Origin of the sequence: Methanothermobacter sp. KEPCO-1, from assembly GCF_008033705.1 — an archaeon.
Lineage (GTDB): Archaea > Methanobacteriota > Methanobacteria > Methanobacteriales > Methanothermobacteraceae > Methanothermobacter > Methanothermobacter marburgensis.
In genome coordinates this window covers 542,501-773,186 of record NZ_CP042937.1, presented here as the reverse complement: position 1 = coordinate 773,186, position 230,686 = coordinate 542,501, and the positions used below count along the sequence as shown (strand labels likewise).

General features: G+C 48.9%; 230 protein-coding genes, 5 tRNA genes, 1 pseudogene and 1 CRISPR repeat array (2 of these 237 cut by a window edge). Of the genes and pseudogenes, 126 read left to right on the top strand and 110 right to left on the bottom strand.

Annotated elements, in window-relative coordinates; genetic code table 11:
- The 3 genes in view from leuS to FVF72_RS04065 are tightly spaced (each overlapping or abutting the next) and all read right to left on the bottom strand, a layout consistent with a single transcriptional unit that may run on beyond the window.
- On the bottom strand, positions 1-1,903 hold the 5' portion of the coding sequence (gene leuS, locus FVF72_RS04075; protein ID WP_147671271.1) for a leucine--tRNA ligase. 947 nt of this gene lie to the left of the window's left edge; the window shows 1,903 of its 2,850 coding nt (coding positions 1-1,903); it begins with the start codon at positions 1,901-1,903; its stop codon lies beyond the left edge, outside the window.
- A complete protein-coding gene (gene cutA, locus FVF72_RS04070; RefSeq protein ID WP_147671270.1) occupies positions 1,884-2,201 on the bottom strand; it encodes a divalent-cation tolerance protein CutA in 318 nt (105 codons plus the stop codon). The genes leuS and cutA overlap by 20 nt, the downstream gene beginning before the upstream one ends.
- On the bottom strand, positions 2,201-2,986 hold the full coding sequence (locus FVF72_RS04065) for an NAD+ synthase (RefSeq protein WP_147671269.1): 786 nt from the start codon (positions 2,984-2,986) through the stop codon (positions 2,201-2,203). The genes cutA and FVF72_RS04065 overlap by 1 nt, the downstream gene beginning before the upstream one ends.
- 129 nt (positions 2,987-3,115) lie before the next feature.
- Between FVF72_RS04065 and FVF72_RS04060 the strand changes: the two genes are divergently transcribed.
- Both FVF72_RS04060 and FVF72_RS04055 read left to right on the top strand, forming a co-directional pair.
- On the top strand, positions 3,116-4,090 hold the full coding sequence (locus tag FVF72_RS04060) for a TRC40/GET3/ArsA family transport-energizing ATPase (protein WP_147671992.1): 975 nt from the start codon (positions 3,116-3,118) through the stop codon (positions 4,088-4,090).
- 258 nt (positions 4,091-4,348) lie between these two features.
- The gene (locus FVF72_RS04055; RefSeq protein ID WP_147671268.1) at positions 4,349-5,374 is read left to right on the top strand and encodes a H(2)-dependent methylenetetrahydromethanopterin dehydrogenase-related protein; all 1,026 of its coding nucleotides are present in this window, start codon (positions 4,349-4,351) and stop codon (positions 5,372-5,374) included.
- A gap of 123 nt (positions 5,375-5,497) precedes the next feature.
- On the opposite strand, the gene FVF72_RS04050 is transcribed toward FVF72_RS04055, so the two are convergent.
- Entirely contained in the window at positions 5,498-9,613 is a 4,116-nt protein-coding gene (locus FVF72_RS04050) for an SBBP repeat-containing protein (RefSeq protein WP_147671991.1), read from the bottom strand.
- A 531-nt stretch (positions 9,614-10,144) separates the two neighbouring features.
- Positions 10,145-10,768, bottom strand: a complete 624-nt coding sequence (locus FVF72_RS04045; protein WP_147671267.1) for a cobalt-precorrin-7 (C(5))-methyltransferase — start codon at positions 10,766-10,768, stop codon at positions 10,145-10,147.
- Between the two features lie 92 nt (positions 10,769-10,860).
- On the opposite strand from FVF72_RS04045, the gene FVF72_RS04040 reads away from it, so the two are divergent.
- From FVF72_RS04040 to FVF72_RS04025, 4 genes are all read left to right on the top strand, one after another.
- A complete protein-coding gene (locus FVF72_RS04040; RefSeq protein WP_147671266.1) occupies positions 10,861-12,051 on the top strand; it encodes a redox-regulated ATPase YchF in 1,191 nt (396 codons plus the stop codon).
- A gap of 139 nt (positions 12,052-12,190) precedes the next feature.
- Positions 12,191-14,926 (top strand): cation-transporting P-type ATPase, encoded by a 2,736-nt coding sequence (locus FVF72_RS04035; protein ID WP_255503799.1) that lies wholly within the window; start codon positions 12,191-12,193, stop codon positions 14,924-14,926.
- Positions 14,927-15,044: 118 nt separating this feature from the next.
- Positions 15,045-15,320 (top strand): hypothetical protein, encoded by a 276-nt coding sequence (locus tag FVF72_RS04030; RefSeq protein ID WP_147671265.1) that lies wholly within the window; start codon positions 15,045-15,047, stop codon positions 15,318-15,320.
- A gap of 16 nt (positions 15,321-15,336) precedes the next feature.
- Positions 15,337-16,347, top strand: coding sequence for a TrkA family potassium uptake protein (locus FVF72_RS04025; protein WP_147671264.1), 1,011 nt, complete (start codon positions 15,337-15,339; stop codon positions 16,345-16,347).
- Between the two features lie 8 nt (positions 16,348-16,355).
- Here the strand turns inward: FVF72_RS04025 and sfsA are convergent, their stop codons facing one another.
- Positions 16,356-17,054: a DNA/RNA nuclease SfsA gene (sfsA, locus tag FVF72_RS04020; RefSeq protein WP_013294943.1), complete on the bottom strand. Its 699-nt coding sequence runs from the start codon at positions 17,052-17,054 to the stop codon at positions 16,356-16,358.
- 192 nt (positions 17,055-17,246) lie between these two features.
- Here sfsA and cfbD point away from each other — a divergent pair, with 192 nt between their 5' ends.
- The 9 genes from cfbD to FVF72_RS03975 all read left to right on the top strand — a co-directional run bounded on the left by cfbD (position 17,247) and on the right by FVF72_RS03975 (position 25,047).
- Positions 17,247-18,326 (top strand): Ni-sirohydrochlorin a,c-diamide reductive cyclase catalytic subunit, encoded by a 1,080-nt coding sequence (cfbD, locus tag FVF72_RS04015; RefSeq protein ID WP_013294944.1) that lies wholly within the window; start codon positions 17,247-17,249, stop codon positions 18,324-18,326.
- Entirely contained in the window at positions 18,327-19,331 is a 1,005-nt protein-coding gene (locus FVF72_RS04010) for a sugar phosphate nucleotidyltransferase (protein ID WP_013294945.1), read from the top strand.
- A 4-nt stretch (positions 19,332-19,335) separates the two neighbouring features.
- The gene (gene hisH / locus FVF72_RS04005; protein WP_013294946.1) at positions 19,336-19,932 is read left to right on the top strand and encodes an imidazole glycerol phosphate synthase subunit HisH; all 597 of its coding nucleotides are present in this window, start codon (positions 19,336-19,338) and stop codon (positions 19,930-19,932) included.
- Positions 19,933-19,938: 6 nt separating this feature from the next.
- A complete protein-coding gene (locus tag FVF72_RS04000; protein WP_013294947.1) occupies positions 19,939-21,294 on the top strand; it encodes an AIR synthase-related protein in 1,356 nt (451 codons plus the stop codon).
- 11 nt (positions 21,295-21,305) lie between these two features.
- Positions 21,306-21,683: a hypothetical protein gene (locus FVF72_RS03995; protein WP_013294948.1), complete on the top strand. Its 378-nt coding sequence runs from the start codon at positions 21,306-21,308 to the stop codon at positions 21,681-21,683.
- A gap of 58 nt (positions 21,684-21,741) precedes the next feature.
- Positions 21,742-21,813 (top strand) — tRNA-Arg (locus FVF72_RS03990).
- A 168-nt stretch (positions 21,814-21,981) separates the two neighbouring features.
- Entirely contained in the window at positions 21,982-23,331 is a 1,350-nt protein-coding gene (gene ftsA, locus FVF72_RS03985; protein WP_048901157.1) for a coenzyme F390 synthetase, read from the top strand.
- Between the two features lie 44 nt (positions 23,332-23,375).
- Positions 23,376-24,623, top strand: coding sequence for a tRNA pseudouridine(13) synthase TruD (gene truD / locus FVF72_RS03980; protein WP_013294950.1), 1,248 nt, complete (start codon positions 23,376-23,378; stop codon positions 24,621-24,623).
- 19 nt (positions 24,624-24,642) lie between these two features.
- On the top strand, positions 24,643-25,047 hold the full coding sequence (locus FVF72_RS03975) for a DUF126 domain-containing protein (RefSeq protein ID WP_048901252.1): 405 nt from the start codon (positions 24,643-24,645) through the stop codon (positions 25,045-25,047).
- Between the two features lie 23 nt (positions 25,048-25,070).
- On the opposite strand, the gene FVF72_RS03970 is transcribed toward FVF72_RS03975, so the two are convergent.
- Together FVF72_RS03970 and FVF72_RS09305 are read right to left on the bottom strand one after the other, a co-directional pair.
- Positions 25,071-25,421, bottom strand: a complete 351-nt coding sequence (locus FVF72_RS03970; RefSeq protein WP_013294952.1) for a DUF5518 domain-containing protein — start codon at positions 25,419-25,421, stop codon at positions 25,071-25,073.
- Between the two features lie 233 nt (positions 25,422-25,654).
- A pseudogene (locus tag FVF72_RS09305) lies at positions 25,655-25,837 on the bottom strand (class III signal peptide-containing protein); the annotation flags it as partial.
- 85 nt (positions 25,838-25,922) lie between these two features.
- Between FVF72_RS09305 and FVF72_RS03960 the strand changes: the two are divergent.
- Both FVF72_RS03960 and FVF72_RS03955 read left to right on the top strand, forming a co-directional pair.
- On the top strand, positions 25,923-27,131 hold the full coding sequence (locus FVF72_RS03960) for an amidohydrolase family protein (protein WP_147671263.1): 1,209 nt from the start codon (positions 25,923-25,925) through the stop codon (positions 27,129-27,131).
- 27 nt (positions 27,132-27,158) lie between these two features.
- Complete coding sequence (locus tag FVF72_RS03955; RefSeq protein WP_147671262.1) at positions 27,159-29,522, top strand: heavy metal translocating P-type ATPase; 2,364 nt, start codon at positions 27,159-27,161, stop codon at positions 29,520-29,522.
- A 6-nt stretch (positions 29,523-29,528) separates the two neighbouring features.
- On the opposite strand, the gene polC is transcribed toward FVF72_RS03955, so the two are convergent.
- Positions 29,529-32,807, bottom strand: coding sequence for a DNA polymerase II large subunit (gene polC, locus FVF72_RS03950; protein WP_013294957.1), 3,279 nt, complete (start codon positions 32,805-32,807; stop codon positions 29,529-29,531).
- A 124-nt stretch (positions 32,808-32,931) separates the two neighbouring features.
- Between polC and FVF72_RS03945 the strand changes: the two genes are divergently transcribed.
- The 5 genes from FVF72_RS03945 to FVF72_RS03925 all read left to right on the top strand — a co-directional run bounded on the left by FVF72_RS03945 (position 32,932) and on the right by FVF72_RS03925 (position 39,270).
- The gene (locus tag FVF72_RS03945; RefSeq protein ID WP_013294958.1) at positions 32,932-33,090 is read left to right on the top strand and encodes a preprotein translocase subunit Sec61beta; all 159 of its coding nucleotides are present in this window, start codon (positions 32,932-32,934) and stop codon (positions 33,088-33,090) included.
- Positions 33,091-33,101: 11 nt separating this feature from the next.
- Positions 33,102-34,451: an adenylosuccinate lyase gene (gene purB / locus FVF72_RS03940; RefSeq protein WP_013294959.1), complete on the top strand. Its 1,350-nt coding sequence runs from the start codon at positions 33,102-33,104 to the stop codon at positions 34,449-34,451.
- A gap of 103 nt (positions 34,452-34,554) precedes the next feature.
- Positions 34,555-35,457: a hypothetical protein gene (locus tag FVF72_RS03935; RefSeq protein ID WP_013294960.1), complete on the top strand. Its 903-nt coding sequence runs from the start codon at positions 34,555-34,557 to the stop codon at positions 35,455-35,457.
- Positions 35,458-35,659: 202 nt separating this feature from the next.
- Positions 35,660-37,975, top strand: coding sequence for an anaerobic ribonucleoside-triphosphate reductase (gene nrdD / locus FVF72_RS03930; protein WP_013294961.1), 2,316 nt, complete (start codon positions 35,660-35,662; stop codon positions 37,973-37,975).
- A 268-nt stretch (positions 37,976-38,243) separates the two neighbouring features.
- Positions 38,244-39,270, top strand: a protein-coding gene (locus tag FVF72_RS03925; RefSeq protein WP_147671261.1) for an IS630 family transposase whose coding sequence is annotated in 2 segments (ribosomal slippage) — positions 38,244-38,714 and positions 38,716-39,270 — 1,026 coding nt in all. Because the reading frame shifts where the segments join, the coding sequence is not laid out codon by codon here.
- Between the two features lie 53 nt (positions 39,271-39,323).
- Here FVF72_RS03925 and FVF72_RS03920 read toward each other — a convergent pair.
- From FVF72_RS03920 to FVF72_RS03895, 6 genes are all read right to left on the bottom strand, one after another.
- Positions 39,324-40,427, bottom strand: a complete 1,104-nt coding sequence (locus FVF72_RS03920) for a hypothetical protein (RefSeq protein WP_147671260.1) — start codon at positions 40,425-40,427, stop codon at positions 39,324-39,326.
- Between the two features lie 4 nt (positions 40,428-40,431).
- Complete coding sequence (locus tag FVF72_RS03915; RefSeq protein ID WP_013294965.1) at positions 40,432-40,941, bottom strand: UGSC family (seleno)protein; 510 nt, start codon at positions 40,939-40,941, stop codon at positions 40,432-40,434.
- A gap of 15 nt (positions 40,942-40,956) precedes the next feature.
- Entirely contained in the window at positions 40,957-42,531 is a 1,575-nt protein-coding gene (gene lysS, locus FVF72_RS03910; protein ID WP_013294966.1) for a lysine--tRNA ligase, read from the bottom strand.
- A gap of 95 nt (positions 42,532-42,626) precedes the next feature.
- Positions 42,627-43,928 (bottom strand): phosphomethylpyrimidine synthase, encoded by a 1,302-nt coding sequence (thiC, locus tag FVF72_RS03905; RefSeq protein ID WP_013294967.1) that lies wholly within the window; start codon positions 43,926-43,928, stop codon positions 42,627-42,629.
- 222 nt (positions 43,929-44,150) lie between these two features.
- A complete protein-coding gene (locus FVF72_RS03900; protein ID WP_147671259.1) occupies positions 44,151-45,080 on the bottom strand; it encodes a carbohydrate kinase family protein in 930 nt (309 codons plus the stop codon).
- A 71-nt stretch (positions 45,081-45,151) separates the two neighbouring features.
- Positions 45,152-46,006 carry a LysR family transcriptional regulator gene (locus FVF72_RS03895; protein WP_147671258.1) on the bottom strand — a complete coding sequence of 285 codons (855 nt, stop codon included), beginning with the start codon at positions 46,004-46,006 and terminating at the stop codon, positions 45,152-45,154.
- A gap of 128 nt (positions 46,007-46,134) precedes the next feature.
- Here FVF72_RS03895 and hxlB point away from each other — a divergent pair, with 128 nt between their 5' ends.
- Positions 46,135-46,719: a 6-phospho-3-hexuloisomerase gene (gene hxlB, locus FVF72_RS03890; protein ID WP_013294970.1), complete on the top strand. Its 585-nt coding sequence runs from the start codon at positions 46,135-46,137 to the stop codon at positions 46,717-46,719.
- Between the two features lie 48 nt (positions 46,720-46,767).
- Here the strand turns inward: hxlB and fdhD are convergent, their stop codons facing one another.
- Positions 46,768-47,520 (bottom strand): formate dehydrogenase accessory sulfurtransferase FdhD, encoded by a 753-nt coding sequence (fdhD, locus tag FVF72_RS03885; RefSeq protein WP_013294971.1) that lies wholly within the window; start codon positions 47,518-47,520, stop codon positions 46,768-46,770.
- Between the two features lie 130 nt (positions 47,521-47,650).
- On the opposite strand from fdhD, the gene nuoE reads away from it, so the two are divergent.
- Positions 47,651-48,100 (top strand): NADH-quinone oxidoreductase subunit NuoE, encoded by a 450-nt coding sequence (gene nuoE, locus FVF72_RS03880; RefSeq protein WP_147671257.1) that lies wholly within the window; start codon positions 47,651-47,653, stop codon positions 48,098-48,100.
- Between the two features lie 10 nt (positions 48,101-48,110).
- The gene (locus FVF72_RS03875; protein WP_013294973.1) at positions 48,111-49,973 is read left to right on the top strand and encodes an NADH-quinone oxidoreductase subunit NuoF; all 1,863 of its coding nucleotides are present in this window, start codon (positions 48,111-48,113) and stop codon (positions 49,971-49,973) included.
- On the opposite strand, the gene moaA is transcribed toward FVF72_RS03875, so the two are convergent.
- On the bottom strand, positions 49,964-50,881 hold the full coding sequence (gene moaA / locus FVF72_RS03870; protein WP_147671256.1) for a GTP 3',8-cyclase MoaA: 918 nt from the start codon (positions 50,879-50,881) through the stop codon (positions 49,964-49,966). The genes FVF72_RS03875 and moaA overlap by 10 nt on opposite strands.
- A 14-nt stretch (positions 50,882-50,895) precedes the next feature.
- A complete protein-coding gene (gene mobB / locus FVF72_RS03865; protein WP_147671255.1) occupies positions 50,896-51,579 on the bottom strand; it encodes a molybdopterin-guanine dinucleotide biosynthesis protein B in 684 nt (227 codons plus the stop codon).
- 72 nt (positions 51,580-51,651) lie between these two features.
- On the opposite strand from mobB, the gene fdhF reads away from it, so the two are divergent.
- The 17 genes from fdhF to FVF72_RS03780 all read left to right on the top strand — a co-directional run bounded on the left by fdhF (position 51,652) and on the right by FVF72_RS03780 (position 70,094).
- Positions 51,652-54,315 (top strand): formate dehydrogenase subunit alpha, encoded by a 2,664-nt coding sequence (gene fdhF, locus FVF72_RS03860; protein WP_147671254.1) that lies wholly within the window; start codon positions 51,652-51,654, stop codon positions 54,313-54,315.
- A 164-nt stretch (positions 54,316-54,479) separates the two neighbouring features.
- On the top strand, positions 54,480-54,956 hold the full coding sequence (locus tag FVF72_RS03855; RefSeq protein ID WP_147671253.1) for a helix-turn-helix transcriptional regulator: 477 nt from the start codon (positions 54,480-54,482) through the stop codon (positions 54,954-54,956).
- On the top strand, positions 54,934-55,983 hold the full coding sequence (gene fwdF, locus FVF72_RS03850; RefSeq protein ID WP_013294978.1) for a tungsten-dependent formylmethanofuran dehydrogenase subunit FwdF: 1,050 nt from the start codon (positions 54,934-54,936) through the stop codon (positions 55,981-55,983). Before FVF72_RS03855 ends, fwdF begins: the two co-directional genes overlap by 23 nt.
- A gap of 14 nt (positions 55,984-55,997) precedes the next feature.
- Positions 55,998-56,246, top strand: a complete 249-nt coding sequence (locus tag FVF72_RS03845; RefSeq protein ID WP_010877164.1) for a 4Fe-4S binding protein — start codon at positions 55,998-56,000, stop codon at positions 56,244-56,246.
- Positions 56,243-56,635, top strand: coding sequence for a tungsten-dependent formylmethanofuran dehydrogenase subunit FwdD (gene fwdD, locus FVF72_RS03840; protein WP_013294979.1), 393 nt, complete (start codon positions 56,243-56,245; stop codon positions 56,633-56,635). The genes FVF72_RS03845 and fwdD overlap by 4 nt, the downstream gene beginning before the upstream one ends.
- Before the next feature lie 22 nt (positions 56,636-56,657).
- Positions 56,658-58,367, top strand: a complete 1,710-nt coding sequence (gene fwdA, locus FVF72_RS03835; protein ID WP_013294980.1) for a tungsten-dependent formylmethanofuran dehydrogenase subunit FwdA — start codon at positions 56,658-56,660, stop codon at positions 58,365-58,367.
- Positions 58,364-59,176 (top strand): tungsten-dependent formylmethanofuran dehydrogenase subunit FwdC, encoded by an 813-nt coding sequence (gene fwdC, locus FVF72_RS03830; protein ID WP_013294981.1) that lies wholly within the window; start codon positions 58,364-58,366, stop codon positions 59,174-59,176. The genes fwdA and fwdC overlap by 4 nt, the downstream gene beginning before the upstream one ends.
- 12 nt (positions 59,177-59,188) lie before the next feature.
- The gene (locus FVF72_RS03825) at positions 59,189-60,490 is read left to right on the top strand and encodes a formylmethanofuran dehydrogenase subunit B (RefSeq protein ID WP_255503812.1); all 1,302 of its coding nucleotides are present in this window, start codon (positions 59,189-59,191) and stop codon (positions 60,488-60,490) included.
- Positions 60,491-60,732: 242 nt separating this feature from the next.
- Positions 60,733-61,560: a nitrogenase iron protein gene (nifH, locus tag FVF72_RS03820; RefSeq protein ID WP_013294983.1), complete on the top strand. Its 828-nt coding sequence runs from the start codon at positions 60,733-60,735 to the stop codon at positions 61,558-61,560.
- A gap of 9 nt (positions 61,561-61,569) precedes the next feature.
- Positions 61,570-61,887, top strand: coding sequence for a P-II family nitrogen regulator (locus FVF72_RS03815; protein ID WP_147671252.1), 318 nt, complete (start codon positions 61,570-61,572; stop codon positions 61,885-61,887).
- Between the two features lie 8 nt (positions 61,888-61,895).
- Positions 61,896-62,261 carry a P-II family nitrogen regulator gene (locus FVF72_RS03810; RefSeq protein ID WP_147671251.1) on the top strand — a complete coding sequence of 122 codons (366 nt, stop codon included), beginning with the start codon at positions 61,896-61,898 and terminating at the stop codon, positions 62,259-62,261.
- 63 nt (positions 62,262-62,324) lie between these two features.
- Complete coding sequence (locus FVF72_RS03805) at positions 62,325-63,737, top strand: nitrogenase subunit alpha (protein WP_013294986.1); 1,413 nt, start codon at positions 62,325-62,327, stop codon at positions 63,735-63,737.
- Complete coding sequence (locus FVF72_RS03800; RefSeq protein WP_147671250.1) at positions 63,737-65,116, top strand: nitrogenase component 1; 1,380 nt, start codon at positions 63,737-63,739, stop codon at positions 65,114-65,116. The genes FVF72_RS03805 and FVF72_RS03800 overlap by 1 nt, the downstream gene beginning before the upstream one ends.
- Positions 65,085-66,527, top strand: a complete 1,443-nt coding sequence (gene nifE / locus FVF72_RS03795) for a nitrogenase iron-molybdenum cofactor biosynthesis protein NifE (protein ID WP_147671249.1) — start codon at positions 65,085-65,087, stop codon at positions 66,525-66,527. The genes FVF72_RS03800 and nifE overlap by 32 nt, the downstream gene beginning before the upstream one ends.
- Positions 66,517-67,857 (top strand): nitrogenase component 1, encoded by a 1,341-nt coding sequence (locus FVF72_RS03790; RefSeq protein WP_013294989.1) that lies wholly within the window; start codon positions 66,517-66,519, stop codon positions 67,855-67,857. The genes nifE and FVF72_RS03790 overlap by 11 nt, the downstream gene beginning before the upstream one ends.
- Positions 67,832-68,167: a NifB/NifX family molybdenum-iron cluster-binding protein gene (locus FVF72_RS03785; protein WP_048901158.1), complete on the top strand. Its 336-nt coding sequence runs from the start codon at positions 67,832-67,834 to the stop codon at positions 68,165-68,167. Before FVF72_RS03790 ends, FVF72_RS03785 begins: the two co-directional genes overlap by 26 nt.
- Before the next feature lie 10 nt (positions 68,168-68,177).
- Positions 68,178-70,094 carry a molybdopterin-dependent oxidoreductase gene (locus tag FVF72_RS03780; protein WP_147671248.1) on the top strand — a complete coding sequence of 639 codons (1,917 nt, stop codon included), beginning with the start codon at positions 68,178-68,180 and terminating at the stop codon, positions 70,092-70,094.
- A 160-nt stretch (positions 70,095-70,254) separates the two neighbouring features.
- On the opposite strand, the gene FVF72_RS03775 is transcribed toward FVF72_RS03780, so the two are convergent.
- From FVF72_RS03775 to FVF72_RS03755, 5 genes are all read right to left on the bottom strand, one after another.
- Positions 70,255-70,539 carry a DUF2097 domain-containing protein gene (locus FVF72_RS03775; RefSeq protein ID WP_238523376.1) on the bottom strand — a complete coding sequence of 95 codons (285 nt, stop codon included), beginning with the start codon at positions 70,537-70,539 and terminating at the stop codon, positions 70,255-70,257.
- 101 nt (positions 70,540-70,640) lie between these two features.
- Positions 70,641-72,323 (bottom strand): DUF128 domain-containing protein, encoded by a 1,683-nt coding sequence (locus FVF72_RS03770; protein WP_013294993.1) that lies wholly within the window; start codon positions 72,321-72,323, stop codon positions 70,641-70,643.
- Between the two features lie 62 nt (positions 72,324-72,385).
- Entirely contained in the window at positions 72,386-73,714 is a 1,329-nt protein-coding gene (glnA, locus tag FVF72_RS03765) for a type I glutamate--ammonia ligase (protein WP_013294994.1), read from the bottom strand.
- A 78-nt stretch (positions 73,715-73,792) separates the two neighbouring features.
- Positions 73,793-74,545, bottom strand: coding sequence for a HesA/MoeB/ThiF family protein (locus FVF72_RS03760; RefSeq protein ID WP_013294995.1), 753 nt, complete (start codon positions 74,543-74,545; stop codon positions 73,793-73,795).
- Positions 74,546-74,829: 284 nt separating this feature from the next.
- Positions 74,830-74,938: transfer RNA gene (locus FVF72_RS03755), tRNA-Met, on the bottom strand.
- 139 nt (positions 74,939-75,077) lie between these two features.
- On the opposite strand from FVF72_RS03755, the gene FVF72_RS03750 reads away from it, so the two are divergent.
- Both FVF72_RS03750 and FVF72_RS03745 read left to right on the top strand, forming a co-directional pair.
- On the top strand, positions 75,078-76,076 hold the full coding sequence (locus FVF72_RS03750) for a hypothetical protein (protein ID WP_013294996.1): 999 nt from the start codon (positions 75,078-75,080) through the stop codon (positions 76,074-76,076).
- Between the two features lie 10 nt (positions 76,077-76,086).
- Positions 76,087-76,914, top strand: a complete 828-nt coding sequence (locus tag FVF72_RS03745) for a methanogenesis marker 8 protein (protein ID WP_013294997.1) — start codon at positions 76,087-76,089, stop codon at positions 76,912-76,914.
- A gap of 2 nt (positions 76,915-76,916) precedes the next feature.
- Here the strand turns inward: FVF72_RS03745 and FVF72_RS03740 are convergent, their stop codons facing one another.
- A complete protein-coding gene (locus tag FVF72_RS03740; RefSeq protein ID WP_048901256.1) occupies positions 76,917-77,294 on the bottom strand; it encodes a CBS domain-containing protein in 378 nt (125 codons plus the stop codon).
- A gap of 46 nt (positions 77,295-77,340) precedes the next feature.
- Between FVF72_RS03740 and thiC (FVF72_RS03735) the strand changes: the two genes are divergently transcribed.
- The 6 genes from thiC (FVF72_RS03735) to FVF72_RS03710 all read left to right on the top strand — a co-directional run bounded on the left by thiC (FVF72_RS03735) (position 77,341) and on the right by FVF72_RS03710 (position 82,371).
- Positions 77,341-78,612 carry a phosphomethylpyrimidine synthase gene (gene thiC, locus FVF72_RS03735; RefSeq protein ID WP_013294999.1) on the top strand — a complete coding sequence of 424 codons (1,272 nt, stop codon included), beginning with the start codon at positions 77,341-77,343 and terminating at the stop codon, positions 78,610-78,612.
- A gap of 139 nt (positions 78,613-78,751) precedes the next feature.
- On the top strand, positions 78,752-79,030 hold the full coding sequence (locus FVF72_RS03730) for a glutaredoxin family protein (protein WP_013295000.1): 279 nt from the start codon (positions 78,752-78,754) through the stop codon (positions 79,028-79,030).
- Positions 79,031-79,039: 9 nt separating this feature from the next.
- Positions 79,040-79,492: a ferredoxin-thioredoxin reductase catalytic domain-containing protein gene (locus FVF72_RS03725; protein ID WP_013295001.1), complete on the top strand. Its 453-nt coding sequence runs from the start codon at positions 79,040-79,042 to the stop codon at positions 79,490-79,492.
- A 19-nt stretch (positions 79,493-79,511) separates the two neighbouring features.
- The gene (locus tag FVF72_RS03720; RefSeq protein WP_147671247.1) at positions 79,512-80,264 is read left to right on the top strand and encodes a winged helix-turn-helix domain-containing protein; all 753 of its coding nucleotides are present in this window, start codon (positions 79,512-79,514) and stop codon (positions 80,262-80,264) included.
- Position 80,265: 1 nt separating this feature from the next.
- Positions 80,266-81,921, top strand: a complete 1,656-nt coding sequence (locus FVF72_RS03715; protein WP_147671987.1) for an ATP-dependent DNA ligase — start codon at positions 80,266-80,268, stop codon at positions 81,919-81,921.
- A gap of 48 nt (positions 81,922-81,969) precedes the next feature.
- Positions 81,970-82,371, top strand: coding sequence for an exodeoxyribonuclease VII large subunit (locus FVF72_RS03710; RefSeq protein WP_255503796.1), 402 nt, complete (start codon positions 81,970-81,972; stop codon positions 82,369-82,371).
- Position 82,372: 1 nt separating this feature from the next.
- Here the strand turns inward: FVF72_RS03710 and FVF72_RS03705 are convergent, their stop codons facing one another.
- Both FVF72_RS03705 and FVF72_RS09395 read right to left on the bottom strand, forming a co-directional pair.
- Complete coding sequence (locus FVF72_RS03705; RefSeq protein WP_147671246.1) at positions 82,373-82,891, bottom strand: carbonic anhydrase; 519 nt, start codon at positions 82,889-82,891, stop codon at positions 82,373-82,375.
- A gap of 11 nt (positions 82,892-82,902) precedes the next feature.
- On the bottom strand, positions 82,903-83,037 hold the full coding sequence (locus FVF72_RS09395; RefSeq protein ID WP_255503832.1) for a hypothetical protein: 135 nt from the start codon (positions 83,035-83,037) through the stop codon (positions 82,903-82,905).
- Between the two features lie 202 nt (positions 83,038-83,239).
- Between FVF72_RS09395 and FVF72_RS03700 the strand changes: the two genes are divergently transcribed.
- Both FVF72_RS03700 and glmM (FVF72_RS03695) read left to right on the top strand, forming a co-directional pair.
- Positions 83,240-84,343, top strand: a complete 1,104-nt coding sequence (locus FVF72_RS03700; RefSeq protein ID WP_370511838.1) for a hypothetical protein — start codon at positions 83,240-83,242, stop codon at positions 84,341-84,343.
- Positions 84,344-84,414: 71 nt separating this feature from the next.
- The gene (gene glmM, locus FVF72_RS03695; RefSeq protein ID WP_147671245.1) at positions 84,415-85,788 is read left to right on the top strand and encodes a phosphoglucosamine mutase; all 1,374 of its coding nucleotides are present in this window, start codon (positions 84,415-84,417) and stop codon (positions 85,786-85,788) included.
- Here glmM (FVF72_RS03695) and FVF72_RS03690 read toward each other — a convergent pair.
- The 14 genes from FVF72_RS03690 to FVF72_RS03625 all read right to left on the bottom strand — a co-directional run bounded on the left by FVF72_RS03690 (position 85,785) and on the right by FVF72_RS03625 (position 98,257).
- On the bottom strand, positions 85,785-86,918 hold the full coding sequence (locus FVF72_RS03690) for a tetratricopeptide repeat protein (protein ID WP_147671244.1): 1,134 nt from the start codon (positions 86,916-86,918) through the stop codon (positions 85,785-85,787). The two genes, glmM (FVF72_RS03695) and FVF72_RS03690, sit on opposite strands and share 4 nt — an antisense overlap.
- Before the next feature lie 17 nt (positions 86,919-86,935).
- Positions 86,936-87,631 carry an anaerobic ribonucleoside-triphosphate reductase activating protein gene (locus tag FVF72_RS03685; RefSeq protein WP_147671243.1) on the bottom strand — a complete coding sequence of 232 codons (696 nt, stop codon included), beginning with the start codon at positions 87,629-87,631 and terminating at the stop codon, positions 86,936-86,938.
- 5 nt (positions 87,632-87,636) lie between these two features.
- The gene (gene hisC, locus FVF72_RS03680) at positions 87,637-88,737 is read right to left on the bottom strand and encodes a histidinol-phosphate transaminase (protein ID WP_147671242.1); all 1,101 of its coding nucleotides are present in this window, start codon (positions 88,735-88,737) and stop codon (positions 87,637-87,639) included.
- 48 nt (positions 88,738-88,785) lie between these two features.
- Positions 88,786-89,250 (bottom strand): gamma carbonic anhydrase family protein, encoded by a 465-nt coding sequence (locus FVF72_RS03675; protein ID WP_147671241.1) that lies wholly within the window; start codon positions 89,248-89,250, stop codon positions 88,786-88,788.
- Positions 89,251-89,263: 13 nt separating this feature from the next.
- Positions 89,264-90,529 (bottom strand): bifunctional sugar-1-phosphate nucleotidylyltransferase/acetyltransferase, encoded by a 1,266-nt coding sequence (glmU, locus tag FVF72_RS03670; RefSeq protein ID WP_147671240.1) that lies wholly within the window; start codon positions 90,527-90,529, stop codon positions 89,264-89,266.
- A 4-nt stretch (positions 90,530-90,533) separates the two neighbouring features.
- The gene (gene glmM, locus FVF72_RS03665; RefSeq protein ID WP_147671239.1) at positions 90,534-91,877 is read right to left on the bottom strand and encodes a phosphoglucosamine mutase; all 1,344 of its coding nucleotides are present in this window, start codon (positions 91,875-91,877) and stop codon (positions 90,534-90,536) included.
- Between the two features lies 1 nt (position 91,878).
- Positions 91,879-93,108, bottom strand: coding sequence for a 2,3-bisphosphoglycerate-independent phosphoglycerate mutase (locus FVF72_RS03660; protein ID WP_147671238.1), 1,230 nt, complete (start codon positions 93,106-93,108; stop codon positions 91,879-91,881).
- Positions 93,109-93,139: 31 nt separating this feature from the next.
- Positions 93,140-93,823: a TIGR00297 family protein gene (locus FVF72_RS03655; protein ID WP_013295015.1), complete on the bottom strand. Its 684-nt coding sequence runs from the start codon at positions 93,821-93,823 to the stop codon at positions 93,140-93,142.
- Positions 93,824-93,842: 19 nt separating this feature from the next.
- On the bottom strand, positions 93,843-94,430 hold the full coding sequence (locus FVF72_RS03650) for a 30S ribosomal protein S3ae (protein ID WP_013295016.1): 588 nt from the start codon (positions 94,428-94,430) through the stop codon (positions 93,843-93,845).
- 229 nt (positions 94,431-94,659) lie between these two features.
- Entirely contained in the window at positions 94,660-94,989 is a 330-nt protein-coding gene (locus FVF72_RS03645) for a NifB/NifX family molybdenum-iron cluster-binding protein (RefSeq protein WP_147671237.1), read from the bottom strand.
- A gap of 1 nt (position 94,990) precedes the next feature.
- On the bottom strand, positions 94,991-95,551 hold the full coding sequence (locus tag FVF72_RS03640) for a flavodoxin family protein (protein WP_147671984.1): 561 nt from the start codon (positions 95,549-95,551) through the stop codon (positions 94,991-94,993).
- An 8-nt stretch (positions 95,552-95,559) separates the two neighbouring features.
- Positions 95,560-96,345 (bottom strand): S-methyl-5'-thioadenosine phosphorylase, encoded by a 786-nt coding sequence (gene mtnP / locus FVF72_RS03635; RefSeq protein WP_147671236.1) that lies wholly within the window; start codon positions 96,343-96,345, stop codon positions 95,560-95,562.
- A gap of 15 nt (positions 96,346-96,360) precedes the next feature.
- Positions 96,361-97,809: an RtcB family protein gene (locus FVF72_RS03630; protein ID WP_147671235.1), complete on the bottom strand. Its 1,449-nt coding sequence runs from the start codon at positions 97,807-97,809 to the stop codon at positions 96,361-96,363.
- Between the two features lie 25 nt (positions 97,810-97,834).
- Entirely contained in the window at positions 97,835-98,257 is a 423-nt protein-coding gene (locus FVF72_RS03625) for an archease (RefSeq protein ID WP_147671983.1), read from the bottom strand.
- A 118-nt stretch (positions 98,258-98,375) separates the two neighbouring features.
- On the opposite strand from FVF72_RS03625, the gene FVF72_RS09255 reads away from it, so the two are divergent.
- The gene (locus FVF72_RS09255; protein WP_160323173.1) at positions 98,376-98,546 is read left to right on the top strand and encodes a hypothetical protein; all 171 of its coding nucleotides are present in this window, start codon (positions 98,376-98,378) and stop codon (positions 98,544-98,546) included.
- Here the strand turns inward: FVF72_RS09255 and FVF72_RS03620 are convergent, their stop codons facing one another.
- Together FVF72_RS03620 and FVF72_RS03615 are read right to left on the bottom strand one after the other, a co-directional pair.
- A complete protein-coding gene (locus tag FVF72_RS03620; protein ID WP_147671234.1) occupies positions 98,547-99,671 on the bottom strand; it encodes an ORC1-type DNA replication protein in 1,125 nt (374 codons plus the stop codon).
- 332 nt (positions 99,672-100,003) lie between these two features.
- Complete coding sequence (locus FVF72_RS03615) at positions 100,004-100,702, bottom strand: 6-hydroxymethylpterin diphosphokinase MptE-like protein (protein WP_013295024.1); 699 nt, start codon at positions 100,700-100,702, stop codon at positions 100,004-100,006.
- Between the two features lie 203 nt (positions 100,703-100,905).
- Between FVF72_RS03615 and FVF72_RS03610 the strand changes: the two genes are divergently transcribed.
- Positions 100,906-102,063: an alanine--glyoxylate aminotransferase family protein gene (locus tag FVF72_RS03610; protein WP_013295025.1), complete on the top strand. Its 1,158-nt coding sequence runs from the start codon at positions 100,906-100,908 to the stop codon at positions 102,061-102,063.
- A 56-nt stretch (positions 102,064-102,119) separates the two neighbouring features.
- Here the strand turns inward: FVF72_RS03610 and FVF72_RS03605 are convergent, their stop codons facing one another.
- Positions 102,120-103,694 (bottom strand): thiamine pyrophosphate-binding protein, encoded by a 1,575-nt coding sequence (locus FVF72_RS03605; RefSeq protein WP_013295026.1) that lies wholly within the window; start codon positions 103,692-103,694, stop codon positions 102,120-102,122.
- A gap of 69 nt (positions 103,695-103,763) precedes the next feature.
- Here FVF72_RS03605 and acs point away from each other — a divergent pair, with 69 nt between their 5' ends.
- Positions 103,764-105,725 carry an acetate--CoA ligase gene (acs, locus tag FVF72_RS03600; RefSeq protein WP_147671233.1) on the top strand — a complete coding sequence of 654 codons (1,962 nt, stop codon included), beginning with the start codon at positions 103,764-103,766 and terminating at the stop codon, positions 105,723-105,725.
- A 5-nt stretch (positions 105,726-105,730) separates the two neighbouring features.
- On the opposite strand, the gene FVF72_RS03595 is transcribed toward acs, so the two are convergent.
- Positions 105,731-106,183, bottom strand: coding sequence for a deoxyuridine 5'-triphosphate nucleotidohydrolase (locus FVF72_RS03595; RefSeq protein WP_013295028.1), 453 nt, complete (start codon positions 106,181-106,183; stop codon positions 105,731-105,733).
- A 90-nt stretch (positions 106,184-106,273) separates the two neighbouring features.
- Here FVF72_RS03595 and dmpI point away from each other — a divergent pair, with 90 nt between their 5' ends.
- Positions 106,274-106,459: a 4-oxalocrotonate tautomerase DmpI gene (dmpI, locus tag FVF72_RS03590; RefSeq protein WP_013295029.1), complete on the top strand. Its 186-nt coding sequence runs from the start codon at positions 106,274-106,276 to the stop codon at positions 106,457-106,459.
- Between the two features lie 9 nt (positions 106,460-106,468).
- On the opposite strand, the gene FVF72_RS03585 is transcribed toward dmpI, so the two are convergent.
- From FVF72_RS03585 to FVF72_RS03515, 15 genes are all read right to left on the bottom strand, one after another.
- Positions 106,469-107,446 carry a GAF domain-containing protein gene (locus FVF72_RS03585; RefSeq protein WP_013295030.1) on the bottom strand — a complete coding sequence of 326 codons (978 nt, stop codon included), beginning with the start codon at positions 107,444-107,446 and terminating at the stop codon, positions 106,469-106,471.
- A 111-nt stretch (positions 107,447-107,557) separates the two neighbouring features.
- Positions 107,558-108,637, bottom strand: a complete 1,080-nt coding sequence (gene ftsY / locus FVF72_RS03580; RefSeq protein WP_147671232.1) for a signal recognition particle-docking protein FtsY — start codon at positions 108,635-108,637, stop codon at positions 107,558-107,560.
- Complete coding sequence (pfdA, locus tag FVF72_RS03575; RefSeq protein ID WP_147671231.1) at positions 108,638-109,063, bottom strand: prefoldin subunit alpha; 426 nt, start codon at positions 109,061-109,063, stop codon at positions 108,638-108,640.
- 4 nt (positions 109,064-109,067) lie between these two features.
- The gene (rpl18a, locus tag FVF72_RS03570) at positions 109,068-109,298 is read right to left on the bottom strand and encodes a 50S ribosomal protein L18Ae (RefSeq protein ID WP_013295033.1); all 231 of its coding nucleotides are present in this window, start codon (positions 109,296-109,298) and stop codon (positions 109,068-109,070) included.
- A gap of 3 nt (positions 109,299-109,301) precedes the next feature.
- Entirely contained in the window at positions 109,302-109,970 is a 669-nt protein-coding gene (locus FVF72_RS03565) for a translation initiation factor IF-6 (RefSeq protein ID WP_013295034.1), read from the bottom strand.
- 14 nt (positions 109,971-109,984) lie between these two features.
- Entirely contained in the window at positions 109,985-110,230 is a 246-nt protein-coding gene (locus FVF72_RS03560) for a 50S ribosomal protein L31e (protein ID WP_013295035.1), read from the bottom strand.
- A gap of 13 nt (positions 110,231-110,243) precedes the next feature.
- Positions 110,244-110,399: a 50S ribosomal protein L39e gene (locus tag FVF72_RS03555; protein WP_010877221.1), complete on the bottom strand. Its 156-nt coding sequence runs from the start codon at positions 110,397-110,399 to the stop codon at positions 110,244-110,246.
- Positions 110,400-111,002 carry an asparagine synthase-related protein gene (locus tag FVF72_RS03550; RefSeq protein WP_013295036.1) on the bottom strand — a complete coding sequence of 201 codons (603 nt, stop codon included), beginning with the start codon at positions 111,000-111,002 and terminating at the stop codon, positions 110,400-110,402.
- Positions 110,999-111,334 (bottom strand): DNA-binding protein, encoded by a 336-nt coding sequence (locus FVF72_RS03545; protein ID WP_013295037.1) that lies wholly within the window; start codon positions 111,332-111,334, stop codon positions 110,999-111,001. The genes FVF72_RS03550 and FVF72_RS03545 overlap by 4 nt, the downstream gene beginning before the upstream one ends.
- Before the next feature lie 30 nt (positions 111,335-111,364).
- Positions 111,365-111,799: a 30S ribosomal protein S19e gene (locus tag FVF72_RS03540; RefSeq protein ID WP_013295038.1), complete on the bottom strand. Its 435-nt coding sequence runs from the start codon at positions 111,797-111,799 to the stop codon at positions 111,365-111,367.
- A gap of 10 nt (positions 111,800-111,809) precedes the next feature.
- Positions 111,810-112,043, bottom strand: coding sequence for a YhbY family RNA-binding protein (locus FVF72_RS03535; protein WP_048901160.1), 234 nt, complete (start codon positions 112,041-112,043; stop codon positions 111,810-111,812).
- Positions 111,988-112,407 carry a ribonuclease P protein component 4 gene (gene rnp4, locus FVF72_RS03530; protein WP_013295040.1) on the bottom strand — a complete coding sequence of 140 codons (420 nt, stop codon included), beginning with the start codon at positions 112,405-112,407 and terminating at the stop codon, positions 111,988-111,990. The genes FVF72_RS03535 and rnp4 overlap by 56 nt, the downstream gene beginning before the upstream one ends.
- Positions 112,408-112,529: 122 nt before the next feature.
- Entirely contained in the window at positions 112,530-113,054 is a 525-nt protein-coding gene (locus FVF72_RS03525; protein WP_013295041.1) for an adenylate kinase family protein, read from the bottom strand.
- Positions 113,054-113,830: a sulfide-dependent adenosine diphosphate thiazole synthase gene (locus tag FVF72_RS03520; protein WP_013295042.1), complete on the bottom strand. Its 777-nt coding sequence runs from the start codon at positions 113,828-113,830 to the stop codon at positions 113,054-113,056. The genes FVF72_RS03525 and FVF72_RS03520 overlap by 1 nt, the downstream gene beginning before the upstream one ends.
- A 62-nt stretch (positions 113,831-113,892) precedes the next feature.
- A complete protein-coding gene (locus tag FVF72_RS03515) occupies positions 113,893-114,987 on the bottom strand; it encodes a GTP-binding protein (RefSeq protein ID WP_147671982.1) in 1,095 nt (364 codons plus the stop codon).
- 130 nt (positions 114,988-115,117) lie between these two features.
- On the opposite strand from FVF72_RS03515, the gene FVF72_RS03510 reads away from it, so the two are divergent.
- Positions 115,118-115,495, top strand: coding sequence for a CBS domain-containing protein (locus FVF72_RS03510; RefSeq protein WP_147671230.1), 378 nt, complete (start codon positions 115,118-115,120; stop codon positions 115,493-115,495).
- Between the two features lie 112 nt (positions 115,496-115,607).
- Here the strand turns inward: FVF72_RS03510 and FVF72_RS03505 are convergent, their stop codons facing one another.
- From FVF72_RS03505 to FVF72_RS03490, 5 genes are all read right to left on the bottom strand, one after another.
- Entirely contained in the window at positions 115,608-118,151 is a 2,544-nt protein-coding gene (locus FVF72_RS03505) for a dolichyl-diphosphooligosaccharide--protein glycosyltransferase subunit STT3 (protein ID WP_147671229.1), read from the bottom strand.
- A gap of 132 nt (positions 118,152-118,283) precedes the next feature.
- Entirely contained in the window at positions 118,284-120,419 is a 2,136-nt protein-coding gene (gene topA, locus FVF72_RS03500) for a DNA topoisomerase I (protein WP_147671228.1), read from the bottom strand.
- A 17-nt stretch (positions 120,420-120,436) separates the two neighbouring features.
- Entirely contained in the window at positions 120,437-120,592 is a 156-nt protein-coding gene (locus FVF72_RS09250) for a hypothetical protein (protein WP_171770388.1), read from the bottom strand.
- 10 nt (positions 120,593-120,602) lie between these two features.
- Positions 120,603-122,078: a phosphoserine phosphatase SerB gene (serB, locus tag FVF72_RS03495; RefSeq protein ID WP_147671227.1), complete on the bottom strand. Its 1,476-nt coding sequence runs from the start codon at positions 122,076-122,078 to the stop codon at positions 120,603-120,605.
- An 11-nt stretch (positions 122,079-122,089) separates the two neighbouring features.
- Complete coding sequence (locus FVF72_RS03490) at positions 122,090-122,635, bottom strand: TATA-box-binding protein (RefSeq protein WP_013295048.1); 546 nt, start codon at positions 122,633-122,635, stop codon at positions 122,090-122,092.
- A gap of 257 nt (positions 122,636-122,892) precedes the next feature.
- Between FVF72_RS03490 and FVF72_RS03485 the strand changes: the two genes are divergently transcribed.
- The 6 genes from FVF72_RS03485 (at position 122,893) to fen (ending at position 128,248) form a co-directional block, all read left to right on the top strand.
- Positions 122,893-123,288, top strand: coding sequence for a hypothetical protein (locus tag FVF72_RS03485; protein WP_147671226.1), 396 nt, complete (start codon positions 122,893-122,895; stop codon positions 123,286-123,288).
- A 3-nt stretch (positions 123,289-123,291) separates the two neighbouring features.
- Complete coding sequence (gene cyaB / locus FVF72_RS03480) at positions 123,292-123,825, top strand: class IV adenylate cyclase (protein ID WP_147671225.1); 534 nt, start codon at positions 123,292-123,294, stop codon at positions 123,823-123,825.
- Between the two features lie 286 nt (positions 123,826-124,111).
- Positions 124,112-125,287 (top strand): homocitrate synthase family protein, encoded by a 1,176-nt coding sequence (locus FVF72_RS03475; RefSeq protein WP_147671224.1) that lies wholly within the window; start codon positions 124,112-124,114, stop codon positions 125,285-125,287.
- 64 nt (positions 125,288-125,351) lie between these two features.
- Positions 125,352-126,608, top strand: a complete 1,257-nt coding sequence (gene hacA, locus FVF72_RS03470; protein ID WP_013295052.1) for a homoaconitase large subunit — start codon at positions 125,352-125,354, stop codon at positions 126,606-126,608.
- 100 nt (positions 126,609-126,708) lie between these two features.
- Positions 126,709-127,251 (top strand): chorismate pyruvate-lyase family protein, encoded by a 543-nt coding sequence (locus FVF72_RS03465; protein WP_147671223.1) that lies wholly within the window; start codon positions 126,709-126,711, stop codon positions 127,249-127,251.
- Between the two features lie 10 nt (positions 127,252-127,261).
- Entirely contained in the window at positions 127,262-128,248 is a 987-nt protein-coding gene (gene fen / locus FVF72_RS03460) for a flap endonuclease-1 (RefSeq protein WP_147671222.1), read from the top strand.
- A 66-nt stretch (positions 128,249-128,314) separates the two neighbouring features.
- Here the strand turns inward: fen and FVF72_RS03455 are convergent, their stop codons facing one another.
- From FVF72_RS03455 to FVF72_RS03430, 6 genes are all read right to left on the bottom strand, one after another.
- The gene (locus FVF72_RS03455) at positions 128,315-130,279 is read right to left on the bottom strand and encodes an IGHMBP2 family helicase (protein ID WP_147671221.1); all 1,965 of its coding nucleotides are present in this window, start codon (positions 130,277-130,279) and stop codon (positions 128,315-128,317) included.
- A 74-nt stretch (positions 130,280-130,353) separates the two neighbouring features.
- A complete protein-coding gene (locus FVF72_RS03450; RefSeq protein WP_147671220.1) occupies positions 130,354-130,974 on the bottom strand; it encodes a DUF2119 domain-containing protein in 621 nt (206 codons plus the stop codon).
- Positions 130,975-130,984: 10 nt separating this feature from the next.
- On the bottom strand, positions 130,985-132,238 hold the full coding sequence (gene ahcY / locus FVF72_RS03445) for an adenosylhomocysteinase (RefSeq protein ID WP_147671219.1): 1,254 nt from the start codon (positions 132,236-132,238) through the stop codon (positions 130,985-130,987).
- A 629-nt stretch (positions 132,239-132,867) separates the two neighbouring features.
- A CRISPR array of direct repeats spans positions 132,868-138,443; the repeat unit is 30 nt; unit sequence GTTAAAATCAGACCAAAATGGGATTGAAAT.
- A gap of 292 nt (positions 138,444-138,735) precedes the next feature.
- Positions 138,736-140,925, bottom strand: a complete 2,190-nt coding sequence (locus FVF72_RS03440; RefSeq protein ID WP_013295059.1) for a CDC48 family AAA ATPase — start codon at positions 140,923-140,925, stop codon at positions 138,736-138,738.
- Between the two features lie 267 nt (positions 140,926-141,192).
- The gene (locus FVF72_RS03435) at positions 141,193-142,497 is read right to left on the bottom strand and encodes a prephenate dehydrogenase (protein WP_013295060.1); all 1,305 of its coding nucleotides are present in this window, start codon (positions 142,495-142,497) and stop codon (positions 141,193-141,195) included.
- A gap of 10 nt (positions 142,498-142,507) precedes the next feature.
- A complete protein-coding gene (locus FVF72_RS03430; RefSeq protein WP_013295061.1) occupies positions 142,508-142,858 on the bottom strand; it encodes a hypothetical protein in 351 nt (116 codons plus the stop codon).
- Positions 142,859-142,971: 113 nt separating this feature from the next.
- Between FVF72_RS03430 and FVF72_RS03425 the strand changes: the two genes are divergently transcribed.
- Genes FVF72_RS03425 through FVF72_RS03415 form a run of 3 tightly spaced genes read left to right on the top strand, consistent with a single transcriptional unit; the run spans position 142,972 to position 146,112 of the window.
- Positions 142,972-144,033 (top strand): mRNA surveillance protein pelota, encoded by a 1,062-nt coding sequence (locus FVF72_RS03425; protein ID WP_147671218.1) that lies wholly within the window; start codon positions 142,972-142,974, stop codon positions 144,031-144,033.
- A 12-nt stretch (positions 144,034-144,045) separates the two neighbouring features.
- A complete protein-coding gene (locus FVF72_RS03420) occupies positions 144,046-145,200 on the top strand; it encodes a radical SAM protein (protein ID WP_147671217.1) in 1,155 nt (384 codons plus the stop codon).
- A 57-nt stretch (positions 145,201-145,257) separates the two neighbouring features.
- Positions 145,258-146,112, top strand: a complete 855-nt coding sequence (locus FVF72_RS03415; protein WP_255503792.1) for a hypothetical protein — start codon at positions 145,258-145,260, stop codon at positions 146,110-146,112.
- 5 nt (positions 146,113-146,117) lie between these two features.
- On the opposite strand, the gene FVF72_RS03410 is transcribed toward FVF72_RS03415, so the two are convergent.
- Positions 146,118-147,794 (bottom strand): AarF/ABC1/UbiB kinase family protein, encoded by a 1,677-nt coding sequence (locus tag FVF72_RS03410; RefSeq protein WP_147671980.1) that lies wholly within the window; start codon positions 147,792-147,794, stop codon positions 146,118-146,120.
- A gap of 99 nt (positions 147,795-147,893) precedes the next feature.
- Between FVF72_RS03410 and FVF72_RS03405 the strand changes: the two genes are divergently transcribed.
- The gene (locus FVF72_RS03405; protein WP_147671216.1) at positions 147,894-148,943 is read left to right on the top strand and encodes a glycosyltransferase; all 1,050 of its coding nucleotides are present in this window, start codon (positions 147,894-147,896) and stop codon (positions 148,941-148,943) included.
- A gap of 206 nt (positions 148,944-149,149) precedes the next feature.
- Here the strand turns inward: FVF72_RS03405 and FVF72_RS03400 are convergent, their stop codons facing one another.
- On the bottom strand, positions 149,150-150,433 hold the full coding sequence (locus FVF72_RS03400) for an NAD(P)/FAD-dependent oxidoreductase (RefSeq protein ID WP_147671215.1): 1,284 nt from the start codon (positions 150,431-150,433) through the stop codon (positions 149,150-149,152).
- Positions 150,434-150,559: 126 nt separating this feature from the next.
- Between FVF72_RS03400 and FVF72_RS03395 the strand changes: the two genes are divergently transcribed.
- A complete protein-coding gene (locus FVF72_RS03395) occupies positions 150,560-150,808 on the top strand; it encodes a HypC/HybG/HupF family hydrogenase formation chaperone (RefSeq protein WP_147671214.1) in 249 nt (82 codons plus the stop codon).
- A 67-nt stretch (positions 150,809-150,875) separates the two neighbouring features.
- Here the strand turns inward: FVF72_RS03395 and FVF72_RS03390 are convergent, their stop codons facing one another.
- A complete protein-coding gene (locus FVF72_RS03390) occupies positions 150,876-151,379 on the bottom strand; it encodes an amino acid-binding protein (RefSeq protein ID WP_147671213.1) in 504 nt (167 codons plus the stop codon).
- A 97-nt stretch (positions 151,380-151,476) separates the two neighbouring features.
- Here FVF72_RS03390 and trpE point away from each other — a divergent pair, with 97 nt between their 5' ends.
- The 7 genes from trpE to trpD are packed head-to-tail and all read left to right on the top strand — an operon-like array spanning position 151,477 to position 158,095.
- Positions 151,477-152,880 carry an anthranilate synthase component I gene (gene trpE / locus FVF72_RS03385; RefSeq protein ID WP_147671212.1) on the top strand — a complete coding sequence of 468 codons (1,404 nt, stop codon included), beginning with the start codon at positions 151,477-151,479 and terminating at the stop codon, positions 152,878-152,880.
- A gap of 5 nt (positions 152,881-152,885) precedes the next feature.
- Entirely contained in the window at positions 152,886-153,467 is a 582-nt protein-coding gene (locus FVF72_RS03380) for an aminodeoxychorismate/anthranilate synthase component II (protein WP_147671979.1), read from the top strand.
- A gap of 4 nt (positions 153,468-153,471) precedes the next feature.
- Positions 153,472-154,296 (top strand): indole-3-glycerol-phosphate synthase, encoded by an 825-nt coding sequence (locus tag FVF72_RS03375; protein ID WP_147671211.1) that lies wholly within the window; start codon positions 153,472-153,474, stop codon positions 154,294-154,296.
- A gap of 28 nt (positions 154,297-154,324) precedes the next feature.
- A complete protein-coding gene (locus FVF72_RS03370; protein ID WP_255503790.1) occupies positions 154,325-155,005 on the top strand; it encodes a phosphoribosylanthranilate isomerase in 681 nt (226 codons plus the stop codon).
- Between the two features lie 9 nt (positions 155,006-155,014).
- Positions 155,015-156,193 (top strand): tryptophan synthase subunit beta, encoded by a 1,179-nt coding sequence (gene trpB / locus FVF72_RS03365; protein ID WP_147671209.1) that lies wholly within the window; start codon positions 155,015-155,017, stop codon positions 156,191-156,193.
- A 55-nt stretch (positions 156,194-156,248) separates the two neighbouring features.
- Positions 156,249-157,046: a tryptophan synthase subunit alpha gene (trpA, locus tag FVF72_RS03360; protein ID WP_013295075.1), complete on the top strand. Its 798-nt coding sequence runs from the start codon at positions 156,249-156,251 to the stop codon at positions 157,044-157,046.
- Positions 157,043-158,095, top strand: coding sequence for an anthranilate phosphoribosyltransferase (gene trpD / locus FVF72_RS03355; protein ID WP_013295076.1), 1,053 nt, complete (start codon positions 157,043-157,045; stop codon positions 158,093-158,095). Before trpA ends, trpD begins: the two co-directional genes overlap by 4 nt.
- Before the next feature lie 7 nt (positions 158,096-158,102).
- On the opposite strand, the gene FVF72_RS03350 is transcribed toward trpD, so the two are convergent.
- From FVF72_RS03350 to comA, 12 genes are all read right to left on the bottom strand, one after another.
- Positions 158,103-158,176 (bottom strand) — tRNA-Ile (locus FVF72_RS03350).
- Between the two features lie 93 nt (positions 158,177-158,269).
- A complete protein-coding gene (locus tag FVF72_RS03345; protein ID WP_147671208.1) occupies positions 158,270-158,842 on the bottom strand; it encodes an adenylate kinase in 573 nt (190 codons plus the stop codon).
- A 10-nt stretch (positions 158,843-158,852) separates the two neighbouring features.
- The gene (locus FVF72_RS03340) at positions 158,853-159,146 is read right to left on the bottom strand and encodes a metal-sulfur cluster assembly factor (RefSeq protein ID WP_013295078.1); all 294 of its coding nucleotides are present in this window, start codon (positions 159,144-159,146) and stop codon (positions 158,853-158,855) included.
- Positions 159,147-159,277: 131 nt separating this feature from the next.
- Complete coding sequence (locus FVF72_RS03335; protein WP_147671207.1) at positions 159,278-160,195, bottom strand: DUF5591 domain-containing protein; 918 nt, start codon at positions 160,193-160,195, stop codon at positions 159,278-159,280.
- A gap of 39 nt (positions 160,196-160,234) precedes the next feature.
- Positions 160,235-161,680 (bottom strand): glutamate synthase-related protein, encoded by a 1,446-nt coding sequence (locus tag FVF72_RS03330; RefSeq protein WP_147671206.1) that lies wholly within the window; start codon positions 161,678-161,680, stop codon positions 160,235-160,237.
- A gap of 116 nt (positions 161,681-161,796) precedes the next feature.
- The gene (locus FVF72_RS03325) at positions 161,797-162,282 is read right to left on the bottom strand and encodes a TIGR00295 family protein (protein ID WP_147671205.1); all 486 of its coding nucleotides are present in this window, start codon (positions 162,280-162,282) and stop codon (positions 161,797-161,799) included.
- Positions 162,283-162,314: 32 nt separating this feature from the next.
- Complete coding sequence (gene tfe / locus FVF72_RS03320) at positions 162,315-162,851, bottom strand: transcription factor E (RefSeq protein ID WP_147671204.1); 537 nt, start codon at positions 162,849-162,851, stop codon at positions 162,315-162,317.
- Positions 162,852-162,973: 122 nt separating this feature from the next.
- Positions 162,974-163,816 (bottom strand): coenzyme F420-0:L-glutamate ligase, encoded by an 843-nt coding sequence (locus FVF72_RS03315; protein WP_147671203.1) that lies wholly within the window; start codon positions 163,814-163,816, stop codon positions 162,974-162,976.
- 58 nt (positions 163,817-163,874) lie between these two features.
- Positions 163,875-164,552: a (Fe-S)-binding protein gene (locus FVF72_RS03310; RefSeq protein WP_187239660.1), complete on the bottom strand. Its 678-nt coding sequence runs from the start codon at positions 164,550-164,552 to the stop codon at positions 163,875-163,877.
- Positions 164,553-164,568: 16 nt separating this feature from the next.
- The gene (locus FVF72_RS03305) at positions 164,569-165,270 is read right to left on the bottom strand and encodes a GTP-binding protein (RefSeq protein WP_013295086.1); all 702 of its coding nucleotides are present in this window, start codon (positions 165,268-165,270) and stop codon (positions 164,569-164,571) included.
- 30 nt (positions 165,271-165,300) lie between these two features.
- A complete protein-coding gene (locus FVF72_RS03300) occupies positions 165,301-166,083 on the bottom strand; it encodes an ATP-binding cassette domain-containing protein (protein WP_147671201.1) in 783 nt (260 codons plus the stop codon).
- The gene (comA, locus tag FVF72_RS03295) at positions 166,083-166,859 is read right to left on the bottom strand and encodes a phosphosulfolactate synthase (protein WP_147671200.1); all 777 of its coding nucleotides are present in this window, start codon (positions 166,857-166,859) and stop codon (positions 166,083-166,085) included. The genes FVF72_RS03300 and comA overlap by 1 nt, the downstream gene beginning before the upstream one ends.
- A gap of 181 nt (positions 166,860-167,040) precedes the next feature.
- On the opposite strand from comA, the gene FVF72_RS03290 reads away from it, so the two are divergent.
- From FVF72_RS03290 to fbp, 12 genes are all read left to right on the top strand, one after another.
- Positions 167,041-167,601, top strand: coding sequence for a pyruvate kinase alpha/beta domain-containing protein (locus tag FVF72_RS03290; RefSeq protein WP_147671199.1), 561 nt, complete (start codon positions 167,041-167,043; stop codon positions 167,599-167,601).
- 231 nt (positions 167,602-167,832) lie between these two features.
- Positions 167,833-168,978 (top strand): cell division protein FtsZ, encoded by a 1,146-nt coding sequence (gene ftsZ / locus FVF72_RS03285; protein WP_013295090.1) that lies wholly within the window; start codon positions 167,833-167,835, stop codon positions 168,976-168,978.
- 123 nt (positions 168,979-169,101) lie between these two features.
- A complete protein-coding gene (locus FVF72_RS03280; protein WP_013295091.1) occupies positions 169,102-169,281 on the top strand; it encodes a protein translocase SEC61 complex subunit gamma in 180 nt (59 codons plus the stop codon).
- Between the two features lie 53 nt (positions 169,282-169,334).
- Entirely contained in the window at positions 169,335-169,814 is a 480-nt protein-coding gene (locus FVF72_RS03275) for a transcription elongation factor Spt5 (protein ID WP_013295092.1), read from the top strand.
- The gene (locus tag FVF72_RS03270; RefSeq protein ID WP_013295093.1) at positions 169,814-170,296 is read left to right on the top strand and encodes a 50S ribosomal protein L11; all 483 of its coding nucleotides are present in this window, start codon (positions 169,814-169,816) and stop codon (positions 170,294-170,296) included. The genes FVF72_RS03275 and FVF72_RS03270 overlap by 1 nt, the downstream gene beginning before the upstream one ends.
- A gap of 78 nt (positions 170,297-170,374) precedes the next feature.
- Complete coding sequence (locus FVF72_RS03265) at positions 170,375-171,013, top strand: 50S ribosomal protein L1 (RefSeq protein WP_013295094.1); 639 nt, start codon at positions 170,375-170,377, stop codon at positions 171,011-171,013.
- On the top strand, positions 171,014-172,024 hold the full coding sequence (locus FVF72_RS03260) for a 50S ribosomal protein L10 (RefSeq protein ID WP_013295095.1): 1,011 nt from the start codon (positions 171,014-171,016) through the stop codon (positions 172,022-172,024).
- Between the two features lie 51 nt (positions 172,025-172,075).
- Positions 172,076-172,384: a 50S ribosomal protein P1 gene (rpl12p, locus tag FVF72_RS03255; RefSeq protein ID WP_013295096.1), complete on the top strand. Its 309-nt coding sequence runs from the start codon at positions 172,076-172,078 to the stop codon at positions 172,382-172,384.
- 86 nt (positions 172,385-172,470) lie between these two features.
- Entirely contained in the window at positions 172,471-175,167 is a 2,697-nt protein-coding gene (alaS, locus tag FVF72_RS03250) for an alanine--tRNA ligase (protein ID WP_147671198.1), read from the top strand.
- Positions 175,168-175,215: 48 nt separating this feature from the next.
- A complete protein-coding gene (locus tag FVF72_RS03245; RefSeq protein WP_013295098.1) occupies positions 175,216-176,454 on the top strand; it encodes a methanogenesis marker 16 metalloprotein in 1,239 nt (412 codons plus the stop codon).
- 25 nt (positions 176,455-176,479) lie between these two features.
- Entirely contained in the window at positions 176,480-177,622 is a 1,143-nt protein-coding gene (gene thiI, locus FVF72_RS03240) for a tRNA uracil 4-sulfurtransferase ThiI (RefSeq protein ID WP_013295099.1), read from the top strand.
- A gap of 98 nt (positions 177,623-177,720) precedes the next feature.
- A complete protein-coding gene (gene fbp / locus FVF72_RS03235; protein WP_013295100.1) occupies positions 177,721-178,818 on the top strand; it encodes a fructose-1,6-bisphosphate aldolase/phosphatase in 1,098 nt (365 codons plus the stop codon).
- Positions 178,819-178,909: 91 nt separating this feature from the next.
- On the opposite strand, the gene FVF72_RS03230 is transcribed toward fbp, so the two are convergent.
- The 4 genes from FVF72_RS03230 to pgsA are packed head-to-tail and all read right to left on the bottom strand — an operon-like array spanning position 178,910 to position 181,063.
- The gene (locus tag FVF72_RS03230; RefSeq protein WP_013295101.1) at positions 178,910-179,551 is read right to left on the bottom strand and encodes a DUF434 domain-containing protein; all 642 of its coding nucleotides are present in this window, start codon (positions 179,549-179,551) and stop codon (positions 178,910-178,912) included.
- Complete coding sequence (locus tag FVF72_RS03225) at positions 179,551-180,192, bottom strand: TIGR00153 family protein (RefSeq protein ID WP_238523382.1); 642 nt, start codon at positions 180,190-180,192, stop codon at positions 179,551-179,553. The genes FVF72_RS03230 and FVF72_RS03225 overlap by 1 nt, the downstream gene beginning before the upstream one ends.
- A gap of 22 nt (positions 180,193-180,214) precedes the next feature.
- Positions 180,215-180,448, bottom strand: coding sequence for a DUF357 domain-containing protein (locus FVF72_RS03220; RefSeq protein WP_013295103.1), 234 nt, complete (start codon positions 180,446-180,448; stop codon positions 180,215-180,217).
- A gap of 45 nt (positions 180,449-180,493) precedes the next feature.
- Positions 180,494-181,063 carry an archaetidylinositol phosphate synthase gene (gene pgsA / locus FVF72_RS03215; RefSeq protein WP_147671197.1) on the bottom strand — a complete coding sequence of 190 codons (570 nt, stop codon included), beginning with the start codon at positions 181,061-181,063 and terminating at the stop codon, positions 180,494-180,496.
- A 55-nt stretch (positions 181,064-181,118) separates the two neighbouring features.
- On the opposite strand from pgsA, the gene FVF72_RS03210 reads away from it, so the two are divergent.
- From FVF72_RS03210 to FVF72_RS03200, 3 genes are all read left to right on the top strand, one after another.
- Positions 181,119-181,742: an L-threonylcarbamoyladenylate synthase gene (locus tag FVF72_RS03210; RefSeq protein WP_147671196.1), complete on the top strand. Its 624-nt coding sequence runs from the start codon at positions 181,119-181,121 to the stop codon at positions 181,740-181,742.
- Positions 181,739-182,443 carry a DNA repair and recombination protein RadB gene (radB, locus tag FVF72_RS03205; RefSeq protein ID WP_147671195.1) on the top strand — a complete coding sequence of 235 codons (705 nt, stop codon included), beginning with the start codon at positions 181,739-181,741 and terminating at the stop codon, positions 182,441-182,443. The genes FVF72_RS03210 and radB overlap by 4 nt, the downstream gene beginning before the upstream one ends.
- 264 nt (positions 182,444-182,707) lie before the next feature.
- Entirely contained in the window at positions 182,708-183,865 is a 1,158-nt protein-coding gene (locus tag FVF72_RS03200) for a pyridoxal phosphate-dependent aminotransferase (RefSeq protein WP_147671194.1), read from the top strand.
- Positions 183,866-184,103: 238 nt separating this feature from the next.
- Here the strand turns inward: FVF72_RS03200 and FVF72_RS03195 are convergent, their stop codons facing one another.
- The gene (locus FVF72_RS03195; RefSeq protein ID WP_147671193.1) at positions 184,104-185,879 is read right to left on the bottom strand and encodes a ribosome biogenesis/translation initiation ATPase RLI; all 1,776 of its coding nucleotides are present in this window, start codon (positions 185,877-185,879) and stop codon (positions 184,104-184,106) included.
- A 248-nt stretch (positions 185,880-186,127) separates the two neighbouring features.
- Positions 186,128-186,334 (bottom strand): histone HmtA2, encoded by a 207-nt coding sequence (gene hmtA2 / locus FVF72_RS03190; RefSeq protein WP_013295109.1) that lies wholly within the window; start codon positions 186,332-186,334, stop codon positions 186,128-186,130.
- Between the two features lie 252 nt (positions 186,335-186,586).
- Between hmtA2 and pth2 the strand changes: the two genes are divergently transcribed.
- Genes pth2 through FVF72_RS03165 form a run of 5 tightly spaced genes read left to right on the top strand, consistent with a single transcriptional unit; the run spans position 186,587 to position 189,335 of the window.
- Positions 186,587-186,925: an aminoacyl-tRNA hydrolase gene (gene pth2, locus FVF72_RS03185; protein ID WP_147671192.1), complete on the top strand. Its 339-nt coding sequence runs from the start codon at positions 186,587-186,589 to the stop codon at positions 186,923-186,925.
- Between the two features lie 20 nt (positions 186,926-186,945).
- Complete coding sequence (locus FVF72_RS03180; protein ID WP_147671191.1) at positions 186,946-187,596, top strand: delta 1-pyrroline-5-carboxylate synthetase; 651 nt, start codon at positions 186,946-186,948, stop codon at positions 187,594-187,596.
- Complete coding sequence (locus tag FVF72_RS03175; protein ID WP_013295112.1) at positions 187,597-187,758, top strand: zinc finger domain-containing protein; 162 nt, start codon at positions 187,597-187,599, stop codon at positions 187,756-187,758. It abuts the gene before it with no gap.
- Positions 187,759-187,807: 49 nt separating this feature from the next.
- Positions 187,808-188,077 (top strand): elongation factor 1-beta, encoded by a 270-nt coding sequence (locus FVF72_RS03170; RefSeq protein WP_147671190.1) that lies wholly within the window; start codon positions 187,808-187,810, stop codon positions 188,075-188,077.
- A gap of 22 nt (positions 188,078-188,099) precedes the next feature.
- Positions 188,100-189,335 carry a tripartite tricarboxylate transporter permease gene (locus FVF72_RS03165; RefSeq protein ID WP_187239666.1) on the top strand — a complete coding sequence of 412 codons (1,236 nt, stop codon included), beginning with the start codon at positions 188,100-188,102 and terminating at the stop codon, positions 189,333-189,335.
- Positions 189,336-189,412: 77 nt separating this feature from the next.
- Here the strand turns inward: FVF72_RS03165 and FVF72_RS03160 are convergent, their stop codons facing one another.
- Entirely contained in the window at positions 189,413-190,339 is a 927-nt protein-coding gene (locus FVF72_RS03160) for an RsmD family RNA methyltransferase (RefSeq protein ID WP_255503784.1), read from the bottom strand.
- Positions 190,340-190,380: 41 nt separating this feature from the next.
- Between FVF72_RS03160 and FVF72_RS03155 the strand changes: the two genes are divergently transcribed.
- Positions 190,381-191,952 carry a CpaF family protein gene (locus FVF72_RS03155; RefSeq protein ID WP_147671187.1) on the top strand — a complete coding sequence of 524 codons (1,572 nt, stop codon included), beginning with the start codon at positions 190,381-190,383 and terminating at the stop codon, positions 191,950-191,952.
- The gene (locus FVF72_RS03150; RefSeq protein WP_255503783.1) at positions 191,906-193,042 is read left to right on the top strand and encodes a type II secretion system F family protein; all 1,137 of its coding nucleotides are present in this window, start codon (positions 191,906-191,908) and stop codon (positions 193,040-193,042) included. Before FVF72_RS03155 ends, FVF72_RS03150 begins: the two co-directional genes overlap by 47 nt.
- 90 nt (positions 193,043-193,132) lie before the next feature.
- On the opposite strand, the gene FVF72_RS03145 is transcribed toward FVF72_RS03150, so the two are convergent.
- The 4 genes from FVF72_RS03145 to cbiM are packed head-to-tail and all read right to left on the bottom strand — an operon-like array spanning position 193,133 to position 195,849.
- Complete coding sequence (locus FVF72_RS03145) at positions 193,133-194,068, bottom strand: ATP-binding cassette domain-containing protein (RefSeq protein ID WP_147671186.1); 936 nt, start codon at positions 194,066-194,068, stop codon at positions 193,133-193,135.
- A complete protein-coding gene (cbiQ, locus tag FVF72_RS03140) occupies positions 194,065-194,859 on the bottom strand; it encodes a cobalt ECF transporter T component CbiQ (protein ID WP_147671185.1) in 795 nt (264 codons plus the stop codon). Before cbiQ ends, FVF72_RS03145 begins: the two co-directional genes overlap by 4 nt.
- 31 nt (positions 194,860-194,890) lie before the next feature.
- Positions 194,891-195,202 carry a PDGLE domain-containing protein gene (locus FVF72_RS03135; protein WP_147671184.1) on the bottom strand — a complete coding sequence of 104 codons (312 nt, stop codon included), beginning with the start codon at positions 195,200-195,202 and terminating at the stop codon, positions 194,891-194,893.
- Positions 195,199-195,849 carry a cobalt transporter CbiM gene (cbiM, locus tag FVF72_RS03130; protein WP_147671183.1) on the bottom strand — a complete coding sequence of 217 codons (651 nt, stop codon included), beginning with the start codon at positions 195,847-195,849 and terminating at the stop codon, positions 195,199-195,201. The genes FVF72_RS03135 and cbiM overlap by 4 nt, the downstream gene beginning before the upstream one ends.
- Positions 195,850-196,174: 325 nt before the next feature.
- On the opposite strand from cbiM, the gene cdhA reads away from it, so the two are divergent.
- From cdhA to FVF72_RS03095, 7 genes are read left to right on the top strand one after another with little or no spacing between them, the layout of a single operon-like run.
- Positions 196,175-198,514 carry a CO dehydrogenase/acetyl-CoA synthase complex subunit alpha gene (cdhA, locus tag FVF72_RS03125; RefSeq protein WP_147671182.1) on the top strand — a complete coding sequence of 780 codons (2,340 nt, stop codon included), beginning with the start codon at positions 196,175-196,177 and terminating at the stop codon, positions 198,512-198,514.
- Positions 198,511-199,032 carry a CO dehydrogenase/acetyl-CoA synthase complex subunit epsilon gene (gene cdhB / locus FVF72_RS03120; RefSeq protein WP_147671181.1) on the top strand — a complete coding sequence of 174 codons (522 nt, stop codon included), beginning with the start codon at positions 198,511-198,513 and terminating at the stop codon, positions 199,030-199,032. The genes cdhA and cdhB overlap by 4 nt, the downstream gene beginning before the upstream one ends.
- A gap of 18 nt (positions 199,033-199,050) precedes the next feature.
- Entirely contained in the window at positions 199,051-200,433 is a 1,383-nt protein-coding gene (gene cdhC, locus FVF72_RS03115) for a CO dehydrogenase/CO-methylating acetyl-CoA synthase complex subunit beta (RefSeq protein WP_147671180.1), read from the top strand.
- A 17-nt stretch (positions 200,434-200,450) separates the two neighbouring features.
- A complete protein-coding gene (locus FVF72_RS03110) occupies positions 200,451-201,197 on the top strand; it encodes an AAA family ATPase (protein WP_147671179.1) in 747 nt (248 codons plus the stop codon).
- 10 nt (positions 201,198-201,207) lie between these two features.
- Positions 201,208-202,362, top strand: a complete 1,155-nt coding sequence (cdhD, locus tag FVF72_RS03105; RefSeq protein ID WP_147671178.1) for a CO dehydrogenase/acetyl-CoA synthase subunit delta — start codon at positions 201,208-201,210, stop codon at positions 202,360-202,362.
- Between the two features lie 13 nt (positions 202,363-202,375).
- Positions 202,376-203,752 carry an acetyl-CoA decarbonylase/synthase complex subunit gamma gene (gene acsC, locus FVF72_RS03100; protein WP_147671177.1) on the top strand — a complete coding sequence of 459 codons (1,377 nt, stop codon included), beginning with the start codon at positions 202,376-202,378 and terminating at the stop codon, positions 203,750-203,752.
- An 18-nt stretch (positions 203,753-203,770) separates the two neighbouring features.
- Positions 203,771-204,235, top strand: a complete 465-nt coding sequence (locus tag FVF72_RS03095) for a 4Fe-4S binding protein (protein ID WP_013295128.1) — start codon at positions 203,771-203,773, stop codon at positions 204,233-204,235.
- Here the strand turns inward: FVF72_RS03095 and FVF72_RS03090 are convergent.
- Genes FVF72_RS03090 through FVF72_RS03080 form a run of 3 tightly spaced genes read right to left on the bottom strand, consistent with a single transcriptional unit; the run spans position 204,232 to position 206,901 of the window.
- Entirely contained in the window at positions 204,232-205,596 is a 1,365-nt protein-coding gene (locus tag FVF72_RS03090) for a HEAT repeat domain-containing protein (protein ID WP_147671176.1), read from the bottom strand. The two genes, FVF72_RS03095 and FVF72_RS03090, sit on opposite strands and share 4 nt — an antisense overlap.
- Positions 205,584-206,741, bottom strand: coding sequence for an NAD(P)/FAD-dependent oxidoreductase (locus FVF72_RS03085; protein WP_147671175.1), 1,158 nt, complete (start codon positions 206,739-206,741; stop codon positions 205,584-205,586). The genes FVF72_RS03090 and FVF72_RS03085 overlap by 13 nt, the downstream gene beginning before the upstream one ends.
- Positions 206,731-206,901, bottom strand: coding sequence for a 4Fe-4S binding protein (locus FVF72_RS03080; protein WP_255503782.1), 171 nt, complete (start codon positions 206,899-206,901; stop codon positions 206,731-206,733). The genes FVF72_RS03085 and FVF72_RS03080 overlap by 11 nt, the downstream gene beginning before the upstream one ends.
- Before the next feature lie 105 nt (positions 206,902-207,006).
- Between FVF72_RS03080 and FVF72_RS03075 the strand changes: the two genes are divergently transcribed.
- From FVF72_RS03075 to FVF72_RS03055, 5 genes are all read left to right on the top strand, one after another.
- Positions 207,007-207,089: transfer RNA gene (locus tag FVF72_RS03075), tRNA-Leu, on the top strand.
- A 35-nt stretch (positions 207,090-207,124) separates the two neighbouring features.
- Positions 207,125-207,197 (top strand) — tRNA-Thr (locus tag FVF72_RS03070).
- A gap of 25 nt (positions 207,198-207,222) precedes the next feature.
- Positions 207,223-208,020: a metallophosphoesterase gene (locus FVF72_RS03065; RefSeq protein WP_147671173.1), complete on the top strand. Its 798-nt coding sequence runs from the start codon at positions 207,223-207,225 to the stop codon at positions 208,018-208,020.
- Positions 208,021-208,134: 114 nt separating this feature from the next.
- On the top strand, positions 208,135-208,749 hold the full coding sequence (locus FVF72_RS03060; protein ID WP_255503781.1) for a hypothetical protein: 615 nt from the start codon (positions 208,135-208,137) through the stop codon (positions 208,747-208,749).
- Positions 208,739-209,650, top strand: a complete 912-nt coding sequence (locus FVF72_RS03055) for a phosphate uptake regulator PhoU (protein WP_147671171.1) — start codon at positions 208,739-208,741, stop codon at positions 209,648-209,650. The genes FVF72_RS03060 and FVF72_RS03055 overlap by 11 nt, the downstream gene beginning before the upstream one ends.
- Before the next feature lie 93 nt (positions 209,651-209,743).
- Here FVF72_RS03055 and FVF72_RS03050 read toward each other — a convergent pair whose 3' ends face one another.
- Both FVF72_RS03050 and FVF72_RS03045 read right to left on the bottom strand, forming a co-directional pair.
- Positions 209,744-209,923: a 2TM domain-containing protein gene (locus FVF72_RS03050; protein ID WP_222705859.1), complete on the bottom strand. Its 180-nt coding sequence runs from the start codon at positions 209,921-209,923 to the stop codon at positions 209,744-209,746.
- Positions 209,884-210,762, bottom strand: coding sequence for a citryl-CoA lyase (locus FVF72_RS03045; RefSeq protein ID WP_147671170.1), 879 nt, complete (start codon positions 210,760-210,762; stop codon positions 209,884-209,886). Before FVF72_RS03045 ends, FVF72_RS03050 begins: the two co-directional genes overlap by 40 nt.
- Before the next feature lie 178 nt (positions 210,763-210,940).
- Between FVF72_RS03045 and FVF72_RS03040 the strand changes: the two genes are divergently transcribed.
- The 9 genes from FVF72_RS03040 (at position 210,941) to FVF72_RS03000 (ending at position 217,802) form a co-directional block, all read left to right on the top strand.
- Positions 210,941-211,756, top strand: coding sequence for a phosphate ABC transporter substrate-binding protein (locus tag FVF72_RS03040; RefSeq protein WP_147671169.1), 816 nt, complete (start codon positions 210,941-210,943; stop codon positions 211,754-211,756).
- Positions 211,757-211,849: 93 nt separating this feature from the next.
- Positions 211,850-212,677: a phosphate ABC transporter substrate-binding protein gene (locus FVF72_RS03035; protein WP_013295136.1), complete on the top strand. Its 828-nt coding sequence runs from the start codon at positions 211,850-211,852 to the stop codon at positions 212,675-212,677.
- A gap of 10 nt (positions 212,678-212,687) precedes the next feature.
- Positions 212,688-213,563 (top strand): phosphate ABC transporter permease subunit PstC, encoded by an 876-nt coding sequence (pstC, locus tag FVF72_RS03030; RefSeq protein ID WP_147671168.1) that lies wholly within the window; start codon positions 212,688-212,690, stop codon positions 213,561-213,563.
- 10 nt (positions 213,564-213,573) lie between these two features.
- Positions 213,574-214,425: a phosphate ABC transporter permease PstA gene (gene pstA / locus FVF72_RS03025; protein WP_013295138.1), complete on the top strand. Its 852-nt coding sequence runs from the start codon at positions 213,574-213,576 to the stop codon at positions 214,423-214,425.
- 8 nt (positions 214,426-214,433) lie between these two features.
- Positions 214,434-215,186: a phosphate ABC transporter ATP-binding protein PstB gene (gene pstB, locus FVF72_RS03020; RefSeq protein WP_013295139.1), complete on the top strand. Its 753-nt coding sequence runs from the start codon at positions 214,434-214,436 to the stop codon at positions 215,184-215,186.
- A gap of 21 nt (positions 215,187-215,207) precedes the next feature.
- Positions 215,208-215,855: a phosphate uptake regulator PhoU gene (locus FVF72_RS03015; RefSeq protein ID WP_147671167.1), complete on the top strand. Its 648-nt coding sequence runs from the start codon at positions 215,208-215,210 to the stop codon at positions 215,853-215,855.
- Between the two features lie 13 nt (positions 215,856-215,868).
- Positions 215,869-216,315: a DUF2226 domain-containing protein gene (locus tag FVF72_RS03010; protein ID WP_147671166.1), complete on the top strand. Its 447-nt coding sequence runs from the start codon at positions 215,869-215,871 to the stop codon at positions 216,313-216,315.
- Positions 216,316-216,975, top strand: coding sequence for a phosphate signaling complex protein PhoU (phoU, locus tag FVF72_RS03005; protein ID WP_147671165.1), 660 nt, complete (start codon positions 216,316-216,318; stop codon positions 216,973-216,975). It begins immediately after the preceding gene.
- A 122-nt stretch (positions 216,976-217,097) separates the two neighbouring features.
- Positions 217,098-217,802 carry a 4Fe-4S binding protein gene (locus tag FVF72_RS03000; RefSeq protein ID WP_255503780.1) on the top strand — a complete coding sequence of 235 codons (705 nt, stop codon included), beginning with the start codon at positions 217,098-217,100 and terminating at the stop codon, positions 217,800-217,802.
- On the opposite strand, the gene FVF72_RS02995 is transcribed toward FVF72_RS03000, so the two are convergent.
- Genes FVF72_RS02995 through porC form a run of 7 tightly spaced genes read right to left on the bottom strand, consistent with a single transcriptional unit; the run spans position 217,803 to position 222,427 of the window.
- The gene (locus FVF72_RS02995; protein ID WP_147671163.1) at positions 217,803-218,648 is read right to left on the bottom strand and encodes a fumarate hydratase; all 846 of its coding nucleotides are present in this window, start codon (positions 218,646-218,648) and stop codon (positions 217,803-217,805) included.
- A 24-nt stretch (positions 218,649-218,672) separates the two neighbouring features.
- Entirely contained in the window at positions 218,673-219,104 is a 432-nt protein-coding gene (locus FVF72_RS02990; protein WP_013295144.1) for a 4Fe-4S dicluster domain-containing protein, read from the bottom strand.
- A gap of 10 nt (positions 219,105-219,114) precedes the next feature.
- Entirely contained in the window at positions 219,115-219,603 is a 489-nt protein-coding gene (locus FVF72_RS02985) for a 4Fe-4S dicluster domain-containing protein (protein ID WP_013295145.1), read from the bottom strand.
- A 12-nt stretch (positions 219,604-219,615) separates the two neighbouring features.
- Positions 219,616-220,482: a pyruvate synthase subunit PorB gene (gene porB / locus FVF72_RS02980; protein ID WP_013295146.1), complete on the bottom strand. Its 867-nt coding sequence runs from the start codon at positions 220,480-220,482 to the stop codon at positions 219,616-219,618.
- Entirely contained in the window at positions 220,479-221,630 is a 1,152-nt protein-coding gene (gene porA / locus FVF72_RS02975; protein WP_147671162.1) for a pyruvate synthase subunit PorA, read from the bottom strand. The genes porB and porA overlap by 4 nt, the downstream gene beginning before the upstream one ends.
- Before the next feature lie 12 nt (positions 221,631-221,642).
- Positions 221,643-221,888, bottom strand: a complete 246-nt coding sequence (gene porD, locus FVF72_RS02970; RefSeq protein ID WP_147671161.1) for a pyruvate synthase subunit PorD — start codon at positions 221,886-221,888, stop codon at positions 221,643-221,645.
- A 5-nt stretch (positions 221,889-221,893) separates the two neighbouring features.
- Positions 221,894-222,427 carry a pyruvate synthase subunit PorC gene (gene porC, locus FVF72_RS02965; protein WP_147671160.1) on the bottom strand — a complete coding sequence of 178 codons (534 nt, stop codon included), beginning with the start codon at positions 222,425-222,427 and terminating at the stop codon, positions 221,894-221,896.
- A gap of 86 nt (positions 222,428-222,513) precedes the next feature.
- Between porC and FVF72_RS02960 the strand changes: the two genes are divergently transcribed.
- The 8 genes from FVF72_RS02960 to FVF72_RS02925 all read left to right on the top strand — a co-directional run bounded on the left by FVF72_RS02960 (position 222,514) and on the right by FVF72_RS02925 (position 228,380).
- Positions 222,514-224,100, top strand: a complete 1,587-nt coding sequence (locus FVF72_RS02960; protein ID WP_147671159.1) for a dihydropteroate synthase-like protein — start codon at positions 222,514-222,516, stop codon at positions 224,098-224,100.
- 44 nt (positions 224,101-224,144) lie between these two features.
- Complete coding sequence (locus FVF72_RS02955; RefSeq protein WP_147671158.1) at positions 224,145-225,089, top strand: TIGR00269 family protein; 945 nt, start codon at positions 224,145-224,147, stop codon at positions 225,087-225,089.
- Positions 225,064-225,264: a MoaD/ThiS family protein gene (locus FVF72_RS02950; protein WP_147671157.1), complete on the top strand. Its 201-nt coding sequence runs from the start codon at positions 225,064-225,066 to the stop codon at positions 225,262-225,264. Before FVF72_RS02955 ends, FVF72_RS02950 begins: the two co-directional genes overlap by 26 nt.
- A 12-nt stretch (positions 225,265-225,276) precedes the next feature.
- Positions 225,277-226,134: a DUF89 domain-containing protein gene (locus tag FVF72_RS02945; protein ID WP_147671156.1), complete on the top strand. Its 858-nt coding sequence runs from the start codon at positions 225,277-225,279 to the stop codon at positions 226,132-226,134.
- A gap of 132 nt (positions 226,135-226,266) precedes the next feature.
- Entirely contained in the window at positions 226,267-226,659 is a 393-nt protein-coding gene (locus FVF72_RS02940; protein WP_255503779.1) for a thioredoxin fold domain-containing protein, read from the top strand.
- A 4-nt stretch (positions 226,660-226,663) separates the two neighbouring features.
- Positions 226,664-227,245 (top strand): cytochrome c biogenesis CcdA family protein, encoded by a 582-nt coding sequence (locus FVF72_RS02935; protein WP_147671154.1) that lies wholly within the window; start codon positions 226,664-226,666, stop codon positions 227,243-227,245.
- A 39-nt stretch (positions 227,246-227,284) separates the two neighbouring features.
- Positions 227,285-228,133 (top strand): NAD(P)-dependent oxidoreductase, encoded by an 849-nt coding sequence (locus tag FVF72_RS02930; protein WP_147671153.1) that lies wholly within the window; start codon positions 227,285-227,287, stop codon positions 228,131-228,133.
- A gap of 25 nt (positions 228,134-228,158) precedes the next feature.
- Positions 228,159-228,380 (top strand): hypothetical protein, encoded by a 222-nt coding sequence (locus tag FVF72_RS02925; protein ID WP_147671152.1) that lies wholly within the window; start codon positions 228,159-228,161, stop codon positions 228,378-228,380.
- On the opposite strand, the gene FVF72_RS02920 is transcribed toward FVF72_RS02925, so the two are convergent.
- Both FVF72_RS02920 and FVF72_RS02915 read right to left on the bottom strand, forming a co-directional pair.
- Positions 228,377-229,660: an adenylyltransferase/cytidyltransferase family protein gene (locus tag FVF72_RS02920; RefSeq protein ID WP_147671151.1), complete on the bottom strand. Its 1,284-nt coding sequence runs from the start codon at positions 229,658-229,660 to the stop codon at positions 228,377-228,379. The two genes, FVF72_RS02925 and FVF72_RS02920, sit on opposite strands and share 4 nt — an antisense overlap.
- Before the next feature lie 21 nt (positions 229,661-229,681).
- A protein-coding gene (locus FVF72_RS02915; RefSeq protein ID WP_147671150.1) for an archaeosine biosynthesis radical SAM protein RaSEA crosses the window boundary here: on the bottom strand, positions 229,682-230,686 show its 3' portion. 132 nt of this gene lie beyond the right edge of the window; 1,005 of the gene's 1,137 nt are visible here — the last part of the coding sequence; its start codon lies off the right edge, out of view; its stop codon occupies positions 229,682-229,684.

Here is a 230,686-nt window from a genome sequence, read left to right as displayed (position 1 = left end):
TTGCATCCCGCAGCAGTATCACGTTACCCTTGGATGAGGACATCTTGTTACCCTCAAGGAGGCCCATTCCAAATACAACAACACCACGGGGCCAGCGGGATTCAGGGAATATGGCGGAGTGATGGAATATATGGAATGTGAGGTGGTTGCCTATGAGGTCCTTGGCAGACAGCCTCCAGTCAAGGGGGTACCAGTAGCTGAATTCCTCCCTGAGTTCATCCCCCGCTATGGATTCACCAAGGAAGACACTGTCAAAGAACTCATCATCCAGTTTCTCAGGGTCCATCTCCCTCAGTTTATGGGCGATGGTGTAGTAGGCCATGTAGATGGTTGAATCGGTGAGGGGCTCTATTATCCACCTCTCATCCCAGGGGAGCCTTGTACCGAGACCAATCCTCCTGGAGCATGCCCAGTCATTCAGCCAGTCAATGTAGTACTGGAAGTTGGCCCTCACCTCCTCGGGTATTATCTTCATGCTGGAAAGACACCTGTGGGCCAGTTCCTTCCACTCCTCATCGGAGTACTTCATGAACCACTGGTCCTCCATGAGCCTCACAACGCACCTTCCACCGCAGCGGCATATCACAGGGCGCTCTGCAAACTCGTACATCTCATCGGCCAGGCCCTCAGACTTCAGTTCATCTGCTATGACCTCACGGGCCTCTGAAACCTTCATCCCACCGTAAACAGGGATGTGGCTGCTCATAACACCCTTGGCATGTTCAATCTTGTAGAGTTCCCCTGTGGCGTCCTCCAGGCGTTCATCCTCCTGACTCTCAACCCCGAATTTCTGGATCACCTCTGCTGCAGGGAACACTCCGTAACCCTCAACGGTGATCACATTGATGGGTTCGAGGCCCTCAATCACATCACCGAGACCATACCTCTCAAGCAGTTCAGAGTTCTTCCTGAGGTCCTCAAGGGCTATGAAGTCTGCAGGGGCATGGGCAGGTACAGAGAATACAACTCCAGTGGCGTATTCAGGGTCAACGAATGAGGCTGGAAGTACGGGGTGCTTTTCTCCGGTCACAGGGTTTTCAACTTCCCTTCCAATGAGTTCCTCAGGGTCCACGTCACCCTCAACCTCAAGGTCCAGCTTCTGATGGGAGAGGTTATCAAGGGATGCACGGCTTACTATCCACTCTTCACCGCCTGTCCGCACCCTCACATACTCCTCCTCCGGGTTCAACCAGAGGTTGGTTGCACCGTAGATTGTTTCGGGCCTGAAGGTGGCCGCAACAAGGTATGAATCATCCATTCTGAACTTGAGGAGCGTGAGCTGGTTTATGGCCACACCCTCCCCCTCAAGGAGGTCGTGGTCACCCACCGGGTTTTCACAGTCAGGGCAGTACTTCACTGGATGGGCGCCCTTCCTCACAAGGCCCATGTCACGGAGCTTCCCTATCTGCCACTGTATGAACCTGCTGTAGGTGGGGTCCGTGGTCTTGAATTCACGCCTCCAGTCTATGGAGTAACCCATATCCTCCATCACAGAACGGTACTCCCTGCTGAAGTATTCAACTATGTATTCGGGGGCACTGAAGCGTTCAAGTTCCTCCTCGGGTACCTTGTGGACCTCCCTGTAGATCTTGAGGGTCCAGGGGTCCTGTCTCTGTATCCTCCTGGCTATCCCTATTACCGGGGCCCCTGTGACGTGCCAGGCCATGGGAAAGAGGACGTTGTATCCCTGCATCCTCTTGAAACGTGCATAGACATCCGGGACCGTGTAGGTCCTTCCGTGTCCTATGTGCATGGCACCGCTGGGGTAGGGATAGGCAACTGTCAGGAAGATCTTCTCTCTGTCATCGGGGTCAGCATGAAATATTCCTGCATCTCTCCACTTATCGCGCCATTTACTCTCAATATCCACTGAATCACCGCCATCATGGCTTTTTGACTTCATTATTTAACCATTCAAGGTAATCACGGGATCCCCCTGTTATGGGAATTGAAATTATGCATGGATTATCATAACTATGTAGTTCCCTAACTCTTTTAATTATTTGCTGGGTTAGTTCACTGGTTGTTTTAACAATAAGCACCGACTCCTCATCCTCCTCAAGGGAGCCCTCCCAGTGGTAGAATGATTTTATGGAGGGTATGATGTTCACACAGGCTGCGAGCCTCTCCTCAACAAGTCTGCGCCCGATCCTTGCCGATTCCTCCTGGCCGGAGGTCGTTATGTATATCAGCGTGAACATCAGATCACCCCGGGATCGGCTATTTCCGGGGGCCTGAGCTTGTGCCCTGCCGCATTTATCATCCCCTGTATCCTCTTAACCTCTTCAACAGGCACTCCAAGTTCAGATGCGACTTCAGGAACCCCCATTTTTTTATCAACCAGCAGAAAGAGGATCTCATCCAGGACGTCGTAACTTATCCCCAGTTCCTCCTCATCGGTCTGGCCGGGCCAGAGGCCGGCTGACGGGGCCTTGGATATTATCTCGGATGGAACACCAAGCTCCTCTGCAAGCATACGGACCTGTTTTTTGTATAGGCCCCCAATTGGAAGTATGTCGACTCCCCCATCACCGTATTTTGTGAAGTATCCCACAAGGAGCTCCGTACGGTTACCGGTACCTGCCACAAGCCGGTTCATGGAGTTGGCATGGTAGTAGAGGACCATCATCCTTGCCCTTGGTTTGAGGTTTGCCAGAGCGAGTCTGCTGGCCCGGTGACCGCATATACCACTGAATGACTCCAGGATGGGTTCAATGTCCACGGTCTCATATTCTATCCCGGTTTCCACTGCAACCATCTCTGCATGTTTGAGGTCGTCGGGGGGTGTTGTGGCAGACGGCATGATTATACCAAGAACCCTATCCGGGCCAAGGGCATCTGCTGCAAGGTAGGCGACCGTTGAAGAGTCCACACCCCCACTGAGACCCAGTACAACGCCCTCTGTCCTGCTATCATCCACCCTGGCCTTTATGAACTCCTCTATCCTCTCCCTCACGTGGGGACCAAGCCCTGGAACATGTCTCATGGAACCACCCTCTTCGAAGTAGCAATGGTTAAAAGTAAGTAGGGTATATTTTATATAACCATATAAATCAATGTAAGGTAACATGTGAAGGTGTTCATCAGCATCACGGATTCTTACAGGAGGAGTACAATGGCATTTAAGGATCTTTTCAAGTTCAATAAGGGCAAAACAACATTCGTGTTCATAGGCGGAAAGGGAGGGGTTGGTAAAACAACCATATCAGCTGCAACAGCACTCTGGATGGCCAGATCAGGTAAGAAGACACTGGTTATCTCAACAGACCCTGCACACTCACTTTCAGATTCCCTTGAGAGGGAGATAGGTCACACACCCACCCTGATAACAGACAACCTCTACGCGGTTGAAATAGACCCTGAGGTTGCAATGGAGGAGTATCAGGCAAAGCTGAGGGAACAGGCGTCAATGAACCCTGGAATGGGGCTTGACATGCTCCAGGACCAGATGGACATGGCGTCAATGTCACCTGGTATCGATGAGGCCGCAGCCTTCGACCAGTTCCTGCGGTACATGACAACCGATGAGTACGATATCGTGATATTTGACACTGCACCCACAGGCCACACACTCCGTCTGCTCTCATTCCCTGAACTCATGGACTCATGGGTTGGGAAGATGATCAAGATAAGGAGGCAGATCGGCAGCATGGCAAAGGCCTTCAAGAACATACTCCCATTCATGGGTGACGAGGAAGAGGAGGACAGGGCCCTCCAGGACATGGAGGCCACCAAGAAGCAGATAAACGCTGCAAAGGAGGTCATGTCAGACCCTGAGAGGACCTCCTTCAAGATGGTTGTGATCCCTGAGGAGATGTCCATATATGAGTCCGAGAGGGCAATGAAGGCCCTTGAGAAGTACAGCATACATGCAGATGGTGTCATAGTCAACCAGGTGCTGCCAGAGGACAGTGACTGTGAGTTCTGCAATGCAAGGAGGAAACTGCAGCAGGAGAGGCTGAAGCAGATACGTGAGAAGTTCAGCGACCAGGTGGTTGCAGAGGTTCCACTCCTCAAGGAGGAGGCCAAGGGTATCGACACCCTTGAGAAGATCGCCAGGCAGCTCTATGGTGAACCTGAGCCAGCCTGATTGGAATATAATATGTTTGGGGCTTATAATATTAAAAAATAATTAACCTCAAACACAATTATTTAGATAAAACCTGTCTGAAGGCTTTAAAAATCGATAAAATTTTTAATCTATGATTTATCAGATTTTCAGGTTATATTGGTGGATTAAATTCATTTTAAAGTGATGTTAGGTCTTATTTTTTTTAAAGAATCAAATGCCAAAATTTATAATATTCCTTCAAATTACTTAACAATATATTAACGTTAGGTGAGCACTATGAAAGTTGCAGTTTATGGCGCGGGTAATCAGAAACTTTATGTGGACCAGCTGAACTTGCCTGAAAAATACGGGGGTGAGGCACCCTACGGTGGAAGCAGGATGGCAATTGAATTTGCAGAGGCAGGTCATGATGTTGTGCTAGCAGAGCCAGCAAGGGAAATGCTGGATGATGCACACTGGAAGGTGGTTGAGGATGCAGGTGTAACCGTAACAGACAGTGATGCTGAGGCAGCCAGCGAGGCAGAGGTGGCAGTTCTCTTCACACCATTCGGTAAAAAGACCTTCGATATAGCAAAGGACATAACCAAGCACCTTCCAGAGGGTGCTGTGATAGCCAACACCTGTACTGTATCTCCGGTGGTCCTCTACTACGTCCTTGAAAGGGAACTCCGAAGGGACCGTCAGGACCTGGGTATAGCATCAATGCACCCTGCAGCTGTCCCTGGAACACCACAGCACGGTCACTACGTCATAGGTGGACACTCAAGCAGTGAACTGGACATAGCAACCGATGAACAGATTTCAAGGTGTGTTGAACTTGCAGAAAGCTGTGGTAAGACACCCTACGTTGTACCTGCAGACGTATCAAGCGCAGTTGCTGATATGGGATCCCTTGTAACTGCCGTAACACTTTCAGGTGTCCTTGACTACTACTACGTGGGTACCCAGATAATCAAGGCACCTGTGGAGATGGTTGAGAAGCAGATCCTCATGACACTCCAGACAATAGCATCCCTTGTTGAAACATCAGGTGTTAATGGAATGCTCAAGGCCATGAACCCTGAACTCCTTGTGAGGAGTGCAAAGTCAATGCACCTCCTTGAGGAGCAGGAGGAACTGGATGCTGCAATCAACACACTCTCTGACCTTGATGATGAGGTTACCCAGTGGATAAATAAGGGTGAGATCAGGCACACGGATCTCGTTGCAGCCCAGGCCCTTGCAAAGGAACTCAAGAACCTCATGGGTGGAAAGGCAGCAGAGGGTACCATAAGAAGGTGCATGAGGAAGATGTTCGAATAAAACCTTTATTTTTAACTATTTTAAGAGAAATTAAGAAGTGATTGCTTTTTAGATGGACTAAAATCAGTTTTAACGGTTATTCACATTATTTAAGAAGCAATTCAAATAAAAAATAAATAAAAATCAGGTTACGGTTATTCTCATATCAACCGCCCTGAATGTCCTGCTTATATACACGTAACTGTAACCCCTGATTGTCTTTGTGTGGCTGAGGGTTGCTGACAGTGTATCCGCCCTGAAGGTCTCAGATAACCTTATGGTCCTTGTGTACCTGCTTGGGTTGTAGATCTTCCTTGTTGTAACGATTCTTGCATCGTACGGGTAGTATCCGATGGTTGCAGTGTAGGAGCCTCCGGGTTTCAGTGTAAATCTGTAGGTCTTGTATGCCAGTTTCGAACCGTCTGATGAGTAAACTGTGACATAGTAGGTCACCGTTGCAGTGTAACTTCCGGTGTTTTTGAATGTGAATCTGTAGGTCCTTTTTGGGGGGTTCACGTAAACCGTTGCGGTTTTCAGGTTGTTGATGCTGAATGTGTACGTACCTGGGGATGAAATGTACCTCTGGAATCTCAGGACTGCACCCTCATGGGGCCCCACTCTCACCGTGTAGGTACCGATGAGATTGCCGTTGAGGTAGACTGGAACTGTGAAGTCACCCTCAACATCACCGGTGTTCTGGAGTTCTGCTTCAACCTCTACGGTGGCTGATCCCACGGCACTGGATGGTGTCACAGTGATGGACCCTATTTCAAGTGTGGCCGGTTTCAGTGCATTGACATTTGCAGCAGGTAGCGTGTCAACGGTAACGGTGTGGTTGCCCCGCTGTGTTATGGTGTATCTGAATGTTACGGTGGTCTCTCCACCGGCAGCCACGTTCACGGTCCTTGATGCAACAGGTACCCCGTCTATGTAGAGCCTTGCGGTGTAGTTACCTGGAACGTCACCCACATTGGAGATCCTTGCAGATGCCTCAATGGTCAGGGGAAGAACCCCCTCGTGTGGTGAAACCAGCAGGTTGTCCACTACGAATGTGGCAGGCCTCAGGACCCTCACGGTCACCGGTGCAAGGTCATTAACCGTGACATCATGGATTCCCGGATCACTGAGCTCCACCCTGAAGAGTACCGTGGAGGAGCCGGGTCCGGTAAGCTGCACGGTCTTATTCTGAACATTCACTCCGTCTATGTAGAGCCTTGCGGTGTAGTTGCCGCTTCCAGTCTCAGCTGTGCTGATTCTTACTGTAACGTTGAATATGAGTGGTGAAACACCTGAACCTGGAGTTACGTTGAGGTTTGAGACTAATGGTTCATTGAGCACCCTCACGGTTACAGGTGCAAGTGCCCCTATGCCGGCAAGGTAGGTTCCTGGAGTATTAAGGGTGTGGTTGAACCTGACCTGAGATGTTCCGCCTGCGGGAACTGTCACCGTTCTTGTATCAACAGCTGCACCATTTATGTAGAGGGTTGCGGTGTACTCCCCATCAACCTCCCCTGTATTTCTGAGTTTAGCTGATGCTGCAAGGTCAAGGGGGCTGAAGCCTGATGTTGGGGTGACGGTTAAATCTGAGGCGGTTATATTTGCCGGTTTAAGGACCATGACATTCCCTGTGAATCCATTGATTCCAACACTGTAGTTTCCGGGTAACAGTGTTGTTTTCATTGATATTTCCTTTGTTTCACCGGGGTTTAGGCTGACCGTGTTCTCCTGCACGGTTTGGTTGTTGACATGTAACCTTGCTGTGAACCCTATGACCATATCATAGGGGTTTGTCACGTTGAGGAGCGCTGTGACGTTCAGTGCACCCACTCCTGTTACGGGAGTAACACTGAAGCCTCCAAATACAGGGTCAGGGTCAAGCACCCTGATTTTAACCTCTTCACCGGAGTTAACACGGAGATTGTACTCCCCGGGGACAATGATCTGGTTCTTAATTGAAACCTTAACACTTGACCTTCCCGGAACGGTAACCGTCCGGCTGTCCCATGCAACACCGTCAAGGTAGACAGTAACGGTGAAATCACCTGGAAGGTCTCCCTGGTTCCTGACTGTGGCGTTCACAGTGACATTGAGGGGTGACTTACCCTCCAGTGGCGTTACGGTTACATTGGTGAGGGTGAAGCTGGCTGCACTGAGGGCCCTGACTGTGCCTGAAGTGGCGTTGTTGAGTGCTATGGTGTAAATTCCACTTTCGGGGAGTGTTATCATGGCAGAGAACGGTACCGTGCTTCCTGCGGGAATATCGAATGTCTGTTCATGGACATCCACTCCATTGACATAGATTATGGCTGTGTAACTCCTTGTCTTTGAGTCTATGTTGGTGATATTCGCGGTGACCATGACATTCAGTGGTGCAAGACCACTTTCAGGTGTCAGCCTGAAACCGTCCACAAGGAACTTTTCACCCTCCATCACATTGACGGTGAGGGGTTCAAGGTCATTGATGGTTATTTCATGCACACCGGCGGCAAGGGTGCTGTTGAAGGATATCTTGACCCTTGATTTTGCATCAACAGTCACATTCTTGCTATCAATGAGGATTCCATCGACGTAGAGGCCAGCGGTGTATGTGTCAGGCAGATCGCCGTAGTTCACAATATCAGCAGTCACGTTAACCCTGAGGGGTTCTGTGCCGGCACGCGGTAGTACTGTGAGGTTTTCAGGGATTATGAGCGGGCCGCTGAATGCCCTCACAGTGAATGGCTGGAAGTTGTTCACGGTAACAGAATATGTTCTGCTGCTCCTGAGAAGGTATTCGAAGCTAAAGTCCCTTGTTGCTTTGGAGGCCACCTCTATCCACTGCCATAAGACCTCGTATCCGTTAACGTAGAGCCCGAGGCGGTACCATCCGCTGGCATCCCCAAAGTTGGTGATTTTACCGTTAACTGTAATTGATAGGGGTGCTGTTCCATTCACCGGTGTTACACTGAGGTTACTTATGAAGAAGGGTGTGAACCTTGTTAGGAAACCATCTGATAGTCCTGTGAGTTTCATTTTGATGGCATCTGATGTCACAGGGAAATTGTTTGACCAGGTCTTCCCGGCAACATAGACGTTCTGGTAGGGGTCAACAGCAACAGCATAGCCATGGTCTGCTTCGATCCCACCGAGATAGGAACTGTAGAGGACGCTTCGTGGGATGCTGAATTTTGTGATGAAGGCATCCACACCGTTCAGTGACCTGTCAAATGCTCCCTCTGTGAGGGGGAAGTCAGATGAGGATGTTGTACCTGTCAGGTAGAGGTTACCATACTTGTCTGCTGTGATTCCATATATTGCGTCATCACCGCTTCCACCGAAGTAGGTTGAGTATGTTACGTCCTCTCCATCGAATGCCACGATGAATCCATCAGAAAGGCCCTTCTTTGTCCTCTGGTATGCAGTCACCAGCGTTACGGGGAAGTCCGTGGAGTTGGTTTTACCTGCAATGTAGATGAGGCCACCATAGGAGGTAATGGCGTGGCACATGTCCTGTCCTGAGCCTCCAAGATAGGTTGAGTAGTCAAAGCTCATCTGTGGGGTGAATCTTGATATGAAGATATCATTCGTACCCCTCTTATACTGTGAAACCGCATCGAAGGTTACCGGAAAATCATCAGAGTAGGTGTACCCTGCAATGTAGATGTTCCCGTTGTTGTCAAGGGCAAGTCCCTGACAGTAGTCGTCCCAGGATCCTCCAAGGTAGCTAAGGTAAGTAACGGTGAGGTTCCGGTCAAGTTTGGCGATGAATGCATCATAACCACCCTTATTGATTTTCTGGTAGGCGTCATCTGTCACCTGAAGGTCCTCTGAGATTGTGTATCCGCTCACATAGAGGGTCCCCGACCCGTCCATTGCAAGACCCTTTGCAACGTCATACTTGGATCCACCGATATATTTAATTCCGTCGATTTTGCCAAGGGGGTCTATCCGTGCCACGAATGCATCCTTACCCTCGACACCATCTCTACTTATTTCGCCTGCAACATAGGCGTATCCATCTGCATCTGCGATTATCCTGTGTCCCCAGTCGTCTCCAGCTCCGCCGAAGGTCGTGTAGTATATGATCTTTCTTGATGTGTTGAATCTGGCCACGAAGACGTTCTTGGATCCATTGACGTGCGTTGAACCGGTTACATAGATATAGCCTGATTCATCAACGTAAACGTCACGGGCCTCATCAACCACATCACCACCGAGATAGGTTGAGTAGTCCACGGTGTAATTTGATTCAGCAAAGGCTGAGCCCTGAAGGACGAGCATGAGAAGGAGCCCGCAGATCAGAGCAGAAAACTTTTTATATGGATCAATGATTATCACCTCCCGAAAACATTACAGTTTATATTCTACTTACAATGAATATAGTTTACTATTTAATTTTAAAACTGAAAAAAGAGATCTCTAATGAAATATATTTATTTAGAACTGTTAGAATCTATTAAACATTGAAATATAAGTTTAAAGTGCGAATTTTTGTTAAAAGAATACTTAAATGTATTATATGCTCATTATCATGATAAAAGGGAACTTATTTGATTTTTTCAAGAATTTAAGTCATCTTATCAGCTATTAAATAACTTTCTGACTGAAATCTGAATAAAATAGAGTTAGGGCGCGCTCTGACTTACTGGAGTACTCTGGTCTCAATGGATAGGTGTTTGAACTGTGGTGGGGGTACGGTTATCTGTGATCAGTAAGCGCAGAAAAGCTGCGGCCATTCTACACCAATATCAGTGTAGTGTCTGGTCCATTATAGCTAATTTTAAAAGATTCGGTTGGTAGAAGGTTCAATAATTAGAATACAACAATGACTGACATGTAACTGAATTCAGAGACCGCCACTTCCCTGAGTTTCAGTTTAACAACCCTTTCATCGGGATAGCTGAGCCTTTCACAGACAGCAGCACACCTTTCTGGATCCACACCATTTTCAATAAGGAACCGGGCGGTCTCAGAGGGAGTCCTTGATGGGAGAATTATTGTTGGCCTTCCGTTATCAATTATATCCACTATATTCTCCTCGCTGCGGCCGTGAAACGTGACTATATCAGCATCATCCCAGGGGATAAGGAGCCTTGCAGCGCATAGCTGGACGGAACTCACACCGGGAATGACCTGTACTTCAACATCAAGCTTCTTTTCTGATATTATCCTCTTAATGGGTTTCAGAACACCTGAAAACCCGGGGTCACCTGTTGAGAGCACCGAAACCCTACCTGAAACTGCAAGATCGGCTGCCATTTCAAGCTTTTCATCCATATCCCCAGCACTCAGCACGACAGCTTCATTCACATCGGGAAACAGTTCAAGGGCCCTTTTACTCCCAAATACAGTCTCAGAATCTTCCACAGCAGCAGCTGCGGCAGGTGTGATGTAATCAGATGAACCGGGACCTATCCCCACTATATAAAGCACCATGAGTATCCACAACCAGCGCATTCAGTTCAACTGGATCTTATTCAGGACCAACATATATAATTGTTCCATGACCATTTATTAATGTGGTAACAATGATTCAGATTGCAGTCACAGGAAAACCCAACGTTGGAAAATCATCCTTCTTCAATGCAGCCACACTCTCCGAGGCAGAGGTGGCATCATACCCATTCACCACAATCGACGCCAATCATGCAGTTGCCTATGCATCCTGCAGGTGCCCCTGCCAGGAGCTTGGAGTTCAGTGCAACCCCAAAAACTCACGATGCATTGATGGCACCAGACTGATCCCGGTGGAACTCATCGATGTGGCGGGTCTTGTCCCGGGGGCCCATGAGGGCAGGGGCCTTGGAAATAAGTTCCTGGATGATCTCAGACAGGCCAGGGCATTCCTGCATGTAATAGACGCATCGGGTTCGACAGACGAGGAGGGAAGGCCTGTTGAGCCAGGGAGCCATGACCCTCTGGAGGATGTGCAGTTCCTTGAGGAAGAAATAACCATGTGGCTCTATGGCATCCTTGAGAAGAACTGGGACCGACTTTTAAGGAAGGCAGCATCAGAGAAGCTTGATATGAATCGTATAATCCATGAACAGCTCTCAGGGACAGGGATAACTCCCGAGGATATCATCGAGGCATCAAGGAAGGTGGAGGCAGATATCTACTCATGGGGTAAGGATGAACTCCTGGAATTTCTCGATGAACTTCTCAGGATAGCGAAGCCCATGCTGATAGTTGCAAACAAGGCCGATATTCCAGTGGCGCGGAAAAACATTGAACGCCTCATGGATTCCTACCCCCATGTGGTGCCGGCATCTGCAGAGGCTGAACTTGCCCTCAGGAGGGCATCAGAGGCAGGGTTTATTAATTACACTCCAGGTGCAGGGGAATTTGAGATCATTGATGGATCAGGTCTCACCGACAGGCAGAGGGCGGCCCTTGATTATATCCGTGAAAACGTCCTGGAGGTCTATGGAAGCACTGGTGTCCAGGAGGCAATCAACAGGGCGGTATTTGATCTCCTGGACATGATAGTTGTCTTCCCGGTTGAGGATGAACACCACTTCACGGATCAGAGGGGCAACGTTCTCCCTGATGCACTCCTGGTGCCCCGTGGTTCAGGCCCCAGGGACCTCGCCTACCTGATACACACCGAGATAGGGGATTCATTCATGCACGCGGTGGATGCAAGGAAGGGGATGAGGGTTGCTGCGGACCATGAACTTGAGGATGGTGACATAATAAGCATAATATGCAGCAGATAGTATTACATAAGGTTAATAACATGGGTGGTTAGTTTCAAGTGTAAGTGGTGTGGTATTTACTGCCATGAATAGTATGCTGCAGGAAATCATGGTATTACTGAAAGTTATTAAATTGAGTGGTCAGTTTCAAGTGTAATTGATGGTGAGGACGATGGGGGGTATACATGAGCTTCATGAGGAAGAGGTTTTCAGGAGACTTGAGACGTCACCCTCTGGCCTTGACCCCCCGGAGGCTGAAAGACGCCTTAAGAAATATGGCCCCAACGAACTTGAGGAGGTCAGGGGTAAACCACACATACTTCTCTTTCTCTCCAACCTTTACAATGTCCTGGCCATCCTGCTCTGGGTATCAGCTGCCCTGTCACTCATCACAGGCAACACCCAGCTTGCAGTTGCGATTGTACTTGTAATAATCATAAACGCGGTCTTCAGTTTCTGGCAGGAATATGAGGCCGAGAAGGCTGCAGAGGCCCTAAGGGATATTCTGCCGGTTATGGTTAAGGTTCTGAGGGGTTCAGATGAAACTGTGATCCCGGCGGCTGAGGTGGTTCCCGGTGACCTCATCCTTCTGGAGGAGGGTGACACGGTCCCGGCAGATGCAAGGCTTGTTGAATCCAGCCAGCTTAAGATTGACGCATCCACACTCACAGGCGAATCAAAGCCTGTCAGAAAGGTATCCCATCCAGTTGAAAAATTCGATAATTATATAGACATCGATAACATCGTATTTGCAGGTACACAGGTGGTATCAGGGACAGGAAGGGCCATAGTATTTGCAACAGGAGGGGATACAGAATTCAGCAGGATAGCATCCCTGACACAGGAGGTAAGGGAGGAGAAAAGCCCCCTCCAGAGGCAGATATCCCGGGCTGCCAGTATCATAAGCATTCTGGCAGTTTCAATGGGCATCGTTCTTTTTGCAGTCAACCTCTACATTGTTAAACTCCCCCTCGAGACTGCGCTGATCTTTGCAATAGGGCTCATGGTTGCAAATGTACCTGAGGGCCTTCTACCAAGCGTAACACTGGCGCTTGCAGCATCAGCAAGGAAGATGGCCAGGGAGAACGCCCTTGTGAAGAGACTCTCCAGTGTAGAGACCCTGGGATCCACAACAATAATCTGTACAGATAAGACAGGGACCCTGACAAGGGGTGAGATGACAGTAAGAAAGATCTGGATACCCTACAGGGTCGTGGAGGTCACAGGTTCAGGATACAGGCCAGAGGGGGAATTCCTCTGCAATGGAAAACCCGTAACCCACCGGGAGGTAAGGGAGATAAGGCTCCTCATGAGGGCGGCGTCATTCTGCAACGATGCAAAACTTGTTAGAGACGAAAAGGGCTGGCACGTGATTGGGGACACAACAGAGGGCGCACTCCTCGTGGCCGCAGAGAAGATAGGCTTTGACCTTGAGGGTGAACTTGAAAGGATGCCCAGGGTAATGGAGCTCCCCTTTGATTCAAAGCGAAAGTCGATGACCTCCATCCATCAAAAATCAGGTAAAAGGGTGGCCTACGTCAAGGGGGCCCCAAAAAAGATAATAGATTTATCAGAGAGGATATCAGTGGATGGGAGGCCCAGACCGCTGGACGATGATGAAAAAAGGAAGATCATAGAGATACACGACAGAATGGCCTCTGAGGGTCTCAGGGTACTTGCATTCGCTTACAGGGAACTCCCGGAGGACCTTGAGAATTACACGCCAGAGAATGTTGAAAGGGAACTGACACTGGTTGGAATGGCTGCAATGCATGACCCGCCCAGGGAGGGTGTGAAGGAGGCTGTGAGGCAGTGCAGAACTGCAGGTATAAGGATAATAATGATAACCGGGGATTACGGTCTAACAGCCGCAGCCATAGCAAAGGAACTTGGAATCATAGAGGGCGACAGCTACAGGGTGATAAAGGGAAGGGAACTGGATGAAATGGAAGACCCTGAACTTTTAAGGATACTTTCTGAGGAGGAGAACATAATATTTGCCCGGGCAGTCCCTGAACACAAGATGAGGATAGCATCGGTCCTTGAGGGCGCCGAGGAGATAGTTGCAATGACAGGGGACGGTGTCAACGACGCTCCTGCCCTCAGAAAGGCAGATATTGGCGTTGCAATGGGTAGCGGCACCGACGTTGCAAAGGAGGCCGCTGACATAGTACTCGCCGACGACAACTTTGCAAGCATTGTAACTGCGGTGAGGGAGGGCAGAACGGTATATGAGAACATAAGAAAATTCATAACCTACATATTTTCACATGAAACCGCAGAGATAGTCCCATTTGTCCTTATGGTACTCTTTGGAATACCCCTACCCATAACAATAATGCAGATACTTGCAATAGACCTCGGTACCGATACACTACCCGCCCTTGCTCTGGGGAGATCTCCACCTGAATCTGATGTGATGCAGAGGCCACCAAGACCGGTTAGGGAGAGGCTACTTAACCTTGAGGTCCTCCTCAGGGGGTACCTGTTCACTGGATCCATTGAGGCATTTCTTGTGATGATGGCATACTTCCTTGTGCTTTCAGGAGGGGGATGGGTGCCAGGCCAGAGCCTCCCAGCAGATGACCCCCTCTACATGAGGGCCACAACTGTGGTCTTTGCAGGTATAGTGATGGCCCAGATGGGCAATCTCCTCTCATCACAGACCACCCGCTCCTCAGCACTGAAGGTGGGGCTTCTGAGGAACAGGTGGATACCCGCTGGCATGATATTTGCGGTTATTGTGATGCTGATGGTCATATACCTGCCCCCACTGCAGCCGGTTTTCGGGACACAGCCACTGAAACCGGTTGAATGGCTGATGATCATCCTCTTTGCGCCACTGGTTTTTCTTACAGATGAGGCGAGGAAGTTAATTCAGAGGAGGCTTGGGTGATCAGATATTTTTTCCTCAGAGATGAGAATGGGAACTTAATCATAATCTGGCTATCAGGACTCTTTCAGAAATTTTTTAATAATGCAAATTAGAAACGTATTGCAGAGGAGGTGCCTGAATGAGATGGATTGCACTTATGCTTTTGATGGTATTTCTTGCCGGCGCCCTTGAAGCATGCGCTGCATACGACTCAGATCCCATGAAACCCACAATCAAGAGGGGTGGATTCAGCGGATTTAAGAGTTCATCAAAGAGGCTCAAAACCGATCTTGACGATGATGATGACGATGATGGGGGCTCCGGCGGCTGGTGGCTGCTTGCAGCTATTGTAATTGTTCTGATTGTTGTGGTGGTTCTGGCATACATATTCTTCACAAGGCGCGGAACCCCATAAAGGCAGGGTAATGTAAATGGTGCTCATAGTTGAGATAATAAGGAAACACCTTCCACGGGTTATGAGGGTCCCGGCTGCGCGGATATTCCTCCTTGCAGCAGCTGTCATCGCCTACGGAACCCTTGGATTCCACTTCATTGAGGGTGAATCATGGACGGTCTCATTCTACTGGACCTTTGTAACCATAGGGACTGTGGGTTATGGAGACTACAGCCCATCAACACCACTGGGGATGTACTTCACCGTGACCCTCATAGTCCTGGGTATAGGGACATTTGCCATTGCAGTTGAGACACTCCTTGAATTCCTGATAAAGAGACAGCAGATGAGGCTTATGGGGCTGATAGACGTGGTTAAATCAAAACATGTGGTTATATGCGGGTGGAGTGAGAGCACACTCGAGTGTCTGAGGGAGCTCGGTGGAAGTGAGGTCTTTGTGCTCGCTGAGGATGAGGGTGTCAGGAAGACGGTCATCAAGAATGGTGCTAACTTTGTGCATGGAGACCCAACAAGGATATCTGACCTTGAAAAGGCCAATGTGAAGGGTGCGCGGGCGGTTATAGTGGACATGGGGTCTGATTCAGAGACCATACACTGCATACTGGGGATAAGGAAAATTGACTCCACTGTTAGGATAATAGCCGAGGCCGAACGCTATGAGAACATCGAGCAGATACGGATGGCCGGTGCCAACCAGGTAATCTCGCCATTTGTTATATCGGGCAGGCTTATGTCAAAAAGCATCGACGATGGCTATGAGGCCATGTTTGTACAGGACGTACTTGCAGAGGGATCCACAAGGAGGATGGTTGAGGTCCCGGTGCCCCCTGAAAGTCCCATTGAGGGCATTTCGGTCCTTGACGCGGACATCCATGAGAGGACTGGTGTGATAGTAATCGGCGTGGGTAGGGGCGATGAACTCATAATAGACCCACCCAGGGATTACGTATTCCAGAAGGGGGATATAATCCTGGGGATAGGGAAAAACCATGAGATAGATCGCCTGATGGAATACATCGGGTCATAATCACGGAATTACGGCCATATAACAGGTATCCGCCTTAGGGGCTCAACACGCACAGAATCGTCAAGAACAGTCCGGAAGGAATATGCTATCACATTCACACCTTTAGCATGGGCTTCTTTCAGTGCATATGAAAATTCAGGGTCCATTTCAATATTTGGTGAGAAATAACGTGAATTTTCACCAAAAACCAGGAAAAGGACGCTGCTTTTATAGCCAATGGAGAGCGCAGATGCAAGCTCCTCAAGATGCCTCCTACCCCTCACTGTGGGGGCATCAGGGAAGAGTGCCACCTCACCATTTACAAGGGTACAGCCCTTAACCTCAACAAGCATTTCTTCAGTTCCTGATGAGAGAAGGAAGTCAATTCTGCTTTTTCCGAATCTGTACTCCCTTTTTTTCACCCTGAAACCACGGAATTCGTCAACAAGGCCTGATTCTATTATGCTGGCTGCGATGTCACTGTGGAAACCGGAATTCACAAGGACCCACTCATCCCCCCTTCTGAGCGCTATGACATCAAACTCGGTTTTCCTTTCTTTTCCAGTGGCTTTCCTAACTATAACATCATTTCCAGGTATAAGAAGCTCCTTTAGTCTACCTGGATCCTTAAGGTGGGCCAGCCTCCTTTCACCACCCACATCAACAACCATGGTGAACCTGTTGGGTCTTTCAAGGTATATTCCCATCAGAGGGTTATCTATGATCATGGTAACCATCCTTATATACTAATTTGACTTAAATGAATATCAATCAGTCCATGGATATGAACTGTGGGGTGTGAGAACCCGCTGTGTTGATGGATATCAATCAGTCCATGGATATGAACTGTGGGGTGTGAGAACCCGCTGTGTTGATGGATATCAATCAGTCCATGGATATGAACTATGAGGTGAGAGAATTTGCATCCAAGACCCAGCCCAATAGCAGCATCACTTTACACACTCAGAGACCTCGATGCTGACGTTATAATTCTCCATGGCCCCCATGGGTGCTGCTTCAGAACAGGAAGGCTCCTTGAAACCGACGGGGTCAGGGTGCTGACCACTGCAATGTCAGAGCAGGACTTCATATTCGGGGCCTCGGATAAACTGGCAGAGACACTCAGAAAGGCCAATGAAATGTTTTCACCTGAACTTGTGGGTGTTGTTGGAACCTGCGCCAGCATGATAATAGGCGAGGACCTCAGGGAGGCGGTCCAGAGGGCAGACATACCTGCAAGGGTTCTAACGGTTGAATCCCATGGGGGATTCGGTGAGGGTGACAACACCGAGGGGGCCATAATAGTCCTTGAGGCGGCTGCAGAGCAGGGAATAATCCCTCATGAGGAGGCCGAGAGGCAGATAGAGATGCTCAGACTTGCAACTGAGATTGAGAAGACAAGGGGAATGGCACAGGGCGACTACATACGCCCCTCATATGGTGATGATAAGGATGAGGTGGCATTAAGGGTCATTGAGGCCATAAAGGATGGTGAAAGAGTTGCATTTGTGCTTAACGCCAAGAAGGAGACATCATATCTCTTTGCAGATCCTCTGAAACTTCCATTTCACTCAGTAAACCCTGATAACCACCCTCTTATAATCGCGAATCTTGACAGGAACACGGGTCTTCCAAGGATACGCAGACATGCAGTGAACATACTTGCGGAAATAGAGGATGCAGGCAACCGTGTTGATTACATAACAGGGGGCCTCGACGAATACCCGGTAACGGGTGAAAGGGCAGCGGAGATACTGAGGGATGAGAAAATAGAATTTGCAGTTGTATCCGGTGTTCCCCATGCCCTGCCTGTTGAGGAACTGGAACTGGAATCCGTAGCCGTTACAGACGGGCCGAGGCTCGTGGAACCACTAAGAAAGCTAGGATACACCCATGTGGTGGCTGAACTGGATGCACATGCAAGGACCCTGGGACAGAGCACTACCGTCGCATCAGACTTTGGAGATGCCCTGAGGCGAAACATTGAGAAGGTGATTTAATTGGCTGAAACCGTTGGAATGATACTCTGCGGAGGATTTGGAAAGAGACTGAGACCCTTAACCGAGAAGATACCCAAACCACTCATAGAAATAAAAGAGGGCTACACCATCCTGGATAAACAGCTCTTTGACCTCAAAAATGCAGGTATAAAGAAGACCTACCTCCTCACAGGGTTCCTTGGAGATAAGATAGAGGAGAGGTATGGTGATGAGTACAAGGGCCTTAAACTGGAATATGTGAGGGAGGAGAAACCCCTGGGAACACTCAACGCAATAAGGATTGGTATGGAGGCCATAGATGGAGATAAACAGTGCATAATACGTAACGGGGATGTGGTGGCAGACCTGAACATAAGGAAGATGATACACCTTGGGGAGATGTCCGATTACCCCCTCACTATCTTCATAACCAAGATGCAGTCACCCTATGGTATAGTGGAACTCAGCGGGGACAAGATAATCAGCTTCAGGGAAAAACCCCTCCTTGACTATTACATAAATGCAGGTGTGTACTTCTCCAAGGGGCAGCTGGACTTCGGGGACTTCGAGTCAGGTGATATTGAGAAAACACTCTTCCCGCTCATGGCCAGTGAAAACAAACTCGGCTACTACCGGGAGGACGGCCTCTTCTGGATGGCAATAGACACATCCAAGGAGCTGGAGGAGATACGCAAGGAGTACCGCAACAGGGAGGACAAGCCCTGGGGCTATGAGAAGGTACTCATAAACACGGAGAAGTACCTCACAAAGGAGTTATTTATAAGGGAGGGCTACAGGACATCCTTCCACTACCATGAGAAGAAGGATGAGACCATGTACATAATATCTGGCTCAGGGTACATCGAATTCCAGGACAGGAAGGAGTACTTCAGCAAGAACGACACCATCAGAATTGAGCCCGGTGAGAGGCATTCAATCGTGGCAATGGAGAACACGGTACTCCATGAGGTATCAACGCCACACCTTGATGACACCGTCAGGGTGAAGGACTACTATACCAGGTGATCCATTGATAGCCATCATAGATTATGGGAGCGGGAACCTCCGGAGCATTTCCAACGCCTTCAGGAAGATAGGGGCCGATGTTCAGGTAACATCAAGTCCAGAATCCATCAATGACTCAGACGCCTTTGTGCTTCCAGGGGTGGGGGCCTTTGGAAGTGCAATGGATAAACTTGAGAATTTAAGGGACCCAATAATCAGGAACATAGAGGATGGTAAACCCTTCCTGGGCATATGCCTGGGACTCCAGGTCCTCCTATCTGAGAGTCAGGAATCACCGGGTGTCAGGGGACTTGATGTGATACCCGGCAGGGTGGTGAGGATACCACCTGGAAATAAGGTGCCACATATGGGCTGGAACCAGCTGGTTTCCAGGAGGGACTCCCCACTCCTTGAAGGCGTGGAGGATGAGTACTTCTACTTTGTCCACTCATACCATGCAGAACCGGCAGACGACGTTGTGGCGGCAACAACCGAGTATGGTATTGAGATGACAGCGGCCATTGAGGCAGATAACGTATATGCAACCCAGTTCCACCCTGAAAAGAGCGGTGAGGCGGGACTGGATATCCTGAGAAACTTCAGGGAAATAATCAGGGGGTAAATTTTAATGGACATAGAGGGATTTGTAAGGCGCAACATAGACCACATGGACGAGGAATCCCTGCGAAGCATCTTGGCGGATCGTATACGGGAATTCAAGGATATAGACACCGAGAGGTCCCTGAGGATGGCTGATGCGGTGATATATGAGGTGAGAAATACACTGGGGACGGATGGCTTGGATGATGGATTGCGGGAGATAATATCATATCCCCTCGCCGGTGTTGGAATGGGCGAGATGGGTGTGGGATCCCGGGGAGAGGGGGACTTCTTTGTCCACAGGAAAATCGCTGATATAGTATCAAGCACAGAAACCGGGGCATTCATAAATCCCGAGGCCCAGGATGATGGCGGTGTTGTAAGGACAGACACCGATAAGGGGGAGGTCTACATAACAACCGCCGTTGATGGCATCCACTCCAGGCTCAGCGAGTACCCCTTCCTGGGGGGCTTCCATGTTACAAGGGCCGCCCTGAGGGATGTCTGCGTCATGGGATCCAGGCCAGTTGCACTCATAAGCGACCTGCACCTAGCAGATGATGGGGATGTTGGCAAACTCTTTGACTTCACAGCGGGTGTAGCGGCGGTCTCTGAACTGGTTGATGTACCTGTGGTTGCAGGGAGCACATTGAGGGTTGGTGGTGACATGGTCCTCGGTGACAGGCTCGTGAGTGCGGTGGGTGCCATTGGAGTTTCAGGGACACCCCCAACGGCTAGGAAGAGGGCCGAGCCAGGTGACGTTGTACTCCTTACAGAAGGCTCAGGAGGGGGTACCATCACAACAGCTGCCATCTACCATGGACTCTTTGATGTTGTATGGGAGACCCTTGATGTGAACTTCATAAGGGCATCCGGGGCCATAATGGAGGCAGGGCTCCTTGAGGTGATCCATGCAATGACCGATGTCACAAATGGCGGGCTCAGGGGCGATGCCCATGAGATATCATCAACCACCGGAGTGGGCCTTGAATTCGATGCCGAGGCTGTGAGGTCAATGGTAAACCCAAGGGTACTTGAAATGCTTGAGGATCTTGAAATTGACCCCCTGGGGGTGTCAATTGACTCCCTCATGATAATAGCACCTGAAGATGTCTCCAAGGATATCATAAGGGCAGTTGAAGGTGCAGGTGTCCCCATAGCCGAGGTGGGAAGGGTCACCGATTCAGGTGTTCCCCTCCTCATAGGGGATGGTGTGATGAAGGAGCTCAGACCCCTCTTCCGTGAGGCCGCCTACACACAGATAAAGAAGATGGTTGGTGACGAAACACCCCAGGACTTTGATGAGATGAAGAGGAAGGTTGAGGAGGCCGCAAGGAGGGCCATAGAGAAGAAGGACATGGTCGTTAAACTCATAGGGAAGTGAATGGTGTCCATATGGATGATGGGGGCTACATATCAACCCTGGACGCGGTCCTTGGACTTGCAGTGGTCTTCATACTGACGGCATCAGTTCTTAACACAGGCACAGCTCCTGTGGATGACACCCTGGAAGCTTCAGATGTCCTTGATGCAATGGCATCATACCCTGCAGATAAACCGCTGCTTGAGGAACTTGCAGAGTCCCCTAATTCCACACTGGCATCAGGGTTCCTCAACGGGACCCTTGAGGGGATGAACTACAATCTGACCATGGATAATGGTTCAGGAGAGGTTACAGTTGCCTCCCGCGGTTCAATGGGGGATGCAGAAGACATAGGTACCGCTGTGGCCTGCCGGGGCACTGTGATCTTCAGGCTTTATGTGTGGAGATGACTGCTGGCATGGAAAAATATTAATAGTTGATTGCCCAATCTTTTATTGATCTCATTTTGCCCTGATAGTGTAGCGGATATCACGTAGGACTGCGGATCCTATTACCCGGGTTCAAGTCCCGGTCAGGGCATCCATTTTCAGTTTTGAAGGGATTTAGGGGCCTTCAAATATTTCTCATCATGTCATGATGGTTCACTGACACTTTAACTGCAGTATGACTTCCCCATGATTCAGCATCATGAACACATTAAAACTTTATCCAATGCACTCCAATCTAATAACTGGAGGTGTGCTTGTCATGGGGAACTACTTCAACCCTGAAATAGAGACCATGGAACGGGAGGACCTGGACGCCCTCGTGGAGGAGAGGATAAGGTATACCGTGAGCTATGCCTACGAGAACTCCCCATTCTACAGTAAATGGTTCAGGAAAAACGGTATCAGGCCCTCAGACATAAGGAGCCATGAGGACCTCAGGGAGCTCCCGATAATAACCGGTGAAACCGTTAGGGAAAACCAGCCCCCTGAAAGGGATGACTTCGAATTCAGATGCGCCCCATTGGAGGACATATACACCATACATGAGACCAGCGGTACAAGCGGAAGGCCGAAGTCATTTTTCCTCACATGGGGGGACTGGCAGAGGTACGCCGAGAAGTACGCAAGGTCATTCGTGTCCCAGGGATTTGAGAGGGGTGACAGGGTGGTTGTATGTGCCTCCTATGGCATGAATGTGGGTGCAAATACCATGACCCTGGCAGCACAGAAGATAGGGATGACCATAATCCCTGAGGGCAAATGCACCTTTCCTGTGAGGATAATAGAGAGCTACCGTCCCACAGGTATAGTTGCAAGCATATTCAAACTGCTGAGGCTCGCGAGGCGCATGAAGGAACAGGGCCTTGATCCCAGGGAGTCAAGTATAAGGAGACTGGTTGCAGGCGGCGAAAGCTTCGCACCCGAATCAAGGGAGTACGTGGAGGAAGTATGGGGCGTTGAAGTCTACAACACCTATGGAAGCACCGAGGGAACCATGTGCGGAGAATGCCACATCAAGGAGGGCCTGCATGTCCCTGAGGACCTGGTGCACCTGGACGTCTATGATCCAGCCATGAGGGACTTTGTTGATGATGGGGAGTGCGGCAGAATAGTCCTCACAACCCTTCTTCCTGTCGGTGAGAAAACGGGGACCCTCCTCCTCAACTATGACACCGAGGACACCACGGTTGTAATCTCAAGGGATAGGTGCAAATGTGGAAGGACCCATATGAGGATAATGAACCCTGAAAGGGAGGCCGAGACCTTCTGGGTGGCAGGGCACCCCTTCAACAGGGTCGATGTTGAGGCAGCGGTGTTCCAGAGGGAGAATATGGATTATCTAACAGGTGAATACGAGGCCTTCCTCTATGGCGATGAGGATGAGGGGCCAATAACAATGAGGGTGTCACTGGAGTGTGAGGACCCTGAAAACTGTGCCATGGATATAGTAAGGGAGAACTTTATAAGGGCCTTCTTCAAATATAAGAGAGAACTCTACGAGGCATATACAGAGGGCATTTTTGAGATACTGTTCAACTTCACAGGTCCCGGGGAGCTTGAATTCTACAGGGTCAAGGGAAGACCAAAACGCATAGTTGATAGAAGATAACGCTGGATAGAATTCAATTTCAGCCTAGGCTTTGGGGTACAATCATGCTTAACGCAGAAACCTACGTCACATCAACAGAGGGGATCGGTGGAAGGATCCGGGTGCATAACAGGGACTTCCAGGTTGAGGAATTACCGCTCATGGAGCCAAGCGGAAGCGGGCCCAACACCTGGATATGGATGGAGAAGGAGGACAGAACAACCCTGGACGTCCTTCTGGACATTGCAAGGGAACTGCACCTGGACCGAAGGAGAATGGGATTCGCAGGGATGAAGGACAGGAACGCGGTAACCAGGCAGTGGATATGCGTCAGCAACACAGACCCCGAGGACGTTAAGGGAATAGAGGATAGAATAAGGAATGTCAGATTCCTCAAGGTCACATCCAATGAAAAAAAGCTCAGAATGGGCCAGCTAAGGGGTAACAGATTCAGGATTCTCATAAGGGGCCCTGAAGCTGATGACCCCCTTGAGAAGACCCGGGAGACCCTGGCTGAGCTTCAGGAGAAGGGTGTTCCAAATTACTATGGATGGCAGCGATTCGGAAGCCCCAGGGCAATCACACACCTCGTTGGCAGGGCACTGGTGCATGGTGATGTGAAGGGTGCGGTGGACACCTACATTGGAAACCCAATTGAGGGGGAATCCGAGCTTGTATCCCGGGCGAGACGGGCATATGATATGGGGGACCTTGAGGGTGCATATGAACTCATGCCGGCCTCCCTCAGGTATGAGAGGATGATGCTCAGGGTTCTCATCAGGGATCTCGGAAAGGGAGAACTCTCTGAAAAGTCCTATATAACCGCGGTACATGCACTTCCAAAGCCCCTCAAGAGGATGTTTGTCCATGCATACCAGTCCTACCTATTCAACAGGGTGGTCAGTGAGAGGGCGGCTCTTGGCATAAACAGCTACCTTGAGGGTGACATCATCATAGACAATGAGCAGCACATAATCCATGACCCGGATCCACGGGAGGTGGAGGAGATGATCATCAACTTTGAGGCACACCCAACAGCGCCACTCTACGGTAGCAAGGTGCCACTGGCAGATGGAAAACCCGGTGAGATCGAGAGGAGGATACTGGAGGAGGAGGGTGTTTCACTCCCTGACTTCAACTCCATAGAGGTCCCTAAGCTTGGGAGTCATGGCATGAGGAGGGCCATAAGGTTCAGGATATGGGATGTTTCGGCCGCCCTAAACCCTGAGGGAATCAAAGTGGAGTTTTCAATACCGAAGGGATGCTATGCAACCTCTGTTTTAAGGGAGATAATGAAGAAGGACGTTGCCTGAAGTGTTAGATCTTATGGAGATGGTTAATTTGGAGATCAGCTGCAGAATCATTTCAAGGGGAAGGGGAAAGGGTCCTGTGATCATTTCAGATAAGCCCCTGAGTTTCCTTGGCGGTGTTGACCCAGGGACAGGTACCGTTATTGACCCCCGGCACCCCCTGCACGGCAGAAGCATGAGCGGAAAGGTCCTTGTGATACCTGGTGGTAAGGGTTCAACGGTTGGATCCTATGTCATATTCCAGATGTCAAAGAATGGAACGGCGCCAGCAGCCATAATATGTTCAAATGCAGAGCCAATAATCGCCACTGGAGCCATAATGGCAGGGATACCCATGGTTGACAGGCCAGAGGCCGATCTTTTTCAAATCCTAGAAGATTCATTGGAGGTTGAGGTGGACGCGGTTGAGGGGAAAATCAGGGTCTAGGGGGTTACACCCACCATAGAGGATCATGATTCAATGGCGGATCTCAGGACGCTACCTGAAGCCCCGCCAAGTATCCCGAGACTTACATCCCCTGCAAGGGCGTAGATGAGTATTGAGAGGATGGCCGCATTCATTGACCCGGTTTTAAGGTAAACAATCAGGATATTTATCAATCCCACGGCGGCCCCCATGATGGCCCCATTGAGGGCACCGCCTGGATACTCACTATCTGCAATGTAACCACATACCACTGCCGCCACGATTATTGAGAGTATACCTGTGAATGATGGAATCACAAATCTGAATACGGGTCCAAGGGCTGCTGTTATTAATATGCCTGCAGCAACTGCCTTCCAGCTGAATCTCAATTCCATTACTGATCACCCACAGATAATTGAATTTGCAGCGATATATAATAGCAGGATGTATTCTGATGATGACTGTCCTGCTTCATCCTCAATCAATTTAACACCTATATTGTTGGGTTGGGTTCAACAGGTGGAACCACTGGTGGCTTTATGGGTTTGCCCGGTGGTTCTATGGGTTTTGGTTCTGGAACAGGCCCCGGGGATGTTGAATTATTTGCACCGGCATTTTTAGCTGCATCTGAGTCATTAATATTTTTTCTGACATCCCGAATATCCTGTGCAGAGTTCAGAGCGCTTCTCTGGAAGTATGACCTGTAAATCAGTATCGCCACAATTGAAATAATGATCACACCCCCAAATAGGAGGATGTACTCGGCTGCACCCTGCCCTTCTTCATCAACAAGGAATGAGATAAGACCCATAGTATCACCCCCTGTCATATATTAATAAGTTCCAATCAAAATATATAATTTTCTTGAGGTTCATATTATTATAACAGGTGTTCCAATGAGATTCGCGGTAAAGGGGGAACTTTTAGACCTTGAATCAGGGGATCATGAGAGAAGATACATTCTGATCGATAACGGAAAAATAGCGTCTGTTGAGAGACACGTAAAAGGCGTTGATGTGGTTGACGCCTCAGACAGCTTCATTCTACCGGGCTTCATAGACCTCCATGTGCATATCATGGAGGATGGATTCAGGGTGGAGAGCAAACTTGAGGATCCTCTCTCACTCTACTTCTACAGGGCACTTGAGAACATGAGGAAAACACTCCATGCGGGTGTTACAACGGTAAGGGATGCAGGACTAGCTGATCTGGGCGTCAGAATGGCATCTGAAGCCCACATGATCCAGTCACCCCGCATGCAGATAAGTGTCACGCCCCTATCGGTTACTGGAGGACACTTTGACTTCCACACCCGCTCGGGAATGAACATTGAGCGAACATACCCCGGTCTTCCCTCAAGTATCTGTGATGGTGTCTCTGATGTGCGGAAAAAGACCCGTGAGGTCCTCAGGGCAGGCGCAGATGTTGTGAAGGTCATGGCAACCGGTGGTGTCATGAGCAGCACCGACTCTCCATTGGACACACAGTTCACGGTTAAGGAACTTGCTGCGGCGGTGGAGGAGGCATCATTCAGAGGAAAAAGGGTGATGGTCCATGCACATGGACTTCAGGGGATAAGGAACTCCCTGAGGGCGGGTGTGCATTCTGTTGAACATGGTACATACATCGATGGAAGAACAGCAGCTGAGATGTCTGAAAGGGGTGTCTACCTTGTACCAACATTCCTTGTGACCCGCATTAACTGCAGAAGGGCAATGCGCGGTGAAATCCCTGAATACAGCAGAAAGGACGCCATTGAAGTCGCCAGGGTCCACAGGGACAACATGGAAACAGCCCACGAAAAGGGGGTTAGGATGGTCATGGGAACCGATTCAGGGGTTATTGAACATGGCAGGAATCTCATGGAACTCTCTTATCTCACAGAAATCGGAATGGAGCCACTGGAAGCATTGAGGGCTGGAACTGTGCATGCAGCAGAGTGCATGGGTTGGAAAGACCGTATAGGAACTTTGGATAGGGGTAAAATCGCGGATATTGTTATAACCGGTGTCGATCCGGTGGATGAGATTGAAAAACTTTCAGACCCCGGGAATATTCAGTGGGTTATACGGGATGGTATGATCTACAGGTCCCCGGACGACTGATATCTGCTTACTGTGAAGGTGTCCTGGATGAAGAGGATAACGATACGTATAGGTGGAATGGGGTGCGCAGCATGCGCCCTCAAGATAGAGGACTCACTTAAGAAGCTTGAGGGAGTATCTGATGCCGTGGTTAACCTTGTGGAGGGCAGGGTCTCTGTTGAATATGACCCTGAAACTGTGGGGCTCCCATCAATGGAGGCCGCCATAGAGGAAGCGGGTTACAGCGTCATCAATGAACACCTGACTGTTCTTGTAGGGGGTATGAGCTGTGCAATGTGTGCACAGAGGATAGAATCAGCCCTGAAGGAACTTGAGGGTGTAAGTGATGCAACGGTCAACCTTGCAGCCGAAAAGGCATACATATCCTACAACCCATCCCTTGCATCAGCAGAGGATTTCAGAAGGATCATTGAGGATCTCGGCTATGAATTCATGGGAGCCGAGGGTGATGGGGAGATTCAGGAGGACCAGGGTCCAAAGTTGAGGAGGATAGCTGTGGGGTTTGGTGTTTCACTGCCACTCATGGCCATGATGTACCTTGGCATACACCTACCGGTAAATGAGGGCCTCTTCATGCTCCTGGTCTCTGTGGTACCATTTGCATATGTATCAGGACCAATATTCAGGGGTGCAATGCGGTCCCTGAGATCAGGAACACTTGACATGGATGTTATGTACTCCCTGGGTATAGGGGTGGCTTTCCTTTCAAGTTTACTTGGCACCGTGGGGGTTCTCCCATCGAGTTTCATGTTCTATGAGACAGCCCTGATGCTGGCATCCTTCCTGACACTTGGAAGGTACCTTGAGGCAAGGGCAAAGGGAAAGACATCAGGGGCGATAGGGAGGCTCATGGAACTCCAGCCCGACACCGCCACCATCCTCAGGGGTGGAGAGGAGGTTGAGGTCAGGGCTGATGAGCTGGTTGAGGGTGACGAGGTTGTTGTGAGGCCAGGTGACAGGATACCCGCGGATGGCCGGGTTCTGGATGGAGAATCCTATGTTGATGAATCCATGATCACAGGGGAACCGCTCCCTGTACTTAAAACCAGGGGATCTGAGGTTATCGCAGGGACCATAAACACCGATGGGGTTCTTAGGTTCAGGGTTGAGCGAACAGGAGATGAAACGTTCCTTTCAAGGATCATAGGGCTGGTTGATGAGGCCCAGGCATCAAAGCCACCTGTTCAGAGGATCGCCGACAGGGCAGTGTCCTATTTCATACCATCAGTCCTCACGGTTGCACTGGCAGCATTTCTATTCTGGTACCTTGTTGAGGGGGCCGGTCTTCTAATATCTGTCACTGTACTGATCTCGGTACTCGTTGTGGCCTGTCCCTGCGCCCTTGGACTTGCAACACCAACTGCGGTGACTGTTGGCATAGGAAGGGGGGCTGAACTTGGAATACTCATAAAGAAGGGCGAGGCACTTGAGGTTGCAGGTAGAATATCCTGTGTCCTTTTTGATAAGACCGGTACACTTACAGAGGGGAAACCCGAGGTCACAGACATCTTTGGAGACGCTCTGGAGTATGCAGCTGCCCTTGAGGCCAGATCAAGGCACCCCATAGCAGTTGCGGTCACAGAGAGGGCCATGAGGGAGGGTCTGGAGATACCTGAGGTTGAGGAGTTCAGGGCCATTCCAGGAAAGGGTCTTGAGGGTAAAATCAACTCCCAACATGTGATTGCAGGTAACAGGGCCCTCATGGATGAATTCGGGGTGGAGATTCCAGCAGATGCCGAGAAATTTGAGTCAGAGGGGAAGACAGTGGTCATGGTTGCAGTTGATGGAGAATTTAGGGGGGTTATAGCGGTCTCTGACAGGATAAAACCCGGCGCAGCAGCCGCTGTAGGGGAACTTGAGAGGATGGGGATCAGAACGGCAATGATCACCGGGGATAACAGGAGGACGGCTGAGAAGGTGGCACGGGAGGTGGGAATCAGCACCGTTATCGCGGAGGTCCTGCCTGAGGATAAGGCATCAAGGGTCTCTGACCTCAGATCACGTGGCGTGGGAGTTGCCTTTGTGGGTGATGGTATAAATGATGCCCCCGCCCTCTCAGAGGCAGATCTCGGGATTGCACTGGGAGGGGGAACGGATGTTGCAAAGGAGGCCGGGGAGGTGGTTCTTGTTGGTGATGACCCGCTTGATACCGCAGCTGCCCTTCAGCTTGCAGGTAAGGTCATCTCAAGGATAAAGCAGAACCTCTTCTGGGCCTTCGCCTACAACGTGATACTCATACCTGTGGCTGCCGGCGCCCTTTACCCGCTTGGGGTGGTGTTCAGGCCAGAGTATGCCGGCCTGGCAATGGCCCTGAGCTCAGTCACCGTGGTTTCACTTTCACTTTCACTCAGGGGGTACACCCCACCTGCAAGAAGGTTGCGGGAGCTTTAAAAGAAATTAGAGGAATACGTCCAGGGAGCTCTGCTTTGACCTGTCACTCTCAAAGAGGGAGTTCACACCGTACTCCAGTATCTCTATCCTCTGCATAAGGTAGGGGTCTATGGGGTACCTTGATGCGAGGTTCTTTGATATTTCAAGGTACTTTATAACCGAGCCCTTTGAGACGGTGAGGACGAGGTTACCACCGCACCGGCACTCCCCGCCGAGGGGTATGCGGCGGTACTTGCGGTTACACTTGGTGCACCTCACCTTCTGCCTTGAGAATGCCCTGATGTTACCCATCATATCAGGGAGGAAGTGGGACATGAGGACCCCCTCAACAACAGCCCTCTGGTCCACGGCCCTTATCTTCTCTGCTAGGCTTATCTGGGATTCCACCTTCTCCTTCATGGTGGGGAGTAACTTGTAGAGGCACACTTTGGGACCTGCGTGTATGCTGGAGGTGTTATGGGAGAACATGAGTCCACTGTACTGTTCGGGCTTTCCGAGGCGCTTTTCAACGTTATCTATAACATCGAGCACATCTGTCGGTTTAGCATGCTCAAAACTCCTCTCATAGACCTCAAGGGGTATCATGTCCATTGCATCTATGTTGTGGGATTCATCATCGATCTCCTCGGGGTCTATCCTTGTTGAGAGAACGAGGGGGGCATCCATGCTGCCTCCGCGGGTGCTCGGGAGGTAGGACTTGGAGAAGTTGAGGAGGGCGTCCAGGAGGAGCATGACCGAGTCCTCGTCGCTGTCACAGTTTCTCCTCTTGGCTGAGTGGAAGTAGGGGTGGGCGTAGCATGCAGAGGCCTCTGTGAATCCTATGATCCTTCCAAGAACAGCGGCAGATGTATGGGGGGCGAGACCAGCTATGAGGTGCCCCACAAGGTCATCCCTTGTTTTAACGTTGTAGAACCTTTCAAGGCCATAGAACCTTTCAAGGAGGTCATCAACGAACCCCGCAACCCTTACAAGGTAATCGGCGCAGTTCTCTGATATGACCACATCCTGGACCTTGAGTTCAAGTATCTGGTCCTCCCTCTCAAGTTCCTCCCCCTGGTAGTCGTGGGTGTACCCGAGTTCACGCAGTTTACTGACAGGGACACCAACCTCCCTGGGGGTGAAGTGTGTAAGGGGGAGATCGGTGGAGTCATGGCGGATTGTCGCATCCTTGAATGTGTATACGTCGTTCTTGGCCCTCAGTATGCCCTTCTCAAGGGGTTCAGGGAATTTATCAGCGGATATCATCCCCTCAACCCCCTTTATCTCATCCATTTTACGGACAGATACATTTTCACCTGCCCTTTTAAGGAGGGATGCAAGGTTGATCTTCCTCTTTCCGGGCTCACCTATCACTGTCCTTGAACCACAGCTGGGACATATGGACTGCATTGAACTGACCCTGCATGATGGACAGGTGGCCCTCCCCACCTCAACCACAATGGAACCCCTCTTTGCTGCATCGGGTATGTTACGCCGGCTTCCACCGTACTTTCCTATTGGGAAGAGCACATGGGGCGCGGGCCTCATCTTGCGCTCCTTGGTCTTCTCTGGCCGACCGACACGTGTACCTATGTAGGTGGGGGCCTTCTTCATTATCCTGACACCCGAGACTCTGTTAAGGGCCTCCAGGGTGTCATCTGAATCTTCAAGGGGCTCTCTGAGCGTGTTGAGGAGTGCGAAGGCGTCATTGTATCCAATGATAACCCCTGATTCCCCCTGCCTGTGTGGCACACCAAGTATCTCCAGTATTCTCTTCTCTGGTTTAAGGTCCAGGACAAGTTCATCATCTAATCTACCGGTTTTTAACCATTCCCTGAGCCTGTTGAGTTCCTCAACAGTCACGTCATGGTAGAAGTAGGTGTAGCGTGGATGGAGGGGCACACCGTACTCCTCTGAAATCCTGAAGGCCTCCTCAGCCCCCAATCTGAGATCATTCCAGTTGTACCTGTGTCGGGCAAGTTTCAGGGGGTCGCTTTCAGGGTAATTATCTGATGAGAGCAGGGTCTGGATCCACCACTCCTCGCACCATCCTGCGGGCATGAGGACGTGGTTGTTCCTGAGGAACTCCCCGAAGGCAACCAGCATGTCCCCCAGGAAGAGTATCTCCTCAACATCGGATCGCACCCGCCTGGCGGTCTCAACATCCTCAACCCTGATGACGTCACCGTTCCTGAGTTTAACTATGGGGCCCTCTATTGTATCCACCGGGACAACACAGTTTCCCTTACCTGGCCTTTCAATTTTCATCTGGGTCCCCACCGCCAGGAACTCCAGCAGCTCCATGGTGGCTGGGTGAACTCCCATTGCCGCAAGCCCAGTGTTCCGTGATCTCCCATACCTTAACCTGAATGCCCCCTTCCTTGAGGGGTAAGCCAGAACGGGCCTGCCGCCGATTATATCCTCCACGTATTTGCTGTCGGCCTTCACAACAACCTTATCTTCACCCCCATCCTTCTTGGGGGCCTTTGAGAATTTTTCGAGCCAGTCCCAGCCCTCAAGTTTTAATTGTCTGGAGTATTTGAGTACCTTTGGGGCCTTCTGTATGACCCCCTCAACCATGGCGAGGAGGGCCCCTCCGCGTATGTTGTTTGTCTCAACCCTCTCAAGGTCCCTGTGGGATACCTCCACCTTGTCTGTTGGCTCCCCTGTAACCTCCACAGGGATGTTGCTGGCTGCAAGGCGCACCTCGTCGGGTTTGGGGCTGTACTGGAGGTTTGTAACCTCTGATTCGTAGAGTTCAACCTCCTCCACGTATCTCTCTATCTCCCTGTCGATGGGTTTGTACCTGTCAAGGTTTATGGCGAGGCGTATGTAATCGGCTATGAGGACTGAAAGGGCTGCTGCGGTACCTCCGGCACTCCTTATGGGTCCTGCAAAGTAGACTGCGAGGTACCTTGAACGGTCGAAGTTCTCCTTTATCCTGACCTTCGCTATACCCTCGAGAGGGGCCGCCACCACACCCTCTGTCAGTATTGCAAGGGCGGTCCTTAGGGCCTGATCTGCAAGTCTCTCCCTTTCGGCGGGGTCATCATCAGGGACGGGCTGGGATGCTATTTCTGATGCTATCTGGAACGCAACCTCTTCACGTCCCCTGTCCCTTTCAAGTTCCTTTATCCTCTTGGCTATACCTTCAGGGCCCACGAGCCCCTCAACACGTTCAGCAAGGTCCTTGGCCAGGGGTATCTCAGGTTTGGTGCTCACATCAAGGCCCTTAGCCCTGGCTTTTCCTGCAATTTCATAGAGGCGTTCAGTCTCCCTTTCAAGCTCATTGAAGTAATCAATCATGGTCAATCACGCATCCACAGGGGTGCAGTTCCTCCTTGTTATCCGACTGTAAACTTAAACTTATATTATATGGTACTGTCAGAGATATAATATGATTATCTATCGGTACTCATGGTGATTTTTCATGGCAAAGAAGGATAAAAAGACACTTCCACCAAGTGGAGCAGGTCTTGTAAGGTACTTTGAAGAGGAAACGAAGGGACCGAAACTCACACCTGAACAGGTCGTCGTGATGAGCATAATACTGGCGGTATTCTGCCTTGTGCTCAGGTTCTCTGGTTGAGGAGTGTTAAAATGGCCATTCATCCTGTTGAGTTCAGGTACGGGACCCCTGAAATGAAGGCTATCTGGGAGGCCGAAAACAAACTCCAGCGGATGCTCGATGTGGAGGCGGCCCTTGCAAGGGCAGAGGGTGAACTGGGGATCATACCAGAGGAGGCTGCAGCCGAGATCGCAAGGAAGGCCAGCACAGAGTTCGTTACCCCTGAAAGGGTTAACGAAATCGAAAGAGAGACAAAACACGATATAGCATCCATTGTGAAGGCCCTGGCAGAGCAGTGCGAGGGGGATGCAGGGGAATACGTGCACTTCGGTGCAACATCCAATGACATTGTTGACACCTCCAACTCCCTCCTCCTGAGGGAATCCATAGGGGTTCTGAGGGATAAACTGGTTGAGGTTTTAAGGGTACTCCTGAAACTGGCAGATGAGAACAGGGACCTGGTGTGCATGGGGAGAACCCACGGCCAGCATGCCCTCCCAACAACCTATGGCATGAAATTCGCCCTGTGGGCAGATGAGATACACAGACAGATTGAAAGACTTGACGCCTGCAGAAAAAGGCTCTGCGTGGGCATGATGACCGGTGCCGTTGGTACAACAGCCGCCCTGGGCGAGGATGGCCTCGAGGTCCATGAGAGGGTATCTGAGATCCTTGGACTTGAACCGGTCCTCATATCCAACCAGGTTGTCCAGAGGGACAACCATGCAGAGTTCATGATGGTCCTTGCAAACATAGCCACAACCCTCGATAAGATAGCCCTGGAGATAAGGAACCTCCAGCGGACGGAGATAATGGAAGTGGGTGAAAAATTCGACCCTGAGAAGCAGGTCGGAAGCAGCACAATGCCCCATAAGATGAACCCCATAACAGCTGAGAGGATCTGCGGTATAGCAAGGGTTATAAGGTCCTACGTTGTGGCTGCACTCGAGAACAACCCCCTCTGGCATGAAAGGGACCTCACAAATTCGTCCTCTGAGAGGATAATCCTCCCTGAGGCCTGCATACTAACCGATTACATACTTAAACTGACACTTGACGTGCTCAACAACCTGGTATTCTACCCTGAAAACATAAAAAGAAACTTTGAGCTCACAGGCGGCCTTATAATGGCTGAGAGGCTCATGGCGGAGCTTACAAGGAGGGGTATGGGTAGGCAGACAGCATACGCCGCTGTACGCCAATGTGCCATCGAGGCAAACAGGAAGGGAATGAACCTAAAGGACGTGGTCCTTGAAAGGCAGGATATCATGGAGCACATTACAGAGGATGACCTTGAGGAGATAATGAACCCTGAAACCTACATCGGTTCAGCCTTAAGGATCGTCCAGCGGGTCCTTGAGGAGTCAGAGAACTGGCTCTGAACCATTCATGGACTATAGGGGCATTATGGTGTTTAATACACCGAAATAAAGTTTTCATAAGTTTTATATGTTTCATGACCACATAGATATGGCCGGTGATAATATGCAGCCAAAGGAAATAAAATCTGTAAGGGTTGTCCCCTACACCATTATGAACTCATCGATAGGGGCAGTATGGGCATTCCTCTTCGCCCTTCTGATCCTGATCTTCGCCGGTGCAATAGGGTCAGTACTTCCAGCTGAAATGAAAGTATTGAAGGGGTTAATCACTGGAATATCAGTTGTTGGACTGGTTGTTTTGCCTGTTGGAGCTTTTCTGCTTGGCATAGTAGAATCATTCCTGAGGGCATTCATTTACAACGGCCTCACGCCCCGCCTTGGAGGCATCAGGCTCAGTTTCATTGACATGGAGCAGATAGAATCATTTGACATCGTGAACACAGCACTCATACTCTCAGCAGTCAGTGCCATCCTCGCATTAATATACCAGCTCCTTGTATCCCCCCTTCAGTGGGTATTCTTCAACGCAATCCTCAGCATTGCAAGGACAGTTGAACCATCAGCAGCATCAAGCATGGCCGCGGTCGGCTCTGCAACGGCACTTGGTACCGTCGTCAACATCGTTATAACACCCATAATGACCTTCATAGTAGCGTTCATAGGAACGGCCATTGTACTGCTCCTCTACAACTTCCTCTCAGGGAAAATCACAGCGATAAAACTGAAACTCACAGAGACCGGCGATGGCTTTATGAGCATAGACAGGATAGAGGCCATACCACTTGGACTCATAACAGGGTCAATTTCTGCTGTTATAGGCCTCATCATAGGGATCATAACATTCATAGTTTCAGCCATCGGGGGGGACTACGTCACAGGGCTAATTTTACTGGTGATTGTGACCATCGGGGCATTCCTTTATGCCTTCATAGTCTATGCACTGACAGCACTGTTCTACAATGTCCTGGCACCAAGGATAGGGGCCGTGCAGATAAGAATGGAGTAGAAACAACCCTTTCTTTTTCTTTTATACGAACAGTTTCAAAATTTAAAGGCTTTAATACTTTAATTGAGCACTTTGGAGTATTAGATGTCTGCAAGGGCCATTTTTATATGGTCAATTGGATTTTATGATTGAATTTAATATATGATGAGAAACATAATAACTAACCATCTGATTACTTCAAAAGGAGCTATATGGTGATCCTGTGATTGATGATTCACGTCTTCTGGCTGCCATACCAACAAAGGCAGAAACATGTGTCCTGAAAAATAATGGCATAAGGGAAAAATTCAGCCATGAAAAACTTGTAAAATCCCTCCTGAACCTGGGGGCCAGCCTATGGACCTCCGAAAATGTGGCCTCAGAGGTTGCAAGGTCAGTCTATAATGGAATAACCACCAAGGAGATAAAGATCCTGGTTTATGATGCCCTCAAGAAGGTTGATGAGGAACTGGCGGACAGGTACCTTGCAGCCAACAGAATGAGGGTGAGAACATCCAGGGACAGGATAGAGACCTTTGACCAGAAAAAGATTGAGGACAACCTTGTAAGGGAGGCCGGGGCCTCTGAGGAGGTTGCAAGGGAAATCGCATCTGATGTCTGGAGGGAACTCAAGAAACTCAACGTGGAGTACCTCACAGCCCCAATGATAAGGGAGGTCGTGAACACCAAACTCATAGAACACGGCCTTGAAACCCTCCGGAGGAGGTACACACGTCTCGGTATCCCTGTCTACAACATAACAAACCTCATAGAGAACGGCTCCAGGGACAACGCCAACATGATCCACAACCCCGAGACCGTCCACAAGTACGTGGCCGACGAGGCCCTCAAGCAGTACGCACTCCTCCACATACTTCCATCCAGGCTTGCAGACGCCCACATGTCAGGGGACATACACATACATGACCTTGAATTCTTTGCTGCAAGGCCCCTTAACTGTCTACAGCATGACCTCAGGCTCTTCATAAGGCACGGCCTCCGGGTGGACGGTACAGGTGACCATACATCTGTGGCAGGACCACCAAAGCACCTGGAGACACTCATGAACCATGCAGGGGAGATAATGCTGGCATCCCAGCAGAACATGTCAGGCGGCCAGGCAATGAGCCTATGGAACGTCTTCGTGGCACCCTTCGCCTCTGGACTTCCCTATGAGAAGATCAAACAGGCTGTCCAGATGTTCATATTCAACCTCAACATGGCCTACGCTGCAAGGGGCAGCCAGGTGCCATTCACAAGCATAAACCTTGAGTTTGGGGTCCCTGAGTTCCTTGAGGATGAACCAGCCTATGGACCCAGGGGTGAGCACGTGGGTGTGTACGGTGACTTCGCAGAGGAGGCGAGGTTACTGACAAGGGCGTTCACGGAGGTCCTCCTTGAGGGGGATGCAGACGGCAAACCCCACCTCTTCCCCAACACCATCTACACCATAAGGCGGGAGACACTGAAGGGTGAATTCCATGAGGAACTTGGACTGGTCCATGAACTGGCATCCAAGTACGGGACAGCCTACTTCATAAACATGCTGGCAGATTACCGGGGTGAGATGGCCAACTACATGGGTTGCAGAACAAGCCTCGCAGATAACTGGACAGGTAACTGGGAGGAGGACTGCCTAAGGACAGGTAACCTTGCCTACATAACCCTGAACCTCCCACGGGTGGCATACCAGTCCAGGGATGACGATGAACTCTTTGAGTACCTTGATGAGTACATTGACATGGCGGTGGAGGTCCTGAGGATAAGGAGGGAACAGGCACTCCACTGTCTGGATGACTACCACCTTCTACCATTCCTGTCCCAGGAGATAGATGGTGAGCGCTACTACAGGATAGAGAATGCCACAATGAGCTTTGGATTCACAGGACTCAATGAGATGCTGGAGTACCACCTGGGCTCAGGTATAGAGGACCCTGAATCGAACAGGTTTGGCCTGAGGGTTGTGGAGCACATAAATGAACGCGCAGCTGAACTCAAGAAGGAGACAGGCTGGAGGTGGAGCGTGCTCCAGACACCTGCAGAGTCCACTGCCCACAGGTTCGCGATGCTGGACCATGAGCACTACCCTGAGGAGGCGGTGCTCCAGGGTACCAAGGGGGCATACTATTACACCAATTCAAGCCACACACCCGTGAATGCAGAGGTGGATATTGTACAGAAGATAAAGATCGAGGAGAAGTACCACCCCCTCACACCGGGAGGCCACATATTCAACGCCTGGCTCGGCGAGGCAAAACCCGACCCCGCTGCCCTTGAGGGCCTCACAAGGAAAATCTGCAGGAGTAGTGACATAGGATTCTGGGCCTACAGCAACGCCCTTAGCTTCTGTCTCAGGTGCAAAACCCTCATGAGGGGGCTTCAGGACTCCTGCGCCCGCTGCGGTGAAAGGGATGATGTTGAATGGTATGACCGGATCACAGGTTACGTGCAGCAGGTCGGAAGGGCCAAGTCCTCAAGTGGCGGCTGGAACAGGGGTAAACAGCAGGAACTTCTGGATAGAAGGAGAATAAACATCTGAGCCTGACCTCTCAGTTCTCTATCCAGAAATGTATTTCTGGTTGTATTTTTCTTTTAATTGATTTTCTTGCAACTTGAAGAGCTTTCTTTTTTAATCAAGCACCTAAACTGCTGAAGCTCCTGTATCGGAGTCTTCAGTGTCTGGCGATAAATAGTATGGTTTCCCTTTCTGAGTATTTCATCAGATGGAAGTACCAGTTCCCATAAGAGGATTGCGGGTTTATTGTCCTGAGCAAAACTATTTATACTAAAATGTCAACAAAGATTACATGGGAAGAAAACGAGTTTACGAAGTAATTAAGCATCTATCAGCAGAAGAGCTCGATAAAAGAATTAAAAAACTCGAAAAAGACACTAGAGTGCTTCAAAGACTGTACTTCATAAGACACCTTTACAGAGGAATGAGCGTCGAGGAAGCTGCCGACTTAGCAGGGACAACCAAGGCTACAGGTTACGCATGGCTCAAGAGATGGAATTCTAAAGGTTATGAAGGTTTAATTCCTGAATTTGGAGGTGGAAGACCCTCAAAACTTACAGAGGATGAGAAGGAAGAACTCAAAGAAATGCTCAAGAGAAAGGACTCCTGGACTACAAAAGAAGTTCAGGATCTCATCGAGGATAAGTTTGGAGTTAACTACTCTTCCTGGCAAGTCAGGAGAATTCTAAAATCCTTTGGAATGAAGTACGCTAAACCCTATCAGAAGGACTATAGAAGGCCCGAGAACGCTGAAGAGACTTTAAAAAAACTTAGAAGAGATTAGATTTAACCAAACAGACATTATAGGATTCGTAGATGAGATGGCAGTTGAAGCAAACGCAAATACAGCAAGAATGTGGAGTTTTAGTAAGCCCTTTAAGAGAGTAGCCACTTACATTAAAGCCAAGGTTTCAGGGTTTTACAGCATAAACGGAGAAAGCATTATAGAGTTTCCTGAGAGAAACAAAGCTGAGGACTTCGTATCTTTTCTCAGGAAGATAAGAAATGCCAACCCCGAGAAAAGGATTGTTGTTATTCTCGATAATTTCAGAACCCATCATGCGAAGAAAGTTAGAGAGAAAGCTGAGGAATTGGATATTGTGTTGGTTTACCTTCCTCCTTACTCTCCCGACTTGAATCCAATTGAAAACGTCTGGAAGAGTGTTAAAAGAGTTGTTTCAGAAGTGTCTCCTTTGAATGTAGAAGAGTTGAAGGAGACGATTTCAAAGGCTTTCAGAAAGCTAACAAGGTCGACATCTTTTGCGAAGGATTGGATTGAGAAGTTCTTGGGTGATAAGTTTAGGATGTTATACACTTAACCATAAATGCAGAAAAGTAAGTAGAATGGAGGTCTTGTACTGAATTATACCAGTTAATCCCCACTGAACCTCACAGGCACCGTCTGGGACTCTGATGATCCTCCAAAACCGTGGGCTATCATGGTGTGTCTCCCGGGGCCACCGGCAACCACCAGGATTACATCTTCGGGACCTCTAGTTATATGGACCATCCCATCGGTCACGAGCTTTTCATCCAGCTTCCTCCCTCCACGGTCAGCCAGGCGAGCCTCCACGGTTGCATTTTCATGTATATAATTTTTAACATCCTCCCTGGACCATCCATGGGATGCAACGGTTTCTGCATGTTCGGGGCTCATTATAACCAGTAGCTCCCCTGGAACGTGACTGTTGTTGCAGCCGGCCGTCGAGGCGGTGTGCACAATGGTGTCAAGGAGGTCCTCGGGGGTCCTGCTCCTGTGGTCATTCACATTGTGCGGCGCCTCAACTCCAATCACGGTCACCGCGCTCTCTTCAGCGCCGAAACCCCTCTCAACGTGCAGGGGCTCCCAGGGGCTTTCATCCTCATTCTCCGCGAAGCAGTAGCTGTACTTTGCAGGTGAGCCCATTGTTGCATGGTCACCCACCCCGGGCACCGCACCTGCAATGTTGATGAGAGAGAGCCTCAGGGCACGTCCAAGGGTGGCACAGGCAAGGTTGCCGGGTCCAAGGCACCCCGCACCTGAGTTGAAGCCAATTTCATCTGCAGCGGGGCCGTTGACCAGGACCGCAACAGCCACAGGGTGTGTTGTGGCGTTTATACCTGCAAGGTTGAATTCATCCCGTCCGACACCCTCGATGCAGGCCTCTATGAGCGGCATCATTGGGGGTATGCAGCCGGCCATCACCGCATTCACCGCCACCTTCTCAACGGTGGCGATCCCCATCCTCGGGGGGAGTGTGGCTATAACGTCCTCTGGTTTCCTGGGGGTGTATCTGTAGAATTTCCTGACACGGCCCTCTGTGGGTGGTATGATGGGGAGTCCATCGGTCATCCTCTTCTCATAGAACTCCAGGCTTATCCTCTCGGGGTCAGGGTCGACAATGACCTTCATATCCTCGGGGGATGAGCTGCACAGTCTTTCATCCTCCATGAGGTCCTCTATGAGGCATCCGCATGATTTATCGATTTTAACCAATGTATCACCTCAGATGGTCCAGTATGGATGGTATCAGTTTCTCAGCCTTTCTCCTCACAGCTTCGGGTTCCAGACCCGCTATGGGGTGTTCCACCTCAACTATTCGAAGACCCGGCATGCCGTGGGCTGATGCCAGCCTTCTGGCGTATTCACTGAAGCGGTCTGAGCAGATGGAGATGGTGGGGACGCCCATACCCTCCAGGCGGATGGCGTCAAGGATCACCCATGTGGTGCAGGAGCCACAGTCACCCAGGGCAAGGATGCAGAGGTCACCCCTGGCAGCCCTCTCTATCTGTTCAGCCTCTGCCGGGGCACCTGCGGGTTTCTCTGACCAGATAAAGTTGAAGCCACTGAGCTCTGATTCCAGAGTTCTCAGTATGATGTCTGCACCGGGCTTTGTGTTATCAAAGAGTGATATGGTCCCGGCATCACCTATACTGTTAACAGGGATCTCATCCATACTGGTGTCTGCCAGGGGGTCCATAACCTCCCTTTCAATGATTTTCACCTTCATCTGACCACCATCATGTCAGGCCTTCAAGCGGAGCCTTTTTACCACGAAGTCCCTTTCAAGTGAAAGGAGGAATGATGCAGCCCTTGGACCCATCTTCTTACCTATCAGAACCTTATATATGGCCTGGAATGCCTTCTGGGGTTTAAGCCCATGCTTTCTCAGTATGCTATACATTTCGTCGTGGAGCTCCTCCGGGCTCATATTCCCTGACTCAAGGACGCATGCAAGTTCCTCTAGGAACTTCCTCTGGGGCTCTGAGAGTTCAACCTGGGGGAGTTCGTCCTGGACATGGAACTTCACGAAGTCTGGGGCATAGAGTTTGAGCCAGTTTTTAACATTTTCAACCCGTTCCCTCAGCTGGGTTAACTGTTTGTCTGTTAAATCTTCAATTTCCCTGTCCATGAACTCATCTGGAAGCTGTGAGTTCCTTTTGAGGATACCGTAGAGCCTTTCAAGGTCTTCCCCTGCGATCTGGTAGGCCACGGTCATGAAGCGGTAGGATGGCCTCAGCGGGAGATCCGGGCCGTCTATCATTGAGACCCGGTAAATCCTTTTGAGTTTCTGCTCCTCCTTCTCTGAGGCAGCCTCCTCCATACCATAGTAGATCCTCTCTGTCCTGTCGAACTGGTCCATGAGGTCAAGGAATGGCATGTCAGGGTTGAAGTCCTTGTGTTTCATGGGTTTACTCCGGAATATGAAGTAGTTGAGGCTCTCGGGGGGTCCTATCTCAAGCCACTGGCCTGGTGTGAAGAATACACCCCTTGACTTGGACATGGCCTCCCCCCTGAGGGTTATCCACTCATAGGGGACCGGGTAGGGGGCAGGGTAATCGAATATCTCCTCTGAGATTATGCTGCTCACATCATATGAGCCACCGCTTGCGGCATGGTCCTTACCGAAGGGTTCGCAGGTGACGCCCAGGATCTTCCACCTCGCGGCCCACTCAACCCTCCAGGTGAGTTTACCGAGCCCTGACTTTATGTCCATCTCCCCATCGAATCCACATTCACAGCGGTACCTCACTGTGTCCCCGCTGAAATCATATGCCTCTGTGGTGTTCACACGCCCGCACCTCTCACAGATGGGGTTGTAGGGGAGCCAGTCATCCCTCAGGGGCCTTTCCCTGAACCTGTTGAATATCTCCCTTATCTCACCGGCCCTCCTCAGGGAGGTTCTTATGTAGTCATTGTAGGCCCCTTCGGTGTACATCAGAGCCCCTGAGTGGTGCTCGACCCTTATCCTGAACCTTTCAAGGGCATCCAGGAAGGGTCTCTGGAAGTGTTCCACGAAACTCTCGCAGCAGCCCTCAGGGCAGGGGATCATGGAGTAGGGCACTCCCAGGTACTTCTCGTAACTTTCTGGGAGGGGATAGGGGACCTTTCTGAGGGGGTCATGGTCGTCTGCTATCCAGACGGTCCTTGATCTGAACCCATCCTTTTCAAGTGACTTTGATATTGAGCTTGCTATGAAAACGTCGCAGGAGTTTCCTATGTGTATCGAGCCTGATATGGATGTTCCGCTTGCAACAACGTGCTCATCAACATCCCTGTCCTTAAGTTCATCGGCTATCCTTTCAATCCAGTGCTTCAAGAAGATCACCTGTAAAAAGCGTGATAGAATCAGTGCAGTAAAAAATGTGTGAACTTCAAAATATATTAATTCTTCTCTAAAAAAGGAGTGGGGGTTCAGTCGAAGATCCTGGTATCTGCACTGTCAAGCCACTCGTTGACAATCTTAACAGCGCAGTACTCACCGCACATGGTGCAGGTGTCTGGATCCTCAGGTGGACGCTCGTCCCTTATGCGCCTTGCCTCTGCAGGGCACATGGCTGCATCGAACTGGGCCTCCCAGTTGAGCTTCTTACGGGCGTTGGCCATTTCAAGGTCCTTCTCCCCACTGTGGATTCCCTTGGCCATGTCACCCACGTAGGCCCCGATCCTTGTTGCAATGACCCCCTCCTTCACATCGTCAGGGTAGGGGAGTGCAAGGTGCTCTGCAGGTGTAACATAGCAGATGAAGTCCGCACCTGCAGCCGCAGATGCAGCGGCACCTATTGATGAGACTATGTGGTCATAGCCGGCCCCTATATCCGTGACTATTGGTCCCAGCATGTAGAATGGGGCTCCACGGCAGAGTTTCTTCTGGAGTATGACGTTGGCCTTTATCTCATTGAGGGGTATGTGGCCCGGCCCCTCAACGATGGTCTGGACACCGGCATCCCTGGCCCTGTCGATGAGTTCACCCAGCACTATGAGTTCTTGGACCTGGGCACGGTCGGTTGAGTCTGCAATGGCACCGGCCCTCATTGCGTTGGCCATGGACATGACAAAGTCGTGTTCCTTGGCTATCTCCAGTATGTAATCGAAGTTCTCATAGAGGGGGTTTTCCAGTCCGTTTTCAACCATCCAGGCTGATACAAAGGCCCCTCCCCTGCTCACAAGGCCACCCTCACGGCCCTGCCTCTTGAGTCTCCTGAGGGTCTCCCTGTTGACACTGCAGTGTATGGCCATGAAGTCTATACCATCCTTTGCCTGCTTCTCAATGGCTTTGAACATGACTTCCTCGTCCATGTAGATGGCAGCGCCCTCCTTCCTTATGGTCTCGATGGCTGCCTGATACACGGGCACGCTTCCAACGGGTATGGGTGAAAGGTCCAGTATGCGTCTCCTTATCTCGTCGAGGTCCCCTCCCACTGAGAGCTCCATGAGGGTGTCTGCCTTGTTTTCAATGGCAACACGGGCCTTTTTCTGCTCCATTTCGAAGTCCACGATGTCGGTGGATGTCCCTATGGTGGCGTTGACCTTGGTCCTTAAACCCTCACCTATACCTACCGGGGCAACATCGTCCCTGTTCAGGTTGCTGGGGATGGCTATTCTCCCACTGGCAACTCCTCTTCTTATGAATTCTGGGGTGACATTCTCCGCCTCTGCCACCGCCTTCATTTCTTCTGTTATAACACCTTTTTTAGCTTCATCCATTTGAGTCATACAATCACCGTCTGGTTTGACCCTTTAACCCGTGCGGGTATGATTGGGATCAGCTGGAATGAGATTCATGCGCATCTTATATTGGTCCAATCCAGTTATAAAAACTATGGGGTTTTAATTTTCTTAATAAAAATTCATGGCCTCTGATGTCAGGGATCTTCATTTAGAATATTGGAACATTCATACTTTATCTGAACCAATGAGGGTCCTTTCCTGCTAAATTTATATTGGGGGGTCATAGCCCCAGTGCCTCTTAAAGCGTCTCACAGCAGATTCCAGATCTGGAATGTTTGTCTGGGTCCCCTCCTCCTCGACTATGAAGGATGCAACTGCAGATGCAAACCTGCCACAGTTCATGAGATCTGCACCGGCAATGTAGGCCCTCATGAACCCTGCCCTGTAGGAGTCACCGGCCCCTGTGGGATCGGCAGCCTCCCGGGGTATTGCATCGATTTTAATGACCTCATCGGCATAGATAATACTTCCATCCCTGCCGTAGGTCTTAACCACAACATCCGGACCCATCTCTATGAGGCCATCAACATCAACCTCCAGTCTGGAGCATATGCGGTCTATCTCGTGGTGGTTACCGAAGAGGATGTCGCATACCCCCACAGCCCTCTCGAGCTGGGTCCTGGAGTACATGTGGAGGTCCTGTCCGGGATCGAAGGATATGGTCTTCCCCAGTGACCTTGCAAATTCACCGCACCTGCAGTTAAAGGAGGGGTCTCCGGTTGCAAGGTGGACCGCCCTGGCAGATTCTATCACTCTGCGCGGGATCTCGCTCTCCCTGAACTGCGCTGCGGCACCCCAGTAGAAGTAGCTTATCTGGTTGTGGTCGGCATCTGTCATCACAAAGGCTGTTGGTGTTGTTTCAGTTTTCACCACAATCATGGAGCTTATATCTATGCCGCTGGCCTCAAGGAGTCTCCTGTACTCTGATCCCTCAAAGTCGCCTCCAACGGCTGATACAAGTGATGTTCTAAGCCCCAGCTTTGACCCCACCAGGGCGACGTTGGCGGCTGCTCCACCATGAAGATTCCTCATCTTCCTTATGGCCGTTGATGAGTTGGGTTCGGGAAATTTATCAAGCTGTATTATGTAGTCAAAGGCGGTATGTCCAACAGCAAGAAGGTCTCTGTCTTCATTCATGGAATCACCCTGAAATATAAATTAACTCTGTCACGGCGACTTATAACATCATTGATTATTCGTTAAACAGATCAGTGTAGCGGTTCAAAACCCGCCTCCAGCACAGCCTCCTGGCCTTCCCCCCTTATGAAATCCATGAATTCCTCAACCCCTTCACTTTCCCGGCAGACCACGGCACTTATAACGTGCCGGGTCTCATTCTTGAGGATTTCAGAGCCACTGAACTGGCTTGCACTGAGGAATGTCCTGAGTTCCTGCTCGTTTTTAACTATCATGTGGGCATGGTATGGGGACCGGACATCCCTCACAATTTCAAAACTGACACCGGAATCTGAGAGCACCTCCCAGGCCAGCCTCTGGGCTGAACCTTTAACGCCAACGAATGATGAGTCATCGAGTTCCCTCATGGTTCTTGCATCGCCACCCACCAGCACCAGGTGGTCATATGCAACCGGCACGAAGTCCAGGCCCCTCTGGTAGGCCTGCAGGGGATCGTCAAGGAAGATCACATCAAGCATGCTTCTTTCTGCAAGGTGGAAGAGGTCATCATCACAGCATGAAAACAGGGATGCCTCCACTCCGGAACCATCAATGAGGACCTCGGCAAGGTTTGATGAGACATAACCCGCCGCGACCATGAGCCTCCCTGAACCACTGAGGACTTTCAGGTGGCGCATGTAGGTTCTGAGGATCTCCATACCCTCGGGTGTGAGTTCTGATCCTGCACCACTGCTTTTTACGAGTTTAACACCCAGGAGAGATTCTGCCCGCAGAACCCTCCTGTTTAAAACCTGTGGTGTCACACCGAGTATCCTTGCAGCCTTCCTCTGGGAGAAGGTTTCCCCGATTACACGGAGGGTCTCAAGGAATCTGTGATCCAGTTCATGGCCGTTGATCTTCATTCCAGGGAGGGGTTCAATATCCATGGGGATACCTCTAATCTGGGTGAATTTCCACCCCCTAACATCATCTGCCTATAGCATGGGCAGCTGGGCTGGAATTATTTTTTACTCTTTATATCTCATGATCCATATATTAGATTACAGGTGTTGCAATGATAATGAGAGAGGCCATCAGGGATATAGTGGATAATCTGGAGAAGATGGAAAGGGAGATTGACGCCGAAACAGTTGATAGATTCATAGACACCCTCACATCCGCAGGAAACGTCTTCGTGCTTGGACTGGGGAGGTCGGGGCTAGTTGCAAAGGCCTTCGCCATGAGACTCATGCATCTTGAGATAAACGTCTTCGTGGTGGGTGAGACCATAACACCCGCAATAAATGAGGGTGATGCACTGATTGCAATATCAGGTTCAGGGAGGACAAGCTACATAGTCAGCGCTGCCAGGATAGCCAGGGAGAGGGGTGCCCAGGTCGTTGCTGTAACCTCACATCCAGAATCAGAACTTGGAGGGATAGCTGACCTCACCGTAACCGTGAGGGGCAGGACAAAGATCGATGGTGAGAAGAACTACATGAAGAGGCAGATACGGGGCAACCATCACTCAAGGACACCACTGGGTACACTATTTGAGATATCAGCCCTCGTCTTTCTGGACGGCCTCATAGCTGAACTCATGCACAGGCTTGATAAGAGGGAGGAGGACCTCAACGAGAGACACAGCGTGTTTGAATAAAATTATGTTTTTAGCATCCGAAAAGCTCAGAATTCAATGGAAAATGTCCTAATCAAGTATTATCCTCTCAGGGTGGCTGTATATGTTGAACCTTCTGCCCCTTACAAATCCCAGCATTGTAAGACCGGTCTTCCCTGCAGCCTCATACCCTGATGATGTTGGGGCGGCGTTCGATGCTATGATGGGAACCCCGGCACGCACAACCTTTATAAGCATATCCGCGGGCATCCTGCCACTGTAGACCATGAAGCTCCTGGAGAAGTTAACACCGTCCATGGCCCCGGAGCCCAGGACCTTATCAACCGCCACATGTCTGCTAACATCCTCAAACACCCTGAATTCATCCCCGGTCACAAGGGCGGCAACATGCGTACCTCCAGTCAGCCTCCACACGGTTGCTGCCTTCACCATCCGCCTGAATGCATCGAATATGTCCTCAGCCCTCACCCTGAAGTCTGAGTCAACTGGTTCCACCATCTCAACCCTCTGCCTCCATCCACCGAAGCAATCAGAGCCCATCACAAGCTCACGCCTTATCTCAAGGTCCTCTGATTCTATCTCAACGTCGATGAGGTTCTCTGTGATATCCATGGATCTTATATCATCCACCGAGTCCACGAGTCCCTCGCCGAGAAGGTAGCCTGTTGCGAATTCCTTAAGGGCAGCGGGACTTGCAGTGAAGCGCTGCTCCAGACCCCCATTTATCCTTATACGCACCTCAAGGTCATTCACGATTCTTTCAGGGACCCTCCGCATCTCGTCATCCACACGGAACGCCTCAACCTCTCTGTAAAGTGACATTCATCCACCACCTATCATCTAAAAACATATATTTTCCCTGGTTTAACAGTTAAACAGATGTTTAATCATTCATCCTAATTAATATGAATGCGACACTAAAATGGATCTCACATTTAAGTGGAGGTTTCTGATGGATAAGGAATTGGAGAGGATATTCTCTGGCTACACAGGCCATGCCTCAGAGATCATACCCATCCTCCAGGATATTCAGGATGTCTACGGCTATCTGCCGGAGCATGCCCTGGAGGAGGTTGCTGGTTTCACAGGGGTCAGTAAAACACATGTATACGGGGTTGCAACCTTTTATGCCCAGTTCAGGTTCAAACCAAAGGGAAGAAAACACATAATGGTCTGCACCGGAACAGCGTGCCATGTAAGCGGGGCCGAACAGGTTCTGGATGCCCTTGAGAGGCACCTTGGCATCGGTGAGGGGGACGTCACAGAGGATATGGAGTACTCCCTGGAATCTGTGGGATGCATCGGCTGCTGCTCCCTGGCTCCATGTGCCATGGTGAACGATGAGGTTGTATCACGCATAAAGCCATCAAGGGTAAGCAAAATTTTCCCAAAAAAGTCTTAGAGTGTTTAAAATGTTTGAAGATACTGCAGGAAGGGCACTGGATGAATACATGTCCCTCTTCAGGGACGAACCGGTGATATTCCTGGGTTCAGCAACCTGTGGAAGATCCGCGGGGGCTCATGAAATAGAGAGGGTATTGCTTGAGAGGGCTTCTGAGCTCTCAGTTGAATGCAGCATTGTACACACTGGATGCATGGGCCTCTGCTACGCCGAACCCATGGTTACCGTATTCAACGGTGATACCCGTGGCGCCATCTATGGACCAGTGAACAGGAGACTTGCAAAGAGGATAATTCAGGAGCTCGCTGATGGTGAAGAATTCTCAGCCATTGGCTCTCTTAATGTGGCCTTCAATGGTGACTCATTTGAACCCTCCTACAGCATTGACTTCATGGAGAAACAGTCAAGGAGGATACTCAGAAGAGGCGGTCTCATAGACCCTGAGAACATCAATCATTACCTGGCGACAGGAGGATACCGGGGGCTCCTCAGGGCACTGGAGATGAAACCTGAGGATATCATTGAAGAGGTTAAGGATTCCGGACTCAGGGGCCGTGGGGGGGCAGGATTCCCCACCTGGCTCAAGTGGAGCCTCTGCCGCCAGGAGGAATCCGATGTGAAGTACCTGGTATGCAACGCCGACGAGGGCGACCCGGGTGCCTTCATGAACCGTTCACTCATAGAGGGGGACCCCCACTCCCTCCTGGAGGGGATACTCATAGCATCATATGCTGTGGGTGCAGAGGAGGCCTACATCTACTGCAGGGCAGAGTACCCCCTTGCCCTTGAAAGACTCAGAACCGCAATATCTGACCTCCGGGATCTCGGACTCCTAGGGGAGGACATCCTTGACTCGGGCTTCAGCCTTGATATAAGGATAAAGGAGGGGGCAGGGGCATTTGTATGTGGAGAGGAGACAGCCCTCATAGCATCCATTGAGGGTAAAAGGGGGATGCCCCGTACCAGACCACCATTCCCAACAACAAGCGGCCTTTGGGGGAAGCCAACTGTTATAAACAATGTGGAGACACTTGCAGCTGTCTCAATGATAATGCAGCATGGTCCAGAGTACTTCAACACCCCGGGAACGGAGGGGAGTCCCGGGACCAAGACCTTCTCCCTTGTGGGAGATGTGAGGAGAACCGGGCTCATAGAGGTCCCCCTGGGCACAAGCCTGAGGGAGGTCATCCACGACATTGGTGGGGGTGTAAGGGACGGTGAGCTCAAGGCCGTCCAGATAGGGGGACCATCAGGCGGATGCCTCCCGGCCGAACTTGTTGACACGGGCATAGACTATGATTCACTGACATCTGCCGGCGCAATAATGGGTTCAGGGGGCCTCGTGGTTTTATCTGACCATACATGCATGGTTGAACTTGCAAGGTACTTCCTTGAGTTCACTCAGCGGGAATCATGCGGAAAGTGTGTCCCGTGCCGTGTGGGTACAAGGCAGATGCTCATGATACTCAATGATATAGTTGAGGGTTCAGGAAGAGAGGAGGACCTGGAGATTCTGAGGGACATCGCAGAAACCGTCAGGGCAGCCTCCCTCTGTGGCCTTGGCCAGACATCCCCCAACCCTGTTCTAACCACACTCAGGTACTTTGAAAGGGAATACCGGGATCACATAAACGGAAAATGCACCGCAGCATCATGCAGCCAGCTCATGCACTACCTCATAGAAGCGGAAAAATGTGATGGATGCATGGCATGCCTGAAGACATGTCCTGCAGACGCCATTGAGGGTTCAAAGGATGAGGTGCATGTTATAGATCAGGAAAGTTGCCTCAAGTGTGGGTCCTGCCTCGACACATGTAAGAGAGATGCTGTTCTGAGGGTTCCAGGACCATACTCCCCGGCCAATCAGGACTGATAGTAGGGGGACCTTCTTCTGATGGCCTCAAGAAAGAGTTCACGGAGACCCTCAAGGTCACCGGAGCTGAGGGCTTCCTTGGTGTCAACCAGGTTGTCATTCCGGAGGAGGCATGGCTTAAGCTTCCCATCAGGGGTTACCCTCAGCCTTGTACAGTTTGCACAGAACCTCGTGTTGTCCATGGGCCTCACAACCTCCACCTCCCCGTCCCCGATGAAGTACTTCTTGCGGTCCTGCATGAACTTCCTTGTCATTATACGGTCAGCCATCTCTGCCAGTTCAGCCTCAATGGGGGTTATGTCGCAGTGGTACCTCTCCACCCCATTATCAGGGCAGCTGTCGGTTTTCAGTAGTTCTATTATCTGCAGCACCGCGCCCTGCTGACGGCAGAACTCGAACATGTCCCATATCTCATGGTGATTGACACCCCTCAGTATCACCATGTTTATCTTGACAGGGTCGAGGCCGGCCATAACGGCACCTTCTATTCCCGCCTTAACCCTCTCAAGGTAGTCCTTCCTGGTTATGAACCGGTAGGTTTCAGGTTTGAGGGTGTCGAAGCTGACATTGACCCGGTCAAGCCCGGCATCCCTCAGGGGGACGCTGAGGTCCTCAAGGAGGGTCCCGTTGGTTGTTATGGAGATATCCCTGAATCCGATACTGTCTATCCTCTCAACTATCTCCACAATATCTTCCCTTATGAGGGGCTCGCCACCTGAAAGCCTTATTTTCTTCACACCAAGGTCAGAGGCCACCCTGCATATGTTCTCTATATCCTCTGGGCTCATCTCCTCCTCTGAACGCACGATTCCGTCCCGGTGACAGTAGATACAGCTGACATTGCAGCGCCCCGTTACAGATATTCTCAGTGATACCAGCGGTCTTCTGTGGTTATCATGGACCTGCATTCTCTACCTCGATATTACTCTGGTCTTTTTATGATGAGATCAACCTTTTGATGTTTAAGGCTTTCTGTATCAAGGGCATCCACCATGCCGAGAACAGTACCTGCTATGAAGTTCTGGACGAAGGGGTTCAGGGGGATGGGTTTTCCATTTATCCTGAGGAGAACCCTATCAGGCTGGCTCTTACAGTCTGTACCATCTGCCTCGCCCTGAACCTTTGCCTTTGCAAACTCTCTGCATGATTCAAAGCCGCACTTACCGCAGTTGAGGTCCTGAAGGAGACCGTAGCTTCTTCTTTCTATGAGCTCAATCAGGTCATCCACTTCATCGATTTTGAATGGATCAACAACCTTCAGGGTGAATTCTCCCGGTGTGGATGTTGATATGTTGGCATACTCCATTGACTTGAAGCCCTCAACCACAAGGAAGTCGATGTCGTCCAGCATCTCAAGGACACCCACAACCTCAGGGAGGTCCATCCCCCTCTCGATAAGGAAGAAGGTTTCCCTTCCAGTTCCTGCAACTATCTCTGCACCGGCCTTCCGGTGCCTGTCAGTGTCCTTGCCTGGAAAATCAAATCCCCCATGGGTGTGCTTGAGGGTCGCGACCCGGTAACCCGCATCCACGAGTTTCCTGACGATTTTCTCAACCAGGGCGGTTTTGCCGGTGTCCTTGGTGCCTGTTATCTCTACTATCCTCATACTTTCACCTCTTCATAAACTTTATTTTATGTGGGGATAAATTTCACTATAAAAAAATTAGCTGAAGATAACATGAAGGGGACTGTAAAATTCAGGATCGATGGAATGGAAGTTGAGGCAGCCCGGGGGATGACGGTTCTCGAGGCAGCCCTTGCAAACGGCATCTATATACCGAACCTCTGTTTCAGGGAGGGTATTGAACCATTTGGGGGCTGCAGGCTCTGTCTGGTTGAGAACAACGAGGGGCGTCTGGTCACGGCATGTGAAACACCTGCAGAGGATGGTTCTGAGTTCATATCAGAGTCTGAAAGGATAAACAGGATCAGAAGAACCACTCTATCTCTGATAATAGCTGACCACAGCAGGGATTGTCTTGCATGCCCCGCATCAGGTGACTGCAGACTCCAGGAGCTTTCATCGTACCTCAACGTATCTGATGGGGACCTTGAGAGGCTGAGGCCTGAGCTTTCAGGGATTGATGTGGATGAATCCAACCCGTTTTTCCTGAGGAACCACGATAAGTGCATCCTCTGCGGCATATGTGTCCGTGTCTGCAGGGGGGTGGGTGCAGAGGCGGTTGATTTTGCATACAGGGGCCATGACACAAGGATAGCCACCTTCATGGACAGGGATATACTTGATTCAAGCTGCGTCTCATGCGGTGAATGCGTCGAGGCATGCCCGGTGGGCGCCCTCCTACCCAGGACTGAGAGGCCCTCCACCGAGGTGAGGACTGTATGCCCCTACTGCGGCGCCGGCTGCGAGATATACCTTGGGGTGAGGGGGAACCGGGTTGTGAGTTCAAGGGGTGTCCCTGATAGCCCTGTTAACCAGGGAAGGCTATGCGTGAAGGGGAGGTTCGCCCTTAAATTTGTAAACAGTCCCGAAAGACTTAAAAAACCCCTGATAAAGGTTGATGGGGAGTTTGTAGAGGTAGAATGGGATGAGGCCATCTCAGTTGTGGCCGAAAGGCTCTCTGAATACACTGGGGAAGAGTTTGCGGCTGTGGCCTCTGCCAAGTGCACCAATGAGGAGAACTATCTGCTGCAGAAGTTCACAAGGGCCGTTATGGGGTCAGGGAACATTGACCACTGCGCAAGGCTATGCCATGCCCCATCACTTGCCGGTCTCAGAATGAGCCTGGGCAGCGGTGCAATGACCAACTCCATATCTGAACTGGGGGCTGCCGGGTGTATACTGGCAGTGGGAACCAACCCAACAGAGACACACCCTGTAACCTCCTACAGGGTAATCAGGGCCCTGAGGTCAGGTGCAAGGCTGGTTGTGGTGGATCCAAGGAAAACCCGGTTATCAGAACTTGCAGATATCCATCTCCAGAACAGACCGGGGTCTGACATCCCACTTTTAATGGCAATGTGCCGCTTCATACTGGAGGAGGGCCTCCACGACAGCGAATTCATAGATTCCCGCACAGAGAAATTTGAGGACTTCAGAGACGCTGTCATGGCCCTGGATCTTGATGAGGTGGAGAGGATAACCGGGGTTAACGTTAAGGACATAAGGAGAGCCGCAATAATGTACGCATCCAATTCCCCGGCATCCATAATATATTCAATGGGCATCACCCAGCACGTTAATGGGACTGGCAATGTGCTTGCACTCAGCAACCTGGCGCTTCTTACAGGTAACATCGGTATAAAATCAGCCGGCATCAACCCGCTGAGGGGTCAGAACAACGTTCAGGGGGCCTGTGATATGGGGGCGCTTCCCGACCTCCTCCCGGGGTATCAGGGCATTGGTGAGGCTGCAGGGAAATTCTCTGAGAAATGGGGTTCACCTATCCCCCCGGCAGGGTTGACACTTCCTGAGATGTTTGATGCCGCAAGGGACGGAAAAATAAGGTGCATGTACATAATGGGTGAGAACCCACTTCTGAGCGAACCTGACATTGAAAGGACCCGGGAGGCCCTTGAGGGCCTTGAATTCCTTGTGGTCCAGGATATATTCCTCACAGAGACAGCCGAACTTGCCGATGTGGTTCTGCCCGCGGCATCCTTTGCAGAGAAGGACGGGACATTCACCAACACCGAGAGAAGGGTTCAGCTTCTGAGAAAGGCGCTGGATGCCCCGGGGGATGCTCTCCCTGACTGGCAGATAATCTCCATGATTGCAGGGCGGATGGGAAGGGAGGACTTTGATTATGAATCAGCGTCCAGAATATTCGATGAGATAAGGGAACTTGTACCCTCATATGCTGGCATCTCCCATGAAAGGCTGAAATCTGGAGGGATACAGTGGCCCTGCACATCAGAGGAGGACGCTGGAACAGGATATCTTCACTCTGAAGAATTCCCAACACCCACAGGAAGGGCATCGTTCCTGCTGCCTGATTACCAGTTCAGGGGGGTCCCGGAGGAGTATCCCCTGGTCCTTGTGACAGGGCGAAACCTCTACCAGTACCACACAAGGTCCATGACTGCAAGGGTGGAGGAACTGGAATCATTCTCAGACCATGAGGAGCTTCTCATGAACCCCGCTGACGCCTCCTCTATGGGTATAAGGGAGGGGGATACTGTTGAGGTCACATCAGAGAGGGGCTCCCTCAGGGTGAGGGCAGGGGTTACAGATGAGGTGATGGAGGGCGTGGTATTCATGACATTCCACTTTGCAGATGCCCCTGCAAATGTCCTCACAGGCGGAGACAGGGACCCCTTTTCAGGGATGCCTGGACTCAAGTTCACACCGGTCAGGGTGTGTCGCGTCCAGCTAAGATAAGATGTGTGCCACCAAAACACTCATTTATATTATTATCTATTGCTGGCTGACCAGGGACGTGTGCTAACAACACACCAATATATATATATTTTTCTATTTGTTTTTTGTAGAAAATTATTATATACATAGTGGTTAAATGTGTGATTAACACACATGGTGACCCTATGCCGAAACATATAGTTTCTGGACTCAAATACATAGCAGCCGTAAACCTAACAAAACAGGGCCATTCACAGAGAGAGATAGCCAAAGCTCTGAAGATAAACAGATCAACTGTTTCTCACTACCTCAACGGGAGAAACCTCTCATGGAGGTCAATAGAGATTGCAAGGGTAATAACAGAGATGTGTCCAAGGGATTTCCTTCTTCTCACCCACTCCCTTACACAGAACACAGAGATGACAAGGACGATAGTGAAGACATGCCAGCAGAGGGAATTCAAGGGAAACGTCAGGAACTCATGTATTGGGTGCGGGCTATGTGTGGACACATGCCTCATGAAGGCCATAACCCTCCGAGACCTCAAGGCACATGTGGATTCCGAATGGTGCTGCGGGTGTCTCATCTGTGTGGATATGTGTCCAACTGATTCTATAGAAATAAAGGAGGTAGAAATTGATGGAAACGACCGAAGTAATTGAAGGTAAGAATATTACCGTGGAGCGGACCGGCGAAGAAAACAGAAAGTTGATCTTCCAGGATTGCCTCTGCGCTGTGTGTGGACTGTGTGGCGAGATATGCCCGGTCAGTGCAATCGAGGTTAACCCAACAGGTGCAATGGTCAGAACAGAACAGGACGAGTCAAAGATACTTATCGATGAGAACAAATGTGTCCTCTGCGGTATGTGCAGTTCAATCTGCCCATTCCAGGCTCTTGACCTTCAGATCGATGGAACATCCATAAAAGAACTTGCAGAATACCCTAAAATCCTTAAATCAGCCGAAATTGATGATGAAACATGCATACAGTGCAAGGCATGTGAAACAGCATGTCCACAGGACGCCATAACCATAACAAGGGAACTTCCAGAAAGGAAGGACCTCATCACAGGTGAAATCGAAATAGACAAGGACACCTGTATATACTGTGGCATGTGCGAGGAAATGTGCCCGGTTGATGCCATAGAGATAGAACACCAGATACCAAGTTCATCAAGCCCAACCGTTGCAACCGACATCAACGTGGACGAGGACAAATGTGTTCACTGCGGAATATGTAAGAGGATCTGCCCTGTTGACGCCATAATGCAGGTCTGCAGGATCTGCCCATACGGCGAATACGAGATAAAGGTCCCTGAGGTTACAGGAACCTCCTACATCGACCCTGAGCTCTGTGTGAACTGCGGCTGGTGCCAGGAGATCTGCCCTGTTGATGCTGCAACAGTGACTAAGCCATTCGAGGGAGAACTGATAATCGACCAGGATACCTGTCAGGCATGTGAGACCTGCGTGATGGCATGCCCATGCAACGTTCTCTCATTCCCGAAACCAGAGAAATCCGGTGAAAAACCAACCAAGCTCTACAAGGACGAAAGATTCTGCATATACTGCGGAGCATGTGAGAGATCATGCCCTGTGAACGCCATAGAGGTTAAGAGGAGCAGAATAAATACAACTCCAATCAAATCAAAGGCATGGAAGAACGCCTTTGAATCACTACTCAAATAAATGGAGGTAATCAGATGGCAATTGGACTTAAGGCATACCCTGAACTCTGCCATGGATGCGGAAACTGTGTGATCGCATGTCCCGTGAACGCCCTCAGAAGCCCGGAAGTTGCCGGTGGAAAGGGCCCAACAGATGATGTTGAGATCATCATGATAGTGGAGGACGGGGTTGTAAACATAAAAAACCCTGACCTTTGCGGAAAATGCGGCACATGTGTTGAAAGCTGCCCTGTGGACGCAATAAGACTGGAGGAGTTAGAATGATGGTCATACTCAACACAGGAAGGACAATATGGCAGGGACAGGCCATAGAATCAGGTAAGGATCTTAAAATGTACGTGGATGCAGCTGCAATAATTCAGATGAACGCTGACATGATGAAGCAGCTCGGGATAAACGAAGGAGACAACGTCAAGGTCATATCAGAATATGGAGATGTGGTTGTCAAGGCTGTTGAAGCAAAGGAACCACTACCAGATGGAATGGTCTACATACCAATGGGCCCATGGGCCAACAGGGTCATAAGACCAGATACAGATTCAACAGCAACACCCAGCTTTAAGAATGTACCGGTGGAGATCATACCCACCGATGAAGAGGTTCCTGACATGCCCACCCTCATGAAGGTCTACGGTAAGGTAGGTCAGATTTAATTGGTTCAGCGGGAGGATTCAAATGGAATACATAATCAAAAACGGATTTGTTTACTGTCCTCTTAACAACGTCGATGGAGAGAAGATGGACATCTGCGTCAGGGATGGTAAAATAGTTGAGAGCGTCAGTGACTCCGCAAAGGTCATTGATGCATCTGGAAAAATTGTGATGCCTGGAGGTGTCGACCCACACTCCCACATAGCAGGTGCAAAGGTCAACGTGGGAAGGATGTACAGGCCAGAAGACAGCCGAAGGGACGCTGAAAAGTTCAAGGCAGGAAGGGCCGGAAGCGGTTTCTCAGTACCATCAACCTTCATGACAGGTTACAGGTACGCCCAGATGGGTTACACCACCGCAATGGAGGCGGCCATGCCACCACTCCTTGCAAGGCACACCCATGAGGAGTTCCATGACACACCCATAATAGACCATGCGGCATACCCACTCTTCGGTAACAACTGGTTCGTGATGGAGTACCTCAAGGAGGGAGACGTGGATGCATGCGCAGCCTACGCCTCATGGCTCCTCAAGGCAACAAAGGGTTACACAATAAAGATAGTTAACCCCGCAGGTACAGAGGCCTGGGGATGGGGTGGAAACGTCCATGGAATCCATGACCCTGCTCCATACTTTGACATAACACCTGCAGAGATCATAAAGGGACTCGCAGAGGTTAACGAGAAACTCCAGCTACCACACTCAATACACCTCCACTGTAACGACCTGGGACACCCTGGAAACTATGAGACAACCCTTGCATCCTTCGACGTGCCAAAGAACATAAAGGCAAACCCTGCAACAGGTGAAAGGGATACAGTTTTATACGCCACACACGTCCAGTTCCACAGCTACGGCGGAACCACATGGAGGGACTTCGTATCAGAGGCACCAAAGATCGCAGACTACGTCAACAAAAATGACCACATAGTCATAGACGTTGGTCAGATAACCCTTGATGAGACCACAACAATGACAGCCGACGGCCCAATGGAATACGACCTCCACTCACTCAACGGCCTCAAATGGGCAAACTGTGACGTGGAACTCGAAACAGGTTCAGGTGTCGTCCCATTCATATACTCAGCAAGGGCACCTGTCCCAGCTGTCCAGTGGGCAATAGGTATGGAGTTATTCCTGCTTATCGACGACCCAGCAAAGGTCTGTCTCACAACAGACAGTCCAAACGCCGGTCCATTCACAAGGTACCCAAGGGTCATAGCCTGGCTCATGAGCAACAAGTACAGGATGAACCTCATCGAGGGAGAACTCCACAAGTGGGCCCAGAGGAAGAGTACCATAGCAACAGTTGACAGGGAATACACATTCTCAGAGATAGCCCAGATCACAAGGTCAACATCTGCAAAGGTCCTGGGTCTCAGCGAAACCAAGGGGCACCTTGGAGTCGGTGCAGATGCAGACATCGCGGTATACAACATCAACCCTGAAACAGTCGACCCATCAGTCGATTACATGGCAATTGAGGAAGGATTCTCAAGGGCAGCATACGTCCTCAAGGATGGAGAAATAGTGGTTAAGGACGGAGAAGTAGTGGCCTCACCACATGGAAGAACCTACTGGGTTGACACCCGGGTTGATGAGTCAACCTACAACGAGGTACTTGCCAAGGTGGAGAGCAAATTCAAACAGTACTACTCTGTTAACTTTGCAAACTACCCTGTGCAGGACGAGTACCTGCCAAAATCCGCTCCAGTTAAAGGGGTGATGCTATGAGTGAAATAATATTAACTCCAAAGGAACAGCCTGAAGTGCCACTGGAGGCACCCAACATCAAACCCGATGTATTCGCAGGAAAGTCAATAGACGAGATCAAAAACATCCAGATAATGTATGGTAACGAGGTCGTTAAACTGGGAGACTTCTTCGAGGTCAGCGGAGAACCAGCAGACGCAGCATCAGACATCAAGATCATCATCGACGGCGACGTATACAACACCAAGAGGATAGGCCAGGAGATGACAGCCGGCGAAATCCTGGTGAAGGGTAACGTGAACATGTACGTCGGAGCCGGTATGAAAGGCGGCAGGATCACAGTTGAAGGCAACGCAGCCTCATGGGCCGGACAGGACATGAGGGGAGGAGAACTTGAAATCCTTGGAAATGCGGCTGACTACGTTGGATCATCCTACCGTGGTGACTGGAGAGGTATGAGTGGTGGCGTCATAACAGTCCATGGAAACGCCGGAAACGAGATCGGAGAGTACATGAACGGCGGTAAGATCATCATCAAGGGCGACGTCAACATAATGCCTGGCATACACATGAACAACGGTCTCATAATCATCGAGGGCAACGCCGTTGCAAGGGTCGGCGGTGAAATGGCCGGCGGAACAATAATCGTAAAGGGAATGATACAGGAATTCCTTCCAGGATTCAAGTACCTTGGTGTTGAAAAGGACATAGAGGTTAACGGGGAAACCTTCCCTGGAGCATTCTACAAGTTTGAAGGAGATCACGCAATTAAGGGAGCTAAGGGTATAGTCTATGCGGCTGTCGGATGCAACGGCCACATAGAACCCTAACTGGAGGTAATTATCATGGAATACGTGAAAAATGTGGTCTGCCCCTTCTGCGGAACCCTCTGTGATGATATCATCTGTAAGGTTGAGGACAACGAGATTGTCGGAACCATCAATGCATGCAGGATAGGTCACAGCAAGTTCGTGCATGCAGAGGGTGCAGTGAGGTACAAAAAACCACTCATAAGGAAGAATGGCGAATTCGTCGAGGTAAGCTACGATGAGGCCATAGACAAGGCTGCAAAGATTCTTGCAGAATCAAAGAGACCACTCATGTACGGGTGGAGCTGTACAGAGTGTGAAGCACAGGCTGTTGGAGTTGAACTTGCAGAGGAGGCCGGTGCAGTAATCGATAACACAGCATCAGTCTGTCACGGACCATCAGTCCTTGCCCTCCAGGACGTGGGTTATCCTATCTGTACCTTCGGTGAGGTCAAAAACAGGGCTGACGTGGTGGTCTACTGGGGATGCAACCCCATGCACGCCCACCCAAGGCACATGTCAAGGAACGTATTTGCCCGCGGATTCTTCAGGGAAAGGGGAAGATCAGACAGGACACTCATAGTCGTTGATCCGAGGAAAACTGACAGCGCAAAGCTTGCAGACATACACCTCCAGCTGGACTTTGACCGTGACTATGAACTTCTCGATGCAATGAGGGCATACCTCCTTGGAAACGAGATACTCTACGATGAGGTTGCAGGTGTACCAAGGGAGCAGATCGAAGAGGCTGTTGAGGTGCTCAAAAAGGCACAGTTCGGTATACTCTTCTTCGGTATGGGTATAACCCACAGCAGGGGTAAACACAGGAACATTGACACAGCCATTATGATGGTTGAGGACCTCAATGACTATGCAAAATGGACACTCATACCCATGAGGGGACACTACAACGTTACAGGTTTCAACCAGGTCTGCACCTGGGAGAGCGGATACCCATACTGTGTTGACTTCTCAGAGGGGGAGCCAAGGTACAACCCAGGGGAGACCGGTGCAAACGACCTTCTCCAGAATAGGGAGGCCGATGCGATGATGGTCATAGCCTCTGACCCTGGTGCCCACTTCCCACAGAGGGCACTTGAGAGGATGGCTGAGATCCCGGTCATTGCAATCGAGCCCCACAGGACCCCCACAACCGAGCTGGCTGACATCATAATTCCACCGGCCATCGTGGGTATGGAGGCTGAGGGTACAGCCTACCGTATGGAGGGTGTCCCCATAAGGATGAAGAAGGTTGTTGACTCAGACCTCCTCTCAGACAGGGAGATCCTGGAGAGACTCCTTGAAAAGGTGAGGGAATACAGGGCCTCAAAGTAATCAGGCCCTCCTATTTCTATTTATTTTAAAACTTTTGATTTGGTTTCTGTTGATTTTTATGGGTACTTAAAGCACATTGAAATATTTCAGTGGTTCTGTTTTTGATCTGGTTTCTGTTCATGTTTAAGGATATCTGAGCGCATAATTTTCAGCCATGTGCCGAAAAGTTTAAATATGATACCCTCAAATAATAGAGTGTCGGAATAAGGAAGCATACTTCCGACTGAGATGGTGATTGATGTATGGTACGTAAAATTGCAATATATGGTAAGGGTGGAATCGGAAAATCCACAACACAGCAGAACACTGCAGCGGCAATGAGCTACTTCCATGGAAAAAACGTGATGATCCATGGATGCGACCCCAAGGCAGACAGCACACGCCTTATACTGGGCGGTAAAATGCAGACAACCATGATGGACACCCTGCGTGAACTGGGAGAAGGTGCATGCACACCAGACAAGGTTATAGAAACAGGATTTGGAGGTATAAGGTGTGTTGAATCAGGAGGTCCAGAACCGGGTGTCGGATGCGCAGGCAGGGGTGTTATAACCGCCATAACCCTCATGGAGAGGCATGGGGTCTATGAAAACGACCTGGACTTTGTATTCTTTGATGTGCTCGGTGACGTGGTATGCGGGGGGTTTGCAATGCCGGTGAGAGACGGAAAGGCGGAGGAAATATACATCGTGGCATCAGGTGAGATGATGGCACTCTATGCCGCCAACAACATCTGCAGGGGTATGGTGAAATATGCACGGCAGAGTGGCGTCAGACTTGGGGGGATAATATGCAACAGCAGAAACGTTGATGGCGAAAGGGAACTCCTTGAAGAATTCTGTGAAAGAATAGGGACACAGATGATACACTTCGTGCCAAGGGATAACATCGTACAGAAGGCAGAATTCAACAAAAAATCTGTCATAGAGTTCGACCCCGAGTGCAACCAGTCACAGGAGTACAGGGAACTTGCAAGGAAAATAATTGAAAACACAGATTTTGTAATACCAGAACCCATGACAATGGATGAAATGGAGGACCTCGTTGTAAAATACGGGGTTCTGGACTAGGTGTTAAAAATGAAGATGATAAGGGCCATAATAAGACCAGAAAAGTCTGAAGAGGTGGCTGATGCTCTGGATGACGCAGGATTCCCGGCCCTCACAAAGATAGACGTTATAGGGAGGGGTAAGCAGAAGGGCATACGGTTCGATGAAATCTACTATGATGAGATACCCAAGACCATGATGCTCATCGTCGTGGATGATGCTGATGCAGAGAGGGTGGTCTCGGTTATCAGTGAAAGCGGATACACAGGCAAAATTGGGGATGGTAAAATATTCATAAGCCCCGTGGAAAACGCCTACACCGTCAGAACAAGAGAGGAAGGTCTTTAGGTGTCTGAATGAAAGAAGTAATCGCCATAATAAGACCAAAGAATATGAAGAAAACCAGGGATGTCCTTGAATCCCTGGGGTTCCCGTCATTCAACGCCACAAGAGTCCTCGGGAGGGGCAAGCAGAGGGCCATAATTGATGAGGTCACCATCCCCTCTCCATCTCCTGAAATTGATGAGGTGAGGGGAACAATGAGATACATTCCCAAGAGGATGATCCAGATAACCGTGGAGGATTCTGACGTGCAACTGGTTGTGGAGGCCATAATGAAGGTCAACCACACGGGAAAAATTGGAGACGGGAAGATCTTTGTATGTCCGGTAGACGATGCAATGAGGATAAGGACAGGTGATAGGGGGACTGAAGCACTTTAACCTGTATCTGAGATGGATAGAGTGGGCTTTAGTTATCCCGTATAAATCAAAGGATGATTCAAAATGCCATTTGAACTGTTTGGCGTCGATGCTGAAATACCCGATAGAAAAAAGCACATCTATGTAAAGAAGCAGGGGGATCCTGAGGGAGACATACCAGCATGCAACACAACAACGATCCCTGGCTGCATGACAGAGAGGGGATGCGCATTTGCAGGTGCAAAGGGTGTGATAACAGGGGCAATAAAGGATGCGCTTCATGTTATCCACTCACCGGTTGGATGCACAGCATATGGTTACGGTACAAAGAGGTACCCCACATCACAGGAAATGCCCGATGGAAGCATGTTCCCCATAGAAAAATTCAACCTAAAATACATAACAGGAACGGATCTGAGTGAGTCGGATGTGGTTTTTGGTGGTATGGACAAACTCAAAAGGTGCATCCTGGAGGCGGTCAGGGAATTCCCTGAGGCAAACGCAGTTTACACCTACGCAACCTGTACAACAGGCCTCATAGGGGACGATATTGATGCAATTTCAAGGGAGGTCTCAGAGGAGATAGGTAAGGATGTTGTTGCAATAAACGCTCCAGGATTTGCAGGTCCAACACAGTCAAAGGGACATCAGGTTGCCAACTACACACTATTTGAGGACCTGGTGGGAACCGCGGAGCCCCCCAGAACCACAGAATATGACGTGAACCTCATAGGGGAGTACAATATCGATGGGGACCTCTGGGTTCTGAAAAAATACTTTGAGGAGATGGGGATAAACGTCCTGAGCACATTCACAGGCGACTGCTGTCACGACGAGATAAAGTGGATGCACAGGGCAAAGCTGAGTCTGGTCAGATGTCAGAGATCAGCAAACTACATTGCAAAGCTCCTTGAGGAGAGATATGGTGTTCCCTACATGAAGGTTGACTTCTTTGGAATAGAATACTGCAGAAAAAACCTCATGGCAATAGGGGAATATTTTGGAATACCCGAGAGGGCAGAGAGGGTGATAGAGGATAGAATGAAAAAAATAGGTCCAGAAATTCAGTATTTCAAAGATAAACTCAGGGGTAAGAGGGTCTGGGTTTTCTCAGGGGGCCCCAAAAACTGGCATCTACCCCGCCCACTTGAGGATGAACTTGGAATGGAAGTGGTTGCAGTTTCAACAATGTTCGAACACGAAGACGGCTACGAGAAGATCAAGAAAAGGGTACGGGAGGGTACAGTGATAGTGGATGACCCCAACTCACTGGAACTCGAGGAGATCATCGAGAAATACAGGCCAGACATCATCCTGTCTGGAATAAAGGAAAAATACCTGGCCCATAAACTTGGAGTGCCCTGCATACTCATCCACTCATATGAAAACGGGCCATACATCGGCTTTGAGGGGTTCCTTAATCTGGCGAGGGACATGTACGCGGCAATATACAATCCTGTATGGGACCTGCTTGAATTCGAGGAGGATGTTAACTGATGCCAGAAATAAACGTGATGGAGAGGGGAAGGGAGCTTGTGGTAAACCCCCTCGTCACCTGCCAGCCATTCGGTGCAATGTTCGCAACCCTGGGTATAAGGAGGGGTCTGCCCCTGGTTCACGGCTCCCAGGGCTGCAGCACCTTTGTGAGATACGGACTCAACAGACACTTCAGAGAACCCGCAGAGATAGCCGTCACATCGCTCCATGAGGACGCAGCTGTGTTTGGGGGTAGAAGTAACATAATAAACGGTGTTAAAAACCTTGTGAAGAGATTCAGGCCCGACCTTGTGGGAATTGTAACCACCTGTTCAAGTGAAATAATAGGGGATGACGTGGATGGGTTCATGAGGGTCGCTGAAACCGAACTGCGCGAGGAACTTGGAGACAGGTTCCAGACAAAACTGGTTCACATATCAACACCCAGCTTCGTTGAAAACCACTTCAGGGGATATGGAAACGCCATAAAATCATTCATAGAGACCCTGGCCAGGGAGGACGGTGACTGCAACCACAAACTCAACATAATACCAGGTATAGTCAACCCCGGCGACATAAGGGAGATAGGGCACATGCTTGGCCTCATGGACATAACTCCCATAATACTCACCGATACCTCAGACCCCTTTGATTCACCCCTCAGACCATCAAAAACAGAGCAGATGCCATTCTACCCCCCTGGAGGAACAGCTGTTCCTGAAATAGAGGACTCATCAAACAGCATGGGAACACTGAGCCTGACGATGTACGGGGATGAAGCCTTGAACACACTTGAAAAACGATTCAGGGTTCCAGGGGAATACTCTATGCCAATCGGGGTCCGCAATACAGATGAATTTGTCCGCAGGGCAGCCAGGATTTCAGAAAAGGATGTGAGCGATGAACTGCTTGATGAAAGAGGCATACTGATTGACTCCATGGCAGACCTCAGTTCAAGGTACCTATTTGGAAGAACAGCCGCGGTCTACGGGGACCCGGACATGGTGGCAGGAATATCAAGGTTCCTTTGCGAACTTGGAATAACACCACTCCACACCTGCACCGGCACAGATAATGAACTCTTCATTGACAGGATGAAGACGGTGGCAGCCGAGGCAGATGAACGGATAAATGTCATGGTAAAATCAGATCTCAGGGCACTTGAAGAGAGACTCTCAGAGGAACCAGTTGACCTGATGATAGGAAACTCAGATGGTAGACTCATAGCCCAAGACCTCGGGATACCCCTTGTGAGGGTTGGCTACCCGGTATATGACAGGGTGGGCTATCAGAGGGTGCCCATCACAGGTTACAGGGGGGCTGTGAATCTCCTCAACAGAATAACAAACACGGTACTCAGGGAATACTATGAACCACAGCACTGGAAACTGCAGCAGTAAAGAGAATTTTTCAGCGGACACCACAGCAGATTTAAAGGTTGAGGAGGTCCCTGAAGCGGTGATAAACACGCTCTCCCCCAGAAGAGAACACTTCACAAGGAGCTGCAGCGGGGGAGGGCCCCGCTGTAATCGTGAATCCCTTCCAGGCATGGTAACCCAGAGGTCCTGCGTGTATGGGGGGGCAAGGGTTGTTCTCATGCCCATAACGGATGCAGCCCACCTTGTGCATGGACCAGTGGGATGCGCGGCATGCACCTGGGACATCAGGGGAAGCAGAAGCTCAAAGTCTGAACTCTACAGGATGGGATTCTCAACCGGCCTTGAGGAAAAGGATGTGGTGTTTGGTGGGGAGGACAAACTCCTTGAATGTATACTGGAGATAAATGAAATCCACTCCCCCTCAGCCATATTCGTCTACTCCACATGTGTTTCAGGCGTCATAGGGGACGACATAGCGGCTGTATGCAGAACAGCAGAAAACAAAACAGGAAAATGGGTAATACAGGTGCAGTCTGAGGGATTCAGAAGCTTCAACAAGTCACTGGGCCACCAGCTAGCCTGCGATGTTATTCTCAGGCACATAATAGGACGTGGAGATGCTGAAGTCAGGGAAAACTCGGTTAACCTTGTGGGAGAGTTCAATGTTGCAGGGGACCTCTGGGAGATAAAGGGTCTACTTGAGAAAATGGGTATTCACGTGGTTTCATCCATAACCGGCGATTCAACGGTGGCTGAAATCTCAGAAGCCCACACAGCGCAGCTTAACATTGTACAGTGCAGCAAATCATCAGGTTACATTGCAGAGGAGATGAAGAGGAAATACGGGATACCCTACATAAATGTCAATTTTTTTGGGATAAAAGAGACCATGGATTCCCTGCTATCGATTTCAGATTTCTTTGATCTCAATGCTGAGGAACGGATCAGCTCAATGGCAGAAAAAACACATGAAATGATCAGAGGCTACAGAAGAGCCCTTGAGGGAAAAAAGGTGGCAATATACGTGGGCGGTAACAAGGCATGGTCCCTTATAAGGGCATTCAGGGACCTTGGAATGGAGGTGATAATGAGCGGAACCCAGAACGGGCTCCCTGAAGACTACCTGAAGATAATGGGGAAGTCAGGAAGGGAACTGATACTCTTTGATGATGCAAATCCAGTTGAACTTTCAGAACTCCTGCGGAAATACAGGCCTGATCTGGTTGTCTCAGGGGCCAAGGAAAAGTACCTCTCCTATAAGCTTGGAATACCCTTCTGTGAATTTAACCATGACAGGATAAAACCATTCTCAGGGTTTGGAGGATTCTTGAATTTTGTAGAGGAAGTTAAAAGGACTCTGGAAAGTCCCATATGGACTCTGGCCAGCAAAAAAAGGTTATCAGGACCAGGAGGCATGTCCGGTGAAGCATAGAAGCACCATAATAAACCCTGGAATTATCTGCCAGCCCCTGGGCGCTGTCATGGCATTCCTGGGTATCAGGGGATCAATGCCACTCATACATGGTTCACAGGGTTGCAGCACATATATGAGGTTTCAGCTCACAAGACACTTCAGAGAACCTGTAAATATAGCCTCAAGTTCTCTGAGTGAAGCCACAGTCGTATATGGCGGAGAAGAAAACCTTTTAAGAGCCCTGAAGACAGTTGAAGAACAGTACAGTCCTGAAGTTATAGGTGTAATTTCAGGCTGCCTCTCAGAGACCATAGGAGATGACATTGATAGAATAGTGGATAAACACAGGGAAAGTGGGGGATCTGAGATTATAACTGTCTCATCACCTGGTTTCAGGGGTTCACACGTGGATGGATATGAGGCCGCTGTTAAATCCATTCTCAGATCACTTGTTATGGAGCATGCTGAACCTGTGGATAGAATAAACATTATAAATGGTATCATGAGCCCTGCAGACACCTCAGAGATAAAGAATATCCTTGAGGGAATGGGTGTGGATTTCCTCATGATAACCGATAACTCCGAGTCCCTTGACGAACCCTTCGATGGCGACCCCTATTTTATAACACGTCATGGAACATCCATTCATGACATAGCTACGGCAGGTGACTCCATGGCCACCCTAAACCTTGGGGGGTACGGTGGAGGTGAGTTCCTCGAAAAGAAATACGGGGTTAAGAACATTGAACTCCCGATCCCTGCAGGCCTTGAAGGGACGGATAAATTTTTAGGGGTCCTCCTGGATCTTTTCCATTCAGATATTTCCCGCTCAATCAGGAGGGAGAGGGGTAGACTGATGGATGCAATGATAGATTCCCATCAGTACACCTCAGGGAGGAGGGTGGCCATATTTGCCGACCCATCCTATGTTGTTGCGGTAACATCACTGGTACTTGAGATGGGAATGCAACCATATGTTTTCACAGGTTCCAGGAGCAGATACTTCCATGAAAAAATCAGCCAGTTTCAGAGAAAATGGGGATTTCAATTCCCGGCAGAAAGTGGAGTGGACATATCTGGCTTAAAGGAGAACCTTGCTGGCAGAGAGGTCGATGTCCTTATAGGAAACTCCCACTGCGCAAGGGTCGCCAGGGAACTTGGAGTACCACTCCTGAGGATGGGTTTCCCGGTTTACGACAGGGTGGGGTCCCAGAGAATAAGAATAGCAGGCTACGGCGGGGGGATATCCTTTGTTGACTCCCTCACAAACCTGATACTTGAGAGCCACTATGATGATGGATATGAAATTGATGGTGATACATGTGATAAGGATAGCTGTTGCATCTGATGACGGCAGATACGTTAACAGACACTTCGCGGATGCAGATGCCTTCATAGTTTTTGAGAGGATTGATAATGAAATCAAATTTTCTGAAATAAGAAAGCTGGATGGGGGAAAAATAGAGAAGCACGACGATAGATGGAGGCGGGTCCTGGACCTTATTGATGATTGTGAAATCGTAATATGCAGAAGGATAGGGGAAAAACCCCTTGAGGAGGCCAAAAGGAGGGGTGTTATAGTCTTTGAATCAGATGATGGAATAGCTGCGGCAATACTGAAATCACTCACGGAACTGAACATATCCTGCAGAGTATAATGGGTCTCCCATGAGAGTCTTCACAACCTGCACAAGGGACTGTCCAGGCGCATGTGGTCTCACAGTCAGAGTTGAGGGGGGAGTGGTCAGGTCCATAGGTGGAAACAGAGGACATCCCCACAGCAGGGGATTTTTATGCAGAAAAACAGCCAGCTACCACAGGACGAGGCTCTACTCAGATAAAAGGATCCTGAAACCCCTCATGAGGGATGGAAATCAGTGGAGGACCGTATCCTGGGATGAGGCTCTTCAAACAGTAGCTGATGTGATGAACAGATGTGTGGATGAATACGGCGCGGAATCCATAATCTACTATCAGGGATTCGGGGCAAGAACGGCCCTTAGACTTCTTAACAGGAGATTTTTCAATTCTCTGGGGGCAACAACCCTTGAGGGAACGCTCTGTGGAGGTACAGCTATAGAGGCCCATAAAATGGATTTCGGGAAAAGGGTATCCCATGAACCACGCGACCACCTCAACAGCAGAAACATATTCATCTGGGGACGTAACCCGGCAGTTACCGACCTTAACCTCTGGAGGATAATAAGGAGGGCCCAGCGCAACGGGAAAACCATCGTCACAGTTGACCCTCTAAGGACCGAGACAGCAGCCAGAGCAGATATCCACTGCCAGATTAAACCTGGCACCGATATGTACCTTGCAATTGCACTTTCAAAGATCATCGTGGAGGAGGGAATTCACGACCAGAAGTTTATGGATAATCATTCAGAGAACTCCGATGTCTACCTGAACGTCCTTGATGCCTTCAGCCTCTCTGAACTATCAGGGATCACAGGGATTCCCGAAAAAATGGTGTATGAACTTGCCTTCACCTATTCGGATGGTCCGAGCAGCATAATCATTGGCTGGGGGCTGCAGCGGTACTTCAACTCCCACATAACCTGCAGGTTCATAGATGCACTCGCCGCCATATCAGGCAATATAGGGATCAGGGGAGGGGGCGTCAGCAGCGGATTTGATGAATACGGCGGTTTTGATGAATCGGTCTGCCTTGAAGACAGAAGAAAAATATCCATGCCGCTTTTTGGAAGGGACCTTGAGAATCTGGATTCACCAGAGGCAAAATGCGTCTTCATAACTGCAGGCAACCCGGTGAACCTGGGCCCTAATTCAATGAAAACCCTGAGTGCCCTCAGAAAAATGGATCTTGTGGTCATGGTCGACCACTTCCTCAACGACACATCATATGCTGCCGACATATTTCTTCCAGCAACAACCTTCCTTGAGGAAACAGATCTGGTGGGCAGTTACGGCCACCCCTATATCTCTCCGGTAAATGCGGCAGTCAGGCCCTCAGGGGAATGCCGGTCAGAATTCTGGATTTTAAAGAGACTATCAGAGTTCATGGGCCTTGATAACCTGGAGGGATCCCTAATGGAATGGCTTGAAATTATAGCAGCACCCCTCCTTGATTACCATGGAATAGAGATCCAGGATCTTCTAAAAAGACCATACCGGGTGCCTGGAATTCCAGAGGTTCCATTTGAGGATTTCAAATTCTATACAGAGAGCAGAAGGTTCATCTTACCATCAGAAATCCCCTCAGAGGTCGGAATTTCGGATGAAAAATCTCTTAGACTTTTAACAGTAATGAACTCTGAGTGGATAGGATCCAGAGAACCATATGATGAAGAGAAGCTACTGGAGGTCTTTATACATCCAGAGACCCTATTAAAAACAGGATTGGAAGATGGTGAAACCGTGACCCTTGAATCAGGTGCGGGCAGAACATGTGCAACTGTAAGGTCCTCTGATAAGGTGTATCCTGGATGCGCCCTGTCATTCAGGGGCACCTGGCTCTCAAGGGGCGGGTGTATAAATACCGTAATCGAGGATGGAAAGACAGAGAGGGGCCATGGAACACCCTACCATGAGACCAGAATAAAAATTAAAAAGCGTCATTGAGGGTGAACTCACTGAATAATAGAGTTCAACAGATAGAGCTAAAATTAAAAAGGAGATCTCATGCAGGTTTCCTGTTGAGTAGATGGGCCATCAGACTCACAATTATAAATCCAGCCACTATGAGTGAAACTATCTCTACCACAGCCAACATCCAATCACCTCATTCATCAACAGCCTCAATTACGCATACCCCACCCTCACATTCGTGCTCCAGTTCGATGAGGTATTCCTTCAGCTTCTCAACGTCAATCGTTGTAAGACCCTTTATTAGGTCACTGTCTATCTTTATCTGTATGACGCCCGCGTTGTTGGTGACAACCTTTCCAGGAATGTATACGCGACCCAGGGATAATCTCACCGTATCCCCTGGTTTAACCTCTTCCCTTATGTACCTGCAGAGTTCATCGCAGGTTGCTATTCTATTTTCCTTTTTCAAATAAATCACCTTTGCCTCTGATTATATAGTCTTATGATCGTTATAAAATAAGTTTTACACCAGTCATGATGAGTTCCAGGGTCAGGGGTTCTAGTCCTATGAAATAGGGTTTACACCTCGTCAACATACATGAATTCCTTAAGTTCCATGAGCCCCTCAACGGCCTTTATCCTTATATCGATACCTGCCTCACGGACAGCTGCAAGGGGATTCAGGCCTCCAGGGGTCACTATCCCCGCATGGTACTTCTCCACACGGGCGTTGTAGACTATCTCACTGGGTTTGCCAATTTTCAGTATGCTGAAACCTGCTTCTGATAGATCTTCAATGAGGTCTGTGGTGTGATCCCTTGCAAGGTAGGGCACCTCACGGAGACTTGCAAGTACCCTGCCCGGACCATCAAGGGCTTCAAGAACTGCAGTCATATTCTTTGAAACGTAGATCTCATGGGGGTCCAGGGATGAGCCGCTGTAGGCTGTTAGCTCAACAAAGCGGGGATCCCTAACTCCAACCTCAAGGAGGCCCCCATACTTTGGTGTGGACATGATTCCGTTCTTTATGAGTATCCCGTCCAGGGTGAGGCTGCAGACAGTTGCAATTCCAGCCATTTCACCCTCATCCGTGATTCCTATAAGTGGCAGGGTTGAAAATTCGGGGCGCTTCCCCAGGACGTCACGTATGATCTCGAGGGCTTCATCAAGATCCTCTCTTTTAACCAGGGATATGTTTGCAATTATCCTCCCAGAAAAATCCCTGTGGTTGAAATCAACCCTGTTTATGAGGTTCCAGGCCTTTGAAAGCAGGAATCTGACCCTGACACCCCTTTCAGGTGCAGATGCCATCAAACTCCCCTCAGGTTTTACGAGGGGTTCCAGGTTTCTGAAGTCAATGAGGTTCTCTGCCAGCTTGATCTCAGCCATGTAACCTGCCTCCTGTATTGCGCAGAGTGGAGTTATTCCTCCTATGATGGCAACCCCAACCATTCCATCAGCCACAGGGACTCCTAGGACATCCTCCCCTGGATCGCCCACCTTGAGGACGCCTGATATATCGGCTCCCTCAAGTTTTCTGAAGAGTTTCATGGCCTCCTCCCTTGCGGTTCCAGGTATGAGACGGAGATTTGCAGGTACGGTCCCCTCTCCGTTTTCAATGACATCCAGAACTGAGGTCATGTTCTCGGATGTGAATGCCTCCAGGGGGGTCATAGATGTTTTCTTGTATGCTATGAGTTCCCTGAAGTTCACGGGCCTGCTCTCCTCGAACCTCACAAGCCCCCCAAACTGGGGTATTACAGGGATTCCATTCATGAGCAGAAGACCATCAACCGTTGTTCCGCAGATGGTACTTATTACAAACTCCCCATCGTGTTCTTCGAGCCTGACACGGGGGCTCAAACAGAAACCGTTTTTCATAACATATTTCAGGGTTTCGATGGATTCAGGGGATATCCTTGATGTGTTTACAACCACCTTCCCCTCAAGGGTATCAGGGTTGAAACTTGTACGGTAGATCATACTCTCAAACTTTGAGAATATGAAGTCCACTTGGTCGTAGACGAGGCCACGGTTTATCTCCTGCAGCCCCTTTTCTGTTATCCTTCTTCCGGCGTAACCAACCCTTTCTGTAAGGCCCTTTTCATCAAGTATGCGCATGTGGTATCTGACAGCACGTTCTCCTAGGTCGTAGCCCTTCTTTTTAAGTTCTGATGCTATTATCTTTGCCCCAAGGACGTCGTCGTGCTCTGCAAGGATCCTCAGGATCTCCATCATCTTCTGGTTGGTCTCTTCAGCCATCAGCAAACACCATATAAAAAATAGGGAGGGGGGTTATTTAAAGTTTAATAAAAAAAGGAGGGTTAGATGTCAAGGTATCTTTCAAGTTCGTACTTGAAGACCCTCACCCGGTAGTCGTCCCATTCCTTGTGCTTTATCTCCATGAACTTCTCATAGACATGGTCCCCGAGGGCTCCCTTGATGACATCGTCCTCCTCAAGGGCATGGTATGCCTCCCAGAGACTTGATGGGAGGGTTTCGATTCCCATTTCCCTGAGTTCAGGAATGGATTTTTCGAATACATCGATTTCAGTTGGTTCGCCGGGGTCAATTCTGTTCTGTATACCGTTCATACCTGCTTCCAGCATGGCTGCAAATGCAAGGTAAGGGTTGCATGAGGGGTCAGGCATCCTCAGTTCCACACGTGTTCCCTTACCACGGGATGCAGGGATCCTTACAAGGGTTGACCTGTTTTTGAGGCCGTATGCGATGTACACAGGGGCCTCATAGCCTGGCACGAGCCTCTTGTAGGAGTTGACTGTCGGTGCACATACCGCTGATAGTGCCGGGGCATGCTTGAGGAGCCCTCCTATGAAGTACATGGCCTCTTCTGATAACTGGGTCTCGGTGTTGGGGTCGTAGAATACGTTTTCACCGTCCTTGAAGAGTGACTGGTGGCAGTGCATACCGCTACCGTTTTCACCGAAGAATGGTTTTGGCATGAAGGTTACCATGTAACCCATCTTGTCAACTATAGCCTTTATCGCCTGCTTGAAGGTTATGACGGCGTCTGCTGTTTTAAGTGCCTTGTCAAATTTGAAGTCTATCTCATGCTGCCCTGGGGCGACCTCGTGGTGGCTTACCTCAACATCGAAGTCGAGGGCCTCCAGGTCCATCACGAGTTTTCTCCTGAAGTCTGTACCCTGGTCCACTGGTTCCACATCGAAGTATGCGCCGCAGTCGTGGGGTATTATGTTCCCATCCTCGTCCTGGTCCAGGATGAAGAATTCGGGTTCGGGTCCGACGTTGTATTCGTAGCCCAGGTGGGCGTATTTGTCAAGGGTCCTTTTGAGCACGTACCTTGGGTCTCCCTCGAATGGTTTTCCCTCTGGCCAGTATATGTCACAGATGAATCTGCAGACACCCTTTTCCTCTGGCCTCCAGGGGAGTGTTGAGAAGGTGTCAGGGTCTGGTTTGAGGACCAGGTCACTTTCGTTTATGTCGACGAATCCCTCAATTGATGACCCATCAAAGAGGAGACCGTCCTTTATTATGTCCTCTATCTGGTCTGGCCTTACCAGGGGTATTGCCATGTTTTTTGGTTTTCCGTGTATGTCCACAAACTGAAGGCGGACGAATTTTACTCCGCATTCATCCATTTTAGCTATTATTTTTCCAATCTTATCTGACATGGGTTATGCCTCCGTGGCATGAGATTAACTGTCACCGGAAGTAACTTTCCTTCTACTGGTTTATATATTTTTTGGCCATTATAGTTCAACAATTTTGAATGGTTCGCCCAGGAGCAGATCAAATTTCAGCATCTTCGGCGCGACTATTGGATCGCCCCTCCCGGTTATCAGTTTAAAAACCTCAGCCGCCTGCAAACACCCGGTAACATTGGCCACAGGCCCTATGACCGGCGGAGTTTCAGAGGATAGTTCTTTAAGCTTAGCCTTAACATCCCCTGTAAGGTCAAGACCCCTAGATGGTAGATTGAAAAGTTCCTCATAGGATGGAGAATCAGATGTGAAGACGCTCACCTGACCCATGGATCCATGTATGGCTCCGTGTATGAAGGGTATGCCCTCCTTGCTGCATCTTCTTGACGCCATGACCCTGGAGGTTATGTTATCAAGGGCGTCCACCACGGCGTCACTACCATCAATTATGGTTGGGGCATTTTTTTCCGTGAAACACTCATGAAATGCCTCAACATCAGCGAAGGGATTCACGGTCCTGATGCGTTCTGCTGCAACTTCAACCTTGGGGAGCTTAAGGGCGCTGAAACTGCTCATGAGCTGCCTGTTGATGTTTGAGACATCAAATACGTCGCTGTCTATTATCCGGATTCTGCCTATACCCATTCTCGCAAGCATCTCAACTGCAGCCCCACCTATACCACCACATCCAATTACAGAAACAGTTGAATCCCTGAGCCTTAACTGTTCGGCCTTTGAAATGAAGCCCATCTGCCGGCTGACCATCTCCCAGTATGCCATACTCTCATATCTTCTAGGCATTCCAACCCTCTTTAAATCCTATCGCAGTATATGTATGTCACTGAATTATATTAATGATTTTTACAGGTTTTAGCGGTCACATCATGACCCGGCACTGCATTGAAGTGGGTGGATGTGGCTTGCCGCATAAGAATAGGAGATTAAGTGGATTCGATAAATGACTGGTGATGTGGCCCTGAGGACACTGAATAGCATAATTAACTGGACTCTGTAAATGACTGGTGATATATTGCTACCATAAAACAGATGATCATCAGCGTATAATAAAAAAAGTGGTTTCAAGATGCCGGGGGCGGGATTCGAACCCGCGACCTCACGGTATCCCAGGAAAAAGTCAGAGCACTGCTTAATACCCTATGAGCCGTGCGCTCTAACCAGCTGAGCCACCCCGGCGTAGCTTATAAAAAATCAGTTTTCATCCAATTTAAACTTTTCTGTTAAACACCTGCGATGCATGAAAGCCACCACGATGCAACCATTATTACTGGGTGGTAACATAGATACAATCAGCCACTTGCAGTGGGGGAGGTCCATGCAGATCAGGGATCTTGATCTTTCAGAGGGTGCATGTGGTGCATGCCACCGGGTACTCAGGCATCTCTCAGAGGAGGAATTCATCATTGAAACCTCAGAGTACCCTGAGGGCGTCAGGGCACGTATACTGGACCCCTCAGGAGAGCTGGCTGGAGAGGGTTCAGACATAACCTGGGCCCCGGCAGTTCTCGACGCACAGATAAACGCGGGCTTTATTGATGATGACCTTTCAGATGTCCTGAAACCATTTCTTACAGATAAAAGGGACCAGAAGCGCGTTGCAGAAATGGCAGGGTATGGAAGGGTTGTCAACACAGCATCCATGGTTATATCACGGATATGGTCAGAGGGGGGGTCTGTTGAGGTTAAAAGGGATGGGGCAGGTATAAAGGTTGTTCTCTATTCCAAAAGTGGTGAAGAAACTGTATCCGCAGCCTCAGGGTTCTGCCCGGTCTGCGCAATCAACATAGCGGCTTCGAGGGTGGATTCACTGAGAAAGGAAATTGCCTCAGGAAGGTCCCGGAACACTGGAATGGAGAAATATGAGAGGGGGATCACCGGAAGACTTGAATGGAGGGGTAGGAGGGTTCACTCATATCTTATTGAGGATGGAAAGGTTATCGGAAGGAACTGGGGGTGCTGCATAGCATATGCTACCATAAGGGCCGAAATCGATGCAGGATTTGGAAGCAGTAAGTGGAACAGGCTCTTCAGGAATTACTGTGACCTCTGCCCACTCAAACATTTCTGGCTTGACAGGTCCATGGGGGCCCTGGGCAACAGGATCCTCCACAGGATGGGCAGGGCAGGTGTAAGGGAAAATGTAAGAATGGAAGATTATATAACTGTGGATATCATATCTGGTGATGAGAGGGTTGCATGTGGTATAGGGACGCTATGCTCATTCAGTGCAACTGTAAATGCGCTTCTGAGGTCAGATGCTTCACTGATCCTGAAACCTGATCCTGCCGAAGGATTTCCATATCCCCAGCGTTGAGGTGTTCTCTGTGGGTGAACATGTAATAGAGGCCCTGGGCAAAACCCGGGTTACAGTGAGGGACGGTAAGGTGGTCCATGTATCAGAGCCACTGATCCACTACTGCCCCCTGTTCCATAAGTATCGTGGCATTGAAAAGATCACATCTGAGGCGGTCCGCCAGAATATTGAATTTCGCATCAAGGATTTTGGCATGTGCACAGCCAACCGTGAATTAAGGATGAGGGATTTTCTATCATTTGGCATCTCAGAGATTATCTCAACACTCCTTGCCGAGGGGGAGGTGGACGCAGCCGTGATGGTCTGCGATGGGGCAGGAACCGTCATTGTAACAGAACCAGAACTTGCACAGGGTATAGGCGGAAGGATATCAGGTTTCATCAGCACCTCTCCTGAAAAGGATGTTATAGAAAAAATTGGCCCCAAAAATGTCCTTGACCCTCAAAAGGCAACGATAGACCAGCTTAAGGGCGTTGAAAGGGCTCTTGAAATGGGTTACAGAAGGGTTGCAGTCACAGTCAAGGATCCAGATGAGGCAGAGCAGTTAAGGGAAATCGGTGATGGAGAAATATACCTCTTTGCGGTTCACCTCACAGGAATAGATTACAGGGGCGCAGAGAGAATAATCAATACATGTGATGTTGTAACAGCCTGTGCATCAAAGTACATAAGGCGAATAGCAGATAGAAGGGCGCTGCTGAAGGTGGGCTCCTCAATACCCATATATGCGTGCACAAAAAGGGGTAAAAGATTCATTGAACTCAGATTGGAGATGATGGGGGCTTCGGGGAAGAAAAGTTCAGAAAGAAATCCACTGTCACCTGAACCCCTTGTATAACTCTAAAGGTGGTCCGCAACAGCCTTTATGATGCAGCTCTGAGTTATAAGCCCCACGAGCATATCATCTTTTACAACAGGCAACCTCTGATAACCGGTATCTGCCATTATCCTGCTTATCCTGCTTATTGGAGTATCCTCATGGACAACAACAAGGTCCTTGCTCATGATATCCTTCACCCGCAGTTTCAGGGCCTCACCACCGGCAAGCAGAATATCCCTGTGGGTTATGAGGCCAACAAGTCTGCCGTCCTCCACAACAGGGACGCCGCCAACATTTGCACGGACCATCTTGAGATTTGCAGCTGCCACAAGGTCTTCTGGATTAGCCACAATAACATCACGCAGCATTATGTCCCTTGCACGGAGCTTTCTAATCATGAAATTATTTTTATTGATGTCCATATATTAAGATTGAGGGATCAAAGTGACTCAGATGGAAGATGCAAGAAAGGGCAATATAACTCCTGAAATGGAGGAGGTAGCCCGAAAGGAGAACATTGATATTCAGATTCTCATAAAAAGCATTGCAGATGGTAGAACTGTCATACCATCCAATGTTAATAGAAGTTCATCACCATGCGGCATAGGGGAGGGCCTTTCAACGAAGATAAATGCCAATATTGGTTCATCCTCAAAGATGGAGGACATTGACCTAGAAGTTGAAAAGGCAATGGCGGCCGTGGAATATGGTGCAGATGCGGTCATGGACCTCAGCACGGGTCCTATGCTCCGGGAAGTTAGAAGGGCCGTACTAGAAGCCGTAGACGTACCCGTTGGAACAGTACCCATCTATGAGGCAGGCGTTGAGGTCTTCAGATCCAGCGGCTCGGTTGTGGACATGGATGAGGATGACATGTTCAGGGCAATAGAGAACCAGGCCAGGGATGGCGTTGACTTCATGACAGTGCACTCCGGGATAACCCTTGAGACAGTTGAGAGGGTCCAGCGATCAGACAGGATAATGGGTATAGTGAGCAGGGGCGGAGCATTCCTTGCGGCGTGGATAATCCACAACCAGGAGGAAAACCCCCTCTACAGTAACTATGACTACCTCCTTGAACTGGCATATGAGTACGATGTAACACTGAGCCTAGGGGATGGCCTGAGACCCGGCTGCCTTGCAGATGCATCGGATATACCCCAGATCCAGGAACTGCTCACCCTCGCAGATCTCGTTTCAAGGGCCCGTGATGCAGATGTACAGTGCATGGTTGAGGGTCCTGGCCACATGCCACTCGACCAGATCGCAGCAAACATGAAGATACAGAAGTCTGTCTGTGACGGTGCACCATTCTATGTCCTCGGTCCAATAGTCACCGACATGGCCCCAGGGTATGACCATATCAGTGCGGCCATAGGTGGTGCAGTTGCGGCAATGAACGGGGCCGACTTCCTCTGCTATGTAACACCTGCAGAGCACCTTGCCATACCCGGTGTGGAGGATGTTATTGAGGGGGTGGTGGCTTCCAGGATAGCTGCACAGGCCGCGGACGCCGCAAGCAAATTGTCGGGTGCCTGGAAATCTGAACTTGAAATGGCAAATGCAAGGAAATCCTTTGACTGGGATAAACAGTTTGAAATGGCATTTGACTCAAGAAAACCTGCAGAGTACAGGATGCAGTGCCCCATCGATGATTCAGAGATGTGCACCATGTGCGGGGAATACTGCGCCCTCAGGATCCTCAGAGGTGATTGAAGCACTGTTGAACATGGTCTCTGGAATGTCTGTGCTACCCCAGGTCTGAGGCAGGGGGACAGAACAGCTTCATCTACTGTGCTGTTCTATTCCCCAACAGTTAATATGGACCATTAACAGAAATTACAGTGGTGGTCCAATGAAATTTGAACATGTCGACGGGAGCGAAAAGGCAGAGATCCGGCTTTTTGCCCTGAGCACGTGTGGCTGGTGCAAAAAAACCCGTGAGCTGCTGGATGAACTTGGTGTGGCCTATGATTACATATACGTCGACCTCCTCCATGGTGATGAACGAGAAAAAGCCCTCAGTGAGCTCCGGAAGTGGAACCCATCCCTCTCATTCCCCACACTTGTGATAGACGATGGGGATGTTATTGTGGGATTTGATGCACTCTCAATAAAATCAGCCCTCAGGTAGGGGATCATCATGGCTGGTGAACTTGAAGCACTCTACAGAGAGATCAGGGAATCTGCAGAGAAATCAGGCTATAAAATCAACCCTGACAGGGAATTTGTCATGGACCTCCTGCGGGGGATCCTCACCAACCGTGAGAGGTATGGTTATGATTCCTGCCCCTGCAGGCTTGCATCCGGCAATCCAGAGGATGACAGTGATATAGTGTGCCCCTGTGATTACAGGGACGATGATCTTGAGGAGTATGGGACCTGCTACTGCGGCCTTTACGTTGCGGATGAGGATGTGGAGTTTAAATCAATCCCTGAGAGAAGGAATATGGAGAAAATCCCTGGGGGTAAACTTGACCTTAAGATCCCGGTACTCCGGTGCCGTGTATGCGGTTATCTCTGCGCAAGGAAGGCACCACCCGAACCGTGCCCCATATGTGGTGTCAGCGGAAAATTTGATGTTTTCCTTGAATAGAAGATGGTGAGGTGAATCCTTGCTGGAAGGCTACAGTGAAGTCAAAGAGGATCTCAGGTTCATTTTTGGCTCTGAGGTGAGACTGAAGGTCCTGCTTGCTCTCATGGATGGTCCCATGGAGCTATCTGAGATGAGGTCAGTTATAAGATCAAGCTCATCAACGATTCTACATGCCATATACCAGCTGGAAGAAAAGAGAATGGTCTCAAGGACCAACCGCAGGTATGAGCTTTCAGCAACGGGGAGGATAATATCCCTCAAGGTGCAGGGTATCATAGGGTCACTTCTTGCTATTGGAAACCTGTCGGAATTCTTTCTTGACCACGATCTATCATCAATACCAGATCACCTCCTCTCAAGCATAGAAGCCCTTGCAGGGGCCACTCTTCTTGAATCAAAGCCAGAGAACCTCACAGAACCATATGAGGTGGTGGAAAAGAACGCCCTGAATTCAGAGAGGGTCTGGGTCCTATCGGGGGTATATCACCCCTTCTATGAGGATCTCCTGAGGTCAGGGGCGGAGGCTGAGATAATACTTTCAGAGGACCTTATAGCCTCCATTGGAACTGATTTGCCTCAAAATGCCAGTATTCATTCCATACCAGCGAAGCTTAAGTTCAGCCTCATAATAACGGAGGGTTCAATGGCCCTATCTCTTTTCCTATCAGATGGCCTTTATGATCCATCAAGGTTCCTCTTTTCAAGGGATGATGAGGCAATTGAATGGGCATGGAGCCTCTTCAGACACTTTACAGACGATGGAGTTGGATAGATTGCTCTATATTGAACTTGCAGAGGTCTACAGAAAACTGGAATCAACAACAAAGCGCCTAGAAAAGACAGATATCCTTGCAGAGCTCTTCAGCAGCGTTGAAAGGGACCTTTTACCTGTGGTGACTCTCCTCATGCTTGGAAGGGTTTTCCCAATCTGGAGTGAGGAGGAACTCGGGGTTGGCATAAAACTTCTCATGAGGGCAATATCAACTGTCGTGGGGGTTTCGGTTGATGAAATAGAAGATGCAATGAGGGAGGAGGGGGATATCGGACTTGCGAGCGAGAAACTCTTCTCAAAGAAAACCCAGACTACCTTCTTTTCGCAACCACTCACGGTTGAATTTGTTTATGATAAACTGCGCTCACTGGCATCTGTAACAGGTGAAAGGGCTCAGGCAAGAAAAATAGGGATACTCGTTGAGGTATTATCCCAGGCAAAGCCCCTTGAGGCACGTTACATCACCAGGACGGTCCTTGAGGAACTCCGGGTGGGGGTTGCAGAGGGAATTATAAGGGATGCCATCTCCAGGGCCTCAGGAGCCGACCCGGCGCTTGTTGAGAGGGCCCACATGCTCACCAATGACCTGGGTATGGTGGCTGCAGTTGCAATGGAGGATGGTAATTCGGGCCTTGAAAAACTGAACCTTGAACCTGGAAGGCCTGTAAAGCCAATGCTTGCACAGCTTGCTGAAAGCATAGAATCTGCGATAGAAGAACTTGGCAGGGCATTCTGTGAGACAAAGTATGATGGGATAAGGGTCCAGATACACAGAAAGGGAGACGAGATATCCATTTTCACACGTAGACTTGAAAACATAACCGCGGCGGTCCCTGACATCCTTGAGGGCGTTGAAAGGGCGCTCCCGGATGAAGACTACATAGTTGAGGGTGAGATCATCGTTACAATTGAGGGCAGACCCGCTTCCTTCCAGTACATACTCCAGAGGGTCAGGAGAAAGTATGATATAGAACGATTGAGGAGGAAGGTTCCCCTTTCCCTCTTCCTCTTTGACGTCCTCTATTATGGAAGACCCCTTATCGACGAACCACTTAGGGAGAGGAGGAGGGTTCTTGAGTCAATCATCTCTGAGATTCCAGGGGAGATTGAGGCGAGCCGGATGGTTGATGTGGGCCCTGATAACGTTGATGAAGCCCTGTGGCTCTTCAGGGAATCAATAAGGGAGGGTCATGAGGGTATAATGATAAAGGACACAGAGTCACCATATATACCGGGTATAAGGGGTAAAAAGATGCTTAAATTCAAGGCCGAACCCGAAACACTGGACCTCATTGTGGTTGGTGGCACCTATGGCCGCGGAAAAAGGGCCCACCTTATTGGTTCATACCTTCTGGCTGCAAGGGATGATGATACAGGGGAGCTTGTGACGGTGGCTCATGTTGCAACGGGACTGGATGATGAAACCCTCCAGGAACTCTCAGAGAGGATGGAGAACCTTGCCATTGAGCGGAAGGGCAGGAAACTGAGTGTCAGGCCTGAGATAATACTTGAGGTGGCCTACAGTGAAATAGTCCGGAGCCCTGAGTATGAGAGCGGCTACTCCCTTCGTTTTCCTGTTGTAAAACGCATAAGGGACGATCTAAGCCCTGAGGACATTGATACGGTTTCCCGTATAGAGTCAATGTTCAGGGCTTGATGCGGAACTCCAGTAATATTTAAATATTCATATGTATTACATAATATCATGGGTTTCATGCTGGATGACAGGGCACTGCTTATCATCTCGGTCTTACTTGGAATCGCCGGGTTTATTGGAATGATAGTATCATCAGCATCACTCACACCCCCCGTCGTTAGAGTGTCAGATCTGGACAGGGCCATGATGGACAGGGAGATTACGGTTGAGGGTACAGTGATGGCGGTTCATGAACTCGAATCCGGGACTTTACTTTTAAAAATAAATGATGGGACAGGGACGGTAACAGCTGTTGCATTTAAATCCGTCTCAAAGGACATGGAACTGAGTCCTGAAATCTTAAGTGGAATGAGGATCCAGGTAACAGGAAGGGTTAAGGAGTATCATGGATCACTGGAGATCGTTGTTGAGAAACCATCGGCCATCATGCCAAAATCATTGGGGAGCTAGTTTAATCATCGATGTGCAATGATTTCAGTTCACCTGTGGCTATGTCAATGATAAGGCCATGGACCCTTACTGATTCAGGTATAAGTGGCGATGAACGCAGCCTCCTGATGCCCTCAATCACGTTTTCCTCCTCATCGGCTATGGGGTTCAGTATGCTGAGGCTGAAATTTTCAATGACATCCTCATCAACGCCAAGTTTCCTCATCTCTGATACTATGCGGTCCCTATCAAGGCGTGTCATACCACAGTCTGTGTGCCCCACTATGATTATCTCCCGTACACCAAGGGCATATATGGCCACTGCAGCTGACCTCACAGCACCATCATCCACGATGTTACCTGCGTTCCTTATTATCTTTGCATCACCCCTGCCTATCCCGAGGGCCTCCTCAAGGAATCCTGTGAGCCTTGAGTCCATGCAGGTGATGATGCAGAGACCCTTTGCTGGTTTTGCGTTCAGAAGGGGTCCCTCTTCATTAACAAATTTTCTGTTTTCAGAGAGGATATCCTTAATAACCATGATAACCAACCTCATTCTGTACCACTGAGAAACGTAAGGGGGATACCCATGGAGATTGTCAAGAGGAACGCCACTGTGATATTGACCCTTCTACCTCCGGTCTTTGCATTCCTCCTCGCACTCCTACCATCCCTGAGGTACAACATCCCACTTACATGGGATATTTACTACCATATACATAACGCTATGCTTTACATGGAGAAGGGTATCGTGTTCTGGGATCCACTTACATGTGCCCCTTACGGGAGACCCATCTGTTATCCACCCCTCTTTCATATAATGCTGACTCTCCTTGTTAAAATCACCGGTCTTGGCTTTTTAACTGTGGCAAGGTTCATACAGCCTGTGATGGCATTCCTGATTATCCTCTCATTTTCTTATATTGCAGGAAGGTTCTACGGATCTCTGGCAGGATTTTTGACAGGAATGCTTTCAATTTCAAGCCTATTCTTCTTAAGAATAATCATGCCCATTCCAGAATCCCTGGCCATGATATTCTTGCCCTTTTTTGTTTATGGTTATTGCATTTCCATGGAAAATGATTCTAAATTTTATCCAGTCTTCACCGGTATCATTCTTGGTGTGCTGATGTTAACACACCTATTATCCGCTGCAATGGCCCTTGCAGTGGTTTTAATCTCAACACTGGCTTCCCGAATCAGCAGGCACATTATAAAACCTGGAAATCTCCTTTTAATTATCCTAAGTGGTTTCATGCTGGCGATGATCTGGTATGCGCCTCTTATGGTTAAATATGGGTTTTTCTTCAGGCCACCACCAGCAGATCCACTTTCCATTGTGGGGTACCTGAACCATTTAGGGGCGTTGCTCACAGTGCTTGCACTGACAGGATTAATCTGCGCACTTAAAAGGAGGGATAGGACGGATATCCTTATGGCCAGCTGGTTCATATTTGTCCTGGCCGTGAGTACTGGTTACACTGTTGGATTGAAGGTCCTATCGGATAGAATACTGTACTTTGCACTCTTTCCTGCAGCAGCAATGGGGGCCAGCATATTCAATTCAATGAAGGTGGCTGATAGCAGGTGGCCTGTTTATGTTCTGGTTCTTTTTATCTCAGTTTACTCCCTCTGCAGCGGCTATGGAATTGCAGGTACCGTGAAACCGGAGGTTTCTGAATCTGAACTGGAAGTTGCCCAGTGGTTCAAGTATAACGGGGACCATAAAACCGTTGTTGTATCTGATTACCATATTCAGCCCTTAATCGTTTCTATTGCAGGGCAACCGGTATCTGCAGGTGGCTATGCCCCCGGATCTAGAGGCACGATTGATGCCAGGAAATACACCGTCACCCTTGAGTATACAGAGGATGACATCAGAATAGATAGGGTAGGTTATATAATTCTTGACACTAAAAACAGGAAAACGCCCCCGTATTCACGGAAGGTCTACAGAAACATGGATTTTGTGGTTTATAGAGTGGAAGTTTAGGATATTTTGTGGTTTATGTGGCGGAAGTCTATCAGGCTCCTTGCGATCAATAATCATATGAGGTTATAAAAATGAAGAGGCTCTTCGGTACATTTGGTGTTAGGAGACTTGCAAATGAGGTTTTAACCCCTGAATTCGCATCTAAACTTGCAGCAGCATATGGTTCCATTGTAGATGGAAAAATTGCTGTTGGAGGAGATACAAGGACATCCACTGTCATGATAAAAAATGCTGTTATATCCGGCCTTCTATCAAGTGGATGTGATGTTGTTGACCTTGGGATACTGCCGACACCAGCGGTCCAGTATGCGGTGAGGAATTACTATGATGGGGGTGTTATCGTAACCGCTTCCCACAACCCCCCAGAGTACAATGGGATAAAATTCGTTGACGGTGACGGTATAGGGATCCCTGATGATATGGAGGAGGAAATAGAGGATATATTCTTCCAGAAAAAATTTAAGAGGGCTTCATGGAATGAGATAGGCCATCTAACAGTCAATCAGGGCATAATAGATGAGTATCAGGAGGAGGTTATAAGGAGGGTCGATGCAGAGGCCATCAGAAAGAGAAACTTCAGGGTGGTGGTTGACTGTGGCTGCGGCGCTGGATCCTACACAATGCCATACATCCTCAGGAAACTGGGGTGCAGTGTTGTAACCCTTAATTCCCAGCCTGATGGGTTTTTCCCTGGTCGTGACCCTGAACCTGTCCCTGAGAACCTTTCTGAGCTCATGGAGACTGTCAGATCAACCGGGGCTGATCTGGGGATAGCCCATGATGGCGACGCCGATAGAACAATATGTATAGATGAGAAGGGCGAATTCGTCCTCGGTGATAGGACCTTTGCCCTTGTTGAGAAGAGGATGCTCCAGGAGAACGGCGGTGGAATAATAGTTACGACAGTCGCGACATCCTCAGCAATATACGACGTGGCAGAGGAGAACAACGGTGAGGTGATTGCAACCGCTGTGGGGGACCTCCTTGTGGCCAGAAAACTTAAAGAGACAGGGGGTCTGTTTGGGGGCGAGGAGAACGGTGGTCTGATATTCCCTGACTTTGTATATGGAAGGGACGCTGCCCTTACAGCCGCAAAAATCCTTGAGATAATGGCACATGAAGGAAGGCCCCTCTCTGAACTTGTGTCAGAGCTGCCATCATATTACTCCGAGAAAAAGAAGGTAAAATGTCCCGATGAAATCAAGGGGGATGTCATGAAACTGGTGGCTGAAATGGTGAGCACTGAACCTGGTGTGAGGGATATAGATACAACCGATGGCGTTAAAATCTTCAGGGACAGTGGTTGGGTTATAATAAGGCCGTCAGGTACAGAACCAATATTCAGATGCTTTGCAGAGTCAGACACCCAGGAAAATGCCACTGAAATGGCTGAATGGGGAATATCATTGGTGGAAGAGGCTATTGAGAAACTCGGGAAGGTCTAGAGGTTTTCAAGGCATTCCTCCAGCAGTATCTCTGCATCCTCATTTTCAGGGTTTAACTGGAGGGCCCTGCTGAATGAATCCAGGGCCTCCTCAAATCTTTCAAGTTCCAGCAGTGCAACACCTAGGTTGGTCCAGTAGACATCATTCTCTGGATCCATTTCAATGGCCCTTCTGTAGCATTCAATGGCCTCTTCAAATCTTTCAAGTTCAAGAAGGGCGTTGCCCTTACGGTTCCAGAGATTTGGGTCCTGTTCATCTTCAAGGGCCAGTTCAAGGGCATTGTTATAGGATTCTAGGGCATCCTCCATCCTTCCAAGTTCTGAGAGCAGGTTTCCCCTTGCTGTCCATAATTCAGCATTCCGGGGGTCCCTTTCAATCGCCTTCTCATAGAATTCAAGGGCTTCAACCGGTTTTTCAGCCACCTCGAGCATAACACCCCTCCAGTAAAGCAGGGCAGGGTCATGGGGCCTTATCTTCAGGGCCCTTGAACTGGTCTCAAGTGCCTCATCCACTTCACCCGCATTAAGGAGGGTTATGGCCATGTTGTTCCATATATATGGATTTTCGGGATCTATTCTTATGGCTCTCCTGTAGTTTTCAAGTGCTTCATCGAATCTCCCAAGCCTTGTGAGATTGTCTGCCAGTCTGTTGAGCACGTAAACATCGTCAGGGTCAATGCGTAGGGCTGCAGTATAACACAGGTGGGATTTATTGAATTTTCCCGAATCAAAGAGTATGTCAGCCCTCCTGGTTATCATGGCCTTTTCATCGATCTTTTTACCCTCCCATTCCTCCACTGGAAGCTTCCTGAACCTTATAACCTGGAATTCGGTTTCATCATCCACCTCACCCTGATACATCCTTTTGAATTCTTCCTCCAGTTCCCTGGCGTCCCTGAAACCATCCTCCCTTGCCAGTTCATCGTTTTTCCTGAGCTCACCGAACCTGACGGTTTCAACGTCTGTGACCACAGCCTCGAATACCTTCTCTCGGTCCTTGGAGACAAGGTTCCAGTAACAGTGAAGGCGATCACCCACCCTGAGGGGTCTCTTCCATTTTCTGCGTATGGTCATGGTCCTTTTTCCTGTTACAAGGTCAATGTCCCTGCTGCTGAATGATAGTATGGGCAATTTGGTATTTCCCCCGATTATTGAATTTCTTCCTCTCCGAACTCCTCGGTACGTATCTTAACCTTCCTGAAATATTTTTTAATCTTGAGGGCAAGTTCCCTGAGCATGCGTGGTGATGGGGGCTCAAGGTCCTTCAGTTTTTCATCCAGGACCACCCTGTTCCTGAACTGCTGGATAACGTAGATGTCACAGTCTATGGATTCTGCGATAATCTTAAGGTCCTCCCCGTCCATGAGACCAGGCACAAAGGTTGTCCGGCATTCAACCGTAACATCTGAGCCTGCAAGAAGACGGAGGCTCTCCCTAACACCATCACATCTCGCACCGGCAAGTTCCATGTAACGGTGGAAGGGGGCCTTCACATCCACTGCAACATAATCAAGTAAGGGCAGCAACCTCCTGAGGGCCCCTGGGGAGTAACCGTTGGTGTCAAGTTTTGTATGGAGCCCCAGGGAACGTGCGTGCCTTAGTACTACCTCAACATCGTCCACCTGGAGGAGAGGCTCACCACCACTCACCACGACGGCATCAACAAAGTCTGTGTATTTCTCCATATCCTCCATGATATCTGAGAGATCAGCCTCCACCCCGCCATCTATGAGTTCAGGGTTATGGCAGTAGGGGCACCTGAAGTTACACCCTGCTGTGAATATCACAAGGGAGAGTTTACCTGGATATTCAAGGGTTGAAACTGCCATTGAACCTATTTTCATTGAAATCACGAAATGATCTCGGCGAGAACCTCAAGGAACCGTTTATCCTCCTCAAGGGTTCCAACACTCACCCTTATCCAGTACTCATCGAGACCTGAAAATGAGGTACAGTCCCTCACGATGATCCCCCTCCTTAGGAGCTCCTCTGAGAGTTCAGCGGCGGTTTTACCTGTACCCCTCACATCAAGGAGGATGTAGTTTGCATATGATTCAAATACCCTGAGGCTTTCAAAATTCTTAAGTTCCCCATACAGGTATTCCCTGCTCCTTATGGAGTACTCTGCGGATTTTTCCAGGTATTCCCTGTCCTGGAGGGTTGCAAGAGCCGCTGCATGGGATAGCCTTGTGAGGCTGAATACAGGTTTAACCCGGTGCATGTACTCTATAACCTCGGGGCTTCCAAGGCCGTAACCTATCCTCATGCCTGCAAGACCCATGACCTTCGAGAAGGTCCTCATTATAAAGATGTTCTCATGGTCAGATAATAGGTCCACGTTGCTGACACCTGAAAATTCAAAGTAGGCTTCGTCAACAACCACAAGGGCTTCTGTGGACTCTGCAACAGCCTTTATATCCTTCTTATCTATAAGACCGCCTGTGGGGTTGTTGGGTGTGCATAGAAAGACCAGGCGGGTTGAGTCATCAATCGCATCAAGGACCGATTCAAGGTCAAGGCGGTTCTCCTCAACATCCCACCGCGCATGGACTGGCCTTGCATCATGCGCCTGGAGGGTGTATTCATAGTACATATATGAGGGCATCGGCACAACGAAGGCTTCTCCCGGGTCAATGAATGTTCTACCCAGTACATCAATGATCTCATCTGCACCGTCACCACCCACTATGACCTGGTCTCCATCTACGCCGGCATAATCTGCTATGGCTTCATGGAGGTCTTCAAGGTTTGATTCAGGGTACCTGTGGGCGGATTCGAGTTCCCTCTCCATCGCCTTAACCGCGGCTGGCGATGGACCCAGGGGGTTCTCATTGGACCCCAGCTTGATTATATCACTCTCTCTGAGGCCATAATTCTCTGCTATCTCCTTTATGGATCTTCCAGGTACATATGGCTCCATTTTATCAATTACCGGACGAACTCTGACCATAGAATCACTCTTCAACTCATGTTTACAGTTATAGACCCTGTTCGATTTTCAGTCTTTATATTCCTGCGCAAGGTGGAAGTACCTCTCTGCATTCTCCCTTATGGACTCTATCTCATCATCATTGAGCTCCCTGACGGCCCTTGCAGGAACACCCATGATGAGACTTCGGGGCAGGAAACCCTTACCTGAGGTAACAACCGCACCTGCACCGACAATTGAATTTTCAGCCACAAGGGCCCCGTTGAGGATGGTTGAATTCATGCCCACCAGCACATTATCCTGTATGGTGCAGCCATGGAGAACCGCAGCGTGACCCACAGAGACGTAATCACCCACCTTCACAGGGTAGCCGCTGCTTGCATGGACAACACAGTTATCCTGAATATTGGAACGGTATCCTATCCTTATGGGTTCTATGTCACCCCTCAAAACAGCGTTGTACCATACAGATGAGCCATCACCTATCTCCACGTCCCCGATTATTCTGGCGCCTTCAAATACACGGTAAGACACAGTAAAACCACCATCAGTCCCTTATAATGTACTCCTGTTTGAGTATCACAAGTTTATCAGAGGGCACATCCTCGTATATGACGCAGCCTGCACCAATACGGGAACCCTTCCCAACCTTGACACCGGGGTTGAAGCTTGAGTTTATACCGGTCTTCACACCATCCCCGAAAACGGCTCCAAGCTTTCTGCGGCCCGTGTCCACAGACTCCTCCTTAACCCTCATACGTACCGGTCCATCATCAAAACGCAGATTGGCTATATTGGTACCGGCGGCTATGTTGCAGTCTGCCCCTATGACAGAGTCACCCACATAGCTGAGGTGGTTAACGTTGGTACCATCCATTATGATGGAATTCTTGATCTCAACAGCATTACCGATGCTCACGTTATTCCCTATACATGTATGGGCACGGAGGTAACAGTTGGGTCCAATGTCGCAGTCTCTACCTATGTAAACAGGACCCTGAATGTAGGTACCTGACCTTATAATGCTTCCAGCACCCACCACCACCGGACCGTGGATGGTCACACCATCCTCCACTTCCCCATGGATGGACCTCTCAAGGCCCTTCATGAGCTTTTCACTGGCATCCAGGAGCTCCCATGGCCTTCCAACATCTATCCACTCCCTCTCTGATACTATGGCCCTTACTGGGAGGTCATCCCTCACCTGCATCATTATGGTATCTGTTATCTCGTACTCTCCCCTCCGGGATAGGGGGGTCTGCTCTATGTAATCAAAGACAGCTGGACTGAACACATATATACCGGTATTTATGAGGTTCCCGGCATCGACATCAGGGGACGGTTTTTCGATTATCTCCCGTACACAGTCACCCTCGAGCCTGACAGCCCCAAATGAACTCGGGTCGGGAACCTCACGGAGAACCATCAGGGTTTCGGGTTTCATATCACTGTAGGCGGATATCAGATCACCCACAAGCTGTGGGTCGGTTATTATGTCACCGTTCAGGACTATGAACTCGTCACTCACCATACCCGTGGCCTGGCCTATTGCATGGGCTGTTCCAAGGCGTTCATCCTGTTTCACGTAGCTTATGTTGACCCCAAATTCGGATCCGTCACCGAAGTGGGACCTCACCACATCCTCACGGTAACCGGTTATCATGATTATCTCACTGACACCGTTATCCCTGAGGGCATCCACACTGTACTCCACCATTGGTTTGCCTGCAACCGGCAGCATGGTCTTGGGCCTTGTAAGTGTGAGCGGCCGCATTCTTGTACCCTCACCAGCAGTCAGGACGACAGCCTCCATATCATCACCCTATCATATTTTCAAGGTAAGCACGGGTCTTCTCATGTATCTGACGGGCCTCCTCGTCGGTCTTACCCTCAAGGGTTATCCTTATATAGGGTTCTGTCCCTGAGGGCCTCACAAGAACCCAGCTTCCATCCTCCATTGATATACGGACTCCATCTATCGTGTTGATCTCTGCAGAGTCGGTGAACTCACGGCTGAGTTCAGAGGCCACCCTCTCCATGACGGCTCCCTTCCTATCATCTGGGCAGGGAACCTTATCTCTTATATTGGGGTAGGATGGCACCTCATCCAGTAGCACCGAAAGGGGGCCCTTCCGTGAGATGAGCTCGGCCACCCTGAGGGCTGAGAGTATTCCATCGGGGCACATGCAGAAGTCAGGGTGCAGCCAGGTCCCTGAGGGTTCTCCTCCGAAATCAGCACCCTCCTCTGCGATGGAGTTTGCCACATGGACATCACCCACCCGTGTCCTTATGACCTGGCCGCAGTCTCCAAGGCATTCATCCACACAGAGGGATGCATCCACGGTTGTGATGATCTTGCCCCCTATCTCCCTTGCCATGAGGGCCAGGAGTTTATCGAAACTTGCAAACCTTCCCCTGTCATCCACCGCGACCATCCTGTCGGCGTCGCCATCATGGGCTATCCCCAGATCAGCCCCGGTTGATCTGACAGTCTCCATGAGCTCAGAGAGGTTCTCAGGGACAGGTTCAGGGTCACGACCAGGGAAAAACCCATCAGGCTGGGAATTAAGGGTCACAACACTGCAGCCAGCCATCCTGAATATGAGTGGTGATAGGTGGGAGGCTGCACCGCACCCACAGTCAATTACCACCTTTAGGGGTCTTTCAATGCTGACCATTCCAGCGACGGCATCAGCATAGTCATCCCTGAGGTCAACTTCCCTCACTGAGCCGAGGCCATCCCACCCCCTCCTATTAAATTCTCTAGAATGAATTATTGATTCTATGATGCGCTCCTGAGATGGGCTGTAGGCCATTCCATCAGGGTTCCAGAGCTTTATGCCATTGTAGGGGGCGGGGTTGTGGGATGCCGTTATCATTACACCGGCGTCAGCACCCAGCCTTGAAGTCGCGTAACCAACAAGGGGCGTCGGCACCATTCCGAGTCTGATGACGTCACAGCCACACTCGATTATCCCTGCAATCAGGGCACTTTCAAGGAGCTGGCTGGATGTTCTCGTGTCGTAGCCAACAACGACCTTACCTCCCCCCAGGTGGGTTGCAAGGGCCCTTCCAACATCCACCGCAAGTTCAAGCGTCACCTTCTCCCCGAAACGGCCCCTTATGCCAGATGTCCCGAATAATCGCTTTTCCTTCTTCATTTTAAGCCCCGAATTTTTCCTTTCTGTTCATGAGGTCAAGGAGTATGTCCATGACATGAGATCCCCTTATCCTGCAGAGGCCACCAGCAGCCGCGGCCCTCTCACCGAATACACTCACATCATCAACCCTGACCTCTGGCCCGTTTATTGTGATGGGGACAGGGTCCCCTGTGTGGTCCATGACAGATACCGGTGTTGAATGATCCGCAGTGAGTATGAAGTAGATGTCATCGCGTATAAGGTCACCGAGGATGGAGTCAACCCTCTCTATGAACTCAACCTTACCCTCAAGGTCCCCATCATGACCAGCCTCGTCTGCACCATCTATGTTTATGAGCAGAAATTCGTATTCATCATCAAGGGCAGCCTCTATCGCATTCTTTATACTCTCCAGGTCGGTGTCTGTACCACCGGTGGCCCCTTCAACATCAATCACATCCATTCCTGTGATGTGCCCTATACCCCTTATGAGGCCTGTCTCAGCGATACAGGCCGCCCTAAGACCGTAGCGTTTCTCAAATTTTTCAACGTCAGGAACAGCACCCGCACCCCTTGGCAGTATTATATTTGCAGGCGCCTCTCCATTTCTGATTCTTTCGGTGTTCACGGGATGGTCCCTGAGGATTTCATAGGATTCCCTCACCAAATTGTTAAGTATATCGGCGGTTTTCTGTGATTCAGGGGATCCATCAAGGGCTTTCACCTTCTTAGGGGGTTTTCCTTCAGTCTTGGGATCTGCATCTGATACATTATCACCCAGCCCGGGGCCCCTGAGGACCAGGACGGCCCTGTGGCCTGTTGACTCCCTGAAGATTATTTCAACGTCCTCAAATCCATCCAGGGTCATTGAGTTGATGGCCTCTGCTATCTGGGATGTCCCTGACCTTATTCGCCCTGCCCTTCTGTCGGTTATCACAAGGTCATCGTCTGCGGTTGCAAAGTTGCATCTGAATGCAATGTCCCCTGGCCTCACATCCAGCCCCACACCTGCGGCCTCGAATGGACCCCTTCCGGTGTATACACTGTAGGGGTCATATCCCAGTATGGAGAGGTGTGATGTGTCGCTTCCTGCACGGACCCCTGGTCTTATGGGATCCATTATACCATTGATACCTGAACTGGCCAGCCTGTCCATATTAGGGGTTTCTGCGGCCTCAAGAGGTGTTTTACCTCCAAGGCTTTCAATGGGGCGGTCGGCCATTCCATCTATTATCATTATTACCCCTTTCATGATTCACCCACCTTCCTAGATTTATGGATCTCTATGCTAATAAAATTCCTATAACTGCCCCTGTTACCGTTGCAAGGAGGTTAACATGCTCATTGTTGAGGTACTTCCTTCTCTCAAGGACGGCCCCCAGGAGGCTGTCCATGAAGCAGCCCACAGTACCTGCAATCACGGCTATTTTCATTGATTTAAATGGATCGGGACAGACACCAAGCAGAAACGCTGATAAACCAATTATACCGGCCCCTGCTATCCCTGCGGCGGTTCCAACAATGGATATACCCCCATCTGTTCCGGGTTCCACCCTTTGGAGTGTTGTTATGAGGCGTGGTGTCTGCAGAACACCGATTTCACTTGCCATGGTATCAGCGGTCGCTGTTGCAACGGATCCTATGAAACCTCCGAAGAATCCATCATAGTATCCAAAGGCAGCCATTACAAAGGGCACTATTCCGTTGGATATAACATTCTTGGCACTTCTTGTTCCCTCAAAAACTCCAATGGATTTCTTGTATTCATGCCTGTACTTTGTTGAAAGAAGGCCAAGGATCAGAAAAATAAAAATGAGGATCAACCAGTTAAAACCGGCAGATAATATTATGAGCAAGCCCATAAGGACCATGAAGAGGGATCCCCATACATCAAGCGCACCTCTCTGGTATGTTAAAAATCCAATGAATACGCACAGAAGCACGTATCCAATGTTAAGGTCTGTCATGGGGGTCCCGGTCCATGTTTCAGGCTGGTTCCTCTAGAACCCTTGTTTTTATTATCTCAACCCTCTTGAGGGGGTATATCTTCTTTGCCTGGTGGTATATCTCTGAGGCGATCTTTCCTGTTACAATGCCCTCAACGAACTCCTCGAAGGTCTTTTCAGAGGCTATCTCCTTTACGTGTTCCTCTATGCTCTGCCTCATGTATTTCTGCTGTGAGGACTTGGCCCTCCTGATTGTTATGGCCAGTGGATGGACCTTAAGTTTGTAGCCATCCTTTGTTTCAACTATAACAGGGGCATCGACCCTGCTTGTACCCCTCCTTATCATGCTTCTGACGTAGTCTGTTGTGACCTGGTGACCTATGAATTTGGTGGTCGCCTCACTTCCGGCAACGTTGTTTATCTGGAACTTCAGCTTGACGTACTGCTTTGAAAAGTCGCCTGTCAGTTCCCTCATTGTTGCCTCAACCCTCCTCTTGAGGAGGAAATCAGGGTCCCTTGATGGTGTTGTTCCTATATCGTTTTCTCCAAACATTTTAGGACTCTTTATCACATACCATTTCTTCTCTTTCCATGTATCACGTACTCTCCTTCTTCGAGCCTTTGCCATTATATCACCTTAAATTTAACACCGTAAAAACAGCTGGTTTAATATAATTCAAAAAATTCATCTTAACTGGTTAAACCATGATAGGAAGTTTCTACACCGCCAGTTATGAATAGTCTATAATTATGATGAGGCAGTATTTAAACCTTGACATCATGGGGGTAGAGGGTTCACCTTAAGCAGGGATTCACTGCTGTGCGGGGTCCACTTTTGTGGGGTGCGTCCGGGATCTTCAGATGGCAGAGTTCATGAATTCGAAGTGCCTCACCCACCTTTCCAGGACCTCATCAACCGACCCCTCCTCGGCCACAAATTTTAAACCAGCATCCTCGATTCCCATCTTCCCTTTCAAGCCCACCTGGACGGCTATTACAACATCACAGTCCATTATGGAATCGAGAACCTTTCTCCACTGATGCTTATCACCTTCGGTGACATCAACTGCTCTCTCCTCCACGAATTCCATTTTTCCATCGCTGTAGTCATATATTAAAAGTTTTGATGCCCTTCCAAAGTGGAGGTCCACCTCCTCCCCATTGGAGGAGGCGACTGCTATCCTCATATTACTCCCCGCTGTGAATCCTCTTTATGAGTTCGGCCACGTTCTCCCCAAAGCGCCTTATGGTTTCGATTCCCTCATCATCATCCTCAACCTCACCTGGGGCCCATCCAAATACCATGTTCCAGTAGGTTGAACCGGGGACTATCATGTCATTTATGAAGTAGAACATGAGGAGTTCCTGTATCGTTGCTGTGTGGCCTCCCCGCCTCGCAACCGCGATGGGGCCCCCCACCTTCCAGCTCAGGAAGCCGTCTGAGACCCTTGAAACCATTCCGATACGCTGCAGGGCTGACATGAGGTCACCCCTGGCTGTGCCAAAGTATACCGGTGTTGCAACTATTAACCCATCGGCCTCCCTTATCATGTCAATTATCTCGTTGAGGCCATCATCGATCTTGCAGCGGTGCTTCTTTGCACAGCTGAGGCAGGCCCGGCAGGACTCTATGTTCATCCCCCGGAGGGATACTATCTCACATTCAACACCATGACTCTCCACCGCATCCCTGCAGTGCTCAAGCACCATCATGGTGTTGCTTTCCTTCCTTGGACTTGCAGATATCATTAAAACCTTCAAGGGCATTCCTCCATATTTTCATTAACATCAGCGCCGCTCAGGGCACTCTGACAGCTACAGGTAGGGTTTTGGGGGAGCCTTGAAATTGCCCCCTCAAGCGTGTCTATGAGATCCTCCCTCATCTCCTCCATAACCTCAAAGACCTCTGTGATGGTGAGCTTTGAGGGGGATATAGATGCAGCGTAGTTTGATACCAGGCATATGCTTGCATAGCACATCTCGAGTTCCCTTGCAAGCACAGCTTCGGGGATTCCGGTCATCCCAACAACGGTGCCCCCAAGTGACTGGAACATCCTTATCTCGGCGGCTGTTTCGAACCTCGGCCCCTCGGTGCAGACATATACACCCCCATCAACGGCATCTGAGGACTCCACCAGTGCAGAGCGAAGGTCCCTGCAGTAGGGCTCTGTCATATCCACGTGGACTGTCCTCTCATCATAGAATGTTGAGGGCCTATTTTTTGTGAAGTCCAGGAAGTCGTCCGGGACGACAAATTCACCGGGCCCTACGGATTCTTCAAGGGAACCCACAGCGTTTGTTGCCAGTATCTGTCTGACACCCAGTTTCTTCAGGCCCCAGATGTTTGCCCTGTAGTTGACCATGTGGGGTGGGCTCTCATGGCCCCTGGAGTGCCTTGGCATGAATGCCACATCCCTGTCATGAAGCCTGAAAACTGATATTTCAGGTGTTCTGCCGTATGGTGTCTCCAGAGATTCCCTTCCGATTATTCTTCCATGCTCCACTATCTCGTATACCCCTGTGCCTCCGATGAGCCCTATCATTGATTCACCGCCAGACTATCCCTTTGCAACTCCCAGAGGAAGCATCCTTGCAACAAGCCTGGATATGCCGGTCTCGTGGGCTGTCCTGACCACCAGGTCAACATCCTTGTAGGCACCGGGGGCCTCCTCTGCAACCACTGGCATGGATGTTGCCCGCACATAGATGCCCTCACTTTCGAGTTTCCTCTGAACCTCCTCTCCACGGTAGGTTTTCTTTGCACCGGCACGGCTCATTTTTCTCCCTGCCCCGTGGGCGGTCGAACCGAAGGTTTCCTCCATTGCAACCTCTGTTCCGTGGAGCAGGTAGGAGGATGTCCCCATGGTACCTGGAATTATGACCGGCTGACCGATCTTTCTGTATTCACCAGGAATCTCCTTTCTGCCCGGCCCAAAGGCCCTTGTGGCTCCCTTACGGTGGACGAAGAGCTCTGTATCCCGTCCCTTTACAGTGTGAACCTCCCTCTTTGCTATGTTATGTGCCACGTCATAGACGATCTCCATCTCCATATCCTCTGCACTCATTCCGAAGACACTTTCAAAGGACTCCCTCACCCAGTGGACTATCATCTGACGGTTGGCCCAGGCATAGTTTGCTGCGGCTGCCATGGCCTGGAAGTAATCCATGGCCTCATCAGAGTCCACAGGGGCGCAGGCAAGCTGCCTGTCAGGTATGTTTATCTTGTACCTCCTGTATGCCTTGTCCATGATCCTAAGGTAGTCTGAGCATACCTGGTGGCCGCAGCCCCGTGAACCTGAGTGTATCATAACGGCGACCTTGCCTGGGCTCACACCGTAGGCGGCGGCAGCCTCCTCATGGAATATCTCATCTATCATCTGGACCTCGAGGAAGTGGTTACCTGATCCAAGGGATCCCAGCTGGGGTATGCCCCTCTTTTTGGCCTTATCACTGACCTTATCTGCACTGGCATCCTCCATTTTCCCGTTCTCCTCCAGGAATTTAAGGTCCTGATCCCACCCGTATCCATTTTCAACAGCCCATTCGGCGCCGTTTTCAAGAACCTCATCAATTTCACCGGGTCTGAGCCTTATCTTTCCCTTGCTCCCAACACCGGATGGCACGTTGGTGAAGAGGGTGTTTATGAGTTCCTTTATCTTTGGCCTCACATCCTCATGGTCCAGATTGGTCCTGACCATGCGGACACCACAGTTTATGTCGAATCCAACGCCCCCCGGGCTTATGACTCCTGTGCGGGCGCTGAATGCACCCACACCCCCTATGCTGAACCCGTATCCGAAGTGTATATCTGGAAGTCCAATTGAGAACTTCTGGATCCCTGGGAGGCATGCAACGTTTGCCACCTGATCAACCGCACCCTTCTCAAGATCCCTGAGGGCCTCATCCTTCAGGAATATTCTTCCAGGAACCCTCATTCCCTTCTTGTATGAAGTTGGAACTTCCCAGACGGATTCTCTCACCTTAACCAGATCTTCCCTTATATCCATATGCATCATCCTCTCTAATTATAAATCACAGGTCCAGAATAACTCTCGCTTTCATCAAGCCATTCTCTTCAAGGATATCCATCATGTGAAAGGTCACGGCTTTAACCTCATCACGCCTCTCATGGTGGTCCTTGATCACCTCTCCCGAGGCTTTACCTCTAAGCCGCAAGCCATCATCATCTTCATCTATCTTAACTTTGAACTTACTGAATAAAATAAATTCAGTGTCATGTATAAAGAGGAGTTCATCAAGCCAGTCATAGAGTAGCGAAACCATATCCTCGGATTTTATTTCCACACCCCTGCTTTCCTCTGCTTTGACAAGTGATGTGTCTGTCATTATCTCGAACATTGCAAGGGCGGCGTTTTCAAACACCTCCTCGGGTGTACGGCCATAGGCCCAGTATCCTGCATCTGCAGTCACGTCAAAGAATTCAAACCTTTTCATGGGGGACTCTCCATTTATCAGAGGGGCAATGATTATTTCATCCACTGATTAGTTTTCAGATGGTCTCTATCTCTTTTTTTAAATAAATTCCTGGTGAAGATGATAGTGGAGTGGTAGTATGCACAGTCTCAGGAAACCAAACAGTATCAGGAGAAGGTTCTGGCTGCTGACGGTGGCCGGTGTTGATCCAAGGTCATTCATCTTAATCTCAGTTGTGATCTCTGTCATAGTGTGGGGCCTTCTCATGGTGGCGGCAGGGGCCAACTCCAACTGCCCTGCAGGGGTCTGATCAGCCCAGGCACCTCTTAAGTTCATCCCTGCTGAATCTGGGGATCACAATCCTCGAATTACCACGAACACCCTTACCTGTCAGTCTCGTGTCAATGAGCCTCAGAAATTCAAGCTTCTCAATTGTCCTGTTGAATGACGAGTAACTTGCCCCTGTCCTCTCATGGAAGAGCTCATAGAGCCTGCCGGCGGTTATGTCGTCATCCTTGGCCTCAATCATACTAATGAGAAACTCCCTTTCCTGGCTGCTGAGCGTCCTCACGGTGTGCATGAGGTTAACCGGCCCGGCGCTCCCCACAGCCCTTTCAAGGTGTTCCTCTGTTATTACAGGCGATGCATCGGCCTCTGCAAGGTTGCCGCATACCCTCAGGAGGTCTATGCCGTAGCGCAGGTCCCCGGTATCCACGGTGTGATCTGTTATTCTCTCTATGAGTTCATCTGAGATCACGCCTGGATAGAAGCCCACCCTCACACGATCTCTGAGGATATTGAATATCTCCTCGCGGGTGTACGGTGGGAATATGATCTCCTGGGGTATGAATATGGAGTTGACGTTTTTATCAAGGGCGTACCTGAATTCGATGTCAGATAAAACCGCAAATACACCGGTTCTAACACCCTCAAACACCTCATGGGCCCTCAGTATATCGTAAAGGACCTTGTTGGCGTTTTTACTGTAAAAGAGGTGGTTTATATCATCCAGGGCCACCACCAGCGCCCTGTTTTCACTGGCCAGGTGCTGCATTATTGCCTGGTAGATCCTGGAGAACGGCACACCTGTTTCAGGGGGTTGATGCCCGAATATTTTGCTGTAGATCTGTGAGAAGATACCGAATCTTGTGGTGTGAAGCTGACAGTTTATATAGCAGCAGACAACGTTTTCGGATGTTGACTCAACCATTTCAAAGATCTTCTTGATGGCGGTGGTCTTACCTGTTGCACAGGACCCCAGTATGACGGCATTCACGGGCCTTCCATTCCTCAGGGCGGGCCTTATGCAGACTGCAAGGGCTTCCATCTGGGATTCCCTGTACCTGTAGTTTTCAGGGACATAGTCCGGGTCAAAGGCATTCATGTCCCTGAAGATGGTTTCATCATGAAGCAGTATATCCCTTATATCCTTCATATCCTTCACAGCTTATTTTAAATGGGCATGTAGATTTTTTGCAGGAGCACATCAGGATCCTCAGAATGATTTATCTGGTAACGACCTAATAAGGTTTTATCTGGATCAGCCCGCTTATAAGAAGATATGCTGGATCATTTAAAATCAATAATTAGACTCACCTTATTGATTGAACTTGTTGTTAGATGAACTGCAGGCCCTCACAGCAGCATGAATTCAGACCCTCATAAACGTATGATTTATAACCGTAAAGAATGCTCGCAGACATAGTATCTGGCCATTTCTTTCATATTTCAATTGACATGGGTACCTGTGTGGCTTCCATAAAGCAGCTACCATTTCTCTATCTGAATCCTTCCATTCCTTTCAATCCACTCTATCAGTCTCTCAGCATATTCAAGTTTGAGCCTCTTAACTGGATCTGCCCTTCCTGTTTCAGAACCCATATCAGGCCTTGAGTACCTGGTTACAACCTCACCGAAATCCATCCCGGCAAGTACCACGGTTTCTGCACCGAGCGCCTCTGCAAGGAAAACGGCCCTGTCACCATCCGTGAAGCCCCCAAAATTGTATATGCATCCATAGGGGACACTCTGGGTTGTCCCTATAAGGTTCTGGAGGCGTGGAAGATACTTCCTGAGCGCCTCAAGGTTGTTGCCGTGGGCATGAACCACCAGGGAGGCCCCCCTCCTGTTGGCCTCAATTATATCCTCCATTCTACCGTCAAGGTCCGTCACGATTATATGGGGGATTAAACCCTCCTCAAGAAGCGCTGTTGTCGCGCCATCTGCCGCCACTATGGTAACATTCCCTCTGACCTCTTTGAATCTTTTAACGTGTTTCCTGAGTGATGGCCCAGCACCGAATACGATGAAGTCCAGTGAGGGAACCGTGAGGCTTTCGGGGCCCGGACAGCCATGTTCCCTCAGGAAGGATTCCAGGTAGGATGCAGACTCCTCATCGGCCTTCCTGCTGAATCCAAAGTCATCAAGTATTCGCCCATACCATTCGAGCCAGACTTCCATTTCCATGGGACGAATCTATCAGGGGGGATATATGATTCTTTTGATCAGACACACACTTTCTGGTTCCATCCAATGGCAGAGCCCGGTGACCTCCGTGGTCCTCCAACTTGAACCTTATGGCATCATCACATGTGTAAATCTTTTTAAATGCACGGATTAAAAATAAGTACAGGTTACAGAATCCACTTGAATCTGGAGGTTTTTTGGAAATGGATGAAACACTGCTTATGATCCCCGGGCCAACACGGGTGGCCCAGAGAGTCCTTAAGGCAATGTCAGAGAACATTGTTAACCACAGGAGCGCACTGTTTGGTAAAATACTCACTGAAACAACTGAGATGATGTCAGATGTCTTCAGGACAAACAATAAATCTTACCTGCTAACAGGGTCGGGGACGGCTGCCATGGAGGCGGCGGTTGCAAACATCATCGAACCAGGTGACAGGGTCCTGAACGTTGTTGGAGGCAAATTCGGCCAGCGGTTTGCACAGATAGTTGAGGCCTTTGGCGGGGAACCAATCAGGATAGATGTGGAGTGGGGCAGCGCCGTCAACCCCGATGAGATTGGATATACGCTTGAGGAGAATGATGATATAAAGGCAGTTACCGTTGTCCACAATGAGACATCAACCGGTGTTGCAAACCCAATAAAGGAGATAGGTAAGATAATGGCGGATTACGACGCCCTCTACATAGTTGACACGGTCTCGTCTCTTGGTGGGGACGAGGTTGATGTTGACGGCTACGGCATAGACATCTGCGTGACCGGCTCACAGAAGTGCCTTGCAGCCCCGCCTGGCATGGCAGCCATAACACTCAGCGACGACGCCTGGAGGGTTGTTGAATCAGTGGATAACCCCAGGACATACTACCTGAACCTCAAGAAGTACAGGAAGAGCGGGGATGCCGAGCCACCTGAAACCCCCTACACACCCGCAGTCTCACTGATATACGCAATGCATGAGGCACTTCAGGTGATAATGGAGGAGGGACTCAGCAACAGGATAAAGAGGCATAAGCTGGCGGCTGAGGCAACCAGGAATGCCATAAAGGCCCTCAACCTCGAACTCTTCCCTGATGAATCGGTATCATCAACCACAGTAACGGCCGTTAATCTCCCTGAGGGCGTCACCGATGGGGAACTCAGGGGGACAATGAGGAACAAGTACCACGTTGAACTCGCAGGGGGCCAGGACCACCTCAAGGGCAAGATATTCAGGATAGGTCACATGGGTAACATAACCCACAGGGAACTTATAACAACATTCTCAGCCCTGGAGATGACCCTAAGGGAGCTGGGCTTTGAACTTGAAATGGGAGAGGCAGTGGCCGCGGTTGCTGACACCTACCTCCCTGAGGATGTCTGAACTGGATTATTTTTCTTTAATTCTTTTTCAGGCCAAAAATTCCTTTTTTTCTCCAGTTAAGGATCTAGATCTGGAAGCGGTATGTTCTCCTCTTCAACCATTAACTCCACGAGATAGGGTTCTCCTGAATCAAGGCCCCTCTCAACGGCCCCTGCAACTTCACCAATTTCATAAACCCTCTCTGCACATATACCATATGCACCTGCAAGCCTCACAAAATCAGGGTTCCTCATCTTAACGGAGTAGCTTTCACCGTATTTCATCTCCTGCCACTGCCTTATAACATCAAGCTGCCCGTTGTTCAGTATGCACATGGTGATTCCAAGGTCCAGTTCAGCCACGGTCCCGAGTTCCTGTATGGTCATCTGGAAACCCCCGTCCCCTGCCACCAGCAGAACATCGTCGTCTGGCCTTGCAATTTTGGCACCCACTGCAGCAGGCAGGCCATACCCCATGGGTCCAAAGCCCCCGGAGAAGAGGAGGCCGCGTTCCCTGAGAACCCTCCGGTGGAGGGTGACCCAGGTTGTGTGACTTCCCGCATCACTGACCACAACCGCATCTGGAGCCGCATCTAGGATGCTGCGGACGGCTGAGGAGGTCCTGAGGATTTTCTCTTCGCCAGCAGGTAAATCATAGAGGGGAGGATTTTTGACTCTGAAGCCATAAAGTTCCCTTAACCATCTCACAGGATGTTTCACGCGAATACCATGCATCAGGAAGTCCCTTACATTCATATTTAACCTGAAATCGCCCCTCAGGACATTGGGGTCTGTATTCACGTGTATAATCCGGGGGTTACCAATCGCCGCTGAGGTCCTGTCCGAGAGCCTTGAGCCGAGCACGAGGAGAACATCACATTCCCTTGCAGCATAGTTTCCTGTGGGAGTCCCCCTTGTCCCCGCCATTCCAAGGCAGAGTGGGTGGTCCTCAGGGAGAACACCCCTCCCACTGTAGGTCGTCACAACCGGGAGCAGGTTTTCAGTGATAAACTTCCTGAACCCCTCAACGGCCCCGGCCCAGATTATACCCGCACCTGCCAGGACCAGGGGCTTTTCTGCTGACCTCAGAACTTCAATGACATCATCAAGGCATGGTGTTTTACCTGGTGTGCTGGGGGGTTTTTCAATGGTCCCCACCCCCTCCTCAAGCACATCCTTGGGGAGGTTGATGTGCATCACCCCGGTGACTCCCCTCTCAAATGCATCGAGGGCATCAAGGAGTGCAAGGGCAGCATCCTCCCCATTACGGGCGGTTCTACTTTTCTTCACAACTGGACTGAAGACACCCTCTATGTCTGCTTCCTGGAACCTGCCCCCACCTTCACCCCGGGGCAGGTCCCCTGTTAGGGCTATGAGGGGCACAGAATCGGTGTTTGCAGCAGCCACGCCCATCACAAGGTTCAGGGCCCCGGGGCCACCGGTGGCCACGCATACACCTGGCCTTCCAGAGGCCCGGGCGTAGCCGTCTGCAGCATGGACAGCTCCCTGTTCGTGCCTCATGAGAACATGCTGAATCTCCGATTTTCTGAGGGCCTCATAGAGGGGGAGTATCTGTTCACCGGGATGCCCGAATATGTGGGTGAAACCTACCTCCTCAAGCATCTCTGTGAGGATCTCTGCGCACACCTTCATGACTTCAAGTATATTCTGCCAACTATTTAAATCATGAAATAAAAAAATTACCATAAGTGGGGGTTTATTATGAGCGGGCAGCTAGATTCTCTCCTTAAGGAGGAACGAATTTTCAATCCAGATGATGAGACAGTTAGAAACAGCAATATAAGGATCTGGATGGATAAACATGGCATAGGGGATTATGATGAGCTCCTTGAGAGGGCAAGGTCAGATCCTGAATGGTTCTGGGATGAAATGGCATCTGAACTTGAATGGTTCAGTCCATACGAGAGGGTCCTTGAATGGGAACCACCCCATGCCAGATGGTTCACAGGCGGAAGGTTCAATATAACCTACAATGCACTTGACAGGCACGTGGCTGGCCCTGAAAAGAACAGGGTCGCCTATATATGGGAGGGTGAGGATGGTAGCGTCAGAAAACTCACCTACTATGACCTCTACCGTGAGGTTAACCGTCTTGCCAATGCACTGAAGGGCATGGGTGTCAGGAAGGGGGACCGTGTGAGCATCTACCTTCCCATGGTACCGGAGCTTCCGGTTGCGATGCTGGCATGCGCAAGGATAGGGGCCGTTCACAGCGTCGTATTCAGCGGTTTCTGGGCCAAGGCGTTCCGTGAGAGGGCTGCAGATGCAGAGGCAAAGGTTGCAATAACTGCAGATGCATTCTACCGGAGGGGTAAGGTAATAAGGCTCAAGGATACCCTCGATATGGTAGCAGATGACATACCATCACTTGAGAGGGTCATAGTTGTTGACAGGCTCGGGGAGGATGTGAACATGGTTGGGGGGCGGGATGTGCGCTGGGAGGATGCAGTTGAGGGGATGAGTGATGAATGTCCCTGTGAAGAGCTTGACCCGGAGGACCCCCTTTTCATACTCTACACATCTGGCACCACAGGAAAACCCAAGGGGGTGGTGCACACACATGGGGGTTACGCAGCTGGTGTGAGTTCCACCTACCGGTTTGTCTTTGATGTGAAGGAAAGGGACATCTGGTGGTGCGCAGCTGATATTGGGTGGATAACAGGTCACAGCTACATAGTCTATGCCCCCCTCATTGAGGGCTCAACATCGGTTATGTATGAGGGGGCCCCTGATTACCCTGACCCTGGAAGGATATGGAGCATGATTGAAAGGTATGGTGTGACCATATTCTACACCGCCCCCACAACCATCAGGCTCTTCATGAAGTACGGGAACAAGTGGCCTGAAAAGTATGACCTCAGCACCCTCAGGCTCCTTGGATCCGTGGGTGAACCCATAAACCCTGAGGCATGGATGTGGTACTACAGGACGATTGGTGGTGGCAGATGTCCAGTGATGGATACCTGGTGGCAGACAGAGACCGGGATGCACATGATAACACCCCTTCCTGTAACACCACTCAAGCCGGGGTCTGCAGGAAAGCCCTTTCCCACCGTGGTGGCTGATGTGGTTGATGATAACGGTGAGAGCATACGTGGAAGCGGGGGGCACCTGGTTATAAGGACACCCTGGCCTGCGATGTTCAGGACACTGTTCAGGGAACCTGAGAGGTATGTGGAGGCATACTGGAGCACCTTCCCGGGGGTTTACCTCAGCGGGGATGTTGCAAGGATAGACGAGGATGGCTACTTCTGGATACAGGGAAGGGAGGATGATGTCCTCAATGTCGCAGGTCACAGGATAAGCACCGCAGAGGTTGAATCGGCCCTTGTAAGCCACCCTGACGTTGTTGAGGCAGCGGTGGTCGGAAAACCTGATATACTGAAGGGTGAGGAGATAGCGGCATTCGTGACACTCAGGGGCACCGTGAAGCCGGCACCACGCCTCAAGGGCGTTCTGAGGGAGCACGTCAGGAGGGAAATAGGGCCAATAGCAAGTCCGAGTTACATTGAATTCGTTGAGGACCTGCCAAAAACACGTTCAGGTAAGATAATGAGGAGGGTTATAAAGGCCCTTATAAGGGGTGAAGACACCGGTGATCTGAGCACACTCTCAAACCCCGAGTCTGTGAAGATGCTTGAGGAGAGGCTTCAGACAATTTAATCCAGTCAGTCCTCCTGGTAGCTCCCGCTGTACCTCCCAGAACCCTTGACAGGGAATACAACTCCCTGCGCTATCCTCTCACCCCTTTTGATCCTGTACTCATATTCACCACAGTTCTGGACAAGGAACTGGAGCGTCCCCCTGAATCCAGGGTCCCCAACCGCGGTGTGGACCGATACAAAGGATCGCAGCAGAGTTGACCTTGGAAGGTAAAGCATTGCATAACCCTCAGGTATCTCTATCCTTCTATCAACACTCACAAGATAGGATTTCCCTGGTTCCAGTGTGTATACAGGAGGATCCAGCCTTTCAAGGGGTGGCAGATTCTTTTCATCGTCAATCAGTGAACCTGGACCTGCCTGCCGGTAAACCTCATCAACACGGAGGTCAATCCCAGCCGGCTGTACCAGTTCCTTGAAATCCGGAAAAAGTCTTATTAACTCCTTTTCTCCGATCATATTTCATTCCTCTCTGTTTGATACTGTGATATAAGCTTATCCAGTTTAAGACTTATTAGATGTGACTCCATAGTTATATCTGGTGGTACCATGCCTGTTATTCAGATAAGCTGCAACAAGCTGACAAGGGAAAAGAAGAGGGAACTTGTAAAACGCATAACAGAGGTCTCAAGTGAGGTGATGGGCCTTCCAGAGTCAACCATAACAGTACTCATAAGGGAGGTCCCACCTGAGGATGTTGGTGTTGGGGGGATACTCCTCTCTGACAGAGATTGACAGATTTTTTTAATTTTCAGCTGGAGAATGATCAATTAAAAATACTGTTACAGTGTCCTCTGAGGTTTTAACGGTTCTCAATTCCAGAAACTTCACAGAATCCCCGTTACAGTACTGAAGACGTTCCCACCTGGAATCATCACCCCTCTCAGCTGCCCTGACCACCTCTTTTAAATCATCCTCATGAAGACCGCTGAGCACATCCTCAATACGCTCACCACCTGCAGTCTCCAGGCCGGTTAAGACTGAGGCTGCTCTATTGAGTTCATCAAGCTGGATACCATCCCCAACCCTGAAGTTGAGTATGGCCAGAGGGGTTGATTCAAAAATTTCCCTGAATAATTCCTCCCTTCTTTCAAGTTCAGTTATCCTTTTATCCATTTCACCAAGGACAATTTCAGATTCAAGGCGGAATGATATGTCACCTGCAAGTTCACCTAGGAGTTCCACCTCTTCAGGGTCGAATGAACCCTTCTCTGAGGAGTAAACGGTAAGGGCCCCTATGTTCTCGTCCCTGACCCTGATGGGAAGTCCCATAACAGACATGTACCCCCTGTCAATGGCCTCATCCCTCCACGGCGCGAATGATGGATCATTCTCTGTATCCCTTATAATTACGGGTTTCCCCTCCTTTATGGACCTTCCTGTGGGCCCCTCACTGTACCTGCCCTCACCCCAGCTCACCCTTATGGATTCAAGGTATCCCTCATGGAACCCATACTTGGTGGATTCCTCGGAGTGTGCCGATAGAAAAACAACAGGTATATCAAGATCCTTTATCCTCTCTGCAGCCTCAACGCCACTCATGGGACCCCTGAGGATTATGTCCATGAGAATAAGGTCTGGACGGTGTTTCTCTGCAAGTTCAACTGCAGCCTCCCCGCTGTGGGCAATTCCGATTACATCGTAACCCTGGAATTCCAGTTTCCTCTGGAGGTCCATTGCAGTTATTGCCTCATCCTCAACCAGCAGTATCCTTGCAGTCATCTGGAAACCCCCTCATGGGAAATGGAGATCGCATTGTATAAAAATAGATCACATTGTATAAAAATTTTTGGATAATGTGGAGGGATGACTGCTAATAAAATGAAAATCAGGTCAGGTAAACAGCTGATTGACCATCCATTCGGGCTGGAATTCCATGATGTCATCGTAGCCCTGTCCCGTACCGATGAATATTATGGGCTTACGGATCATGTAACCAATGGATAATGCTGCACCGCCACGGGCATCGGCATCGGCCTTGGTGAGGATAACGGCATCTATGCCCACTGCTTCATCAAATTTTGTCGCCTGTTCAATGGCATCGTTACCTGTAAGGGCATCGCCAACAAATACTATGAGGTCAGGCTTCACAACCCTCTTTATCTTGGCCATCTCATCCATGAGGTTGACGTTTGTCTGCATTCGCCCCGCCGTGTCTATTAGGACAACATCCTTACCCTGGGCCTTAGCATGGGATACGGCATCGAAGGCCACTGCAGCAGGGTCAGCCCCCTTGCGGTGGCTTATAATTTTAACACCAAGTTTATCTGCGTGTTCATGTATCTGCTCTATCGCCCCTGCACGGAATGTATCTGCTGCAGCCATAACAGGTTCAAGGCCCATCCTCATGAAGTACCTGGCCACCTTGGCGATGGTGGTTGTCTTACCTGTACCGTTTATACCCACGAACATTATAACAAGGGGCTTCCTTTTTTCTACGAGTTCTCTGATTTTAACTCCATCAACACTCAGAACATCCATGACGGCCTTTTTAAGGGCTTCCCTTGTGTAGTCTGAGATCTCGGTGCTCCTCTTAACCTTTTTACCAACCAGCTCCTCCCTGAGTTCCTCAACGATTCTTTCAGCCACTTCAAGGGCCACGTCACTTTCAAGGAGGGCCATTTCCAGTTCCCAGAGGACGTCCTCAACGTCCTTCTCTGATATCTTCTTTTCCCTGAAAAATGAAAGGAAACCTGAGCCCTCTTCATCGCTCCGGTCATCGGTTTTATCATCCTCTGATTCTGGAATGGGAGTCTCAGATTCTGTCTTCTCGGTTTCAGTAGCTGCCACAGGCTCAGGGCGGCTATCTTCTGGGGAAACCTTCTCATCCTCAGATGGGGCTTCAGCACCTGAGACCTTTTCGGTGATCTTCCCCACTGTTTCAGTGAATTTTTTCTTCAGAGATTCAAACACTTACTCCTCACTTCCCCTTACCCTTTTAAGGAGTTCCTCTGCCTGAGGAGATAACTTGAGGATGATGTCGGTTATCTTGCGGAGGTTCTCACCCATCTTCTGGAGTGTTGCCTCAAGTTCCTTCTTCTGCGAGTCGATGGTTTTCATGGCGTCCTCAAAGTTCTTCTTTATGGCAACACCAGCACCAACACTCATTATGACCTCGCTTGTCTCCTTGAGTTCTGCCTTTATGAAGGAACCGGCACCAACAGGTACAAGGGTTTCAGAGCCTTCCTTTTCCTGGATGTCCTTCAGTGTGTTTTCAAGTATCTCCAGTTCACTGATCGTTGCCCGGACAGCCTCCATCTGCTGCTGGATGAGTTCTGCCTGGTTCTGGTAAATGTTGAGCTGGTTAACTATCTCCTCAAGTTTCTGCTGGTCTTCCATGGGATCACCTCTGGACCAGCGCCCTGACCACCGGGTCCTCTACCTCCTCGGGTGATATCTCCTCTATCTCCTCAATCATAACCTTGCTTCTCGGAACCCTGTGTTTACTTCCGAATTCTGAGTAGAGTCTTTCGTAGATCTCCTCTTCCTTTATTGCCTTGAGTTCCTTTGTGAATGGCTGAAGTTTATCACCCATCTGGAACTTTCCTTTAACCCTAAATATCTTCGTTTTCATTTTTCATCCCTCAAGAAAACCTAAAGCTTCTTCTATCCTTGCAAGTTCAGGTCCTGTGGTTTCTTCACCCACAAGGACACCATTTGAGTTGGCTGCTGAGCAGGCACCTACCAGTGCTACCCCATGGTTGACGGTGCCAACATCTGCCTCCACTCCCAAAGCCCCCTCAATAACCCTCATTTCATCCTCTGAGGTGTGGGGGTGCAGGAGTGCTCCGCGGTTGGTCACAGCCCCCAGGGATCCTATGATGTTGAGGCCTGCAACTGTGGATACCTTAACATCAACCTCAAGAACATCCCCTATAACATTCAGGGCATCCTCTGATAGCAGTGGACTTGCAACAGCACCATTATCATTGGCCAGAACAAGGTTGCCAACTGCTGTGAACCTGTCGGGGATGCGGGTAACCTCAAGACCTGCAGCCATGAGCGCCTCAACTTCACGGTCCATGGCCTGGTTTGAAACCACGAAACCGTTTGAATTTCCGGCTGAAAGCGCCCCGTTGAGGCTGCTGCCACTGAGGGATGTCCTCAGGACTTCAACTTCAAGGGCCTCCCTCAGTGCATCCTCAAATTTTGGGGATGCATTCACAGGTATGAGGGCCACACTGTCAGTTACAGAGATGTAGACTCCAAGGTTGGGGTTTCCGCTGAGGTTGATCCTTCTGATCATAATCCACCATTTTTTTATTCTTCGAGAATGGCTTCCACCACGCCGTCCTCATCCTTGACGGCTCTGACCTTTATCCTGGGGGGAATCTTCTGGATACCCCTCTCCCAGATTTTTTCGTTGATGGATTCATCAATTTTAACAGTGTCTGTCTTCATGTGTTTCATGAGAAATTCCCTGACAATCTTAACAGCCTTCGGTGCTCTTATGGTTCTTGGAACTTCCTTTGCCTTCCTAAGGGGTATAACGTAAATTCTCTCCATGTTAAGATCCCTCCTACACCTTGAGTTTGGTCCTTCTCCAGTGCCTCATCTTTGGATGGCTTCTGACCCTGTAATTGGTTTTAACCATCACCCATGCGGGCACCCTTCTGTTCTGTCTGTTAGCCTTCGCCATTCTAAGTTTTCTGGCAACATGTTTGTTTCTACTCATTCAGCATCCTCCTTGCTGTGAATCTTTCCAGCCAGTCACCCTGGTCTGGAAGTGAACGGGGAAGAATGTCTCTGATCTGCAGCCCATCTTCTCCATGAGGAGGCGAACCTCAACCTCATAGTCGGAGCTGTTTTCAGGATTACTCTTCTCCCTTTTAAGCGTGAATAACTCTGAAGCGAATCTGTTGATGGTCCTGTGACCAAAACCATCAAGGTTCACGTATTCAACATCCCTACGGTCTTCAAGGCTCTGTATTTCATTTCTTGTAAGCTTGGGGGTCCTGTCGTCACGTCGCGTTCCATCAGCAACCAGATCGTACTCAACTGCAGCGGCCTCAACGGCGCTTCTGTGTATATGCATTATACCGTTATTGGGGAACCCATCATTTATTATCATTTCAGTGGCTTCCCTGAGCACATCCCCACTGAGTTCAAGGACCCTGTGTTTAAAGCCCAGGGCATCTGCCGCCATGGATGCGGGCCTCCAGGAATCATAGACACCAAAGTTCACAGTTACAAGTTCAGCCTGGATCCCCATCCTCTGGAGCATCACAGCCATCAGTGAGCTGTCCTTACCACCACTGTAGAGTACGCATGCATTCATTTTCTACTGATCTTTATCTCCCTTTTTTTGCCAGAAACTCTCTTGAGCAACTCCTTGAGCTGTTCGTCTGTTATCTTTGACCTCACACGACCCATCTGGGCCAGCTGTATCAGCTGGAGTTCTATCTGCTCAACGAATTCTGGCCTTGTAAGCCTCAGATTCGCAAGACGGCTGCGGGCTTCAGGGGTGAGTATCTGCATCATTATCTGTTTCTTCTGCATTTCAAGCTGCTGACGCATCTGCTCCTGGGCTTCAGTTTCCATTGCCTGCTGCTGTGCCCTCTGCTGGAGTTCCAGCATTTTTTTGCGACGTATTTCTTCGAGGTCTGTCAATTAGAAAACCTCCCAGGCCCCTTCAGGTTTTCAGTAATTTTCAAGGCCTTCAACTTCTTTTTTTACTTCAGCAGCAGCCTTATCCAGGAATGAACGGCCTTCAGGTGTTATGACTCTCCCACCATCCTCCTTTGTTATGAGGCCTGATTCCTCAAGCTGCTGAAGGGCTCTCCTTATTATCGCACCGCTTCCCCTTCTGAACCTTTCTGGACGTGAACCCCTATCCTTTTTACCACCGTAGTGGGTTCTGAGGCTGTTAACACCCACGGGCCCGTCGATATAGACCCTCCTCAGAAGGGCAGCTGCCCTCACATACCACCAGTCAGGGTTCTCGGGCCTTCTTTCCTTGTGGACACCTGTCTTGACAAAGTTAACCCACTCAGGGGATTTAACCTTACCATCCTTAAGGTCCTCGGCAACCTTATTTATAAGCAGATCTGCTGGCACATCATAAACTGTAGTCATATTTATCCTCCTAAGATCTTTTTTTGAAAATTATTGCCACATTTCCTCTTAAATCTATGAGCTCAGAATTTGTTTTTTCAACTATCTCGGTAATATAGCTTTCTTTTTCTGAGGCCACTGTCCTGGCAAATCTTACCTTTATAAGTTCATTTGCCTTTAACTGCCTCCTGACCTCTTCAATGAGACTTTCAGTCACCCCGGCCTTTCCCACGTTTATTGTGAGCGCCGAAAGTGACCGGCTCATCAGCTCCTTTTTTGATGGTGTGAGACTCAATTTTATTTCTCCTTTTCTCCTTTTTTTCCTGAATGTAGGGGAATCTCATGATGTGACCGCACTCATGACACCTAAAATTAACCTTCCCACCGGATATCCTGACGGTGCAGTTTGAACCTGGTTTGAGGAAGCTGTAACACCTCCTGCAGAACCTCCTTCTCCACTCTCTGGGAATCCTTACACGGTACTTCATGGATATGTTTCTTGCAAGTTCGGTGTACCTGTGCGATCTCCCCGGGTTGGCTGCAAATTCACGGTCAGCCATTCTGAAGAGGATGTCTATTCTCTCACGGGCAATCTTCAGCATCCATCCGGGTCTCTTTCCTCTCCTCAAGGTTTAACCTCTCACAACGGAATAGAACATCCCTGATCTTGCACATTAAGATGGTGTTGTAACTTAAGCACAAGAAGAATATTATAAGTGGTTTGTGTTTCCATATTTAAAAAGCTTTTCCATCAACCAAGGAGCCATCCTGAGAAGTCAACCCCACCCGGCGGGCACACCCTGGAACCACTTATAATATCCATAATGATCTCTGCAACCTCCCTGGCTGATCTGCCGGTTGTATCAACCTCATGGACCCTATCACCATGGATCTCAACAGCCTCCACCAGGCAGACGTCCAGGGCCTCGGCCTCAAGGTTTTCAGCGATCTTCTCCTCAGGGTAACCCCTTGCCTTAAGGCGCCCCTCAAGGATTTTGGGGTGGAGCCTCAGCACTATCACCATACTGCAGCAGCTGCAGAGGTGGGAGAGGTGACCCTCGAGTATGGCACCGTCACCCTCAAGGCCCTTAACGTGGCTGCAGAGGGATTCAATGTCCACCTCAAGGTAACCACGGTCAGGGTTCCTTCCAAGGATGAAACCCTCCTCCAGCGCAAGTTCACCCACAGAAAGGACCCTGAAACCGGAATCCCTGAGAATTTCAGCCACTGTACTCTTACCAACACCGGGGGTGCCTGTTATGCAGATGGGCCTCATTATTTCAGCTTTTCAATTATCATCTCTGCAACCCTTCTACCTGAGACCAGCATACCCCCAAATATGGGGCCCATACGTGGGGCGCCGTAGACTGCGTTGCTCGCCATACCGGCCACATAGAGGTTGGGGTAAACCTCACGGGTGTTCTCTATGAGGGCGGCCTCACCCACATCTGCCCACATTGACCTCTCACCCTGTATCCTGCCATCAGCTGTGTTGAGTTCAGGGCCTATCTTCCGCTCCACAACCTTCACTATCTCACAGTCATGGCCAGTTGCATCTATAACCGCCCCCGCCCTCACGGTGAGGGGATCAACGTGGAGTCCGGCCATCTCAACAGAGCTCCAGTTAAGCACAAGACCCGTTATGCCCTCATCACGGATCATAACATCCTCTATGCTCATGAGGTTGAATATCTTGAGTCCTGCCTGGCATGCCCTTGAGCAGAGGGTTGATGTTGCCTCAACAGAGTCTGCAACGTGGTATCCCTCATCATAGGGTCTTGACCTTACACCGAACTCATCCAGGATCTCCTTACCCTCATCCTGGACAACGATCTTGTTGAACATCATACCGCCTCCCCACATACCCCCACCTATGGAGAGTTTTCTCTCAAACAGGGCAACCTTCAGGCCCGCCCTTGCAAGGTAGTAACCTGCTGTAAGTCCGGAGGGTCCCCCTCCACCAATCGCAACGTCCATGTCCATGTAGTCCAGGAGTTCCTCCATGTATCCTTCAACAATGGCTCTTGAAATTTTTATATCATCAAGTTTCATCTTCACACCTTCAAATGATATGTGTTCATGATACACATTTTAATTGTTCCCCGGATGGGAGTTCACTTCTTTATGATGATCCTCAGCACATCCTCATCGTTGAGGACATGGTCGATTCCGACCTTCTGACCGTCAAATTTAACCGAGCTGCCCCAGACCCTGGCGTGCCGGAATTTACGGACAAAGTCTCTGTGGAGTTTCTGACACACGTCACCAACGGTTGAACCCTCTTTAATTATTAAAGGCTCACTGTAGTCTGCCTTCTGTCCCTGTGGCTTCATGTATATCCTTATAAGCCCAAGGCGGTTAAATATTTCCTCCCTGAGCTCGTCAATGTTCAGGTTCCTGTCTGCGGATATCAGCAGGGCGTCAGGGAATTCATGCTTTACACGGTTCAGATAGGATTCATCCACAAGGTCTATCTTGTTTATAACTGTGATGGCCGGTATGTAGGCGCGGTTTGCCTCCATAACGTCTATGAACTGGTCAACGGTTATGTCCTCCCTTATGAGTACATCGGCATTGTGGATGCCATACTCATTGAGCACAGAGCGTATGATCCTCTCATCCAGGTGGGTCAGTTCAACGGTTGATGATAGCTTCACACCACCAAGTTTTTTCCTCTTCACGGTCACATCAGGGGGCGTCTCGTTGGGCCTTATGCCAACATCACGAAGTTCACGTAGAATCACATCCATGTGGTCCGTGTTGAAGACATCAAGGACCATGACTATGAGGTCAGCGCTCCTTGCAACCGAAAGTATCTCCCTTCCACGGCCCTTACCCCGGGAGGCGCCGGTTATTATCCCGGGTATGTCGAAGATCTGTATCTGGGCCCCCCGGTACTCCATCACACCGGGCACTATCTCAAGGGTTGTGAACTGGTACTCCCCAACCTTTGACTCTGCATTGGTGAGTTCGTTGAGGAGGGTTGATTTACCGACAGAGGGGAAACCGATGAGTACAACGGTGGAGTCCCCTGATTTTTTTATATGGAATCCCTTCCCCTTCCCTGAGGACGACCTTCGCTGGAGGGCCTCCTCCTTCAGGCGGGAGATCTTTGCCTTCAGTTTCCCTATATGGTGTGCTGTGGCCTTGTTGTAGGGGGTCCTCTGTATCTCCTCTTCTATCTTTTTGATCTTCTCCTCGATATCCATAATACTCACATGAACATTGTTGAAGCGGGGCAAAATCAGTGTAATCATTCAATGTTCTCTAATCCACATTATTAAATATTTTCCCTTATAATTTTATATCATAAGATTCATAATATACCACGGTGATTTTATGAGGGTTGAGGACGTTATGGTTACAGATGTTGACACCATTGACATATCGGCCAGCCTTGAGGATGTTCTCAGGAACTATGTTGAGAACGGCAAGGGTAGCTCGGTTGTTGTCAGGGATGGTGTCAAGGTTGGAATTGTAACCACCTGGGACGTGCTTGAGGCAATTGCCGAGGGGGATGATCTTGGAGAGGTCAAGGTATGGGAGGTCATGGAGAGGGACCTTGTGACAGTCCCGCCCGGGGCAACCCTGAAGGAGGCCGCTGAGAGGATGGTCAAGAACGTTGTCTGGCGCCTCCTGGTTGAGGATGATGACGAGATAATCGGTGTGGTCAGTGCAACAGACATACTCAGAGCCAAGATGGCCAAACGCTACTGAAAAATTAATTTTTCTTCAATCTGAATGACGAATTTATTGTTTAGATTATAAATATGGTTATGTGCTGTTTGAAATTATTTTTCTACTTGTTGATTTGGATTATAAATAATGGTTATGCTGCTGTCCACAGCAGCACACCTGGTTCCTGATGAAGGAACTTGAAGGATGTCTGGTTGAATCCACCCAGCAGGAACAGTTTCGTGAACACCGCGTCTTCCAGTTCCCTGTTCATTATCACAGTTGTGTACTGGTTTCCACTTCCAATGACAATTAAACTGAGCTGGGCGTTGCCGTCCACAATCTCATTCCTGACAAGGAGGTTACCCTCTATTATTATGAGTTTGTGGGGCTTTATCCTCTGAACTGTCCTGTTGTTGCCGATGGCTATCGTTGCATTTGTCGTATTGTCCCTCTTCTCTATGATGGTTCCAACCAGGTTGTCCTCCACCATGGTGTTGACGGTCTGGATCACTGTTGTGTTGTTCACAACCTGGGGCTTTGAACTTCCCAGTGAGGGATAGTAGCCGTACCTTGACCCTGTTTTCTTCCTGAAGTCCCAGGTACCGAAGTATGTCCACCATGGGGCCTTTCCGAGCATGTCAGAGCTGAGTACAAGCACGAAGGGCTTTGGTTTTGATGGGTGTGAGTATCTGAGTACACTGTCAGCCTCCTTCTCTGTGAGGCCGTAGCGTCCCGTCATAACTGCCCTGGCATCATCCCTTGACAGTCCCAGGGTGGATGTCAGTATCTCGGCGGTTTTACCACTGTCGTTTGTGTAGTTGTCGAGGGTTTCATAGGCAAGGTCACCGCTGGAGGATAGCATTGTGAGTATGCCCCTTGAGAGTGTCTCGTTACTGGTTGTCAGCGCCTTACCGATCCAGTAAGCCCTTGGAGTGTTCTGTGAACCGCCGTCGAACGTCACGGGCCTGTCGGCTGCAACAGCAAAGAGGTGGCCGAAGTCCCACCAGGACATGACCACGGTGTCCTTGCTGGTGTTCTTCTTGATCCACTCCATTGATTTCCACATCCCATCATCTGTGCCCGGGGCAACACCTGATGTAAGTGAATGTGCTCCGCTCACAGAGGGGGCCACCACCGCCAGGACAACAAGGGCCATCATGACAGGGGCCCTCACCTCTGGCTTTCTGACCACATATATGAATCCAGCTGCAATCACCCCTGCAAGGAGCTTAACAGCAACTGAGACACCGAAGGGCATTGCAATGGCAATAGCGGCCACAAAGGCAACCAGTGCAATGGAGGATGTTGTCTTAATATTTTCCCTGAGGTATTCAACCAGGAATCCAGTGAATATCCCTGCTGAAAGTCCCAGGGGTATTGCAAAGGTCGGTATAAACCTTGAACCCTTCGTGACAGCGTATCCACTCATCACCAGCCATACAGCCATGAGGACAGCGTATAGGAGATAACGGTGCCTCATTTCACTGTCGGAAGTCCTCTTTTTATTCTGCCTTTTAATGAATTTGCTCTTCTTGCCGGCCTTAAGCTTCCTGTCAGGTTCCTTTACCTGAACCTCTGGCTCCCTGTACTTCCAGAGGAGGGCTCCGACACCGAGTACACCGAGAAGGAATACCAGAAGCCCACCAACACCACCAACAACTGATCCCTGTCCTGGCATGAAGAGGTTCTTTGCCCCGGCCCCTGTGGTTATGAATTCAGGGATCTGCAGCTCTGAAACTGACACATACACGTTGGGGTAGGCTGTTGTCTGGGCCGTTGCCTGTATCTGGGTGGTGCTCACAAGGCCCGTCACGGCACCAGCCAGGCTGGAAAATCCTCCGAATATGCCTATGAGAATCCCGCCACCTAAGAGGAGAACCAGAAGTGGGAATATCTCGCGCTGATGCAGCAGCCAGTCAACCTTACCAGTGAACTCCCTATCTGGTTTCTCACCCAGAACGTACCTTGAGATCACGGAGTAAACTATGATGAAGGCCACCAGAACGGCCAGATAGAATATGTAACCGACCCATGCAGCCGAGAATACAAGCACTGAAACTGCAGCTGCAAGCGCATAGGCTGTTTTCCTTTTCAGATCCACTGCAAGCATGCTCTCTGTGAAGAACCAGAACACCAGCAGTGGAAGAACGAAGTTGAACATGTCGGTGTCAAAGAAACCGGCGTAGGTGTGGGCAACGTAGGTGGGGACCAGCCCAACCACCAGGGCTGCAGCGATGCCCCCGTAGTCATTGGTGATTCTCCTGACGAAGAGGTAGGCAGGGATGACGCAGAGGGAACCTATCAGGGCCCCCATCCAGAAAGCCACCTCCTTGAGGCTGAAGTCTCCAAAGACGTTGGCCACCCTGTAGGCAGCGGAGGTTACGTAAACTATGAGTGGGGGGTAATCAACGGGTCTTCCAGGGGGGTAGTAGGAGTGGAGGTCGTAGGGTTTGCCATCGACAAGGGTATCCCCCATCATGCCCCTGGTGAGGTAATTCATTGTGAGCCTGTAGTTGTAGTAGGAGTCCATCTCACTGAAGTATGGCAGTCCATCCGAGTCCTCATAGAAGTCCTTTGCATCAGCAGGGACCCCTCCAATGTTACTGGCCTCGGCCCTTATATAGAATACGGCTGAGAACAGCACTATAATTATTATGAAGGGCTTCAATTTTTCAAGCAAATTTCTGATATCCATTTAACCGCCTCTTTACCTTCTTGGTAATAAATTCAGGAACTTATGGATGATATATACTCTTTAGTTCAGTAAATACTTATAAACTTTGATCTGTCTACAGGCTGAGGCAGTGTCCCGGCGAAAATTTACCCATCATGCAGCTGGAACATCGTCAACCGAGCAGGTGAAGCGACACTTGGGGAATCCCTTACAGCCCACGAACTCGCCGTAACGCCCTGAACGTTTTATAAGATCGGATCCACACTCAGGACACTTACCAACGATTTCTTCACCCGTGGACTCCTTCTTCCCACACGATGGGTCAAGGCAAGCCCTCTGACGCGGCCTGCCATAGGATATCATTGGAAGGCCACATTTTTCGCAGCGACTTTTAAGTACACTGGCGCCCCTGGGAAGTGAATACACGGTTCTGCAATCAGGGTAGCCTGAACACCCCACAAAGGTGCTTTTATTTCTGGGGGAATATTTTATCACAAGGTTCCTGCCACATGCAGGGCATTCACCCACAACCCTGCTGTCCTGATAGGCTTTATAGAGGTCCCTGCCTATGTCCTTCATGTTCCCCTCAATATCACTGAGTATGGATTTAACCTCATCTATGGCCTCATCCACCACCCTGTCGCGGCTTATCTTCCCCTCCATGATCTCCTCAAGCTCCCTCTCAAACTGCCTTGTGAGTTCCTCACTGGTTATCTTCTCACAGTACTTTGTGAGGGTGTCAATTATGTTCTCACCCAGGGGGCTCACACGTATCTTCTTACCCTCAATGTACTTCCTGTCATAGAGTTTGGCTATTATATCGGCACGGGTTGACTTGGTTCCAAGGCCCCTCTTCTCCAGTTCCCTTATGAGTGAGGCTTCATTGTATCTGGCCGGAGGTTTTGTCTCCTTCTCCAGGGCGGATACTCCCACCACGCCCATAACATCGCCCTCGGATATATCAGGAAAAACATCATCTTCAATGCGGGTGTAGGGGTAGCTATCCATCCATCCCCTCTTGCTCACCCTCTTTCTTGAGAAACTGAACTCCTCTCCTCCTATTTCAAGGCCGACCCTCATTGTCTGTAGAACGGCATCCTCACCGAATACACTGATGAAACGGTGGACGATGAGTTCATAGATCTTTCTTTCATCACTGGAAAGATCTGATGGGAGAAGACCTGTCGGGTGTATTGCAGGGTGTGCATCATCAACCTTTTTACCCTCGTGGGGTTTGAGGGGTTCACTGAGCCCTTCAATGTGCGCACCGAACCGGGGGTCCTCTGAAAGCCTGTCCAGTATCTTACGGTAACCTATGCTTTCAGGGAGTTTCTGGGATGATGTCCTGGGATAGGAGGTGTAACCCTCGGTGTAGAGGTTCTGTGCGATGGTCTGGGTCTTCTTGGGACTGAATCCAAATACACGGTACGCCTCTGACTGGAGTGACCCAAGGTCAAAGGGCACAGGCGGTTTCCTTACTGTGTCCCTTACCTTCACACCTCTGACCGAGGCATCGCCGCCACCACACCTCTCAAGGACCTCATCAACAAGGGGCCTCTGGAATATCTTACCCCTTCTGCTCTCTGCCACGATCCCCGATTCCAGTTCTGCCTGGATTATCCAGTAGGGGACCGGCTCGAATTCCCGTATCTCTTTCTCCCTTTCAACGAGTATCGCAAGGGTGGGGGTCTGAACCCTCCCAGCAGATAATTTAATGAAGCGGTTGGTGGCCTCCTTCACGGATTTCATGAGGGACCTTGAGATGTTAACACCGAATATGAAGTCAAGGATGTGCCTTGCAGCACCACTGTCCACCTGCCCGCAGTCAAGTTCTATGGGGTTCTCATATGCGCTCCTTATCTCCTCCCGTGTGAGGGTTGAGAACTTCATCCTGACGGTTTTCTGGAGCGCGTCCCTGCCGCAACCATATCTGATGGCGTTGAAACCTATGAGCGTCCCCTCTATGTCGTAATCACAGGCATGTATGTAGCGGTCAGCGCCGGCAGCGAACTTTTTTATTACATTGAGGTAATCCTTAACGTAGTTCTTCTTCTTATCAATTTCATGAAGGGGTGCCCATTCAAGGTCAAAGAAGTGCTCTTCTCCGGGTTTACTCGGGCGAAGTGAATAGAGGTGCCCAACCGCTGATACGATGGTCACCTTTTTATCGCCTTCAGAATATTCCCAGTAGGACACCTTTCTGTACTTCTTTCTCTCTGCATCTGGAAAGAGTGCTCCTGCGATCTTCTCTGATGACTTGGGCTTCTCACATATTATAACTTCGTGCATCTTACCACTCAGAACCGTCACCTGTAGAATCCATAGAAGTCACTGCAGTAACTGCACATCGGGTACTTACCGTAATGATAATGGCTTGAGTCATCGGCGTTTATGTTGAACTTCTTATGGCATATGAAGCACACTTCTATCTTTTCTTCGTCTGAGGACTTCCCTTCACACATATATGATCCCCTAAACGATCCTGTGCTTCTGAAGAAGAAGGATTTCATCCTTTGTAAGCTTTTTGCCCTCTTTGAATTTCTCATATATTTCACGGGCCCTCTCCTTCTCCTCAAGATCCCTTTCACGGGTGGCCCTTCTTTTAACGTTTCTATTTTCTGATCTGAGGGCGTTGATCCTTTCGTTTATCCTCTTAATTTTGCCAAGGGTTGACTTGAATTCCTCATGTTTCTCCGAGGCCATCCTGCGGAATTCAAGAAACTTCTCATGGGCCTCATCAGCCTTCTTACGTATCTCGTCTGTCTTTCTGAAGTACTCAAGCATCTCCTCATGATACTTCTGGGCCTCCTCTGAAAGTGAGACCACCTTCTCATGGTATTCCTCTGATTTCTTCCTGAGTTCAAGGGCCTTCTGTCTGGTCTCCTCATCCTCCTGGATCTTCATGAGCTTCTTACGTAGTTCATTGGCGGTCTTGACCAGTTCATTCTCCTTGTTAATGTCAAGGACCCTTGTTTCTATGATCCTATCTATCCTCCGGATCTCGTTCTCTATCTTTATCCTGTCACGCCCACCGGATGACCACTCAAGCTTCTTTATCTCCTGGTTTATCTCGTCCCTGAGCTTCTTGTTCTCTTCAACCTTTGCATTTATCTCATTACGTCTGTCCCTGAGTTCAACAGCCCTGTTGAGGGTTTCACGAAGTTCGGTGTTGAGTTTATCCCTGAGTTCCTTCATTTCACGGGCCTTTTTATTCAGTTCATCCCTTTCAGATGCCAGGCCTGAGAGCTTCTCCTCGTATTCATTTTTAAGGTCCATCACCTCATCGTAGCCGAGTTTATCCAGCTTATCATCCACCTCAGCTATCTCCTCGATTATCGGCAATATTTTCCTGAGATCTCTTCCCTCAACCACGGCGTCAGCCTTCTTCCTGAGTGCAGGCTTTGCATTGAATGCTATCCCCAATCTGGATGCCTTTATCATGGATATGTCGTTGGCGCCATCACCAACAGCAACACATTCGCTGGTGCTTATACCCTCCTTATCGAGGATTTTACAGAGAACATCATACTTCGAGTTTTCCACAAGAGGTCCGCTCACTTCACCGGTCAGCACACCGTCCTCTTCATGGAGCCTGTTGCAGAACAGGTAATCAATACCAAGCTTATCTCTGATGGGTTCGGCCACCAGGTCAAAGCTTCCACTTATAACCGCAACACGGTAACCCTTCTCCTTGAGGGCCCTGATGGTCTCCTCGGCACCCTCCATGAGGGGTAATTCCTCTGCAACTGCCTTTATATCCTCAACCGCTGTTCCCTTGAGGAGTTTCACCCTCTCCCTTATGGAGGATTCAAAGTCAACATCACCCTGCATGGCCTTTTCGGTGATCTCCATTACCTCCTCCTCGACTCCAGCGATCTTTCCTATCTCGTCTATGGCTTCCCCATCAATAATGACATTGTCAAGATCAAAGACTACAAGTTTAATCAAAAATATCACCATTAAATCAGATCTAACTCGGCAAGCCTTGCCTTGGTCTTTTCAACTCCAAGCTTAGCGTCCTCAGCACTCTTGGCACCTGTGCACACAACCTTCCCTGAACCGAAGAGCAGCAGGACAACCTTGGGTTCATCCAGCCTGTAAACAAGGCCAGGGAACTGTTCAGGTTCATATTCAGTGTTCTCAAGTCCCAGGGCAACGGCCTCAAGGTTCAGTGGTTTCCCGAGGTTTGCCGAGGCAACAATGTTCTGGATCTTTATCTCAAATTCCTCAGGTATATCAGGGTCCATGGTCCTCATCATATCAACTGTGAGTTTTATGGCCCTCTTGGAATCCTCAATGGATTTTGCACCCGTACATACCAGTTTACCTGATCCAAAGATCAGAGCAGCAGTTTTAGGCTCCTTTAATTTGTATACAAGACCAGGAAACTGTTCCCGGTTAAAATCAACATTTTCAAGGGCTTCAGCAACTGTCTGAAGATCAATGGATTTCCCAAGGGTTGCAGAAGCAACAATATTTTCTATCTTGATATCCACATCTGTCAACTAGATACCTCCCGGTGAAGTTTAAACCTACATATAAATTTAAATGCACCTATATTAATATTGACGTAAAAAACTAGTTATTATAGATAATAATATATTTAATAATTCAGAGGGTGCATTGAAATCATTCACACCCTTCTGGCTGTTCTCTGTAAAATTGCTCACCCCTTTATAACACAATTTAAATAATTTGATTTTCATAGTGATAGCATATACAGCATTCTTTAGGACCCAGGGTCCTTGCTGGGGGGGATGATGTGGTTATCGATCCGAGAATCTACAAGGAACAGGTTGAGGAACTTGGAGTTGAGGGACTTGAAATAAACCCCTCAAACAGGGAGGAGGCCCTTGAGCTTCTGGGTGAGGTTGAAGGATACATAAAAAACCTTAAGAGGATAAGGTACAATCTCCATATGGACATGAGGATCATCAGAAGGCAGTACCTTGAAAGAATGAGGGACCCTGAGGTGAAGGGAGCCCTGCGCAAGAGAAAGAGCATCCTGGATGAAAGGGATGATATCCTCGGTCCATATGAGGGTGTTGACAGGATCATAGATGCCCTCCTTGAAGAACTTGATGAATCGGCACAGTTTTTAAAGGAATACGCTGGACTTGAGGATACCTCTGTATCCAGTGGTATTGAAGGGTGGTAGAGTTTGATAGAGGTTGAGGTTAAGGCTAAAATTTCCAGTGGAGATGAGGTAAGCGAACGCATAGTATCACTTGGGGGGCGCCATATTTCAGATGAGGAACAGACTGACATATACTTCAATGCCCCCCACAGGGACTTTGCAGAGACCGACGAAGCGCTGAGAATAAGAAAAACAGGTGAAAGGACATTCATAACCTACAAGGGCCCCAAGATTGATGATAGAAGCAAGACCAGAAAGGAACTGGAAGTTGAGGTTGCAGACGCTGAAACAGCAGCAGGGATACTGGAGTCCCTTGGCTTTCGAAGGGTGAGGGAGGTCTTCAAGGAGAGGAGGACCTACTCATTTGAGGATTTCACCCTATCCATTGATACCGTGAGGGGCCTCGGGACCTACCTTGAAATAGAGACGGACCTACCTGATGGCAGTGACTACGGGGATGCCCTCGGCGAGATATTTGAGCTCTACAGAAAACTTGGGGTAAGCGGGGAATTCGAGAGAAAATCCTACCTTGAACTTCTTGAGGCTAAAGGTGAATAGGTGCTTTGGGTCAGGTAGAATCTGGGTAATCTGGGCTTCTTGAGCTGAAGATGGTTACACTTCATGAGCATGGAGGCTGAAAAGCGCCGGACAACCATAGACAATTAAAACCAGCACCCTCCGTAACTGCCCACCATCTACAGCTGCAAGCGCCAGGACAACCACCACCAGATAAAAGATGCGGGGCCGGAAGACGGCTGTACTCTCAAACCTTTTATACTTAAATATCAAATTTAAATAAATGCTAGAGTCTTCATTTTAATAAATCAGTTAAGGTGGTAATCCCTTGAAATACTTCGTCAGTCCCTTCAATAAGGAAGCTGAATTAGAATTTCCTGATAAGATCACGATTTATGATACAACACTCCGCGACGGGGAACAGACCCCTGGGGTATGCCTTGGAACCGAGGAAAAACTTGAAATAGCCAGAAAACTGGATGAACTGGGCATACACCAGATAGAAAGTGGTTTTCCAGTCGTATCAAAGCAGGAAAAGGTTTCAGTAAAGACAATAGCCAATGAAGGCCTCAATGCAGATATACTGGCCCTGAGCAGGACAAAGAAGGAGGACATAGACGTTGCAATTGACTGCGACGTTGATGGCGTCATAACCTTCATGGCCACATCTGACCTCCACCTCAAACACAAACTCAAACTCACAAGGGAGGAGGCCCTCAATGTGTGCCTTAACTCCATAGAGTATGCAAAGGACCACGGCCTCTTCCTGGCATTCTCAGCAGAGGATGCCACAAGGACTGACCTGGACTTCCTCAAGCAGATATACAGGAAGGCTGAGAGCTACGGGGCAGACAGGGTCCATATAGCAGATACGGTGGGTGCCATAAGCCCCCAGGGAATGGACTACCTTGTAAGGGAACTTCGAAAGGATATAAAAGTGGACATAGCAATGCACTGCCACAATGACTTTGGCATGGCACTCTCAAATTCAATAGCAGGGCTCCTGGCAGGCGGAACCGCAGTTTCAACCACAGTTAACGGTATAGGTGAAAGGGCCGGGAACACCTCCCTTGAGGAGCTTATAATGGCCCTGAGGATAATCTATGACGTTGACCTCGGATTCAACATCAGCGTCCTCTATGAGCTGTCAAGGCTCGTTGAGAAGCACACCCGCATGAAGGTACCTGAAAACAAGCCCATTGTTGGAAAGAACGTCTTCAGGCACGAGTCAGGCATACACGTGGACGCGGTGATAGAGGAACCCCTCACATATGAGCCGTTCCTCCCTGAGATGATAGGCCACCAGCGCAAGATAGTACTGGGCAAACACTCAGGGTGCAGGGCAGTCAAGGCAAAACTTGAGGAGTACGGTATAGAGGTTACAAGGGAGGAACTCTGCAGGATAGTGGAGGAGGTAAAGAAAAACAGGGAGAAGGGGAAATACATTAACGATGAACTCTTCTACAGGATCGTAAGGTCTGTGAGGGGGCCTGTTGACTTCTAGGTGGCTGGAATGAACATAAGCGAAGGGATTGAAGGTATCCTTAGATAGTTTTCAGGTGGTTAAAATGAACATCACAGAGAAGATCCTTGCAGATGCAGCCGGAGTGGCTGAGGTCACACCCGGCGAGATAATAGAGGCCAGGGTTGACCTTGCAATGACCCACGACGGCACATCACCCCCAACAATCCGCACATTCAGGGAGATAGCCTCAAGGGGAGGCCCCGACAGGGTATGGGACCCTGAAAGAATGGTCATGGTATTCGACCACAACGTACCACCCAACACAATAGGGGCAGCAGAGTTCCAGAGGGTAACATCTGAATTCGCATCTGAGCAGGGAATAAATAATATCTTCAAGAACGCTGAGGGCATATGCCACCAGGTCCTCCCTGAGAAGGGATTTGTACGCCCAGGAATGGTCATAGTTGGTGCAGACTCACACACCTGCACATACGGGGCATTCGGTGCATTCGCAACTGGAATGGGCGCCACGGACATGGCAATGGTATTCGCCACAGGAAAAACCTGGTTCATGGTGCCTGAGGCAATGCGCATCGAGGTTACAGGCGAACTGCAGGGGTTCACCACAGCAAAGGATGTTATACTGAAAATCATAGGGGAAATAGGCGTTGATGGTGCAACATACCGGGCTGTGGAGTTCACTGGAAGCACGGTTGATGAAATGGACGTTGCCGGAAGGATGACCATCTGCAACATGGCAGTTGAAATGGGGGCCAAAAACGGTATAATGGAGCCCAGCAGGAGGATAATCCAGTATGTAAAGTCCAGGACAGGGAGAGACTTCCGGGTTTACCGTTCAGATGGGGACAGCCAGTACGTGGAGGACCACCACTTCGATGTCTCTGACCTCGAACCACAGGTTGCCTGCCCCGACGACGTGGATAATGTGGCACCTGTTTACAGGGTTGAGGGAACCCACATAGACGAGGCATTCCTTGGTTCATGCACAAACGGCCGCTACGAGGACCTCAAAATGGCAGCAGAGGTCCTTGGGGATAGAAGGGTCCATGATGATGTGAGGTTCATAGTTTCACCCGCCTCAAGGGAGATCTACCTCAGGGCACTGGAGGATGGGATAATAGAGACCTTCCTAAGGGCAGGGGCCATAGTCTGCAACCCAGGTTGCGGGCCCTGTCTCGGGGCCCACATGGGGGTCCTGGCTCCAGGGGAGGTTAGCATAGCCACAACCAACAGGAACTTCAGGGGAAGGATGGGTGACCCATCATCAAAGGTCTACCTGGCCAACCCGGCGGTTGTGGCTGAATCAGCAATTAAAGGGGTGATCAGTGCACCCGAATAGAAAATAAGGTGAATTCTTAAAGTGATATGATTCCATCACCATGTGATCAGCGCACCTGAATAAAAAAATGGGAAGACCCGCATTATGAGGGAGGCAGGAAATGGATGTCAATGTCTTGGAGGAGATTGAACGCATCGAGAGGATAATAGGGAGGCTCTCAAACACCCAGAAGATACTGCTATCAACAGACGGCTCGGTAACAAGGATACTTGACGTGCTGAGGGGAACAGTGACCATAAGGACCATAAAACAGGAATTCATACCATCAACTCCAGAAATCGCAGATAAACTCAGGATATCACCCGGGGAAATGGTTAATCACCGGGTGGTTGTGATAGGGAATAATGAACCGCTAATACACGCGGTATCATACATACCACTATCAAGGCTTGATGATGGATTCAGAGAGGACCTCATAAGGGCGGATATACCCATAGGGAGGATACTGAAGAAGCACAGCATAGAATCCCGCAGGGAGATAGAGATCCTTGACATAGAAAGTCCCAGCAGAGAACTCAGGGAAATATTCAAAACAGACTCCCCCATGCTCACAAGGACCTACAACATAATCCACCAGGACGAGGTGCTCATAAGGATAAAGGAGACCTTCCCATTCGACTGGTTCAGGGAAGAATTCCGGTAACGGTGTTTTCATGGGAGTTAAATTAAAGGATATAATATCGGCAGAGAAGATAAGGCTTGATGATCTCAGGGGGCGCACCGTTGCAGTTGATGCAGCCAACAGCATATACCAGTTCCTCTCAAGCATAAGACAGAGGGATGGAACACCCCTCATGGACTCAGAGGGGCGGGTGACATCCCACCTCAGCGGCATACTCTACAGGACAGCGGCGGTGATGGAGAGGGATATAAGGATGGCCTATGTTTTTGATGGGAAATCCCATCACCTGAAGGGCGAAACAGTAACAAGGCGTATTGAGACCCGGAAGAAATCTGAAGTGGAATGGAGGAGGGCCCTTGAGGAGGGGGACATCGAGAGGGCAAGGAAGTATGCTGTGAGGTCCTCAAGGATGTCACAGGATATAGTTGAAAGCTCCAAAAGGCTCCTTGAACTCCTAGGGATCCCATACGTTCAGGCACCGGGAGAAGGCGAGGCGCAGGCATCATTCATTGTTAGGAGGGGTGATGCCTGGGCAGTGGCATCCCAGGACTACGACTGCCTCCTCTTCGGAGCCCCCAGGGTCGTGAGAAATCTCACACTCAGCGGAAAACTGGAGGAACCAGAGATAATTGAACTGGAATCTGCCCTCAGGAATCTTTCAATCACCCATGAACAGCTGGTGGACCTGGCACTCCTCGTTGGCACAGACTTCAATGATGGAATAAAGGGGATAGGTGCCAGGAGGGGACTCAAACTCATAAAGGAAAAGGGTGACGTATTCAGTGTAATTGATGAGGTGGATGGGGACATCGGAGGCGACCCCGAGGTCCTCAGGGGGATATTCCTTGAACCTGACGTGACCGGGGACTATGAACTGAAATGGAGGAAACCTGATAGGGATGGGGTCATAGAGTTCCTCTGCGGTGAGCATGGCTTCTCAGAGGAAAGGGTGATGGCTGCTCTTAAAAAAATTGAAGGGGCTTCATTCACACAGAAAAGCCTTGAGGACTGGTTCTGAGGATCATGGGATCCACTGGTCATGGAGGTATAATAGTGGAGGTTGTCATAGGACTGGTTCTGAGGATCATGGACTCCACTCCCTCAGATCACCGGCTGATGGTTCATAGAGGAATCCCCGTTCCCTGCAGAATTCAATCAGCCTCCGGTAGGAGGGGTGGGATGAGAGGGTGCCGGTATCACCTATTATTATGAGTTTGCGCCTTGCCCGTGTAAGTGAAACATTGAGCCTCCTGAGGTCCCTGAGGAAACCTATGTTACCTTCACTGTTACTTCTAACCATTGAGATGATGATGACCTCCCTCTCACGCCCCTGAAAACCATCCACACTGTTAACCTCAACACAGGTCATGGAGGATATCAGGTCCACCTGGTCGTCGTAGGGTGTTATTATACCGATCTCCTCTTCTTTCACACCCATCCTGATGAGTGCACCAGCGATTATAACTGCAAGGTCAGCCTCAAGGGGGTTCTGGATTGATGTTGATCCCTTCAGCCTCCTCTCACCCACCCCAACCTTTGAGGTATCAATAAAGAGGACGGGGTCCCTTTCTGCAAGTTTTCTGTGTGGCATGGAGTCGGGGATCTCAGTGGATATAACATCCAGTATTGAGATTTCCTCAAGTGAGGGGCGGGCCCTTATTCTTCCACCATAGAACTCCCTGTTTGGGAACTCCATTATGGCAGGGTTCATACGGTACTGGCAGTTCAGCATCCATGAATTCTCAGGGTATGAATCTATGAGTTCCTCAAAGAGTGTCACCTCCAGTTCAGAGGCCTCAGGGTTCAGTATGGTTGGTGGAAGCTGCCTGTGGTCCCCTGCCAGCACGAACCTTGGTGCCCGTGAGAGTGGTATGAGTATGCTGGGGATTGTGGCCTGGGATGCCTCGTCAACAATTGCAACATCAAACTTCGCATTATCTATGTACTCGAGGGCCGCAGATGAGTTGGTTGCAAGGACAACCTGGCTGTCACGGATTATCCTCTCAACGATTTCAACTTCAATCTCCTGCATCTTCCTGTGGAGTTCATCTATCTGCTGGTTGACCTCTATCCAGCGGGCCATGGATATCATCACATTTGGGGATATGCCACGGGCACCCCTCCTCTTTGTGGCGTTGATCATTATCTGACTGTCTGTGAGCCCCCTGCGCAGCTGGGGGGTGGGTTTATGGTGCCTTTCACGCTCCTCAATGAGCCTGTCAATCCTCTCCTGGTATTCGAGGACCCTCCTGTAGTCGGGGTGGTTCTCAAGTTTATATGCAAGTGTCTCCTGCAGGTTGGTCCTGGAGACCCTCTGGGGGTGTCCGAGACGTACACATCTCAGATGACCTGCGATTCCCTCAAGGAGGTTATCAACTGCAGCGTTGCTCTCAGCCGTCACAAGGACACGGTTACCCCTCCTGACCTCCTGCCTTATGAGTTCATGGAGTGTACGGGTCTTTCCTGTACCGAAGGGTCCGTGTATAAGGAAGAAATCATCTGACCCCAGGGCCCTCATTATGGCCTCCCTCTGGGACCTGTTGAGTTCAGGGTCCACGGGCTCGAATTCAACGATCTGGTGACCAGATGGCTTTTCATCCCCCAGCAGAAACCTTAAAACCCTGAACACATTCCTTCCCGCACCCTTCAGGTTGTCTATCATCCTCTGGAAGGTTATGTCATTGGCGTAGAGGTCCACCCTGACGTTCCTCAGGGCCCAGCGGGGGACATTTTCAAGTGCCACCACAATGAATCGTTTACCCTTCGCCGCCACGGTACCTGTGAGGTCACTTCTGAGGGGGTTTCCACGGCTTATCAGGACAAGGTCACCAACTGATATCTGGGTATCTATGGGTTCCCTCCTCCCGTATTTCACGAGATGGAATCCAAGTTCACGCCCGGTTACCTTACCGTTAAGGCCATTTATGGCCCTCCCTACCCTTTCACGCTTCTGGGGGGACAGCCTCCTTATCTCATTCATCATGGCGTTTATTTCCGCCTCCCTCTCCATCTCAACAAGTTTAATAAGCCTCTTTATGTATGATTTCACACTGATAGTATCCACCCCGGATTTCACCTGAGGTAATCCAGTACCTCATTTTCATTAAATGATTTTCCATTCATCTAGAAAGGGGGGTATTCCCCAAAGAACTCCCTGGCGTATCTCCTGGCGGTTTCAACCTGCTCAGGGTATCTCCTGCCAAGGCGCTCTTCCAGTTCTTCACGGGTCTCTGATGAGGCAACGGTCTTCAGGAAATTCACGTAAACCTCAAGTCCATCAGCTTCGTCCATGGGGCTCCTTAGACAGGGCATCTCAATGGTCAGGCAGATATCCTCGCGTCTGAAGAGTTTCTTGCGTATGTGGGGTGACACCGACCCTATCAGAACACCCTTCTCCAGTTCTATGAGGGGAGGGACACCGTCCCTGTTCCTCCTTGAGGGATCCGTTAATCTGTCGTAGCTTTCCTCTCTGTAGCAGTGGGCCTCCAGGTATGTTGATGGCCGGTACTTCTCTATGAGCCCTATTATTTCCATTCCCTGCTGGCTCCTGTAATAATTGGGGTCAAGGGTGCTCAGGTACTCTGTGGGGTTGCAGCTGTATATTATCAGCTTTCCCCTCCTGATGTCATTGAAACCAAGCCTCTTGAGGGCCCTTATAGCTGTGAAGCCCTCCTTTCCATGCACACCACCAACAAAGAGCCTTACAGGACCTTTGCCCTTATCTATCATCCTGAAGAAACCCAAGTTCTTCCTCCTATGTCCCCTCTTCCCAGTTTTCAAGGTACCTTATCTGTTTCTCTGTCAGTTCATCGATCTGGATCCCCATGGCCTCCAGTTTCATCTCCGCAACCCGCATGTCTATCTCATCAGGGGCCCTGTAGACGCCGGGTTCAGGTTTTTCACTGAGTAGGTGTCTCGCTGATAGTGCCTGCATTGCAAAGCTCATGTCCATTATCTCTGCGGGATGGCCCTGACCCCTCTCTGAGGCAAGGTTCACAAGTCTCCCCTCGGCAAGGAGGTATAATTTGCGCCCATCAGGCATGATGAAGACCTCTATGTCCTCCTTAACCAGCCTTTTCTCCTCTGATAACCTTTCAAGGTCCTCCCTGTTTATTTCAACGTTGAAGTGACCTGCATTTGCCATCACACAGCCGTCCTTCATGTTCATAAAGTCATCCCCCGCAACCACATCGGTGTTTCCTGTTGCAGTTACGAGTATATCTGCATGTTTAACGGCCTCTGAGACCCTCATAACCCTGAATCCATCCATACGGGCCTCGAGTGCCCTTATGGGGTTGACTTCGGTTACTATGACGTTTGCGCCAAGACCCTGGGCCCTCAGGGCTATTCCGCGCCCGCACCAACCATAGCCACACACCACAACGGTTTTGCCTGCTATGAGCATGTTGGTGGTCCCCATTATGGAGTCAAATGTGGACTGGCCTGTCCCGTAGCGGTTGTCGAAGAGGTACTTTGTGTAGGCGTCGTTCACGGCCATGACTGGAAATTCGAGGGCACCATCGGCTGCCATGGCTTTTAGCCGGTGTATCCCTGTTGTTGTCTCCTCACAGGCACCTATTATTCCATCCAGGAGTTCCCTCCTTTCCCTGTGGACCAGGAATATCATGTCTGCCCCGTCGTCTATGAGGATGTCAGGTTCATGGTCCAGGACGCGGTGTATGTTTTCATAGTACTCCTCATTGGTTTCACCGCGCCAGCCGTACATGTTGAGGCCCATTTTTGCTCCAGCAGCGGCTGCATCGTCCTGGGTTGATAGTGGGTTGCACCCTGTCATGGCAACCTCTGCACCGCCCGCCAGGAGGGTGAGTCCCAGGTTTATGGTCTTTGGTTCTATATGGAGGCATGAGGCCACCTTGATCCCCTCGAATGGTTTTTCCTCTGAGAAGTCCCGCTTGATCCTTTCAAGTACAGGCATGTGTTCCTGAACCCACAGGATCTTCTTTTTGCCCTGAGGGGCAAGTGAAATGTCTTTAACATTATATGGCATGGTATCACCAGGTTAACTTAATTCATTGACTTTAGATAAATAGTTGGAGTGACCACTTAAAAATAGTTATGAAGAGGCTTTCTGGTGACTCTTCATTATTGGTTTTTCACCTTCTCAATCCACAACAGAAGGCTGTTAATGATCCATATGATTTCTTAAATTTTGTTTTTTTAGATTATAATGATTTAAAAGATTTTGATTCAGTGATGGAAATTCAAATAAACTCTATGAAATCATAAAACAGCCTTAATGATTCCAATAGTTTTATATCACACTAAAAATTATTTTTAAAGATTTTAATCAAATAAAATTATTTTTTCGGGCCATTGAAGTGATATCCTCCAGAAGTTTTTGACCATTTTCCAGCCAGCCTTTTATAATAACCCTATGTTATTTTAAGCTTATTTTATCATTAAAATGTCTAATAATTCATTTTTAACTTTTTATCTCGCTAAAATTTTGATTTTAATTTTTTAAATTATTCATGATCTTTATTTTTTAATTATAAAGCTCTACAACAAGTCGTCTGTCAATATAAATGAACTGCATTATTGGGGATCGACAAATTTATAAGTCTGAGAGGAGAAATTTCAGGGTGATACAGGCCAAATAGAGAAAAAATCCGCCCTGTTAAAATCAGACCAAAATGGGATTGAAATTCACAAGCCACCCCGTCTTCCTCCGCAGATTCGATGGTTAAAATCAGACCAAAATGGGATTGAAATGTTGAATCTGACTGGATGAATTGCTTCAGGTCATCCTGTTAAAATCAGACCAAAATGGGATTGAAATCTGGTCATTAAGTATCGCTGTGTCAAGTTCAAGGGGTTAAAATCAGACCAAAATGGGATTGAAATGTTTTTACTTGAAGGATTTTATCCTTCTCATACTATACGTTAAAATCAGACCAAAATGGGATTGAAATTGCATAGGGTTGTAAAGCCCTGGCTTATTCTATGACTGGTTAAAATCAGACCAAAATGGGATTGAAATAAGTCTCAAATGCCTCAGTAACTGGTAACATTTATGGTTAAAATCAGACCAAAATGGGATTGAAATGAATGGGGCGATTGGCGGGGCTATCGCTGGATTCGGGTTAAAATCAGACCAAAATGGGATTGAAATTTCATATGATTCGAGTGCTCCTGTGTTGTCTCCGGGGTTAAAATCAGACCAAAATGGGATTGAAATGAATGGGGCGATTGGCGGGGCTATCGCTGGATTCGGGTTAAAATCAGACCAAAATGGGATTGAAATCTTGGAAATTGAAGGATTAAGCCTGTTCCCACGGAAGGTTAAAATCAGACCAAAATGGGATTGAAATGTCAATGATCATCGTATCCTTAACCCTCTCATAGATGGTTAAAATCAGACCAAAATGGGATTGAAATGCAGCTTCACATGCGCGTCATTTGAGAGGTATGCGTTTGGTTAAAATCAGACCAAAATGGGATTGAAATCGAGGATAGTGGAAGCCCAACCCCCCGTTGCACTATCCGTTAAAATCAGACCAAAATGGGATTGAAATTCAAGGTACTCATCTGAGATTCCGGAGACAAATAAGTTAAAATCAGACCAAAATGGGATTGAAATTGAATGTTGCGAGGTTCACATAGTCCCCGCTTCTCCCGTTAAAATCAGACCAAAATGGGATTGAAATACATATACTCTTCAGCTTCGACCTTCAATCATCCACCGTTAAAATCAGACCAAAATGGGATTGAAATTTATGGATATGAGGAGCAAGTAGGGTTCTGGAAGAAGTTAAAATCAGACCAAAATGGGATTGAAATTGTTTATCTGGTAGCTCATGGCGGTGGTGATCTTCCTGTTAAAATCAGACCAAAATGGGATTGAAATTCAACTGTTAGGCAGACCCAATCAGCAGTCACCGGGTTAAAATCAGACCAAAATGGGATTGAAATTCAGCACAGGAACACGGCAGGCCAGCACCGGTTTCAGTTAAAATCAGACCAAAATGGGATTGAAATTTGAGACTTTGAATTGTTTCACTTCACTGCTCTCGCGTTAAAATCAGACCAAAATGGGATTGAAATTGGATAGTTCAGGGTGTGGTTCCTGTGTCATCTTGGTTAAAATCAGACCAAAATGGGATTGAAATCAGGTTACTGGGTCAGAGTGCATCCGATTACTTCGTGTTAAAATCAGACCAAAATGGGATTGAAATGTACTCTGGTGGTGTGAAGCGGGCGCCGATGCAATTGTTAAAATCAGACCAAAATGGGATTGAAATCAAATACGTACTCCCTACCCTCAAGGATGGATAGTATGTTAAAATCAGACCAAAATGGGATTGAAATTAATCAACAACGTCAAAGTTGAGGTCATGATCAAGTTAAAATCAGACCAAAATGGGATTGAAATAATCGAAGGTGATAAGATCCGTGACAACCAGACCAGGTTAAAATCAGACCAAAATGGGATTGAAATTATTTTTCACCTCTTACGGTTACTGACAGGGGTTGGGTTAAAATCAGACCAAAATGGGATTGAAATTCTTATTAGATCCTCAACGGTTTTCCTGTAGCGGGTTAAAATCAGACCAAAATGGGATTGAAATCATATACGAGTGCTCAGAGCGGCTCATGGTCCTCATGTTAAAATCAGACCAAAATGGGATTGAAATGCATCAACATTGGCGGATGCGTCCTCACCCTCACGAGTTAAAATCAGACCAAAATGGGATTGAAATGCGACGAAGACGGGAAGACCATTAGGGAAACCTTGTGTTAAAATCAGACCAAAATGGGATTGAAATATGCCTGGGAGGAGCCAGTACCCGTTCTTCCTACCGGTTAAAATCAGACCAAAATGGGATTGAAATAGATACGATCAGAGCCGAATATCACCATCCTCACAGGTTAAAATCAGACCAAAATGGGATTGAAAATTTCTTATCAAGGAAGTCCTCGAGGATAGGCTCCCTGTGTTAAAATCAGACCAAAATGGGATTGAAATGCTTATACACTGTCCTGTAATCTGCTATTGTGTCTGTGTTAAAATCAGACCAAAATGGGATTGAAATTTTCCTGATGTAAATGGGGATTTTCGGGGCCCCATAGTTAAAATCAGACCAAAATGGGATTGAAATACAACTTTTGGTTTGAAGGGCACTTTCACTACTACAGGTTAAAATCAGACCAAAATGGGATTGAAATCGAAAACCACCCCCAGGCCCTGGGTTGGAAAAAAAATAGGTTAAAATCAGACCAAAATGGGATTGAAATAAAAAAAAGAGAAGAAAAAGGAAAGAAGAGGTGAAAAAGTTAAAATCAGACCAAAATGGGATTGAAATTTCTCATGGGCTATTACGGTCCCGACCCATATGCGTTAAAATCAGACCAAAATGGGATTGAAATCTGTCAGTGGGGTGACATTCATCTTCTTTGTCTTCGTTAAAATCAGACCAAAATGGGATTGAAATGTGTGGGATGGTGAAACCTTAGCGATGGAGGGTGTGGGTTAAAATCAGACCAAAATGGGATTGAAATCAGGACAACCCCGACCAGGGAACCCCAAACCAAAGAAGTTAAAATCAGACCAAAATGGGATTGAAATGTATGATGGCCCGGATCGTCGGTTCATACCCTCTGGGTTAAAATCAGACCAAAATGGGATTGAAATCGATATTCCCAACGACATTGAGTGCTTCAGAGTCAGGTTAAAATCAGACCAAAATGGGATTGAAATGCAATCGGACAATATCAAGGAGATAAACCTTACCATTACGTTAAAATCAGACCAAAATGGGATTGAAATCATTAGGATTATTATCTCAATGAATACGGTGTCCATGTTAAAATCAGACCAAAATGGGATTGAAATGTGTGGGATGGTGAAACCTTAGCGATGGAGGGTGTGGATGAGTTAAAATCAGACCAAAATGGGATTGAAATTTTTAACTGTCGATGGAATTTTACCTGTAGTCTTGTTAAAATCAGACCAAAATGGGATTGAAATGTACCTCGCCGCAGCGGCGGCAGGTTTCGGTGACTGTGTTAAAATCAGACCAAAATGGGATTGAAATGGGACTCCATTCTATCTCTACCTGACGAGGACCTAGTTAAAATCAGACCAAAATGGGATTGAAATCATCTCCAGCTTCTACTGGCATCAGAGCATGGCTTCTGTTCGTTAAAATCAGACCAAAATGGGATTGAAATACTACGATGCGAATGCCCCGACTACCACTACAGAAGGGGTTAAAATCAGACCAAAATGGGATTGAAATAACTTGTATGATATTTTACATTATCTTGAGTATCTTGGTTAAAATCAGACCAAAATGGGATTGAAATATCACATGCTCAACAATCCTCCTCTCGCGCGTCAAACGCGTTAAAATCAGACCAAAATGGGATTGAAATGCGAAGGAGGTTGCAGCGGAGATACTATCGGAGCTCTGTTAAAATCAGACCAAAATGGGATTGAAATAACAACAGGTGCCTTCTGCCTTCCTTTGACCCCAGGTTAAAATCAGACCAAAATGGGATTGAAATTCGAGGATGTTTTCGAGGACTTCGATTAATGATTCATCGAGTTAAAATCAGACCAAAATGGGATTGAAATCATTATCCCATGAAAGGGCCTCTATGTGGCCATTATGGTTAAAATCAGACCAAAATGGGATTGAAATCAAAAACAGGGCCACCCCACCACAAACCCACCATGCGTTAAAATCAGACCAAAATGGGATTGAAATTTTGTATCACCTCCTGTTCGTTATAGGAATATATAGGTTAAAATCAGACCAAAATGGGATTGAAATTCAATTGTTTATTATATGGCTGGAATAACCTTAACAAGTTAAAATCAGACCAAAATGGGATTGAAATATACTTGTAAACGGATCCACATTACTATTTCCTGGTCATGTTAAAATCAGACCAAAATGGGATTGAAATTCTTCAGCAATCATCGGGTCCCCTCGTATGCGATTAGTTAAAATCAGACCAAAATGGGATTGAAATTATTGTAAATTGTTTTTATAATAAGAGGCTTTATGAGTTAAAATCAGACCAAAATGGGATTGAAATATACTTTAATGGGAGGGGTGTATGATGACTGATGAGTGTTAAAATCAGACCAAAATGGGATTGAAATATACTTACACTTATCACAACAAAAAGTATTATCACAGTTAAAATCAGACCAAAATGGGATTGAAATTCGGCACCTAGGGGATTTTATTGATGAGTATTTACAGTTAAAATCAGACCAAAATGGGATTGAAATTCTTTTCGATCTCTTCCAGATTTCTGACTATCGCTAAGTTAAAATCAGACCAAAATGGGATTGAAATCGTCAACTATCACCCCGAAGATGGCGTCGGGGTCATGTTAAAATCAGACCAAAATGGGATTGAAATTTACGATTGTATGGACGACTTTGTTGAATTCTTCAAGTGTGTTAAAATCAGACCAAAATGGGATTGAAATTCCTTTTCCCCTTCTTTCTCGAAACCCCCTTTCTCAGGTTAAAATCAGACCAAAATGGGATTGAAATTCTTCAGCAATCATCGGGTCCCCTCGTATGCGATTAGTTAAAATCAGACCAAAATGGGATTGAAATTATTGTAAATTGTTTTTATAATAAGAGGCTTTATGAGTTAAAATCAGACCAAAATGGGATTGAAATATACTTTAATGGGAGGGGTGTATGATGACTGATGAGTGTTAAAATCAGACCAAAATGGGATTGAAATTATTTTTTTAAGCCCGTATAACCCGTATTTTCTCAAAAAACGCCGTTAAAATCAGACCAAAATGGGATTGAAATTACTGTGCGTGTTCATGAGTCCCGTAAGAAGTATTATAGTTAAAATCAGACCAAAATGGGATTGAAATTATTTATTGATTCCTCCGCTAATCTCATGCAGTAATGTTAAAATCAGACCAAAATGGGATTGAAATCTCATTTTGTTTCACCTCAAATTTGTATTGTATTGTTAAAATCAGACCAAAATGGGATTGAAATTCAGCAGGAAAAAATTGAGGCCCTGTCCTCAAGGGCCTACGGTTAAAATCAGACCAAAATGGGATTGAAATTGCAGGGGCTTCAGGGTCGCATGGCTCATGCCATGCAGGTTAAAATCAGACCAAAATGGGATTGAAATATTACTGCCGGGTAGGGTTTGAAGTTGCTGTTTTCTATTGTTAAAATCAGACCAAAATGGGATTGAAATTAAAGTGGATGAGAGGTGGTTAGATTGGTGAGTGATAAGACTAAGGAAATACAGGGATGTATATTTTTAATTCTATTCTTTTTGTTTTTGCTTTTCTTCGTTGGGAGCATGATATTTGGAGCATGATAGTTTTAAATAGATTATGATTGAATTGGGCCATTCTCTTAGTCTTGAAACCAGGTTTCATTTAAAATCAGGTCGAAGTGATTGTAATGCTTTATTGTGAATTTTCAAAAAAAGATGCTTTTAAATTAAAAATGTGTATAAATTCATTTAAAAAAATTTAGAGAGGTTAATGGTACTGAACCTGTTCCTCAACGCCACCCTTTGGTTTTATTTTTTCCATGGCCTCAAGGAAGTGTTTCATCGGGACATCCTCCGCGTCCATGTTCTCTCTGAGTGTCAGCATGGCGGCCTCCCTGCAGACGGCTTCAATGTCGGCACCAACGTATCCTTCTGTCTTATCCGCCAGTTTTTCAAGGTTCACGTCATCTGCAAGCGGCATATCCTTGGTGTGCACCTTGAATATGGCGAGCCTTGCCTCCCTGTCTGGATCGTCGACCTTCACGTGTCTGTCGAATCTTCCAGGTCGGAGGAGCGCAGGGTCCAGGATGTCTGGCCTGTTGGTTGCGGCTATCACAGCAACGTCCTGTAGCTCCTCAAGTCCATCGATCTCTGTGAGGAGCTGGTTCACGACACGCTGGGTCACCCCTGAGTCTGCAGTGCTTCCACTTCTCACTGAGGCTATTGAGTCTATCTCATCAAAGAAGATCACGGTTGGCGCTGTCTGACGGGCCTTCCTGAAGACTTCACGAACACCCTTCTCAGATTCGCCCACCCATTTTGAGAGGAGTTCAGGGCCCTTCACGGCTATGAAGTTTGCCTGGCTCTCATTGGCGACTGCCTTGGCGAGGAGTGTCTTACCTGTACCTGGTGATCCATGCAGCAGGATACCCTTTGGCGGTTTTATGCCGAATTTCTTGAACCTGTCGGGGTACTTGAGGGGCCACTCCACAGCCTCCCTGAGTTCCTGTTTGGCGTCCTCCAGTCCACCTATGTCCTCCCATGAGACGTTGGGCACCTGTACAAGGACCTCCCTGAGTGCTGATGGTTGCACCTCTTTCAGGGCTTCCTTGAAGTCTGCCCTTGTGACTATCATCTTCTTGAGGACCTCTTTGGGTATCTCCTCATCGGCCTTTATCTCAGGCAGAACCCTCCTCAGTACTCTCATGGCGGATTCCTTACAGAGTGATTCCAGGTCTGCGCCCACAAAGCCGTGGGTTATCTCTGCAAGTTCATCCAGGTCAACGTCCTCTGCCAGTGGCATACCCCGGGTGTGTATCTGGAGTATCTCCTTTCTTTCCTCCCTGTCAGGGACGCCTATTTCGATTTCACGGTCGAATCTGCCGGGTCTTCTGAGTGCAGGGTCTAGGGCGTCTGGTCTGTTGGTTGCACCTATGACCACAACCTGGCCCCTGCTTTTCAGGCCGTCCATGAGGGTGAGGAGCTGGGCAACTATTCTCCTTTCAACCTCGCCACTCACGTCCTCCCTTTTGGGTGCTATTGCATCTATTTCGTCTATGAATATGATGGATGGTGCGTTTTCCTCTGCTTCCTCGAAGAATTCCCTTAGTCTCTCCTCTGATCCCCCAACGTATTTGCTCATTATTTCGGGACCGTTTATGGCTATGAAGTGGGCGTCGCTTTCGTTGGCGACTGCCTTGGCGAGGAGTGTCTTACCTGTACCTGGTGGTCCATGCATGAGGACACCCTTTGGTGGTGTTATGCCGAGCCTCTCGAAGAGTTCGGGCCTCTTGAGGGGGATCTCTATCATCTCTCTGACCTTTTTGACCTCCTCCTTGAGGCCTCCGATGTCCTCGTATGTAACGTCGACTAGGTTCTTCACGCCCTCCAGTTTGCTGACGTCAACGGGTTTTGACTGCATTTCCACCTGGGTTGTGGGCGTGACTCTCACGACACCCGCGGGGCTTGTTGATACGACTGCGAGTTTTATTTCCCCCAGGGGTGAGAGGTCCATGAAGTCCCTGAAGAACTCATCGAAGAGCCCTCCACCGGATATCTGCTGCCTTATCCCTGATACGATTATGTCCCCCTTGACGAGGACCCTGTTGAGGAATGCTGATCTTATATCTCCACGTATGATCACCTCCTGGTCAACGGGTGCCAGGACGACTTTCTGGGCGTCCTTTACCTCTGCCCTTCTCACTGTCACCTCTTCGCCGATGGATGCCCCTGCATTTTTACGGAGGTATCCGTCTATCCTTATGATTCCGAGGCCTATGTCGGACTGTGATGATATGACGGTTGCAGCGGTCAGTTTTTTACCCTCTATTTCGATTATGTCTCCATCGGAGAGACCCAGTTTTTCCATGCATGCGGGGTCCACACGGGCTATACCTCTACCAACGTCCTGCTGGGCGAGGGCCTCTGCAACCTTTAATTTTATTTCCTTTTCTGCCATACAACCCACCTCTTTTGTGTAATTATTATGATTCTGGTTAAATTTATAATTTAACTGAATATTTTAGTAAACTTAAGTTACTATAATATTGAAGTAAGTCATCATATATAAAGTTTTCGGTATATTTATATAGTAATAGCAGAAGCAATTAATACTTACCCGCTGGTCAACTTTAGCAATCTCTAAGAGGTAGGGGGCGCTGAATTAACAGCACCCTCCATCATACCCGCCGGTCCACTTTAGCAATCTCTAGGAGAGGTGTGGCTGCTATCTTATCCTGGCCCCCATACCCTCAAGGATTTCCCTGACCCTCTCGTAGTCCTCCCGCTTGAATACACGAATCCTGAGGGTTAAACTCACATGACCATCGGGTATCTGCGGGCCACTATAAACATCAACGACCTCTGAGCCAGCAACACCATCAAGAAGCCCTGTAAGGTACTCAATAACATGGGGGGCCACTGTATCTGGAAAAACAGCCGATATATCATAAACACGTGTGGGAAGGTTTTCAGCCTTCCACATCTGAAGTTCATCATCAGATAGAACCCTTATGTTGGAGATCTTGAATCTGAGTAGCCTCTTACCTTCCCTGAGGGTCGCATAATCCGGTGTGACCGACTCAAGCACCCCAACATGCACCTTACCTGAATAGATGTGCCTCAGACCAACTTCCCCTCCAACAGAATCCTTCAGAATTTTAAGTTCCTCATTGAGGGCTTCTATTGCCTTATCAGACCTCCCCAGGGACGCCTCAACATCATCGATGTTCTTGGCTGCAAGGCCCATCCTTGATACGAATTCATCCATCCTGCCATCACTGAGCATCTCATTGAGTTCAGAGGCCGTCCTCAGGAAACTGTCACGCATATCCTGTCCATGGGGGTTGTGGATCTGGATGGAGTATGCCAGGTAGGGGTTCTGGGCCACTATCCTTGCAATGGTGTCTATCATGAGGTTGTAGATGGGGCTTGCAAATTTCCTCGACTCCCTTATATCGACCCCCTCTGCCTCGAGGGTGGATGCTATGCTTATGTAGGCAAAGTGTGTCAGCACCTGAACAACACTCATCATACGGTCATGGGTTGCAGGATCAGTTACTATAACACGGGCCTTATGTTTCTCAAGGAACTCAATGACGGTATCAACCCAGGGATTTTCCTGTGTGGGTGTAAGGACAACTACCTGTCCCTCAAGGGAGGAGACCCTGGGCCCGAACATGGGGTGGGCTGGAAGGTGGTGGGCGCCATCCCCTATGGACTCCTCCATGACCCTGGCGGGTTCCTCCTTTACAGATGTGACGTCCATCAGGAGGCCCCCCTTCCTGACCTGGGGGGCGACCTCCCTTATAACATCTGCGGTTACATCTATCGGCACAGAAACAACCACGACATCTGCACGGGATGCCGCCTGGACGTTGTCACCACAGTATTCCACACCGATCCTTGATGCGGCTTCCATTCCAGCATCATGGTCCCTTCCGGTGATTATGACCCTCAGGCCCTCCTTTTTCAGGAACCTGGCTATCCAGTATCCAAGCCCACGCGTACCCCCTATGATGCTCACAATCATTTCCACCAGCCTACTCCCTGAAGGCCTTAACAGCAATGTAGCCCCCTATACCACCCAGCAGGAGGCTCAGACCCCCAATGATTACAAGACCCGTGGTGAAGGTGAATATGTCAGGTGCGGCAAGACCTGCAATCCTACCGGGCATTTGGGGACCGAATATCATCCCTGATGAGAAACTTATAACCGCAAGGATGAGTGAAGCAGCAGCCCCTCCACCCGCACTTCTCACTTCAGCCCTTGTGAGGTAGGCTGCCAGGAACCCCGTGAAGGTGTAAACAAAGAGGCCGTCAATGAAGAATAGCAGGATGAAGCCCACGATGATGCTCAGAAAAATTGCAGTGCCTGATTCATAGTCACCCATCAGATTACACTCCTCGCCTTTAGCTGACTCTTAATTTATAAAAGCATGCATATATATTATCATTGATCATTCAGCATATAGAATCATCTTCCAATTGATTCCAGGGTGAAGAGATGAGGATAGTACATGAGGATGAGAAAAACGGCGTCATAGAAGTTGTACCAGAAACCCTTGACGACCTCTGGCACCTCTCCCATATAATTGAGGAGGGGGATCTGCTTTCTGCAAGGACAACAAGGAGGATACAGGATACCAGCGGAGAGAAGATAAGAAGCGACAGGGGAGTTAAGAAAACCTTCTATCTGGGTATAAGGGTCGAAACTGTCAGTTTCCACATCTACACAGGAAAACTCAGAGCAACAGGGGTTATAGAGAGAGGCCCTGAGGACCTGGTTCCCCTCGGGTCGCACCATACCCTTGAGGTTAAACTCAACACTCCCCTCAGGATCAAAAAGGATTCCTGGAGCAGATGGACACTTAAGAGGCTTCAGGAGGCGGTGGAGGCATCAAAGCATATCAGGGCAGTGATAGTTGTGATTGAGGATGATGTGGCAGACATTGGGGTCATAAGACAGTATGGTGTGGAATACCAGGGCCCCATCACAGGCCACATCCCGGGTAAGAGGATGCAGCAGAGGGACCGGGGTAAACTGCGACTTGAATTCTATGAGAGTATAGTGGACGCCCTCAAAAAATATGGTGAACTTGAGACAATCATAATTGCAGGCCCTAGCTTCTACAAGTCGGACTTCCATGAATACCTGCTGGAGAAACACCCTGAAATTGGAAGGAAGGCCGTGGTTGAGAATACAGGGACCGGAGGAAGGTCAGGAATATATGAGGTTCTGAAGAAGGGCACCGTGGAGAGGGTTTCATCAGAGAACAGGGTGGCAGCAGAGGTAAGGAATGTGAATGAGGTCCTTGAGAGGCTGGCGAGGGACCCTGAAACCGTGGTCTATGGCAGGGAGAAGGTGCTGGAAGCCATCAATATGGGGGCTGTTGAGAGGCTGCTGGTCCTTGACAGGATTGTAAGCAGGGAGGATATTGAGGGATACCTTGATAGCGTTGAGAGCATGGGGGGTTCCGTGGTTCTCATAAGCAGTGAACACGAGGGCGGCAAACAGCTGGAATCCCTCGGTGGACTTGCGGGGATCTTAAGGTTCAGGATTTCATGATGGGGGTATCAGGTGTTCAGGATTCTCCAGGATAAATGCACCGGTTGCGGGAGATGCAGGATGCTCCAGTGCAGCGAAAAATGTTCAGGGTGTGGGGCCTGCCAGCTGGTATGCCCTGAGGGAGCACTTGTTCCAGGGAGAAGGGATGATACAGAGTACAGGGTGACAGTAAACAGTGAAGATGTCCGGGCCACTGGCACCGTGGGGGATGCCCTTGAGGCCGCAGGTATCCGGGTAAGTGACATCCCCGGCGAGGGAGAATTATTCTCACCATGCGGTACAGGCGGATGCTGGGCCTGCACTGTATCAGCAAATGGCAGGGCGGTGCAGTCCTGTGTAACACCCCTTGAGGAGGGGATGGTCATAGAGACCATACCCGAACCACCACTCAGGTATGTGAGCAATTTCGGCCCCCACACGGCGGGGGGAGTGGGGACACCCTTCAGTGAAAAGGGGGATGGTCCGGTTGAGGTGGTATGCTTCGCCCATGGATGCAACCTGAGGTGTCCCCAGTGCCAGAACAGCCAGGTGGCGTTCACCAGGGGTGACACGTTGCTTGACCCTGAAGAAACCGCAATGATACTGCTTGGTGTTGAATCGATTTACAGAACAGGCACAGTGACGTTCTCAGGGGGTGAATGCACACTTAACAGGTCATGGCTCTCTGGTTCAGTCAGGAGGATAAGGGAACTTGATGGGGGGATCAACATTCACGTGGACACAAATGGCACCGTGCTCACCCCGGGATACATTGATGAACTTGTTGAGGCCGGCATGAACAGGATAGGAATTGACCTCAAGGGCAGGAGGTTGGAGACCTTCATGGGGATAGCAGGGCTCAGTGACCCTGAAAAAGCCAGGGTGTACCTTGAAAACTCCTGGAATGCCTTCAGGTACATATCTGAGGAGCATGATGGGATATTCATGGGCCTGGGGGTCCCCTACAACAGGGCACTCATATCCACCGGGGAGATTGCTGAAATGGCATCTGAGATAGCCTCTGTCAGTCCAGACGTCCAGGTAACCCTCCTTGACTACAGGCCCGAGTTCAGACTTAAAAATATACAGAGGCCCCCGGTTTCTGAAATGCTTGGGGTTCGTGACCTGATGCTTGACGGGGGCCTCAGAAGGGTAATTGTCCAGACATCTGAGGGGTTCATAGGATGATCACAGAGGGAGCGTGAGAACTTGGTTATGTTAATTTATGACTGGACCCTGCTTTTGGTGGCTCTCGCTGTGCTTGTACTGACACCTGCTGCTGCGGCCATCATATCCCTCTTTAAAAATTCAAATCTCTACACTGATGTGAGGGGTGGCACACCCCGAGGTGCCGGTATTGTGCCATGGGCAGCACTCTCGATATTCACACCCCCACCATTTAACGCACCAGTTGCTGTAATGGGGGCTCTGGCCTTTATTGATGACCTTGCTGGAAGAAGGAGGATAATGAACCTTCCCATTGAGTGGGGGCAGCTTTCAAGGGGATTGGGTATACTGGCAGTCACCCTCATCACCTACCCCTTCATGGGGGCCTGGGGACTCCTTGTGGCACTCATGGTACAGCCACTGAACATTGCCGACATGCAGCCTGGTGTGGCCTGCACCGTGACGGTCATCATGTCCCTCCTGGCACTGCCTGCAGCAATCATAACAGGTTCAGGCATTCACCTTACCCTTCTCATCATGGTGGTGGCACTGGCGTACTCACCACTTGATTACATGGGGAGGATAATGATGGGGGAGGTTGGAAACCACAACTTTGCAGTTGCCCTTGGACTCCTATTCTACATTTCAGGGGGACCGTGGCTTCTCCTGGCGCTCTTTTTCCTGACACCCCTTGTAACGGCCATTTTAAGGAGGGATAATCTCTCAGAATTCCTTGAGAAGAGACTTAAAATTGAGAACCCCACCCTCGGGGATCTTTATATGGATGTCATGACAGGTGGAGGTCTCGGGGATCTTTTAAGGAGGATCATACTTGGTAGGAGGGCTTTCAGAATCCGGAACCCCCTTCTGATTTCGCTCGGGTTCAGGAGGCTACTTTTCAACCCCCATGCATCCCGGCTCCCCGAGTCCTGATTCCATCAGGTCATCTTTCTTGACTTTATGATTGAAATTATGAGTGCAAGGGCTATGAGGAAACTCACAGCAAAACCGAAAAGCCCCAGGAAGGGGAACTTCTGGAGTATCAGGGCCTCCTTGGGGATTGCAACCAGTGATGAGCCGATTATAAGGGCCGAGACCAGCATCGCCACTGATATCCTGTTGGTTGATCTTTCAATTCTCCTTGATATCTCATCGAGGTTCCTGTGCTCAAGTTCCATCTTGAGTTTGCCCTCCTCCAGCCGCTGAAGCGCCCTTATCATGCCACGTGGGAGATCGTTCACTATGTGTTCAAGTTCTATTAGGGTGGAGGGGACCTCGTCCAGGTTCCGCAGGGGGTTCAGGCGTTTTCTGATGAGACTGTAGGTCATCTCCCATGCAACTTCAAGTCCATTGAATCTGGGATCCAGGCGCTCACCAAGATCCTCTGCCATGCTCATGACCCTTGCAAGGAGCACGAAGTCCCGGGGGATCCTTATCCTGTGCTTCATTATCATCTCAGGCATTGTGAATTCTGTGAGGATCTCCCCAACCTTCTTAACGTCTGCGCCATAGTAGCGATCAAGGAGGTCTATTATATCATACTTGACCTCTTCAAGGTCTGTATCCTCTGTGAGGATATTCATGTACCTCAGCTGGTTCACTATACCGTTTACATCATAGTTCATGAGTAGAATGAAGAGTTCAGCCAGTTTATCCCGGAATGAACGGTCAAGGTGACCCATCATCCCGAAGTCAAGGAAGCAGAGCACGTTACCCCTCTGGACGAGTATATTGCCTGGGTGGGGGTCGGCGTGGAAGAAGCCGTGTATGAATATCTGCCTGAAGTAGCAACGGGCACCCCGCTCTGCTATTGTCCTTGCATTGAATTTTATGTCTGATTCAAGGATTTCTGTGAGTTTAACCCCCTCAACATACTCCATGGTCAGCACCCTGCTGGTGGAGTATTCCCTGTAGACGTAGGGGGCGTAAACGGTTTCGTCATCAAGGAACATGGCCCGGAATCTCTCAGCGTTGTTGGCTTCCTGGTGATAGTCCAGTTCCTTCCTGATGGCCCTTTCAAACTCCGCCACTATTCCCGGGAGATTATAGTACTCGAGACCTGGGATGCGGTCATTTGCAAGCTTTGCAAGGTACTTCATGAGTATAATATCACTCTTTACGGTTGCGGCTATACCCGGGCGCTGCACCTTAACAGCAACAGCCTCCCCGCTTTTCAAACGCGCCCTGTGGACCTGGCCTATGGATGCCGATGCAATGGGCTCCTCCTGGAATTCGGAAAAGATATCCTCCAGGGGCATTCCAAGTTCAGATTCGATAACCCTCCTGACGTCCCTGAAGGGGAACGGCGGTGCCTCGTCCTGAAGTTTGGCCAGTTCATCTGCTATTTCCCTGCCCACAAGGTCCGCCCTGGTGCTCAGCACCTGGCCCAGCTTGATGAAGGTCGTCCCCAGCTCTTCAAGGACAAGTCTGAGGCGTACGGGGGCCGGTTCATGGATCTCCTCAGGGCTCCTTATGTAGAGTTTGAGGCTTTCAAATAACCTGTTTTTGAGGCCTATGGCCTCAAGTATGTTTCCGAAGTGGTACTTGCCCATTACCCTTACTATCTCCCTGAGGCGCCCCATGTCTGGCCTCTTATTATAGGGGGGTATGTTCATATTAACCACTTATTTAATGTATAATATTTAAACCTATTTTGCAGATATAGAATCTCCAGTTACATTTCATGGGTTTTTCACTGAAATCATGGTGATCATATGAAGGCACTTTTCACTGTAACAGGTCGGGGAATGGGTGGAGACGCAATAACAGCACTAAACATAGCCAGTGCACTTGAGAAGAGAGGATTTGAATGCGAATTTGCACTTGATCACAGCGCCCCCGGGATACTCCTTAAGAAGAGGGGTATCGACTGGCACAGGGTCAGGATACCCCAGGCCGGGGGCCACGCAGCAAGCAGGCTGAAACTACTGAAGGCTGCTTTCAGGACGCTGAGGGCGGTTTACGAGACAGGAAGACTGATAAGGAAGATCAAACCGGATGTGGTTGTTGGTGTGATAGGAGGGGGTGCGGTGGTGGGCTGCCTTGCCGCAAAAATTACCGGAGTGCCTGCTGTGGGTGTTCTCATAACCCCAACCGATGCACGGGTCTGCACCCGCCTTAACAGGAACGTGGCGCTTCCAGAGTCCAACCTATTTGGAAAGGACGTTGAGGGAGTTGAGAGTGTATATTCACCCATCAGCCCGGATATAACACTGGGGGATCCTGAAAGGGCCATTCAAAGGATGCCCCCTGAATTTGACCCTGAGAAACCAACCATTGTTTTCTCCTCAGGTTCATCCCTCTTCAGGATGATGGCTGAGGCCGCGGTTAAAATGGCAGAATCAGATGTCAGTGCAAACATTACGGTTGTGGGTCACCCCCTCAGGGAGGAATACGGGCGGATGCTGGACCGTGATGGGATAATCAACCTAGGCTACATAGACTGGGTCAGTGACCTCTACAGCCTCGCCGACCTTGCGGTGCTCTCTGATGATGGGGTGATGGTCCATGAGGCCATTGCAATGAGGGTGCCTGTGGTGGCACTGAGGGGTGTCAAGTATGGAAGGTACCATAACATGGGTGCTGTCTTCAGAGGTGCCGTGCTGGAGACCGACCTTGATGGTATTGAGGGGGCTATTTTAAGGGCACTTGAGGCTTCAGATGATATGGGGAGGGCCGCTGAGGCCTACAGTGGTGATGTAATAGGGGCTGCAGACAGGATAGCTGAAATTATAGAGGAGGAGGCGGTTAAGTCAGTGTCTTGACTTTGAGGTGTGTTTGGGGATCTCATCTGAGGAGGCGGTTAAGTCAGTGCCTTGAGTTTGAGGTGTGTTTGGGGATCTCATCTGAGGAGGCGGTTAAGTCAGTGTCTTGAGTTTGAGGTGTGTTTGGGGATCTCATCTGAGGAGGCGGTTAAGTCAGTGTCTTGAGTTTGAGGTGTGTTTGGGGATCTCATCTGAGGATGGTTAAGTTAGTACCTTGAGAGGAACCTCATGAGCTTGTATACACCATCCGTTGATGGGTGTGTCTCCACGAAGTCCTCAAATTCATACATTGAAACACCCATTCGCATGAGCAGTGAAAGGTAGGGCATTATCAACCTGGCACCCGGTGCAACAGAGTACACTGCAGTTGCAGTGCCATCATCCTGGATTCTAACCTTGTTTAACCCTGTTTTCCCCTCAAGAACACTCCAGAATGAACCAGGACCTGCAAGGCCCGGTATAACAGCCTCCCTACCCTCTGGATCCCCAGTTTCAATGAAGCCAACATCGTATCCCAGTGATATTGCGTAGGGAAGGTACCGGTAGTCAATTCGCCTTTCAACACCCGCTGCATTGAGCCCGGCCACCACACCTTCCATCCTTGCAACGGGCGTTGTCCCGTGACCACCTGTAACGTCACCTGCCGCGTAGACGTGTTCTCTTGAGGTTTCCATGCGCTCATTAACCTTAACTGCACCGTTTTCTCTGAGTTCAACGAACCCATCTAGGAACTCTGAGTTTGGCCTCTGACCTGTTGCAAGGAGGGTGAGGCCCTCAATGCGCCCGGCCGATGTTTCGGCACCATCCTCATCTATTGTGGTTGTGGATGTATTCTCAAGGATTCTGACGTCTTTCAGAAGTTTACTCATAACGTAATCCCTGATGAGGGGGTCAAGTTTGCCAAGGAACTCGCTTCTTGATACCACGGTCACATCTGATCCAAGGGAGGAGAATATACCTGCAAATTCAGCTGCAATTACACCCCCGCCTATTATCACGAGTTTTTCCGGGATTCTCTCAAGATCCAGCACGTTCCTGTAGGTTATGGCTTTTTCAGCACCCTCAATGGGGGGGATGCTGGGCCTGGCCCCTGTTGCTATTATGAGCCTGTCATAGGGGAGTTCATCATCCCCTGCGATTACTCTATCCTCTGAGACCTCTGCGTCGGCGTATATTATCTCAACACCAGCATCAAGTGTCTCCCTTTCTGTAACATGCCTTATCCTGCTGAGTGTTTTCCTAACACCAGCCGCTATTCTCCTGTAGTCTGCAGAGTATTCAAGGTCAACGACACCTAGATCCCTGAGCTTGTGGGCTTCATCCAGGAATCTTGCAACGTCGTTCAGACCACACACAACCATACATCCCTCATTAAGGCATGTTCCCCCAATGAATTTCCTTTCAAGGATTGTAACGTCGTTTTCAAGGGCTGCAAGTTCCATGGCTGCGGCCCTTCCTGCGGGACCTCCCCCTATCACAACACACTTCATAGGACGCACCTGTATTAATTCTGAATGGTTATTTCCCACAAATCTTTATATGTCACAAATCTTTATCTAATTACTGACAGTGTAATTTTTTGACTTTGATCCTATTAATTTGGAGAGGGTTATTGAATGTGTATTGCAGCACCTGCTCAGATTATTGAAATTGACAGTGAGGCTAATGTTGCCACCGTGGACTTTGGTGGTGTGAGGCAACAGGTGAAACTTGATCTTGTGGATGACGTTGAGGAGGGCAAGTATGTGCTTGTTCACTCAGGCTACGCCATTGAGGTCATGTCTGATGAGGCGGCCAGGGAGTCCCTGGAGGCCTGGGATGAACTCCTGAAGGCCCTTGAAGAGGAGGATAACCTGGAGATTTAAAGTTCCAGGATTCCATTTAATTTTAAAGGTTCTGGTATATTTTTTGCTGTTTTGGTTACTGAAGTCCTTAGTATATTGACACCCTTTTAACACCATCTATTTTCAGGAATTCCCTGAGTAGACTGCCGGGGATTGGTTTTTCTGTTATTATGGTAAGTTTCGGATTTTCATCCAGTTCAGGGTCCCCTGCATGGGCCTGCCTTATTGTTATACCACTACTGGATATCAGCTCTGCAGCAGCGGCAAGTATCCCGGGGTTACGGGCCTCTGCCTCTATCTCCACCACACCAAAGTCAAGTTCGGCTGCAGCGTCCCTCAGGAGTGCCCCTGCCGGTCTGAGGTTCTGGAATATTCCCCTGAGTTTTTCGTCCTCCAGGATGGTTTCTGCTGTTGCCCTGACTGTTCTTCTGTCAACACCTATGGCCCTTGCAAGGGCAACATCATTTATTTCAACGTCATCACAGTAGACCTTTCCATCAGGGTCTATTCTGAGTCCCAGCTCTATGATCTTCCTTGCAACATCCATTCTCGACGGGTATCTTTCGAATCTGTGTTTTATCTGATTCCACATAACCACACCACATCAATGTACATTATTATACAGGCAAGATTTAAATAGTACTTTCATGTATAAGTACTTTGTGGATTAATTAAGGTGATAGGAATGCATGGGAGTGAATGTTTTTGGCATTATAAACCTGGAAAAACCCAGAAAAGAAAAACTGGAATTCAGAGAACCCTTTGAAGTATTCAAAAGTATCTATTCTGAATATGAGTCTTCATTCCTTCTGGAGTCCATGGAAAGTGACACTGGACTTGCAAGGTACTCCTTCATTGGATTTGAACCTGAGATGATAATAAGGGCCCGTGAAGGGGCCATTGAGATTGATGATGGTGATTCCAGGGAGGAGTTTGATTCTAAAAACCCATTCGAGGACCTCAGGGGATTCCTGAAGATGGAAAAAAACTCCGGAGGATTCTGCGGGGGACTCGTGGGTTACATATCCTATCAGGCCGCAAGATTCTTTGACACCATCAGGCTCAGTGAAGGTGATTTCCCTGATTTTGAATTTGGACTCTTCCTTGATGGTATCATGTTCAACCACCTGACAGGGGAATGCAGCTACATCAGCCGTCACGGCAACAGACTACCTGATATATCCCCCCTCCTTGGGGATGAGGTCCCCACAGGGACCCTGGGATACAGGAGGGAAAGAACACTCCTCTCAAAGAGGAGGTACATGGACATGGTCCTTGAGGCCAAGGAGAGGATAAGGGAGGGTGAAATATTTCAGGCAGTGCTTTCCAATGCCACAGATTACAGGCTGAGGGGAGACAGGCTCGCATTCTATGAATCCCTCAGGAGGATCAACCCCTCACCATACATGTACCACCTTAAACTGGGTGAAAGGGAGATAACCGGCTCAAGCCCCGAGATGCTTGTCAGGGTTGAGGATAGAAGGATTGAAACCTTCCCCATTGCAGGAACACGTCCTCGAGGAAGGACAGAAGAGGAGGACAGGGCGATAGCCTCTGATCTTTTATCTGATGAGAAGGAACTTGCAGAGCACCTCATGCTGGTTGACCTGGCCAGGAACGATATAGGACGGGTCTCGGAGTTCGGATCGGTGGAGGTGCCTGAATACATGACCATAAAGAGGTTCTCCCATGTGCAGCACATACTCTCCCATGTAACAGGTAAACTGAGGGATGGGATGGATGCAGTTGATGCACTGGGGGCTGTTTTTCCTGCAGGCACCGTGAGCGGAGCACCAAAGATAAGGGCAATGGAGATAATAGAGTCCCTTGAAGGTGTTCCAAGAAATGCCTATGCAGGCGCACTCGGCTACCTCTCACTCAATGGAAACGCGGACTTCGCAATAACCATAAGGTCAATGGTATGCAATGGAAAAACAGGGAGAATCCAGGCAGGAGCAGGGATAGTGCATGACTCCATCCCGGAGATGGAATATCTGGAGTGCCAGAATAAGGCGAGGGCCCTTCTAAAGTCAATGGAGATGGCAGGTGAATCTGGGATGGGTGCTCTGCCCTACAATGGAGATGGAAGGTGAAGAAGTTGATCCTGATAATCGATAACTATGACTCATTCACCCACAACCTCTACCAGATGGCAGGGGAGATCCTGATGGAAATGGATTCTGCAGATATCCTCGTTGTGAGAAACGATGAGGTGGGCATTGATGATGTTAGGGCCCTTGACCCTGAGAGGATAATAATCTCCCCGGGTCCAGGCAACCCCATTAAGAGGGAAGATTTCGGCATATGTGGTGATGTGATAGGTGAATTCACTGATAGACCCATACTGGGGGTCTGCCTCGGGCACCAGGGGATATTCCATTACTTTGGTGGTGTTGTTGGTTACGGGGAACCTGTTCATGGAAAGATCAGCGAGGTCTTCCATGACGGATCAGAACTCTTCAGGGGAGTTCCAAATCCCTTCAGGGCCACAAGGTACCATTCACTGAGATGTGAATGCAGTGGGGTGCCTGAGGACATCCTGGTATCTGCATCTGCACCTGACGGCACCATAATGGCCATAAGACACCGGAAGTATCCAGTCTACGGGTTACAGTTCCACCCGGAATCAGCGGGAACCCCCCATGGGAGGGACATACTTGAAAATTTCCTCAGGATGTGATCAGATGTCCATACTCCAGGAGATAATAAGGTCAAGAAAACTTGAGATCAAAAATTTATCCAGAAAAAAGCCCCTTGAGGAGCTCAGGGATGAATTAACATCCCTGGACGAACCATTGAGTTTCACTGATGCCCTCACAGGAAACAGGGTATCACTCATATGTGAATATAAAAGGGCATCCCCCTCCTCAGGAAGAACCTATGGGAGAGGCCTCCATGAGATGATGGAGGTGTACAGGGAGGGCGCAGACGCTGTTTCTGTTATCACAGAGAACAGATACTTTCAGGGTTCCATCGAGTTCCTCAGGGAGGCTTCAGAATATGAGATACCCCTCCTCATGAAGGACTTCGTGGTGGACGAGTACCAAATATACCAGGCAAGGGCATCAGGGGCATCATCGGTTCTCCTCATAACCGGGGTTTGCCCTGACCTTGAATCAGGAATTGAAACCTGCAGGGAACTCTCAATGGAGCCCCTGGTGGAGTGTCACAGTGCAATCGACATATACAGGGCCATAGAGGCCGGGGCAGAGATCATAGGAGTTAACAACAGGAACCTGGAAACACTCGAGGTTGATCTTGAGCGCACAAGGGCCCTGGCCCCCCTGGTACCCGATGAGCTGCTCCTGGTATCCGAAAGCGGTGTTATGGGGCCTGAGGATGCTGAGATCCTTGCAGGCTGCGGGGCAGACGCACTGCTCATAGGAACCTCCCTCATGCTGTCCAGTGATCCACGGGAACTCCTTGATGAGATAATAGCAGCCGTTAAATCCTGCAGACCTGGCAGAAAGAGGTACTCAGGGGATGAATTCTTTGAACAGTTCGCATGAGCAATCTCTGGGGACAGGGATGAGTCAGATGAAGATCAAGATCTGTGGGCTCACAAGGGAGGAGGACGTTGTCCTCGCGGATTCACTTGGGGCCGATTTACTGGGATTCATACATGCACGCAGGTCACCAAGGCACCTTGAACTGGGGGATGTGGCGGAACTATCATCCATCATACCAGATGAAAAGGCGGTTCTTGTCATTGAGACATCAGAAACCGCGAAGATAATGGAGGCCATAGATAAAACAGGTATAGAAAGGATACAGCTTCACTCTGCAAGTCCTGAAACAGCGGGAAAAATCCATGAGTCCCTCCATGCGGAGGGATACAGTCTGGAGCTGACCCTCGCCGTCCCCCCTCTTTCTTCCCACATCTGCGGGCATGAATTTCAGGGAATATCAGGTCTGATCCTTGACTCGGCTTCAGGCGGAAGAACAGGGGGCACAGGGAAGATAATACCCCCCTCAGATGCCCTTGAGTTACTGGCCCTTATAAGGGGAATGGATCCCTCCCTGAGGGTTACACTTGCAGGGGGCCTTACACTGGAATTTGTCAGGAAAAACAGGGAATATGTATCGAAATTCGACTGCCTGGACTTCAACTCAGGGATTGAGACTGGGCCGGGTGTAAAGGACCATGAGATGATGGCTGAACTCATGAATTACATTGAGGGACTCCCCACCAGAAAAGGGGCAATTGAAGAAATATAGGTGTTTATCATGATAATGGATGGTAAATTCGGTAAATATGGGGGAATATTCGTGCCAGAACTCCTCATACCTGCACTTGAGGAGCTTGAGGCGGCATTCCTCCACTACAGTAAGGATAGGAGGTTCAATGAGGACCTGGAACACTACCTGAGGGAATACGCAGGAAGACCAACAGGTTTGTACCACGCCAGGAACCTCTCAGAGAAACTTGGATGCAGGGTCTACCTCAAGAGGGAGGATATGCTGCATACAGGGGCCCATAAAATAAACAATACAATAGGCCAGGCACTCCTTGCAGGGTATATGGGTAAGAGGAGGCTGATAGCAGAGACAGGGGCAGGGCAGCATGGAATAGCAACTGCAGCAGCAGGCGCCCTCTTTGGGATGGATGTTGATGTCTACATGGGAACCGAGGATGTTGAGAGACAGAAACTAAACGTCTTCAGGATGGAAATTTCAGGTGCAAGGGTCATACCTGTTGATTCAGGTTCAAGGACACTTAAGGACGCCATAAACCAGGCCATGAGGGACTGGATAAGCAGCGTGGAGGACACCCACTATCTGATAGGATCCACCATGGGGCCCCACCCATACCCCACCATGGTGAAGCACTTCCAGAGCGTCATAGGAAGGGAGGCCAGAGAACAGATACTTGAAATTGAGGGTGAACTTCCTGACACCATAATAGCCTGTGTTGGTGGCGGTAGCAACGCCATAGGTATATTCTCAGCCTTCCTGGACGATGATGTTGAACTGATAGGTGCAGAGGGAGGGGGTGAAGGTATAGAGTCAGGAAACCATGGGGCAACCCTATCGGCTGGTTCAGAGGGTGTACTGCACGGTTCACTTTCATATGTACTCCAGGATGACGATGGACAGATAAATGAGGCCCATTCGGTTTCGGCGGGCCTTGACTATCCCGGGGTTGGCCCGGAGCACGCATACCTCATGGAGACCGGAAGGGCAATGTATGAGCCCATAACCGACGCCGAGGCCCTCAGGGGCTTCAAACTCCTATCAAGATGTGAGGGTATAATGCCGGCGCTTGAAAGTGCCCATGCCATAGCATGCCTTGAAAAATACGCCTCAAAACCTGAAAACAGGGGAAAGACTGTTATAGTTAACCTTTCAGGAAGGGGAGACAAGGACATGTTCCTTGCAGCAGGCCTTCTGGGGGTGGATGTATGAATTACGCCAGAGTAACTCAGAACGATATGTTTGGGGCTGTTCGGGGGGTGGCTGTGTGAATTACGCTGAAATGTTCAGCAGGGTTGAGGGATGCGCCTTTGTTCCATTTGTGGTTGCAGGGGATCCTGACATGGAGACCTCAGTTGAAATCATAAGAACACTTGTGGATGCCGGTGCAGATGCCCTTGAAATAGGTTTCCCATTCTCTGACCCCATAGCAGACGGCACAAGTGTACAGGAGGCTGATCTGAGGGCTTTAAATTCCGGGATGACCACCGATGACTGTTTCAGGCTGATAGAGAGGATAAGGGAATTCACCTCAGTACCGGTGGGTCTTCTTGTATACTACAACCTGATATACCGCATGGGTGCTGATGAATTCTACAGGAGGGCCGCCGAGGCTGGTGTTACAGGTATCCTTGCCGCGGACCTTCCCCCGGAGGAGGCCGGCGATGCCCTCAGGGCGGCTGAAAGATATGGAATTGATCAGATATTCATAGTTGCACCCACAACAGACAATCAGCGCCTCAAAATGATCTCAGAGGTTTCATCAGGGTTCCACTACCTTGTATCGGTTATGGGTGTCACCGGTGCAAGGTCCAGGGTTGAGGAGAGCACACTTGAACTCATAGAGAGGGTTAAGGGGGCAGGAAGCCTTCCTGTGATGGTCGGCTTTGGTGTTTCACAGCCAGAACATGTGAGAATGCTTGCTGACGCAGGTGCCGATGGTGTTATAGTTGGAAGTGCAATCATAGACCTGATATCCAAAAATCTTGATGACAGGGAAAGGATGCTTCAGGAGATATACGAAATGGTCAGAAAAATGAAGACCGCTGCAGGGGGGTCCAGATGAGGTTTGAGGGGATAATGAATGATATAATGGACTTCAGGAACCTCAGTGAGGATGAGGCCCACGATTTAATGGAGATGATAATGGATGGTGAAATGGGGGATGTGCAGATCGCCGCATTACTCACAGCCCTTGCAATGAAGGGGGAGACCGTGGATGAGATCACAGGGTTTGCAAGGGCAATGAGGGAGAGGGCAGTGAAGGTTAAAATCCCTGAATCCATGAGGGTCGTTGATGCATGTGGAACAGGGGGTGACAGGTTCAAATCATACAATGTGAGCACCGCAGCAGCAATAATAGCCGCCGCAGCCGGTGTTAAGGTTGCAAAACACGGCAACAGGGCGGTTACAGGTTCATGCGGCGGTGCAGATATACTTGAGGCCGCGGGTGTCAACATAGAGCTGGGACCTGAAGCTGCATGCAGGTCTCTTGAAACTCTGGGAATAGCCTTCATGTTTGCACCACTCTTTCACAGGGCAACCGCCAGGGTGGCACCCGTAAGGAGGGAACTTGGCTTTAAGACGGTATTCAACATACTGGGGCCCCTAACATCCCCTGCATCAGCAGAGGTACAGCTCCTGGGGGTATTTGATCCCTACCTTGTTGGTCCAGTTGCAGAGGTCCTCAGAAACCTTGGTGTTAAAAGGGCTATGGTTGTCCATGGCTTTGATGGTAACATGAACCCTGCGATGGATGAGATATCCACGGTGGGCCCAACACTTGTGGGTTTCCTTGAGGATGATGAGATAGGGATTAAGAGGCTCATGCCACCGGATTTCGGTGTTGATGTTGGGCAGCTACAGCACCTGAAGGCGGCATCAACTGTTGATGGAAACCTCAGAATGTTCATGGATGTCCTCGCTGGACTTGATGATACTCCTGGGAGGAAATCGCGCCTGGATATCGCCCTTGCAAATGCAGGTGCACTGATATACCTTGCTGAAATGGAGGATACACTTGAAGGTGGAACAGAAGCTGCAAGAGAAACAGTTGAATCTGGAGCTGCACTCCGTTTAATGGAAGATTTCGCATCCTTCACTCAGAACCTGTAAAAGTGAATGGGCCCGCTGGGATTCGAACCCAGGGCCTCACGGTTATCAGCCGTGCGCTCTAACCACCTGAGCCACGGGCCCATGAAGCATTTAAGAATCAGTGGGGTGATTCCAACTTTTGGAATTCATCATATATATGCTTTTCTGTCCGGGAATCCAGCAGTTTTTTCAGCATCAACCCCGTAAAATCCCGAGGTCCTCTGCTGCTTTGATGATCTCAGTGATTTCAGATGCGGTCCTTTCAGGGGTCCTGTTTTCAACCACACTGACAATGGATCCCATGAGGGCTGCGCATACGAACATTGCTGTTCGTAGTAACTCCATGTGCTCCCTCAGGGTTGAGGGATTATCATGCATTCTCCTTTTGGAGTCAGCAATCCTCCTTTTAATTATATCCTGGGGATCCGCTTCGAGGATTATGATGAGATCAGGGGTTATGAACTCCACCGGAAGTGAAACAAGGTAACCGATGGGTGACCTGTCAAGTCCGTGGAGATCCAGGAGCACCCCCTTCATTTCAGATACTCTGTGGGCGGCTTCACGCCAGATATTGTGCTGCTGATCCATGGGGAGGCTGAAAAGTTCCTCCAGTGTACCTGCAAGGCCTCTCTCCCCTGCAACTTCAAGCATCAGTTCCCCATAATTGATGAAGACATGATCCAGGTTTTCAGAGAGAATCCTGCATATGGTGGTCTTTCCTACACCTGGCACGCCCACAATGGCAATGGTTTTTGGAAAACCCGGCATGAGACTGATATCATTTATTTACCATTTCACTTATGGCATCTGCCATCATATGGCCTTCCACTGTGATCTCGGCCCGGTCGATGCCCTCAACCTCTTCGGCAACAGTTCTTGCGTCCATTGCCATCCTGGCGGCGCTCATGCATCCGGGGTTTGTGGGCCGGATCGTTATCTTTGCAATGGTTTCACCCTTCTCCTCGATTTCGATGTTTTCAACAAGACCCATCTCCACTATGCTTATACCCATGTGTGGGTCTGCAACCTTTTTGAGAGCTTCCTTAACCTTTTCCAAGAGTTCTTCTGACATTATTATTACCTCAGCTGGTATTTTGATAATCACTGTTGTGATTCTCTATTTTTAAGTTAACCCTATTTAAACATGTCCATTATCAGCCGCCCTGAAAAAGAATTTTAAGCCATCATATAATGAAATAAGGGTTATTTTAAACTTTTTCTGCGCCTTAACCTAACAGCAACACCACGCTCTGCCTTTACCATCTCCTCGCCACATAAAACAGCCCTTCCAACACCCACAACATCCCCCTCACGGACTATTACAACCTCATCGTTGGGTATTATTTCCCTGTCGGCGTCCACTACGCCAGGTGCAAATAGGGTGTTGCTCTCCAGCCTGAAATCTATCTCAACCCATTTCACTCCTAGACTGTAAATGGATGCCGCACCCTCAAAGGATGGTGAGATGAGCCCCCGGTCCATCATAAGGGTGCCTATCTCTGAACCATCCTTTGTGAGGATCCTTCTGTGGTATCTCCCCCTCACCCTGCAGTCATCGGGGATGATAACATCTGCACCCTCTCCGAACTGGTATACTGCCACCGAGCGCAGCATATGGAGCATCCTTTTCCGTGCCCCTATCTTTTCATAGCCTTCAAGTTCCCTTCCAAGCCTATGAATGGCCTCTGGAGAGGTGGGTCTTGAGTTGGTGGCTGTGGGGGTGAAGGAGTCAAGGTACTCCTCGCAGACCTCAAGGTACCCCCCATCGACATGGGCTATAACATCAAGGTCACCCACGTAATCTCTTAGGAGTTCTCCTGAAAGTTTTTTCTCCTCATGGGACCATTCCCCAGTGGTTGAAACATCATATGATGATATTGGATGTGTATTCTCCATCTCCCGGGGGCATATGCCGAAGGGTGATGTGAGTATGAGTTCCTGGAATCCCCTGGTGACCCTCATGAATTTCCTGTGGGACCTTGAGGTCGAGTAGGGCTTCTTCATGCTGCATGGGAGCACCACCACAACCTCCCCGAGGGGCTTCATCAGTTTCATCCTATCCCGCCACCTCACAGCCTCGGGGCGGTGGAGTGATTCTTCAATTGAACATATAACCTTCATCCTATCAGTTATGATTTTATCATGACTCCTTACTGTGGGTTATAGACCATTCAACCATCTGAGACCTGTGAGTTCTGCCACATCCTTTTTAAGGGCTACAAGGTCCTCGTGATTCAGTTTTTTAATATCATCCTTTCCGGTTATCCTTGCAAAATCAGCTATTTCGGCTGTTGAAACCATTATATAGTTTTCAAGCCGTTCAGCAGCCTTCTTGGTGTCCAGGTGCTTCACAAGGGCAGGGTCATGGGTGGTTATACCAGTTGGACACATGCCTGTGTGGCATAGCCTGTGCTGCTGGCAGTTCATGGCAATAAGGGCCGCGGTACCTATGTAAACTGCATCTGCACCCAGGGCAAGGCATTTGGCCATATCAGCCCCTGTCCTGAGGCCTCCCCCTGCAATCAGGGATACTCTACCCTCAAGGCCCTCGTTGACCATAACCTTGGCGGCCCTGGGTATGGCAGCAATGAGTGGTATGCCTGTGCTGTCCCTTATATGCGGGTTAACAGCCCCTGTACCCCCTCCAAATCCATCGAGAGCTATGAAGTCGACACCAGCATCAAGGAGGGCTTTCACATCGTCCTCAACGTTTCCACATCCGATTTTGGCACCAACAGGAGAACCTCCAGAGAGTTCCCTTAGGTATGATACCTTCTCTCTGAGTTCCTCCTGGTTTCTGATGTCAGGGTGATGTGCGGGAGAATATGAGCCCTCACCCTCTTTAAGCCCACGAACCCTTGCCACATCATCTGTGATTTTTTCAGGGGGCAGATAACTTCCTTTACCGGGGTATGCCCCCTGACCGAATCTTATCTCTATGGCGGCGGCCCTCTGAAGTATATCCTCTGTGACTCCGAATCTACCTGTTGAATACTGGACTATGAGGTAATCTCCAGCCTTCTCCATTTCATATTCAAGGACGCCCCCCTCACCTGAATTGAAGCCTATCCCCAGTTTTGCTGCAGCGGATGCAATGGCCATCCTTGTATTTTTTGAGACTGCACCATAGCTCATACCGCTTATCATTATGGGGGAGCTCAGTTTCAGGGGTTTGTCTGCCATCTCCCCTATGGTAACACCTGTTTTCACAGGATCCTCTGCGTTTAGTGGTATGGCTGACACCTGTGCCGGTACAAAGTGTATGTCATCAAGTCCAAGCGGCAGCCTCTTTTGAGATCCCATTGACTCCAGGGGCGCTTCACCTGTTCCTGCAGCCTCCTTGATATGGATTATGTTCAGGTAGTCCCTGTGACTTTCGGAGCGACCTTCCCTCCTCATACGGATGCCATTCAGTGATTCCATGTTACAGAAATAGAGTTCCCTGAGGCCATATTTCTGATAAACAGGGCATGATGCGCAGAGACATCCTCTTTCATTAACCTCGTATCTGCTGCTCCCGGTGGCACAGAAGAGCATCTCATCATCCCCGTGACCGGGATAACTCGGGCAATCCGGGCATAAACATTCCCTGTTCTGTTCCTTCATAACAACCCCTGCTGCAGTTGGCTCTTAATAAGTTATAACGTCTTTCTGTAATTAATATTGATGGTCTGGCAAACACGTGTGGATGGGGATGTGCGGCCCGCTGCTCTAGGCCCCTACTATCTTGACATCTCCATGAGTTCTTCATGAAGTTTTCTGAGGCGATCTATTGATGGATGATTCTTTCCAAGACGATCAGACCATTTTTTAATCACAAAATCAATATCAACCTCATCTGAACCATTTATGAGGTTATCTGCGTGGGCCACAATCTTCTCTTCAAGGGTCTCTGGCATGTAGTTTCCAGGCGGAAGTCCCAGGGCATCAGCCTCGTCATCAGGTATCCCTGCACCAACATGCCTCTCAACTATCCTGATAACCTCCACAGGGTAACTGAGTTCCCGGAGGATACGGGCCCCCTCAACTGCATGATCAACTCCACTGGTCCTGCAGCGGCCTATATCATGAAGAAGGGCACCCTCTTCAACAAGTTCTCTGTTAACAGGGAGGTTTTCTGCCAGTTCAAGGGCCTTTTTTCTGACGGCCAGTGAGTGGTCCACCACCCATTCGGGACATCCAGCACTTTTAAGTAGATGGATGCTCAAGACAACACCCTTTTAATCAAAATTCGTGAGTTCTAGGAATTCAGAGTATGGGTGTGGGCAGTATCAAAACCGTTGTTTTCGTAGAGGCTCAACTCATCCTTCAGCTGCTGTATTATTTCAGAGTTGTCCATGAATTCCATTTCAGAGCCGCATTCAGGGCATGTGAAGTTCTCTTCAGCAGCCTCATCGAAGGTGAAGCGGTAATGGCCGTTTACACATACAAAGAACATGTTGTTCTCCTCAAAGTCCAGGGCTTCCCTGAGTTTTTTAACTATTTCTCCGTGCTTCCTCTTTATCATCTCTGTAACCTTTTCTGGTTCAAATTTCCATGTGTAGGTGTACCACTGTGTTTCAGGGTCCTTGCTTCTCTTGTAGCTTGCCACCCCTGCATCATAGAGTTTGTAGAGTATCCTCCGGACTATGTTTAGTTTAAGCTGGGTTTTTTCTGAAATCTCCTCATCTGTTACCTTACCCTTCATGAGGCACTCCAGAACTGGCACTGCCTCCTCCTCTTCCTCCTCAGTGATAATCTCATGGATCAACTCTTGTAGCATCTGATCATCAATCAATTGAAATCCTCCAGCTTTGAGAAATAACTGCATACAGGGTATGCTGAATCAATCAAATTTTTTGAGTGCACTCCAATTTATGTGCCTAATCTTATTTAAAATTTTATAAAATCATGAGCCCCTCACTTCAGCGGGAGTCTAACAATAACCGCCGGCACATGTTCCAGTGAGGACAGCATTTCAACTGTAACTGTTTCGGGTTCACTTTTAAGTTCACTGGCCATATCATACACGGTTTTTCTGCTGCTGTGTCTTTCATGGTACTCCTCGGCGACGGATGCCACCTCAAGGAGCACCTCAGTGGCAGTGTGCCTTGATGATGCAAGGGGGGTTGGCCATCTTTTCCTGGAAAACCTACCTGCAATGTAACCCAGAAACCCGGTATCTGAGATTATACCCGGTGCAGCTGTGGGAAGTGATGTGAAATACTTCCCAAGGATTCGGTAGGTCGCGTCGGTGTCAATAACAACCACGGTGACATCGACACCGAATTTACTCAGAATCGCCTCTGCAATGGATTTTGCAGCACCCACAGGGTTTTCAGGAAGAAGTGAAACATATGTGCCGGGGACGTTGCTCAAATCAATTCCGGCCTCTGAGGCCGGTTTGAGGGCATGTTTCAGGCCGTAATACCTGAGCACAACCTCCTTATGGTTTCTTGCCTCAGGTGGGAGCTTTCTGAGGTTTCTCAGGGTTCTTTCCTTTATTCCAAAAATGGGCCCGAGTATATGGCCCCAGATGTACTTTGACCAGAGGTCTGCAAGAATGATGGCGGTCCTGGAGGCTTCAAATTCTGATTCATCAACAAGGTTTCCCTGGGCAACCGAGATTGGGGTTTCAGAGACCACAAGGAAGTCCCCATCGATGACCAGTTCACCCGCCATCTCCACAATTTTCGATAAACCCTCACCAGGCTTTATGTAGTCTGTCCTCACAGGTAGCGTGGTGTATCCATCTCTGGGCATGTTCTGTCCTCAAAGGCATGCTCCTGTCAGTTAACCATTCAGAAATTGATGGGCAGGTTCATCTGGCCCTCACAGGCGGGGCCCAGACCTTGAGGTCTATGCCCTCTATGATGGCCCTCCTGCCTTCAAGCTGTACCACGACCCCTGAGTGGACCTTCTGCATCATGCAGTGGGCCGGGAGGAATCTCACGGTGTCACCGATGTTGGGGAGTTCTCCATCGATCATGCCCTCGAAGCCCCCCACCAGGCAGACCCCGATGTCCCTGAACTCGAAGTCCTCTCTGCCAAGGCGGTGACATGGCCCAACGATGTGGACAGTTATGAGTCCGTTGTTTTCGTCCAGTATTTCTGCAAAGTGGGTTATGGGGCACCCCAGGGGCCTGTAACGGATTATATCTCCCTTTTTGAGTTCAGCCCTTGAAAATGGAAAGAGTACCTCCCTGCATGAACCCTCATCGGGTAGGGGCTTCAGTATGAAATCTGCCTCGTAACCGTCAAGGACACCCACAACCTTCTTCTCCTCCGGTAGAAGGTCCTCCTCCTTGAGGATCTCCTGGAGCTTCTGAAGGTTTTCTGTAAAAAGCTCCTGGTACATGAAGTGGCATCTGTCGATCTCTGTCCGCCCCTTGAGGAGTGCGGAGGCATATTCGTCGCACCTTGCATAGCCGCAGATACCGCAGTTGTATCCGGGAAGAAGTTCTGTAACCCTTTCTCTGAGTGATCTGTCTCCTGGCATCTGAAAGACCCTCTTTTCATTCTCCCTCATAGGTCTGGAAGCCGTCTATTCTTCTGAGTATTCCCCTGTGGTGCTTCTTATTGACCCTTGTCTCACCCACACAGAGGGTGCAGACTGCAAGGGGTGCTGAGTGACGGAGTTCCTCGTTTTCAAGGGAAACCTCTCTGCTCTCTATCATTTCCTCTGCAAGTTCCATGCATCCCTGTCCGCTGAGACCATTTGCCTCTATTATCTTTGCCGATGGGTTAACCTCAAGTATACGCTCCCTGAATATTTCCCTCTCTGCCTGGGATATCATATCCCCCTTGGTAACAACAGCAATGTCTGCGGTTGAAAGGAAGGGCCCAACCTTCAGGGGGGTGTTGGGGCCGCTTGTAGCGTCTATAACGCAGACACCCAGGCAGTTCTTTGTGTAGGGTGCGCACCTGTGACACAACCCTGCTGTTTCAATGATGAGGAAGTCTGATTCATTCTTCTCGGCCCATTTTATCATGTCATCTATGTTGTAGATGGCGTAGTGGTCCGGGCACATATCCATTGAGAGGCCCACAAGGGTGGGCGCACCTATCTTCTCAAACTTCTTGTCGTCATCGGTGTATAGGCAGTCTATTTTAACCACCGATGAATTGAATCCCCTCGCCTTGAGGCTCTTCAGTGTGTGCATGAGGACTGCTGTTTTTCCGGATCCTGGTGTTCCAGCAACTATTACCATTCTCATATCCTTTCCCTTCTGTAACTGGTGCAGCTTTCAGCTTTCTTTTATTATCTCTGTGAGGTCTATGCTCTCAACCAGCTCTCCCCTCCTCACCTTCTCACGGAGGCTGAGCATGAGTTCATCTATCTTGTTGAGTTCACGGGATATCTTCTTCTCCTGGGGTGTTGTTGTAACTATCTTCTGCATGCCACCATGCTTCATCACTATCCTCTTGTCGGTCATGAGTGCAAGCACGGGGTCGTGGGTTACAACCAGAACGATTTTACCGTGTCCTGCCAGCACCTTGAGCGCATCGTGTTTCCTTATACCGGCGTTTTCAATTTCATCTATGAGCACTATGGGAGAGTCACTTATTATGGCCACATCCGCAACCATGAGGGCTCTTGACTGCCCTCCGCTCAGTATTGTGAGGTCGTGCTCCTTTTTGATGGGTTCACCGGTGAGGGTGTTTGCAAGTTGGATCACACGATCCACACACTTTTCACTGGCACCCCTGCACTTGGCGTGAAGGCTGAGAAACTCTCCCACTGTCATGTCCGCAAGGAAGTTCATGTTCTGGGAGAGCTGGGCTACCATCTTCTTTTGGGGGTTTGTACGGTCCTCGTAACTTGGCTCTTCGTCGTTCACCAGGATTTTTCTCTTGGAGAAGGTGTCCTTCTGGGCCAGCTGTTCAATGTCACCTATAAGTGAGCTTTTACCGCTTCCTGTTGGGCCGACCACACCGAAAATTTCACCTTTTCTTATTTCAACCTTCTCAACCGGTTCCTTCTCTCCGTATTTGTCATAACCGCCGATTACTGTGATTTTCTCTATCATTAAAGATTCACCTTTCCGAGAGTATCTCCCCTCAAGCCTCTTCTTATGGTTTCAAGGGCTGTTATCTCTTCGGGGGGTATGTTTCCAAGGTTAACGTCTGGTCCTATTTTCAGTATGAAGTAAACCTGCTGGTTTTTCTGGGGGGCCTCCCATATTATCCTATCCTGTGGGAGTTCATTGAGGAGGTGGTTGAATTCCTCCTCCTTTACGTTTCCATTCTCATCGTATATACCTATATTATGGCCGCTCTCCCGGGCCTCCATGAGCACCATGCAGGCTCCAGCTTTGAGGTCGGCCCTGACAAGTTCAACCCGATCCTCCGGGCTGAGAAGCCTGTCCCTTATCGGGTCCTTTTTACCAACCTCTGATATGATCTGGAACCCCTCGTTGACCGCTTTCTCTATAAGTTCACATTTTTCATCGGTTTCAATCTCAACGGTTCCATTTGATATTTCCAGTGTTTCAAAACCAAGGCTTCTTGCCTCGTCAAAGTACTCCTGAATTTTATCGTTGAGGTAGGCGATCTCAAATAGGGTGCCCCCGGGATAGGCCTCCACGTCGAATGAACGGTACATCTCTATTTTTTCCATGACAGCGTCACGTCTGTGGAGGGGGAGGGTTCCCCATCCAAACTTTATGAAATCAACGTAATCTGATGAAATCTCCATGAGGTCACGGGCTGTTTTAATGCCCATTCCCTTATCGAGAACCATGGTTATTCCATTTTTTCTGGGTTTCCCACGCCTTGGAGGTGTGAGAAAGTCAAAGGCGTTCATTTTATCACCTTCTGGATTGAGTCAGAATAAACACCAACGGCATATTAATTTAAATTCATATGTTTACTACCTTTATAAATAATTTTTCTTATAGTGGGTCTTATAATAGGTTTCATGGGAATCAATCTGAATCCCATCACTATTTTGGGATCTTATTATATATTAATAGGTGGTGGTACATGTGATGAAAAGTATATGTTACTTTGAAAGGCCAGGTAAGGAGAACACTGAAAGGGTCCTTGAACTTGTTAAGGAAAGGGCAGATAAGCTTGGGATCAGGGACTTTGTGGTAGCCTCGGTATCCGGTGAAACAGCACTCAGGTTATCTGAGATGGTTGAGGGAAACATTGTTTCTGTAACACACCATGCAGGTTTCAGGGAGAAGGGTAAACTTGAACTTGAACCCGACATGAGGGAGAAACTGATTGAAAGGGGTGTCAGTGTATATGCAGGTTCACATGCACTCAGCGGTGTTGGAAGGGGGATATCAAATAAGTTCGGTGGAGTCACACCTGTTGAGGTGATGGCTGAAACCCTCAGGATGGTTTCACAGGGCTTCAAGGTATGTGTTGAGATATCGATAATGGCAGCTGACGCCGGTCTCATCCCTGTTGACAGGGAGGTCATAGCCATAGGCGGCACGGCATGGGGGGCTGACACGGCCCTGGTTCTCACACCGGCGCATATGAACAGCGTATTTGACCTGAGAATCCATGAGATCATTGCGGTGCCAAGGCCATAGTCCGGCACCTGCATGGTATGGGTGGGTTGCCGGAATTCATGATTTTCATGGCCTGGTGGCCATACCATAATTCCATTTTGCCCCAACATTGTACCGGTATTTTCAGAGGTCACAGAAACTGATTTTTAATTTTGATCGGGACCCATGGGGTCATTGGTGCCGCTTTAACCGTTGCTTTTAAATATGTCTTATCACAATAACATATTTCATAGATAAATGTGGGGGTAGTAATTGAAATTCATTAACGATGCCATAAAGGAATCTGAGAAAAGGGAAAAGCCATCTTCCATCTCCATGAACTCAGAAATCGACCAGGAACTTCGGGAAATAATCGAAAATAGCAGGGCAAAGATATACGTTGTTGGGACCGGCGGGGCGGGTAACAACACCGTAACAAGGCTCAGTGAAATAGGAGTTGAGGGTGCTGAGACAATAGCCATTAACACAGATGCCCAGGACCTCTTCTACACGGTTGCTAACCGGAAACTTCTCATAGGAAGGAATGTATGTGGAGGTCTTGGTGCGGGAGGAGTCCCTGAAGTTGGAGAGGAATGTGCCGAGGAAAGTGAGGATGATATCCGCAGGGAGCTTGAAGGGGCTGACATGGTCTTTGTGACCTGCGGCCTTGGGGGAGGCACAGGAACCGGATCGGCACCTGTGATATCCAAGCTGGCCAAAAAGGCCGGTGCACTCACAATAGCAGTTGCAACCATGCCCTTCAGTGCAGAGGGCCTTAAAAGAAGGGAGAATGCTGAGAAGGGTCTGGAGAAACTTCAGAGTGCTGCCGATACCGTGATAGTGATCCCCAATGACAAGCTTCTCGAGGTTGCACCCAATCTTCCCCTCAACAAGGCATTCATGGTTGCTGATGAAATACTTGGAAGGGCCGTTAAGGGGATAACGGAACTCATAACCAGGCCTGGCCTTGTGAGCCTTGACTTTGCTGATGTGAGAAGCATAATGAAGGGTTCAGGAATGGCGATGATTGGAATGGGTGAAGCCGAGGCAGGTGACAGGGCCCTTGAATCAGTTTACGAGGCTCTTAACAGCCCGCTACTTGATCTGGACATATCCAATGCAAAGGGTGCACTTATCAATATCTCTGGAAGCTCCGACCTGACACTTCAGGAGGCCGAAAGGATAGTTGAGGTTGTTGCCGAGGAACTGGATCCTGATGCAAACATAATATGGGGTGCACAGATTCAGGATGAACTGCAGAATGTTATAAGAACAACGATTGTTGTTGCGGGCGTGAGGTCGCCGTACATATACGGCTCACATGGTTCTGCAGAGAAGGAGTTCTTCGAGGAAAAACAGCGGGAGAAGGACTCTGTGGATGAGTCTGTACTGGAAGAATTTATAGATGGAGTATTCTGATATTTCTTCCACACACCCCCACATCAATGAAAACATTTATAAATCTTGAAGGATAGATTACTCCATCACTCATCCCGATTATCATCCTTGTTTTTAATCATTATAAACTAGCGGGGATAAATCATGAAATACAGGGATTCTGTTCTGAATTTTATCAAGCAGTCAAAGAGGGTATTGAAGGTATCAAAGAAACCCACAAGGGACGAATACCTCAACGTGTCAAAGGTGACAGGTATCGGTATAATATTAATAGGTGTAATAGGATTCATAATAAGTATAATTGCCCAGTTACTGGGTGGCTGATTAACTCTTACTGGAAAGTCACAGTGAATTATATATATGAGGTTGTGTTCTTAATGGAAGATAGTAAAAATTCCATCTATGCCCTTAAGACCTCGGTGGGTCAGGAGAAGAATGTGGCAAGGATGCTGGCCAGGAAGGTAAGGGATAGTGGTATTGAGATAAACGCGATTCTTGTTCCAGAGTCCCTCAGGGGCTACATCCTTGTTGAGTCCTCCTCAAAGATCGACATGAGAAACCCTGCCATAAGGGTTCCCCACTTAAGGGGTGTTGTTGAGGGAAAAACCGAGGGTGAATCAAAGATAGAATTTGAGGAGGTTAAGAGGTTCCTCAAACCTGAACCCATAATATCATCCATTAAGAAGGGTAGCATCGTTGAGCTGATCTCAGGGCCATTCAAGGGTGAAAGGGCAAAGGTTATCCGTATAGATGAATCCAGAGAGGAAGTTGTACTTGAACTCATAGAGGCTGCAGTGCCAATTCCTGTAACAGTTAAAGGTGATCAGATTAGAATAATACAAAAGGAGGCTGATTAATGGCTAAAGAAACCGTTGAAATTCTTATTGATGGTGGAAAAGCCACTCCAGGACCACCACTGGGTCCTGCGATTGGTCCGCTTGGAATTAACATGATGCAGGTTGTTGAGGAGATAAACCGCAAGACCGCGGATTTCGAGGGAATGAAGGTCCCGGTTAAGATCATAGTTGATACCGACACAAGGGACTTTGAGGTTGAGGTTGGTACGCCACCAACAACCGCCCTGATCATGGATGAACTCAAGATCGAGAAGGGTTCACAGGACCCGGGCATGGACAAGATAGCAGACATATCCATGGAGCAGGTGCTGAAGATAGCAAGGATGAAGTTCGACGCCCTCCTCTCAAACGACTACAAACAGGCAGTCAAGGAGATCATGGGTACCTGCGTGAGCATGGGTGTAACAGTGAATGGCAAGGACCCCAGGGAGGTTCAGAGGGAAGTTGATCAGGGAGTCTATGATGACCTCCTCACATCATAAAAATTTATAAATCTTGAGAATCACATAACTAACCCCATCATATGAACTTATTTTTTGAAGTTCATGGAGGATTCAGAAATGCAACAGGAGATTATGGAAGCGGTGAAGAAGGCCAAGGAACTTTCAAGGCCGAGAAACTTCACACAGTCCATGGATGTTATTCTTAACATCAAGGACCTTGACGTCAACAAACCAGAGAACAGGTTTGACGAGGAAGTTTCTCTACCCAACGGCCGCGGTAAGGATGTTAAAATCGCCGTGATCGCCGATGGGGAACTGGCTCTCCAGGCTAAGAACGCTGGAGCCGACCTTGTGATAACCAAGGATGAACTTGAAGAACTTGGCAAAAACCGAAAGGAAGCAAAGAAACTTGCCAACAGCTATGAATTCTTCGTGGCCCAGGCAGACATGATGCCCCTGGTGGGGCGGTTCCTTGGACCGGTTCTTGGACCCAGAAAGAAGATGCCAAAACCGGTGCCAGCAACAATAAACCCGGAGCCCATACTCAAGAAACTCAGGGACACTGTCAAGGTGAGAATCAAGGACCAGCCTGTGGTTCACACCGTGGTTGGCACAGAGGATATGGATGATGAGAAACTTGCCGAGAACATAGAGGCGGTTCTGCAGACAATTGACCGCAAACTTGAGAAGGGCAGAAACCAGCTTAAGTCCATGTACGTTAAAACGACCATGGGCCCGGTAGTGAGGGTGATTTAAATGGCTCACGTGGCTGAATGGAAGAAGAAGGAGGTTCAGGAGCTCCAGGACCTCATCAAAAGTCATGAAGTGGTTGGTATAGCTAACCTTGCAGATATACCTGCAAGACAGCTACAGAAGATGCGCCAGACACTCCGTGACAGTGCACTCATCAGAATGTCAAAGAAGACACTGATCAGCCTTGCCCTGGAAAAAGCTGGCAAAGAACTTGAAAACGTTGATTCCCTCTCTGATTATATGGAGGGCCAGCCTGCACTCATATTCACTGATATGAACCCATTCAAACTCTTCAAGATTCTTGAGGACAGCAAAACCCCTGCCCCTGCCAAGCCAGGCGCCATAGCTCCGGCAGATATAGTTGTCCCCAAGGGGGATACCGGCTTTGCCCCGGGCCCAATCCTGGGGGAGCTTCAGCAGATAGGCATCCCCGCCAAGATCGAGAAGGGAAAGATCGTGGTTTCAAATGACCATGTTGTGGTGAAGGCCGGGGAGGAGATACCCCCCAAGGTGGCAGGAATATTAACAAGGCTGGATATACAGCCACTTGAGGTTGGAATAGACCTCAGGGCAGCATATGAGAATCAGACAGTCTACACAGCAGACATCCTGACCATAGATGAGGAAAAAACCTTATCTGACATTCAGAAAGCATTTTCACAGGCATTTAACCTATCAGTTAACGCAGTCATATACACACGCGAAACAATGCCTGCGATTATCCAGAAGGCTGCTTCGAAGTCATTCAACCTTGCATACAATGCATCAATCCTCACCTCAGAGACAACTGATCTGTTGCTTGCAAAGGCCTATGCCCAGATGCTTGCACTGGCCGCTGCAGCTGCAGAGGTTAACGCTGAAGCAGTTGATGATGAACTGAGGGATAAATTGTCTTCAAGGGCAGCAGCACCCGCCCCTGAAGAGAAAGAGGAAGAGGTTGAAGAAGAAGCTGAAGAGGAAGAAGAAGAGGAAGAAGAGGATGCAGCCGCTGGTCTCGGCGCACTCTTCGGATAAACGCTTTACTGGCATAGTTAACCTAAAAAAATAAAAATTTGAGGTGATCATATGGAATACATATACGCAGCAATGTTACTGCACACAACCGGTAAGGAGATCAACGAAGAAAACGTTAAAAGTGTCCTTGAAGCAGCAGGCGCTGAAGTGGATGATGCAAGGGTCAAGGCTCTAATAGCAGCCCTTGAAGATGTGGACATTGAAGAGGCAATGGAAACAACAGCTGTAGCAGCAGCACCTGCAGCCGCCGCAGCACCTGCAGCAGCAGCCGAAGAGGCTGAAGAAGAAGAGGAAGAAGAAGAGGAAGAAGAGGAAGCTGAAGAGGAAGCAGCCGCTGGTCTCGGCGCACTCTTCGGTTAAACTCTTTTCTATTTTTTCCTGCCATAACAAATGGCAAAAAATTTATTTTTCCTGATTGATTCTATTTATAAAAACAACTGTTTTCAATGATTACCATGTCTCGTCAGCTTGAAGAACTGGGTTACAGAAAATATGAATGCGAGTCCTGTGGGAATACCTTCTGGTCAATAAGGGAACGCAGAACATGTGGAGATGCCCCCTGTGATGAATACGATTTTATAGGAAATCCCGCAACCTCGAGGAGCTATGACCTGTATGAGATACAGGATGAATTCATAGAATTCTTCGCTGAAAGGGGCCATGAGCCCATCAGAAGATATCCTGTCCTTGCAAAGCGCTGGCGGGACGACGTGTTTCTTGTTGGAGCATCCATATACAACTTTCAGCCATGGGTGACATCCGGTCTTGTGAAGCCACCTGCAAACCCTCTTGTTGTTGCACAGCCGTCAATAAGACTCAACGACGTTGATAACGTTGGAAGAACAGGGAGACACCTCACATGCTTCACCATGGGTGGACATCATGCATTCAACTCTGAGGATAACACAGTTTACTGGGAAGAAGAGACAATAAAGTACTGCCACGAATTCCTGACTCATATAGGCATTGATCCATCTGAGATAACCTTCATAGAATCATGGTGGCAGGGCGGCGGAAACGAGGGGCCCTGCTATGAGGTCTGTGTCAGTGGCGTCGAACTGGCGACCCTCGTTTTTATACAGTACCGCACCCTCCCAGATGGTGGCAGGGAGGAGATCCCACTTAAAATAGTTGACACCGGCTATGGGCTTGAGAGATTTGCCTGGATATCCCAGGGGACACCCACAGCCTACGACGCATGTTTTGGCCCGGTAATTGAGAAGCTGATTGAACTGACAGGCGTGGGGGTCAACGAGGAGATACTGGCAGAAAATGCCCGTGTAGCCGGGATGATGGATATAGAAACCTATGCTGATCTCAGGGAACTTCGAAAAAGGGTTGCTGATAAACTTGGAATCTCAGCCACTGAACTTGAGCGTGCAGCAGCCCCGATGGAGTCCATTTATGCCATAGCCGACCATACACGCTGTCTTGCCTTCATGCTTGCCGATGGTGTCATACCCTCAAATGTCAAGGAGGGCTACCTCGCGAGGCTCATAATCCGGAGGACACTTAGGCTCATGAAGGAACTCGGCATGAGGGAGTCCCTGAAGGATATAATGAATATCCAGGTGGAGTTCCTTGAGGGCCACTACCCTGAGATAAGGGAGCACCATGAACACATACTCAGCATCATAGACCTTGAGGAACACAGGTATGCAAAGACCGTGACAAGGGGCCGGAGGATTGTGGAAAAGACCATAAAATACCTCAGGAAGGATAATAAGAGCGAGATGCCCCTTGAAATCCTTATAAAACTATATGACTCCCATGGAATCCCCCCTGAAACCATAAAGGAGATAGCAGAGGAATCAGGCTTCAGCGTTAAAATCCCGGACAACTTCTACACCCTCGTGGCAGAGATGAATGAGGCTGAAACTGAAACCCCGGAGGAGGACCTTCATCTTGATTACCCCCAGACAGAGCTCCTCTTCTATGAACAACCCGATGGCCTGGAATTCGAAGCCAGTGTGCTGGGGGTATATGAGGACGGTGTCATACTTGATAGAACACTCTTTTACCCTGAGGGAGGAGGTCAGCCATCTGACACTGGATACATTGAGTCAGAAGGCTGCAGGATCCGGATAAAGCATGCCGAGAAGATAGGTAATGTGGTACTCCACAGGACAGACGATGAAATCTGCCTCAAACAAGGGGAAACTGTAGGGGGTCGGATTGATTCAGATAGAAGACTTCAGCTTACAAGGAACCACACAGCAACCCACCTGATAGTTGCAGCTGCAAGGAGGGTCCTTGGAGACCACATATGGCAGGCAGGGGCCCAGAAGGGTGTTAAGAGTTCAAGGATAGACCTCTCACATTACAGGAGGATAACTCAGGAGGAACTTGATGAGATAGAGAGGCTGGCCAACGAACACGTCATGAGAAACATCCCCCTTGATGTCAGGTGGATGGACAGGGACATTGCAGAGAAAAGGTATGGATTCATACTCTACCAGGGGGGCGTTGTTCCGGGCTCCATGATAAGGGTCGTTGAGATTCCAGGGGTGGATGTGCAGGCATGTGCAGGGACCCATGTTAAGAGAACCGGGGACATAGGCCTCATAATGATCAACCGGACTGAACGCATACAGGATGGTGTTGAGAGGATAGAATTCTCTGCAGGGGCATCGGCCATTGAACTCATGCAGAAAAACCGGGATATACTGAGGGAAAGTGCAGATGTATTCAAGGTAACACCATCACAGCTTCCACGCACCTCTGAGAGATTCTTCACAGAGTGGAAGGCCCTCAGAAATGAGGTTTCACGCCTCAAGGAGGAAATGGCTTCACTCAAAATCCTGGAGGTAAGGGATAGGGTGGAGGACCTCAACGGCCTGAGGGTCATCATAGACACTGTTGAGGCTGACATGGATGAGATGAAGAACATGGCCCTTGAACTCACAGAATCAGCTGATGCAGTTATCCTTGCAAATTCAGAGGGCCAGATAGTTGGGGCGGCCTCTGATGACGCTGTCAAAAGGGGTTTAAGGATAAATGAGGTTATAGCATCAGCTGCAAGGGTCCTTGGAGGTGGAGGTGGTGGAAAGCCACACCTTGCACAGGGAGCAGGTAAAGGAAAGGATAAAATCCATGAGGCTCTTGAGGAGGCAAGATCCTCACTTGAATCCTTTGGGGGATGAATTTGAGGATTGTAAAATAACTGTTCTTGTTGTTTTCTGGTGATTAATTTGAGGAGGACCATCTCAGAAATAAATGAGAGGATACTGGATGGTGAAGCAACCGTTTTAACAGCCGGGGAACTCAAGGAGCTGGTCCTCAACGATGAGGCCCCATCTGCAGATGAGGTTGACGTGGTAACAGCGGCCACCTGCGGTGTAATGTCCGGGACAGCAGCGGTAATGCATTTCAGGGTATCTGAACCTGGTTCATTCAGGAAGGCTGTTTCAGCTGAACTGAATGGCATACCAGCGTATCCTGGCCCATGTCCAAATGAAAACCTGGGTTCAGTGGACCTCTTCATTTATGGGACAGCCAGAAGCGTCAGGGACCCTGAATATGGCGGCGGATTTCTTCTCAGGGACCTTCTCATTGGATCTGAGGTTGATGTGACTGTAAAGTCAGAGGATGGAACTTCCATTGAATCCACAGTTACCCTGAAGGATATTGAAACAGCGAGGATCATAGGAACAAGGATGGCATTCAGAAACTACACAGCAATTGTCAATCCATCAGATAAACCTGTAAGATCCATATTCAATGCATTTGAAATGCCACCCCACTGTGGAGGCCTCTCATTCTCAGGCTGCGGTGACATCAATCCCCTTGAAAATGATCCAGGCATGGAGGCCATCAGGAGGGGAACCAGCGTACTCTTAAATGGTGCCAGGGGCCTCGTGCTGGGTGAGGGTACAAGGAGCAGCCCTGAAAGACCAAATCTCATGCTGAGCGGGGACCTGCATGATATGAAACCTGATTACATTGGGGGATTCAGGACAGCCGCAGGACCCGAGATATTCAACACCATCGCAGTCCCACTGCCCGTGACATCTGAGAGGGTCTTTGAGAGACTGCTGGTTCTTAATTCAGATATAGGGTTACCTGTTGCAGACGTGAGGGATCGATCAAGGATAATCCATGATCTGACATATGCGGATACATGGGCTGGTGACGAGAGACCCACCTATAACCCTGAAAGGTGTGCTGACTGCCTCCCATGCCTGGCAGCGGAGAGGTGCCCAACCCATGCAATAGGGGATGGACTGGACACCGATAGGTGCTTCGGATGCGGTGTATGTGCCTTCTCATGTCCCTACGGGGCGTATGAGATGGATACAGGTGAGGTCAGGATTGGTGATAGGACGGTACCCATCGTATGCAGACAGTCAGACAGGGTGAGGGCATCCAGCCTCGCCCGTGAACTCAAAGAACTCATAGAAAAGGGTAATTTCCTCATAGGGGGGTGTTAGTATTCTTGAATATGATGTTATACTTGTGAGATACGGTGAGGTTGCAATTAAGGGGCCGGCTGTTAGAAGGAGATTTGAAAAAAAACTCCTCAGCAATATAAGGGCTGCTTTCAGCTGCAGAGCAGAAATCAGGCATGGAAGAATATTCGTATTCCCTGATAACATGGATGAGGCCCTTGATAAACTTTCAAGGATCTTTGGGGTGGTATCCTTTTCACCCGCGGTGACTGTGGAAACCGATTTTGATGTTATAGAGGTGGCGCTCCGGGAATATGTGGGTGAACTGAAACTGGAGGGTCTCATCACAGAGAGAACACCCTTTGCCATAAGATGCAGAAGGGTTGGGCAGCATGACTTCACAAGCCAGGAGATGGCAGCCTTTGCAGGTTCAGTTGTGGTCAGGGAGATCGGGGCCCCGGTGGACCTTGGAAACCCTGACCTTGAGATCCACCTTGAAATAAGGGAGAACAGGACATACATCTACCACAGGGTCATCCAGGGTCCTGGCGGCCTGCCTGCCGGTACCCAGGGCAAGGTTGTTGCCCTTTTATCCGGGGGAATAGACTCACCTGTTGCCACATATCTCCTCATGAAGAGGGGATGCCAGGTCGTTGCGGTCCACACCGATAACTCACCATTCACAGCTCCCGAGTCCCTTGATAAGGTTGAGAAAATCGCTTCAAAACTTGAGGAGTATTCTGCTGGAGTTGAATTCAAACTCAGAATTTTCAGGTATGGAAGTTACCTTGAAAAATGCAGGAGAGAAGCCCCTGAGAATATGACCTGCGTCCTATGTAAGGCTGGAATGTACCGCCTCGCCGAGATGGTTGCAGAGGAGGAGGGGGCACTTGCAATAGTGGATGGGAGCAGCCTCGGGCAGGTGGCATCCCAGACCCTTCCAAACATCCTCGCCACAAGGATGGCGGTGAGGATGCCTGTCCTCAGCCCCCTCATAGGCATGGATAAGGTGGAGATAGAGGCCCTTGCAAAGAGGATAGGCACCTATGACATCTCGGTGATACCCGATGGTGGATGCGGTGCTGTACCCCGCCATCCCTCAACGGCAGCGGATACAGCCTCCATCAGGGAACTCTCAGAAAAAATCCAGGTTGAAGATGAAATTGAGAAGATATTCAGATCAGCTTCAGAAACAGAAAGCCCTGAATGATCGTTGCAGATTCTGTGGATAACTTTTTAAATAATCAGATCACATCTTTTATATAAAGAATCCAGTTAATTAACTCACTATCTTCTGGAGGTGTAATGATGAAAACAACCATTAGTGTAATTAAAGCAGACGTTGGAAGCGTAGCAGGTCACGCAGTCGCACATGAGGCATTAAAGAAAAAGTGCGACGAGATACTGGCAGAAGCCAGGGATACAGGAATCCTTGAGGATTATTATATTACCAACTGTGGAGATGACATTGACCTCATAATGACCCACAGAAACGGTGAAGAAAATGAGGAGGTTCACCAGACAGCATGGAACGCCTTCAGGGAAGCCACAGAGGTGGCCAGGGGCTTAAAACTTTACGGTGCAGGGCAGGACCTCCTCTCAGACACATTCTCAGGAAACATCAAGGGTATGGGCCCTGGGTGCGCTGAAATGGAATTTAAGGAGAGGCCAAGCGATCCTGTTATAATTTTCTGCTGCGACAAGACAGAACCTGGAGCGTTTAACCTGCCCCTCTTCAGAATGTTTGCAGACCCATTCAACACCGCGGGCCTTGTTATCGATCCAACACTTCACAACGGATACGAATTCGAGGTCTTTGATGTTGTTGAACACAAAAAGGTTACAATGGCATGCCCTGATGAGATGTACGACCTCCTCGCCCTCCTGGGTTCAATCAGCCGCTACGTGATAAAGAAGATACACAGAAGGGACGACGGTGAAATAGCAGCCTCTGTGAGCACAGAAAGACTGAACCTCATGGCAGGAAAGTACATAGGAAAGGATGACCCGGTCGCAATCGTAAGGGCACAGTCAGGATTCCCTGCAGCAGGAGAAGTCGTTGAACCCTTCGCATTCCCGCACCTTGTGGGTGGCTGGATGAGGGGATCACACAACGGGCCACTGATGCCTGTTGCCCAGAGGGATGCAACACCCGTCAGGTTCGACGGACCTCCAAGGGTAATAGGGCTGGGATTCCAGATCGCAGACTGCAAACTCGTGGGCCCAATTGACATGTTTGATGACCCATCATTTGATCGCTCAAGGCAGCTTGCATCTGAAATTGCAGAGTACATGAGAAGACACGGGCCATTCGAACCCCACAGACTCCCATCAGATGAAATGGAGTACACATCCCTTCCAGGTGTGCTTGAAAAACTCGGGGACAGATTTGAGGACATGGATTAAAGGGGCTTCCACCCACATTTTATTTTTTTCTGAACACTGGATTCTGCCAGGCGTTGATCCTGTACTTCTAAATGATTGGTCTATCCTGTCATTATCCCTTCTTTGGTTTCTTCTTGTTGATTCTCCTGAGTATCTCATGGGGAATGTCAATCACCATCTCCACAGAGTCGATCACAGCACCGTCAGCTGTTGCCACCACACCCCCACTTTTCTTAAGCCTTCTGTCAACGCATGATGAGAGAATAGCACGTCCCTCAAGTTCCCGGGAATCCATGAGTTCCTCGACGATCTGCCTCAGTCTGCCACTGTGGCTGACGTTCCTGTCAAAGTAGAAAAACACCTCTTTAACACCTGAATCTGATAGGAAATCCATTATGGCATTCAGGGCCCTCAGGGTTACTTCACCCATCCTGTAACTCCCTGAAACACTCCTTACATCCCGCAGAAACCCATCCTGGGCAATGAAGAACCCTTCACCCCCAAGAACGCTTTCTGTGCCTATGAGTACATTGTAGCCATCAATGTGGACAGTGGCACCCCTGAGGGAATCTGGACTTACCAGCCGGGAGAGTCTCCTCTTTCTGGTTTCATCTGAGAAGACGTACCTTGCAAGGTAATTTCTTTCCCTCTTCCCGAGAAGATAGTGGTTTGCAACGAAATTAAGCGCAACGCGTTTACGGTAACCCCTGTTGAGGAGGTACTTCAGGTCCTCAACGGCCATTTTAAGGGTCATCAGCCTCTTCTCTTGGCTATTATTATGAGGGCACGGTCAGAAGCATCTTCGGCCCTGTCGGAAATGTTCCCGATCTTCCGGGTGATTTCCTTCATGTCCATGAATTTTATGACACCCATCTCCTTCTCCCTGTAGGCAGAGTAGAGGTCAGTTATGATCTTCCTCTCAATTGCATCCACCTCATCCTCAAGGCCCTCAATTTCATGGACCTTCCTCATGGCCTCCCCGAGGTCCCTTTCAAGGAGTTCCACGCACTCCTTAAGGGCGTGAACAGTCTTTTCTGTGACATCCATCATCCTCTGGAAGTCCTCCCTGAACCCTGAGGGAAAGGAAACCCTTCCAAGGGATACAGTGAATGCGGTTGATTCAATAACGTCAGCAACCTTGTCTATGCTCTCAACGAGCATTATACGGTCCTCCCTGTCGAATGGTAGAAAGGCCCCTTCATAGAATTCAAGCTCCATTTTCCTTCTTATCTCATCGGCCTCATGCTCACTAACCGCTATCTCCCTTGCGAGTCTAGATACACTTCTGCAGTCACCACTGTAAAATGCCTCCATCAGCTCCTCCAGCTTCAGGTAGCATTCCATGACCTTATCAAGGTGCTTGCGCCCATACTTCTCAACTTTACCCTCTTTCATGAAAAACTTCATTTTATCTCCATCATATAATTCCGTGAAGCATTCTTAGGCCATCCAGAAGGCCGTGGGCGTAGGTTATGCACCCGAAGGATGTGATGTAATCCCCCTTCTTTAGGTAGTAGATGGAGTCGTCCCTGTAGTTCAGGGCCCTCTCAATGATGGCCCTCTCCTCCCCTTTGAATTCTATGGATTCCATTTCCATTAAATTTTTCTCAAGAAGATCAAGGTCCTTTTCTATGCGTTCCCTGCATTCCATTTAAACACCTCATCAATCTTTTAATCAGGGACTTTTCCTGAGGCACTATGTTTTCATCTGCCCCCGAACGTACATCATCCTCTGGATCACCGTGAAGTAACCTGCAATTACAAGAATTATCATGGCAGCGTTCATATACCATAAGCCAAGGAAGTATCCGGCAAGGGACCCTCCAATGAGTATTATGAGCCGCTCAGCCCTTTCAGCAACACCCACAGTGCATTCGAGGCCCTCGGACTCGGCCCTTGCCCTCACATAACTGACCATGAGGCTGGAGTGGAGGGCCAGCATACCTGTGAGAATCCCTGTGAACCCCCCTGCTGTTATACCGATGATGATTATGCCATCTGAGAACCTGTCAAGGGTTGAATCCAGGAAACCACCAAATCTGGTGGGGCTGAACCTCCTCCTTGCAACAGCCCCATCAAGGACGTCTATGAATCCGCTTAATGCAAGAAGCAGGGCACCGTTAATAATATTCCCTGTGGCATAGGATGCAGCTGAGGCACATGCAACCAGGAAACCGGTGAACGTTATATAATCTGCAGGTATTCCAATCTTCTCTGCGATAGGGTCTATGAACCTTCTGAGTGCCGGTCTGAACTGATTCAACATGAACTCATTTATATTGATTACAGATATATAAATTGGTCATGGATCTGGTGGTTCAATGATAATCCGGAAAATCAGAAGAGAAAACCCATCACAAAAGGCGATTGATGAGGCAATATCTGTTATGGAGAGGGGCGGGGCAGTGATATACCCCACAGATACCATCTATGGCCTCGGGGTCAATGCACTTGACGGGGAGTCAGTGAGGAAGCTCTTCAGGATAAAGGGAAGGGCCCCTGATAAACCGGTATCCATATGTGTCTCAGGGGTATCCGAGATACCGAGGTTCTCAAAACCATCAAGCCATGCCATGGAGATAATCAGGAGGATATTGCCGGGCCCCTACACGGTTTTACTTGAGAAGAAGGATCTGGTGCCGGATATTCTCACGGGGGGATCATCAAAGGTGGGTGTAAGGGTTCCTGATGATGAGGTATGCAGAAGGATATCAGCAAGGTTTCCGGTGACAGCCACAAGCGCCAATATATCAGGTAGGCAACCATCAGCTAACCCCCATGATATAATGGGGGATCTGGAGGTTGACCTAGTGCTTGATGCAGGTGAATGTGACAGCACTGAACCATCCACAGTTGTTGATCTTACAGTTGAACCACCCGCTGTTCTGAGGGCTGGTAGAGGGGACCCGGAAGTTATCTACAGGATTTTCAGGTGTATAAGATGAGGACCCTTATGGAGCTCGGTGAAAACGGAAGGCTCCCCACCGGTTCATCCATTGACTCCATACTTGGAGGGGGTGTTGAGAGGGGAACCATCACCCAGTTCTATGGGCCCCCAGCTTCTGGCAAAACCAACATCGCAATTAAACTTGCAGTTGAAACTTCAAAGAGAGATAAAAAGACAGTTTTTATTGATACCGAGGGTGGAATTTCCGTTGAAAGAATAAAACAGGTTTCAGGATCTTCATTTGAAAGGGTTGCCGATAATATAATAGTTTTTGAACCATCTGGCTTCAAAGAGCAGGGTGAAGCCATTCAAAGAACACTGAATGTCCTGAAAAACCATGGCGATTCAGTTGACCTGATTGTACTTGATTCCGCGGTGGCCCTATACCGTCTAAAGGAGGGTAACGGATCTAATTTCAATGTTGATCTTGGAAGACAGCTTTTCCTTCTTCTGCAGATGGCCAGAAGATTTGACCTTGCGGTGGTTATAACCAACCAGATATATTCCCTGAGGGGAGATGATGGGGTGGAGAGGGTGAGGCCCGTTGGCGGGACCCTCCTGAGGTACTGGTCCAAAACAATTGTTGAACTTGAAATGGGTGATAGGCCAGGTGAAAGAGTTGCTATACTCAGAAGGCACAGAAACAGACCTGAAGGTTTGAGAGCCAGTTTCAGGATAGTTCCTGAGGGTATTGTCTGAGCTTGAGGGATTTTAATTTTTCCAGGATAGGTCTTCTATTATCATCTGGCCGGGCGCCGGGAGGTTAATCTGGGTCCTTAGAGTAGGATATGGGCCCAGAATTTTATTACAGAATCTCTGATGCTGAACAAAGTTTATTAAGTGGTTTGTTTAATATGATATGGAACACGGTAATAGTGTGGCCTATGGTTGAGGTTCAGCCTCGGGTAGATAAGAGAAGCCTTCTTCTCTTTCATTAGGATACTCTGGTGCTGATGTGATAAAATGATTTCTCCTAAAAAATATGCTAAAGCCGCAAAAGTGCCGCCAAACGGCTTTAAAACTTCAAATGAGTTTTTTAACTACGTCTTCAAGGACAAAGAAATGATATGGATGGGTCAGAACACCAACCATCTTCATGATCACTCTGAAATAGCGGAAGCCATGATTGATTGCATAAATGAGGGTAGTTACTGTAAGTATCCTCCTCCTGAGGGATTCCCGGAACTCAAGGAACTTGTACTGAAGGATCTGGGACTGGGGGATGGCTTTGAGGCCCTCATAACCGCTGGGGGTACGGAGTCCCTGTATCTCTGCATGAATGATATTCTCAACCCTGAGGACAATGCCATAACATGTGATCCCGGCTACCTGATAATTGACAACTTTGCAAGCAGATTCGCATGCAGTGTCAAATCGGTCCCAATATACAGCAGTGAATGTGGGTATAAACTGACACCCGACCTTGTGCTTGAGAATATGGACAGCAACACCCGCCTGATTTCACTCATTGACCCCCTGAATCCGCTGGGATCATCATATACGCTGGAGGAGATAAAGGCATTTGCAGACATTGCAGTGGACCATGATGTTTACCTTCTGCACGATATAACCTACAGGGACTTTGCACAGGAACACCACCTTGCAGCTGATTACGCCCCCGACCATACACTTACAGTGTACAGCTTTTCCAAGATATGTGGGATGGCAGGTCTCAGGATAGGTGCAATTGTTGCAACTGAGGATATTGTTGAGTCAGTGAAGAGCATCGTTATAAATGACCTCGGTACAAATGTTGTATCCCAGGCAGGTGCAATTGCAGCCCTCAAATCAAAGGATAGGTGGGTTGACAGGATACGGGATGTGACCTTCAAAAACCAGAGGATCATCAGGGACGCTGTTGAAGAGGTTGAAGGGGCATTTCTTCCGGTTTACCCATCAAATGGAAACATGATGGCCATAGATATACATGAAACCGGGGTTAACCCCGTTGACCTTACAGACTACCTTCTTAAGAGGAAGATCTTTGTAAGGCAGGGTGCATACACCAGCAAGATATTCGGGGACAGGTACATACGTCTCAGCTTCTCCATACCAACTGAGCAGGTCGAGATATTCGCTGAGAACTTTGTGGATGTGATGGAGTTCCTGAGGCCATCATAATTTCACAATTTAGTTTTTTTAATCTGTGCTTTTTTGGCTAATTTGGCAGATAATCTGTAGCTGTAATTTTTATTCGGATCTGTTTTTTGAGGCTTTTAATTTTGGTAGATAATTCGCTATTCTCTCTTCAATTAACGCAGATTATGAGCGCATAAGTGGTTCCTTGGAAAAATAAAGAAGGGAGGTATTATCTGGTGGATATCTTAGGGAGGTTTTGAAAAGAGGGGGGTGTTCATTATTATTCTGTTTTCAGGTAATAGTATTCCCCCATCTCCTTCTGCTGCCTGTCAAGGAAACTTCCAGGCTTGTTAACACGCGGCCTTTTTGTTTCCTTATCCCTCCTGAATGTTATTCCTGTTTCCCTTAGGAATGTGTTCATAGCTTCCCTGAGTTCTGTGGGGCTTCCTGCACGTCCTTCAACTCCCGGTTTACCACTGAAGACCATGGCCCTATCGGATATGTAGTCAATGAAGATTATGTCATGGTCAATTATCATGGCAGACGCATTCCTGCTTTCAATTATCCTTCTTATGGCCTTGGCTGCAAGCAGGCGCTGTTCAACATCTAGGAATGCTGTTGGTTCGTCCAGAACATAAAGTTCCGCATCCCTGGAGAGAGCAACTGCAACTGCAAGGCGCTGCAGCTCACCACCACTCAGTTCATTAACTGCCTTGTCAAGTATCTCCTCAAGATTGAATGGCCTCATTATCTCGCTTTTGAAAAGGTTCGATCCGTATGAGGGGGCGTTTGCATACAGGAACTCCTCCACGGTACCGGTATAATCCGATGAAAGGTACTGGGGCTTGTAGGATATCTTTATCTTCCTCTTGACCTTTCCCTCGTCGGGCTTTTCAACACCTGCAAGGATCCTTGCAAAGGTTGTTTTACCTATACCGTTTGGTCCGAAGGCTGTGATAACCTCGTTGAGGTATACCGTGCCCTCCTCAACATTAAGGCTGAATACTGGATGGGACTTCATCATATTTGAGTACTCCACGAGGACCTCACCCTCTTCCCCGGCTCTTGGGGGTTTTACCTTGAATTCTATTTCATGATCACGGAACCTCACGTTCTCCTCCCTGAGGAAACCCCTGATGTAGGTGTTGATCCCCACCCGGACACCGCGGCGGTTGGATACAACCCCGTATCCACCTGGCTTACCGTAGAGTATGTGGACGTAGTCTGACATTGCATCAAGGGCGGCCATGTCGTGTTCTATCACCATAACGGATTTCCCCGCCTCTGCAAGGGACCTTATGACCCTTATTGCATTGAGTCTCTGCTTCACATCCAGCCATGAGGTTGGTTCATCAAAGTAATAGAAATCTGCTTCACGTAGAGCTGCAGCTGCGATTGCTACACTCTGTAGTTCACCACCACTGAGGTTTGATATCTCACGACCCATTATCTCCCCAATCTCGAGGGTTTCAACTACTTCATCTGTTCTTTTTGACTCTATACTCAGAAGCAGATCCTCAACCTTTCCCTTAACGTACTTCGGGATCTTATCCACCATTTGGGGTTTGTGCACAACGGTTACCTTTCCTTCACTGAGGTTCTGGAAGTAATTCTGCAGCTGGGATCCCCTGAAGTGGTTTATAATTTCATCCCATCCTGGTGGGTCCTGGAAGTTGCCGAGGTTTGGCCTGAGTTCCCCCGACAGTATCCTTATGATTGTTGACTTTCCGATACCGTTTGGACCTATCAGCCCAATCACATCCCCCTCTGTCACGGTGGGGAGACCAAAGAGTTCAAACATGTTCTGACCGTACCTGTGAACCGGGTCTTCAAGGGCCTCGGGAAGATTTATAACACTTATGGCCTTGAATGGACACCTTTTTGTACATATACCACAACCGGAACACAGTTCCTCAGATATGAGGGGTTTCTTTGTTTTCTCATCAATTGTTATGGTGTCCTCATCCATTCTAACTCCGGGACAGTACTCTATGCAGACGTAGTTGCATTTCTTTGGCTGGCATCTATCATGATCGAGTATTGAGATTCTGGTCAATTCTATCACCATTGGTATGAGGATGAAAATTCAGTTTCGGTTGATTATGGTATGTGGGGTGGTAAATAAATTCATTCTCAGAACTTCAGACCCCTTTGAATTATTGTTGCAGCGGGAATAAATAGTCAACAGTCCAGAGGATACTGAAGTATGACACTTAAAATTCAGTCATCCTCCAAACCCATCCGGTCATAGACCTGACGGGGATACTGAAGTATGATATTTAAAATAAAAATAGAAATGGCCATTTATAGCTTTTTAACGGCCAGTTCTATGTCTGATGCTTTAACAGTTTTTCTGCCGGCATGTTTTGCTAGTTTAACAGCTTCTGCTGCTATTTCTTCGCCTTTGTCTTCCAGAATTTTTGCAAGTGTTTCCCTTGCGTCGTCGCTTATTCTCTGGGCACCGGCATTTTTTATTATTCTCCCAACTGGTGCTATGGGTAATTCGGCCATAATATCACCTCAATTCTATATTTAAACAAATACTATTTAAATTTATCGATTTTTCGGCACTCTTTTCCATCCATATCATGATTCTATACTTCCCAGCCTTGCAGATTGTCACTGTAACACTGGCACCAACCTTCTGGTTTGGAGGGGCACCTCCAGTTGAGGTGCGCATGAGATGGGCACTGATGACTTTTCATTTTTTCGCGCTGGAAACAGTTATTAGTATCAACCAATATAGACCCGGATGGTGGGAAAATGAAACAGGTCATAATAGTGAGGTCTGATCTGAAGATGGGAAAGGGTAAAATAGCAGCCCAGGCCTGTCATGCTTCTATTGGTTCATTCAAAAAAACAGATCCTGATAAAATCAGAAGATGGGAAATTGATGGTTCAAAGAAGGTTATAGTTTCAGTTAAGAGCCTTGATGAGCTCCTGGAGATATACGAATCTGTGAAGGATTCGGGGATCTCATACTATCTTGTGAGGGACGCCGGCCATACCCAGATACCTGCAGGCACCATCACATGTCTGGGCATAGGCCCTGACGACGATGAGAAGATAGATAAAATAACAGGCGACCTCAAACTTCTCTGAGGCTGGAATATGGTGATATTATGGACTGGCTTGTTAAGATAGGGGGTAGCTTATTCCCTGAAAATGCTGCAGAACTTCTTAAAAGCCTTGAAGGAACAGGGGTTGCTGTTGTTTGTGGCGGTGGGGATTTTGCAGATAGAGTGAGGTACTACGACAGGATTTCGGGATTTTCTGAAAGCGCGGCCCATGATTCGGCCATACTCTGCATGGATATTACTGGAAGACTGCTTTCTGACCTTTGTGAATCTGCTGTTCCAGTGAGGACACTTGGGGAGTGCAGGGAGGTAGCCGGGAGTGGTCTGACACCTGTGATACTGCCATCTGAACTCCTGCGTTTTACTGATCCTGTGGAACACTCATGGAGGGTGACCTCGGATTCCCTCTCACTCATAATAGCACACATGCTCGGGGCGAAACTTTTAATAGCAACGGATGTAGATGGTATATATACGGAGAGGCCACCTGCCAGTGATGCTAAACTTATAAATGAGATAAGTGCTAAAAACTTACTATCTTTTGGTGAGACATCAGTGGACGAAGCACTACCTGAACTTCTCATTAAACTGAAAACTGATTGTTATGTTGCAAACGGGAAGTTTCCCGAGAGGGTGCTGTCCATTTTAAGGGCAGGTGCTTCAGAAGTTATATGTACAGTTATAAGAGGTGATTAGATGACAAAGATGGAATGCACATCCTGTAAGCAGGAGATACCTCTGGTTGAAACCTATGTGAAATTTGAATGCCCCATGTGTGGTGAGATGATCTACAGGTGCCAGAAGTGCAGGACCTTCGGACACACATACCGCTGCAGCTGTGGATTTGAGGGACCATAGGAAAAATATATAAATTAGTATTACTCAAGATTCTGTATGGAGGTATTTCATGGGAGATGTAGTAGCTACCATAAAGGTTATGCCTGAAAGTCCAGAGGTTGACCTTGAGGCACTCAAGAAGGAAATAGAATCAAGGATACCCGAGGGTACTGAGCTTCACAAAATAGAGGAGGAGCCAATAGCATTTGGCCTCGTTGCACTAAATGTGATGGTTGTTGTGGGCGATGCCGAGGGCGGAACCGAAGCCGCTGAGGAGAGCCTTGCGGGTATTGATGGTGTCAGCAATATAGAGGTAACCGATGTGAGAAGGTTAATGTAGCTCCCCTTTCCGGGTGATTGGGATAACCGATATCCTTTTTGCCTGTTTTCTTGGGATCATCACGGGCATATTAACGGGCCTGATTCCAGGCATCCATGTTAATACTGTGGGAGCATTCATTTTCGCATCATCAACCCACCTTCATGTATCTGAGGAATTCCTCGCTGTTTTTTTATTATCACTTTCAGTGGCACACGCCCTTCTTGAGTTCATACCATCAGCGCTTCTTGGGGTGCCTGATGATGGAACAGCCATCTCTGTCCTCCCGGCTCACAGGCTGGTGCTGGAAGGTAAGGCCGGGGAGGCCATAAGGGCGGCCACGGTTGGTGGTGTTGGAGGGATTCTCATCACGATAATCCTCCTACCATCACTCTTTCTGATTTTACCACCACTATACGATTTCCTCAGACCCCATATATGGTTGATTCTGATTCTGGTATCTGTTTACATGATAATAAAACTCAGCAGAAATTTCGAGGCCGTTATCTGGGCTTCGGCGCTTTTTCTCTTCTCAGGCGCGATGGGGTGGCTCATGTTTCAGACGCCCTTGTCGCCGGGTCTTGGGCTCATGACACTTTTTACAGGGTTTTTTGGACTCAGCACCCTCCTTTACAGTTTAAATTCAGCATCAGATATTCCTGAACAGAGCAGGGTTCAGTTCACAGAGTTCAACATGAACACCCTGAGGTCGGTATCTGCAGGTGGCCTGGCATCTGTTTTACTTGGATTTCTTCCTGGATTTGGACCGGCCCAGGGCGGGATGATAGCAGCCTCCCTCACAGGTTCAGGTGGTGAGGATGCACCTGAGGATTTCATCATGGCAATTTCAGGTCTGAACACATCAGACGCACTCTTCTCGCTCCTCACACTCTACCTCATAGGAAACCCCAGAAGCGGTATTGCGGTCTACATTTCAGAGATTGTTCAGGATGTCAGCATGGCCCATCTCATACTCTTCATATCAGCGTCTCTCCTTGCGGTCTCTGCCGCTGCAGTAGCCTCCATAAAGCTGGGCGATCATCTTGCATGCGGCCTCTCAGGTATCAACTATAGAAGGGTATCGGCCTGTGTAATGCTCTTTATGGTGGCATCCATCTTCTTTTTCGCCATCATGGAGGGCGTAAGCCTGCTGTTCATTGCAGTGGCGCTCCTGACATCCACTGCCTTTGGGATAATCCCCCACTGTGCAGGTATAAGCAAGTCACATCTCATGGGGGTCCTTGTGATTCCTGCGGTAGTGATATATATGGGAATTTGATTTTTTTAATCGTGTCAGAATATCAGTTAGATAGGCACCCAAAAATTAAACCAGATTGTAGAGGTCCAGCATCCAGTTCATTGAATCAGTAGAACCCTCTCTGCCAGTTTTACTGCAGCCTCAATGAACTCCTTTACCTCCACACCAGGGAATGGATCCACAATACATAGCTCAAATTTTTCATCCAGGATTTCAGGAAGATTTCTGATGTCCTCAGAGTATATTCTGAACCTTTCCTTCCTGAAGCCATTGATCTGAAGGTTAAGGCGCGTCATCTCACATGCATCCCTCCAGATGTCATTGAAGACAACCCTTTCTGCACCTGCCATCAGTGCAAATATTCCCAGGGTGCCCGGACCGCAGGTGGCGTCCAGAACCGTCTCTGGGCGAATTGATAGGATTTCCCTGGCAGCGGTTTCTATTTTCTGGTTTTTTGCACCTGCAAATTCTATGTGAAGCCTGCTCTGCCTCCGGTATATGGACATTGAACCTGCAGGGGTATCTATGATATCACACCTCATATCACAGCCTGCAAGAAGATCGTATACCTCTGGAATCCTGGATGAATCCATAACCCCTGGTGTCACCGAGGGATCGCCCCTTATGACACCCTTAACCTCGGGCACATCAGTTATTATCATCTCCGCAGTTTTCCCAGTGATGGCAGGTGTTAGAAGAACAAGCGAATCCTCTGGCAGGAAGGGGACCGATTTGAGGGGAAATGCAGGAGTTATGAGCGGAACACCGGCGTCCCTCAACCTGGCATTTTTTTGGATGACCCCATTCTCTATAAGGATCATGGATACCTGTGCCATTACAGAATCAAGGTGCCTTCTGCCACATTCACATTCTTCAAGGGCCGATTCAGTCACATGTTCCATTATGGGTCTGAACTTCCTGAAACCAGGGTTTACACAGCCCTCACAGGGGTCGTAATAACCCCTCAGTTCATGCTTGTTATGTGCACGAAGAACCTCTCCGCAGACTGGACACCTTGCTGACATACACTTAAATATTATCCTCCACATATTAAAAGATGAGTAACATGAGGGACAAGAGGAAGGAGATTCTGAGGGAAATTCTCGGAGAATTCGCAGCGGATGAGGAAGCGACTCCAAGGGAAGAAAAAAGAGAGAGGCCTGCGGAATCGGAATTCAAGGTTGAAAAGGTGCTTGAAAAGCCATCACCGAAGCCCGCCCCCCGTGGTCCCGATATAAAGGATGTTGAAATCATTGAGGGCGACCTCATACCCAAATACAAGGTGTCCCTTCCAAAGTTCTCTGAGAAGGAAAGAGAACTCCTCAACGAGATACGTGAAAAACTTGTTGAGGTTGCGGTATCCAAGGGTGAGGATTTCAGGATAGACGAATCCACCTTCATGTCGGAGGTTAAGGAATTTCTCAGGATGAAGGGGGTTCGCAATGTTGATAAGCTCGCCAAGCAGATCTCCCAGGAGATGCTGGGTTACGGCGAACTTGACCCACTCATCAAGGATGATGATCTTGAGGAGATAATGGTAATCGGTGTCAACAAACCCGTCTTTGTTTACCACAGGAAGATGGGTATGATGATAACCAACGTGGTCTTCAAGGACGATGATGATATAAAGGCCATTATTGACCTCATTGCAAGGCAGGTGAACAGACGTATAGACCAGCAGACACCCATACTGGATGCAAGGCTGCCTGATGGCTCAAGGATCAATGCGACAATACCACCGGTATCTCCGGACGGATCAACACTCACCATACGAAAATTCAGGAAGGACCCCTTCACTGTAGTCGATCTCATCAACTTCAAGACCATGTCCTCACATCTTGCAGCCTTCCTCTGGGTCTGTACTGATGGGCTCGGGGTGAAACCATGCAACGCCATAGTTGCAGGGGGTACTGGTTCAGGTAAAACAACAACCCTCAACACAATATCCGCCTTTGTACCCCCAACCGAGCGTATCATAACAATTGAGGATACACTGGAACTTCAGCTGCCCCACACCCACGTCCTGAGGATGGAGACAAGGCCACCAAACATAGAGGGTAAGGGTGAACTGGACATGGACACCCTGGTTAAGAACTCCCTCCGTCAGAGACCCGACAGGGTGATAGTCGGGGAGGTCAGGGGTGGAGAGGCAATAACACTCTTCACAGCCCTCAACACAGGGCACAGTGGGTTTGGAACGCTTCACGCAAACACGGCCCGGGAAACAATAACCCGTCTCATAAACCCCCCCATGAACGTGCCGAGGATAATGATACCTGCCCTTGACTTCATAATCATGCAGAACAGGATGTATCGTCCTGAAGGGGGTTCCATAAGGAGGATAACAGAGGTTGCCGAGGTTGTGGGTATGGAGGAGGGCAATGTTCAGCTCAACAGGGTCTTTGAGTGGAACAGCGTAACAGATAAGGTGGAATACGTTGGAATAGCCAGCCAGACCCTCAGGGAGATAGCTGAACTCAGGGCCATAAGCATAAATGAGATAGAGGAGGAGATCGAAAGAAGAAGACTTGTCCTTGAATACCTGGCCGATGAGAACATAAGGTCCATAGATGAGGTGGGACACTACATAAATGAGTACTACAGGGACCCGGACGGTGTTCTTGACAGCATACTCTGAGGCAGATACAATGGTCTCAATCAGGGATATATTCGATAAACTCGGGGGAATCACTCTCACATCCACGAAGAAGGTGGGTGAGGGCGTTCAGAAGCCCGTTAAGAAGATAGGTGAGATAAAGCCAAAGGCACCCCCAATTGGAAAACCAGGGGGAATCCTGAAGAGGGAATCTGAGAAACCAAAGCCAGGTTTTCTCTCAAGAAGGGGGTCAGCGAGGGTTATAAGCAGGATGAAGATGACCCCTGAGGAGATAGAGGTGTTCAAGGGCCTTATAGAGGCAGATAAGAGGCTCGAGGAGAGGGGAGAGGACAGCGCAACCCGTGAAAGCTTTCAGAGGGCGTCCCTTGAGGAGATACTGAAGGAGGAGGAGAAGGAGCAGCTCGACCCCAAACTCATAATGATACTTGGTGGGGGCTCAGGGGCGGTGCTGCTGATTGTGATGGTCGTCCTTGGCTTCGGGATCGAGATAGGCCTTGCAATGATGCTGGCTGTTCTCTTCATGGCTATAATTATCATATTCCTCCCGAACCTTCAGAAGGGCAAACGTTCAAGCGAGGCTTCCCGGGAACTGCCATTTGCTCTCCGTCAGATGGCCACTGAACTCAAATCAGGGCTCGGGCTCCATGATAGTATGCGTTCAGTTGCAATGTCAGGCTATGGTGCCCTTTCTGAGGAGTTCGCGAGGACACTTGAGGAGATCAAGTATGGTGAGACCACTGAGAGTGCCCTCATTGAGATGAGTAACCGCATAGAATCCGATGGCCTCAAGAGGGCCGTATACCAGATCACAAGGACCCTCAACAGTGGTGGGGATCTCTCAAAGACACTCAATGTTATTGCAGATGATATTGCATATGAGATGAGGATGAAGCTCAAGGATTATTCCCAGAAGCTCAACTCCTTCACCATGATCTACATGTTCCTTGCGATTCTGGGACCCGTTATATTCCTTGTAATGCTCCTGGCAGCATCCACTGTTATGGGGTCAGTCCTGCCACCCATAGCCATTATACTGATATACCTCTTCCTTTTCCCAATGCTGGTGGGGTTCATGGCCTTCATGATCAAGAGGCTTGAGCCAAAACTTTAGATAATTGTGATAGGGCATTCATCGCTCCCCTCAGGAAATCAAACACATCATCATCTTCCCCGAGGGTGGCTGTATCTTGTGATACGGCATTCATCGCTCCCGCAGCACATGTAGAAGTTCATGGTACTTCTCATCCCCGAGGAGGTGCATGAGTTTATGCTGTTTTTCTTCACCCAGAAAGTGAAGCAGCCTGTGGTATGCTTCTGCCCCGAGAAGGTGCAGGAGTTCATGGTATGCTTCCTCCACCGTTAGTTTAACATCAACATCAAAGCCTGCCATCCTGAGGCGGTTCATGAGGTCAGCGGTCCTGGGAAGCCTTAAACTGGCCCTTCTTATTATTTCAGGTTCTCCAAAGATTTCCCCGGGTGTTCCCTCGGCTATGAGTTTGCCGCTGTTTAGAACAAAGATTTTCTCAGCGAACTGGCTGAGTATTTCAACGTCGTGGGAGGATATTATAACTGTTATGCCCTCCCTGCTCAGTTCAAGGAGTATCTCGATTATCCCATCGGCGGTTTCAGGGTCCAGTCCTGTTGTGGGCTCGTCAAGGACCATGATTTCAGGCTTCATGGCAAGGATCCCTGCAATGGCCACCCTCTTCTTCTCACCACCGCTCAGATGGTGGGGCGCCCTTTCTTCATAGCCGGACATACCCACCCTTTCAAGTGACTCCCTGACCCTTTCATTGACCTCATCTTCACCGAGTCCAAGGTTCATGGGGCCAAAGGCAACATCATCCCTCACTGTTGGGGAGAAGAGCTGGTCATCGGGGTTCTGGAAAACTATACCCACCTTCTGCCTTATCCTCATAAGTTCAGATTTGCTGTAATTGATTTTCTCTCCATCGATTATTATTTCGCCGGCTGATGGCCTTAGTATCCCGTTGAGGTGCAGAAAGAGTGTTGACTTACCGGCCCCGTTGGGGCCTATGACGGCAACCCGTTCACCTCTCCCTATTTCCATGTTAATGTTTCTGAGGGCTGTGGTGCCATCTGGGTAGATGTAGCTGAGGTTCTTCACCTGGATCATTTAATCACCGGAAGTGACGTCTGGATGACGTGAAGAACCGCAAGTATCATGATATTCGCAGTCACAAACAGCACTTCTTTTCTTCCTATTTTGGAGGCTGCTGTGTACATCCTGCTTTCAGGTGTGTAGCCGCGGCTAAGCATGCTGAGATACACCCTTTCCCCCTGTTCATATGCCCGAAGGAACATCATGGCAATGGTTTCACCCACCTTCCTCAGCCTCCACCGGTAGGGCACATTTTTGTTCCAGATATCAAAGCAGCGGGTTTTCTGGGCATTCCTTATTCTTTCAAGTTCGTCATAGAAGAAGAAGAGGTACCTGACGGTGAGGTTTAAGAGCATCGCAAAGTCGGAGGGAACACCGATTCTCCTTGCTGAGCCAACAAGTTCCTGCATTGACGTTGTTGAGGAGAGAAGTATAACTGCGGTCACACTCACAGTCACCTTTCCGAGAAGCAGTGCCCCAAAGATGATTCCCTGAAGGGTCATGTCAAATCCAAACGGCCCTGCCCAGATCACGTCCCCGGGCCTTATGAATGGCTGGAAGAGTGCTATGAATCCGCCGAATGGGAGTATGAGAATGAGCCTTTTAATGGCATAGGATGGTGACACATTTGAGAGGAAGATCAATAAGATAAGGTAAATCTCCATGAGGATGAGTGTTGTAATACTCTGCGTGGCAACCGCAAAGACGATTATGATAAATGTTATTATGAGCTTGACACGCCCATCAAGGCTGTGTATTGAACTCTCCTTAAGGCTTTCCCTCTCTATGTTTATGAGGTCTTCCATTCAGCTTCCCCACAAATTATAAAGGAGGGGGTTATTTCCCCTCATCAGGTTCTGTTTCCCTTCTACGGAGCAGTACTCCGACGCCATAGGCGAGGCCCAGCACAATGGCAGTGCCCAGCACCATTGCTATGGAACCGCCAACCTTGCTTTCACCAAATATTGGAATGGTGTAGTCTGGCAGCGGTGATTCAACCACCGGTTCAGTTTCAGGGTTGGGCATCACCTTCTCGGCTGTGCTCTCAAGTCCGTCAGGGTTTTCGGATGCAAGGAATGGTGCCAGAATGGCTATTATGAGGGCAATCAGGATGCCCCCTGCCATGAATTTTTTATCCCGGGCATTCATTTTGATGCAACCCCCTTCTTCTCACCCCATTCACTGAACTTGAAGAGATCGGGGCGGCTGTTTTCAATTGCAAGGACAACAACCACTGTTATTGCAGCCTCGATGAGACCTATGACTGCGTGGTAGAGCCCCATCATCCAGAGTCCCTCCACAAGAGGGAAGGTGCCAGCTATCCACATCTCTATGGCGCAGGCAATGGCGGCAAGGAATATTGAGGCCCATGATGCCACGGCGACTGCAGGAATTTCACCGGCTGATCTGACTGCCCTGAACAGGTAGTAACCTGTGAATCCTCCGATTATACCCATGTTGAAGATATTCGCACCAAGCGCAGTTAGACCACCATCACCGAATATGAGTCCCTGAAGTATCAGTACAATTGAGAGTAAAAGGACAGCTGCCCATGGACTTGCAAAGACTATTGCAACGAGGGCCGCTCCAACCATGTGGCCACTGGTACCCCAGGGTATCGGTATGTTCATTGCCTGTATTGCGAATATTCCAGCTGCAAGAACTGCAAACAGGGGTATCTGTCTTTCTTTAAGATCCCTTCTTGCCCATTGCATGCTGAAGTACAGCGCTACAAGGGCAATAATCCAGTACACAAGGTACTGTGGAAATGGTATGAAACCATCCGGAATGTGCAAGCTATTCGCCTCCTTTACTTTTGTATCTAAAATCAGCAATATATCAGCACATTATATAATATAAAGCTTGATGCAATTATTACTGATTCTTGAAGTGATTTATATTGTGGTATTATTACACCCACTGATGGGGGTGGTTCTCCCACATACCCTCCATGGGTTAGGGTAATCCTGTATCAGCGGTGGCTGCGCAGGGATTCTTATTAAAAATATGTCCATCATTATGTGTTCGGCACCAATACACAAAGTTTATATATGGATTTCATAAAATGAAAAACATCATTATAAATCATTAATAATTGTCAACTGGGACTTAGTAATACTGGTGATAGATGTGGCACCTGAATCAAAAAAAGCCAAGGACCTTAAAGGGGATTTCTGGGATGCCAAGAACATCCAGATATCCATAGGAGAAATAATAACTGATGAAAAAGCTCAGGAAGAGGTTAAGGGTCCAAAACCCCGCCCCCATGTGACCGACCTGAGGTCATGGGACATGAAGCTCCTTGAAAGATACGAACCATTCTATGCACCTTTCTGTGACATGTGCTGCCTCTGCACCTACGGTAAATGTGACCTCCTCGGTAAGAAGGGAGCATGTGGTATAGACGCGGCCACACAGCAGGCACGCATAGTACTTCTCGCATGTCTCATAGGGACCGCCGCGCACGCGGGACACGCAAGGCACCTTGTGGAACACCTCATAGAGAAGCTGGGAGAGGACCATGAAATAGATCTCGGCGTGAACGTGGATATAGAGGCACCCATAACAAGGACGGTCATGGGTAGAAGACCGCGAACACTTGGCGACCTGAGGGAGGTTATGGACTACGCCGAGGAACAGACGTCCCACCTCCTCTCAGCCTGCCACACAGGACAGGAGGGCGACAGCAGGGACTTTGAATCAAAGGCATTCCACGCTGGACTCATGGATGACCTTGTAAGGGAGGTTGCTGATATCGCCCAGATCGTTGCTCTGGACCTCCCGAAGGGTGATGAGGACGCGCCCCTCGTTGAACTGGGATTCGGTACTATAGACAACACCAAACCTGTGATACTCTGCATAGGCCACAACGTCCTCCCTGGAGCGGATATAGTGGACTACGTTACCGACAGAGAGCTTGAGGACGAAATAGAGGTATGCGGTATATGCTGCGCGGCAATAGATGTTACAAGGTACAGTGAAGCCGCCAAGGTCGTGGGGCCCCTCTCAAAGCAGCTCCGATTCATAAGAAGTGGCGTTGCAGATGTGATAGTGGTGGACGAGCAGTGCGTCAGGACAGACGTGCTGGAGGAGGCCCTCAAAAACAGGTCAGCGGTGATTGCAACAACCGATAAGATGTGCCTGGGGCTTCCTGATCTGACAGATGAGGACCCCGACAGAATCGTGAACGACCTCATAAACGGTAACATAGAGGGGGCGCTTATCCTTGACCCCGAGAAGGTGGGGGAGGTGGCGGTTAAGACCGCAATGAAACTCGCGCCAATGAGAAAATCCCTCAAAAAACTGCCAGAGGTCGATGAGATAATTGAAATGGCATCAGAGTGCACTGACTGTGGGTGGTGCCAGAGGGTCTGCCCCAACAGCCTCCCCGTCATGGATGCCATTAAGAGCGCAGCTGAGGGTGATCTGAGCAAACTTGAGGAGATGGCAATTGAGGAGCTCTGCTACACCTGTGGACGCTGTGAACAGGAATGTGAAAGGGACATACCCATAGTGTCCATGGTGACAAAGGCCGGTGAAATGCGTATAAAGGAAGAAAAATACAAGATAAGGGCCGGCCGTGGCCCTGCCCAGGATGTGGAGATAAGGAGGGTTGGCGCACCCATAGTCCTCGGGGACATACCTGGTGTCATAGCCTTTGTGGGATGCTCAAACTACCCTGAGGGTGGAAAGGATGTTGCCCTCATGGCAAAGGAGTTCCTTGAGAGAAACTACATCGTGGTCACAACTGGATGCGGTGCAATGTCCATAGGAGAATACAGGGATGAGGATGGAAAGACACTCTATGAAAAATACGGTGGTCAGTTCGATGCAAAGGGACTTGTTAACATGGGCTCCTGCGTATCAAACGCCCACATATCAGGGGCCGCCATAAAGATAGCCAACATATTTGCACAGAAACCACTTGAGGGGAACTTTGAGGAGATAGCGGACTACATACTCAACCGTGTAGGGGCCTGTGGAGTTGCATGGGGCGCATACTCCCAGAAGGCGGCGGCCATTGCAACCGGTGTGAACAGGTGGGGAATACCCGTCGTCCTGGGACCCCATGGATCAAAATACCGCAGACTGTTCCTGGGAAGGGCAGATGACGAGGAGAAGTGGAAACTGAACGACCTCAGAACAGGTGAGGTCATTGATGGGGAGCCAGCGCCAGAACACCTTCTCTATGCAGCGGAGAACTGGGAGGAGGCAACGGTGATGGTGGCCAAGCTCTGCATAAGGCCAACAGACACACCCAAGGGTCGCCAGATGAAACTCAGCAACTACATAGACCTCCACAAAAAGTACTTCGGCACAATTCCAGATGACATCGACAGGTTCATAAGGACAGAAAAGGACATCCCCATAGTCTACAAGAGGGATATCATGAAGATACTGGAGGAGAAGAACTGGAAGCCAAGGAAGCTTCCAAAGGAACCCTCACTCCTTGAGAGGTGATTGGTGTGAATGACCGTATAATACCATGGCAGCCAACTGTTATAGCAGGCCCGAAACAGGCAATGCTCGTAACACCAGAAACCGCAGTTATGATGATAAAAAAGGCCAAGAGGCCACTTATGGTTGTGGGGCCCCTTGCAAAGCGCCAGCCAGTACTTGAACACACAGTTAAAATAATCAGGCACTGGGACCTTCCCGTGGTCTCCACCGCCGATACCTACAGGGTTTTGAAGGATGCGGGTGTAGAGTCAGAACCCCACGGGATAGTGGAGATAACCAACCTCCTGAAGGACCCAGACTGGGAGGGTCTCAGGGGTAAGGGCCAGCATGACCTTGTCATATTCATAGGGTGCATCTATTACATAGCATCCCAGGGCCTATCAACCCTGAAGCACTTTGCACCACATATAAGGACACTCACAATATGCAAGACATTCCACTCAAATGCAGATGCATCATTCCCCAACATGGATGATGATGAATGGTTCAGGTACCTTGAGAAGATGTATACTGACTGATGATAATGGAGGAATTCAATGTTTGAAGACATACCCGTTGATGTAAGTCCCATGCACGAGGGGGAGCGGATAAGATCAGCAAACATGTTCGTTGAACTTGCCGGGCCCAAATCCATTGGAGCCGAACTGGTCCAGGTTAAGGATAGCGTTGAGGATGGAAAGGTGGAGGTCATAGGGCCCGAGATAAGTGAAATGGAACAGGGCCAGATCTATCCATTCGCCATAAACGTGGAGATAGCAGGAAGCGAACTCGAGGAGGAACTTGAAAGTGTTATAGAGCGGAGGCTCCATGAACTCTGCAACTACGTCCAGGGTTTCATGCACCTCAACCAGAGGGACCAGATCTGGTGCCGTGTAAGCACAGAGGCAAGGGACGCAGGATTCATGCTGGAACACCTTGGAAAGGCACTGTCGGTCCTATTCAGGGAGGAGTTCCCAATAATCGAATCAATATCAGTGACAATCATGACCGATGAGGACGCTGTTAAAGAATTCCTTGAAACAGCCAGGGAAAAGTATGAGATAAGGGATTCAAGGGCAAGGGAACTCTCAGACGAGGACGTTGACGTGTTCTACGGGTGCCTCATGTGCCAGTCCTTCGCCCCAACACATGTATGCATCGTCACACCAGACCGGACAGCCCTATGTGGTGCCATAAACTGGTTTGACTGCCGTGCAGCCTACAAGATGGATCCTGACGGCCCAATATTCGAAATTCAAAAGGGGGATGTCCTTGACCCGGAGAGGGGAGAATATGAGAATGTTAACGCTGCGGTGGCAGAGAACTCGCAGGGTACAACAGAGAGGGTTTACCTCCACAGTGTGTTCGGGTATCCACACACATCATGCGGTTGCTTTGAGGCAGTGGCATTCTACATACCAGAACTGGACGGAATAGGTATCGTGAACAGGGACTTCAGGGGCGAAACCCCTCTGGGAATACCATTCTCTGCAATGGCAGGGCAGTGCTCAGGCGGAAAACAGGTTGAAGGGTTCTCAGGTCTCAGCCTTGAGTACATGCGCTCACCTAAATTCCTGCAGGCAGATGGGGGATACTCAAGGATAATCTGGATGCCAAAGGAACTCAAGGAATCTGTCATTGACTTCATCCCTGAGGACCTGAGGGATAAGATAGCCACAGAGGTGGATGCAACATCGATAAAGGAACTCAGAAGGTTCCTTAGGGAGAAGGGGCACCCTGTCCTTGAAAGGGCACCAGCAGAAGTTGAAGAAGCTGAAGTCATTGAGGAAGAGGAAACCCATGCTGAGGAGGCCCCCATCACTGAGGGAATACCTGTAATGGCGTCCCCCGAGATCAGCCTTCCAGCAGCGGGCGGATTCAGGATAATTCTCAAGAACGCAAAGATCTACGCTGAGAAGGTAATAATAAAGCGTAAATAATCAACCTGAGTGGTCATGTGATAATAGCAGTAAGTGGCAAGGGTGGAACAGGAAAGACCATGGTTTCAGCGTCACTTGTGAGGATACTCGCAGCTACAGGGGCGGATGTCCTCGCAATAGATGCTGATCCTGATTCAAACCTTCCAGAGGCCCTCGGTGTTTCCGTAAGTGGGACGGTTGGTGAGGTGAGGGAACAGCTTAAGAGGGACACAGCAGCGGGCAGAATCCCCCCATCAGCCAACAAGTGGGATATCCTTGACTACAGGATAATGGAGTCAATAACCGAGACAGATGACTTCGATCTGCTCGTCATGGGCCGCCCGGAGGGGAGCGGATGCTACTGCGCAGTTAACACCATGCTGAGGAGGATAATCGAGAATATAGCAGAGAACTATGACTACATAGTGATAGATACCGAGGCGGGCCTTGAGCACCTCAGCAGAAGGACAACCCAGAACGTTGACGTTATGATGGTTGTAACCGACCCCTCAAAGAGGGGAATTCTAACAGCAAGAAGGATACTTGAACTATCAAGGGAACTTGAGATAAGATTCAGGAAGGTGTTCCTGGTTCTTAACAGGGTCCATGAAGGGGACCTTGAGAAACTTGAAATAGACGAGGACCTTGAGGTCATAGGCGTTATACCCGAGGATCCCCTTGTTTCCAGGTATGACATGGAGGGCAGGTCGCTATATGAGCTGCCTGAAGACTCAGCAGCATTCAGGGCCATAAAAAAGGTTGCCGGGAAAATTTTAAGTCTATAGAGGTGTGTTTATGGATAAATTAACGGAACTTCTGAAATTACTTCAGAACACGGAATCCATCGAAATAAATGAGTTCAGGATGGATGTTGACGAACTTGAACTCTACCTGATGCCTGTGGTTCAGCAGGCCATCCAGAAAACAGTTGAGGTTAGGGAGGCAGTTGAGGCACTCCCTGAGGAGGAATTTGAACCACCGGTAAGGACATACCCTGGTGAGGTTGCCCAGGTGAAACTGGGCGAGGGTACAAGGAAACCTGTTTACCTTGGCGGTCAGAAGGCCCTCTACAGGTTTGAGGAACCCCAGCCAAACCCACCGGTGGTGACATTCGACGTCTTTGACATACCCATGCCGGGTCTCCCAAGGCCGATAAGGGAACATTTCAGCGACGTCATGGAGGACCCCGGCGACTGGGCCAGGAAGGCGGTAAAGGAGTATGGTGCCAACATGGTCACAATACACCTCATCGGAACAGGACCCAAGGTAATGGACAAGTCACCGAGGGAGGCTGCAAATGACATTGAGGAGGTCCTCCAGGCCGTTGATGTCCCCCTGGTAATCGGGGGCTCAGGGGACCCTGAAAAGGATCCGCTGGTTCTTGAAAAGGCTGCCGAAGCCGCCGAGGGCGAAAGGTGTCTCCTGGCATCAGCAAACCTGGACCTTGACTACAGAAAGGTTGCAAGGGCAGCCCTTGACCACAACCACGCGGTCCTATCATGGGCCATAACAGACGTCAACATGCAGAAAACCCTCAACCGTTACCTCATGAAGGAGGGCCTTAGTAGAGAGGACATAGTGATGGACCCAACGACCTGTGCACTGGGTTACGGTATAGAATTTTCAATAGACGTCATCACAAGGACAAGGCTCGCGGCCCTCAAGGGTGATGCAGACCTTCAGATGCCAATGTCCTCTGGAACAACCAACGCGTGGGGTTCAAGGGAGGCCTGGATGAAGAAGGATGAATGGGGACCCACAGACTACAGGGGCCCTCTATGGGAGATAGTAACCGGACTTACAATGATGCTCTCAGGTGTGGATATATTCATGATGCTCCACCCAACATCTGTGAGGCTTCTGCGGGAGATAGGGGAAACCTTCACAAGGGAATACATGACGACAGAAACACCTGATCTCCGGGAATGGATAACTGAACTTGAATATTGAGGAGGGGTTTAAATTGCAGGTAACTGCCATGGATGTATACCGATTACTTCCAAAAACAAACTGTGGTAAATGTGATGAGTCATCATGCATGGCCTTCGCCACAAAACTCATAGAAAAGGAACTCACACTGGATGACTGCCCGCAGCTCAGTGGGGATGAAAGACAGAAGCTCGAGGACCTCCTTGCGCCGGCTGTGAGGGAAATCACCTTCGGCCCAGAAAAGAACCCGGTGGTGGTTGGGGGTGATGAGGTCCTCTACAGGTTTGAACTCACATACTACAATCCCACAGCCCTTGTGGTTGATCTTCCAGATGACCTACCATCAGAGGAGATCATGAAGAGGGCCAGTGATATCATGAATCTGAAATTCGAGCGTACAGGTGAGGAACTGACCCTGGATGCCATCGCGCTCAGGAACAAATCAGGAAGCCCTGAAAAATTTGCGGAGGCAGCAGGGGCCCTGGCTGAACTCAACTTCCCTGTTGTTCTCTGCACCTTTGATCCAGAGGCAATGAGGGCTGCCCTCGAGGTCCTGGGGGATCAGAGGCCCCTCCTTTATGCGGCCACAAAGGACAACCTCCAGGAGATGGCTGAACTTTCCATTTCATACGGGTGCCCCATGGTGCTCTTCTCACCGGGGGACCTCGAGGAGATGAAGAACCTCACAAGAAGACTGCGGGCAATGGGCCTTACTGAAATTATCCTGGACCCCGGAACATTCACAGGTGAGGGAATAGGTGACACCATAGACAACTTTGTCATGATAAGGCGCCTTGCAGTTGAGGAAAGGGATGAGGACTTCCGCTTCCCCATCATGGGCATACCAGCACTCTCAAGGCTTTCAGGAGGGGATCCAGTTGAGGATAACATAAAGGAGGCCACTGTTGCAGCCACACTCATGAACCGCTACGCCGACATTCTTATACTCGGAGGAACAGATATCTGGGAACTTATGCCCATACTCACCCTCAGACAGGGCCTCTACACTGATCCAAGGAAGCCACAGACTGTTGATCCGGGAATATATGAGTTTGGAGACGTTGATGAGAACTCCCCTGTGATACTCACAACCAACTTCTCACTCACATACTACACAGTGGAGGGTGACCTCAAGGCAGGTGATGTTACGGCATATCTCCTTGTGCTTGACACAGAGGGAAGGGCTGTGGACGTCTCACTGGCCGGAGGACAGCTCACGGGAACCGCAGTGGCTGACCTTATAAAGGATACTGGTATAGAGGATAGGGTAAAGGATAGGGTTCTCATCATTCCTGGACTTGCGGCACCTGCAAGTGGTGAAATAGAAGACGATACAGGATGGAAGGTGCTTGTGGGGCCAAGGGATTCCTCAGGGATACCTGACTACCTTGAAAAACTGGCATCGGAGTAGAGGGGTGGTCCAGTGAAGATGCTGATGGTAATTGACCCTGCAAGGTGCAGTGGCTGCGATGACTGCATAAATGCATGCAAAAAGACCCATGGAGTTGCAAGGGTCAGGAAGGCCGACAGGATGCCTGTATTCTGTCTTCAGTGCCACCCTGAGAAGGCCCCCTGCGCAAGGATATGTCCTGTTGGCGCCATAAGGGAGGTTGATGGGGCGCTTGTGATTGATGAGGACGCATGCATACTCTGCAAGCTGTGTATGGTTGCCTGCCCCGCAGGAATGATAGTTCTTGATTCTGAAAAGAAATCAGCAGAAAAGTGTACGCTCTGTATGGATGCCGACTGTCTGCTGCCTGCATGTGTGGATGCATGTAAGGAGAATGTCCTTAAACTGGTATCTGTGGATGACCTTGCTGATCTCAGGGATCGCATGGAGTTCAGTGAGGTCCTTGAGGAGGCAATGAAGATCTACAGGGGCAAGGTTAACTAGATTTCCACGTGAAGGGTGTTTATCAACACCCTAATATATTTGTAGGACTCAGTAATGTTTTCAACTGGCCCTTTGAAGTATATGTAATATATGTAGCCCTTCTTTTTGAAGATGAATGCCACTATCCTGTATTTCTTTGTTTCACCGGTTACCATGCATCCATGTTCGCTGTCCACGGTAACGGATCCCCGCGTGATGTTAAAAAGACCCCTCATGCTCAGAACGTCAATCAAGATATCTGAAAATTCTTCAGCAGTCACTCCGACGGCTTCCTTTCTCTTAACGGATATTTTAAGCCCATGTTCCTTACATGAAGCTTTAATAAGTTTTTCACCATCCTTAACCTCCAGGAGGTCCCAGAAAATGGGGTACCTGAAGCTTATCTCCCCATTATCGAATCTCTCCAGGTATGGTTCCACATCGATCAGGTCTATCGCTGCGCGGGCCTTTCTTCTAACAAAAAGGTACGGATCATTGAGGGCCTCTATGAGTGATTCAAGGGCATCGGGGTCCCCTATAAGCCCCAGGGCCTCTGCCACCTTTCCACGAACATAGCGGTTTTTGTCCCTTTTTCTGCCTGAGACCATCCTTTTGAGGTAGGGAACAGCCCTTTTTGACCCTATCTCCCCAAGAGCTTCAACAAGGACGGCCCTTGTCTGCCATGAGGGATCAGAAAGTTTTTCAAGAAGGGGTTCAACTGCTGTTTCACCAAGATTCACAACTGCAAGGACAATCTGGCGCCGGACCTCCATGTCAGGGTCGTTGAGTTTATCAATAAGAACCCCAAGACACCTCTCATCACCCAGATTTCTGATGACCCGTGCAGCGGCCTTTCTCACAACCCATGACCTGTCGTTAAGCGCAGCCAGTGCCTGCCTGAGCCCCTTCTCAGGGTCCAGTTCTGCAAGGGTGATGAGTGCACTTTTTCTTATATCTTCAATGGGATCATTTAAATATCGTTCAACAGCATCAACTGCCCTTTTATCCCGGAACCTAGAAAGAGATTTCAGTGCACTGATTCTGACATCAATATCGGGGTCCTCAAGGGAACTTATCAACGGTTCAATCGCGCTTGGATCACCTATATTCCCCAGCGCCCTGGCTGCCGCGGCCCTAACACCCCCAAGTATAGGGTAGTCCCTCTGCCATTCCTCATATCTGAGGGTATCAATCAGCGCGGGCACTGATCTCTTATCTGCCAGTTCTTCAAGGGCAAGGGCAGCATCCAGTCTTACGGTGTAATCATCACTTTCAAGAGCCTCCATGAGACTTTGAACATCCCCCTCTTTCAGAAGCTTCTCGATGTCTAGGAATATAAAAACCCCCCCATAATGTATGCTATCCCTGATTAAAGCATACATTTGAGCATCTTTAAGATCCCGGGATAATCCCTCAGAATCTTAAGGAGTGATATTTTTGAGATGGAATTTAAATCTTTTCCCTCAAAGGATCTTATGAGTGAATCGAGTTCATCATCACTTAAACCATCAAGTACCTTCCTAAATTTAAGTGATCTCTCAAGATTTTTACCTATCCGCTCACGCCATATGCCCTCATACTTTGAGAGGAAGCCTGAATCGGTTCTCTGTGAATCAATCGCATCAGTCGCTACATCTGCGGCTATCATCGCGCACTCTGCTGCAACGTGTATACCACCACCCGTGAGGGGATCGACCTGACCAGCTGCGTCACCAACGACAAGCAGGCCGTCTGTGTACGTCTTCCTGATGGGGCCTCCAACGGGCACAGCACCAGCATTGAACTCCAGCCTGCTGCAGCCTGCCCTGGAGATGAACCTGTTAAGGTAGTGTAGCGGACCGTTATCGGAGCATCTTGTTCTCCTTATGCCCACACCAACATTCGCCCGCCCATCACCCTTTGGGAAGACCCAGAGGTAACCTGATGGAGCAAAGGTACTCCCGAAGTAGAATTCCATGGTTTCATCGTCCACATCGAAACCTGCGACCTCATACTGGGCACAGGAGCACAGTTCTCCTGGCCTGAAACGTGTATCAAGCCCAGCCATACGGCCAACACCTGACTGAATGCCGTCCGCCGCAATTACAATATCTGATTCAACCCCATGGGTTCCATCGGGACCCCTGAATTTAACACCGGAGACGGATCCATCCTGGAACATCAGATCCTTCACCCGGGAACCTGCAAGCACATCCGCCCCAGAATCAGCGGCACGCAAAGCGAGGTATTTATCAAAAATCTTTCTTTCAATGATGTAACCCTTTATAATTGGGTTTCTGGTTGTTATGCTTGCACCATATGGTCCGTTGATCGCAGCAGCATTTATCCTTGTACATGTGAACTCGGGAAGGGGCTTTATACCTGTTGATCTGAAGAAACTGTCACTCACTCCCCCGGCGCACTGTACAGGGGTCCCTATTTCAGGGTTTCCTTCGAGCATGAGGACCTGTAGACCATTTTTTGCTGCGTGGTATGCTGCTATGGAGCCTGCCACACGACCCCCGACAACAACAAGATCATACTTCATCCTCACACCCCATTGCGTCCACAGGGCAGACTGCAGCACAGGCAAGACACTCCAGACACCCATCCCCCATGAGGAGGGTGTCCTCCAGTTCCAGGGCACCTGATGGACAGACATTCACACAGGCGCCGCAGCGCATACACCTTGATGGATCGTGTTTCAATGAACCACCTACTAGATTTATGGGCACCCGGTTTAATTAATCTTAGGATATGATAATGACCACCGTTAAATTAATATATGACTTTTTACTACTATCAATTACCATGCAGGGGTGCCCGAGCGGCCAAAGGGGGAGGACTTAAGATCCTCTGGCGCAGGCCTTCGAGGGTTCGAATCCCTTCCCCTGCACTAGAGTTTTAGCTGTTCTGTAATTAAAATTGTTTGCCTTAGTGGCTCAGGTGGTAGAGCGATGCCTTGGTAAGGCATAGGTCGGGGGTTCGAATCCCCCCTAAGGCTTTTTCATTGATTTTAAGGTGTTTTAATGGAGAAGAAAATTGCTCAGATTTCGGACATACATTTCGGTGAAAAGAATTTCTCCAGCAAGCTCAGGGAGAATCTTCTGGAACAGCTTCAGGATGAAAATCCCGACCTCATAGTTGTTTCAGGTGACCTCACCACAGAGGGCTATGCCCACGAGTATGAACTTGCGGCTGAATTTGCAGATGAGCTTCGGTCAATCACATCAACATATATAATTCCCGGCAACCACGATGCAAGGAATGTTGGACTGGTGCACTTTGAGAAGATGATAGGTAAGAGGAAGTTTGTTCACCATGACTCAGAATTTGCTGTTATAGGTCTTGATTCATCTGAACCTGACATAAATGACGGTCAGATAGGGATGGATCAGCTTGAATGGCTTGCAAGGGAACTTGAAAGGGTTCCTGATCACCTATGCAAGATAGTTACGTTCCACCACCATCTGCTACCCATACCAAACACAGGACGTGAGAGGAACATACTGCTGGATTCAGGCGATCTCCTCAGACTCCTCAATTCATATGGTGTTGACTTTGTACTCAATGGACACAAGCATGTGCCCAATGTCTGGATGATTGAAAGGATGGTTACACTGAATTCAGGTACAGCCACAACAAGGAAGCTGAGGGGTGAGACCTTCCCCTCACATAACCAGCTGAGGATCGATGATGATAGGATCTCTGTTGACCTTATAAACACCGAGAATGGTTCTAAAAGGGAAATGGCCAGTTATTCTGTTAAGGTTGAGGATGAAGAATACATGATATGTTCATATGTACATCCAGAAGGCTCCCTTTAACCCCTAATTTCATTTTCATATAAAAACATTAATATATCATCACACATAATGTTCTCTAATAGAGAAAATAAATATGCATAATATGATCTTAATTTCACCATTAAGAATCTGCAGGTGACAGCGTTGACCAAGGCATTTGATATACTTATGGCCGGGATAATCTCAGGAATAGTGGCATTCACAACCTCAAAGCTGGGAGTAGGCGGAACTGTCATGGGTGCTGTTCTTGGTTCAATGCTGTATCAGCTTCTCTCCCACTACCTCAGGGAACCCCTCAAGAATGTTAAGACAGAGAGGGTTGAGAGCAGGGTGGTATTTGCAATACCCCTCATTATAATAGTTGTAATTGAGGCCATATACCTCCTTGGAAATTTCCAGTGGAAACCCCAGCATATCTTTTACCTACTTGAGGAGGCAACCGACTGGAACCTCTTCAGGTCAATAGGGGTGGGGCTCATGGTGATGGGGATCTACCCCCTCCTGCAACCTGAGACCATAAAGAAATCATATGGACATGTCCTATTACTCATGGGATTCATTGTCCTCCTGAGGGGACTTGTGGATGTTCAGTCCCCTGTGGTAATGGTTTACAGGTCGATTTTTTATGAGTTCGACGTCCTGATAACCTTGCTGGTAATAGTTACACTCCTCTACATGATCGTATCCATACTCAGGGAATCTGTTGTCATTGTAATGGAAGATGAGGTGTCTTTGGAGAATGAAAAATAAAACAAAAAATGCAACACTCAAGTCAATCATAGATGTTATACTCTATGAGAACCCATCCACACAGGATGAGATTGCAGAAAGGCTTGGAATAACAAGAAGATATGTTACCAAACTCCTCCAGCCCTTAATAAAGGAGGGTGTTGTGAGAAGGGCCTACATTGTGGATATAAAGAAATTTGAGGAATTCCCGGAGCTTTTTGGGGAGGAGGTCACGTCCAGGGAATACGCAGGAAGCTTTTTTATCAAGGAGATACTCAGGGACATGGCACAGCATGTCTGCAAGCAGCTCAGGAAGTCATTCAGGTCCCTTGAGGAATACGATGAGGACCTTGCAAATGAGGCCCTGAAGATGGACTACATAACAAACACCATGCACGAGAAGGTGAGGTCCTCTGTTGATACAGCCATAGCAATGAACCCCTACTCAGAGTTCAGCAAGACAATGGCATTCACAGAGATTGCCTATGACCTTGAAAGGATAGGTGATCACTCTGCAATAATAGCCAACTTCGCAGTTAAGGAGTCCTATGAGGTTGACTCCGCCATGATGGAGTACCTCCGGGAGATGTTCTCAATTGCCGTTGAGATGGTGAATACAGCAATGGACGCATTCCTCAACGAGAAACTTGAACTCAAGGCAAAACTCATGTCCCTTGAGGACGATATTCACAGGGTTCAGAAGAACGCCCTTAACTGTGTGGCCACACAGATGGCCGAAACACCATTTGAGGATAAGGAACGCTCAACCTACTACATATCCCTTTCAAGGGTTGTGAAGACCTTTGAGAGAATAGCGGATATTTCAATTGAGATATTCGATACTGCAGGGGAATATTACAGGAACATACCGAGAACAACAACACCTGAGCGCTTCAGGAGGCGTGAGAGGGAGGGCACGTAATTTATTTCTTTTTCTTCTCCAGCTATTCCTTTATTTTCTCTCTTCCCATTCCTTACCAAGAAGCCTGTCGCCAATAAAGACACCGAATGCGTGCTATATGACTCCTATTCCCCAGAAGACTGTTATCCAGTAGAACCACCATATGCCCGGGCTTGAAAGAAGGTTTATGAGGAAAAGGGTGAAGTTAACCATTACAAAAACAGATAGGTGTATGTAAAATCCCTTAAGTTCATCTACTCTCTTCCGGGCTCTTTCGTATTCATCGTCCTGCATAGTTCTGCCCCTTCAAGGGATCTGTAATCTGTCTCTAATATTCTTTTCTCCTCGCCGTCGTAGTGTATTTCTTCGATGTCGAAGAATTTTCTGAAGGCCGGTTCACGCACCTTTTCCTCGTATACGTGGGATATGAGTCCTGGGAGCCGTCCTATCATAAACACCCCGGCACCTGTGCGCCAGTCAAAACCCATATCTGAGAGTATCCCGGCGTTGGCACCGTCAACGTTCATCCTGACACCCTTACGCTCAAGGAGTATGTTCTGAACCTCAACCGCAAGTCTCGTGTGGGGGCCGACACAGTCGTACTCCTCTGCAAGGTCCAGGAGCCGCACAGCCCGGGGATCCGCATTATGATACCTGTGCCCGAAACCAGGCACCTTCCGGTTCCTCCGCAGATGATCATCCACCAGCCTCACAGCAGCCTCAGGAATCTCATCCTCAGACTCACACCCTGAAACCGTCTCCTGGAAAAGCTTCATGGACCTCTCAATAGCCCCGGCATGATTCTTACCAAAGGCCAGAAGACCACCAGCAATACACGCATGCACCGGAGAACCAGCAGAGGCAATCATACGGGCAGCCTGCGTACTGGGCGGAGTCACACCATGATCACAGAAAGACACCAGGACAGCCTCAAGCATCCTCGCAACATTACCAGGAGGAAGCTCACCCCGAATCAACAGGTAAACCATCTCAGAAAAAGAAACACCACCAATCAAATCCTCCTGAGAATAACCCCTGGTAACAATCCGATTAGGCTCAACCCTCGTAATGGAAGTCCTCCACTTGGGATTTTTTACCTTCAGTATATCATTAATTATTCCTTCGGATATCATGTCTTTCCCTATCTGACTTTCAGTATTTAAATTTTAATGCATTTGGTGCACCTATATTCTCTTTATGTGAACTAAATTTTTTCACCAATGAAATTTAGTTCACTAAATAGGTAATAAAGTACACTAAAATAGCAAATTTTAAATACTCCCACAACAAGGTAAAGTTTGAGGTGATAAAATGGACACCAAACTGATCATAGGAATAGTCGTAGCAATCGTAATTATTGCTGGCGCAGTCCTGGCACTTGGAGGAGGCGGACAGCAGGAAAAGATCGACATTGTTGGTTCAACTTCTGTTCAGCCAGTTGCCGAGAAACTTGCAGCTGAATACATGAAAAAGCACCCCAACGTTAAGATAAACGTCCAGGGCGGAGGATCCAGTGTGGGAATCAAGAGCGCCCAGGATGGTACCGCAGACATCGGAACAAGTTCAAAGGAACTTAAACCCGATGAGAAGAAAGGTCTGACAGAGTACCTCATAGGTAAGGATGGTATTGCAGTAATTGTAAACAGCAAGAACACGGTCTCAGACCTCTCAAAGGACCAGGTTAAGGACATCTTCAGTGGAAAGATAACCAACTGGAAAGAGGTCGGAGGACCAGATGCAAAGATAACAGTGATAACACGTGAAGACGGTTCTGGAACCCGAAAGGCCTTCGAAGAAATTGTGATGGGTAAGGAGACCAAGATAAAGAAGGACGCCATAGTTGAAAGTTCAACAGAGGCTGTTAAGCAGGCTGTTAAGCAGGATGCAAACGCCATAGGTTTCATATCACTTGCAAACCTCGACGAAACAGTGAAGGCCCTCAAGATTGATGGTGTGGCCCCATCTGAACAGACAGTTGCAGATGGATCATACAAGATACAGAGGCCATTCCTCTTCCTGGTCAAGGGCAGCGCACAGGGAGCAGTCAAGGACTTCATTGACTGGGTCCTCAGCCCAGAAGGACAGGCAATAGTCAAATCAGAAAAGGTGGTCCCAGCAAAGGCCTAGTGGTTTTTAATTAAAACCACAATTTTTTCTTTCCGTCACCTTCAGTGAACTTTATTAACCAATAGGTGAAATCGATAACTGAAGGTGATGGAGATGGATGTAAAACCACGAAACATTCTCATACTAATCATTATCATCGCACTCGCATACTTCATGATCAAACCTGGTTCAGATTATGAGAGAATTGAAATTGCAGGCTCAACCTCTGTACAGCCAGTTGCTGAAAAACTCGCCGAGGAATACATGAAGGACCACCCAAATGTCAGGATAAACGTCCAGGGCGGGGGTTCTGGGATGGGTATAAGGACAGTACAGCAGGGGGTTGTTGATATAGGAACAAGTTCAAAGGCCCTCAAATCCGATGAGAAGGATGGGCTTAAGGAATATGTTATAGGGAAGGATGGCATAGTTATAGCTGTCAACCACCAGAACCCTGTCGATGACCTCACAACAGAACAGCTGAGAGATATCTTCAGCGGGAAGATCCGTAACTGGAAAGAGGTTGGAGGCCCAGATGCCGAGATACATGTTATAGTACGTGAGGAGGGCTCAGGAACCAGAAGCTCATTCAAATCACTTGTAATGAAGGATGAAAAGATAAGGTCAGATGCAATTGTCCAGGGGTCCACGGAATCCGTTAAACAGGCGATAAAGAGTGACCCCTATGCTGTGGGTTTTGTCTCAATGGCCCATATGAGTTCAGATGTAAAGGCACTTGAGGTGAACGGAATAACCCCCTCTGAGACCACAGTGGCCGATGGTTCCTATCCCCTTGTTGTTCCATTTGAATTCATAACCAGGGGGGAACCTGTGGGGGTTGTGAAGGACTTCATTGACTGGGTCTTTTCACCGGAGGGACAGGCGATTGTCAGGAGCCAGAAGGTTGTCCCTGCAATAGCAAATGTCTCAGATGATACCTAGGAGGTAAAAAATGATCAGCAAGACAAGGGAAAATCTCATTGAGAAGGGTCTTTTTGTAACGGCGATCTTCTCAATAATCGCGATACTGCTCATAATAACCTTCATATTCCGTGAGGGAATCCCGATATTCCAGGACTATGGTGTGATAAATTTCATATTCGGAATGGACTGGGCACCGTCTGATGGTAAGTACGGCGTCTTCACGATGATAGTTGGATCCCTTTGCATCACTCTCCTCTCACTTGCAATAGCGGTTCCACTATCAATCCTATGCGCTATATTCATGGCAGAGGTGGCCCCTGAGATAATGCGTAAAATCCTTAAACCCGTGATAGAGACCCTTGCAGCAATACCCTCTGTGGTATACGGATTCTTTGGTCTCATAGTTCTGGTACCCTATGTGAGGGCCAACATAGGGGGCACGGGTTTTGGAATGCTCACAGCAGCACTCATACTCACGGTCATGATCATGCCCACAATCATAAGTGTATCAGAGGACGCCATAAGGTCGGTGCCCCTCGAGTACAAGGAGGCATCCCTTGCACTGGGAGCAACCCACTGGCAGACCATACGCAAGGTCATTTTTCCTGCAGCGATTCCAGGTGTAATAACATCCATCATACTGGGTATGGGCCGTGCCATAGGTGAGACCCTGGCCGTTATAATGGTTGCAGGAAACGTTACACAGATACCATCATCAATTCTGGACCCTGTAAGGGCCCTCACATCCAACATAGCACTGGAAATGGGATATGCAACGGGACTCCACTACAGCGCCCTATTCGGAACAGCCATCATACTCTTTGCGCTGATAATGGTCCTGCTGGTTATTGCAAACTACTTCCACTACAAGAAGAAGATCGTGATAGGCGGAGGATACCTCTAGGAGGCTCAGAATGTCTTTCAGGATAATCTCACCAAAAACCAGTCAGAAGATAATGACAGGAGTGCTGTGGGCATCAGGCCTCGTAACAATACTCATCCTGATTGTTATAATAGGCTACATAATACTCAAGGGCCTTCCAGCACTGACCCCAGAATTCCTGCTGTCTGAACCCATTGACTCGGGAAGGGCAGGCGGGATAGCTCCGATGATCGTATCAAGCATATACGTTACCCTCATCGCAGGAATAATCGCAACTCCACTTGGTGTCGGTGCGGCTGTTTACATGGCTGAATACGCCACAGAGGAAAGGATAGTGAAGCTCATAAAGTTCGGTGCAGAGACACTGGCCTCCATACCATCAATAGTATTCGGTCTCTTTGGCCTGGCATTCTTCGTTGTATTCCTGGGTCTCGGATGGTCAATCCTTTCAGGGGGCCTTGTACTGGCACTCATGGCCCTTCCAACAATCTTCCAGGTTTCCCAGGTGTCCATTGAGACCGTCCCACAGTCATACAGGGAGGGGAGCCTGGCACTGGGTGCCACAAAATGGGAGACCATCTACCGTGTCGTTGTACCTGCAGCACTGCCAGGTATAACCACAGGAGTTATACTTGGAATGGCAAGGGCGATATCAGAGGCGGCAGCGGTAATGTTTGTTGTTGGATCGGCGCTTGCAATGCCCATCTCCATATTTGACCCTGGAAGACCCCTACCACTCCACCTCTATATAATAGCCACAGAGGGGCTTTCACTCAAAAATGCATATGGAACCGCAGCGGTCCTCGTAATAATCGTGCTCCTCATCACGGTTCTCACGAACACTCTTGTTGATAGATACAGAAGGAAGATGATGGGAAGATAGGTGATCTTATGTACAGAATTGAAGTTGAAGACCTCAACGTTTACTTTGACGAGGCACACATCCTCAAGGATGTGAACCTGAAGATTCCAAAAAACACCGTCACGGCCCTGATAGGGCCCTCAGGTTGTGGGAAGTCCACATTCATCAGGACACTCAACAGGATGAACGACGTCATCCCGGGGTTCAGACACGAGGGACATGTATACCTTGATGGCGTGGACATCTATGACCCCCAGATGGACGTTGTGGAGCTCAGGAAGAAGGTTGGCATGGTCTTTCAGAAGCCCAACCCCTTCCCAAAGTCAATATTTGAGAACGTGGCCTACGGACTCAGAGTTCACGGCTACGATGACAGGGACTTCATAGAGGAAAGGGTGGAGGAAAGCCTAAAAGCAGCGGCACTCTGGGACGAGGTCAAGGATAAACTTGATAAGTCCGCCCTTGGCCTTTCAGGCGGTCAGCAGCAGAGACTCTGCATCGCAAGGACCATAGCAATAGAGCCAGAGGTCATACTGATGGACGAACCATGCTCAGCCCTCGACCCCATATCCACCACCAAGATAGAGGACCTCATTCACAAGCTGAAGAGGGATTACACCATAATCATAGTCACCCATAACATGCAGCAGGCAACAAGGGTCTCAAAGTACACGGCGTTCTTCCTGCACGGTGAAATAGTTGAAAGCGGCCTTACCGAGGAGATATTCATAGAACCCCGGGATAAGAGGACCGAGGACTACATTACAGGAAGGTTTGGATGAAAAGCTTGAGTGGTGAAGTAATTGATTGGTGTTATCCTTGAAAACAAACTTTCAAAGGTGCTGAATGAGGCTGTTGAATATGGTAATGTAACATCTGAGAGAGTAAGGAACGCTGTATCCAGCTATATTAAAAAGGATGTTGAAACCGCTGAAAGGATAATAGAGGAAACATCAGGTGTTAATGAGGAGAGCTACAGGATAGAGGATGACTGTCTAAAAATCATCGGACTCCACCAGCCTGTAGCAAAGGACCTCAGACTCGCATCTGCAATACTCAGAACATCAATTGAACTTGAAAGGATAAACATACTCTCAGCCTACATTGCAAGGTACGCCATTGACAGCACCGACACCGTCATACCACCCCACATTGAGTTCATGTCACAGACCATCCAGGACATGATAAATGACGCCCTCGGAGCCCTCATGAACAGGGACATACAGCTACTCAAGAGGTCCACCAAGAATTATCTTCAGCTGCAGGAATTCTATAACCAGCTCCATGATTCCCAGGGGGAGTTCATGGAGTCAGGTAACCTGGTTCTGGTTGCAAGGAACCTTCTCAGTATGGGGCACCATGTTATGGGGATGGACGACAGGATAGCATACCTCATAGTGGGTAAGAGGGTTATACATCACAAGGTATTCTACAGCGTGCTCATGAAATAGTTGGGGGGATTTAATGTGGCTGCCATTTGATAACCCTAAAAAAATGGATTACAGGGCCCTCAGGAGTTCATCACTCCCTGAGTTTTCCTATATCAGGATTTTAAGCGGTGAAAGTGAGGCCATAGTCTTCATAATGAAGGAGATGATAGTTGGGGCCTGGCACCTCAACCTCAGCACACTTGAGGAGTCGCACAGCCACAAGGCAATGGAGAAGATAGAAATAAATGATGATTCAATCATTGAGGTCTATGAGGCTGACGAGGACCTCTTCAGCACACTCATTGAACTCAACGATGAATCAAAACTTTCAATACCCCTTGAGGCAGATATAATAATCAATGAGATGTTCATGGATGTCCCCTCAAGGGATGAGCTCCTTGAAAGGTACAGGATAAGGGTTCCAAGTGATGAGTCAATTGAAAGACTTATCAGTGACTATAAATCCGAGGAGGACTTTTAGATGGAGAAGAAATATCCGCGGATACTCTTCCGCAAAAAGCTTAAGGACCTCAGAAAGGACATGGAGGAAGTTTCCCAGAAAACCCTCAAGACACACAAGACTGCAATTGACCTCCTGATGGAATACGATGATGAGAAGAAGGAGAAGGTCATCAGGAACAGTAAGATAATTGATGAAATGGTTTTTAACCTTGAAAGAAAATCAATAAGTTTAATAGCGGCTGAACAGCCAGTTGCACGTGATCTGAGATTCATAGAGGCATGCATCAAGGTTGGGAGCCACCTTAAGAGGATAGGTTACCTTGCAGCAAATATAGCAGAGGCCGCTGAGAAACTGAAGGATGAGGAGATACCCAGAAAGCCAATGGAGGACCTCAAACACATGTCTGACTTTGTCCAGATGATGCTCTCCAAGGGTATCTACGCATTCCTGGACCAGAACATGGACATGGCACGCGAGCTCAGACACGACGATGATAAGGTGGATGACCTCTTTGACCAGACACTGGAGCATGTAACAGCAAGCATGTTTGAGGATAAGGAGTCGATATCCTACCTTGTTAACCTTCTGTTCGTAGCAAGATTCCTTGAGAGGGTTGGTGACAGGGCTGTTAGCATCGCGGATAGAACAATTTTCATGATAACCTGTGAAAAGCCATGATCACATCCAGATGGCTACTCCCATCCATAATCTTCTTTTTATTTTTAGCACTGGCACTTTTTCTATTTTCATGGACAGCCAACCCATTCTATCTTTTCAATTTTCTCTACATAGGCTCTCTGGTGTCTGCCGGAATTTATCTTATGGGTGCAGAGTTTCAGCACGGCAGGTTACTGGTCCAGCTGGGTGTTGGAAGCTACATGCTGCTCTACCTTGGAATTTTGAGAGCCGAAAACATGCAGATCGAGGGCTTCTGGTACTACATCTTCCTTGGAGTGTTCCAGGGCGCTGTAATACACTATGCGATTGCAAAGATTTCTGGACCAATCCTCTTTGGAAGGGGATGGTGTGGATATGCATGCTGGACATCAATGATACTTGATCTACTACCATACCGGAGGTCTGGTGGCACACGAAGACGTTTTCTGGGCTACGTGAAATATATGCTGTTTTTGATAGCCCCTTTAATCGTTTTTTTGATTTTAAATAAAGCGAATAATCCTGATACCGTGATGTTCCGGGCATTCATTGCAGGAAATGTAGCCTATTACGTTACTGGAATTGCCCTTGCAGTTGCCCTTGGTGACAACAGGGCCTTCTGTAAGTACATATGCCCGGTAAGCATTTTTCTTAAGGCATCATCCTACCTTTCAGTTCTTAGGGTTAAGTTTGATGAAAATAAATGCAGAAATTGCATGAAATGCCTTTCAGAATGCCCAATGGATGTTGATATGAGATCAAATAGTAAAAGGAGAACCAATGGAACAGACTGCATACTCTGCATGAGGCGCATCTCGATCTGCCAGGAAAAAGCCCTCCACCTATAATCACTCGTCCCTGATGGTGGCTGTGGCTCTCCTTGCGGCCCAGCACTGTATGCAGACACCCACTGGCAGGCCGGCGGTGTGTGTATGGGCTGTCCTTATCTTAACATCCAGTGCCGTTGTTTTACCACCCATACCCATGGGGCCACTCCCTGCCTCATTTATTGAGCCAAGTATGTTTTCTTCCAGGGATGCGAGTTCTTTTACAGGGTTTCTCTCCCCCACCCTTCCAAGGAGGGCCTTCTTTGCAAGTTTCATTGCAAGGTCTGATGAGCCGCCGATTCCCACACCCACAATCACGGGTGGGCAGGGTTTTCCACCGGCTCTGAGGACGGTCTCAACAACAAAGTCCCTGACACCTTCAGCACCATCACCTGGAAGCCCCATTAGGAGCGCATTGTTGTTCTCTGATCCGAAACCCTTGGGGAATACCGTTATTTCAAGTCCATCAAGGTCCTCTGCAATTTCAACATCCACCTGTGGAATCAGATGCCCTGTGTTTGTCCCGGTATTCTCCCTTGTGAGTGGGTCAACAACGTTTGGTCTGAGGGGGACCTCCTGTGTGGCCCTCTCAACCCCTGCAACTATACCCCCGTAGAGGTTTTCAACCTCAACGTTCCCCATCCTCACAAACACTATGGGGAGCCCTGTATCCTGACATACAGGTACCTCCATCTTCCTTGCAAGTTCAATGTTATCAAGGATGGCCTTGAGGTTCAGGAGGGCTATCTCGTCCTCCTCGTTGAGGTAGGCCTTTTTCAGTGCAAGGGTGACATCATCAGGGATTCTGATAACGGCCTCCCTGAACAGACGGCACACTGTCTCCTCAACCATCTCCTGCCTGATCATGGAATCACCCAAAAAATAGTTTGGTCAGTATCTCATGAGATTTTTGAGACGTTTGAATTCCCCTGTTATCTTATCCCTCTTGGCAGCCATAATATCCTCTGAACTCTCACTGAGGGCCTTCTTGGGGCATACCATGACGCAGAGGGGTTTCTCACGATCAACACAGAGGTCACATTTCACTGCAACACCCCTCTCATTGATGGTTATGGCACCAATGGGGCACGCGTCCCGGCAGAGACCGCATCCAATGCATTTATCCTCAAGGATAACAACTGCACCATCCACCTCAACTATGGCATCCTCCGGGCATATGTTGAGGCAGGGGGCCCTTTCAGGTGCGCAGTGCATGCAGAATATGGGGACACCATCAATGACCCGTATGGCGTTCCTGGGGCATATCCTCTCACACTTCATGCACTCATCGCACAGTTCCGGATTTGAAACCAGTTCTCTCATGGAATTCCACCTATTCAAGCTTCTGCCGGGCCTTCCTCTTCGCTGTCAGTATGCTGAGGATATCAGTCCCTTTCTGGCCCTTCCCTATACCTGACATTCTGGATACGAACTCCTTCTGCCTTTCAAGTTTCAGTTTCTCGGTGTCCACGACGCTCAGAGCCCGTCTTGAGCAGGCCTTAACACATGCCGGCGTGTCAAGGTCAGGGCACTGGCTGCATTTCTGGGCCTTCCGATCCTCCATGACAACAGCTCCAAAGGGGCATACCAGCATGCAAAGTCCGCAGCCAATGCACCTCTCAGGGTCAACCTCGTCCTGGATGGCATCTGTTGGGCACACTGTCCTGCAGGGGGCGTCCTCGCACTGCTGGCATATGATGGGGTAATAGAGGCCCTCAAGTTCCCTTATCATTATCCTTGAGGCGCCGTAGAGTTTCTTACAGGCCTCCTCACAGTCCCCGCAGCCGTCACAGAGTTCCGGTTGAATGATGATCTTCTGCAATTCAATCCCCCGTTATATCCTGAGCTCCTGGCACACGCTGTCAACGTATTCCTGGATCTTTGCCTTCTGTTCCTCTGTGAGGTGCCTGAACCTTTTCTGGGCGTTCAGGTACTCTTCAACGGGTTTTCTCTGAACTGGCCTGTAGGTTACGCGGAAGTCACCGTCCTCTATCTCGTAGAGTATCCAGGAACCGGTTTCAACAGCGAGTCTTCCGAGTTCCACCGTCTTTGAGGGATCAAAGCCCCACCCTGTTGTGCATGGCTGATGCAGGTGTATGTAGGCTGGACCCTCAATGTCCCTTGCCTTTCTCACCTTCTCCATGAAGTCCTCGGGGTATGATATTGATGCTGTTGCAACGTAGGGGACACCATGAGCCGCCATTATGAGGGGCATGTTTTTCTTGGGTCTGTCCTCACCGAAACTCTCCTTTCCATGTGGTGATGTGGTGGTGGATGCACCGTAGGGTGTTGACGCACTCCTCTGTATACCTGTGTTCATGTAGGCCTCGTTGTCATAGCAGATGTATATTATGTTGTGACCCCTCTCCATTGCACCTGATAGAGACTGAAGTCCGATATCTGCTGTCCCACCATCACCGGCGAATGCCACAACGTTAACTTCACCCCTGCCCCTGGCCCTGAGGGCCCTCTCAACGCCTGATGCAACCGCGGCAGCGTTTTCAAATGCAACATGGATCCATGGTATCTCCCAGGCTGTTTCAGGGTAGGGGGTTGTGATAACCTCAAGGCATCCTGTTGATGAGACCGCAACGGTGTTTTTTCCGAGAACCTTGAGAGCAAGTCTGACACCCACTGTAGCACCGCATCCTGCACATCCACGGTGTCCAGGGGCCAGGAATTCTTCTTCAGGTATTTTCATTGTGATTCCTCCTTAAGTCCGATCCAGCTGACAGTCCTTTCAGGGTTTTCTGTCTTTCTGACGATTTCCATGATGTGTTCAGGTGTTATGTCCCTTCCACCGAGGCCCACAATGAACCCGTAAACCTCCTTGTCGGGTAGCAGGGCCTTTAATTCGGTGTGGAGAGCACCACCAACACTGAAAGTTATATTTTTATCCAGAACAGCAATCTTATGGGCATTACTGACTGCCTTTTTAATCTCCTCAGCAGGGAATGGCCTGTGTATCCTCACCTTCAGGAGCCCCACGGGTTTGCCTTCATCCCTCATATCATCAATAACCTCTCTCAGGGTGCTGCAGACTGAGCCCATGGCCACCAGGATTATTTCAGCATCTTCGCAGCGGTAATCCTCAACGAATCCGTATTCTCGCCTGAACATTTCACTGAATTCCTGACAGGCCTTTGCAATAACCTTTCTTGACCTCTCCATTGCCCTTTCTACCTCATAGCGTGCCTCCATGTAATAGTTTGGATCGGTGAATGTACCGAGTGACATTGGTTCGTCAGGGTCAAGTACTGCCTGTGGCTGGAATTCTGGCAGGAATGTGTCAACCTCATCCTGTGATGGGATGTCCACGGGTTCCACGGTGTGTGTCAGTATGAAACCATCCAGACAGACCATGCTTGGAAGGAGAACGTCCCTGTCCTCTGAAACCCTGTAGGACAGCAGAACTGAGTCAAGGGCTTCCTGCCCACTTTCTGCGTATATCTGCATCCATCCAGAGTCCCTTTCAGCTATCGAATCCTGTTGGTCATTCCATATACTGAGTGGGGCTGATAGGGCACGGTTGGCATTTGCCATGACAATGGGGTTCCTGAGTCCGGCTGCAGCATATACTATCTCATGCATGAGCGCAAGGCCCTGGGATGATGTTGCTGTGAAAACCCTCACACCCGCACCTGATGCACCCACACATGCGCTCATGGCGCTGTGCTCTGACTCGACCCTTATGTACTCGGCATCGAGTTCACCATCAGCCACGAATTTTGCAAGGTACTCTGATATTGAGGTCTGGGGTGTTATCGGGTAAACAGGGATGACCTTTGGCTTTGCAAGTTTTGCTGCTTCTGCAACGGCCTGATTTGCGGATATAACCTTAAGAACCATTTAGAGTCTCTCCTATTTTTCTCTCTCCATCTTAATTGCCTTAACAGGGCATTCCTCTGCGCATATCCCGCATCCCTTACAGTAATCGTAGTCAATCTCATGCTCCTTATCTATGCAGCCTTCGGGACAGAAAAGGATGCAGTTATCACAGTCTATACATTTATCCTTATCAAGGAATGGTTTGAATGTTCTCCAGCTCCCCGTCTTGTTTTTACGGGTGCTTCCTGGTTCTCTGACGGTTGCTCCAAGTGATTCCATTATATTCACCCTGAATGTTTCATTTTTTCATAGGCTATCCTTGCAGCCTCTGCGTTTTTATCCCCAATCTTCCCGGGGAATGTTTCTTTGATAATCTTTATGAGTGAATCTATGCTTACAAGACCGGTTACACCTGCAAATGCCCCGAGCATTACGGTGTTAACGATTGGTCTTCCAAGGTTCTCGAGGGCAATGCCTGTGGCGTCAATGGTGTGGACCTTGGCGTTCTCTGAGGTGAAGGTGCCTGCAGTATTGAGTACAACCACACCATCCTCCTTCAAGCCTGAAAATACGTCAACCACATCAACAAGTCCCTCATCGAGAACAACAACATAATCGGGATTGTAAACCTGATACCGTCTCCTGATGGGCTTATCATCAATTCTTGTGAAAGCCATAACTGGAGCGCCTCTACGCTCAACACCGAAGAATGGAAATGCCTGTGAGAATTTACCGTCTTCAAAGGCAGCTTTAGCTAGAATCTCTGCCGCTGTAACAGCGCCCTGGCCACCGCGTCCATGAAAGCGAATTTCGATCATAGTCTACCTCCATTTCTCATTGTTAATCATTATAAATTTTTAATATATATACATGTTGGTCAATTAAAATTAATAGGGGTAATGAAATGAAAGTCCTTATAATCACAGGAAAACTTGCATCAGGGATTGTGAGGGAGGCAGTGTCAGCTTCAAGCCATGAGATTCATGTTCACGTGGTTAACACTCCCATAGCGGCCTTTTTAACACCACGCAGAATAATATCTGAACTCCATAAGATTAACTTTTCGGATGGAGCACCCGACGTGATAATCGTACCTGGCCTCATACCAAAGGACGTAAAGGTAGTATGGGAACAAACAGGCATACCTGCCTATAAGGGACCAACAGATGCCGCAGACCTCCCCATAGTTCTTGATATGCTTGATGAACTTGAACTCTCCACCAGGAAACCAGCCGACAGACTCATTGAGGAGGAGCAGAGGCGGAGGGCCCTCCAGTTCATAGAGGAATTTGAGAACGATGCTGAAAAGAGAAAGGGGCTGCTTGAGAGGGATGAAAACATACTCATAGGTAACCTCCCAGTGGGAAGGGACTTCCCCATGAGGGTCCTTGCAGAGGTTGCCAATGCACCCCTCCTCCTGAAGGAAGGGAAACTCAGGGAAAGAATTGAATACTTCATAAGAAGTGGCGCGGACATGATTGACCTTGGAATGCTGGCCGGCGAGGACAACTCAGATTTGCTTCCTGAAATAATCGAAACGGCACGCTCAGCTGCCCCGAACATACCCCTCAGTGTGGATAGCCTCAACCCCCCTGAAATTGAGGCTGCAGTTGATTGCGGCGTGGAAATGATCCTGAGCCTGGACCTTGGAAACTACAGGGACGTTATACGGTCACTCAGAAAAAACAGTGTACCTGCAGTGATCCTACCAACAGACTACAACGAGGGATGGGTCCCTGAAACGGTTGAGGAGAGGGTTGAGGCCCTGGAGAAACTCAAAGGAAAATGCAGGGGTATAGATGTAATAGCCGACCCTGTACTTGATCCGGTAAACAGCAGGAGCATAGTGGAATCTGTGATGGCATGCAGAATGTACACAGAGAGAAACCCCGACCCTGTATTCTTTGGTGTTGGGAACGTAACCGAACTCCTTGACGCTGACTCCACAGGGGTGAATGCGCTTCTCGCTGGTTTTGGAATGGAACTTGGTGTGAGCATACTCTTCACACCAGAGGAGAGCGGAAAAGCACTAGGAAGTGTTCATGAACTCTCGGCGGCATCAAAGATGATGTTCCTGGCCAGAAACAGGGGTTCTGTACCCAAGGACCTTGGAATAAACCTTGTACTGTTCAAGGATAAAAGAAAGCCCAGCAGGATAGTTGAGGAAATCAGTGTACCCACCATTGAGGCAGAGGGGGGTATGAAGTTCGTAAGAGACAGGTGCGGCAGCTTCAAGATCATGGTTGAGGATGGCAGGATAAAGGCAGTACTCTATGATAAGACAGAGCCGGTAATTGCCTTCACATCAGATAGCGCCAAAAGGTTATATGAGGAGATTATAAATAGAAAACTTGTAAGCAGACTTGAACATGCAGCCTACCTTGGAGCAGAATTACAGAAGGCAGAAATAGCCCTGAGGACAGGCAAGGGGTATGTTCAGGATTTTGAACTCTTTGAGAGGTCAGCGCTATTTGAAAATGGTCAGCGTTAATTAAATTGATTCATGGCTTGTTTTTACACTAAGGGAGAGTTTAGATGCAGTGCACCAGATGTGGATCAGAAAGGGTCATAATAAACAGGAAATACTCTGGACAGATGCTCTGCAGCGAATGCTTCATAGAGACCACCAGAAAGAAGGTGATGAGGGATATAAGAAAATATGGGCTTATAGAAAGGGGTGACAGGGTCCTTGTGGGGCTTTCAGGCGGAAAGGACAGTGTCATGGTCACCGACATCCTCGATGAACTCAGGAACAGAAACATAATAGAACTTGAGGCTGTAACCATCGATGAGGGCATATCAGGTTACAGGGAGGATGGTGTAGAGATTGCCAGAAGATTCTGTGCCGAGAGGGGTATACCCCACAGGGTTGTCACGCTGAAGGATTATGCAGGCATAACACTGGATGAAATCATGAAAAACCCCTCAAGGGGAGCATGCACATACTGCGGAGTTTTCAGACGCTGGATACTTAACAGGGAGGCCAGAAAGAGTGGGGCAACAAAGATAGCAACAGGCCACAACCTGGACGATGAGTGCCAGGCCATAGTCATGAATTACCTGGAGGGGAACCTTGAAAACCTCACAAGGATAGGCCCCATGACATCCACGGCAGGCGGGAAGTTCATACCAAAGATCAAACCCCTCAGGGAGATACCTGAAAGGGAAGTTGGACTGTACGTCCTTGCAAGGGGCCTTGATGTCCACCTTGCAGGCTGCCCCTATGCATCAGGCTCATTCAGGAGGGAAATAGGGGACTTCCTCAAGCAGATATCTGTGAAACGCCCCACCATAATGTACTCCACCCTCAGGGGCTTTGATAAAATAAAGGAGGCCCTTATAAGGGATATTGATGGCAGCAGGAAATCGGGGACGTGTGTACGCTGCGGTGAGCCATCATCGGGCAGGTTATGTAAGGCATGCACATTCATAAACGAATTAGGGGCGAATGAAGATGAAGTTCACAGTGATCACAGATGATGGAAAAAGAGTAATGGAATCTGAAGAAAAAAAGAAGATTAAGGAGATCCTTCAGGAACTTCAGATCCCACTGGAGACAGCCGTTGTTAAAAGGAACAGCGAGATAGTTATAGAGGAAGAGGAAATATCTGATGGGGATATTATTGAGATAATACGGGTAATCTATGGGGGTTAGGTGGGTTATTAGATGAAGGTATACTATGAATGCGCTCCATGTTTCCTGAGGCAGGCAAGGGAGGCCCTTGACCTTGCAACAGACGACGAGGACCTCAAACTCCAGGTGATGGTGAAGGTAGTTGAACTCCTGAATGAAAGATTCAGGAAGGGTCAGGTATCAAATGAACTCGGAACAGCAATGCACAGGCTCATAAAGGAGATGACAGGCTCGGAGGACCCCTACCTCATGGAAAAGAGGCGGTGCAACGAGATAGCATCCAGGGTCCTGCCGCTTGCTGAGGAGTATCTAGAGAAACACGGCGACCTGGAAAGTCATGTTAAGGTTGCAATAACAGGCAACATAATAGACTTCGGGGCCCTGGGACTTGACTTCAACCATGATCAGGGTATTGAGGAGTCACTGAAGGCCCCCCTCAGGATAAACCATGTGCCATTACTTGAGAAAAAACTTGAGGATGCCTCAGAGGTCCTGTATCTCCTGGATAATACCGGTGAGATACTCTTTGACAGGCCCCTCATTGAAAAGATTGGAGAGTACGGGGTTGATGTGAAGGTTGCAGTGAAGGGTAAGCCCATCCTCAACGACGCATGCATGGAGGATGCCATTGAAGCGGGCCTTCATGAGGTAGCTGAGATCGTAACAACAGGCACCGACTCTGTGGGAATGGTTCAAAGTGATGTATCGGAAAATTTCATGAGGATCTTTGAGGAGGCCGAGGTTGTTATAGCCAAGGGGATGGGTAACTATGAGGGCCTTACAGAGATAGATGCTCAAGGAGACATTTTCTGCCTTCTAAATGCAAAGTGTCATGCAATTGCAAGGGATCTGGGTGTTGAAAAAGGGGATAATGTGGCTGTGAAACTTTGATATGTATGTTTGCGCTGATCCGATGCCGTAAGTGTTGATGTAATTAGCTCATAGTTATATAGGGTAATATATGCTGGTGGTAGGGTGGATGTGATTAAGAAATGGGGTATTTCGGGTGTTCTGCTGGGTTTGATGGTTATACTTCTCATGTACTCAACCCAGTCGCATAACACCCCAGCGAAAAATGAGACACAGAATAAGGAGTTCAGGTGGTATAACAGTCCCCAGGATGCCATAGATGAGGCATCAAAGCAAAATAAGAGGGTTATTCTCATATTCTCAGCATCATGGTGTCCATCCTGCAGGAAAATTGAAGAAGAAACCCTGCAGAACCGGGATGTTTTAGGGAAGATTTCAGAGAACTACATTGCAGCAAAGATTGACGTTGACTCCGACCCATCAGCAGCATCAACTTATGGTATATATGTTATTCCAACCACCATCATACTGGATTCCTCGGGAAATGAGATAGGAAGAAGAGAGGGATACATGTCCCCTGAGGAGTTCCTCTCATATCTGGGGTAAAGCCATGCATGAATACATCCTGTCATTTGCTGCAGGGATATTTTCAGCCCTATCCCCATGCATAATCCCTGTTGTACCTATCCTGTTCTCTGAGGCAATTATGGGGGATAAAAGACAGATCGCATTTTTTTCAGCCGGCTTTGCCTCGGTATTTCTTTCTGTGATACTGTTAACAGCCGTATTCACAGCAGCCGTGAATTACTACCTCCTCTATCTGCGCATACCAGCATCCATTGTGATAATACTCATGGGGGTCTGGCTTCTATCTGAGAAACCCCTCCTTTCATTCAGGGTTCCAGCCACCGAAAATCACCTTCTTCTGGGGTTCCTCACGGCCCTTGCCTGGTCACCATGCTACAGCCCCTACTTGGTAACTGTTATATCATACTCTGCCCTGGAAACAGGGAGGGTTATCCTTAACCTGCTCCTCTACACCGGAGGTTTATCAGCGGTACTTATCGCCCTGGTTTTAATGGCAGAGCGACCATTTAAAAGGCTCGCGAAAAGGACAGGAGATCTGAGAAAATTTGGAGGTTTCATGGTAATAGCTGCAGGTATCTACATGCTTTACCAGCTGATTGGATAAAACTGCACACTTACATATACAGAAATCTTGGTGATGGTTATGAGGGTCGGATTCATAGGTTTCGGGGAAGTTGCATACACCCTCGCCTCAAGGCTAAGGGAGGAGGGTGTTGATGTTGTGACCTCCCTTGAGGGTAGGAGCACAAGGACTGTGAAACTTGCAGGAGAGGCAGGAGTCCTTGATGTGCCACAGGAAGAGGTATATTCAGCGGATATTGTCATATCGGCTGTTACCCCTTCAGTGGCTATTGAGGCGGCAAAGAAGGCAGGGGAACATGTAAAGGGGGTGTACGTTGATATAAACAACATAGCACCCAGGACAGTAAGAAAGGCCAGTTCATTCATAAAAAATGGCAGATTCGCTGACGCTGCCATAATGGGGAGCGTCAGGAGAAAGGGGTCTGGTGTGCTCATAATAGCTGCGGGTGAAGGTGCTGAGGATTTCATGAAACTTAACAGGCATGGCTTGAACATTGAGGTCCGCGGCCAGAGGCCAGGGGATGCATCGGCAATCAAGATGCTCAGAAGCAGCTACACGAAGGGTGTTTCAGCGCTTCTCTGGGAGACACTCCTTTCAGCACACATGATGGGTCTTGAGGAGGATGTCATGGAGGTGCTTGAGTACACTGAGGGCAAGGATTTCAGGGAATCCACGGTTTCGAGGTTGAGGAGTTCCATAATCCATGCAGGAAGGAGATATGAGGAGATGAGGGAGGTTCAGAGCTTGCTTGATGAGGTTATTGAACCCGCGATGCCATCATGCATCATGAGGGTATTTGAAAGGCTCAATGAAATTGATGCCCCCTCCGATGCTGATTATAGTGACCTCCTCAGGCTGGTGGCAGGGAAATATCAGCCACCACGTGACGATGAAGATATAAACAGGTAGAAATATAATATCCACTGGTGGGGAAATGAACTCAGACCTTGAAAGTGAATGTGCCGCAAACCTCATGGAACTTGTGGGAAAAAGGGTTGTTGACGTGGAATTCAGGGCCCATGATGATAAATGCTGGAGAATCTACATAACCACCGATTCTGGAAGGATAGTGATGACATTCTGCAGGGACTGGAAATGCCCTGTTGTTGAGAAGAGAGATAAAGTTAAAGATCTTCCAGATTCAATGGAAGGTTAATTGATTTTCACAAGGACTCTGAAGCCCTTCTTCCTTTTTCTTACCGTCGCATGGAAAGGTATTATATGTGAATCTATTATGAGTCGAAGATAGGTTGCCATCTGGGCTGAAAGATGAAGAGGACTTCTTATCTTGACCCCATTCCTTATCTGGCAGGATAAAATATCGTTCTGGTCAACGTATATGTGGGCATCCATTCCGTCCCTGATGCTCCTTACCTCATGCCTCCTTAGACTCAACCCTGCCTCAAAGGATGATGGGGCGTTCACTTCATGCCTGCCCTCGAGGAACATTTCATTGGCCCTTCCTGAACTCATACCCTCAGTGACCTTCTCTGAGACAAACCAGGCCCTATCAATCAGGTTAATCACCCGCTGATCCGGTGGAATCCACCCCTTCTTGGTGTAGTGTTCAATGAGGTCCCTTACCGCCTCTCTCCTTACATTCATCTCTATTGAACTCATGGCAAGTCTCGTCAGCACGGGGCCATACCCGGCCTTTCGGAAGGCGGCCCATATTTGACCCTCCCTGTAGTATTTCCTGTTTCTCACAATGGATTTGACGGCGTCTGCATTGAGGTAGGCTATTTTCATCAGTTCCCCGCGGGATAAATTGTTCATTCTTTCCATTATAGCCTCAAGGTTTCTCCTGCCGGGTATGGTTCCCTTTTCTATTTCCCTTTCAAGGATTCTGATGGTTGATTCTGGCAGAACCCTCTGGACACTGGGGGGTATCTCCATATTGTTATCAATTATTTCCTGCCGTATCTCCCTCCCGGAAATTTTCGAGCCGTCAACGGTAAGTTCCGGGATTATGTGGAACTTCATTTTCCGTCCGTACTTTCTGTAAAGGAATTCATTAACCGCAAACCACCGTATTACGTTTCTGTTGGGGAGGTCGCGTGGTATACCACTGAACACGCCCCTTGATGCAAATTCCCTTGCCTTTTTGATTATGAGGTCAGGCGAGACATTTGCAGCATCAACATAGTCAACCACACCATCCTCTATCATCATGGCTATCCTTATTGGCACCGTATATGCAAGGGTCAGGCGGTAGTGGAGTCCATCAATGGGGACAACCCTGTCAGCCCCTGCTGCAAGGGCCATTTCCTTCCTAGCTTCGTATGGAACAAAAAAGGGGGCATGGTTTGCACTGAAATCCCTGTTGAGGTAAATTACAACCTCATCTCCTGTTTCATCTGCTATTTCGCGACCTTTCTCTATGAGTCTCACATGGCCGAGGTGTACTGGATCAAAATCAGCGCTTATGCCAATCATTGCTCATCAGTCCATGAGTTTTTAGCTGTATTCACTGTATTTTATATCCGTGGATGCGGTGGTCTCTGAAAACTTCAACTCAGCCAGCCACTGTGATCTGCATTCGCATTCATAGGCGGGTACCTGGGTCTGCTCAAGGTTTGCCCTGATTATGAGATTCTTGAGGTCTCTGTTACACTTTTTGCAGTTGTAGGGACCTCTGGATGTCCCAAAACCAGATGTATCCATTATGGCAGGTACTGAAACCTTTTCTCTTGTTCTGTTGATTATTTCAATGAGACTCCATATCCATGGGGGTCTGTAGGAGCCCTTTCTCCAGAGATCCTCCATAATGGTTCCCCGGTGCACTGTTGATGGGCAGAAGGATAGGCGGTCAACACCGACCTTTTCAGCATAAATGGCTGTGGAAATGGCTTCCTCCACAGCCCTTTTTTCTGAGACCAGAATCGGCTTTACGAGGATGTAAGCCTTTGCCCTGACGTTAAAATCCCCTTTAAGGTCACTGATGGTGTTAACTGCTATTTCAAAGTCACTGTTACTGAAACCCTTGTTTATCTTCATTAACCTTGTCTTTTCATTGCAGGTTTCAAGCCCAATGCTTATCTCAACTATCTTATCACCTGCAAGTTCACAGCATCTTGCAATAGCTTCCTGGTTTATGTACTCGGGCCTGGATTCAAATATTATTTCCTCAACATTTTCCATGGCGCCGAGTCTGCTTAGTATGTGCTCCACTGCCTCCTGGGGGAACTCTTCAGGATTCAGGAAGCTTCCAGAGGTGAATATCTTAACAGCTGTTTTTTCCTCAAGTTCGTAACGGGATATGATACCATCGAAGATCTTTATTATGTTGCCATTTTTAGATTCATATATGTCTAGTTCGTAACGGGATATGATACCATCGAAGATCTCGATGATCTCGCCTGCATCCACAGGTTCCAGAAACGAGTCAGAGATGTAGCTGCACATTGTACAGCCACCGGTTTCTGATAGGGCCCATGAGCAGCCTATGGTGGGAAGTATCAT

Excerpts from the sequence above, each read along its gene's own strand:
- glnA (WP_013294994.1), bottom strand. The coding sequence starts at position 73,714 with ATGTCAGATAAGATTGGAAAAATAATAGCTAAAATGGATGAATGCGGA.
- comA (WP_147671200.1), bottom strand. The coding sequence starts at position 166,859 with ATGAACGCCTTTGACTTTCTCACACCTCCAAGGCGTGGGAAACCCAGA.
- porA (WP_147671162.1), bottom strand. The coding sequence starts at position 221,630 with ATGGTTCTTAAGGTTATATCCGCAAATCAGGCCGTTGCAGAAGCAGCA.
- alaS (WP_147671198.1), top strand. The coding sequence starts at position 172,471 with ATGATTACCATGTCTCGTCAGCTTGAAGAACTGGGTTACAGAAAATAT.
- FVF72_RS03800 (WP_147671250.1), top strand. The coding sequence starts at position 63,737 with ATGCCAGAAATAAACGTGATGGAGAGGGGAAGGGAGCTTGTGGTAAAC.
- FVF72_RS03170 (WP_147671190.1), top strand. The coding sequence starts at position 187,808 with ATGGGAGATGTAGTAGCTACCATAAAGGTTATGCCTGAAAGTCCAGAG.
- hxlB (WP_013294970.1), top strand. The coding sequence starts at position 46,135 with ATGATAATGAGAGAGGCCATCAGGGATATAGTGGATAATCTGGAGAAG.
- fwdA (WP_013294980.1), top strand. The coding sequence starts at position 56,658 with ATGGAATACATAATCAAAAACGGATTTGTTTACTGTCCTCTTAACAAC.
- FVF72_RS03085 (WP_147671175.1), bottom strand. The coding sequence starts at position 206,741 with ATGAAGTATGATCTTGTTGTTGTCGGGGGTCGTGTGGCAGGCTCCATA.
- porB (WP_013295146.1), bottom strand. The coding sequence starts at position 220,482 with ATGAAAATACCTGAAGAAGAATTCCTGGCCCCTGGACACCGTGGATGT.
- radB (WP_147671195.1), top strand. The coding sequence starts at position 181,739 with ATGAGGACCCTTATGGAGCTCGGTGAAAACGGAAGGCTCCCCACCGGT.
- FVF72_RS03725 (WP_013295001.1), top strand. The coding sequence starts at position 79,040 with ATGGCTGGTGAACTTGAAGCACTCTACAGAGAGATCAGGGAATCTGCA.
- FVF72_RS03400 (WP_147671215.1), bottom strand. The coding sequence starts at position 150,433 with ATGAAGTGTGTTGTGATAGGGGGAGGTCCCGCAGGAAGGGCCGCAGCC.
- FVF72_RS03625 (WP_147671983.1), bottom strand. The coding sequence starts at position 98,257 with ATGAAAAGGTTTGAATTCTTTGACGTGACTGCAGATGCAGGATACTGG.
- FVF72_RS03875 (WP_013294973.1), top strand. The coding sequence starts at position 48,111 with ATGTTTGAAGATACTGCAGGAAGGGCACTGGATGAATACATGTCCCTC.
- FVF72_RS03035 (WP_013295136.1), top strand. The coding sequence starts at position 211,850 with ATGGATGTAAAACCACGAAACATTCTCATACTAATCATTATCATCGCA.
- FVF72_RS04065 (WP_147671269.1), bottom strand. The coding sequence starts at position 2,986 with ATGAGACATGTTCCAGGGCTTGGTCCCCACGTGAGGGAGAGGATAGAG.
- glmM (WP_147671245.1), top strand. The coding sequence starts at position 84,415 with ATGAAGAGGCTCTTCGGTACATTTGGTGTTAGGAGACTTGCAAATGAG.
- FVF72_RS03615 (WP_013295024.1), bottom strand. The coding sequence starts at position 100,702 with ATGGAAATGGAAGTCTGGCTCGAATGGTATGGGCGAATACTTGATGAC.
- FVF72_RS03145 (WP_147671186.1), bottom strand. The coding sequence starts at position 194,068 with ATGATCCAGGTGAAGAACCTCAGCTACATCTACCCAGATGGCACCACA.
- FVF72_RS04035 (WP_255503799.1), top strand. The coding sequence starts at position 12,191 with ATGGTGAGGACGATGGGGGGTATACATGAGCTTCATGAGGAAGAGGTT.
- porC (WP_147671160.1), bottom strand. The coding sequence starts at position 222,427 with ATGATCGAAATTCGCTTTCATGGACGCGGTGGCCAGGGCGCTGTTACA.
- FVF72_RS03895 (WP_147671258.1), bottom strand. The coding sequence starts at position 46,006 with ATGGATATTGAACCCCTCCCTGGAATGAAGATCAACGGCCATGAACTG.
- FVF72_RS03370 (WP_255503790.1), top strand. The coding sequence starts at position 154,325 with ATGAAGATCAAGATCTGTGGGCTCACAAGGGAGGAGGACGTTGTCCTC.
- pstC (WP_147671168.1), top strand. The coding sequence starts at position 212,688 with ATGATCAGCAAGACAAGGGAAAATCTCATTGAGAAGGGTCTTTTTGTA.
- FVF72_RS03375 (WP_147671211.1), top strand. The coding sequence starts at position 153,472 with ATGTCCATACTCCAGGAGATAATAAGGTCAAGAAAACTTGAGATCAAA.
- FVF72_RS03510 (WP_147671230.1), top strand. The coding sequence starts at position 115,118 with ATGAGGGTTGAGGACGTTATGGTTACAGATGTTGACACCATTGACATA.
- nifE (WP_147671249.1), top strand. The coding sequence starts at position 65,085 with ATGAACCACAGCACTGGAAACTGCAGCAGTAAAGAGAATTTTTCAGCG.
- FVF72_RS03685 (WP_147671243.1), bottom strand. The coding sequence starts at position 87,631 with ATGAAAATAGGTTCAATGGCAGTTTCAACCCTTGAATATCCAGGTAAA.
- FVF72_RS03730 (WP_013295000.1), top strand. The coding sequence starts at position 78,752 with ATGAAATTTGAACATGTCGACGGGAGCGAAAAGGCAGAGATCCGGCTT.
- FVF72_RS03505 (WP_147671229.1), bottom strand. The coding sequence starts at position 118,151 with ATGGATATCAGAAATTTGCTTGAAAAATTGAAGCCCTTCATAATAATT.
- FVF72_RS03280 (WP_013295091.1), top strand. The coding sequence starts at position 169,102 with ATGAAATACAGGGATTCTGTTCTGAATTTTATCAAGCAGTCAAAGAGG.
- FVF72_RS03065 (WP_147671173.1), top strand. The coding sequence starts at position 207,223 with ATGGAGAAGAAAATTGCTCAGATTTCGGACATACATTTCGGTGAAAAG.
- FVF72_RS03945 (WP_013294958.1), top strand. The coding sequence starts at position 32,932 with ATGGCAAAGAAGGATAAAAAGACACTTCCACCAAGTGGAGCAGGTCTT.
- FVF72_RS03395 (WP_147671214.1), top strand. The coding sequence starts at position 150,560 with ATGTGTATTGCAGCACCTGCTCAGATTATTGAAATTGACAGTGAGGCT.
- FVF72_RS02945 (WP_147671156.1), top strand. The coding sequence starts at position 225,277 with ATGAAGGTATACTATGAATGCGCTCCATGTTTCCTGAGGCAGGCAAGG.
- FVF72_RS03330 (WP_147671206.1), bottom strand. The coding sequence starts at position 161,680 with ATGAAGGAACAGAACAGGGAATGTTTATGCCCGGATTGCCCGAGTTAT.
- pgsA (WP_147671197.1), bottom strand. The coding sequence starts at position 181,063 with ATGTTGAATCAGTTCAGACCGGCACTCAGAAGGTTCATAGACCCTATC.
- FVF72_RS03700 (WP_370511838.1), top strand. The coding sequence starts at position 83,240 with ATGGCATTCCTGATTATCCTCTCATTTTCTTATATTGCAGGAAGGTTC.
- mobB (WP_147671255.1), bottom strand. The coding sequence starts at position 51,579 with ATGAGGATAGTAGAGATAACAGGCACCAAGGACACCGGCAAAACCGCC.
- FVF72_RS03430 (WP_013295061.1), bottom strand. The coding sequence starts at position 142,858 with ATGGGTGACTATGAATCAGGCACTGCAATTTTTCTGAGCATCATCGTG.
- FVF72_RS03955 (WP_147671262.1), top strand. The coding sequence starts at position 27,159 with ATGAAGAGGATAACGATACGTATAGGTGGAATGGGGTGCGCAGCATGC.
- FVF72_RS03915 (WP_013294965.1), bottom strand. The coding sequence starts at position 40,941 with ATGAAGGTGAAAATCATTGAAAGGGAGGTTATGGACCCCCTGGCAGAC.
- FVF72_RS03305 (WP_013295086.1), bottom strand. The coding sequence starts at position 165,270 with ATGAGAATGGTAATAGTTGCTGGAACACCAGGATCCGGAAAAACAGCA.
- FVF72_RS03210 (WP_147671196.1), top strand. The coding sequence starts at position 181,119 with ATGATAATCCGGAAAATCAGAAGAGAAAACCCATCACAAAAGGCGATT.
- FVF72_RS03605 (WP_013295026.1), bottom strand. The coding sequence starts at position 103,694 with ATGAAGGTGTGCGCAGAGATCCTCACAGAGATGCTTGAGGAGGTAGGT.
- FVF72_RS02995 (WP_147671163.1), bottom strand. The coding sequence starts at position 218,648 with ATGATCAGGCAGGAGATGGTTGAGGAGACAGTGTGCCGTCTGTTCAGG.
- FVF72_RS03410 (WP_147671980.1), bottom strand. The coding sequence starts at position 147,794 with ATGAACATACCCCCCTATAATAAGAGGCCAGACATGGGGCGCCTCAGG.
- FVF72_RS03310 (WP_187239660.1), bottom strand. The coding sequence starts at position 164,552 with ATGCCAGGAGACAGATCACTCAGAGAAAGGGTTACAGAACTTCTTCCC.
- thiC (WP_013294967.1), bottom strand. The coding sequence starts at position 43,928 with ATGACTCAAATGGATGAAGCTAAAAAAGGTGTTATAACAGAAGAAATG.
- FVF72_RS03465 (WP_147671223.1), top strand. The coding sequence starts at position 126,709 with ATGGATGTCAATGTCTTGGAGGAGATTGAACGCATCGAGAGGATAATA.
- FVF72_RS03260 (WP_013295095.1), top strand. The coding sequence starts at position 171,014 with ATGGCTCACGTGGCTGAATGGAAGAAGAAGGAGGTTCAGGAGCTCCAG.
- ahcY (WP_147671219.1), bottom strand. The coding sequence starts at position 132,238 with ATGCCATATAATGTTAAAGACATTTCACTTGCCCCTCAGGGCAAAAAG.
- FVF72_RS03525 (WP_013295041.1), bottom strand. The coding sequence starts at position 113,054 with ATGAGGCCCATCTGCATAACAGGCACCCCCGGTGTTGGTAAGAGTACA.
- pth2 (WP_147671192.1), top strand. The coding sequence starts at position 186,587 with ATGAAACAGGTCATAATAGTGAGGTCTGATCTGAAGATGGGAAAGGGT.
- FVF72_RS03520 (WP_013295042.1), bottom strand. The coding sequence starts at position 113,830 with ATGAAACTTGATGATATAAAAATTTCAAGAGCCATTGTTGAAGGATAC.
- fdhF (WP_147671254.1), top strand. The coding sequence starts at position 51,652 with ATGAAGGGGACTGTAAAATTCAGGATCGATGGAATGGAAGTTGAGGCA.
- cdhD (WP_147671178.1), top strand. The coding sequence starts at position 201,208 with ATGGATAAATTAACGGAACTTCTGAAATTACTTCAGAACACGGAATCC.
- FVF72_RS03640 (WP_147671984.1), bottom strand. The coding sequence starts at position 95,551 with ATGATATCTGCAAGTCCAAGGAAGGAAAGCAACACCATGATGGTGCTT.
- FVF72_RS03610 (WP_013295025.1), top strand. The coding sequence starts at position 100,906 with ATGGATGAAACACTGCTTATGATCCCCGGGCCAACACGGGTGGCCCAG.
- FVF72_RS03045 (WP_147671170.1), bottom strand. The coding sequence starts at position 210,762 with ATGATATCCGAAGGAATAATTAATGATATACTGAAGGTAAAAAATCCC.
- FVF72_RS03855 (WP_147671253.1), top strand. The coding sequence starts at position 54,480 with ATGCCGAAACATATAGTTTCTGGACTCAAATACATAGCAGCCGTAAAC.
- hisC (WP_147671242.1), bottom strand. The coding sequence starts at position 88,737 with ATGGTCAGAGTTCGTCCGGTAATTGATAAAATGGAGCCATATGTACCT.
- glmU (WP_147671240.1), bottom strand. The coding sequence starts at position 90,529 with ATGGAGGCTGTCGTCCTGACTGCTGGTGAGGGTACAAGAATGCGGCCG.
- FVF72_RS03560 (WP_013295035.1), bottom strand. The coding sequence starts at position 110,230 with ATGGAGAGAATTTACGTTATACCCCTTAGGAAGGCAAAGGAAGTTCCA.
- FVF72_RS04025 (WP_147671264.1), top strand. The coding sequence starts at position 15,337 with ATGGTGCTCATAGTTGAGATAATAAGGAAACACCTTCCACGGGTTATG.
- fen (WP_147671222.1), top strand. The coding sequence starts at position 127,262 with ATGGGAGTTAAATTAAAGGATATAATATCGGCAGAGAAGATAAGGCTT.
- FVF72_RS03155 (WP_147671187.1), top strand. The coding sequence starts at position 190,381 with ATGAGGGACAAGAGGAAGGAGATTCTGAGGGAAATTCTCGGAGAATTC.
- cbiQ (WP_147671185.1), bottom strand. The coding sequence starts at position 194,859 with ATGGAAGACCTCATAAACATAGAGAGGGAAAGCCTTAAGGAGAGTTCA.
- FVF72_RS02920 (WP_147671151.1), bottom strand. The coding sequence starts at position 229,660 with ATGATTGGCATAAGCGCTGATTTTGATCCAGTACACCTCGGCCATGTG.
- FVF72_RS03805 (WP_013294986.1), top strand. The coding sequence starts at position 62,325 with ATGCCATTTGAACTGTTTGGCGTCGATGCTGAAATACCCGATAGAAAA.
- FVF72_RS09255 (WP_160323173.1), top strand. The coding sequence starts at position 98,376 with ATGCACAGTCTCAGGAAACCAAACAGTATCAGGAGAAGGTTCTGGCTG.
- FVF72_RS03550 (WP_013295036.1), bottom strand. The coding sequence starts at position 111,002 with ATGAATGCATGCGTACTCTACAGTGGTGGTAAGGACAGCTCACTGATG.
- FVF72_RS03740 (WP_048901256.1), bottom strand. The coding sequence starts at position 77,294 with ATGATTAGAAAGCTCCGTGCAAGGGACATAATGCTGCGTGATGTTATT.
- FVF72_RS02935 (WP_147671154.1), top strand. The coding sequence starts at position 226,664 with ATGCATGAATACATCCTGTCATTTGCTGCAGGGATATTTTCAGCCCTA.
- FVF72_RS03230 (WP_013295101.1), bottom strand. The coding sequence starts at position 179,551 with ATGACCCTTAAAATGGCCGTTGAGGACCTGAAGTACCTCCTCAACAGG.
- fwdD (WP_013294979.1), top strand. The coding sequence starts at position 56,243 with ATGATGGTCATACTCAACACAGGAAGGACAATATGGCAGGGACAGGCC.
- FVF72_RS03225 (WP_238523382.1), bottom strand. The coding sequence starts at position 180,192 with ATGAAAGAGGGTAAAGTTGAGAAGTATGGGCGCAAGCACCTTGATAAG.
- FVF72_RS03565 (WP_013295034.1), bottom strand. The coding sequence starts at position 109,970 with ATGATCAGAAGGATCAACCTCAGCGGAAACCCCAACCTTGGAGTCTAC.
- polC (WP_013294957.1), bottom strand. The coding sequence starts at position 32,807 with ATGATTGATTACTTCAATGAGCTTGAAAGGGAGACTGAACGCCTCTAT.
- FVF72_RS03220 (WP_013295103.1), bottom strand. The coding sequence starts at position 180,448 with ATGGAATGCAGGGAACGCATAGAAAAGGACCTTGATCTTCTTGAGAAA.
- ftsA (WP_048901157.1), top strand. The coding sequence starts at position 21,982 with ATGGGGAACTACTTCAACCCTGAAATAGAGACCATGGAACGGGAGGAC.
- FVF72_RS03660 (WP_147671238.1), bottom strand. The coding sequence starts at position 93,108 with ATGAAAGGGGTAATAATGATAATAGATGGAATGGCCGACCGCCCCATT.
- FVF72_RS03935 (WP_013294960.1), top strand. The coding sequence starts at position 34,555 with ATGCAGCCAAAGGAAATAAAATCTGTAAGGGTTGTCCCCTACACCATT.
- FVF72_RS03050 (WP_222705859.1), bottom strand. The coding sequence starts at position 209,923 with ATGCAGGACGATGAATACGAAAGAGCCCGGAAGAGAGTAGATGAACTT.
- hacA (WP_013295052.1), top strand. The coding sequence starts at position 125,352 with ATGAACATCACAGAGAAGATCCTTGCAGATGCAGCCGGAGTGGCTGAG.
- FVF72_RS03970 (WP_013294952.1), bottom strand. The coding sequence starts at position 25,421 with ATGGAATTGAGATTCAGCTGGAAGGCAGTTGCTGCAGGCATATTAATA.
- FVF72_RS03180 (WP_147671191.1), top strand. The coding sequence starts at position 186,946 with ATGGACTGGCTTGTTAAGATAGGGGGTAGCTTATTCCCTGAAAATGCT.
- FVF72_RS03095 (WP_013295128.1), top strand. The coding sequence starts at position 203,771 with ATGCTGATGGTAATTGACCCTGCAAGGTGCAGTGGCTGCGATGACTGC.
- fbp (WP_013295100.1), top strand. The coding sequence starts at position 177,721 with ATGAAAACAACCATTAGTGTAATTAAAGCAGACGTTGGAAGCGTAGCA.
- FVF72_RS04050 (WP_147671991.1), bottom strand. The coding sequence starts at position 9,613 with ATGCTCGTCCTTCAGGGCTCAGCCTTTGCTGAATCAAATTACACCGTG.
- FVF72_RS03405 (WP_147671216.1), top strand. The coding sequence starts at position 147,894 with ATGAAGGCACTTTTCACTGTAACAGGTCGGGGAATGGGTGGAGACGCA.
- FVF72_RS03650 (WP_013295016.1), bottom strand. The coding sequence starts at position 94,430 with ATGGCAAAGGCTCGAAGAAGGAGAGTACGTGATACATGGAAAGAGAAG.
- FVF72_RS03040 (WP_147671169.1), top strand. The coding sequence starts at position 210,941 with ATGGACACCAAACTGATCATAGGAATAGTCGTAGCAATCGTAATTATT.
- mtnP (WP_147671236.1), bottom strand. The coding sequence starts at position 96,345 with ATGATAGGGCTCATCGGAGGCACAGGGGTATACGAGATAGTGGAGCAT.
- pfdA (WP_147671231.1), bottom strand. The coding sequence starts at position 109,063 with ATGGAAGACCAGCAGAAACTTGAGGAGATAGTTAACCAGCTCAACATT.
- FVF72_RS02955 (WP_147671158.1), top strand. The coding sequence starts at position 224,145 with ATGCAGTGCACCAGATGTGGATCAGAAAGGGTCATAATAAACAGGAAA.
- rpl18a (WP_013295033.1), bottom strand. The coding sequence starts at position 109,298 with ATGAAAACGAAGATATTTAGGGTTAAAGGAAAGTTCCAGATGGGTGAT.
- FVF72_RS03995 (WP_013294948.1), top strand. The coding sequence starts at position 21,306 with ATGGATGATGGGGGCTACATATCAACCCTGGACGCGGTCCTTGGACTT.
- FVF72_RS04045 (WP_147671267.1), bottom strand. The coding sequence starts at position 10,768 with ATGGTGCTTTATATAGTGGGGATAGGTCCCGGTTCATCTGATTACATC.
- FVF72_RS03010 (WP_147671166.1), top strand. The coding sequence starts at position 215,869 with ATGTGGCTGCCATTTGATAACCCTAAAAAAATGGATTACAGGGCCCTC.
- FVF72_RS03390 (WP_147671213.1), bottom strand. The coding sequence starts at position 151,379 with ATGTGGAATCAGATAAAACACAGATTCGAAAGATACCCGTCGAGAATG.
- cutA (WP_147671270.1), bottom strand. The coding sequence starts at position 2,201 with ATGTTCACGCTGATATACATAACGACCTCCGGCCAGGAGGAATCGGCA.
- FVF72_RS03620 (WP_147671234.1), bottom strand. The coding sequence starts at position 99,671 with ATGAAGGATATAAGGGATATACTGCTTCATGATGAAACCATCTTCAGG.
- acs (WP_147671233.1), top strand. The coding sequence starts at position 103,764 with ATGAGCGGGCAGCTAGATTCTCTCCTTAAGGAGGAACGAATTTTCAAT.
- cdhC (WP_147671180.1), top strand. The coding sequence starts at position 199,051 with ATGTTTGAAGACATACCCGTTGATGTAAGTCCCATGCACGAGGGGGAG.
- FVF72_RS02950 (WP_147671157.1), top strand. The coding sequence starts at position 225,064 with ATGAAGTTCACAGTGATCACAGATGATGGAAAAAGAGTAATGGAATCT.
- FVF72_RS03055 (WP_147671171.1), top strand. The coding sequence starts at position 208,739 with ATGAAAAATAAAACAAAAAATGCAACACTCAAGTCAATCATAGATGTT.
- FVF72_RS03335 (WP_147671207.1), bottom strand. The coding sequence starts at position 160,195 with ATGAAGGTTATATGTTCAATTGAAGAATCACTCCACCGCCCCGAGGCT.
- FVF72_RS03810 (WP_147671251.1), top strand. The coding sequence starts at position 61,896 with ATGAAAGAAGTAATCGCCATAATAAGACCAAAGAATATGAAGAAAACC.
- trpD (WP_013295076.1), top strand. The coding sequence starts at position 157,043 with ATGAGGTTTGAGGGGATAATGAATGATATAATGGACTTCAGGAACCTC.
- FVF72_RS03770 (WP_013294993.1), bottom strand. The coding sequence starts at position 72,323 with ATGGCTGAAGAGACCAACCAGAAGATGATGGAGATCCTGAGGATCCTT.
- phoU (WP_147671165.1), top strand. The coding sequence starts at position 216,316 with ATGGAGAAGAAATATCCGCGGATACTCTTCCGCAAAAAGCTTAAGGAC.
- FVF72_RS04030 (WP_147671265.1), top strand. The coding sequence starts at position 15,045 with ATGAGATGGATTGCACTTATGCTTTTGATGGTATTTCTTGCCGGCGCC.
- FVF72_RS03315 (WP_147671203.1), bottom strand. The coding sequence starts at position 163,816 with ATGCCCAGAGATGGATACACCACGCTACCTGTGAGGACAGACTACATA.
- FVF72_RS03630 (WP_147671235.1), bottom strand. The coding sequence starts at position 97,809 with ATGGATATAAGGGAAGATCTGGTTAAGGTGAGAGAATCCGTCTGGGAA.
- FVF72_RS03150 (WP_255503783.1), top strand. The coding sequence starts at position 191,906 with ATGAGTACTACAGGGACCCGGACGGTGTTCTTGACAGCATACTCTGAG.
- FVF72_RS03750 (WP_013294996.1), top strand. The coding sequence starts at position 75,078 with ATGCAGATCAGGGATCTTGATCTTTCAGAGGGTGCATGTGGTGCATGC.
- trpE (WP_147671212.1), top strand. The coding sequence starts at position 151,477 with ATGGGAGTGAATGTTTTTGGCATTATAAACCTGGAAAAACCCAGAAAA.
- FVF72_RS03815 (WP_147671252.1), top strand. The coding sequence starts at position 61,570 with ATGAAGATGATAAGGGCCATAATAAGACCAGAAAAGTCTGAAGAGGTG.
- FVF72_RS04040 (WP_147671266.1), top strand. The coding sequence starts at position 10,861 with ATGATTCAGATTGCAGTCACAGGAAAACCCAACGTTGGAAAATCATCC.
- trpB (WP_147671209.1), top strand. The coding sequence starts at position 155,015 with ATGATAATGGATGGTAAATTCGGTAAATATGGGGGAATATTCGTGCCA.
- FVF72_RS03090 (WP_147671176.1), bottom strand. The coding sequence starts at position 205,596 with ATGTATGCTTTAATCAGGGATAGCATACATTATGGGGGGGTTTTTATA.
- FVF72_RS03175 (WP_013295112.1), top strand. The coding sequence starts at position 187,597 with ATGACAAAGATGGAATGCACATCCTGTAAGCAGGAGATACCTCTGGTT.
- FVF72_RS03960 (WP_147671263.1), top strand. The coding sequence starts at position 25,923 with ATGAGATTCGCGGTAAAGGGGGAACTTTTAGACCTTGAATCAGGGGAT.
- porD (WP_147671161.1), bottom strand. The coding sequence starts at position 221,888 with ATGGAATCACTTGGAGCAACCGTCAGAGAACCAGGAAGCACCCGTAAA.
- FVF72_RS03645 (WP_147671237.1), bottom strand. The coding sequence starts at position 94,989 with ATGAGGATAGCAGTCGCCTCCTCCAATGGGGAGGAGGTGGACCTCCAC.
- FVF72_RS03540 (WP_013295038.1), bottom strand. The coding sequence starts at position 111,799 with ATGACTACAGTTTATGATGTGCCAGCAGATCTGCTTATAAATAAGGTT.
- FVF72_RS04055 (WP_147671268.1), top strand. The coding sequence starts at position 4,349 with ATGAAAGTTGCAGTTTATGGCGCGGGTAATCAGAAACTTTATGTGGAC.
- hmtA2 (WP_013295109.1), bottom strand. The coding sequence starts at position 186,334 with ATGGCCGAATTACCCATAGCACCAGTTGGGAGAATAATAAAAAATGCC.
- fdhD (WP_013294971.1), bottom strand. The coding sequence starts at position 47,520 with ATGTCACTTTACAGAGAGGTTGAGGCGTTCCGTGTGGATGACGAGATG.
- FVF72_RS04060 (WP_147671992.1), top strand. The coding sequence starts at position 3,116 with ATGGCATTTAAGGATCTTTTCAAGTTCAATAAGGGCAAAACAACATTC.
- FVF72_RS03585 (WP_013295030.1), bottom strand. The coding sequence starts at position 107,446 with ATGACTGCAAGGATACTGCTGGTTGAGGATGAGGCAATAACTGCAATG.
- FVF72_RS03265 (WP_013295094.1), top strand. The coding sequence starts at position 170,375 with ATGCAACAGGAGATTATGGAAGCGGTGAAGAAGGCCAAGGAACTTTCA.
- FVF72_RS09395 (WP_255503832.1), bottom strand. The coding sequence starts at position 83,037 with ATGTTGTACCTCAGGGATGGTAGGAGTGCGAGGAGGAATGCAAAGACC.
- FVF72_RS02940 (WP_255503779.1), top strand. The coding sequence starts at position 226,267 with ATGGTTATACTTCTCATGTACTCAACCCAGTCGCATAACACCCCAGCG.
- FVF72_RS03760 (WP_013294995.1), bottom strand. The coding sequence starts at position 74,545 with ATGCCTAGAAGATATGAGAGTATGGCATACTGGGAGATGGTCAGCCGG.
- FVF72_RS02960 (WP_147671159.1), top strand. The coding sequence starts at position 222,514 with ATGAAAGTCCTTATAATCACAGGAAAACTTGCATCAGGGATTGTGAGG.
- FVF72_RS03300 (WP_147671201.1), bottom strand. The coding sequence starts at position 166,083 with ATGATAGAGAAAATCACAGTAATCGGCGGTTATGACAAATACGGAGAG.
- fwdF (WP_013294978.1), top strand. The coding sequence starts at position 54,934 with ATGGAAACGACCGAAGTAATTGAAGGTAAGAATATTACCGTGGAGCGG.
- nuoE (WP_147671257.1), top strand. The coding sequence starts at position 47,651 with ATGGATAAGGAATTGGAGAGGATATTCTCTGGCTACACAGGCCATGCC.
- sfsA (WP_013294943.1), bottom strand. The coding sequence starts at position 17,054 with ATGATCATAGATAACCCTCTGATGGGAATATACCTTGAAAGACCCAAC.
- FVF72_RS03435 (WP_013295060.1), bottom strand. The coding sequence starts at position 142,497 with ATGATTGTGAGCATCATAGGGGGTACGCGTGGGCTTGGATACTGGATA.
- FVF72_RS03440 (WP_013295059.1), bottom strand. The coding sequence starts at position 140,925 with ATGGCAGAAAAGGAAATAAAATTAAAGGTTGCAGAGGCCCTCGCCCAG.
- FVF72_RS03200 (WP_147671194.1), top strand. The coding sequence starts at position 182,708 with ATGATTTCTCCTAAAAAATATGCTAAAGCCGCAAAAGTGCCGCCAAAC.
- glmM (WP_147671239.1), bottom strand. The coding sequence starts at position 91,877 with ATGAAGAAGGAAAAGCGATTATTCGGGACATCTGGCATAAGGGGCCGT.
- FVF72_RS03535 (WP_048901160.1), bottom strand. The coding sequence starts at position 112,043 with ATGAGCCGGTCACTTTCGGCGCTCACAATAAACGTGGGAAAGGCCGGG.
- FVF72_RS03425 (WP_147671218.1), top strand. The coding sequence starts at position 142,972 with ATGAGGATAGTACATGAGGATGAGAAAAACGGCGTCATAGAAGTTGTA.
- FVF72_RS03705 (WP_147671246.1), bottom strand. The coding sequence starts at position 82,891 with ATGGTTATTAAGGATATCCTCTCTGAAAACAGAAAATTTGTTAATGAA.
- pstB (WP_013295139.1), top strand. The coding sequence starts at position 214,434 with ATGTACAGAATTGAAGTTGAAGACCTCAACGTTTACTTTGACGAGGCA.
- FVF72_RS02925 (WP_147671152.1), top strand. The coding sequence starts at position 228,159 with ATGAACTCAGACCTTGAAAGTGAATGTGCCGCAAACCTCATGGAACTT.
- moaA (WP_147671256.1), bottom strand. The coding sequence starts at position 50,881 with ATGCAGGTCCATGATAACCACAGAAGACCGCTGGTATCACTGAGAATA.
- FVF72_RS03975 (WP_048901252.1), top strand. The coding sequence starts at position 24,643 with ATGGTTAATTTGGAGATCAGCTGCAGAATCATTTCAAGGGGAAGGGGA.
- fwdC (WP_013294981.1), top strand. The coding sequence starts at position 58,364 with ATGAGTGAAATAATATTAACTCCAAAGGAACAGCCTGAAGTGCCACTG.
- dmpI (WP_013295029.1), top strand. The coding sequence starts at position 106,274 with ATGCCTGTTATTCAGATAAGCTGCAACAAGCTGACAAGGGAAAAGAAG.
- FVF72_RS02990 (WP_013295144.1), bottom strand. The coding sequence starts at position 219,104 with ATGAGAGAACTGGTTTCAAATCCGGAACTGTGCGATGAGTGCATGAAG.
- purB (WP_013294959.1), top strand. The coding sequence starts at position 33,102 with ATGGCCATTCATCCTGTTGAGTTCAGGTACGGGACCCCTGAAATGAAG.
- topA (WP_147671228.1), bottom strand. The coding sequence starts at position 120,419 with ATGCACGAAGTTATAATATGTGAGAAGCCCAAGTCATCAGAGAAGATC.
- FVF72_RS03555 (WP_010877221.1), bottom strand. The coding sequence starts at position 110,399 with ATGAGTAGAAACAAACATGTTGCCAGAAAACTTAGAATGGCGAAGGCT.
- FVF72_RS03780 (WP_147671248.1), top strand. The coding sequence starts at position 68,178 with ATGAGAGTCTTCACAACCTGCACAAGGGACTGTCCAGGCGCATGTGGT.
- pstA (WP_013295138.1), top strand. The coding sequence starts at position 213,574 with ATGTCTTTCAGGATAATCTCACCAAAAACCAGTCAGAAGATAATGACA.
- FVF72_RS03270 (WP_013295093.1), top strand. The coding sequence starts at position 169,814 with ATGGCTAAAGAAACCGTTGAAATTCTTATTGATGGTGGAAAAGCCACT.
- nifH (WP_013294983.1), top strand. The coding sequence starts at position 60,733 with ATGGTACGTAAAATTGCAATATATGGTAAGGGTGGAATCGGAAAATCC.
- FVF72_RS03135 (WP_147671184.1), bottom strand. The coding sequence starts at position 195,202 with ATGAATGCCCGGGATAAAAAATTCATGGCAGGGGGCATCCTGATTGCC.
- FVF72_RS03845 (WP_010877164.1), top strand. The coding sequence starts at position 55,998 with ATGGCAATTGGACTTAAGGCATACCCTGAACTCTGCCATGGATGCGGA.
- FVF72_RS03710 (WP_255503796.1), top strand. The coding sequence starts at position 81,970 with ATGGGTTTCATGCTGGATGACAGGGCACTGCTTATCATCTCGGTCTTA.
- FVF72_RS09250 (WP_171770388.1), bottom strand. The coding sequence starts at position 120,592 with ATGTGTGAAGGGAAGTCCTCAGACGAAGAAAAGATAGAAGTGTGCTTC.
- FVF72_RS03275 (WP_013295092.1), top strand. The coding sequence starts at position 169,335 with ATGGAAGATAGTAAAAATTCCATCTATGCCCTTAAGACCTCGGTGGGT.
- FVF72_RS03340 (WP_013295078.1), bottom strand. The coding sequence starts at position 159,146 with ATGTCAGAAGAACTCTTGGAAAAGGTTAAGGAAGCTCTCAAAAAGGTT.
- FVF72_RS03345 (WP_147671208.1), bottom strand. The coding sequence starts at position 158,842 with ATGCCGGGTTTTCCAAAAACCATTGCCATTGTGGGCGTGCCAGGTGTA.
- FVF72_RS03655 (WP_013295015.1), bottom strand. The coding sequence starts at position 93,823 with ATGACAGACCTTAACATTGGATACGTGCTTCTGTGCGTATTCATTGGA.
- FVF72_RS03515 (WP_147671982.1), bottom strand. The coding sequence starts at position 114,987 with ATGGATATCGAGGAGAAGATCAAAAAGATAGAAGAGGAGATACAGAGG.
- truD (WP_013294950.1), top strand. The coding sequence starts at position 23,376 with ATGCTTAACGCAGAAACCTACGTCACATCAACAGAGGGGATCGGTGGA.
- FVF72_RS02930 (WP_147671153.1), top strand. The coding sequence starts at position 227,285 with ATGAGGGTCGGATTCATAGGTTTCGGGGAAGTTGCATACACCCTCGCC.
- FVF72_RS03160 (WP_255503784.1), bottom strand. The coding sequence starts at position 190,339 with ATGTCAGCAAGGTGTCCAGTCTGCGGAGAGGTTCTTCGTGCACATAAC.
- FVF72_RS03595 (WP_013295028.1), bottom strand. The coding sequence starts at position 106,183 with ATGATCGGAGAAAAGGAGTTAATAAGACTTTTTCCGGATTTCAAGGAA.
- FVF72_RS04000 (WP_013294947.1), top strand. The coding sequence starts at position 19,939 with ATGGACATAGAGGGATTTGTAAGGCGCAACATAGACCACATGGACGAG.
- FVF72_RS03900 (WP_147671259.1), bottom strand. The coding sequence starts at position 45,080 with ATGAATGAAGACAGAGACCTTCTTGCTGTTGGACATACCGCCTTTGAC.
- rpl12p (WP_013295096.1), top strand. The coding sequence starts at position 172,076 with ATGGAATACATATACGCAGCAATGTTACTGCACACAACCGGTAAGGAG.